203 protein-coding genes and 1 tRNA gene (2 of these 204 only partly in view) are annotated in these 230,686 nt (G+C 57.9%); 100 read left to right on the top strand and 104 right to left on the bottom strand.

All coding sequences use genetic code 11. The annotated features are described in order from the left end of the window. Window positions 1-695, bottom strand: partial view of a hydroxypyruvate isomerase family protein gene (locus AC4FIA_RS03535; RefSeq protein ID WP_490364741.1) — the 5' portion only. It extends 61 nt beyond the left edge of the window; the window shows 695 of its 756 coding nt (coding positions 1-695); it begins with the start codon at window positions 693-695; the stop codon falls past the left edge of the window. Between the two features lie 3 nt (window positions 696-698). Beyond that, window positions 699-1,277: a DUF1285 domain-containing protein gene (locus tag AC4FIA_RS03530; RefSeq protein ID WP_490364740.1), complete on the bottom strand. Its 579-nt coding sequence runs from the start codon at window positions 1,275-1,277 to the stop codon at window positions 699-701. A gap of 69 nt (window positions 1,278-1,346) precedes the next feature. On the opposite strand from AC4FIA_RS03530, the gene AC4FIA_RS03525 reads away from it, so the two are divergent. The 4 genes from AC4FIA_RS03525 to AC4FIA_RS03510 are packed head-to-tail and all read left to right on the top strand — an operon-like array spanning window position 1,347 to window position 8,024. Further along, window positions 1,347-2,354 (top strand): AAA family ATPase, encoded by a 1,008-nt coding sequence (locus tag AC4FIA_RS03525; protein ID WP_490364739.1) that lies wholly within the window; start codon window positions 1,347-1,349, stop codon window positions 2,352-2,354. After that, entirely contained in the window at window positions 2,351-3,229 is an 879-nt protein-coding gene (locus AC4FIA_RS03520; RefSeq protein WP_490364738.1) for a DUF58 domain-containing protein, read from the top strand. The genes AC4FIA_RS03525 and AC4FIA_RS03520 overlap by 4 nt, the downstream gene beginning before the upstream one ends. Then, window positions 3,226-5,985, top strand: a complete 2,760-nt coding sequence (locus AC4FIA_RS03515; protein WP_490364737.1) for a DUF4159 domain-containing protein — start codon at window positions 3,226-3,228, stop codon at window positions 5,983-5,985. Before AC4FIA_RS03520 ends, AC4FIA_RS03515 begins: the two co-directional genes overlap by 4 nt. Further along, on the top strand, window positions 5,982-8,024 hold the full coding sequence (locus AC4FIA_RS03510) for a hypothetical protein (protein WP_490364736.1): 2,043 nt from the start codon (window positions 5,982-5,984) through the stop codon (window positions 8,022-8,024). The genes AC4FIA_RS03515 and AC4FIA_RS03510 overlap by 4 nt, the downstream gene beginning before the upstream one ends. Window positions 8,025-8,027: 3 nt before the next feature. Here AC4FIA_RS03510 and AC4FIA_RS03505 read toward each other — a convergent pair whose 3' ends face one another. Genes AC4FIA_RS03505 through AC4FIA_RS03495 form a run of 3 tightly spaced genes read right to left on the bottom strand, consistent with a single transcriptional unit; the run spans window position 8,028 to window position 9,583 of the window. Beyond that, window positions 8,028-8,414, bottom strand: coding sequence for a hypothetical protein (locus tag AC4FIA_RS03505; RefSeq protein ID WP_490364735.1), 387 nt, complete (start codon window positions 8,412-8,414; stop codon window positions 8,028-8,030). 36 nt (window positions 8,415-8,450) lie between these two features. After that, the gene (locus AC4FIA_RS03500) at window positions 8,451-9,170 is read right to left on the bottom strand and encodes a DUF599 domain-containing protein (RefSeq protein WP_490364734.1); all 720 of its coding nucleotides are present in this window, start codon (window positions 9,168-9,170) and stop codon (window positions 8,451-8,453) included. A 2-nt stretch (window positions 9,171-9,172) separates the two neighbouring features. Then, window positions 9,173-9,583 (bottom strand): CopD family protein, encoded by a 411-nt coding sequence (locus tag AC4FIA_RS03495; RefSeq protein WP_103910607.1) that lies wholly within the window; start codon window positions 9,581-9,583, stop codon window positions 9,173-9,175. Between the two features lie 120 nt (window positions 9,584-9,703). On the opposite strand from AC4FIA_RS03495, the gene AC4FIA_RS03490 reads away from it, so the two are divergent. The 6 genes from AC4FIA_RS03490 (at window position 9,704) to AC4FIA_RS03465 (ending at window position 15,423) form a co-directional block, all read left to right on the top strand. Continuing rightward, window positions 9,704-11,152 carry an FAD-linked oxidase C-terminal domain-containing protein gene (locus AC4FIA_RS03490; RefSeq protein ID WP_490364733.1) on the top strand — a complete coding sequence of 483 codons (1,449 nt, stop codon included), beginning with the start codon at window positions 9,704-9,706 and terminating at the stop codon, window positions 11,150-11,152. Between the two features lie 19 nt (window positions 11,153-11,171). Then, complete coding sequence (locus tag AC4FIA_RS03485; RefSeq protein WP_490364815.1) at window positions 11,172-12,287, top strand: FAD-binding protein; 1,116 nt, start codon at window positions 11,172-11,174, stop codon at window positions 12,285-12,287. Beyond that, a complete protein-coding gene (locus AC4FIA_RS03480) occupies window positions 12,284-12,625 on the top strand; it encodes a hypothetical protein (RefSeq protein WP_473031115.1) in 342 nt (113 codons plus the stop codon). Before AC4FIA_RS03485 ends, AC4FIA_RS03480 begins: the two co-directional genes overlap by 4 nt. After that, window positions 12,625-13,938, top strand: a complete 1,314-nt coding sequence (glcF, locus tag AC4FIA_RS03475) for a glycolate oxidase subunit GlcF (RefSeq protein ID WP_490364732.1) — start codon at window positions 12,625-12,627, stop codon at window positions 13,936-13,938. The genes AC4FIA_RS03480 and glcF overlap by 1 nt, the downstream gene beginning before the upstream one ends. A gap of 77 nt (window positions 13,939-14,015) precedes the next feature. Further along, the gene (locus AC4FIA_RS03470) at window positions 14,016-14,819 is read left to right on the top strand and encodes a trypsin-like serine peptidase (protein WP_488048872.1); all 804 of its coding nucleotides are present in this window, start codon (window positions 14,016-14,018) and stop codon (window positions 14,817-14,819) included. Between the two features lie 130 nt (window positions 14,820-14,949). Then, window positions 14,950-15,423: an Hsp20 family protein gene (locus AC4FIA_RS03465; protein WP_103910843.1), complete on the top strand. Its 474-nt coding sequence runs from the start codon at window positions 14,950-14,952 to the stop codon at window positions 15,421-15,423. A gap of 76 nt (window positions 15,424-15,499) precedes the next feature. On the opposite strand, the gene AC4FIA_RS03460 is transcribed toward AC4FIA_RS03465, so the two are convergent. Continuing rightward, window positions 15,500-16,975 (bottom strand): NAD-dependent succinate-semialdehyde dehydrogenase, encoded by a 1,476-nt coding sequence (locus tag AC4FIA_RS03460; RefSeq protein ID WP_490364731.1) that lies wholly within the window; start codon window positions 16,973-16,975, stop codon window positions 15,500-15,502. A 79-nt stretch (window positions 16,976-17,054) separates the two neighbouring features. On the opposite strand from AC4FIA_RS03460, the gene AC4FIA_RS03455 reads away from it, so the two are divergent. The 4 genes from AC4FIA_RS03455 (at window position 17,055) to AC4FIA_RS03440 (ending at window position 21,416) form a co-directional block, all read left to right on the top strand. Continuing rightward, on the top strand, window positions 17,055-17,849 hold the full coding sequence (locus AC4FIA_RS03455; RefSeq protein ID WP_490364730.1) for an alpha/beta hydrolase: 795 nt from the start codon (window positions 17,055-17,057) through the stop codon (window positions 17,847-17,849). A 124-nt stretch (window positions 17,850-17,973) separates the two neighbouring features. After that, entirely contained in the window at window positions 17,974-18,609 is a 636-nt protein-coding gene (locus tag AC4FIA_RS03450; protein WP_287473297.1) for a DUF1523 family protein, read from the top strand. A gap of 111 nt (window positions 18,610-18,720) precedes the next feature. Continuing rightward, window positions 18,721-20,118, top strand: a complete 1,398-nt coding sequence (locus AC4FIA_RS03445; protein ID WP_490364729.1) for a hypothetical protein — start codon at window positions 18,721-18,723, stop codon at window positions 20,116-20,118. Continuing rightward, window positions 20,100-21,416 (top strand): glycosyltransferase family 4 protein, encoded by a 1,317-nt coding sequence (locus AC4FIA_RS03440; protein WP_490364728.1) that lies wholly within the window; start codon window positions 20,100-20,102, stop codon window positions 21,414-21,416. The genes AC4FIA_RS03445 and AC4FIA_RS03440 overlap by 19 nt, the downstream gene beginning before the upstream one ends. On the opposite strand, the gene AC4FIA_RS03435 is transcribed toward AC4FIA_RS03440, so the two are convergent. Together AC4FIA_RS03435 and AC4FIA_RS03430 are read right to left on the bottom strand one after the other, a co-directional pair. Beyond that, window positions 21,417-21,914, bottom strand: a complete 498-nt coding sequence (locus AC4FIA_RS03435) for a P-loop nucleotide/nucleoside kinase family protein (protein ID WP_490364727.1) — start codon at window positions 21,912-21,914, stop codon at window positions 21,417-21,419. A 171-nt stretch (window positions 21,915-22,085) separates the two neighbouring features. After that, window positions 22,086-22,847, bottom strand: coding sequence for a WecB/TagA/CpsF family glycosyltransferase (locus tag AC4FIA_RS03430; protein WP_490364726.1), 762 nt, complete (start codon window positions 22,845-22,847; stop codon window positions 22,086-22,088). Between the two features lie 295 nt (window positions 22,848-23,142). Between AC4FIA_RS03430 and AC4FIA_RS03425 the strand changes: the two genes are divergently transcribed. From AC4FIA_RS03425 to AC4FIA_RS03400, 6 genes are all read left to right on the top strand, one after another. After that, window positions 23,143-24,279 carry a Gfo/Idh/MocA family protein gene (locus AC4FIA_RS03425; protein WP_490364725.1) on the top strand — a complete coding sequence of 379 codons (1,137 nt, stop codon included), beginning with the start codon at window positions 23,143-23,145 and terminating at the stop codon, window positions 24,277-24,279. Further along, a complete protein-coding gene (locus tag AC4FIA_RS03420) occupies window positions 24,267-25,250 on the top strand; it encodes an NAD-dependent epimerase/dehydratase family protein (RefSeq protein ID WP_490364724.1) in 984 nt (327 codons plus the stop codon). The genes AC4FIA_RS03425 and AC4FIA_RS03420 overlap by 13 nt, the downstream gene beginning before the upstream one ends. After that, window positions 25,247-26,461, top strand: a complete 1,215-nt coding sequence (locus AC4FIA_RS03415; protein ID WP_490364723.1) for a glycosyltransferase — start codon at window positions 25,247-25,249, stop codon at window positions 26,459-26,461. Before AC4FIA_RS03420 ends, AC4FIA_RS03415 begins: the two co-directional genes overlap by 4 nt. Beyond that, on the top strand, window positions 26,448-27,419 hold the full coding sequence (locus tag AC4FIA_RS03410; RefSeq protein ID WP_490364722.1) for a glycosyltransferase family 2 protein: 972 nt from the start codon (window positions 26,448-26,450) through the stop codon (window positions 27,417-27,419). The genes AC4FIA_RS03415 and AC4FIA_RS03410 overlap by 14 nt, the downstream gene beginning before the upstream one ends. 10 nt (window positions 27,420-27,429) lie before the next feature. After that, entirely contained in the window at window positions 27,430-29,529 is a 2,100-nt protein-coding gene (locus AC4FIA_RS03405; RefSeq protein WP_490364721.1) for an NAD-dependent epimerase/dehydratase family protein, read from the top strand. A 172-nt stretch (window positions 29,530-29,701) separates the two neighbouring features. Then, window positions 29,702-30,754, top strand: a complete 1,053-nt coding sequence (locus AC4FIA_RS03400) for a CpsD/CapB family tyrosine-protein kinase (RefSeq protein ID WP_490364720.1) — start codon at window positions 29,702-29,704, stop codon at window positions 30,752-30,754. A gap of 4 nt (window positions 30,755-30,758) precedes the next feature. Here the strand turns inward: AC4FIA_RS03400 and AC4FIA_RS03395 are convergent, their stop codons facing one another. The 7 genes from AC4FIA_RS03395 to AC4FIA_RS03365 all read right to left on the bottom strand — a co-directional run bounded on the left by AC4FIA_RS03395 (window position 30,759) and on the right by AC4FIA_RS03365 (window position 47,270). Beyond that, window positions 30,759-32,075 carry a GumC family protein gene (locus tag AC4FIA_RS03395; protein ID WP_490364719.1) on the bottom strand — a complete coding sequence of 439 codons (1,317 nt, stop codon included), beginning with the start codon at window positions 32,073-32,075 and terminating at the stop codon, window positions 30,759-30,761. Window positions 32,076-32,240: 165 nt separating this feature from the next. Then, window positions 32,241-32,912, bottom strand: coding sequence for a 4'-phosphopantetheinyl transferase family protein (locus tag AC4FIA_RS03390; protein WP_490364718.1), 672 nt, complete (start codon window positions 32,910-32,912; stop codon window positions 32,241-32,243). Window positions 32,913-32,915: 3 nt separating this feature from the next. Next, the gene (locus AC4FIA_RS03385) at window positions 32,916-37,400 is read right to left on the bottom strand and encodes a MupA/Atu3671 family FMN-dependent luciferase-like monooxygenase (RefSeq protein WP_490364717.1); all 4,485 of its coding nucleotides are present in this window, start codon (window positions 37,398-37,400) and stop codon (window positions 32,916-32,918) included. Between the two features lie 3 nt (window positions 37,401-37,403). Next, window positions 37,404-38,411, bottom strand: a complete 1,008-nt coding sequence (locus AC4FIA_RS03380) for a glycosyltransferase (protein WP_490364716.1) — start codon at window positions 38,409-38,411, stop codon at window positions 37,404-37,406. Between the two features lie 6 nt (window positions 38,412-38,417). After that, on the bottom strand, window positions 38,418-44,879 hold the full coding sequence (locus AC4FIA_RS03375) for a type I polyketide synthase (RefSeq protein ID WP_490364715.1): 6,462 nt from the start codon (window positions 44,877-44,879) through the stop codon (window positions 38,418-38,420). 187 nt (window positions 44,880-45,066) lie between these two features. Next, the gene (locus AC4FIA_RS03370; RefSeq protein WP_490364714.1) at window positions 45,067-46,425 is read right to left on the bottom strand and encodes an oligosaccharide flippase family protein; all 1,359 of its coding nucleotides are present in this window, start codon (window positions 46,423-46,425) and stop codon (window positions 45,067-45,069) included. Next, window positions 46,425-47,270, bottom strand: a complete 846-nt coding sequence (locus AC4FIA_RS03365; RefSeq protein ID WP_490364713.1) for a glycosyltransferase family 2 protein — start codon at window positions 47,268-47,270, stop codon at window positions 46,425-46,427. The genes AC4FIA_RS03370 and AC4FIA_RS03365 overlap by 1 nt, the downstream gene beginning before the upstream one ends. A 176-nt stretch (window positions 47,271-47,446) precedes the next feature. On the opposite strand from AC4FIA_RS03365, the gene epsE reads away from it, so the two are divergent. Next, window positions 47,447-48,703 (top strand): exopolysaccharide biosynthesis GT4 family glycosyltransferase EpsE, encoded by a 1,257-nt coding sequence (gene epsE / locus AC4FIA_RS03360; protein ID WP_490364712.1) that lies wholly within the window; start codon window positions 47,447-47,449, stop codon window positions 48,701-48,703. Here the strand turns inward: epsE and AC4FIA_RS03355 are convergent. From AC4FIA_RS03355 to AC4FIA_RS03315, 9 genes are all read right to left on the bottom strand, one after another. After that, the gene (locus AC4FIA_RS03355) at window positions 48,700-51,588 is read right to left on the bottom strand and encodes a calcium-binding protein (protein ID WP_490364711.1); all 2,889 of its coding nucleotides are present in this window, start codon (window positions 51,586-51,588) and stop codon (window positions 48,700-48,702) included. The two genes, epsE and AC4FIA_RS03355, sit on opposite strands and share 4 nt — an antisense overlap. Before the next feature lie 132 nt (window positions 51,589-51,720). Continuing rightward, window positions 51,721-53,016 carry a TRAP transporter large permease gene (locus AC4FIA_RS03350; protein WP_490364710.1) on the bottom strand — a complete coding sequence of 432 codons (1,296 nt, stop codon included), beginning with the start codon at window positions 53,014-53,016 and terminating at the stop codon, window positions 51,721-51,723. Next, window positions 53,013-53,492: a TRAP transporter small permease gene (locus AC4FIA_RS03345; RefSeq protein ID WP_490364709.1), complete on the bottom strand. Its 480-nt coding sequence runs from the start codon at window positions 53,490-53,492 to the stop codon at window positions 53,013-53,015. Before AC4FIA_RS03345 ends, AC4FIA_RS03350 begins: the two co-directional genes overlap by 4 nt. A 64-nt stretch (window positions 53,493-53,556) precedes the next feature. Continuing rightward, on the bottom strand, window positions 53,557-54,552 hold the full coding sequence (locus AC4FIA_RS03340) for a TRAP transporter substrate-binding protein (protein WP_490364708.1): 996 nt from the start codon (window positions 54,550-54,552) through the stop codon (window positions 53,557-53,559). A gap of 25 nt (window positions 54,553-54,577) precedes the next feature. Then, window positions 54,578-55,771, bottom strand: coding sequence for a CaiB/BaiF CoA transferase family protein (locus AC4FIA_RS03335; protein ID WP_490364707.1), 1,194 nt, complete (start codon window positions 55,769-55,771; stop codon window positions 54,578-54,580). After that, window positions 55,768-56,754 carry a CoA transferase gene (locus AC4FIA_RS03330; protein WP_490364706.1) on the bottom strand — a complete coding sequence of 329 codons (987 nt, stop codon included), beginning with the start codon at window positions 56,752-56,754 and terminating at the stop codon, window positions 55,768-55,770. The genes AC4FIA_RS03335 and AC4FIA_RS03330 overlap by 4 nt, the downstream gene beginning before the upstream one ends. After that, window positions 56,751-57,869 (bottom strand): CaiB/BaiF CoA transferase family protein, encoded by a 1,119-nt coding sequence (locus tag AC4FIA_RS03325; protein ID WP_490364705.1) that lies wholly within the window; start codon window positions 57,867-57,869, stop codon window positions 56,751-56,753. The genes AC4FIA_RS03330 and AC4FIA_RS03325 overlap by 4 nt, the downstream gene beginning before the upstream one ends. Then, on the bottom strand, window positions 57,869-59,116 hold the full coding sequence (locus AC4FIA_RS03320; RefSeq protein WP_490364704.1) for a 2-hydroxyacyl-CoA dehydratase: 1,248 nt from the start codon (window positions 59,114-59,116) through the stop codon (window positions 57,869-57,871). Before AC4FIA_RS03320 ends, AC4FIA_RS03325 begins: the two co-directional genes overlap by 1 nt. Further along, window positions 59,113-60,180, bottom strand: coding sequence for a 2-hydroxyacyl-CoA dehydratase family protein (locus AC4FIA_RS03315; RefSeq protein ID WP_490364703.1), 1,068 nt, complete (start codon window positions 60,178-60,180; stop codon window positions 59,113-59,115). Before AC4FIA_RS03315 ends, AC4FIA_RS03320 begins: the two co-directional genes overlap by 4 nt. Before the next feature lie 133 nt (window positions 60,181-60,313). Here AC4FIA_RS03315 and AC4FIA_RS03310 point away from each other — a divergent pair, with 133 nt between their 5' ends. Both AC4FIA_RS03310 and AC4FIA_RS03305 read left to right on the top strand, forming a co-directional pair. Continuing rightward, window positions 60,314-60,775 (top strand): MarR family winged helix-turn-helix transcriptional regulator, encoded by a 462-nt coding sequence (locus AC4FIA_RS03310; protein ID WP_490364702.1) that lies wholly within the window; start codon window positions 60,314-60,316, stop codon window positions 60,773-60,775. Window positions 60,776-60,868: 93 nt separating this feature from the next. Further along, entirely contained in the window at window positions 60,869-62,020 is a 1,152-nt protein-coding gene (locus AC4FIA_RS03305; protein WP_490364701.1) for a CaiB/BaiF CoA transferase family protein, read from the top strand. 58 nt (window positions 62,021-62,078) lie between these two features. Here the strand turns inward: AC4FIA_RS03305 and AC4FIA_RS03300 are convergent. The 4 genes from AC4FIA_RS03300 to AC4FIA_RS03285 all read right to left on the bottom strand — a co-directional run bounded on the left by AC4FIA_RS03300 (window position 62,079) and on the right by AC4FIA_RS03285 (window position 65,324). Beyond that, a tRNA-Pro gene (locus AC4FIA_RS03300) sits at window positions 62,079-62,155 on the bottom strand. A gap of 48 nt (window positions 62,156-62,203) precedes the next feature. After that, on the bottom strand, window positions 62,204-63,163 hold the full coding sequence (locus AC4FIA_RS03295; protein ID WP_103910634.1) for a DMT family transporter: 960 nt from the start codon (window positions 63,161-63,163) through the stop codon (window positions 62,204-62,206). Window positions 63,164-63,268: 105 nt separating this feature from the next. After that, window positions 63,269-64,372 (bottom strand): 3-isopropylmalate dehydrogenase, encoded by a 1,104-nt coding sequence (gene leuB / locus AC4FIA_RS03290; protein WP_287473326.1) that lies wholly within the window; start codon window positions 64,370-64,372, stop codon window positions 63,269-63,271. A 55-nt stretch (window positions 64,373-64,427) separates the two neighbouring features. Then, the gene (locus AC4FIA_RS03285) at window positions 64,428-65,324 is read right to left on the bottom strand and encodes a LysR family transcriptional regulator (protein ID WP_490364700.1); all 897 of its coding nucleotides are present in this window, start codon (window positions 65,322-65,324) and stop codon (window positions 64,428-64,430) included. A gap of 59 nt (window positions 65,325-65,383) precedes the next feature. On the opposite strand from AC4FIA_RS03285, the gene AC4FIA_RS03280 reads away from it, so the two are divergent. Beyond that, entirely contained in the window at window positions 65,384-66,343 is a 960-nt protein-coding gene (locus AC4FIA_RS03280) for a Rossmann-fold NAD(P)-binding domain-containing protein (RefSeq protein ID WP_490364699.1), read from the top strand. Here the strand turns inward: AC4FIA_RS03280 and AC4FIA_RS03275 are convergent. The 4 genes from AC4FIA_RS03275 to leuC all read right to left on the bottom strand — a co-directional run bounded on the left by AC4FIA_RS03275 (window position 66,288) and on the right by leuC (window position 70,453). Further along, a complete protein-coding gene (locus AC4FIA_RS03275; protein ID WP_490364814.1) occupies window positions 66,288-67,142 on the bottom strand; it encodes an endonuclease/exonuclease/phosphatase family protein in 855 nt (284 codons plus the stop codon). The genes AC4FIA_RS03280 and AC4FIA_RS03275 overlap by 56 nt on opposite strands. A gap of 92 nt (window positions 67,143-67,234) precedes the next feature. Next, complete coding sequence (locus tag AC4FIA_RS03270) at window positions 67,235-68,068, bottom strand: hypothetical protein (protein WP_234994747.1); 834 nt, start codon at window positions 68,066-68,068, stop codon at window positions 67,235-67,237. 360 nt (window positions 68,069-68,428) lie between these two features. Then, on the bottom strand, window positions 68,429-69,034 hold the full coding sequence (gene leuD / locus AC4FIA_RS03265; RefSeq protein WP_103910639.1) for a 3-isopropylmalate dehydratase small subunit: 606 nt from the start codon (window positions 69,032-69,034) through the stop codon (window positions 68,429-68,431). A gap of 12 nt (window positions 69,035-69,046) precedes the next feature. Beyond that, the gene (gene leuC, locus AC4FIA_RS03260) at window positions 69,047-70,453 is read right to left on the bottom strand and encodes a 3-isopropylmalate dehydratase large subunit (protein ID WP_490364698.1); all 1,407 of its coding nucleotides are present in this window, start codon (window positions 70,451-70,453) and stop codon (window positions 69,047-69,049) included. Window positions 70,454-70,753: 300 nt separating this feature from the next. Between leuC and AC4FIA_RS03255 the strand changes: the two genes are divergently transcribed. From AC4FIA_RS03255 to yaaA, 4 genes are all read left to right on the top strand, one after another. Then, on the top strand, window positions 70,754-72,088 hold the full coding sequence (locus AC4FIA_RS03255) for a mechanosensitive ion channel family protein (RefSeq protein ID WP_490364697.1): 1,335 nt from the start codon (window positions 70,754-70,756) through the stop codon (window positions 72,086-72,088). A gap of 76 nt (window positions 72,089-72,164) precedes the next feature. Next, a complete protein-coding gene (locus AC4FIA_RS03250; RefSeq protein ID WP_490364696.1) occupies window positions 72,165-73,343 on the top strand; it encodes an acetyl-CoA C-acyltransferase family protein in 1,179 nt (392 codons plus the stop codon). Window positions 73,344-73,453: 110 nt separating this feature from the next. Next, window positions 73,454-75,505, top strand: coding sequence for a DNA helicase RecQ (gene recQ, locus AC4FIA_RS03245; RefSeq protein WP_490364695.1), 2,052 nt, complete (start codon window positions 73,454-73,456; stop codon window positions 75,503-75,505). A gap of 63 nt (window positions 75,506-75,568) precedes the next feature. Next, entirely contained in the window at window positions 75,569-76,336 is a 768-nt protein-coding gene (gene yaaA, locus AC4FIA_RS03240) for a peroxide stress protein YaaA (RefSeq protein ID WP_490364694.1), read from the top strand. Here yaaA and AC4FIA_RS03235 read toward each other — a convergent pair. Both AC4FIA_RS03235 and AC4FIA_RS03230 read right to left on the bottom strand, forming a co-directional pair. Then, window positions 76,279-78,903: a PAS-domain containing protein gene (locus AC4FIA_RS03235; protein WP_490364693.1), complete on the bottom strand. Its 2,625-nt coding sequence runs from the start codon at window positions 78,901-78,903 to the stop codon at window positions 76,279-76,281. The genes yaaA and AC4FIA_RS03235 overlap by 58 nt on opposite strands. A gap of 134 nt (window positions 78,904-79,037) precedes the next feature. Then, window positions 79,038-79,331, bottom strand: a complete 294-nt coding sequence (locus tag AC4FIA_RS03230; protein ID WP_103910645.1) for a YggT family protein — start codon at window positions 79,329-79,331, stop codon at window positions 79,038-79,040. 139 nt (window positions 79,332-79,470) lie between these two features. Here AC4FIA_RS03230 and AC4FIA_RS03225 point away from each other — a divergent pair, with 139 nt between their 5' ends. The 6 genes from AC4FIA_RS03225 to arfB all read left to right on the top strand — a co-directional run bounded on the left by AC4FIA_RS03225 (window position 79,471) and on the right by arfB (window position 84,683). After that, window positions 79,471-80,007, top strand: a complete 537-nt coding sequence (locus AC4FIA_RS03225; protein WP_490364692.1) for an acyl-CoA thioesterase — start codon at window positions 79,471-79,473, stop codon at window positions 80,005-80,007. A gap of 115 nt (window positions 80,008-80,122) precedes the next feature. Beyond that, window positions 80,123-81,490 carry an MFS transporter gene (locus AC4FIA_RS03220; RefSeq protein ID WP_490364691.1) on the top strand — a complete coding sequence of 456 codons (1,368 nt, stop codon included), beginning with the start codon at window positions 80,123-80,125 and terminating at the stop codon, window positions 81,488-81,490. Beyond that, a complete protein-coding gene (gene mepA / locus AC4FIA_RS03215) occupies window positions 81,487-82,416 on the top strand; it encodes a penicillin-insensitive murein endopeptidase (protein ID WP_103910648.1) in 930 nt (309 codons plus the stop codon). The genes AC4FIA_RS03220 and mepA overlap by 4 nt, the downstream gene beginning before the upstream one ends. Further along, window positions 82,389-83,285, top strand: a complete 897-nt coding sequence (locus AC4FIA_RS03210; RefSeq protein ID WP_490364690.1) for an esterase-like activity of phytase family protein — start codon at window positions 82,389-82,391, stop codon at window positions 83,283-83,285. Before mepA ends, AC4FIA_RS03210 begins: the two co-directional genes overlap by 28 nt. Before the next feature lie 64 nt (window positions 83,286-83,349). Next, window positions 83,350-84,000 carry a queuosine precursor transporter gene (locus AC4FIA_RS03205; RefSeq protein WP_490364689.1) on the top strand — a complete coding sequence of 217 codons (651 nt, stop codon included), beginning with the start codon at window positions 83,350-83,352 and terminating at the stop codon, window positions 83,998-84,000. 263 nt (window positions 84,001-84,263) lie between these two features. Beyond that, entirely contained in the window at window positions 84,264-84,683 is a 420-nt protein-coding gene (arfB, locus tag AC4FIA_RS03200) for an alternative ribosome rescue aminoacyl-tRNA hydrolase ArfB (protein ID WP_103910651.1), read from the top strand. A 151-nt stretch (window positions 84,684-84,834) separates the two neighbouring features. Here arfB and AC4FIA_RS03195 read toward each other — a convergent pair whose 3' ends face one another. From AC4FIA_RS03195 to argH, 12 genes are all read right to left on the bottom strand, one after another. After that, the gene (locus AC4FIA_RS03195; RefSeq protein ID WP_490364688.1) at window positions 84,835-86,421 is read right to left on the bottom strand and encodes an acyl-CoA dehydrogenase family protein; all 1,587 of its coding nucleotides are present in this window, start codon (window positions 86,419-86,421) and stop codon (window positions 84,835-84,837) included. Next, window positions 86,418-87,293, bottom strand: a complete 876-nt coding sequence (locus AC4FIA_RS03190) for an amidohydrolase family protein (RefSeq protein ID WP_488048918.1) — start codon at window positions 87,291-87,293, stop codon at window positions 86,418-86,420. Before AC4FIA_RS03190 ends, AC4FIA_RS03195 begins: the two co-directional genes overlap by 4 nt. 23 nt (window positions 87,294-87,316) lie before the next feature. Next, the gene (locus AC4FIA_RS03185; RefSeq protein ID WP_490364687.1) at window positions 87,317-87,787 is read right to left on the bottom strand and encodes a MarR family winged helix-turn-helix transcriptional regulator; all 471 of its coding nucleotides are present in this window, start codon (window positions 87,785-87,787) and stop codon (window positions 87,317-87,319) included. A 10-nt stretch (window positions 87,788-87,797) separates the two neighbouring features. Continuing rightward, window positions 87,798-88,565: a crotonase/enoyl-CoA hydratase family protein gene (locus AC4FIA_RS03180; protein ID WP_490364686.1), complete on the bottom strand. Its 768-nt coding sequence runs from the start codon at window positions 88,563-88,565 to the stop codon at window positions 87,798-87,800. Window positions 88,566-88,577: 12 nt separating this feature from the next. Beyond that, entirely contained in the window at window positions 88,578-89,342 is a 765-nt protein-coding gene (locus AC4FIA_RS03175) for an SDR family NAD(P)-dependent oxidoreductase (RefSeq protein ID WP_490364685.1), read from the bottom strand. Between the two features lie 81 nt (window positions 89,343-89,423). Continuing rightward, window positions 89,424-90,737 (bottom strand): TRAP transporter large permease, encoded by a 1,314-nt coding sequence (locus AC4FIA_RS03170; protein ID WP_490364684.1) that lies wholly within the window; start codon window positions 90,735-90,737, stop codon window positions 89,424-89,426. Beyond that, a complete protein-coding gene (locus tag AC4FIA_RS03165) occupies window positions 90,734-91,318 on the bottom strand; it encodes a TRAP transporter small permease (RefSeq protein ID WP_287473344.1) in 585 nt (194 codons plus the stop codon). The genes AC4FIA_RS03170 and AC4FIA_RS03165 overlap by 4 nt, the downstream gene beginning before the upstream one ends. 171 nt (window positions 91,319-91,489) lie before the next feature. Continuing rightward, entirely contained in the window at window positions 91,490-94,102 is a 2,613-nt protein-coding gene (locus AC4FIA_RS03160) for a TIGR02302 family protein (RefSeq protein WP_490364683.1), read from the bottom strand. A 39-nt stretch (window positions 94,103-94,141) separates the two neighbouring features. Further along, window positions 94,142-95,407 carry a diaminopimelate decarboxylase gene (gene lysA / locus AC4FIA_RS03155; RefSeq protein ID WP_490364682.1) on the bottom strand — a complete coding sequence of 422 codons (1,266 nt, stop codon included), beginning with the start codon at window positions 95,405-95,407 and terminating at the stop codon, window positions 94,142-94,144. A gap of 74 nt (window positions 95,408-95,481) precedes the next feature. Continuing rightward, window positions 95,482-95,799 carry a DUF2834 domain-containing protein gene (locus AC4FIA_RS03150; protein ID WP_490364681.1) on the bottom strand — a complete coding sequence of 106 codons (318 nt, stop codon included), beginning with the start codon at window positions 95,797-95,799 and terminating at the stop codon, window positions 95,482-95,484. Continuing rightward, window positions 95,799-95,972 carry a hypothetical protein gene (locus tag AC4FIA_RS03145; RefSeq protein WP_200813212.1) on the bottom strand — a complete coding sequence of 58 codons (174 nt, stop codon included), beginning with the start codon at window positions 95,970-95,972 and terminating at the stop codon, window positions 95,799-95,801. The genes AC4FIA_RS03150 and AC4FIA_RS03145 overlap by 1 nt, the downstream gene beginning before the upstream one ends. Continuing rightward, a complete protein-coding gene (gene argH, locus AC4FIA_RS03140; RefSeq protein ID WP_490364680.1) occupies window positions 95,969-97,360 on the bottom strand; it encodes an argininosuccinate lyase in 1,392 nt (463 codons plus the stop codon). Before argH ends, AC4FIA_RS03145 begins: the two co-directional genes overlap by 4 nt. A 25-nt stretch (window positions 97,361-97,385) precedes the next feature. On the opposite strand from argH, the gene AC4FIA_RS03135 reads away from it, so the two are divergent. The 5 genes from AC4FIA_RS03135 (at window position 97,386) to AC4FIA_RS03115 (ending at window position 101,855) form a co-directional block, all read left to right on the top strand. Continuing rightward, on the top strand, window positions 97,386-97,955 hold the full coding sequence (locus AC4FIA_RS03135; RefSeq protein WP_490364679.1) for a TlpA family protein disulfide reductase: 570 nt from the start codon (window positions 97,386-97,388) through the stop codon (window positions 97,953-97,955). 67 nt (window positions 97,956-98,022) lie between these two features. Next, window positions 98,023-98,415 (top strand): hypothetical protein, encoded by a 393-nt coding sequence (locus AC4FIA_RS03130; RefSeq protein WP_490364678.1) that lies wholly within the window; start codon window positions 98,023-98,025, stop codon window positions 98,413-98,415. Then, window positions 98,412-99,329, top strand: coding sequence for a sterol desaturase family protein (locus AC4FIA_RS03125; RefSeq protein ID WP_490364677.1), 918 nt, complete (start codon window positions 98,412-98,414; stop codon window positions 99,327-99,329). Before AC4FIA_RS03130 ends, AC4FIA_RS03125 begins: the two co-directional genes overlap by 4 nt. A 140-nt stretch (window positions 99,330-99,469) precedes the next feature. Continuing rightward, window positions 99,470-100,192, top strand: coding sequence for an OB-fold-containig protein (locus AC4FIA_RS03120; protein WP_490364676.1), 723 nt, complete (start codon window positions 99,470-99,472; stop codon window positions 100,190-100,192). Window positions 100,193-100,214: 22 nt separating this feature from the next. Then, window positions 100,215-101,855 carry a flotillin family protein gene (locus AC4FIA_RS03115; RefSeq protein WP_490364675.1) on the top strand — a complete coding sequence of 547 codons (1,641 nt, stop codon included), beginning with the start codon at window positions 100,215-100,217 and terminating at the stop codon, window positions 101,853-101,855. 36 nt (window positions 101,856-101,891) lie between these two features. Here AC4FIA_RS03115 and AC4FIA_RS03110 read toward each other — a convergent pair whose 3' ends face one another. Genes AC4FIA_RS03110 through hisC form a run of 3 tightly spaced genes read right to left on the bottom strand, consistent with a single transcriptional unit; the run spans window position 101,892 to window position 104,721 of the window. Next, the gene (locus AC4FIA_RS03110) at window positions 101,892-102,716 is read right to left on the bottom strand and encodes an extensin-like domain-containing protein (protein ID WP_490364674.1); all 825 of its coding nucleotides are present in this window, start codon (window positions 102,714-102,716) and stop codon (window positions 101,892-101,894) included. A gap of 2 nt (window positions 102,717-102,718) precedes the next feature. After that, complete coding sequence (locus AC4FIA_RS03105; protein WP_488048933.1) at window positions 102,719-103,639, bottom strand: prephenate/arogenate dehydrogenase family protein; 921 nt, start codon at window positions 103,637-103,639, stop codon at window positions 102,719-102,721. Continuing rightward, on the bottom strand, window positions 103,636-104,721 hold the full coding sequence (hisC, locus tag AC4FIA_RS03100) for a histidinol-phosphate transaminase (RefSeq protein WP_490364673.1): 1,086 nt from the start codon (window positions 104,719-104,721) through the stop codon (window positions 103,636-103,638). Before hisC ends, AC4FIA_RS03105 begins: the two co-directional genes overlap by 4 nt. Window positions 104,722-104,978: 257 nt before the next feature. Between hisC and AC4FIA_RS03095 the strand changes: the two genes are divergently transcribed. Then, window positions 104,979-105,935, top strand: a complete 957-nt coding sequence (locus AC4FIA_RS03095) for a sterol desaturase family protein (protein WP_490364672.1) — start codon at window positions 104,979-104,981, stop codon at window positions 105,933-105,935. After that, on the top strand, window positions 105,932-107,026 hold the full coding sequence (locus AC4FIA_RS03090; RefSeq protein WP_490364671.1) for an acyltransferase family protein: 1,095 nt from the start codon (window positions 105,932-105,934) through the stop codon (window positions 107,024-107,026). The genes AC4FIA_RS03095 and AC4FIA_RS03090 overlap by 4 nt, the downstream gene beginning before the upstream one ends. Here AC4FIA_RS03090 and pncB read toward each other — a convergent pair whose 3' ends face one another. Next, window positions 107,027-108,319: a nicotinate phosphoribosyltransferase gene (gene pncB, locus AC4FIA_RS03085; protein WP_490364670.1), complete on the bottom strand. Its 1,293-nt coding sequence runs from the start codon at window positions 108,317-108,319 to the stop codon at window positions 107,027-107,029. It lies immediately after the preceding gene. Window positions 108,320-108,349: 30 nt separating this feature from the next. Continuing rightward, a complete protein-coding gene (gene pncA / locus AC4FIA_RS03080; protein WP_490364669.1) occupies window positions 108,350-108,958 on the bottom strand; it encodes a bifunctional nicotinamidase/pyrazinamidase in 609 nt (202 codons plus the stop codon). A 107-nt stretch (window positions 108,959-109,065) separates the two neighbouring features. Between pncA and AC4FIA_RS03075 the strand changes: the two genes are divergently transcribed. The 5 genes from AC4FIA_RS03075 to AC4FIA_RS03055 all read left to right on the top strand — a co-directional run bounded on the left by AC4FIA_RS03075 (window position 109,066) and on the right by AC4FIA_RS03055 (window position 115,114). Beyond that, window positions 109,066-110,283, top strand: coding sequence for an Hsp70 family protein (locus AC4FIA_RS03075; RefSeq protein ID WP_490364668.1), 1,218 nt, complete (start codon window positions 109,066-109,068; stop codon window positions 110,281-110,283). 44 nt (window positions 110,284-110,327) lie between these two features. Continuing rightward, complete coding sequence (gene trhO / locus AC4FIA_RS03070; RefSeq protein WP_490364667.1) at window positions 110,328-111,248, top strand: oxygen-dependent tRNA uridine(34) hydroxylase TrhO; 921 nt, start codon at window positions 110,328-110,330, stop codon at window positions 111,246-111,248. A gap of 277 nt (window positions 111,249-111,525) precedes the next feature. After that, the gene (xylA, locus tag AC4FIA_RS03065) at window positions 111,526-112,833 is read left to right on the top strand and encodes a xylose isomerase (protein ID WP_490364666.1); all 1,308 of its coding nucleotides are present in this window, start codon (window positions 111,526-111,528) and stop codon (window positions 112,831-112,833) included. Next, a complete protein-coding gene (locus tag AC4FIA_RS03060; RefSeq protein ID WP_490364665.1) occupies window positions 112,833-113,816 on the top strand; it encodes an aldose epimerase family protein in 984 nt (327 codons plus the stop codon). The genes xylA and AC4FIA_RS03060 overlap by 1 nt, the downstream gene beginning before the upstream one ends. Beyond that, a complete protein-coding gene (locus AC4FIA_RS03055; RefSeq protein ID WP_490364664.1) occupies window positions 113,813-115,114 on the top strand; it encodes a cytochrome-c peroxidase in 1,302 nt (433 codons plus the stop codon). The genes AC4FIA_RS03060 and AC4FIA_RS03055 overlap by 4 nt, the downstream gene beginning before the upstream one ends. A 3-nt stretch (window positions 115,115-115,117) precedes the next feature. Here AC4FIA_RS03055 and AC4FIA_RS03050 read toward each other — a convergent pair whose 3' ends face one another. Further along, entirely contained in the window at window positions 115,118-116,653 is a 1,536-nt protein-coding gene (locus AC4FIA_RS03050) for a CRTAC1 family protein (protein WP_490364663.1), read from the bottom strand. Beyond that, window positions 116,643-117,842, bottom strand: a complete 1,200-nt coding sequence (locus AC4FIA_RS03045; protein WP_490364662.1) for an ROK family transcriptional regulator — start codon at window positions 117,840-117,842, stop codon at window positions 116,643-116,645. Before AC4FIA_RS03045 ends, AC4FIA_RS03050 begins: the two co-directional genes overlap by 11 nt. Window positions 117,843-118,039: 197 nt before the next feature. Here AC4FIA_RS03045 and AC4FIA_RS03040 point away from each other — a divergent pair, with 197 nt between their 5' ends. From AC4FIA_RS03040 to AC4FIA_RS03030, 3 genes are all read left to right on the top strand, one after another. Beyond that, on the top strand, window positions 118,040-119,071 hold the full coding sequence (locus tag AC4FIA_RS03040) for a substrate-binding domain-containing protein (protein WP_490364661.1): 1,032 nt from the start codon (window positions 118,040-118,042) through the stop codon (window positions 119,069-119,071). Window positions 119,072-119,189: 118 nt separating this feature from the next. Continuing rightward, a complete protein-coding gene (locus AC4FIA_RS03035) occupies window positions 119,190-120,518 on the top strand; it encodes a sugar ABC transporter permease (RefSeq protein ID WP_490364660.1) in 1,329 nt (442 codons plus the stop codon). Window positions 120,519-120,529: 11 nt separating this feature from the next. Further along, window positions 120,530-121,297, top strand: a complete 768-nt coding sequence (locus AC4FIA_RS03030; protein ID WP_103910683.1) for an ATP-binding cassette domain-containing protein — start codon at window positions 120,530-120,532, stop codon at window positions 121,295-121,297. A 32-nt stretch (window positions 121,298-121,329) separates the two neighbouring features. Here the strand turns inward: AC4FIA_RS03030 and AC4FIA_RS03025 are convergent, their stop codons facing one another. Genes AC4FIA_RS03025 through fliF form a run of 5 tightly spaced genes read right to left on the bottom strand, consistent with a single transcriptional unit; the run spans window position 121,330 to window position 125,569 of the window. Beyond that, window positions 121,330-122,301: a class 1 fructose-bisphosphatase gene (locus AC4FIA_RS03025; protein ID WP_490364659.1), complete on the bottom strand. Its 972-nt coding sequence runs from the start codon at window positions 122,299-122,301 to the stop codon at window positions 121,330-121,332. 57 nt (window positions 122,302-122,358) lie between these two features. Next, a complete protein-coding gene (fliP, locus tag AC4FIA_RS03020; RefSeq protein ID WP_490364658.1) occupies window positions 122,359-123,102 on the bottom strand; it encodes a flagellar type III secretion system pore protein FliP in 744 nt (247 codons plus the stop codon). Between the two features lies 1 nt (window position 123,103). Continuing rightward, a complete protein-coding gene (locus AC4FIA_RS03015) occupies window positions 123,104-123,394 on the bottom strand; it encodes a FliM/FliN family flagellar motor switch protein (RefSeq protein WP_103910686.1) in 291 nt (96 codons plus the stop codon). Continuing rightward, on the bottom strand, window positions 123,387-123,989 hold the full coding sequence (locus AC4FIA_RS03010) for a FliH/SctL family protein (RefSeq protein WP_490364657.1): 603 nt from the start codon (window positions 123,987-123,989) through the stop codon (window positions 123,387-123,389). The genes AC4FIA_RS03015 and AC4FIA_RS03010 overlap by 8 nt, the downstream gene beginning before the upstream one ends. Beyond that, window positions 123,986-125,569 (bottom strand): flagellar basal-body MS-ring/collar protein FliF, encoded by a 1,584-nt coding sequence (fliF, locus tag AC4FIA_RS03005; protein ID WP_490364656.1) that lies wholly within the window; start codon window positions 125,567-125,569, stop codon window positions 123,986-123,988. The genes AC4FIA_RS03010 and fliF overlap by 4 nt, the downstream gene beginning before the upstream one ends. Window positions 125,570-125,685: 116 nt before the next feature. Between fliF and AC4FIA_RS03000 the strand changes: the two genes are divergently transcribed. The 3 genes from AC4FIA_RS03000 (at window position 125,686) to AC4FIA_RS02990 (ending at window position 127,365) form a co-directional block, all read left to right on the top strand. Then, a complete protein-coding gene (locus AC4FIA_RS03000) occupies window positions 125,686-126,216 on the top strand; it encodes a flagellar basal body-associated FliL family protein (RefSeq protein ID WP_490364655.1) in 531 nt (176 codons plus the stop codon). A gap of 10 nt (window positions 126,217-126,226) precedes the next feature. Beyond that, window positions 126,227-126,739 (top strand): hypothetical protein, encoded by a 513-nt coding sequence (locus AC4FIA_RS02995; RefSeq protein ID WP_490364654.1) that lies wholly within the window; start codon window positions 126,227-126,229, stop codon window positions 126,737-126,739. 86 nt (window positions 126,740-126,825) lie between these two features. After that, on the top strand, window positions 126,826-127,365 hold the full coding sequence (locus tag AC4FIA_RS02990; RefSeq protein WP_490364653.1) for a MotE family protein: 540 nt from the start codon (window positions 126,826-126,828) through the stop codon (window positions 127,363-127,365). A gap of 7 nt (window positions 127,366-127,372) precedes the next feature. On the opposite strand, the gene AC4FIA_RS02985 is transcribed toward AC4FIA_RS02990, so the two are convergent. Together AC4FIA_RS02985 and AC4FIA_RS02980 are read right to left on the bottom strand one after the other, a co-directional pair. Next, on the bottom strand, window positions 127,373-127,657 hold the full coding sequence (locus AC4FIA_RS02985; RefSeq protein WP_287473374.1) for an SCP2 sterol-binding domain-containing protein: 285 nt from the start codon (window positions 127,655-127,657) through the stop codon (window positions 127,373-127,375). Window positions 127,658-127,734: 77 nt separating this feature from the next. Then, the gene (locus tag AC4FIA_RS02980) at window positions 127,735-128,961 is read right to left on the bottom strand and encodes an argininosuccinate synthase (RefSeq protein ID WP_103910692.1); all 1,227 of its coding nucleotides are present in this window, start codon (window positions 128,959-128,961) and stop codon (window positions 127,735-127,737) included. A 125-nt stretch (window positions 128,962-129,086) separates the two neighbouring features. On the opposite strand from AC4FIA_RS02980, the gene AC4FIA_RS02975 reads away from it, so the two are divergent. From AC4FIA_RS02975 to AC4FIA_RS02965, 3 genes are read left to right on the top strand one after another with little or no spacing between them, the layout of a single operon-like run. Further along, window positions 129,087-129,842 carry a hypothetical protein gene (locus AC4FIA_RS02975; RefSeq protein ID WP_490364652.1) on the top strand — a complete coding sequence of 252 codons (756 nt, stop codon included), beginning with the start codon at window positions 129,087-129,089 and terminating at the stop codon, window positions 129,840-129,842. A gap of 39 nt (window positions 129,843-129,881) precedes the next feature. Continuing rightward, window positions 129,882-131,108 carry a threonine ammonia-lyase IlvA gene (gene ilvA, locus AC4FIA_RS02970; protein WP_490364651.1) on the top strand — a complete coding sequence of 409 codons (1,227 nt, stop codon included), beginning with the start codon at window positions 129,882-129,884 and terminating at the stop codon, window positions 131,106-131,108. After that, entirely contained in the window at window positions 131,108-131,920 is an 813-nt protein-coding gene (locus tag AC4FIA_RS02965) for an SDR family NAD(P)-dependent oxidoreductase (RefSeq protein WP_490364650.1), read from the top strand. The genes ilvA and AC4FIA_RS02965 overlap by 1 nt, the downstream gene beginning before the upstream one ends. Before the next feature lie 9 nt (window positions 131,921-131,929). On the opposite strand, the gene AC4FIA_RS02960 is transcribed toward AC4FIA_RS02965, so the two are convergent. After that, window positions 131,930-132,235 carry an Hpt domain-containing protein gene (locus AC4FIA_RS02960; protein ID WP_490364649.1) on the bottom strand — a complete coding sequence of 102 codons (306 nt, stop codon included), beginning with the start codon at window positions 132,233-132,235 and terminating at the stop codon, window positions 131,930-131,932. A gap of 122 nt (window positions 132,236-132,357) precedes the next feature. On the opposite strand from AC4FIA_RS02960, the gene AC4FIA_RS02955 reads away from it, so the two are divergent. Then, window positions 132,358-133,626, top strand: a complete 1,269-nt coding sequence (locus tag AC4FIA_RS02955) for a PP2C family protein-serine/threonine phosphatase (RefSeq protein ID WP_490364648.1) — start codon at window positions 132,358-132,360, stop codon at window positions 133,624-133,626. Here the strand turns inward: AC4FIA_RS02955 and AC4FIA_RS02950 are convergent. After that, complete coding sequence (locus AC4FIA_RS02950; RefSeq protein WP_490364647.1) at window positions 133,623-134,066, bottom strand: NUDIX domain-containing protein; 444 nt, start codon at window positions 134,064-134,066, stop codon at window positions 133,623-133,625. The two genes, AC4FIA_RS02955 and AC4FIA_RS02950, sit on opposite strands and share 4 nt — an antisense overlap. A gap of 101 nt (window positions 134,067-134,167) precedes the next feature. Here AC4FIA_RS02950 and hslO point away from each other — a divergent pair, with 101 nt between their 5' ends. The 6 genes from hslO to AC4FIA_RS02920 all read left to right on the top strand — a co-directional run bounded on the left by hslO (window position 134,168) and on the right by AC4FIA_RS02920 (window position 140,678). Continuing rightward, window positions 134,168-135,172: an Hsp33 family molecular chaperone HslO gene (gene hslO, locus AC4FIA_RS02945; protein ID WP_103910699.1), complete on the top strand. Its 1,005-nt coding sequence runs from the start codon at window positions 134,168-134,170 to the stop codon at window positions 135,170-135,172. Beyond that, the gene (locus AC4FIA_RS02940) at window positions 135,159-135,776 is read left to right on the top strand and encodes a CoA pyrophosphatase (RefSeq protein ID WP_490364646.1); all 618 of its coding nucleotides are present in this window, start codon (window positions 135,159-135,161) and stop codon (window positions 135,774-135,776) included. Before hslO ends, AC4FIA_RS02940 begins: the two co-directional genes overlap by 14 nt. Beyond that, window positions 135,773-136,936 (top strand): CCA tRNA nucleotidyltransferase, encoded by a 1,164-nt coding sequence (locus AC4FIA_RS02935; protein ID WP_490364645.1) that lies wholly within the window; start codon window positions 135,773-135,775, stop codon window positions 136,934-136,936. The genes AC4FIA_RS02940 and AC4FIA_RS02935 overlap by 4 nt, the downstream gene beginning before the upstream one ends. Before the next feature lie 43 nt (window positions 136,937-136,979). Continuing rightward, complete coding sequence (locus tag AC4FIA_RS02930; protein ID WP_490364644.1) at window positions 136,980-138,812, top strand: ABC transporter ATP-binding protein; 1,833 nt, start codon at window positions 136,980-136,982, stop codon at window positions 138,810-138,812. Window positions 138,813-138,866: 54 nt separating this feature from the next. Beyond that, a complete protein-coding gene (locus AC4FIA_RS02925) occupies window positions 138,867-140,087 on the top strand; it encodes a class I SAM-dependent RNA methyltransferase (protein ID WP_490364643.1) in 1,221 nt (406 codons plus the stop codon). Window positions 140,088-140,177: 90 nt separating this feature from the next. Next, complete coding sequence (locus AC4FIA_RS02920) at window positions 140,178-140,678, top strand: L,D-transpeptidase family protein (RefSeq protein ID WP_103910704.1); 501 nt, start codon at window positions 140,178-140,180, stop codon at window positions 140,676-140,678. 26 nt (window positions 140,679-140,704) lie between these two features. On the opposite strand, the gene dalA is transcribed toward AC4FIA_RS02920, so the two are convergent. Further along, a complete protein-coding gene (gene dalA, locus AC4FIA_RS02915) occupies window positions 140,705-141,283 on the bottom strand; it encodes a divisome-associated lipoprotein DalA (protein ID WP_490364642.1) in 579 nt (192 codons plus the stop codon). A gap of 174 nt (window positions 141,284-141,457) precedes the next feature. On the opposite strand from dalA, the gene AC4FIA_RS02910 reads away from it, so the two are divergent. Both AC4FIA_RS02910 and AC4FIA_RS02905 read left to right on the top strand, forming a co-directional pair. Next, window positions 141,458-142,060 (top strand): L,D-transpeptidase, encoded by a 603-nt coding sequence (locus tag AC4FIA_RS02910; protein ID WP_103910706.1) that lies wholly within the window; start codon window positions 141,458-141,460, stop codon window positions 142,058-142,060. A 149-nt stretch (window positions 142,061-142,209) separates the two neighbouring features. Beyond that, window positions 142,210-142,404 (top strand): ferrochelatase, encoded by a 195-nt coding sequence (locus AC4FIA_RS02905; protein ID WP_103910850.1) that lies wholly within the window; start codon window positions 142,210-142,212, stop codon window positions 142,402-142,404. 116 nt (window positions 142,405-142,520) lie between these two features. Here the strand turns inward: AC4FIA_RS02905 and hemH are convergent, their stop codons facing one another. Both hemH and AC4FIA_RS02895 read right to left on the bottom strand, forming a co-directional pair. Beyond that, entirely contained in the window at window positions 142,521-143,585 is a 1,065-nt protein-coding gene (gene hemH / locus AC4FIA_RS02900) for a ferrochelatase (protein WP_490364813.1), read from the bottom strand. A 56-nt stretch (window positions 143,586-143,641) separates the two neighbouring features. After that, entirely contained in the window at window positions 143,642-144,463 is an 822-nt protein-coding gene (locus AC4FIA_RS02895; protein WP_490364641.1) for a methyltransferase domain-containing protein, read from the bottom strand. A 15-nt stretch (window positions 144,464-144,478) separates the two neighbouring features. On the opposite strand from AC4FIA_RS02895, the gene AC4FIA_RS02890 reads away from it, so the two are divergent. Genes AC4FIA_RS02890 through AC4FIA_RS02875 form a run of 4 tightly spaced genes read left to right on the top strand, consistent with a single transcriptional unit; the run spans window position 144,479 to window position 146,762 of the window. Beyond that, the gene (locus AC4FIA_RS02890) at window positions 144,479-145,207 is read left to right on the top strand and encodes a double zinc ribbon domain-containing protein (RefSeq protein WP_490364640.1); all 729 of its coding nucleotides are present in this window, start codon (window positions 144,479-144,481) and stop codon (window positions 145,205-145,207) included. Between the two features lie 28 nt (window positions 145,208-145,235). Next, window positions 145,236-145,493 carry a glutaredoxin 3 gene (gene grxC, locus AC4FIA_RS02885; protein WP_103910708.1) on the top strand — a complete coding sequence of 86 codons (258 nt, stop codon included), beginning with the start codon at window positions 145,236-145,238 and terminating at the stop codon, window positions 145,491-145,493. Continuing rightward, window positions 145,490-146,329 (top strand): carbon-nitrogen hydrolase family protein, encoded by an 840-nt coding sequence (locus AC4FIA_RS02880; RefSeq protein WP_490364639.1) that lies wholly within the window; start codon window positions 145,490-145,492, stop codon window positions 146,327-146,329. Before grxC ends, AC4FIA_RS02880 begins: the two co-directional genes overlap by 4 nt. Next, complete coding sequence (locus AC4FIA_RS02875; protein ID WP_200813215.1) at window positions 146,322-146,762, top strand: MarR family winged helix-turn-helix transcriptional regulator; 441 nt, start codon at window positions 146,322-146,324, stop codon at window positions 146,760-146,762. The genes AC4FIA_RS02880 and AC4FIA_RS02875 overlap by 8 nt, the downstream gene beginning before the upstream one ends. On the opposite strand, the gene ubiG is transcribed toward AC4FIA_RS02875, so the two are convergent. Next, window positions 146,759-147,502 (bottom strand): bifunctional 2-polyprenyl-6-hydroxyphenol methylase/3-demethylubiquinol 3-O-methyltransferase UbiG, encoded by a 744-nt coding sequence (gene ubiG / locus AC4FIA_RS02870; RefSeq protein WP_103910711.1) that lies wholly within the window; start codon window positions 147,500-147,502, stop codon window positions 146,759-146,761. The two genes, AC4FIA_RS02875 and ubiG, sit on opposite strands and share 4 nt — an antisense overlap. Window positions 147,503-147,551: 49 nt before the next feature. Here ubiG and pip point away from each other — a divergent pair, with 49 nt between their 5' ends. The 6 genes from pip (at window position 147,552) to AC4FIA_RS02840 (ending at window position 154,819) form a co-directional block, all read left to right on the top strand. Further along, window positions 147,552-148,532, top strand: coding sequence for a prolyl aminopeptidase (gene pip, locus AC4FIA_RS02865; RefSeq protein ID WP_103910712.1), 981 nt, complete (start codon window positions 147,552-147,554; stop codon window positions 148,530-148,532). Between the two features lie 113 nt (window positions 148,533-148,645). Next, window positions 148,646-149,641, top strand: coding sequence for an ABC transporter permease (locus AC4FIA_RS02860; protein WP_103910853.1), 996 nt, complete (start codon window positions 148,646-148,648; stop codon window positions 149,639-149,641). Beyond that, window positions 149,638-150,810 carry an ABC transporter permease gene (locus AC4FIA_RS02855; protein ID WP_490364638.1) on the top strand — a complete coding sequence of 391 codons (1,173 nt, stop codon included), beginning with the start codon at window positions 149,638-149,640 and terminating at the stop codon, window positions 150,808-150,810. Before AC4FIA_RS02860 ends, AC4FIA_RS02855 begins: the two co-directional genes overlap by 4 nt. Window positions 150,811-150,813: 3 nt before the next feature. After that, complete coding sequence (locus tag AC4FIA_RS02850; RefSeq protein WP_490364637.1) at window positions 150,814-152,463, top strand: ABC transporter ATP-binding protein; 1,650 nt, start codon at window positions 150,814-150,816, stop codon at window positions 152,461-152,463. 69 nt (window positions 152,464-152,532) lie between these two features. Next, window positions 152,533-154,077, top strand: a complete 1,545-nt coding sequence (locus tag AC4FIA_RS02845; RefSeq protein ID WP_287473394.1) for an ABC transporter substrate-binding protein — start codon at window positions 152,533-152,535, stop codon at window positions 154,075-154,077. 124 nt (window positions 154,078-154,201) lie between these two features. After that, window positions 154,202-154,819 (top strand): TetR family transcriptional regulator C-terminal domain-containing protein, encoded by a 618-nt coding sequence (locus AC4FIA_RS02840; protein ID WP_490364636.1) that lies wholly within the window; start codon window positions 154,202-154,204, stop codon window positions 154,817-154,819. Between the two features lie 52 nt (window positions 154,820-154,871). On the opposite strand, the gene AC4FIA_RS02835 is transcribed toward AC4FIA_RS02840, so the two are convergent. From AC4FIA_RS02835 to AC4FIA_RS02785, 11 genes are all read right to left on the bottom strand, one after another. After that, complete coding sequence (locus AC4FIA_RS02835; protein ID WP_490364635.1) at window positions 154,872-155,867, bottom strand: ABC transporter substrate-binding protein; 996 nt, start codon at window positions 155,865-155,867, stop codon at window positions 154,872-154,874. A 45-nt stretch (window positions 155,868-155,912) separates the two neighbouring features. Further along, on the bottom strand, window positions 155,913-156,764 hold the full coding sequence (locus AC4FIA_RS02830; protein ID WP_287473396.1) for an ABC transporter permease: 852 nt from the start codon (window positions 156,762-156,764) through the stop codon (window positions 155,913-155,915). After that, entirely contained in the window at window positions 156,761-157,708 is a 948-nt protein-coding gene (locus AC4FIA_RS02825) for an ABC transporter permease (RefSeq protein ID WP_287473397.1), read from the bottom strand. Before AC4FIA_RS02825 ends, AC4FIA_RS02830 begins: the two co-directional genes overlap by 4 nt. A 1-nt stretch (window position 157,709) precedes the next feature. Then, window positions 157,710-158,486 carry an ABC transporter ATP-binding protein gene (locus tag AC4FIA_RS02820; protein WP_488048978.1) on the bottom strand — a complete coding sequence of 259 codons (777 nt, stop codon included), beginning with the start codon at window positions 158,484-158,486 and terminating at the stop codon, window positions 157,710-157,712. A gap of 45 nt (window positions 158,487-158,531) precedes the next feature. Then, complete coding sequence (gene hydA / locus AC4FIA_RS02815; protein ID WP_490364634.1) at window positions 158,532-159,986, bottom strand: dihydropyrimidinase; 1,455 nt, start codon at window positions 159,984-159,986, stop codon at window positions 158,532-158,534. Window positions 159,987-160,041: 55 nt separating this feature from the next. Then, on the bottom strand, window positions 160,042-161,292 hold the full coding sequence (locus tag AC4FIA_RS02810) for a Zn-dependent hydrolase (RefSeq protein WP_490364633.1): 1,251 nt from the start codon (window positions 161,290-161,292) through the stop codon (window positions 160,042-160,044). Window positions 161,293-161,477: 185 nt separating this feature from the next. Next, the gene (gene preA / locus AC4FIA_RS02805; protein WP_488048981.1) at window positions 161,478-162,782 is read right to left on the bottom strand and encodes an NAD-dependent dihydropyrimidine dehydrogenase subunit PreA; all 1,305 of its coding nucleotides are present in this window, start codon (window positions 162,780-162,782) and stop codon (window positions 161,478-161,480) included. Window positions 162,783-162,785: 3 nt separating this feature from the next. Then, the gene (locus AC4FIA_RS02800; RefSeq protein ID WP_490364632.1) at window positions 162,786-164,120 is read right to left on the bottom strand and encodes an NAD(P)-dependent oxidoreductase; all 1,335 of its coding nucleotides are present in this window, start codon (window positions 164,118-164,120) and stop codon (window positions 162,786-162,788) included. A 170-nt stretch (window positions 164,121-164,290) separates the two neighbouring features. Then, window positions 164,291-165,664: a phosphomannomutase gene (locus tag AC4FIA_RS02795; RefSeq protein WP_490364631.1), complete on the bottom strand. Its 1,374-nt coding sequence runs from the start codon at window positions 165,662-165,664 to the stop codon at window positions 164,291-164,293. A 34-nt stretch (window positions 165,665-165,698) separates the two neighbouring features. After that, complete coding sequence (locus tag AC4FIA_RS02790) at window positions 165,699-166,808, bottom strand: glycosyltransferase (RefSeq protein ID WP_490364812.1); 1,110 nt, start codon at window positions 166,806-166,808, stop codon at window positions 165,699-165,701. A 63-nt stretch (window positions 166,809-166,871) separates the two neighbouring features. Continuing rightward, entirely contained in the window at window positions 166,872-168,011 is a 1,140-nt protein-coding gene (locus AC4FIA_RS02785; RefSeq protein WP_490364630.1) for a polysaccharide biosynthesis/export family protein, read from the bottom strand. A gap of 234 nt (window positions 168,012-168,245) precedes the next feature. On the opposite strand from AC4FIA_RS02785, the gene AC4FIA_RS02780 reads away from it, so the two are divergent. Beyond that, window positions 168,246-170,570: a hypothetical protein gene (locus tag AC4FIA_RS02780; protein ID WP_490364629.1), complete on the top strand. Its 2,325-nt coding sequence runs from the start codon at window positions 168,246-168,248 to the stop codon at window positions 170,568-170,570. On the opposite strand, the gene AC4FIA_RS02775 is transcribed toward AC4FIA_RS02780, so the two are convergent. Further along, the gene (locus tag AC4FIA_RS02775) at window positions 170,560-171,618 is read right to left on the bottom strand and encodes a glycosyltransferase family 4 protein (RefSeq protein WP_490364628.1); all 1,059 of its coding nucleotides are present in this window, start codon (window positions 171,616-171,618) and stop codon (window positions 170,560-170,562) included. The two genes, AC4FIA_RS02780 and AC4FIA_RS02775, sit on opposite strands and share 11 nt — an antisense overlap. Before the next feature lie 205 nt (window positions 171,619-171,823). On the opposite strand from AC4FIA_RS02775, the gene AC4FIA_RS02770 reads away from it, so the two are divergent. The 3 genes from AC4FIA_RS02770 to AC4FIA_RS02760 are packed head-to-tail and all read left to right on the top strand — an operon-like array spanning window position 171,824 to window position 175,345. Further along, window positions 171,824-173,266, top strand: coding sequence for a mannose-1-phosphate guanylyltransferase/mannose-6-phosphate isomerase (locus tag AC4FIA_RS02770; RefSeq protein WP_490364627.1), 1,443 nt, complete (start codon window positions 171,824-171,826; stop codon window positions 173,264-173,266). Then, entirely contained in the window at window positions 173,238-174,275 is a 1,038-nt protein-coding gene (locus AC4FIA_RS02765; protein ID WP_490364626.1) for an acyltransferase family protein, read from the top strand. Before AC4FIA_RS02770 ends, AC4FIA_RS02765 begins: the two co-directional genes overlap by 29 nt. Beyond that, entirely contained in the window at window positions 174,257-175,345 is a 1,089-nt protein-coding gene (locus AC4FIA_RS02760) for a glycosyltransferase family 4 protein (protein ID WP_490364625.1), read from the top strand. The genes AC4FIA_RS02765 and AC4FIA_RS02760 overlap by 19 nt, the downstream gene beginning before the upstream one ends. On the opposite strand, the gene AC4FIA_RS02755 is transcribed toward AC4FIA_RS02760, so the two are convergent. Next, window positions 175,287-176,786 (bottom strand): oligosaccharide flippase family protein, encoded by a 1,500-nt coding sequence (locus AC4FIA_RS02755; RefSeq protein ID WP_490364624.1) that lies wholly within the window; start codon window positions 176,784-176,786, stop codon window positions 175,287-175,289. The genes AC4FIA_RS02760 and AC4FIA_RS02755 overlap by 59 nt on opposite strands. Window positions 176,787-177,003: 217 nt before the next feature. Between AC4FIA_RS02755 and AC4FIA_RS02750 the strand changes: the two genes are divergently transcribed. The 3 genes from AC4FIA_RS02750 to AC4FIA_RS02740 all read left to right on the top strand — a co-directional run bounded on the left by AC4FIA_RS02750 (window position 177,004) and on the right by AC4FIA_RS02740 (window position 180,758). Next, window positions 177,004-179,103, top strand: a complete 2,100-nt coding sequence (locus tag AC4FIA_RS02750) for a GumC family protein (protein ID WP_490364623.1) — start codon at window positions 177,004-177,006, stop codon at window positions 179,101-179,103. A gap of 74 nt (window positions 179,104-179,177) precedes the next feature. After that, window positions 179,178-179,849, top strand: a complete 672-nt coding sequence (locus AC4FIA_RS02745) for a sugar transferase (protein WP_490364622.1) — start codon at window positions 179,178-179,180, stop codon at window positions 179,847-179,849. Between the two features lie 3 nt (window positions 179,850-179,852). Next, window positions 179,853-180,758, top strand: a complete 906-nt coding sequence (locus AC4FIA_RS02740) for a glycosyltransferase family 2 protein (protein ID WP_490364621.1) — start codon at window positions 179,853-179,855, stop codon at window positions 180,756-180,758. Here the strand turns inward: AC4FIA_RS02740 and AC4FIA_RS02735 are convergent. After that, window positions 180,703-181,500 (bottom strand): sulfotransferase, encoded by a 798-nt coding sequence (locus tag AC4FIA_RS02735; RefSeq protein ID WP_490364620.1) that lies wholly within the window; start codon window positions 181,498-181,500, stop codon window positions 180,703-180,705. The two genes, AC4FIA_RS02740 and AC4FIA_RS02735, sit on opposite strands and share 56 nt — an antisense overlap. 112 nt (window positions 181,501-181,612) lie before the next feature. On the opposite strand from AC4FIA_RS02735, the gene AC4FIA_RS02730 reads away from it, so the two are divergent. Beyond that, window positions 181,613-182,992, top strand: coding sequence for a hypothetical protein (locus tag AC4FIA_RS02730; protein ID WP_490364619.1), 1,380 nt, complete (start codon window positions 181,613-181,615; stop codon window positions 182,990-182,992). On the opposite strand, the gene hslU is transcribed toward AC4FIA_RS02730, so the two are convergent. From hslU to regB, 10 genes are all read right to left on the bottom strand, one after another. Then, window positions 182,954-184,261, bottom strand: coding sequence for an ATP-dependent protease ATPase subunit HslU (hslU, locus tag AC4FIA_RS02725; protein ID WP_490364618.1), 1,308 nt, complete (start codon window positions 184,259-184,261; stop codon window positions 182,954-182,956). The two genes, AC4FIA_RS02730 and hslU, sit on opposite strands and share 39 nt — an antisense overlap. A 30-nt stretch (window positions 184,262-184,291) precedes the next feature. Next, window positions 184,292-184,849, bottom strand: a complete 558-nt coding sequence (gene hslV, locus AC4FIA_RS02720; RefSeq protein ID WP_488048997.1) for an ATP-dependent protease subunit HslV — start codon at window positions 184,847-184,849, stop codon at window positions 184,292-184,294. A gap of 148 nt (window positions 184,850-184,997) precedes the next feature. Then, window positions 184,998-185,318 carry a thioredoxin gene (trxA, locus tag AC4FIA_RS02715; protein WP_103910739.1) on the bottom strand — a complete coding sequence of 107 codons (321 nt, stop codon included), beginning with the start codon at window positions 185,316-185,318 and terminating at the stop codon, window positions 184,998-185,000. A 66-nt stretch (window positions 185,319-185,384) separates the two neighbouring features. Then, window positions 185,385-188,744, bottom strand: a complete 3,360-nt coding sequence (addA, locus tag AC4FIA_RS02710; protein WP_490364617.1) for a double-strand break repair helicase AddA — start codon at window positions 188,742-188,744, stop codon at window positions 185,385-185,387. After that, on the bottom strand, window positions 188,741-191,683 hold the full coding sequence (gene addB, locus AC4FIA_RS02705; RefSeq protein WP_490364616.1) for a double-strand break repair protein AddB: 2,943 nt from the start codon (window positions 191,681-191,683) through the stop codon (window positions 188,741-188,743). Before addB ends, addA begins: the two co-directional genes overlap by 4 nt. After that, a complete protein-coding gene (locus tag AC4FIA_RS02700) occupies window positions 191,683-192,360 on the bottom strand; it encodes a nucleotidyltransferase family protein (protein ID WP_490364615.1) in 678 nt (225 codons plus the stop codon). Before AC4FIA_RS02700 ends, addB begins: the two co-directional genes overlap by 1 nt. Further along, on the bottom strand, window positions 192,353-193,327 hold the full coding sequence (locus tag AC4FIA_RS02695) for an aminoglycoside phosphotransferase family protein (RefSeq protein WP_490364614.1): 975 nt from the start codon (window positions 193,325-193,327) through the stop codon (window positions 192,353-192,355). The genes AC4FIA_RS02700 and AC4FIA_RS02695 overlap by 8 nt, the downstream gene beginning before the upstream one ends. After that, window positions 193,324-193,794, bottom strand: coding sequence for a tRNA (adenosine(37)-N6)-threonylcarbamoyltransferase complex ATPase subunit type 1 TsaE (tsaE, locus tag AC4FIA_RS02690; protein WP_490364613.1), 471 nt, complete (start codon window positions 193,792-193,794; stop codon window positions 193,324-193,326). The genes AC4FIA_RS02695 and tsaE overlap by 4 nt, the downstream gene beginning before the upstream one ends. Before the next feature lie 54 nt (window positions 193,795-193,848). Next, window positions 193,849-195,357: a PAS-domain containing protein gene (locus tag AC4FIA_RS02685; protein WP_490364612.1), complete on the bottom strand. Its 1,509-nt coding sequence runs from the start codon at window positions 195,355-195,357 to the stop codon at window positions 193,849-193,851. A 72-nt stretch (window positions 195,358-195,429) separates the two neighbouring features. Then, window positions 195,430-196,845, bottom strand: coding sequence for a sensor histidine kinase RegB (regB, locus tag AC4FIA_RS02680; RefSeq protein ID WP_490364611.1), 1,416 nt, complete (start codon window positions 196,843-196,845; stop codon window positions 195,430-195,432). An 87-nt stretch (window positions 196,846-196,932) separates the two neighbouring features. Here regB and AC4FIA_RS02675 point away from each other — a divergent pair, with 87 nt between their 5' ends. Next, entirely contained in the window at window positions 196,933-197,550 is a 618-nt protein-coding gene (locus tag AC4FIA_RS02675; RefSeq protein WP_490364610.1) for an SCO family protein, read from the top strand. Between the two features lie 61 nt (window positions 197,551-197,611). Next, window positions 197,612-198,166, top strand: a complete 555-nt coding sequence (locus AC4FIA_RS02670; RefSeq protein ID WP_103910747.1) for an ActR/PrrA/RegA family redox response regulator transcription factor — start codon at window positions 197,612-197,614, stop codon at window positions 198,164-198,166. A 1-nt stretch (window position 198,167) separates the two neighbouring features. On the opposite strand, the gene AC4FIA_RS02665 is transcribed toward AC4FIA_RS02670, so the two are convergent. Further along, window positions 198,168-198,896: a hypothetical protein gene (locus tag AC4FIA_RS02665; protein ID WP_490364609.1), complete on the bottom strand. Its 729-nt coding sequence runs from the start codon at window positions 198,894-198,896 to the stop codon at window positions 198,168-198,170. Window positions 198,897-199,084: 188 nt separating this feature from the next. After that, window positions 199,085-199,678 (bottom strand): hypothetical protein, encoded by a 594-nt coding sequence (locus AC4FIA_RS02660; RefSeq protein WP_490364608.1) that lies wholly within the window; start codon window positions 199,676-199,678, stop codon window positions 199,085-199,087. A 144-nt stretch (window positions 199,679-199,822) separates the two neighbouring features. On the opposite strand from AC4FIA_RS02660, the gene ahcY reads away from it, so the two are divergent. Together ahcY and AC4FIA_RS02650 are read left to right on the top strand one after the other, a co-directional pair. Beyond that, window positions 199,823-201,211, top strand: coding sequence for an adenosylhomocysteinase (ahcY, locus tag AC4FIA_RS02655; protein WP_490364811.1), 1,389 nt, complete (start codon window positions 199,823-199,825; stop codon window positions 201,209-201,211). 242 nt (window positions 201,212-201,453) lie between these two features. Then, complete coding sequence (locus AC4FIA_RS02650) at window positions 201,454-201,795, top strand: DUF2853 family protein (RefSeq protein WP_488049009.1); 342 nt, start codon at window positions 201,454-201,456, stop codon at window positions 201,793-201,795. Window positions 201,796-202,012: 217 nt separating this feature from the next. Here the strand turns inward: AC4FIA_RS02650 and AC4FIA_RS02645 are convergent, their stop codons facing one another. From AC4FIA_RS02645 to tsaD, 4 genes are read right to left on the bottom strand one after another with little or no spacing between them, the layout of a single operon-like run. After that, window positions 202,013-202,438, bottom strand: coding sequence for an EVE domain-containing protein (locus AC4FIA_RS02645; RefSeq protein WP_103910858.1), 426 nt, complete (start codon window positions 202,436-202,438; stop codon window positions 202,013-202,015). After that, entirely contained in the window at window positions 202,438-202,707 is a 270-nt protein-coding gene (locus tag AC4FIA_RS02640; RefSeq protein WP_103910751.1) for a YciI family protein, read from the bottom strand. Before AC4FIA_RS02640 ends, AC4FIA_RS02645 begins: the two co-directional genes overlap by 1 nt. Beyond that, entirely contained in the window at window positions 202,708-203,670 is a 963-nt protein-coding gene (locus AC4FIA_RS02635) for an NAD(P)H-dependent glycerol-3-phosphate dehydrogenase (RefSeq protein WP_490364607.1), read from the bottom strand. It lies immediately after the preceding gene. Beyond that, window positions 203,667-204,752 carry a tRNA (adenosine(37)-N6)-threonylcarbamoyltransferase complex transferase subunit TsaD gene (tsaD, locus tag AC4FIA_RS02630; protein ID WP_490364606.1) on the bottom strand — a complete coding sequence of 362 codons (1,086 nt, stop codon included), beginning with the start codon at window positions 204,750-204,752 and terminating at the stop codon, window positions 203,667-203,669. The genes AC4FIA_RS02635 and tsaD overlap by 4 nt, the downstream gene beginning before the upstream one ends. Before the next feature lie 73 nt (window positions 204,753-204,825). Between tsaD and AC4FIA_RS02625 the strand changes: the two genes are divergently transcribed. From AC4FIA_RS02625 to AC4FIA_RS02605, 5 genes are all read left to right on the top strand, one after another. Next, the gene (locus AC4FIA_RS02625; RefSeq protein WP_490364605.1) at window positions 204,826-205,563 is read left to right on the top strand and encodes a uroporphyrinogen-III synthase; all 738 of its coding nucleotides are present in this window, start codon (window positions 204,826-204,828) and stop codon (window positions 205,561-205,563) included. Between the two features lie 53 nt (window positions 205,564-205,616). Further along, the gene (locus AC4FIA_RS02620) at window positions 205,617-207,110 is read left to right on the top strand and encodes a COG4223 family protein (protein WP_490364604.1); all 1,494 of its coding nucleotides are present in this window, start codon (window positions 205,617-205,619) and stop codon (window positions 207,108-207,110) included. Window positions 207,111-207,120: 10 nt separating this feature from the next. After that, window positions 207,121-208,623, top strand: coding sequence for a heme biosynthesis protein HemY (locus AC4FIA_RS02615; protein WP_490364603.1), 1,503 nt, complete (start codon window positions 207,121-207,123; stop codon window positions 208,621-208,623). Between the two features lie 278 nt (window positions 208,624-208,901). Beyond that, window positions 208,902-209,570, top strand: coding sequence for a sugar transferase (locus AC4FIA_RS02610; RefSeq protein ID WP_490364602.1), 669 nt, complete (start codon window positions 208,902-208,904; stop codon window positions 209,568-209,570). 102 nt (window positions 209,571-209,672) lie between these two features. Beyond that, complete coding sequence (locus tag AC4FIA_RS02605; RefSeq protein WP_490364601.1) at window positions 209,673-211,820, top strand: polysaccharide biosynthesis tyrosine autokinase; 2,148 nt, start codon at window positions 209,673-209,675, stop codon at window positions 211,818-211,820. Here AC4FIA_RS02605 and AC4FIA_RS02600 read toward each other — a convergent pair whose 3' ends face one another. Further along, window positions 211,821-212,834: a GDP-mannose 4,6-dehydratase gene (locus AC4FIA_RS02600; RefSeq protein WP_490364600.1), complete on the bottom strand. Its 1,014-nt coding sequence runs from the start codon at window positions 212,832-212,834 to the stop codon at window positions 211,821-211,823. A gap of 166 nt (window positions 212,835-213,000) precedes the next feature. Between AC4FIA_RS02600 and AC4FIA_RS02595 the strand changes: the two genes are divergently transcribed. After that, the gene (locus AC4FIA_RS02595) at window positions 213,001-213,429 is read left to right on the top strand and encodes a hypothetical protein (protein WP_490364599.1); all 429 of its coding nucleotides are present in this window, start codon (window positions 213,001-213,003) and stop codon (window positions 213,427-213,429) included. A gap of 61 nt (window positions 213,430-213,490) precedes the next feature. Here the strand turns inward: AC4FIA_RS02595 and AC4FIA_RS02590 are convergent, their stop codons facing one another. Further along, the gene (locus AC4FIA_RS02590; RefSeq protein ID WP_490364598.1) at window positions 213,491-214,246 is read right to left on the bottom strand and encodes a metallophosphoesterase family protein; all 756 of its coding nucleotides are present in this window, start codon (window positions 214,244-214,246) and stop codon (window positions 213,491-213,493) included. Window positions 214,247-214,486: 240 nt separating this feature from the next. On the opposite strand from AC4FIA_RS02590, the gene AC4FIA_RS02585 reads away from it, so the two are divergent. The 4 genes from AC4FIA_RS02585 to msrA all read left to right on the top strand — a co-directional run bounded on the left by AC4FIA_RS02585 (window position 214,487) and on the right by msrA (window position 219,312). Then, a complete protein-coding gene (locus tag AC4FIA_RS02585) occupies window positions 214,487-216,544 on the top strand; it encodes a YjbH domain-containing protein (protein WP_490364597.1) in 2,058 nt (685 codons plus the stop codon). Next, the gene (locus tag AC4FIA_RS02580) at window positions 216,541-217,152 is read left to right on the top strand and encodes a YjbF family lipoprotein (RefSeq protein WP_490364596.1); all 612 of its coding nucleotides are present in this window, start codon (window positions 216,541-216,543) and stop codon (window positions 217,150-217,152) included. Before AC4FIA_RS02585 ends, AC4FIA_RS02580 begins: the two co-directional genes overlap by 4 nt. A 26-nt stretch (window positions 217,153-217,178) precedes the next feature. Then, window positions 217,179-218,543 carry a polysaccharide biosynthesis/export family protein gene (locus AC4FIA_RS02575; RefSeq protein WP_490364595.1) on the top strand — a complete coding sequence of 455 codons (1,365 nt, stop codon included), beginning with the start codon at window positions 217,179-217,181 and terminating at the stop codon, window positions 218,541-218,543. Between the two features lie 142 nt (window positions 218,544-218,685). Next, window positions 218,686-219,312 (top strand): peptide-methionine (S)-S-oxide reductase MsrA, encoded by a 627-nt coding sequence (gene msrA / locus AC4FIA_RS02570; RefSeq protein WP_490364594.1) that lies wholly within the window; start codon window positions 218,686-218,688, stop codon window positions 219,310-219,312. On the opposite strand, the gene AC4FIA_RS02565 is transcribed toward msrA, so the two are convergent. Both AC4FIA_RS02565 and AC4FIA_RS02560 read right to left on the bottom strand, forming a co-directional pair. Next, window positions 219,299-220,180, bottom strand: a complete 882-nt coding sequence (locus tag AC4FIA_RS02565) for a ribokinase (protein WP_490364593.1) — start codon at window positions 220,178-220,180, stop codon at window positions 219,299-219,301. The genes msrA and AC4FIA_RS02565 overlap by 14 nt on opposite strands. A gap of 62 nt (window positions 220,181-220,242) precedes the next feature. Then, window positions 220,243-222,498, bottom strand: coding sequence for an NADP-dependent malic enzyme (locus AC4FIA_RS02560; RefSeq protein ID WP_103910764.1), 2,256 nt, complete (start codon window positions 222,496-222,498; stop codon window positions 220,243-220,245). Between the two features lie 116 nt (window positions 222,499-222,614). On the opposite strand from AC4FIA_RS02560, the gene mutS reads away from it, so the two are divergent. After that, window positions 222,615-225,242 (top strand): DNA mismatch repair protein MutS, encoded by a 2,628-nt coding sequence (gene mutS / locus AC4FIA_RS02555; protein ID WP_490364810.1) that lies wholly within the window; start codon window positions 222,615-222,617, stop codon window positions 225,240-225,242. Between the two features lie 30 nt (window positions 225,243-225,272). Here the strand turns inward: mutS and AC4FIA_RS02550 are convergent, their stop codons facing one another. Together AC4FIA_RS02550 and hrcA are read right to left on the bottom strand one after the other, a co-directional pair. Then, window positions 225,273-225,845 (bottom strand): nucleotide exchange factor GrpE, encoded by a 573-nt coding sequence (locus AC4FIA_RS02550; RefSeq protein WP_103910862.1) that lies wholly within the window; start codon window positions 225,843-225,845, stop codon window positions 225,273-225,275. A 9-nt stretch (window positions 225,846-225,854) separates the two neighbouring features. Continuing rightward, window positions 225,855-226,919 (bottom strand): heat-inducible transcriptional repressor HrcA, encoded by a 1,065-nt coding sequence (gene hrcA, locus AC4FIA_RS02545; protein ID WP_103910766.1) that lies wholly within the window; start codon window positions 226,917-226,919, stop codon window positions 225,855-225,857. A gap of 112 nt (window positions 226,920-227,031) precedes the next feature. On the opposite strand from hrcA, the gene rph reads away from it, so the two are divergent. Genes rph through hemW form a run of 3 tightly spaced genes read left to right on the top strand, consistent with a single transcriptional unit; the run spans window position 227,032 to window position 229,515 of the window. Further along, the gene (gene rph / locus AC4FIA_RS02540) at window positions 227,032-227,748 is read left to right on the top strand and encodes a ribonuclease PH (protein ID WP_490364592.1); all 717 of its coding nucleotides are present in this window, start codon (window positions 227,032-227,034) and stop codon (window positions 227,746-227,748) included. After that, window positions 227,748-228,356, top strand: coding sequence for an RdgB/HAM1 family non-canonical purine NTP pyrophosphatase (gene rdgB / locus AC4FIA_RS02535; RefSeq protein WP_490364591.1), 609 nt, complete (start codon window positions 227,748-227,750; stop codon window positions 228,354-228,356). The genes rph and rdgB overlap by 1 nt, the downstream gene beginning before the upstream one ends. After that, window positions 228,352-229,515 carry a radical SAM family heme chaperone HemW gene (gene hemW / locus AC4FIA_RS02530; RefSeq protein ID WP_490364809.1) on the top strand — a complete coding sequence of 388 codons (1,164 nt, stop codon included), beginning with the start codon at window positions 228,352-228,354 and terminating at the stop codon, window positions 229,513-229,515. Before rdgB ends, hemW begins: the two co-directional genes overlap by 5 nt. On the opposite strand, the gene AC4FIA_RS02525 is transcribed toward hemW, so the two are convergent. After that, the gene (locus AC4FIA_RS02525) at window positions 229,516-230,418 is read right to left on the bottom strand and encodes a ParB/RepB/Spo0J family partition protein (protein ID WP_490364590.1); all 903 of its coding nucleotides are present in this window, start codon (window positions 230,416-230,418) and stop codon (window positions 229,516-229,518) included. Between the two features lie 10 nt (window positions 230,419-230,428). Continuing rightward, window positions 230,429-230,686: the final stretch of a ParA family protein gene (locus AC4FIA_RS02520; protein WP_490364589.1), read on the bottom strand. Its footprint extends 552 nt past the window's final position; 258 of the gene's 810 nt are visible here — the last part of the coding sequence; the start codon falls outside the window, past its right edge; its stop codon occupies window positions 230,429-230,431.

Below are 230,686 nucleotides of genomic sequence, written 5' to 3'. Positions count from 1 at the left end.
TATTCTGCGCTGATCCAGCCGTCATATCCGTGATGCGCAATCGCTTCTAGCAGCGCCACTTCGTCTGCGTTCGTCAGATCAGGGGCGTTGCGGGCGACAAGCCCTGCGATTTGTACGTGGGTGACATAGGTTTTGCAGTCGTTCCAAACATCCAGCGCCGCGCCATGGATGCGCTGTGCGTGCCATGCATCGTATTGCAGGCCGATATTGGGCCGATCCACCTGCACAAGAATATCAATCGCCAGATGGTAATCGTTCAGGAAATAGCCCGGCATGTCGATCGGGTTCAGCGGTTCAATCGTGTGCATCAAATCAGGCGCACTATCCGCCGCGCATTGCAGATTTTTTACAAGTGCCGCCTGCGCGTCTGCGCCCGATGCATTCCCCGACAACAGATGCAGCCGATCCGCGCCCAGCGCCTTGGCGTATGTCTGCGCGTGCTCAGCGCGTTTGCGAAACGTCTCTTCCCAGCCAACCAGCGCCCCGCACCCACGGGCCCCTGACGCCCAATCCGGCTCCGGCGAATTGATCAGCGCAACAGGCAGACCGGACAAAGCGGTATCCCATTCGTCCAACGAATGGTCATAGGGAAACAGACACTCGATCCCGTCGAACCCAAGCGCCTTAGCCCGCGAAGGCCGCTCCAAAACCGGACAGCCGAAATCCAACAAGGTGATGTTCGCCGCGAACTTCACCCTTTACAGGTCCAGTTCGTTCGCAGGGATCATCGGAAAGAACTGCCCCTGCGACCAAACACCGAACCACCCGTCATTTTCGACGCCCAGCTCTACCAGCCGATAAAAACTTTTGCGATCGATCAACGCCTCAAGCCCCGCACGGACATGGACGTAAGGCGCAGGCTCTCCGCTTTCGTCATCACGCTCCACTCGGATCGGATTGTCAGGACCCGCTTCGGTGAAATCGCCCACGTGGGTTTCGAACCGGATCACCTGATCCTGTCCCTCACCGGTCACGGTAAAATCCGTCGCCACAAAGGGCGCGTCATCGACGGTGATTCCGACTTTTTCTACAGGCGTCACAAGAAAGTAACGTCCGTCTTCCATCTTCAGAATCGATGAGAACAGCTTCACCAAACCGATGCGTCCAATCGGCGATCCTTCGTAGAACCACGTGCCATCCCGCGCGATACGCATGTCCAGATTACCGCAGAACGGTGGGTTCCATTTGTGCACCGGCGGTAATCCGCGTGTTTTTGATGCACGAACCGATGCTGCAATCCCTTCTGCGGACGGGATAACGGGATTTTGTGTACTCATTGCTTTTGCCATTTCCTGTTCGCGCGATACACTCATCTACATTAGTTTAGCCTGCAAGGGAGTTATGTCATGGCCGACACGGAAAATCTGGTCGCCGAGATCGAGGCGCTGGAAAGCAAACTGGCCGAGGCCAAGCAGGCAATCACCAAACGCTTTATCGGTCAGGAACAGGTCGTCGATCTGACGCTGTCCGCGTTGTTGTGTGGCGGCCATGCCCTGCTGATCGGTCTGCCGGGTCTGGGCAAGACACGTCTGGTCGATACGCTTTCAACGGTCATGGGGCTGGATGGCAACCGCGTTCAGTTCACGCCAGACCTGATGCCCGCCGATATCCTTGGCTCCGAGGTTCTGGAAACCGGCCCTGACGGATCACGGGCCTTCAAATTCATTCAAGGCCCGATTTTCTGCCAGCTTCTGATGGCCGACGAAATCAACCGCGCCTCGCCGCGCACCCAGTCGGCGCTGTTGCAGGCGATGCAGGAAAAGGTCGTGACCGTTGCTGGCGAAACCCGCGCACTGGACGCGCCGTTCCATGTGTTGGCAACGCAAAACCCCATTGAACAGGAAGGCACCTATCCCCTGCCCGAAGCGCAGTTGGACCGTTTCCTTGTCCAGATCGACGTGGCCTATCCAGACCGCGACACAGAGCGCGACATTTTGCTGGCCACGACGGGCACCGAAGATGCGCAGGCCCATCAGGTGTTCGATCCAGAAACACTGATCGCGGCCCAGCACCTGCTGCGCCGTATGCCCGTGGGTGAAGGTGTTGTCGAAATGATCCTTGATCTGGTCCGCTCCTTCCGCCCCGATGATCCCTCTGCGCCCGATCTGGTCCGCGAAACCGTGGCATGGGGCCCCGGCCCGCGTGCGGCACAGGCGCTGATGCTGACAGTTCGGGCCCGCGCTCTGCTGCAAGGCCGCCTTGCCCCATCGCCCGAAGATGTGCTGGCGATGGCGAAACCCGTTCTGATCCATCGCATGGCGCTGACCTTCTCGGCCCGTGCCCGGGGTGAGGACCTTGGCAAAATCATCGACACCATCGCCGCTGGCCTGCAAACGTCCGAGGCCGCTGCGTGACACAACCGCTCACCCTAAGACGCGACGCGGAAATCGCCGCCAGTACGCTGCCTGCGTTGCTGGCCAAGGCCGATCATCTGGCCAATGGCGTTCTTTTGGGTGAACATGGCCGCCGCCGCGCGGGCCAAGGCGACGATTTCTGGCAATACCGCCCGATGATGCAGGGCGACAGCCTGCGGTCCATCGACTGGCGCAGATCGGCCAAGGGCGACGCGCAGTTTGTCCGCGACCGTGAATGGCAGATCGCCCAAAGCGTGATCCTGTGGCTCGACCAAGGCGCATCCATGCAGTTCGCAGGCACCAAGGATACAGAAACCAAAGCATCTCGCGCCCGCGTTCTGATGCTGGCGATGGCGATCCTGCTGATCCGTGGCGGTGAACGCGTGGGCCTGACGGGCTTCACCCTGCCGCCACGTCGTGGAGAACAGCAAATCCTCCGACTGGCCGAGGCGTTTTCGACCGACGATGCACAGGACTATGCCCCGCCAGAAGCACGCGGGATGATCCCCCACGCAAAAGCCGTGTTCGCCTCGGACTTCCTAGGCGATATCGACGCAGTTGAAGCCGCTTTGGCCAAAGCGGCGGATCGCGGTGTGCGTGGCGTACTGCTGCAAGTGCTGGACCCGATGGAAGAGGCATTTCCGTTCGAAGGGCGCACGATATTCGAATCCGTTGGCCGCACGATCAGCTTTGAAACCCTGAAGGCCAAGGACCTGCGCGACCGCTATCTGGACCGCCTGAACGAACGTCGTGACCGGCTGCAACAGCTGTGTCGCGCGACAGGATGGCAGTTCAATTGCCACCACACAAACGAAAGCGCGCAATCCGCCCTGCTGTGGATGTGGCGTGCCTTTGATGGGGGTGCTGCAAGATGATCGGCGCGTTGGGCTTTACCGCACCTTGGTTGCTTCTGGGTCTGCTGGCCTTGCCGATCTTGTGGATCATCCTGCGCGCCGTGCCGCCCGCACCTGTACGCCGCATGTTCCCCGGCGTGGTCCTGCTGCTTGGCCTGAAAGACGAAGAACAGATCAGCGACCGCACCCCTTGGTGGCTGTTGCTGTTGCGGATGCTGGCTGTGGCAGCCGTGATCATTGCCATGGCAGGCCCGATCCTGAACCCCGAAGCCCGCGATCAGACATCCAGCAACGCGCCGTTGCTGGTCGTGATGGACGCAAGCTGGGCCTCGGCCCCTGACTGGCGGGCAAAAATCTCCAGCCTCGAAGACCGCCTTTCACAAGCGGGCCGCGACGACCGTCCGGTCGCCTTGCTGCGTTTGACTGATCCCGAGGGGCCCGTATTTCAAGCGGCAGGCAGCCTGATTTCTCGCCTGACCGGCATCCTGCCGGAACCGTGGGAACCAACGGATGTGATGATCGCTGAGGCCACGAGTGTTCTGCCCGATGGCGACTTTGACACGCTTTGGTTTTCCGACGGCATCGCCCGCGAAAACCGCGTGCCCCTGCTGACCGCACTGGAAGCCAAGGGCAGCGTCACTGTGTTCGAAAGCCCGCGCAGTCTGTACGGGTTGGAACCCGCCACGTTCGAAGATGGCGCTGTGCAACTGACCGCCCGCCGCCTGCGTTCCGGTGCGGAACAGACCATCACCGTTCAGGCCATCGGCCCCGATCCATCCGGCAACGAAACCACGCTTGCCACCCAGGACCTGACCTTTGCCGCCGACGTTCTGGATGCCCGTGGCAGCGTCGAAATCCCCGCCGAACTGCGCGCCCGTATCCAGCGTTTTACCATCGCAGGAAGCCGCGGTGCCGGTGCTGTCAGCCTGCCGGACGACACGCTGCGCCGTCGCGAAGTTGCGCTGATCGCCAGTTCGCAAAACCGCGAGGGGTTAGAACTGCTGTCGCCCACCCACTATCTGGAACGCGCTCTGGAACCCACTGCCGATCTGATTGAAGGCGGCCTGACGGATGTGTTGCCAGCCAATCCCGATGTTGTCGTCTTTGCCGACGTCGCGACCGTCAGCGAAGGCGAAGAGGCGCTGCTGCTGGAATGGCTGGAAAAGGGCGGTATGCTGCTGCGCTTTGCCGGTCCCCGCCTTGCCGCAAGCGACGTGTCCCGCAGCGAAGAAGACGCGCTGATGCCTGTCCGCCTGCGCGCCGGTGGCCGCACCGTCGGCGGCGCGATGAGCTGGGGCGAGCCCAAAACACTCGCGCCCTTTGACGCCGATAGCCCGTTCTTCGGATTGGACGTTCCCGAGGACGTCTCGGTCACATCGCAGGTCATGGCCCAGCCTGATCCTACGCTGGCATCCCGCGTGATTGCGCAACTGACCGATGGCACACCGTTGGTCACCCGCAAGCGCGTGGGCCAAGGCCAGATCGTGCTGATCCACGTCACCGCGAACGCCGAATGGTCCAACCTGCCGTTGTCCGGCCTGTTCGTTGAAATGCTGGAACGCCTTGCCGTGTCGTCGATCACCGCCACACCCGAAGCCGCCGATCTGGCGGGCACCACATGGCAACCGGCCAAAGTGCTGGACGGGTTCGGCACGCTGCGCGATGCGCAAAACCTGCCTGGCATCGCGGGCGAAGAACTGGTGACAGCCGCGCTCGGCCCCGACCTGCGCCCAGGCCTGTATCAGGGCGAAGACCGCAGCCTTGCGCGCAACGTGGTGACCTCGGCCACGGAATTGACTCCGACCCAATGGCCCGACCGCATTCCTGTCGAAGGGCTGACCACGTCCCGCGAAACACCTTTGGCAGGCTGGCTCTTGGCGCTGTCGATGGTGCTGCTGTTTGCCGATGTGCTGGCGTCGCTGGCGTTGTCAGGCAAGCTGCGTGGCGCGCGCGTCGCATCGCTGATCACGGCTGCGGTGATGACCATGGGCATGCCCGATATCAGCCACGCCCAAACCGACGACCGTGCCGCAATCGAGGCGACATCAGAGCTGCGTCTGGCGCATGTTCTGACAGGTGACGACAATCTGGACGGTTTGGCGTCTGCTGGTCTGAAGGGTTTGTCTGACGTTCTTTATTTCCGCACGTCCATCGAACCATCCGACCCCATTGGTGTGAACCTTGAAACCGACGAACTGGCATTCTTTCCGCTGCTTTACTGGCCAATCACTCCTGATCAGCCGACCCCGTCGGTCGAGGCCTATGCCAAGCTGAACACCTACCTGCGCACCGGCGGGATGATCCTTTTCGACACGCGCGATGCTGACATCGCCTCTTTCGGCACATCCAGCCCGAATGGCCGCAAGCTTCAGGCACTGGCCGCGCCGCTGGACATTCCACCGCTTGAACCGCTGCCACAGGATCACGTGCTAACGCGCACCTTCTATCTGCTGCAGGACTTCCCCGGTCGCTACACCGGCCGCGACATCTGGGTCGAGGCCGCACCAGCCGATGCCGAACTGATCGAAGGCATGCCGTTCAGAAACCTGAACGATAACGTCACGCCGGTGATTATCGGCGGCAATGACTGGATCGGCGCCTGGGCGACCAACGCCAGCGGCATGCCGCTGAACCGCCTTGGCACCGGATTTTCCGGCGAACGCCAGCGCGAGATTGCGTATCGCTTTGGCGTGAACCTTGTCATGCACGTGCTGACAGGCAACTACAAATCCGATCAGGTCCACGTGCCTGCGCTGCTCGACAGGTTGGGCCAATGACCGGAACCATTGTCTTTGATCCCCTTTTGCCGTGGCTTGCCATCGGAGCATTGGCCGCCTTGGGGTTGCTTGGCGTGATTCTTGCGCTGTGGCGTGGGTTACGGGGCTGGGCGTGGCGGCTGCTGGCGGTCACCGTGCTGGGCGCAGCCTTGGCGCAACCGTCGTTCCAACAGGAAAACCGCGCGCCTTTGTCGGACATTGTTCTGATGGTCGTCGATCAAAGCGCCAGCCAGAAACTGGCAGATCGCGCTGGCCTGACCGAAGACACCGCCACAACGCTTGAAGCACGGCTGGCCGACCGCCCCAACACCGAAGTGCGCCGCATCAACGTGGGCGACAGCGCCGATGACGCGGGCACGCAGCTTATGTCTGCCCTGTCCGAGGCACTGGCCGAGGAACCCCGTGGCCGTGTTGCCGGTATCCTGCTGTTGTCAGACGGTCGCCTGCATGATTTGGAACGCGCGCCTGACCTGCCTGCACCGCTTCATTTGCTGCTGACCGGTAAGGAAACCGATTGGGACCGCCGCCTGATCGTGAAAAACGCACCTGCCTTTGCCATCCTTGGCGAACCCGTCACTCTGACCTTAAGCGTTGAAGACGATGGTGCCGCGCCTGATGAACGCGAAACCACCATTGATATATCGGTCGACGGCGCACCGGCACAGACCTTTGCCATGCCCATCGGGCGTGACGTGGAACTGCCCATCACCCTGCCCCATGGCGGAATGAACGTGATCCAGTTTTCGGTCCCAGAAGCGGACGGCGAACTGACCGACCGCAACAACACGTCGCTGGTGCAGATCAACGGCGTGCGTGACCGCCTGCGCGTTTTGCTGGTGTCCGGCGAACCCCATGCGGGTGGGCGCACATGGCGGAATCTGTTGAAATCCGACAGCTCGGTCGATTTGGTACACTTCACCATTCTCCGCCCACCGGAAAAACAGGACGGCGTGCCGGTCAACGAACTGTCCCTGATCGCCTTCCCGACACGCGAACTGTTTCTGGACAAGATCGAAGACTTCGACCTGATCATCTTCGACCGCTACAAACGCCGCGGCATTCTGCCTGCGATCTATCTGGATAACGTGCGCAATTACGTCGAACAGGGCGGTGCCGTTCTGATCAACGCAGGCCCCGATTTCGCGACAGCGCAAAGCCTGTACCGTTCACCCTTGGGCGAGGTCATCCCCGGTGCCCCCACCGCCCGCGTGGTGGAAGAGGCCTATCGCCCGACCATCACAGATCTGGGCGACAAACACCCTGTGACAGCGGGCATGCTGAACCAAGACACGTGGGGCCGCTGGCTACGTCAGATCGACATCGCGGCGTCAGACGATGCCGAAGTTCTGATGACAGGCGTGGATGAACGCCCGCTTCTGATGCTGGATCGCGTGGGTGAAGGCCGCGTTGCGCTGATTGCGTCAGACCAAGCGTGGCTGTGGTCGCGCGGGTACGAAGGCGGCGGACCGCAGTTGGAGCTGCTGCGCCGTCTGGCCCACTGGATGATGAAAGAGCCCGAGCTGGAGGAAGAAATCCTGTTTGCCGAAGCTACCGGCCAAACAATGCGCATCATCCGCCGCACGCTGGAGGACAGCGTTGGCGCAGTGACCATAACCCATCCCGATGGCACGACCGAGGAAATCGAACTGGAAGAAACCGCACCCGGCCGGTTTGAGGCCACGTTTACTGGCCCCAAAATCGGTCTGTATCGACTGGCGGAAGGCGACAAAGAGGCTGTCATCGGCCTTGGCCCAGCTGCGCCGAAAGAGTTCGAGGAAACCATCGCCACATCGGAAATCCTTGATCCCGTGATCGCATCCATGCGCGGTGGCGCACCCCGTCTGGAAGACGGCATTCCCGCCTTGCGCAACGTCGGCGAAGGCCGCCCCGCCGCTGGTCGCGGCTGGATCGGCATCACGCCAAGAAACGCCTTTGAAACGGTGGATGTGACGCAGACGCCGCTGCTTCCTGCGTGGCTGGTCCTGCTGCTGGCGTCGGCTGTGATCTTGGCAGGCTGGCTGCGCGAAGGTCGGAACTAGCGTTTAACGCGCGATCTTCACCTTGGTGGTCTCATCGTGCCAGCCACCCTTCGAGCAATGCGCGCGGACATAGATTTCGCGCGTGCCGTCGGGCAGCATGACCGAGGACAACGACCGTGTGAAAGGCTGCTCTTCCACATGTGGATGCATCAGTTTGCGAACGGCAATCACCTTGCCCTCGGCATCCTCAATGCGCCAGCTATCGGCGAAATGATCCCAACCTGTGTCAGCATGGCTAAGCGTTACCGACACCCGCCAACCCATGCCGGTTTTTTCCATTTGGACGTCTTCGACCAACGGGCTGTCGGCCAGCACAGGCACGGCAGTGAACGCAGTTATCGCAGCGGTAAAACACACTTGGCGCAGAGTATGAATCATGGGTGTTTGCATGCCTTCACCTTAGCACCCGCATTCATGACCTGCCCGTCAACTTTGTGTGTCATCCGCGCGAGCGTTGCCTGAAAGCAGCACGGCGCGCGACTCGGACGCGAATTCGCGCCGCAGGATCACCGCAACGGTGAACACAGTGGCCACCAACAAGGGCACCGCGCCCAACAACCATGCGACACTGGCTATCCCGAAATAGACCGACCGCAGACCACGGTTGTACCCGCGCGCGGCGGTGATGTTGATCTCGCCTGCTTGCGACGCGCGCACGTAGACGTTCGGGTCATCCAGATCGTTCGGAACCGCGGCCATCAGCACCGAGCAATAGCCGAACAGCCTGTGCGACCAGACGAATTTCAGAAAGGCATTCACAGCAAACAGCAGCATGAAGAAGATCTTTACTTCCCACACCAGAACCGGATCAGCGCCCAGTGTCAGGTCTTGGGCCACACCGCGCAAACGGTCTGCATTGCCCAAAAGCGCCAAGCCGCCACCGATCGAGATCATTGAGGCGGAGGCAAAGAACGCTGTTCCCTGACGCAGGCTGGACACGATCTGGGAATCGAATATCCGCGGCTGGCGGGTCACGAACTGGCGCATCCATTCACGGCGATACCCCGCCATGATCTGCGAGGTCGACGGATACCGCTTGGGCGCGTTTTCGATCAGGAGGGACAATAGGCTCCAGACCACCAGCAAGGTGCCGACGGCGACAAAGTCCATCAATGAGAACAGGGAAAGGTCGGGCAACGTAATCATGGTCAGAACGGCTTTACCACAACAACCCACAGCACCGCGATGACGGCGAAGACCGATACTTCGTTGAAGATGCGCAGGAACATGTCGCTTTCTTTAAACTCGCCGCGCTTGGCCCGCAGCACCATGCGCCCGGTCCAGATGTAATGAACAACGAGTCCTGAAACCAAAGCCAGCTTCAGCCAGACCCAGTTCGGCATCCCCCAAAGACCGCCCAACCAAAGGCCGGTGATCAGAGCAATCACGCCAAGGCCTGCGGAAAAACGATAAAGCCGGATCGTAAGATCGCCCAAGGGTCCGAATTCACCCAGTCGGGCGTATTCCCGTTTCCAGTAAATCAGCGCACGAGGAACGGCGAAAATCGACGTCATCCAACCCATGACGCAAAGAAGGTGTATGATCTTGATCCAGTCCATGTCCTATGCCTGCGGCAAACTGGACGCCGCTGCAAGAGCCTACGTAGTTTCACGGATTTGATCTGGCGTCATGTCCCGCTATTGTAACAGCCAGCGCCTTAAGGCGTAGGGAGGAACATCATGGAAATGCCGGTACCCAACGCGGGGCTTCTCGCGCGGAAACCCAATATCGTGGCGCGTCTGTCTGCTGTGCTGCCGCCCGACGCCCTGATCTCGGACCCTGCGGAAACGCGGGCCTACGAATGCGACGCGCTGACGGCCTATCGCTGCCCGCCCTTGGCCGTGGCCCTGCCGTCCACAACTAAAGAAGTCTCGGACATTTTAAAAATCTGCCACGAAGAGGGCGTGCCCGTCGTGCCGCGCGGATCGGGCACGTCGCTGGCCGGTGGCGCGATGCCCACGGCGGATTCCCTGATCCTTGGTGTGTCCCGCATGAATGACGTGCTTGAGACCGACTATGAAAACCGGATCATCCGCGTTCAAACGGGCCGCACGAACCTGAGCGTCACCGGCGCGGTCGAGGAAAACGATTTCTTCTATGCCCCCGATCCTTCGTCTCAGCTGGCCTGCGCGATTGCGGGCAATATTGCGATGAATTCGGGCGGTGCGCATTGTCTGAAATATGGTGTGACGACAAACAACCTGATGGGCGTGACCATGGTTCTGATGGACGGCACCATCGTGGAATTGGGCGGCGCGCATCTGGACGCTGCGGGTTTGGACCTGCTGGGTGTAATCTGCGGCTCGGAAGGTCAGCTTGGCGTCGTGACCGAAGCCACCCTGCGCATTCTGCACAAACCCGAAGGCGCGCGGCCTGTTCTGATCGCCTACGATTCGAACGAAGTCGCCGGCGAATGCGTGTCCGACATCATCAAAGCAGGCGTCTTGCCCGTAGCCATCGAATTCATGGACCGCCCCTGCATCGAGGCCTGTGAAGCCTTCGCCAAAGCGGGCTACCCTCAGTGCGAAGCGCTGCTGATCGTCGAGGTCGAAGGCAGCCCTGCCGAGATCGACGAACAACTGGCGTTGATCAAAGACATCGCCCAGCGCCACAACCCTGTTGAACTGCGCGAAGCACGGGATGCGGACGAAGCGGGCCGCATCTGGCTGGGCCGCAAATCGGCCTTTGGCGCGATGGGGCAGATCAACGACTACATGTGCCTTGATGGCACGATCCCCGTGTCGTCGCTGCCCTACGTGCTGCGCCGGATTGGCGAAATGTCCAAGGAATACGGACTTGGCGTTGCGAACGTGTTCCACGCGGGCGACGGCAACATGCACCCGCTGATCCTGTTCAATGCCAACAAAGAAGGCGATCTGGAACTGTGCGAGGCCTTTGGCGCGGACATCCTGCGCCTGTGCGTCGAGGTCGGCGGATGCCTGACCGGTGAACACGGCGTTGGTATCGAAAAACGCGATCTGATGGTCGACCAATACGCGCCCGAGGATCTTGAGGCGCAAATGGCGATCAAGGATGTGTTCGACGCCCAGTGGCTTTTGAACCCTGCCAAGGTGTTCCCACTGGCCGCGTCCGAGACGCGTCGCAACATGGCAATCGCTGCGGAATAGGATTGATCCGATGACATCACTGAAACCGCAAAGCGAAGCCGAGCTGGCAGAGGCGATCAAATCGGCCAAAGGCCCGCTGCACATTCGCGGCGGCGGCACCCGCCGTACTGGCGCTGAACTGGGTCAGGTTCTGGAAACCGGCGGATTGTCCGGCATTTCCCTGTACGAACCCGGTGCTTTGACCGTTGTCGCAGGTGCAGGCACCCCGCTGACCGAGATCGAAGCCGCGCTGGACGCCGAAAACCAACGCCTTGCCTTTGAACCGATGGATCATCGCGGTCTACTTGGCACCACGGGAGAACCCACTTTGGGTGGCGTCGCGGCGGCCAACGTATCCGGCCCCCGCCGTATCCAATGCGGTGCTGCACGGGATTTCATGCTAGGCGTCCGTTTTGTCGATGGCCAAGGCAGCATCGTGAAAAACGGTGGCCGCGTAATGAAGAACGTGACCGGATATGATCTGGTCAAGCTGATGGCAGGCAGTCAGGGCACCTTGGGCGTGCTGACCGAGGTCTCGCTGAAGGTTCTGCCGAAACCCGAAACCATGGCCTGCCTGTTGATCGACGGGCTGAATGACCGCGACGCGATTAACGCCATGACCCGCGCCATGGGGTCGCCCTATGACGTGACAGGCACCGCGCACCTGCCCAAAGGGTTGGACGGCACGCCCGTCACCATGATCCGCATCGAGGGCTTTAACGATTCCGTCGCCTACCGGCTTGAGCAACTGGCGGGACTGTTCCCGAACCACGCGCTGCGCCGTGAAACCGATCCCGATGCCGTTGCCAAAGGCTGGGCCTACATCCGCGATGCCGAACCGTTCCACGGAACCACAGGCGATGTCTGGCGGATTTCGACCAAACCCACCGACGCCCCCGATCTGGCGGCAAAGCTTGACGCCAAAGAGGTGTTCTATGACTGGAGCGGCGGTTTGATCTGGGCGCTGACACCCGCAGGCAGCGACATCCGCGCCAAGCTGGGGGCCTTTGACGGCCACGCCACGTTGGTCCGCGCATCTGGCACGACGCTGCCGCTGTTCCACCCGCAGCCCGCGCCTGTCGCGATGCTGTCGGAAGGCGTGCGGCGCAAGTTCGACCCGCGCGGCATCCTGAACCCCGGATTGATGACCGCATGACACCGGCGCTGATCACAGCCTTTGTCCTTTGCTTTGTGGTCGGCCCGATGATCTACGCGATCATCTTTCGCCGTCCACTGACCAAGGCATTGATCGCCGCGCTGGCGATTTCTGTGGTTGCGCTTTTGCTGTTTTCCAACCTGTTCAAATCAACAACCCCTAGCGCGGCGCTGTTGTGCCTGTGGGTGTCGTGGGTGCTGGCGATCACTTTGGTGGTCCGCGCGCTGTACACCCGCCTTCGCACACAAACGACCCGCCGCTGGACCTATATCGCAGGCATGATCGCAACCACAGCCCCGTGGTTCGGCCTCGCCACCGCCAAGATGATGAGCCCCTGATGCAGACCAATTTTACCGACAGCCAGCTACAAAAGCCCGAATTGCAGCGCGCCAACGAAATTCTGCGCGCCTGTGTGCACTGCGGGTTTTGCACCGCGACCTGCCCGACCTATCAGGTTCTGGGCGATGAATTGGACAGCCCGCGGGGCCGCATCTACCTGATCAAGGACATGCTGGAAAACAGCCGCGAGCCGGACGAAAAAACGGTCCAGCATATCGACCGTTGCCTGTCCTGTCTGGCCTGTATGACGACCTGCCCGTCCGGCGTGCATTACATGCATCTGGTCGATCACGCCCGCGCCTATATCGAGGAAAACTACGACCGCCCGGTCAAGGACCGCGCCCTGCGCTGGGTTCTGTCCCAGATCCTGCCTTACCCCACCCGCTTTCGCGTGGCGCTTTTGCTGGCCAAGATCGCCCGCCCCTTCCGTGGGCTGGTGCCCGATGCGCGTCTGCGGGCCATGCTGGATATGGCGCCCAAGGTGCTCCCACCCGTTAGCCGCAATGACGACCCGCAAAGCTTTGCGCCGGAAACCGCGCCGAAAATGCGCGTGGCGCTGATGACAGGCTGTGCGCAAAAAGCGCTGAACACCGATATCAACGACGCGACCATTCGCCTGCTGACCCGTCTGGGCTGCGAAGTGGTCGTGGCCGAAGGCGCGGGTTGCTGCGGGGCGTTGACCCACCACATGGGCAAGATCGACCAAAGCCATAACAGCGCCGCCGACAATATCCGCGCATGGACGCATGAAATGGACAACGGCGGGCTGGATGCCATCGTGATCAACACCTCGGGCTGCGGCACGACCGTCAAGGATTACGGCCACATGTTCCGCACTGATGACGAGCTGGCCGCAGATGCCGCACGTGTGTCGTCCATCGCGATGGACGTCAGCGAAGTGCTGGCGAAACTGGTCGAACAGACCGGCCCTGAAGTGTTTAACGCGGGCGTCGCCACCCAGCGTGTGGCCTACCATGCGGCCTGTTCCCTGCAGCACGGCCAAAAGATCAAAACGCACCCCAAAAACCTGTTGAAAGCGGCCGGTTTCGAGGTGGTCGAACCCGCCGACAGTCATCTGTGCTGTGGATCGGCAGGCACGTATAACCTGATGCAGCCGGAAATTTCCGGTCAGTTGAAGGAACGCAAGGTGCGCACGCTAGAGGCCAAGCAACCCGAGATCATCGCGGCAGGCAACATCGGCTGCATGATGCAGATCGGTTCAGGCACAGACATTCCCGTTGTCCACACGGTCGAGCTGCTGGATTGGGCCAGCGGCGGGCCTGTGCCACCAAAGCTGGCTCCGCAAACTTAACATTGCGGAAACCGTATAATTCGCCCTAATTTCGCCCTAACGCGCCAATAAAAATACGCGAAAGGCAGGAGTGGTTCGTGCGGCGAGTGGTTGTTTGTATCGTCGGAATGTTTTGTCTCATGGGTCAGGTGGCCTATGGGCAGGGGCTTCTGTCGCTTGGATCCAGCCAACAGGGTCGCGGATGGGATGCTGTCGGGCGTCTGGAAATCGGCGGCAAAGCCTTTTGCACCGGTGCGCTGATTGCCCCCAACCTGGTGCTGACGGCGGCGCATTGTCTGTACGATCCCTCGACATCCGAGCTTGTCCCCGCAAGCGACATCCAGTTTCTGGCCGGTTGGCGGAACGGGCGCGCGGCGGCCTACCGGCATGTCCGGCGCGCTGTGCACCATTCGGAATACAACTATCAGGCCAAGGCCAACACCGATCGCGTCAGCAACGATGTGGCCCTGCTTGAGCTTCAGCATCCGATCCGGAACACCACCATCACGCCTTTCGAAACGGCCCGCCGTCCGTCCAGCGGCGATGAGGTCGGCGTTGTGTCGTACACCCACGACAATGCAGAAGCGCCCTCTCTTCAGGAGTTGTGCGAAGTGATTTCACGACAAGACGGGATCATCATCATGTCCTGTCAGGTCGATTTTGGCGCATCCGGATCGCCGGTGTTTTCGTTTCAGGCCGGTAAGCCCAAGATCGTGTCCATCGTCTCGGCCAAGGCCGAAGCAGACGGCATACCGGTGTCTTTGGGCGTTTCGCTAGAAGGCCCGATTGACGCGCTGCGCCGCGAACTGGAACAGGCCACCGGCCTGTCCGGCACCCCCGGCACCCGTGTGTTGGGCGCAGGCAATCGCACGGACACCGGCGCGAAATTTGTCAAACCCTAAGGGGTTGAACCCGCCACGGGGTCTTCCCACATAATTTTGCACAGGGCCGCCAATGACGGGGTTCTGTTCCATGCGTGCCTGTCCATGAGGAAGGCACATTAACACAGTTGTCGCTCAATGGAGGATGACCATGCGAAGCTATGATTTTGCACCCCTTTACCGTGCAACCGTTGGTTTTGACCAACTCGCCGATATGATGGACCGCGTTCTGTCCAACGACGTGTCCCAACCGGCTTATCCACCTTACAACATCGAAAAAACCGCAGATGACGCGTACCGGATTTCCATCGCAGTCGCCGGTTTTGCCGAAAACGACCTGTCGGTCGAGGTCAAGGAAAACGCGCTGGTCGTATCCGCGCGCAAATCCGAAGATGACCAGTCCCGCACCTACCTGCATCGCGGTATCGCCACCCGTGCGTTCGAACGCCGGTTCCATCTGGCCGATCATGTCCGCGTAGAAGGCGCATCGCACGCCGACGGCATGCTGCATATCGATCTGGTGCGCGAAATCCCCGAGGCACTAAAGCCACGTCGTATCGCCATCAGCAAGTCTGACAGCGCGAAGATCGAAAAAGACGTGGTTGACGCCAAAGCGGTCAACTAACGGGTCTCTCACATCCCGAATATCCAAAGAAAAACGCCCCGGTTTTGCCGGGGCGTTTTGCGTTGCTGTGGTCCGATCAGACCGACAGGCAGACGTATTTCATTTCAAGGTATTCCTCGATGCCGTGGTGGCTGCCTTCGCGGCCAAGGCCGGATTGCTTGACGCCCCCGAACGGCGCGACCTCGGTCGAGATGATGCCGGTGTTTACACCAACGATCCCGTATTCCAATGCTTCGGCCACCTTGTACACGCGGCTCAGGTCTTTGGCGTAGAAATAGGATGCCAGACCAAAGATCGTGTCATTGGCCATTTCGATCACATCGTCTTCGGTTTCGAACTTGAAAAGCGGCGCAAGCGGGCCAAAGGTTTCTTCGGTCGAGAACTTCATATCCTGTGTCGCGCCTTTCACGATGGTCGGGTGCAGGAAGTTGCCGCCCAATTCATGATCTTCGCCACCCAAGATCACCTCGGCGCCCTTTTCCTTGGCGTCTGCGATGTGTTCCTGAACCTTGTCGATGGCTTTGCGCGTGATCAGCGGGCCAAGATCGACCTCGCCGGCCAGACCGTCGCCGACCTTCATCTCGGCCACTTTGGCACGCAGCTTTTCAGCGAATTCGTCATAGACACCGGCCTGCACGTAGATGCGGTTCGCACAGACGCAGGTTTGTCCGTTATTGCGGAACTTGCACATGATCGCGCCTTCGACAGCGGCGTCGATATCCGCGTCGTCAAACACGATGAACGGCGCGTTGCCGCCAAGCTCCATCGAACATTTCATCACCTGATCCGCGGCCTGCGCCAACAGGATGCGGCCGACGCCGGTCGATCCGGTAAAGGTCAGCTTGCGCACGATCGGGTTCTCGCAGAATTCCTTACCTACCTCGGACGCCGAATTGGACGGCACAACGTTGAAGACACCTGCGGGGATGCCTGCGCGTTCCGCCAAGACCGCCAGCGCCAAGGCCGACAGCGGTGTTTCCGACGCGGGGCGTGCAACGAACGCACAGCCAGCCGCCAATGCAGGGCCCGCCTTGCGCGTGATCATCGCGTTGGGGAAATTCCACGGCGTGATCGATGCTGCAACGCCGATGGGCTGCTTCATCACCATGATACGCTTATCGCGCTGATGGCCGGGGATGGTTTCGCCGTAAATCCGTTTCGCCTGTTCACCAAAGAATTCGACAAAGCTGGCGCCATAAGCAATCTCGCCTTTGGATTCAGCCAGCGGCTTGCCCTGTTCGGCGGTCATGATCGTGGCAAGGTCATCCTGGTTCGCCATCATTAGGTCGAACCATTTGCGCATGACATTTGCGCGTTCCTTACCCGTCCACTTTGCCCATTCCTTTTGGGCGATCTGCGCCTGCGCGATAGCATCTGCCACCTGAAGGCGCGACACATCCGCGACCTTGGCGATCACGTCGCCGCGCGCGGGGTTGTCGACATCAAAGGTTCCGTCATCACCATCAACCCACTGGCCACCGATATAGGCCTGAGTTTGTAGCAGGCTGGGGTCATTCAGAAGCGAAGTTAGGTTTGTGGTCTCGTCAAGCATGAAGGTCTCCAGCATAGTAGGTCCGCAGGGCGCACCGATTTTTGATCACAGATAAAGCCGCCCGCCAAGGAGGAAAGCGATGGATTGGGACGACGCCTATTCAAATCACACACACATTCCCGATGCAGACAGCTATCCACCCCGTTGGGCAGCCAAAGCACAGGCATTGCGTGACATGCTGTCGATCGAAGGCCGCGCCGAACTGGGTGTCTCGTATGGGGACACAACGCGACAGGCCTACGATCTGTTCCTGCCGGAGGCGGACACAAAGGAATTGGTGATCTTTGTTCACGGCGGGTACTGGCGGCGGTTCGGACGCGAAGACTGGTCTCATCTGGCACAAGGCGCATTGGATCGCGGCTGCGCCGTGGCGATGCCGTCTTATGACCTGTGCCCGACAGTGCATGTGGCCGACATCACGCGCCAGATTTCCGTGGCCATCGCGGCCATCGCTGACCGCATCCCCGCAATCCCGATCCGTCTGATGGGCCATTCTGCTGGCGGCCATCTTGTGTCGCGGATGATGGCACCGGGCGTGTTGCCCGATGCGGTTATGGCCCGTATCCGCATTGTCATGCCGATCTCGCCAGTCAGCGATCTGCGCCCGCTTTTGCTAACGCAAATGAACGCAGACTTCCGGCTGAGCGAAAAAGAAGCCCACGACGAAAGCCCGATCTTTCAAGCCAAACCCGATATCCCCGTGACCGTCTGGGTCGGTGCCGATGAACGCCCTGTCTTTCTGGATCAGGCGCGCTGGCTGGCCGAGGCATGGGGCGCGGCCCACATTATCGACAGCGGCAAACACCACTTTGACGTTGTTGACGGGCTGGAACAGGCCGACAGCCCGATCACAGAGGCGCTGTTTTCGGACTGATCTGCGCAAAACCCTGCCCAATGCTGCGGCACAACCGCAATGACGGAACGCCACACGCATTGGGCGCTTTGCCTTTATGCGCCAATCCATTATGTGATCAGACAACGTCAGGTGGGATGCACAAATGTCTTATGTAAAGTGGATTGCGATTATCTTGTTCTGGGGCTTTGTCGCCCTGTTTCTGCTTTACACGCTACCGCAGAACGACATTGCCCGCGTCACCGACACCTATGAAAAGCGGATGGATCTTGGGAACAACTCGATGTTCTGGGCCCGTCCCGAGGCCGGTTCGTCCAGCTCAACCAGCCGCGATGTTTTCTTTATCCAGACGCGGCTCGCCAATGGCGACGTGATGGTCTACCGCAACGAAGACACAGGCTGGGGTTGGCCGCCGTACTTCAAGTTCGACAGCTCGAACCTTCAGGCCGAAGCGGTTGATTTCAAATCCACCGCAGCCGAACCGCAGTGGGTGGCGATCACACATTACGGCGCACGGTTCGAATTTCTGACGATCTTCCCGAACGCCCTGTCGATCCGCCCTGTCGAAGGGCCCGATGTCCGCATCATCCCGTGGAAAGCGATTATCATTCTGATCGTTCTGGCCGCGATTTTCTGGGCGCTTTACGTGCGCTGGCGTCGGTTCCGCCACAACCGCATCGATCCTGTGATTGACGAAATCGCAGACGGTATCGACGACGCGGGCCATTCGCTTGCTGAAAAACGCCGCAGTCTGAAGGACTGGTTCCGTGGGTCTAAGTAAGAAAGCCGCATTTTCTTCCTAATTTGCGCATTTTCCGTGGCTATACTGCGGAGAATGAGCAATCGGCACAAAGTGACAGGCCCCAAAGCGTAACGGAACCCAGATCAGAGGATGCCCAATCCACTCGCCTATCTGATGTTGGCCGCATGGCCCTTCATCACCGTCGTGTTGTTCCGACGGTATGAGCCGTCGCGCGCCCTGATCATTTCGCTTCTGGGCGGCTATCTGTTCCTACCCGAGCCACCTGCCGCCTTTGACCTTCCACTGTTTCCGCCTTTCACCAAACATTCCCTTCCCGCGATGACGGCGTTCTTTATCCTGCTGTTCAGTAAGGATCAGGAATTCCGCATTCTGCCAGAGAACCGCATCGCCAAAGGTCTGGTGCTGGTGTTCATCTTCTCGCCGATCTTCACCGTTCTGAATAACGGTGAATCGATCACTTGGGGGCTGACGTATATTCCCGCGCTCGGCATCAAAGACGCCATCGCTCTGCCTATGCAGCAGTTCCTGTTGCTTCTGCCCTTCCTGCTTGCGCGGCAGCTGTTATCAACACGCGACACGCAGCAAGAATTGCTGACCGCGATCGTGATCGGCGGGCTGGTCTATTCCGTTCTGATGCTGATCGAAGTGCGTCTGTCGCCGCAGCTGAACAACTGGATTTACGGCTATTACCAGCACTTCTTTGGCCAATCGATCCGCTTTGGCGGGTTCCGCCCCGTCGTTTTCCTGTACCACGGATTGTGGGTCGCTTTCTTTGCGATGACAGCCGCCGTGTCCGCCTTTGCTCTATGGCGCATGTCCGAAGGAAAAAGCCGGTCAAAATACTTGTTTATCGGCCTTTATCTTTCCGCCGTCGTAGTGCTCGCGAAATCCTTTGGCGCGCTGCTGTTCCTGATGGCATTGGTGCCATGTGTCGTGCTGTTGGGCCGGATGATGCAGATCAACCTTGCCATCGCTCTGGCGGCATTGGCATTGGCCTATCCGAACCTTAAGGCTGTCGATCTGGTGCCGCAGGACGCGATCCTTGCCCAGTTCGACAAGATCGACGAAGACCGCGGCAATTCCCTGCGCTTCCGCTTCATGAACGAAGATGCGCTTTTGGAACGCGCTATGGATAAGCCTGCCTTCGGATGGGGCAGTTGGGGCCGCAACCAGATTTACGACCATGTGACAGGCGAATTGGTGACTGTATCCGACGGCCGCTGGATCATCGTGTTCGGCGTTTACGGCTGGATCGGGTTTCTGGCCGAATTCGGTTTGCTGACCTTGCCCATCTTCCTGCTCTGGCAACAGGCAAGGCGGCTGGCGGAATCGCAGATCACCCCCCTGATCGCGCCTATGTCGCTGATCCTTGCGTTCAACGTGTTCGACATGCTGCCCAACGCCACACTGACCCCGCTGACGTGGCTGATGGCCGGCGCGCTGACGGGCTATGCGGAACGATTGCGCCACAGTAAAAGCGAACAAAGCAAACGTACCTACGAGATGAAGTGGCGACCGATCCTGTGACGTTCCCGAGTGACCGCAAACTGCGCGTTCTGGCCATCGCCGAGGCCGCCAACCCCGAATGGGTCAGCGTGCCTTTGGTCGGCTGGTCGCTTGCCAGCGCACTGCGCGCACACGCCGACGTGCACATCGTCACCCAGATCCGCAATCGCGATGCGTTTCTGCGGGCTGGCCTGAAAGAAGGCGCCGATTTCACCGCCATCGATTCCGAGACATTTGCCAAGCCCGCATGGAAGCTGGCCGAGAAACTGCGCATGGGCGAAGGCAAGGGCTGGACCATGGTGCAGGCGATCAATGCGCTCAGCTACCCTTGGTTCGAACGGCTGGTCTGGCGTGCCTTCGGTGACAGCATCAAAGCCGGCGATTGGGATATCGTGCACCGCATCACGCCCCTGTCGCCCACCATCGCATCGCCCATCGCGGCCAAGGTTGCCAAAGCCAACGTGCCCTTTGTAATCGGCCCCCTGAACGGTGGCGTGCCTTGGCCCAAAGGCTTCGAGGCCGAGCGCAGAGGCGAAAAGGAATGGCTGAGCTACGTGCGGTCGGCCTACAAACTGCTGCCGAACAGAACCGCCACTTTGAAACATGCCTCGGTCATCCTTGCTGGGTCACGCCACACGGCGTCAGAGGTGCCGGAACAGTTCCAAAACAAGACACTGTTCCTGCCCGAAAACGGGATCGACCCGTCGCGCTTTAACATGACGGCCAGCCCATCCACCGACACTCCGCTTCGCGGTGTCTTTGTCGGACGGCTGGTGCCTTACAAAGGCGCGACCATGCTGCTGAATGCAGCGCGTGATCTGCTGATGTCCGGCAAAATAGTGCTGGATATCGTCGGCGACGGCCCGCAACGCGCGGAATTAGAGGCGCTCGCAGCCCCGATGGGCGATGCGGTGACGTTCCACGGCTGGAAGGCCCACCAAGAGGTGCAGGACATCATGGCCAAGGCCGATTGCCTGACCTTCCCGTCTATCCGCGAATTCGGCGGCGGCGTGGTGCTTGAGGCGATGGCATTGGGCCTGCCGCCCATCGTCGTGGATTACGCGGGTCCGGGCGAGTTGGTCAGCGATGCGTGGGGCTACAAAATCCCCTGCGGATCAAAGAGCGAGATCGAACGCGATCTAGCCTCCCTGCTGACCGATCTTGTCGCCGATCCTGCGCCTTTGGCCACCAAAGGAAAGGCCGCCAAGGCACGTGTCGACAGCACGTTCACATGGGATCAAAAGGCCCGCCAGATCCTGCGGGCCTATGACTGGGCCTTGGACCCGGCCGGCCCAGCGCCCAGCTTGATCACCGGCTGATCACGCCGTGGCGTGATGTTGGACGATGGTAAAGCCATCGTCCTCGGTCGGTTCTTGGAAATAGGCCGACATCGCCTCGTATTGTTCATCCGTCACCGAAAACGGATGATCGCCCGCCGCATTACGGGCGTTGAAACGCGCGCGGCGTGCATCTTCTGGAATGGTCAAAACATGCATCCGGTTGTCTGCCTTCGTCTGTTCTAACAGCCTGCGCATCCACGCGCGGTTGTCGACGCGGTTGGCGGGGAAATCCAGTACAACCGACAGGCCCGCGTTCAACAGTTGCACGACATGCGGCCCCATCACCTGACGCAGCTTTGCTGAACAGCGCACATAGTCGGGGATGGTCTTCATTTGATCCCCGAACAGGGTCGAAAGCCAGTCATCCTCGGACAGCAAAACAGTGTCGGGCTCAGAAGCCAATTCAGCCGCAAGGGTCGATTTTCCCGCAGCTATTTTTCCGCACAGCATGTGCAGAACAGGGTTCTTCAGTGACATAATACGTGCCTTTGAAAGCGCATCACGCGCGTTTGAAATTCAGAACAGAAATAACCCGACCCGACCGCTCAGGCCGGGACGATAATTCGGGCGCAGCGCGCGCACATATTCTGAAGCAAAGACATCATGTCCGACAATCTGCCTGATTACGCCGAAAAGTCGAGGCTGGAATTACCGACCCAAGCCCATCCGTTGCATAGCAGCACGCAGCGTATGACCGGGAAGAATGCCAAAACATTTGGCATAGCGCGGCACCATGCGGGCAGGTTGCCCCAGCGTTCGCCACAGCCATTCCATCGCGATCTTGCGCACCCAAGCAGGTGCCCGTTCTTGCGCGCCGGAAAAGAAATCCAAACCTGCGCCGATTGACGCAAATCCGATCTCGGGTGTCACGTCGCGCCCTTTGGCGGCAAACTCTTCCTGCTTGGGCGCGCCTAGCGCGATGAAGCAAAGGCGCACACCGGAGCTTTGCAGGTCCTTCAGGATCGCCTCGGCATCCGCGCCTTTGGGATCAAACCCGAACGCCGGCGCGATGGTCGAGACGACCTTCAGCCCCTCGACTTGGCGCTCAAGATACTCTGCTGCGGCCTTCAACGTGTCATCCGTGCTGCCCACCAACCCAACAGGCGCACCCACCTGCGCCGCGATCCAGCACAGCGGAATGATCGCGTCTGATCCGGGAATCAGTTCGACAGGTTTACCGGCAAGCTTGGACAGCCACACAATCGGATTGCCATCGGCCACGACAATATCCTGCGCGGCATAGGCCGCTTGGAACGGCATCGATGTCCGCAGCTTCACCAGATGATCAAGGTTCAACGTCGCCAAAGCAAAGCCCTGCCCCGACGACAGCCGCGCACGCACCTGATCGTGCAGGTCTTTCACCGTCGGTGTGTTCACCCGAACCTGATATGTGCCGACCTTGAAATCCAAACCACGTCCCCTGCGCTGGGTGCCAATCGTTATCTTCGTTTCATGCAAACTTCAGAAGCCCGCGTCCAGCGCCTGCATCGCATCTGCGCATCACAACAGGTTTTTTCGCAACAAACCCTGATCTTTCACGGTGGAATTGATAGAATTACCAAACTTCGCCGAATTCAGGCCATTTTCTTCTGAGTACAGAGTTTTTTAGCGCGTTACGGACGAAACAAGGCATCCGCAGAATGATCGACAGGATTGGACAGACAATACGCCCCCTGTCTTGGGCAAAGGGGCGGGATGGATCGTGATGCGTGATCAGGATAAATCCGTCGCGATCATCGGATGTGGCTTTGTCGCCGATCTGTACATGCGGTCGCTGCAAACCTTCCCCGATATCCGCGTGACTGGCGTCTGGGATCACGACGCCGCGCGTCTGGCTGCGTTCTGCGCCCATTGGGGCCTGTCCGCCGCGCCGGATCAAGCAGCGCTTCTGGATATGCTGCCGAAAGGCGGCGTTGTGCTGAACCTGACCAACCCGAGCGCGCATTTCGAGGTGAACAGCGCCTGCCTGAATGCGGGCCATCATGTGTACTGCGAAAAGCCGCTGGCCATGACAGTGGCTGAGGCAAAGACGCTAACCGAACTGGCGGCGGCCAAGGGCCTGCAACTGGCCAGCGCGCCCTGTTCGGTTCTGGGTGAGGCCGCGCAAACACTGGGCCGAGCCATCAGGAACGGCACGGCGGGTACGCCCCGCGCGATCTATGCGGAACTGGATGACGGTTTCGTCCCGCAAGCACCCTTCCGCAAATGGATGACCGAAAGCGGCGCGCCGTGGCCTTATGAGGATGAATTCCGTGTCGGCTGCACGCTAGAGCACGCGGGCTATTACCTAAGCTGGCTTCTGGCATGGTTTGGCGGCGTCCGGTCCGTGACCGCCGCCTCGGCCGAGGTGATCCCTGACAAGGCGGGCACGGGACCCTTCGCGCCTGATCTGTCCGTCGCCACCCTGTTTTTCGAAAACGGCCCCGTGACGCGGCTGACATGTTCGATCGTGGCGCCCCATGACCACAGCATGAAGGTGATCGGCGACGATGGCGTTCTTACCTGCAACGCCGCATGGGATAACAGTGCCAAAATCCGCTATGCCCGCCGCATGACCGTTCGCCGGAAACTGCTGGAACACCCGTTCCCGAAACGCCTGCGCATCGCGGGCGAAACCCACCCCAAAACGGGGCGCTGGGGCGCGGCCAGCATGAACTTTGCCCTTGGCCCTGCCGAAATGCTGGATGCCATCGCAGAAGGCCGCCCGTCCCGTATGTCGGGCAACTATGCGCTACATCTGACCGAGGTGACGCTTGCCATACAGAACGCAGGCGATGACACGGGCGCGCAGAAAATGACCACCACTTGCCAGCCGATGGAGCCGATGCCTTGGGCGATGTAAACCGTATTCTTGTTACCGGCGGCGCAGGGTATCTTGGCCGCGCTATTGTGTCTGAAGCCCGCAAAAACGGCATCGCCGTCACGGCCATCGTGCGCAGCAAGTACCCCCTGTCTTGGAAAAATGACGACGGCATCCGTATCGTGAACGCCGATCTGGCGGAATTCGACGTACAGGAAACCTTGGCCGCTGCTGCCTCGGATGCCGATGTGATCGTGCATGCCGCCGGTCATATGGGCAACGAAAAGGCCCCGCACGACCGCGACACGCTGCGCGCCACCGATCATTTGCTGAAGGCCATGAAAAACGCCCCCGCACGGCGTTTTGTTCTGGTCAGCTCGATGTCGGTATATGACTATCTGACGGTCAAACCCGGCGGCACCGTGACCGAGGCGACCAAGGTTGAAGCCCCCGACAAGGCGCGTGATGTCTACACGGCGTCCAAGTTGCGGCAGGAGCATCTGTGTCAGGTGTTTTGCGAACAGGACGGACGCGGGTTGTGGATGCTGCGGATCGGTCTGGTCTATTCCAAGGATCAACTATCAACCGCCCACACAGGCCAGCAGTTCGGTCCCGTTATGGTACAGGTCGGTAAAAAGGGCGAAGTTCCTGTCGTCCATGTTCACATGGCATCCAAGGCGATCATTGCAGCGGTTATGACCGATCCGAACGGCACAAAGGCGCTGAACATCCTTGATGATGACCGCCCCAGCCGCCTGCGTGTGATCGACGCGATTGGCGACAAAGGCGGGCCGCGCTTTGCGGTGCAGGTGTCCTTCCCCACCGCTTTGGTTCTGGCCAAACTGGCGCGGCCCTTTGCGCGCTACGTGCCTGGGCTTTTGAAAGAACGCATTCTGCGGGCGCGGATGATGGAGCTGAAGTACCCTAACGACGCCATGCACAAGGCGCTGAACGTTTCCAGCGACGCGACCTTTGAAGAGCTGATGCAGATCCCTGCCGAGGACGCTGCATGAGCCTGCGCAAGATCGCATATCTGACGGGCGAATACCCCCGCGCCTCTGACACCTTCATCCAGCGGGAGGTCGCGGCCCTGCGCGATCTGGGGCACGAGGTTCAGACATGTTCGATCCGACGCACGGGCGTTGAACATCTGGTCGGCCCCGAACAGCGCAGCGAACAGGCGCAGACGTTTCACGTGTTGGAAGCGGTCAAATCGACCCTATTCCTGCGCGCTTTGGGTCAGAACCTGCGCCAGCCTGCACGTTTTTTGTCCGCGCTAAAGCTTGCATGGTCCACGGCGCCCAAGGGCATCAAGGGCCGCCTGTACCAGATGATCTATCTGGCCGAGGCGATGGTGCTGGCGACCAAGTTACAGGACGCGGGCGTCACCCATCTGCACAACCATATCGCCAAGGCGTCGTGCACGGTGGCAATGCTGGCATCGCATCTGTCGGGCATCCCCTACAGCTTTACGATCCACGGCCCCGACATCTTTTTCGAACCGCATCACTGGCGGATCGATGAAAAGGCGGCGCGGGCCAAGTTTGTGGCCTGCATCTCCAACTTTGCCCGTTCGCAACTGATGTGCTTTGCCAAACCCGCCGATTGGGACCGTTTCCATATCGTCCATTGCGGCATCCAGCCTGACCGCTACACCCCGACTGACGTCACCGAGCCGCGCCTTCTGTTCGTCGGACGTCTGGCCGGTGTGAAAGGCGTGCCGATCCTGTTGCAATCTGTCGCCGATCTGGCCGCAGATATCCCCACCCTCCGCCTAACCCTGATTGGTGACGGGCCGGATCGGGCCGAGTTAGAGACGAAAGCACGTGATCTGGGCATTGCCGATCGCTGCGATTTCGTTGGCTACAAATCCCAGTCCGAAGTGGCCGAGGCACTGACGCACGCGTCCCTTTTCGTTCTGCCCAGTTTTGCCGAAGGCGTGCCCGTTGTCCTGATGGAGGCGATAGCGGCTGGGGTCCCCGTGCTGACCACCCGCATCGCTGGCATTCCAGAGCTTGTCGAAGATGGCGTATCCGGCAAACTCGTCGCGCCTGGGGATACGGACGCGCTGACAGGGGCACTGAAAGACCTGCTTTCCCCCTCGACAGACCGTCATGCCATGGGTCAGGCAGGCCGCGACAAGGTCACACAAGACTTCAACATCGCCACAGAGGCCGCAAAACTGTCGGCCCTGTTCCAAGGGGATCTGCATGAGCGTGGTTGACGCCATCCTGATCGGCCGCAACGAAGGGGCCCGCATCGAGGCGTCGCTTGCCAGCCTGAAGGGCCAAGCGCGGCGGATCATCTTTGTGGACAGCGGATCGACAGATGACAGCGTCGCCAAGGCGCGCGCCGCCGGTGTCGAGGTCGTAGAACTGGACAACTCCATCCCCCACTCTGCCGCCCGCGCCCGCAACGCTGGTTTTGCAGCGGCCATGGCCCGTGACACGCCCCCGGATTACGTGCAGTTCATTGATGGCGATTGCCAGACGGTCGCCGGCTGGGTCGCCAAGGGTGCTGCATTTCTGGACGCCAACCCGGGGCATTATCTGGTCACCGGCTGGACCCGCGAAATCAACCGCGATGCGTCGGTCTACAACCAGATGTGCGATGTGGAATGGCTGCGCCCTGCTGGCCCCATTCAGGCGTGCAGCGGAAACATGATGGTCCGCGCCAGCGCGTTTGAACAGATCGGCGGCTTCAACATGGCCGTGATCGCGGCAGAGGATGACGACCTGTGCGTGCGGCTGGCCAAAGCTGGCGGCAAACTTGAACGTATCCCCGAGGACATGACGCGCCACGATGCGGCGACCTATCAGTTCAGCCAGTGGTGGCGACGTGCCGAACGGACCGGCCATGGCTTTGGTCAAGTGGGCCATCTGCACCCCGACTATTTCGTGCGCGAACGGCAGCGGATGTTGATCTACGCGCTTACCGTTCCGGTTGCGACCTTGGTTCTGCTGGCGCTGATCGGCTGGCCCGCCTTGCTTTTGCTGCTGATCTATCCGCTGAACTGGTGGCGCACGGCCAAGGGGCTGATGGCAGAAGGACTGCCTGCGTCCGAGGCACGTCGTCATGCGGTCTTGCTGACCATTTCCAAATTTCCGAACCTGCAAGGATATCTACGATTCCATCTTCGCAGGCTCACCGGCGCTGACATGCGCCTGATCGAGTACAAGTAAGGGGCCAGATATGTCCGATCCGATACGCGTAGGTTTGATTGGCGCAGGCTATATCGCCACCTGGCACGCCGAGGCGCTGCGCGACACTCGTGGCGTCACAGTCGCCGCCGTTGCCGACACATCCCGCGCCGCCGCCGAGGGGCTGGCCGCCGCGTTCGGTGCGCAGGCGTTCGGGTCGGTGGACGAGCTGATCGAAAGCGGCACATGCGATGCCGTGCACATCCTGACGCCCCCGCATATCCACAAAGACATCGCCATCCAGTGCCTGAACGCTGGCCTGCATGTGACCGTTGAAAAGCCTGTCGCCACCAGTGCAGATGACACCCGCGCGATGGCGGACGCGGCGGAAAAATCCGGCGCGCGGTTCCACCCCGGCCATAACTTCCTTGGCCTGCCATCCTATGAGCGGCTGAAGGACATGGTTACCGGTGGTTCCTTGGGCCGCGTATCATCAGCAGAACTGACATGGGCATTGCCCTTGGCCCCCTTGCGGTCCGGTCCCTATAACCTCTGGCTGCTGCGCGAACCGCGCAATCTGCTGTTGGAACTAGGCCCACACCTGATGGCCTTTGCCGTCGATCTGTTTGGCCCTGTCACCGTCGAATATACGATCCTGTCCAAGCCCGTGGACTTGCCCGGCGACGACACACGCCCCCAGATGTTCCGCATTCTGGCAAGGGCGGGCGATGTCGATCTGAACATCACGGTCAGCATGGTCGAAAGCGTCGATGACCGTTCGGTTACTTTGCGCGGGTCATCCGGCCGTGCCCGTCTGGATTTCGCCGCCGATACGCTTGTCGTGGACCGTGAAAACACATCGGATCTGATCGTAAACCCGCTGCGCCGCCAGCTGGATATGTCGGCCCAGCACCTGCGCGAAGGGATGCGCAATCTGTTTGTGCAGACCAAATCCCTGAACAAACAAAGCGCCTATGGTCAGAGCTTTCGCGGCATGAACCGCGCGATCTATGGCAATCTGGACAAACCCGCCGACCCACGTTTCAGCGCAGAAGCCGCCGTTCAGGTGATGCAGGCGCTGGACGATGCTTTGGCTTTGGTGCCCGCCGAACAACTGGCTGTCGCAGCGCCTGCCGTCAAAACCCGTGACCCGAAACCGACGGCAATGGTCATTGGCGGCACAGGCTTTATCGGGCGTGCGCTGACCCGTGCGCTGGTTGCCCAAGGGCGCGACGTACGCGTGCTGTCGCGTGGCAAAACCGGCCCCTTCCCCGATCTGCCGGATCAGGTGGAAACCGTGGGCGTGTCCCTGAAAGACCGCGAAGGTCTGACCGATGCGATGCGAGGCATGGATGTGGTGTTCAACCTTGCCCGCGCGATGGGGACGTCTTGGGAGGACTGCCTGATCAACGATGTGGGTGTCGCGGAAACTATTGCCGAAGCTTCCATGACCGCAGGGGTCAAACGGCTGGTCTATACCGGCACGATTGCCAGCTACGACATGTCAGATCCCAACGTGAAGATTACCGAAGATCTGGGTTTCCCCGACGACATGACCGACCGGAACCTTTATGCGCGGTCCAAGGCGGAATGCGAACGCCGCCTGATGGCCATGCACAAGGATCGCGGTCTGCCCCTGACCATCGCGCGGCCCGGTATTGTGATCGGCCCTGGCGGCCCGCTGCAACACTGGGGCATCGGCCGCTGGCATGGTGCCGGTGCAGTGCGCATCTGGGGGCATGGCAACAACATCCTGCCGTTTGTTCTGAACGATGACGTGGCCGAAGGCCTGATTCGCATGGCCGGAGACGACGCTGCACTGGGCGAGGACTTCAACCTTGTGGGTGAGCCGATGATGTCGGGGCGAGATTACTTTGCCGCGATCCATCAGGTCTATGGCGCCAAGCTCCGCGTTTCGGGATCGAACCTGAACCTGCTGTTCGCGGCAGATGCGGTAAAACACGTGCTGAAAAAACACGCGCTGCGCCGGACCGGCCTGACGCGCCCGTCGTTAGCCGATTGGAAAAGCCGTGCCCATTTTTCGCCTTTTGTGAATGACAAACCCAAGACCATGTTGGGCTGGGCACCCGAAGCGGATCGCAGCGCCTTTGTCGAAAAAGGGATCAAAGAGGCCAACCTGTTTGGCTTCTGATCCAGATTGTTAACAATTCTCCCGATTTCTCCGCATTTTTGACAGATTGTTCTGATGAAAGAGACGCTGTTGAGTGCAGTAAATAATTGGGTACGGGGTAAGGATTGATGACAATCCGGCCAATCATCAGCCAGAAAATGACGCCCCAGTTGTGGGCGCTAAAGGTGTTGCCATGACCCAACGCCCTAAATTTACACGCAAAAAACGCGCTGGTGCTCAATCCCTCCCCGAGATCGAGCCAGCCGTTCCTGCGCCGCAAATCGACGATACAGAACGTAAGCAAGCCGAGATCAGGGCACGCCAGGCCGAAGAGGCCGCCGCTGCCGCCAAAGCACGCGCCGCTGAGGAAGAGGCCGAGCGTCAACGTCTGGCCGAACAACTGCGCCGCGTCGAAGAAGAACGAAAAGCCGAGGATCAGCGTCAGGCCGAAGCTGAACAAGCTGCAGCCGCTCAGGCTGCCCAACCCGAACCCGAATACGTTCCCGACGCCCCTACGCTGAGCGATTGGGACAGTTTGGGAACCGTTTCGCCGGATGCCGCGACGCTGGATCGCCATCGCATCATCACAGGCACGCGCAAAGACGGCGCGCACACGACATTCGACGTGCTGCGCACCCGTTTGCTTCAAGCGCTGTCGGAAAAGGGCTGGAAGCGCGTTGCCATCACCTCGCCCACGCAAGGTTGTGGCAAGACATTCACAGCGGCCAATCTGGCGCTGAGCCTGTCGCGTCAGGAAAATTGCCGAACGCTGCTATTGGATTTCGACATGCGCCGCCCGTCACTTGCCAAAGTGCTGGGCGTTCAGAACCCCGGATCGATCGGCGAGATGCTTCGAGGTACCAAAGACCCGCAGGACCACATCAAACGGTTGGGCCCGAACACGCTACATGCGGGTCAGAACATTGCGTTCGGATTGAACGATTCCGCCGAATCCTATGCCTCGGAACTGCTGCTTGATCCCCGCACAGGGGCCGCACTGGACGATCTTGAAGAACGGCTGAATCCGGACGTCATCCTGTTTGATCTGCCACCCGCCCTGTTTTCAGACGACGTTCTGGCGCTGCAACCGCATCTAGACGGCGTTTTGCTGGTCGTGGGTGGCGGTGTCACCACGCAGGCAGAAATCCAAGAGGTCGAAAGCCGTCTGGGCGAAGCGACGCCGCTACTGGGCATCGTCCTGAACAAGGCCGAAGGCGTGCACAGCGCGAATTATGAATACTTCTGACGGATCAGTTGCCTGCCCGCATCGGGAGGATCCGACCCAGCAAGCCTTCCGGCCCGAACACATAGACAATCGCTGCGCCCAACCCGAGCAAAAGCGCAAAGATGCGTCCAACCCATTTCCAACGGTTGTTCCGATCGTCGCGTTTTGTAGTGATCACCGGAATGGACACCACGGGTTTGACACCCAGTGCGCGTTCAAGCTGGGCCGCAGTGCGGATCGCGGGGTTCAGCAGTTCCAGAACAAAGGCCACACCCAGCGCCAGCATGCCGGACCCCAAAATACCGGCGACCATGATTTTCAACGCGCTGGTGGAAATGGGTGCCTCGGGGACCATGGCGGCTTCTAGCACATCCATACGTGCGGACTGCTGCTGAGCTTCCAACATCTGTTCCATCTGCGCATCCGAACGGCGCTGTGTGACGATGGTGTACTGTTCCTGCAATTGGGCAAGATCACGTTCCAATGCGTCCAGACGGCGCTCGACCTCGGGGGAACGGGCCATCGCCTCTTCGATCTCGGAAATACGGGTTTCGACAACGTTGCGCTGCTGGATCAACAGTGCGACCTGCTGCTCAACGACACCTTCGCGCTGACGGCCGGTACTGTTTTGCAGCGTCACAATTTCCTGATCGAGTTCCAGCTTGGTGTCTTCCAGCGTCGCCAATTGATCACGCAGGGCTGTCTGGGCCGTAGGAAGTGCATCCGTATTGGCGGATTTAAACGCCGAAATTTCCGCAGCAGCCTTATCGATATCTGTGCTGAGACGGCCCTGTTCAGCGTCAAAGAAGCTAAGCGCATCGCGGGCCTGCGCCAGACCCTGTTCACGGGCCTGTTCGATCACGGATGTCATCAGATCGTTGGCAACGGCAGCGGCCTTTTCAGGATCACCCAGCTGCACCGTAATCCGAAGACCCGACGGCGGAATATCTGTCTGCCACGGCTGCGCGCCTGCGCGGATTTGTTCTACCAGAACGGACTGGCGCATTTCGAAAACGCGTTCGATTACCGACAGGTTGGGATCCATGAACAGATCATAGCGATCCATGATCTCGATCAGGTTATCGCGGGCCATCATCTGCTGTTCGATCAACCGCACCTGACGGGCGGGATCGCGTTGTTGGCGGACGGGCATGCCAATGCGCACCGGCTCTTCGATCCGCGCATCCTGAATCTGGATGACAGAGATAGCCTGATACAGTTTAGGCTGGGATTTCGCGAACATGGCAGCCGCAAGGCAGCCCAGCACGAAAATGGGAATAATCACCCAAGTACGACGGCGAATTGCCGCGAGGAATTCCCCGAGGCTTTGAAACTGGTTCATCCACTATGCTCCCGCAAAGTCGCCCCCATTGCGTTCGGAAGTTGCGAATCCCTATCTGAAGAGATTTCGCCATCTTCACGCCACAATCTATCGGAACGGCCCCCTAAAAGCCACAATCCAAACGGGCGGAATCGGAAACAGTGCATTTCCAAAACCTTCGTTTTCTCAGGACTTTACGTGTAGAAATGACGCGCTGAGCGCGCACAAAGACAGCCACATATCGCCGACGTTCCATTGCAAGACAGGCAGGCAATCACCTTTCTTGAAGGGCGGAACTGGGCGTGCGAAACGTAGGCATTTGCCCCCATCCGTCAGTTCAAGCGCGCCAAAGCCGAACACGGTCCGGCTAAGATTGTACTGCGCCTTGTAGGCAGCTTCTTTCAATGAAAACAAACGAGTAGCTGCGACGCCGTGATCATCGGAAATCTGGTCCAGCTCTTTCTTGGTGCCGATTTCGCGCCGCAGACTGATGTCCAGACTACCCGCATCCTCAAGATCGATACCCAGCCCTGCGTAATCCTCGGCATCGCCGGTGATCGCGATGCAGGCGGTACCGGTGTGGCTGATGCTGCCGACGGTGCCCGCAGGCCAGACTGGCGCGCGGTCTTCGGCCATCGGGATGGACACACCGGGCAGCCCCATTTGCGCCAAGGCCATACGTGCGGCGACTCGGCCAGCGGCAAATTCGGCGCGGCGACCGGACACGGCACGCAGAACAGCGGCCTCTTCCACAGGGTGCAACGGCGGGTGAACCGCCCCCGGATCAGCAACAGAGACCTTCAATCGACCCGGAAAGTCGATCAAGGACAGGTGCTGTTCCAGATCACAGATGGACATAACTTATACCTTCCGGCGCGCGCGCATTTCACGACGTCGCGCCATTGCATCCCGGCGCGACTGCGCACGGTTGTTTTCCGCAGGGGTATCCTGAGCAGCGGGCTCGGGCGCAGTTGTTGGCGACAGTTCTGCCACCCGCGCCGCAAGCGCAGACAGGGTCGGCGCGCGGAAGATGTCCGTAATCGCAAGCTTGGGTACCTTCAACCCGTCACGGATCGCGCGATGCGCCTGAACCGCCAGCAACGAATGCCCGCCAAGGTCAAAGAAGCTGTCGCGCGGGTCGATCTGATCCACGCCTAAAATCTCGCTCCAGATGGCGGCGATCTGTGCGGTGATACGGACGGTGTCGCCTTGCCCTTTGGCGGCAACAGGCGCAGGGCGCGAGGCCGGTTTCGCCGGTGCCTTCCGCTTCTGTTCTGGTGCAGGCAGCGCACCGCGATCGACCTTTTTGTTGGGTGTCAGCGGGAAGGCCGACAGGTTCACAAACCGGCTGGGCACCATAAAGCTGGGCAGATCCTCGGACAGCTTGGTATTCAGCACGTTTTCCGCCTGTTCAGAACCTGTGTAGTAACCCACCAGACGCAGATCACCTGGCTGATCCTCGCGCGCCATGACAACCGCCTGACGCACGCCTTTCACGGCCTCAAGCCGCGCTTCAATCTCGCCCAGTTCGATCCGGAAGCCGCGCAGCTTCACTTGATGATCCACACGGCCAATGAATTCGATCCGGCCATCGCCACGACGGCGCACCAGATCGCCTGTGCGGTACATCCGACCACCGTGGAACGGGTTTTCGACGAACCGCTCGGCTGTCAGTTCCGCGCGGTTCCAATAACCGCGTGTGACACCCGTACCGCCGATCCACAATTCGCCCTCGGCGCCGATACCGACAGGGTTCTGCGCGTCGTCCAAAACGTAAAGCTGGGTGTTGGCGATGGGCAGGCCGACGTTGACCACGGCCTCGGTTCCGCCCGCTGCTTGGGTCGACGACCAGATCGTCGTTTCGGTCGGTCCGTACATGTTGGTGACTGTCGCATCCGTCGCCTTGGCCAGATCGGCAACCAACGCACCGGGCAGCGCCTCGCCCCCGAGGAACAGATGCTTGACCCGTGACAGGGCAAAGCGTGCCTCGTCGTTCATGGAAATCATCCGCATCATCGACGGCGTGCATTGCAGATGTGTCACGTCATGGCGCACGATCTGCGCCGCGAGCGAGAAGTCGTCTGCCGCAGGACCGCTGACCGTTTTGCTTTGTGCCACCACCTTGGCCAAGGGCCGCAAGCCCGCCAGAACCGTGTCAGTCGGAATGCCGTAATCGATCAGGCAGGCGACCTCGGTCACGCCGATTTTTTGCAGGTCACGCACGCGGTCCATCGCATCGTCCACCGTGCCGAACAGGCCCGAGTCGTTGAAGTAGCGTTCAAAGGCGAAGTCCAGAATGCCTTCCAGCTCGTCCTGTTCCAGCGACCCCAGATCAAGATCGAACGCGTTCTTCGCCCCTTCGGGCTTTTTGAACGCAGGGAAGGCCCAAGCGTATTGCTTGATCAGACCGGCAGCCGAGCGCAGGTAATCCTTCATCGGCTCGCGCGCGATCTCCTGCGCCTCTTCCCGCGTGTCGGCAAGGAAGGTGTGCAGCATCAGGGTGATCTTGTGATCCTTGGGATCGTGGCCCGCGTCTTTCAGCGCCTGATGGTAGAGTTTGATCTTATCCGCGACCTCATCCACGCTTTGGCCCAGAAGGTGGGTCAGAACGTTGGCACCGATGGTGCCCGCTTCGCGCCATGTCTCGGGGTTGCCTGCGGTCGTGACCCAAACCGGCAGCTTGGCTGACACGGGGCGCGGCTGCGTGACGACCTCGTGCATGGTGCCGTCCTTGCGCGGGAAGGGCACAGGTTCGCCCGCCCACAGCTTGCGCAAAGTGTCGATGGTTTCAAACATCGCGGGCTTGTTGTTGGGCGGCGTGTTTTCGGGGCGCAGCACAAAGTCGTCCGGCTGCCACCCACTGGCAATGGCCAGGCCCGCGCGTCCGTCGGTTAGGTTGTCGATCACCGCCCATTCTTCAGCAATACGCGCTGGGTGGTGTAGGGGCGCGACGCAGCTACCGGCACGCACGCCGATATTCTTGGTCACCGCCGCAACAGCCGCACCTGTGACCGAAGGGTTCGGATAGGGCCCGCCAAAGGCGTGGAAGTGGCGTTCCGGCGTCCAGACCGCGCAGAAGCCGTGTTCGTCCCCGAACTTGGCACCCTCCAGAAGAAGGTCGTATTTGTGATGGGTGCGCCCGTCGTCGTTGCCCCAGTAATACAGCGAAAACTCCATCCCGCCGTCATTGCCCAGCGCACCGCCGGAAATCATCGCGCGGTCTTCGTCAGACGCGATCACAACGCGGAACCCGCGGGCGGTGGTGTAGAACAGTTCAAGCACCGAGATGTCGAAGCTAAGCGATGTAACGGCCAGCCACGTGCCGCCGTGATCGGGCACCACCGCATCCATCCCGCAATAGAAGTTCGCGACATTTCGATGTTCAATCATCACGCCTTTGGGCAGGCCGGTCGAACCCGAGGTGTAGATCAGATAGGCCAGATCATCCGGACCGCTGGTGTCACCCAGATTGGTGCCGTCCTGCTGGGCTGCACGCGGATCAGTGTCGATCGCCAGAACCTCGGCATCGTGATCGGGCAGTTGCGCCAGAAGATCGGACTGGGTCAGCACGACCTTGGCGCCACTGTCAGACACGAAATGGCGTAGGCGGTCGGCGGGATAGGTCGGGTCCATCGGCAGATAGGCACCACCAGCCTTCAGGATCGCCAAAGCACCCACCATCAGGTCAAAAGACCGACGGCAGCAGAGGCCCACGACCGTGTCGCGCGTAACGCCTATATCGACCAAGACGCGCGCCAAACGGTTCGCAGCGGCGTTCAGATCGGCGTAGGTCAGGCTCTGATCCTCGAACACCAGCACGGTGGCATCGGGTGTCTTGGCGACCTGTGCTTCGAACAGACGATGCATCGGTTGATCGGTGAAGTCGGTAGCCGTGTCGTTCCAGCCGTTCAGCACCAGATCGCGTTCGATTTCGGTCAGTGCATCATCATCGGCCTGAAGACGTGCTGCAATGGCATTTGCGTAAAGCTCGGGGATGCGGCCGCTGTCGTAATGAAGAACGGTCTTGTCGCCGGTCATTTCGATGGTCAGGGGAATACCCGCAACCGCACCTGCATTATCCGACACCGCAATATCCGGAAGGCCCATGTCGGCCAGCGCAGGGTCGCGCAGCATCAGGTCCAAGGCAAAGGTTTTGCGCTGTGACAGAGCCTGTTTTTGATGACTAAAGTCGTCAGCTATCTGAACCGGAACCCAAGGCGACAACAGGCCCTGACCGGTTGGAATGTCACTGTGCTGGAACGCCACCAAACCGCCGCCCAGTGTCGCCACCAAACGACCGACCGCAGCCATTGGATCGTTCACATCATTCAGGATCAGGGTCTGAGTACGGCCTGTATCGGGTAGCAGACCGGGAACGCGGACAAAGGGCGCTTTGCCCAGGGCACGACGCCAGTAGGCATCGTTTTTGGCGATATCCGGCAGGTCGATTTGTGCGAATGCGTCCAATGTATCGCCAGCCTTGGCGATGCTTTCGGGCTGAATGGTTGCACCATCCAGACGGCGCAGGCCACTGATCCGCAGCGCATCCGTTCCGCAGGCCACGGTCAGCGTTTCGGAGGATGCAGACAGAACCTGACCAGCGTCACCTCTGCCATCAACAACGGCGACCGAACCGACCGCGTAAAAGATACCGCCGATACAAAGTTTCGGCACACAGAGCGGGTTCCAGTAGTCGCCGTGGTCCAAAGCACGCACCAAACGTTCCAACTCGGCAGCGGGGCGTGACAGGTCTAACCAACCGTTCGACGCCGGACGATCCGCCAAAGCGTGATAGCTGCGCAGGGCGAGGTTCTGCTTCACCCGACGGGGCGCATCCGAGGACAGTTCCTCCATCACTTCGTAAAAGCTTTCCATTGCTGCGGCAAAGCAGCTGGTGTTCAGGCTCAGCGCCGTATCGCTGGCGGACACGGCCACGTTGCGCGCGACGATGATGTCGCCCTCATCAATGCCACCCTCGATGAAATGCCACGTGATCCCGTGCTGCTTTTCACCTTCAATCAACGCCCAGACAGGGGCGTTCAGACCGGCATGGCGCGGCAGTGGCCCATCGTGGAAATTGACCGCCCCGCGCTTGGGAAGCGCCAAAAGGTCGTCGGGAATGATATCGAGGTTCGCAACGCTCAGAAGCCAGTCAAACGGCTGCCCCGCCAATTGCTGCGCCGCATCACGTGTCAGGGGTTGCACCGGCAGGCCATGGTCGCGCGCCCAATCCGCGACCCCATCAGCGCGCGTAAAGACGGCCACCACGTTATGCCCCGCCGCCAGCAGTTTCGCCCCACAATGCTGGGTCAGCGTATCGTTACCGATCAGAATACAGGAAAACATGGTCTAGGACCTCACTGAGTCATTGGGGATGGCCGGCACCTTGGACGGGGGCAGCGGCGCGGCGATGTGCCCAAGGGCATGCCGCAGCAAATCGGACAAGAAACGGGGCGGGTCGATCGGGGCTTTGCCTGTCACCAAACGACGCAAACGCCAGATTAGGCCGCCCAAAACATGGGCCACCGTCGCGCCGATGGCATAGGCGCGCCCGTGATGTTTCACGAAGTAATACCAGCGGCTGTCCAGCCAGTAGTCGGGGATGCGTTTCCAGCTACCCATGCCAGTGGATTGCGACCCGATGTGCATCACCTTGCTTTCGGCAACATGGTCCACGCCCCAGCCAGCACCTTGCACACGGGCGCACAAATCGGTTTCCTCAAAATACAGAAAGTACGTCTCATCAAACAGGCCGACCTGTTGCAAAACCTTGTCACGCATCATCAGGGAACAACCTGCGATCCATTCAACTGGCCCAGTCTGTTCCAACCCGAAAATAGGCACTGTATAGGCAGAAAGCAGACGCGAGATCGGACCGGTGCGCGCCGCACCTTCGAATTCCGAGAAGATGGTTGGAAAGCGGAAAGCGGTCAGTTGCCGATCCATTTCCGACCCGTGAATTTCCGATCCAGCAAAGCCCACCTCGGGGTGGTTTTCCAGATGCCGAACAAGCGCACAGATCGCACCCTTTTCGGGGAAGGCATCCGAGTTCAGAATATAGACGTAATCGGGCCGCGACCCGTCACTCAGCCCAGCTTTGATGCCGACGTTGTTACCAAAGCCGAACCCGCCATTGTGACCGGACTGGATGACGCGCACAGGGCAGATGTCTTTCCAATCGGCCTCGGCGATCCATTGCTTCAACTGCTCTTCGGAACCGTCACCTGAATCGTTGTCCACGATCAGAATCTCGCCCTTCAGATTTTCCATCGCATAGGCGGCGGCTATCGCAGCGCCCAGCGTCATCTGCGCGCTGCGCCAGTTCAGGATGATGGTCAGAACGGTCGGCGTCGTCATGGCTGATCACTCCGCCGCCTGCGAGGCAAATGGCAACACAGTGCCATGGCCTGCATCAGACGCTTCGGCCAGTTTGATCACCCTGCGCATTTCGGCCCCCAGAACCCGCACGTTGGGCTCAAGCACCATCGAGTCGTGATCGCCCGGTACTTCGCAGACCTCGATCTGTGGCGTGTACTGACCCCAGTCATTGTCGTGGAACAAGTAAGCCCGTTCATCATCGACAAACCGCCCGTTGGACACAGACCATTTGCCGCGCAGTGGCGGACGGAACAGAACCATACGGCCATCGCGCGGCTTCATCTGGTAGGTCGCGACGGCCGACAGGAACGATGCTTCGATCTCGGCATCGTGGAAGGCGCCAGTTTCTTCGGTCGCCTCGAATTCACGTCGTTTGCCGATTTCCCATGCGATGCGGTTCTTGGCCCAGATAAACGGATAAGCGACGCCCTTTTTGCGCAGCTCCGCGATCTGGATCAGCATCCGGTCTTTCCATTCCAGCGGACGGCGCTGGGGTAGCGGCGTATCCAGCAAAACGACCAGCGCAACCTCGTCTCCCATCGCCTCAAGCTGATGGGCCATTTCATAGGCCGTGATCCCACCACCCGAGAAGCCGCCCAGCAGATAGGGCCCTTCCGGCTGCACTTGCTTCAGTTCAGCGATGTAATCACGCGCGGCTTCGGTGATCGTTTGATGCGGCTCTTCATCGCCATAAAGCCCGCGCGCCTGAAGGCCGTAGAAGCGGCGCTCATTCCCCAACAGGTGCGCAAGATGGCGCAGGTTCAGGACGTTGCCGAACATGCCAGCCACAAGGAAGAAGGGCGTCTTCGATCCACCTTCGCCATCGTGCATCGCCACCAGATGGCGGAAGCGGCGTTCGGGCTGTTTGGTTTTCGGCTTATCCGACGTATCGCCCGCCTGCCCCGTGTCACCCACACGTTCGGCAATCAACGCGGCGCAGGCGCGGATGGTGGGTGCCTCGAACAGGATCGAGATCGGGAATTCGGTGCGATAGGCTTTCTTGACCATAGCAAACAGACGCACCGCGATCAGGGAATGCCCGCCAAGGTCAAAGAACCCATCGTCGATGCCCACGTTCCGTACGCCCAGCAGTTCTTCCCAGAAACCGGCAAGGGTGCGTTCGATATCCGTTTCCGGCGCGGCATAGTCGCCTTCCAGTTCGGGGCGATCAAAGCTCTGGCTCGGGCCGCTGGACTCGACATGATCAGCCTGACGGGTCAGCGCATCCAGATCCATTGACGACACAACGATCTGCGGATCGCCCAGCGCCAGAACCCGCGCAAAGGCGCTGACGCCTTCTTCGGGTCGAATGCCTTGGGACAGGTTGTGGTTCAGGCGTTCTTCGGCAGGGGATAGCGGGTGATGCCCTTTCTTGATATCAGTCTCTATTTCAGCCTCAGACAGCTTTTGCGGCGCACCAAGGCGCGTGGTGCTGTCCAGCTTGCGGATGTTGAAATTCTCGATCTCGACCAGCACCGTTCCGTCAGGATCGGTCAGCGTAATATTGAAGCTCGCGCTTTCGCCGCCCGCGCGGTTTTCACCAGCGTTGCGCATCCAACTGACGATCTGCGATGACAACGGCCCATAGACACGAACCCGACCGTAAGACACCGGCACCCACAGGTTCTGGGGCGCATAACCATCGATCAACTCCATCGCCCAGCCGGTCGCGATATCCAGCAAGGCAGGATGCAGCAGATAGCCTGTATCATCCTGTGCCGCGATTGGCAGGGACAGATCCGCGATCGCTTCGTCCTTGCCAAAGGCCTTGGTATCCAGCACCTGCCAGCGCGGGCCGAAATCCAGATGTTCGCCCTGACCTGTGCCCAGCTTGCCACCGTCTGAGGCCTGCTGAACCGCACCACACCGCGCACGGATCGCCTTCAGGTCAAGTGGTTGAACCGGCGGCAGGGGACGCAAGGCAATCTGACCTTGCGCACACAGCGCATGGCCGGATTTTTTGCCAACCTTGGCGTTGCCCAATACCTCGAACCCATAGCCCGCATCATCACGCTTCAGGCGCAGCTTCATCTGGCGCGGGTCGCTTTCGGTCACGGTCAATGGCCGAAGGAAAGTCAGATCACGCAGTTCGAAACTGTGTCCTTCGCCCTGCGCGGCCATCGCGTGGGCGGCAAGTGTCAGGTAGCCCGTACCAGGCAACAGCGCATCGCCCGCACGGGTGCGGTGTTCGTCAATGAACCAGTCGTCCAGCGAATATTCCGCGGTGAAGATCCGGTTCCCATCCTGATCGAATGTCGCCTTATCCAGCATCGGCTGCGCGACGTCCTCGACCGGCACCTCAACCTCGGCCCCCAAGCGCGCAGCGACTGCATCGGCGGCCATGCCGACCTCGGACCAGATGCCCCAGTTCAGCGCCTGAACCCGCGTCCTGCCGCCTGCGCGGGACTGCGCAAAGGCATTCAGGTATTCGTTGGCCGCTACATAATCGACCTGACCCACGGGTGCGGTCACGGTGGACGAAGACGAGAACAGCACCATCCAGTCGCACGCGCCGTCGGGAAAGACCTGCCCCAACACGTCGGTGCCGTGCAGCTTGGCGGTGAACACGTCTTCGATGCTGGACGATGTCTTGGTCACAAGCGGCGCATCCGCAATGACGCCAGCGCCGTGAATCACGCCCGTGATACGACCGAATTGTTCCTCGGCGGCGTCCTTGGCGCGCTGCATCGCGGCCTGATTACACACGTCAGCCTCGGCCACCATGACGGTCGCGCCCAGACCCTCCAATTCCTCGACCGCACGGATGCGCTGTGCCACGCGATCTTGCGGGGCGTGACGGCGCAGGTATTGCGCCCATGTCTGACGGTCTGGCAGGCCTTCACGTGCGACCAGAACCAGATTGGCCCCCTTGGTCGCCAAATCCCGCGCAAGGCTAAGACCGATGCCACCAAAGCCCCCCGTAATCAGCACGGTTTCAGCTGTAATAGAGCCTGTTTTTGGCAGTTTGCGCGGCAGCATCGCGCGCTCAAACCGCTTGGCCCCCCGCAACGCGGCGATGCGGTTGGACGGTGCAATCAGCAACTCTTCCAGCACACGGTCGACCAGCGCGCCTTTCGCGGTCTCAACCCGCGTGGCCTCGCCACCCGATTTCCAGAAAGGCACATCTTCGGCAACCGGCAGCACGACATCAAAGGTGCTGACCGTCACACCCTGTAGTTCACGCGGAATCACACGCGCGGGCCCGGCGATGGTGGCCTTCTTGGGATAAGTCAGCGCCTCGTCCCGCACCTTGGCGGCACCGTTGGTGATGACCGTCATATGCATAGGCCGAGGCAGGTTTTCGTCCGAAATCGCCTGTGCGAGGAACAGCAGAGAATAGAAGCCATGTTCCTGCTGGCGATGCGTGAAACTGGATCCCGGGCGGTGCCCTTCGTCCTGTGTCAGCAACCAGAAATGCGCGATGCGGTTCGGCACGACACCGTTCGCAAGCAGGTCTTTGATCAGCAGATCATACCCTTCGCGGCCCCGTTCGGGCGCAAGTGAGTATCGGTCATCAGACACGCGCGCAAACAGATCGCCGACGCGCACCTCAACCACCGTGTGACCAGCACCGCGCAGCGATGCGGCCGCTGTCGAGGCAATGCCACCGTCATCCATGAACATCAGCCATGTCTGCGGCTCGGACCGGTTCAGATCGGTGGTGACATCGACCTCAACCTCGGCCGCGCGGGGACGCCAGACAGGGGCCCAGCCCCAATCCTGAATATCCTCGATCCGTGACAGGAATTCCGGCGCGGTGGTTGCCTGCGCCTGACCCGGTTCGATGAAATACTGGCTACGTTGGAAGGCATAGGTCGGCAGCGGCACGCGCTGGCGCGGCACATCGGCCCAGACCTGTTCCCAATCCACATCCACACCCAGCGCCCAGAAGCGTCCGAGCACCTCAAAGAAGAAACGATCATCCGCGATGTCATCATCAGGATGGCGGAGCGACGACAGGATTTGTTGCGCAGGCATCGCGCCATGCATCCGCGACAACGATGACAGCGCACGACCCGGTCCAACCTCGATCAGAACGCGGTTTTGTTCCTCGGCCAGCGTCGCGGCGCAATCGGCGAAATGGACTGTATTGCGCAGGTGTTCGACCCAATAATCAGGCGAGGTCGCCTGTTCATCCGTCATCCAGTCGCCCGTGCGATTGGACGTCAGCGGGATTTGCGGCGGGTGAAGTTCAATGCTTTGCAGATAGGCGCGGAAATCGCCCAGAATAGGTTCTAACATGCGGCTATGCGCGGCAATGTCGATGGCAATGCGCTGGTATTCGACACCATCAGCGGTCAGGCGTTTTTCCAGCGTGTCCAAGGCGTGCTGCGGGCCAGAGGCGACAGACAGATCAGGCGCATTTACAGCCCCCAGATCAAGGTCATCACCCAGATAGGCCCCCAGTTGCGCGGCAGGCAGATTGACCGACAACATGCCCCCAGCGGGCACTGTGTCGAACAGTTTGCCACGCAGATGGACAAGGCCGATGCAGTCCTCGAACGACATGATACCAGCCACACAAGCGGCGGTGTTTTCGCCCATAGAATGACCTGCCAGCGCGGCAGGATGCACACCCCAGCTTTCCCAAAGCTTGGCCAGCGCGACCTCGACGATCAGGATCAGGGGCAGCTGTACAGACGGCGTCAGCAGTTTTTCATTCGCGGCCTCTTCGCCACCCTTTTCAGGCAGCCAGACAGCGCGGGGGTCTTCGTCGGTCAGCGTGTCCAGTTTGGCCAGACCGCGATCCATCCACTCGGCGAAAACAGGCTCTGTTTCGTACAAATCCCGCGCCATGCCAGCGTATTGCGCCCCGCCACCGGGGAACATGAAAGCGACGTCAGGATTGGACAGCGCGGTGTGGCTGTGCACGCGGCGCGGGTTGTCCTGTTCCAGCAGGTCGGCGGCCTCGGCATGGCTGGACGCCACCACGACACGGCGGCGATCAAAGGCGCGGCGTCCTTCTTTCAGGGTAAAGGCAATGTCGGCGAGCGGCTGGTCCGGCTGCGCCCGCAGATGCGCCGCCAGACGTTGGGTGTTTTCATCCAATGCGGCCTTGTTCCGGCCCGAGATCGTCAGGATCTGGAACGGGAACACGCTGTCTTCAGACGCGGCGCGCGCGGGCGCCTCTTGCAACACCGCATGCGCATTGGTCCCGCCAACGCCCAGCGAATTCACACCAGCCCGACGCGGGTGATCCGTTTCGCGCCAGTCGGTCAGCGTGTCATTCACGCGGAAGGGCGAGGTTTCGAAATCGATCGAGGGGTTCGGTGCCTCGTACCCCAAGGACGGCGGCATCTGTTTGTTGTACAGCGCCAGCGCCGTCTTGATCAGGCTGGCCGATCCAGCGGCCGTGTCCAGATGGCCGATGTTGGTTTTCACCGACCCGATCCGGCAGAAGCCCGCCTGATCGGTGGTTTCACGGAACGCCTGTGTCAGGGCCGCGACCTCAATCGGGTCGCCCAGATAGGTGCCCGTGCCGTGGCATTCTACGTAATCGATGGTGTCCGCCGGCGCATCCGCAATTGCCAGCGCCTCGGAAATCGCGGCGGCCTGACCGTCGACCGAAGGCGCCAGATAGCCCGCCTTGGCCGCGCCATCGTTGTTCACCGCTGTGCCGCGAATGACCGCCCAGATATGATCGCCATCGGCAATCGCATCATCCAAGCGGCGCAGAACAACCACACCAGTGCCCGAGCCAAAGACAGTGCCCTGCGCGCGGTGGTCAAAAGCGTGGCATTGCCCGTCCGGCGACAGAATTTCGTTTTCTTTGTACAGATAGCCTCGGTTCTGCGGCAGCTCGATCGTGACACCGCCCGCAATCGCCATATCGCATTCGCCGTTCAACAGCGCCTGCGATGCGTAGTGCGTGGCGACCAGTGACGTGGAACACGCCGTCTGGATATTGATCGACGGGCCTTTCAGATCCAGCACATGGCTAAGGCGCGTTGTTAAGAAATCCTTGTCGTTCCCTGTGTGCCGCAACAGGAACATGCCCGTGTTTTCCACCAGATCGGGGTTCGAACACAGGTTGAAGTACAGATAGCTGCCCATGCCGCAGCCCGCGAAAACGCCGACCTGACCGGGGAAGTTTTCGGGTACGTGACCGGCATTTTCCAACGCCTCCCACGCGGTTTCCAGAAAACGGCGGTGCTGGGGATCAAGGATCGCGGCCTCTTTCGGCGAGAATCCGAAGAACTCCGCATCGAAACGGTCGAACCCGTCCAGAGGTGCCGCAAACGGGACATAGTTGCGATGACGCAGACGGCCTTTGTCTTCCCCTGCCTCAAGCAGTTCCTGTTCGGTCAGCTTCCGGATAGAGGACACGCCATTGCGCAAATTGCGCCAGTAGGCTGCAATCGACTCGGCCCCTGGCAAATGAGAGGCCATACCGACAATGGCAATATCGCTGCCGCTTCTACTCTGCGGCTGATCTTCAAACGTCATACTCACAATGTCCTGCGGCACTCTCGTCGTAACCTATGTGGCAAATTTGGACGAAATGCGGCGACAAGGGGATATATCGTTCATATCCCGTACAATATCGGATGATTTTCGCCCATTATATCGCATTTCCCTAATATTAATTCGGGTCTTACCCGGATTCTTAGGGGGAAAACGCGGCGTGATTCCGCTATTTGACCATCAACTCAGCCACCGGCACCCAATTGACCCACAGCGCCAGCGCCGAGATCAGAACAGACAGCACACCGAAGACCGCATCATGCAGCGGGTCCCACGCGCCTGTGTGCCGCGACAGCCAGACCACCACGGGATAGATCATGGCATAGGCCACGCCCTGCCCGATGATCGCGCCGAACAGCCCACCCAGTTCCAACCCGACCAAAACCGCGCCGAACATGAAAATCGCGCGCGCCAGATACAGGATGAAGAACCGTTTGCTGTCGCCCGCGGCCAGTGCGGCCTGATCGTAGGTTAGCGATATGATTTGCGGCAGCTGCATCAGCGCCAACACCACCACAACGGCGCCCGCCGCCGCATAGCGGGGGTCATACAGCAGATCGACGGCCCAGACGCCCAACAGCGATGCCGCCGCGACCATTGCAACCAACGCCCCCGTCACCACGAACCGCATCTTGCGCAGTTTGGCAAAGTTGGCAGGGCTGTCTTTGGGTGGGGCTTCCCGATAGATCGGGATCAGCACTTTGCCGACCATCACGTTGCCCAGCATCATCGGCACTGTCGCTAGGAAAAAGCCGATGTTGTAGACACCGAAGTCATCCAGCGGCAGCCATTTCCCGATCAGTATTTTGTCGGCTTGGAAAAAGAAAAATCCGCAGACGGTGGACAGGAAAATCCATTTTCCGAAGTTGACCAACTCATGCCGCGCCGCCTTTTCCCAGCGGAATGTGTTGACCAGTCCGGGAAGGAACCCGAACGCCAGACCCAGCATCACCAACTGGCTAAGCAACCCGCTGATCACCAAGGCCCAGACCGATTTCAGCCACCACGCCAATGCAATGGCAAAGACCACGCCGATGATCTGCACGGCGACCTCGATCGCGGCGACACGGCCCAACAGCAGGTGCCTGTTAGCTGTGTCCAGCCGTGTCGGCTTGAACCCGATGATCAACAGGCCAAGGCCCGCAACTGGCATGATCTGAGCCAGCATCGGTTCGTCGTAAAACCACGCTAAGGGGAAGCCGATAGCACAGGCCACAAGCCAGAGCGCGACACCGCGGAAAACCTGTATCGTCCACGCAGTGTTCAGAAAATCAGGGTCATCACCCCGTTTGCTTTGCAGAATAGCGGGCGTCACGCCGACGTCGGAAAAGTTCGCCAAACCTTGGATAAAGACCGTGACCAAAGCCATCATCCCGAAGGCTTCTGGGAACAGAAGGCGGGTCAGAACAAGGTTCGATAGAAGCCGGATCACCTGACTGCTGACAAAGCTTCCCGTCGTCCAGAACGACGACCGCATTGCCCGTGCGCCCAGCGAACCACCACCAAATTTCTTAAACACGCCCACCATTATCGCCCGCGGCTCCATCCGCTATCACCCTTGGGCAAAAACCGGACCGCCAAGGCGACACCGGTGTATGTTGCAAAGCCGATAGGATCGGCCAAAGCCAGCTTTGGTTTGTCACCGATACCCGTCGCAGGCGTGTCTTCGTTTTTGACCAAGTCGGGATACAATGCCCGCACCTCATCGACACCACGATCCTGCCGCGCACGCACTTTGATCAGATTGCGCAGGCCCGAGACGACAGGCCAGTCGTAGCTACCCTTTGTGCTGACGCGTTCACCCGCCGAAAATTTCAGGCGCACAAAAGTGTCGTCGGAAATGATATTCGGGAACGCCCCCCAGCGCGCACGCCCAGCCGTGTTCACTGCAAACAGCCCGCACCCCGGAACGCCCTGCGCCATGAACGGCACCTTGCGCCAGATCCGGGCATAGGCGCGGCTGGCGAAATTATCCGGTGCGACGATATTCAAGCGCCCGCTGGCGTATGTCGGTTCATCCACCGACAGCAACCCAGCCAGTTCGGGCAGAACCGTTTTCGATAGCGTCACATCCGCATCCAGATAGACCCGCGCCCCAAACCGAGCAGCCGCATCACCGGCATTCAGCGCGTTAGGCTTGCCGCCTTCTGGCAGGCCCAGAACAACCAGCTCCCAACCGTTCTCTGCAAACTGGTCATCATAAGATTGCGCGACACGAGCAGTATCGTCCGTGCATCCGTTTGCCACGACGACAACCTGCAAAAACGGAACAGGATCAGAGGCCAGAACAGAGGCCAAACAGCGTCCGATGACGGCAGTTTCATTATGCGCGGGAATAATAACGCTTATCCCCTGAACATCACTTTCGCCCATTCAATGGTCGCCTTTGATACGCCTACCAGCGGAACACTCACTCACACGGCGAAATCTGCGGGATTTCAGCCACACCTGAAAAGATGCCTTTGCACCCAACTATGGCCAAAGAATGAAAACTATTAAACAGTCATTCCAAGTTCTGCCAACGTTGCCAATTTTTCGATAGGTTGAGTGTGCCCCGTCCCCTTCGGATCGGATATCTCGTGCCCCAGTTCCCGGGGCAGACACATATCTTTTTCTGGCGCGAAGTCATCGCGCTGGAAGCGATGGGCCATTCCGTATCGCTATTGTCGACACGCCACCCGCCGCAGGGCCTGATCGCGCATGACTGGTCCCAAGACGCCATCGCACGCACGACCTATCTGGGACACATCGACCCGATCCATGCAGTGAATGCTTTGGCCCGTCTATTGCCCAAGGGCCTGATGGGCTGGATCGCATCGGAAGGTCCGCGATTTGGCAAAGACGTTCTGATCGTTCTGGCCGCCGCGAGTAAATTGCTGGCCGAGGCCAAGGCGCAGAAGCTGGATCACATCCACGTCCATTCCTGTGGCCGCGCCGCGATCATCGCCGCGCTGTGCCACAAGATGGGCGGGCCTACCTATTCGCTGACTCTGCACGGCCCGCTGCAGGACTATGGATCGGGTCAGCGTTTCAAATGGTCCAACGCGGCCTTTGGCACGATCATCACCCAAAAGCTGATGGATGAGGCGCTTGAGGAACTGGGCGATGCCCTGCCCGAGCGCATCGAAATCCGCCCGATGGGGGTCGACACATCTGTGATGAAGCGCGAAACGCCCTATAAACCTGTGGAACACGGCCAGCCGATGCGCCTGTTTTCCTGCGGGCGGCTGAACGTTGTGAAAGGCCATCAGGATCTGATGTCGTCTGTCCGGCAACTGTTGGATATGGGCGTGGACGTCCGGCTTGAAATCGCGGGCGAAGATGATGCCGGCGGCACGGGGTATCGGGCCGAGCTTGAGGCGCATCTGAAACAGCTGCGCTTGCAGGATCACGTCAAACTTCTGGGCGCGATTGATGCGGGTCTGGTGCGTCAGAAACTGCTTGAGGCGCACGCCTTTGTTCTGGCCAGCTGGCACGAACCCCTTGGCGTTGCCTATATGGAGGCGATGGCCTGCGGAGTGCCCACATTCGGCACCGATGCGGGCGGCGTGTCCGAACTGATCGACGATGGAAAGAACGGCATTCTGGTGCCGCCCAAGAACCCCAGCGTTCTGGCCCGCGTGCTGCGCGATTTCGCAGGCAACCCCGAACTGGCCATGCGGCTTAGCACGGCTGGACGTGCGCATGTGGTTGAGAACTTCAGCTCGGAACTGGGCGCCCAGACGATCGTGCGCATGATTGATCCGGACAGCGTGACGGATACATCAGCCGAAGAAGACACGACGCCGGAAACAGCCGAAGCTTAATTGACCGGCACCACCGTTTCGGGATCATCGGCGAAAACCAGTTCCTCGATCATCGTCAGGCGCGATACCTGATAGCCGCGCGAAACAGTCACGACTTCACCGTCTTTTTCGATACTGTAGTCGGCCTTATTGCCCGGAAACACAGCGCGGTCCTGACCGGCACCACCGTGCAGCTTGTCCGATCCACCGAGGGAAAACAGAACGTCATCGCCCGGCCCGCCCAACAGAATGTCTTCCTCGGCGGTGCCGTCCATCACGTCATTGCCGGTGCTTCCTGCACGCAGCACCCCGTCTTCGAAGGCTGCCGGATCGCGGGTTTCCCAATCCACGGGCCCACCGGCGTTGTGCGCCATCAACACATCCCAACGTGGGTTGGCATCGTCCAGATGCCGCAAGCCACCCCAACTGCCCCATTTGGACGGCGCAGCGACGTCAACAAAAGCGTTGAACATACGACCGCCCGCTGCATTCCAGCCATCAATTAGTTGCATGTACAGCCGCGCCATCTGGGGGCTGTAGTTGAACTGTTCGAAAAAGGTGGTCAGCGCTTCGTCATCAACGCGGTCCATCTGCGCCGCGACGTGGCTGCCGCCTTCGTACATAATCAGGTCCAATCCAGCGGCCTCGGCGGCGCGGGCGTGGTGAGGAAAGATTTCCTCGACCAAGGTGCGCACCGACCCGTTCGACAACAGCGCCGCAACCGGATCGAAGGCATCCTTGTATTGCTCGATCTTCATGAACTCGCGCAGCGCGACACGGCGCAGCCCTTGGGCACGCCCGCGCTCTTCGGCTTTATCAGCGGCTTCCTTCAGGATAGCGCGCATTTCGCGGCCCTGTTCATCCCCGCCGATTTCATGGCCGAAATATCCGGTCACCGCGTAGGCATCGAAACTGTCGCGCGGCAGATGGCCCAGTTCAAGGAACCCCAAGGGCGACATCAGGGCGGATTCCTCAAGCCCCGGCCAGCCGGTGTGTGTAGCAAAGACGCGAACAAGGCGGTCTTCGGTTTCATCCCCGAACACATCGGTCCAGATATCCATCACCTGAGCCGCGCGCATGCCATAGAACTGCATCCAGCCATCACTGCTTTTGCCCCAGCGGGCTTCGGCCTGTGCGGCGGCATAGTTGGTCTGGGAAAAGATGAAGTTCCACATCTCGTTCGAATATTCGACATGGGCCTTCAGGCGCGGGTCCAGCGTATCCCGCACTTCTTCGGCAAATGCGCGGACGTAATCGTCATCCGCCAGATGGGGCATGTTGAACCATGGATCGGCGCCGATCTGGTTGGCCAGTTCCACCATAACAGGGATCGGCACGCCCCAAGCGGTATAGCTGTAATCGGTCACACGGGGGCGGTCGTCCCACGACACCACGGGCGAGTCATTGGTGAACATCCAGTCCATGAAACGGATCGACCGAACGGTACTGATCCGCGCCAGCCAGTCGGGATTGAACAGCGCGCCGGCCTCGTGCAGCAGCAGGTGGTTTTCATGCACGACCGAGATATTGCGGATCGGATCGTCAGGATCGGTGGCGGCAATGGCAATGCCGACGAACCCTTCGCCCGGTTCAAAAAAGAAACGGATTTCACCGTCCTCATAAACAGCGCGACGGGCGCGGCCTGTGACCTTGATTTCGCCCTTGCCTTCGTACCGCAGAACATAGCTGCCGCGCAGATGAAGGGCGTCTTCGGGCTGGTCGGTCAGGATCAACGCCTCAAGCGTCTTGGCATTGTCCGGCAGGCGAAGCGGCCAGCCGTTTTCATCCAGAAAGCCCCCTGCACGCAGCTCATCAATGCTGATCGCGCCCCATTGGCTGGATGTATGCCCAACCCACTGGCGGGCGGTCTTCATCACATCAATAAAGGGGTGCTGCGTGGACCAATCGGCAATGCCGTTCAGCCCGATGCCCATGGCAGGCTCTCCAATCGGACGCGCGCCGCGCGGCGGAAGGACGTAATCCGCGGCAGGCTGGATATTTTCCAACGCGGCCTTTTTGACCGTAAGATACGGCTGGACCAGCGACCAAATCTGTTCAGCAATGGCCGGATAGGCACCAGCCACAACGGGGTTCACCTTATCCAAGCCCTCAACTGTTTGTGGCAAAGGACGCTGGTACAGGGTCCCATATGTCACCATCGCGGCTAACAGATAGGTGTCGGGCGTGCCATGCGGTGCATCGTCGGAATAGAACGCCTCTGCCGGCAAGTCGGACAATGGGGCGGACGACATGACCTCGGATAAAATGGGCGCGATGGGCAGGCGGCGGATGTCGGCATCGGGGCGTTCGGACTTCAAGTCGGCGATGTAGTCGACATACCAATCCTGATAGGCCCCGCGATTAAAGTCGTGGTACTTTTGCAGGAAGCGTTCATTGGGCGGAAAGCGCCGAATGACGCCGTCCATATCGGCCCAGCCTTCGTAGATGTAATAGGTGATATTAGGCGCGCGTTCGGCCACCCAATCAACCACAGACAGCGTCGCGCCAAGGGGCGAGGTGTTGTTGGGGTTATAGCCATCAAACGCCTTGGTGTGGCTTTGATACTGGATAAAGTTCGTCGGTGTGATCAGCACCACGTCGTAATCATCAGGGTTCCCTGACCCAACGCGCTGGACCGTGGGAAACGACCATTCAGGATTGGGCGGCAGCTGCGACGGAAATTCAGGCAGAAAACCCCAGTGCCCTTCGACAGCAACCGTCGAACCATCAGCCTTGGCCAAAGCATCCAGCCAGACCGGAACGTTCGTCAGTTCGCCACCATCAGGATGATTCACAAGGGAATTGCCGAATGCGTAGAGGTTCAGATGGCGTGCCTCTTGTGCGGCGGTCATTGTCGCCAGACAGCATGTCAGCAAGCTAAGGCCAGCGGCCAACGCCCTAAGCATAGGTGGTTTCCTCGGTTAAACTGTCACTTGTCACAGCGCACCATATGCCCCCGCCCCAAGGCGCAGCAATGGTGTAGACAGAAAACTCACCGTGTTTTTAACGGAAACCGGCCTGTGCCCTTTTTGCGCGCATCACAGGGATGGCAGCCACAGAACCAAGGCAGGCACTGCCAGCAACAGCGCCACATGGATCAGATCCGCCACGACAAAGGGCGTCGTGCCACGGAAAATCGTGGTCAACGGAATGTCCCGCGCCACGCCGCTTAGCACATAGACGTTCATGCCAACGGGCGGTGTGATCAGGGCGATTTCGGTCATCCGAACGACCAGCACACCAAACAAAACGGCGTCATATCCAAGCCCCGTGATCAACGGAAAGAACAGCGGGACAGTCAGCGTCATCATCGCCGACGCATCAAGGATCATGCCCAGAAACAGGTAGAGCACCAGAATGATCAGCAGCACCGCCAGTGGCGGAAGATCAACAGCACTAACCCAAGTGACAAGGTTCAGCGGAATGGTGGTGACGGTGACGAAGGCGTTGAACACCAGCGCGCCAAACAGGATGCCAAAGATCATGCCTGTGGTGCGCAACGTATCATAAACCGCATCCCACAGAGCCTTAATCGTCAGCTTGCCACGCATCCCCGCGATGACCAGCGCACCGAACGCCCCCATTGCGCCTGCCTCTGTGGGGGTGAACCAACCCCAGATGATCCCGCCCATTACAAAGCTGAACAGAACGATCACATCACCAGTTCGGCGAAACCCATGCCAACGGTCGCGCCATCCATAGCGCGGCCCTGCCGGTCCGGCGTCGGGCGAGATTTTGCAGCGAATGGCGATGACCGCCATGTAAAACAGCGCGAGCAGAACACCGGGGATGATCCCTGCTGCGAACATGTCCCCGATCGAGGTTTCGGTCAGGATACCGTAGATAATAAACATGCCGGATGGCGGGATCAGGCTGCCGATCGTGCCGCCGGCGGCCACCGATCCGGATGCCAGCGACAGCGAATAGCCGTGCCGCCGCATTTCCGGCAGCGCCACAAGGCCCATCGTTGCCGTGGTCGCAAGGGAAGATGCGTTGACCGACGCAAAACCTGCAGACGCCCCGACCGTAGCCATCGCCAGACCACCCCTGCGATGGCCCAACATACGCGCCGCAAAGTCGTAAAGGTCCTTACCGATGCCCGACGCAAACAACACATGCGCCATTAACAAGAACAACGGGACAGTGCCGATGGCATAGTTGGTGGCCAGATCAAAGGCGATCACGCCGACCTTGATGAAGGCTGCGTGAAAGCTGATCAGAAGGCCGAAGCCGATGACCCCCACCAAACCCATGGCAAAGCCGATGGGCATTCCGAATGCGATGCACAAAAACATTGCACAGATACCGATCACTCCGGCGAAAACAGGCGTCATTTGCGGGGCTCCTGACGGGCAAGGTGCTGTGCTGCGCGCAACAGGCACACGGCAATCATCAGGGCGATGGCCGCGACCATCAGCCAGCGAAACGGCGCTACCGGAATATCCAGAAGCGGGGTGGTTTCGCCCTGCTTGCCCCGTCTCAGGGCCTCTTCCACACCGGCGTATAGAACAAAGCCCCAGAACACCGTTCCCAAAAGCAACATCGCCCCCTGTGACCATTCACTAACACGGCTTGAAAACGTCTGAACCAGCAATTCAACCTTGGTGTGCGATCCATCCCATGCAGCAAAGGCAAGGGCGCAGGTGACCGTCGGAATCAGCAGCAGTTCCGCCAGAACATAGGTACCCGGAAAGGCGATACCGATCGCCCTGAAGACCACGGTCACAACTGTCAGCACCATAAGCGCCACAAGGGACGCTACGCCCAGTCCAGCGGCCAATCGCACCAGCCATCCCAGTGTTTTTTCCATCAGTCTCATATCAGCACCCGGATTGCGTATCAGGGGGCGCACCACCGCGCCCCCTGCCTACCGTTCAGTTCCCGTAGGCTGCGCAAATGCGGCCCAGCACTTCGGACCCCGGCTTACCCATGCCATCAAGGTCTTCTGCCACCTTTTGGATCGCGGGGGCGAAGGCCTCGGAATAGGCGGCGACAACATCGGGCGCGACGGCGTTGAATTTCACGCCCTGCTCGACGCCATAGGCACGGCCGGCATCTTCGGCCACTTGGGCAAGTTCAAGCGTCCGCTTGCTCAGCCATTCGGTGTTGTCGTCAAAGATCTGCTGGATATCGGCAGGCAGACCCGCCCAGACCGCGCCGTTGATACCCCGCGATGGATAGGCACCGCGCGAATGGGGCAGTTCGGAATAATAGCCGACCACTTCGGCAAAACTCAGGGACTTCAGCGCCTCGTAGGGTGCAATCACACCATCAACCACACCCTTTTCCAAAGCAGGATAGGTTTCGGTCATCGGCATTGTCACACCTTCTGCGCCAAAGGCCGCAAGCGGACCGATGAAATCAACCGCGGAACGGATACGCAGACCTTTCAGATCATCCAGCGACTCGACCGGACCTTCGCGCAAAAGAACATGCATCGGCGTACCAACATTGTAGCCCACCACATGCACACCACCCAGTTCTTCGTTGAAAACAGGGTTTCCTTCCACAAGGTCCATATAGACGCTCAGGACCTTTTCAGGGTCGGTGTAGCCATAGAACATCCCCGGCACGAGGCGGTTCATATCATAGCCGGACCGCGCGTAGATCGGCGCAATATAGGCCATGTCGGCAACACCCGCAGACAGCTCATCAACGCCTTCACGTGACGTAATCAGGGTGCGCCCCCAATACGGGGTGATATCGACACGCCCGCCAGATTGTTCTTCGATCCGTGCGATCCATTCCGCGTCGGCGGCACCATAGGGGTGTGCCTCGGTGTAGGGCGAGGCATAGCTGAGATTGAACTCTGCCGCCCACGCGGGCAAGGCAGACAGGCAAAGTGCGACAAGTGCAGTTGTTCTGATCATTTGTAGTTCCTCCCTAAATCTAATGTCATGTGATCGCCGACGTTTGCCGTCCGGTCGTTGGCGCCGACCCTGTGGTCAGCTTGGTAATTTCGGAGTGCGACAGTCCCAGAGTTTGCAGCACCTCGGCAGTGTGGGTGCCCGGCATGACCGCTGGTTCTGGTGGTGTGAAAGCGCCCAAGCGCACGGGCGGCCCAGCCTGCGTGATAGGGCCATCGGGTGCATCCAGTGCGATCACCATGCCCCGTTCCAGCAAGTGTGGCTCTTTCAATACTTCGGCCAAGGAATTGACCGGCGCGAATTGCGTGCCCGCCGCCTCTAGATACGCCAGCCATTCGCTTCGGGTGCGGGTCGCGAAAATGGCCGCGAGTTCAGTCCGGATCATGTCGCGGCGGCTTGGGTCCATCTGAAGCTCTGCAAACTCGGGTCGTCCCATCGCGTCGCAGAAAGCGCGCCAATAGCGGGGCTCCATATCTGTCGTCACCAGCCAAGCACCATCGGCACATTGCCAAAGCCCCAGATCGGCGCGTCGCGTTCCCCGTGGCGGCACCTTATCCGGGTCGGGATAACGGCTGATCAGATTGGCCAGCAGAACCAGCGAACAGTCCGTCATCGAGACGTCAACATGCCGGCCTTGCCCCGTCGATCTTGCCTGCATAACAGCCGCCAAGGTGGCGAATGCCGCATGGGCACCTGTCGTGATGTCGGCGGCGGCAAATCCGGGAAGACCCGGCGCATCAGGATCCTCTCCGGTCCGGCTCAACACGCCCGAAAGCGCCAAGGCAACCGGATCATGGCCAGGCTTGTCACGAAGCGACCCAGTCTGCCCGCAGAGCGTCAGAGACGTGTACACCAGCGTAGGATTGGCCTGAGTTAGAGCGTGATATCCGAGTCCCAGACCCTCAAGAACACCGGGTCTGTAATCTTCGACAACCACATCAACGGTTGTCGCCAAGCGGCGCAACGCTTCCTGTGCGTCGGCATAACCCAGATCAAGGCAGATCGACTTTTTCCCGCGCGCCAGCATGTCCTGCGCCCGCTGGCGAACGCGGCCGGCATCATCCAGACGATCCCACCCGAACACCTTGGCCTGCTTGACCAATTCGCGGGGATGTTCGACGCGAATAACCTCTGCCCCCTGATCGGCCAGAAGCCACGTACAGTAGGGCCCCGGCAAAAGCCGTGAAAAATCCAGAACGCGCAGACCGGACAGCGCGCTCATTTCGCACCCATATGGTGGACTGCGAACAAGGGTCCGGGCACGCCGTCCGCATCGAACATGGCGCGCGCCTTCATTTGCGGGGTGTTCGGCACTTCGTCCAATCGGATGATCGGCGACAGGCCCCATCCGTGCTTCAGCGACCAATCCGCCAGTTGATCGCGGCTGTGTTGTGCAAAGAAGACCTCGACCACGGATTGCCAGCGATCGATAACGGCCTGATCGGTATCTGCGACAAGGATCGCGTCCCAGTCGATCTCGGCCAATTCGCCAGCGGCGCCATGATCCTGCATGACGCGCACGACAGCCCGCATCATGCCGGGGTTGTCGATCATGGACCATGTCACATAACCGTCTGCGCAGGGCCAGATCTGGCGCACACCGGATTTACCGCGCACCAGCATGTTGCCCCTCCGCGTACCGATGCGACCGGTGTTTTCGTACATCACCGCCTCGCGGTAGTTGGCAAGCGCTGCGGACTGCAAAGCAGACAGAGTAATGCGCTGACCCTTGCCGGTCTGACGTCGGGCCCGCAGCCCCATCAACGCGGCGGTCGCGGCCTGAATACCGGTCAGCGCATAGGCCTGTTCCCCCGGCAACCGCAGCGGTGGCTTGTCCGGTGTGCCGATCACGTGCATCAGGCCCGATTGCGCCATCAGTGTCAGATCGGTCACTGGACGATCCTGATCGGGGTATCCCGTGACCACCACATGGATCAGACGCGTATGTTTTCCGGCTAGGTCATCAACACCATCGCGCATCCCGCTTCTGCGGTCATCCAGCAGGATGTCAGCGTTCCGCAAAAGCTGCTCCAAGGGTTTGTCAGAACGGGTCATGCCTTTGTGCCACGCTTTCTGACGCGCGGGCGTCAGAGGTGCCGCCGCTGCAAGGGTCACATCCGCCCCAAGACGCGCCAACATACTGCCGCCGAAATCGACAAGATGATCCGCAAGAACGACGACACGGATACCGGACAAAAGCGTCATACCAAGACCCCCTTTGCGGTCAGGTCCTGTACTTCGGCGTCAGTCAGTCCGATTTCCGAAAAGACAAAGAGGTTATCCGCCCCAAGGCAGGGCGAAGGGCCTACATCGCTGGGCGTATCAGGCAGCACATAAGGCGGCGCAGGCATGTTCGCGGTGCCGATAACGGGGTGTTCGACAGCAACAAAATGCCCCGCAGCGTTCAGGTCAGGATGCTCTGACAGGCCCTTTCCGTCCAGCACGGCTACGGCTGGAACACCAGCCCGTAATAGTCTCTGTTCAAGCTCAACTAAGTCCCAATTCGCAGTTGCATGCTCAACAGGCCCATCCCCAAGAACACCTGCTAAAGCCATGCGATGCGCATCAGTTTCGCAGGCTATCGCGATCCACCGGCCATCCTTGCAGGGAAACACACCATGAGGTGCCATTTCCGTATCTTCATTGGCCGGTTTTTCGGTGGGCAATTCGGCAAACAGATCGCCAATCACATGGACCATCGACTCGATCTGGCTGACGTCCACATGCACACCTTCGCCCGTGCGGTCGCGATGCTCTAATGCGGACAATATCGCCACCGTCAGCATCATTGGCGCGACCACATCGCCATAGGCAAAGGGTGGCATATGTGGCTCTGTTTCAGGCCAACCTGTCATATCGCAGTGACCGGACCACGCCGCGGCCGAGTTGCCGTAGCCCCGCAATCCGGACAACGGCCCTGACCGTCCGGCAACCGACACGCTGGCCAGAATGACGCCCGGCTTTACCTGTTGCAGCGTTTCCCAATCCAGCCCGATGCGGTCCATGTAACCGGGGCCAAAGTTTTCCACGACCACATCGGCCCAGGCGATCAGCTTTTTCGCCACGTCGACCCCACGCGGATCGGACAGATTAATCGTCACGCTTTTCTTCGACGTGTTGGTTTGCGCGAAAAACACGGATGCATCGGGATTGCGACGATCACCACCCGCGAAAGGAGGTGACCGCCGCCCCAGATCAAGGCGAACGGAGGATTCAACCTTGACCACTGTGGCCCCGTTATCGGCCAAATCCTTGGTCGATCGGGGCCCTGCGCCGACCCACGAAAAATCTGCAACCTTCAGACCGTCCAGTGCGCCCATTAGTCCGCCCCCACTTCATCCAACACTGCTCGCACCTGCGCCTCGACTGTGGTTCTGTCCCAGTCGCGCGGGTCCACCATGTCGGAATGGATTTCGACAACGCGGACACCCGCCGCTTTCAGCGCCTCGCGGGCAAAATATGATCCGTATCCGGAAAAGCGGTCGTGTTCCGGCACCAGCATCACGGCCACATCAATCCGCCAGCGGCGCGCCTCTTTCACCAGCCATTCGTTGACCCACGGCGGTTGGTGAAGCTGTTCGTTCATCGCCGACACCCGCGCCGCCAGCGCGCGCAACGGATCGCCGTGATCCGTGCGGATGTAGCCATCGGCTGCAAAGGGCAGGTACATTGACCACGCGAAAACGGCCCCGTGGCTTTCCTCGAACGCGCGGTAGAAAGACGTGTCGAACCAAAGACCCGCGCCGATCCACATCATCCGGATGCGTTCGTCAGGACAGACGACATGGCCCGCACCAATCCGATCTTCGACCTCGGCCTTGAATGCACGAACGTGGTCCAGCGCCCAATCCGATCCGCGATGCCATTGCGGGATCATGACGTTGGGCATCTGTTCCGCTATTCCCATCGGGCATTTGTCAGATCGTGCGATCAGGTCGGCCACGTCATCCAGCAGGCGTTCCTGTTCGTCGATCCGCGCCATGTAGGCGGCAAAGCCGTCGGGATCAAAGTCGCGCCCAGTCAGCCGTTCCAGTGACGCGATCAACGGCTTCATTTCGGCCACCATCAGATCAAGCCGCGCGCTGCCGTAAAGCCCTTCCCAATCGCTGCGGGCCCGAACCCACCAGTCCGGCGCGGGATCTGGCGTAGCCGGAGCCGAAAGAAGATGCAGTTCGGCCCCTGAAAGCTCGGCCCATCTTTGGAAAATACGCGGGTGTTCATCGGAACTGGACCGCGCACACAGAATGGACGGCGCAGGCAAACCGCCCCACGGCTGGGCGTCAAAATCGCCCACTAACTGCGCGATCAGCGGAAGGCTGGAGTATCGCGGCAGGTGGGGATGAAACCCCATGTCTTCCATCTGGTCGAAGTAGTGGGGAGCAAGCTGTTTGGCCGAAATGACCGCCGACCACCATTGGTTGGTGACCATCGGAACATCCATAAAATGAAACAACTCGTGCGGTGTGTCCGCGTTGACAAAGGCATAGGGTTTGCCATCTGTGATCTGACCCCGAAGCCCCTTCAGCCAATCGCGTTGATAGGCGGTCGCCGTTTGTGCTCCGGTCATGCCAAGGCCTCCGAAATCAGGGTGCTGGCGGCATCACACCACGCGGCATCGGGCCGGAACGGGCGAAACCCGAGGTTTACAAAACGCGCACCGCGGTCTTCGGTCGCGCGCTTTAGTGCAGGTACCTCCCACCCGAATGCGTCATCGTTTTCGTCAACGCTGACGACCACCAGATCTGCTTCCTCTGTCGCCTTGTGAAGCGCGCGGGTAAACCGATCAGGCGGGGCCGCGCGCAAGGACAAAGCGTCACCGGCAAGATCGGCCAGCATGCTTTCTGCGCTATGGATGAAAGGCGCGCTGCGACCGTAGTCCTGTACGTCCGCGATAACTTGACCATGCGCCTCGCAAACCGCGTGCAGCACAGGCGTATCGCACGCGGTGCCTGTCAGTGCGATTTTCGGGCCTTGGGCCGTGCGAAGCGAAAGATCGGCAAGCAGGGCGCTATGGGCTTCTGCCGTCAACCAACGCCCCGCGTTACGGGCAATGAACGCCTCTTGCCCGCCGGATGGCAGTTCGCCCACGATATTATGCCGAGCAGCCTCAGACGCAATGGCGGCGCTCAAGGCGTTGGAATCGCACGGGGCGCCCAGCGTTTGCTCTAGTTCCCTTACCAAGCGATCCTGTTCTGCCTGATTGAAAACTTCGGCTGCGGTGCTTTTGGTGTGAGGCATGTTCCAAAGATGCAGGCGCGGCCCCTTTGTCGTCAGTTGTCCCTGCCGACGCAGTTCGGACGCGTATTGATAGGCCGCAAGACCGGCAACGTCGTCACGGACAAAGATCAGAGCGGCGAAGCTGTCCAAGGCACCCGCGGCAAACCTATGCAGGAAGCGCGCTGCGAACGGATCCAGAAAGGGTTCGGTCACTTTTGAAACGACCGATTCAATCGGTCCGTCCACCGCATCTGCCAGTGGCGGCGCCTTCACGTCGACGACCACGCCACCCATTGCAGTGATCAAGGGCGCTGGCACGCCCTCACCGAACACGCCAACCAACGGCTTGCCATTCGCGACGACGCCATCGGCGCGCTCTTCAAAGGCCTTCAATAAACTGGCGTATGACGACAACGTCCCCTCCCCGGTCGATGTCCGTTCAATTTAGTTCATTTTGGAAACCTTTTGTTCTGTGTGTCAATAGCCATGTTTGACAAAATTACGCCCTCCCCCTAGCGATGATCTATCCGCTCAGCTTGGAATGCACATGGAACGCCACAACGACACGCCTTCGGACACGACACTTGGACACCTCTCTGAGGACATCTCATTTGTGACGCGCATTCTGCGGACCAAAATTCTGGAAGCGAATGAATCCTTCTTTGCCAAGCACAACGTGCTAGGGGGCGAGGTCGCAGTTCTGAACCTGATCGATCTGAACCCCGGACTGACCCAGAAAGAACTGGCTCACATGGTTGTTCTGCGCAAATCCGCGCTGACAAAGCTGGTGAATGAACTGGAACAGGCCGGTGTGATCGAGCGACGCAAGGAAGGGTCCGACAAGCGACTGAATGCGCTTTATCTGACCCGAGAGGGACAGTCGCGGCTGGCGAATATCAAGCCGGATATTGCCAAGTTGCAGGAAGAACTGCTTGGCCCTCTATCCCCGGGCGAACGTGCGATGTTGTTCGAACTTTTGTGGCGGGTCATCCAACCGCAGGAAAAGTAAAACAGGCGGCATCCCATCCCTGACGCTTGACAGGCCTACCAATTTTGTTTCTTTTTGAAACTAATTTGCAGTCACCTTTGTCAGGAGAACCCCATGGCTCAGCCCCTAGAAGGCATCCGCATTGCGGATTTCAGCCACGTCATTGCGGGCCCCTTGGCGACGCAATTCCTGAATCTTCTGGGTGCCGAGGTGATCAAGGTCGAACCGCCCGCTGGCGACCCTATGCGCTATTACACCCGCAATGCCGACAGACGCGGGATGGCCGAACCCTTTGTCGGGGCAAATGCGGGCAAACGATCAGTTGTGCTGGACCTGAAAACCAACGAAGGCCGCCGCGCCGCGCAGGATATCGTGGCGTCTTGTGACGTGTTTGTCGAAAACTTCCGGCCCGGCGTTGCCGAACGGCTGGGGCTTGGATCAGAAAGCCTGACGCAAAAGCACCCTTCGCTGATCTATTGTTCGATCTCGGGGTTTGGGCAGGACGGCCCGATGCGCGATTTTCCCGCGATTGATCAGGTGATCCAGAGTGTGTCGGGCCTTATGCTTCTGTCCGGCCATGAAGGGGAACCAGCCGAGCGTATCGGATTTCCCATCGTCGATACCTATTCCGCGCTTCTGTCCGCGTTTGCGATCCTGTCCGCCGTGCTTCAGCGTGAACGCGACCCAAAGCGCAAGGGGCAGGTGATTGACGTGTCCATGCTGGACGCAACCATGGTGATGATGAGCGCGGTTGTGGGCCCGATGATGCTATCCGGCCAGACACCCACGCGGGCGGGCAACCGCGGGTTTTCAGGGGCACCGACAGCTGACACGTTCCCAACAGCTGACGGAGAGATCACGATCGGCGCGGTACAGCAGGCGCAGGTCGAACGTCTTTTCCGGACGCTGGACTGCATGGACCTATTGGCAGACGAACGCTTTGCAACACCAGACGCCCGACTAGAGAACGACATGGCCCTGCGAGAGCTTCTACTGGCCCGCTTCGCGACACGAACAGCCATTGAGTGGGAAACCGACTTGGCCGCGGCGGGCGTGCCAGCAGGCAAAGTAAGACCGCTCAAAGAGGCGATGGACATGCCGCAAGTCGAATCGCGCGACCTGTTTTTGGATCTGCCAGACGGATCCAAGATCCTGAACGCAGGCTTTCGTTTTGAACACGATGGCCCGTGGCTGAACGTCAACGCCCCTGGCATTGGTGCGGATACTGACAGCGTTCTTGCAGAACTGCGCCAAACTGCGCGCTGAACAAACCATCTTTCCGTTCAGGAAATAAAAAAGGGCCGCGAAAGCGACCCTGTTTTAATGGTCGGAGTGAGAGGATTCGAACCTCCGACCCCCTGCTCCCGAAGCAGGTGCGCTACCAGGCTGCGCTACACTCCGACTGTGGCGGGCGGGATAGCCGAGCCGCAGGCGTTTGGCAAGGCCTGTTTACGGCCTTCTTTGCCATCCCAGCAAACGGCGCAAAACACCGATCCGCAACTGCGTGCCGGTTTCGAACCGCGACCTGCTGCGCAGAACGGGCGTATTCTCGGATGCGTTCTGCTGACCTTCGCGAAGAACAATGTAAATGCCGCTGGCGATGATGACACCGGCGCCCAGAAGCGTGACCAAATCCGGGGTTTCGTTGAACAGCAAGGTGCCAAAGAAAATCGCCCACAGAATCTGGGAATACTGCATCGGGGCCACGATGACGGCCTCGCCTGCGCGGTAGGCCAGAATGATCACGATAGACGCCGTGAACCCCAACAGCGCCATCCCCAGCAACAGCGCAAGATGTTCGACAGGCATCGGCACATAGACGAACGGCATTGCCGCGCCCATGATCACGAAGTTCGCCAGCATCGGGTACAGCACCAGCACCTCGGCCCGTTCTGCGCTGCCTACCTTGCGCACGATGATCGAGGCCAGAGCACTACCAACAGACGCCACCATCGCCGCAAGATGGCCAAGGGACAGTTCAGTCGTCCCTGGCCGCAGCACGATCAGAACGCCGCCCAGACCGACGATAACCGCCATCCAACGGCGCAAGCGTACCTTTTCACCCAATATCGGGATCGACAGGATCGTGATCAGCAAGGGCGAAGCAAAAAGGATGGCGTAGGTTTGCGCCAAGGGAAGCACCGTAAAGGCGTAAAAAGCCGACAGGCCGGTGACGACCACGGCGGCAGTCCGCGTCAGCGTCCACCACGGATGCGCGGCGCGCAACGTGCCCGGTTGTGGATCACGGATCAACATGACGGTGGCCAGCGGAAAGCTGAACAGAACCGAAAAGAACACGATCTGGAATGGGGTGTAATTCACGCCCAGCTCTTTCACGATCACGTCGTGTGTGGCGTATAGGGCAAAAGAGAGCAGCGCTAGCAGCGCGCCTTTGGCGTTCTGTCCCATGGTCTTGATCCGGTTATGTTAACGCTAACCCGATCATGCTTTTCAGGGAAAGAAAGGAATGGCAAGCGTTCGGCCCGCCATTCCTGTGAAATTTCGCGTTTGCGTTTACAGCGACGCGTCCAGTGCGGCGACAATCGCGTCACCCATGGCGGATGTGGAAACCGGATCACGGCCCTCTTCGCCCAGCAGGTCCGCTGTGCGGTAACCGTCGGCCAGAACCGCTTCGATTGCTTTTTCCAGACGTGTGGCTTCGTCGCCTTGGTCAAAGCTGTAGCGAAGTGCCATCGCAAAGCTGAGGATACAGGCGATCGGGTTTGCTTTGCCCTGACCTGCGATGTCCGGTGCGGAACCGTGTACCGGTTCGTACATCGCTTTCGGACGACCGTTTGCCATCGGCGCACCCAAGGATGCGGACGGCAACATGCCCAACGAACCTGTCAGCATCGCCGCCAGATCGGACAACAGATCGCCGAACAGGTTGTCTGTGACGATCACGTCGAACTGCTTGGGCCAGCGTGTCAGCTGCATCGCACCTGCGTCTGCGTACATGTGGCTCAGTTCGACCTCGGGGTAGTCTGCGCCAACACGTGTCACGACTTCGCGCCACAGGATGCCGGATTCCATCACGTTCGCTTTTTCCATCGAGCACAGTTTCTTGTCGCGCTTCATGGCCAGTTCGAACGACGCGCGTGCAACGCGGTCGATTTCGGATTCTGTGTAACGCTGGGTGTTGATGCCCACGCGTTCGTTGCCTTCTTCGAAGATACCGCGCGGTTCGCCGAAATAGACGCCCGACGTCAGTTCACGCACGATCATGATGTCGAGGCCGGACACAACTTCGGTCTTCAGGGACGAGAAATCTGCCAGCGCGTCAAAGCACTGCGCAGGGCGCAGGTTGGCGAACAGATCCATTTCCTTACGCAGGCGCAGCAGGCCGCGCTCGGGCTTCACGCTGAAGTCCAGAACGTCGTACTTGGGGCCACCAACGGCGCCCAGCAGAACGGCGTCAACCTCTTGGGCTTTGGCCATTGTGTCGTCGTGCAGCGGTGTGCCGTGGGCGTCATATGCCGCGCCACCAACCAGATCTTCGCTTACGTCAAAAACCAGATCGCGCTTGGCACCGAACCAGTCGATGATCTTGCGAACTTCGGCCATGACCTCGGGGCCGATACCGTCACCAGGAAGAATAAGAAGCGAAGGGTTGCTCATTGCGTGAATCCTTTGTTCATTGTCGCGTTTCGCCTAATGGTTGGACGCGGAAGGGTCAAGAAATCACGGCGGTCAATTCTTCTGCCAGTATGTCCCAAACCCTGCGAATACGCGGGGTATTTCGCAGCGATTCATGCACGGCCAGCCATAACGGTAGGGTTGGTAAGGGAATTTCCGGAAAGAGCCGCGTCACACCCGGCGTTTTGTCGGCAATCGTTGTTTGTGCAAACCCGATCCCGCAACCTGCGCGGATCAGTTCCCAATAGACGGGATGATGATCGCAGCGCGTGGCAAACCAATCGCGCTGCGCGGCGATTCCCATGTTCCGCATGCCGCGCACGATCAGATCCGACCGGTCATAGCCGACCAGATCCATCTTCCACATGTCATCAAGAGATGCCGGCTGACCCACGCGCTCTAGGTAACTGTCAGAGGCATAAACACCCAATTCCAGATCACCCAGATGACGGGTCACAATGTCCAACTGACGTGGCTGGTGCATCCTGACGGCGATGTCCGCCTCTCGGTACAACAGGTTTTCGGTTCGGTCGGTCGCCACGACATCAACGCTGATTTCGGGTTCTTCTTGGCGGATGCGGGCAATGATGGCAGGTAGGTGATGATAGGCTGTAAATTCGCTGGCAGTGATCCGCACGGGGCCCGATACGCTATCCGACCTGCCAATCGCTGCACGGCCCAGCGCGTGAAACCCGTCTGACATGGCCTGCGCATGGGGCAACAGGGCCTGACCTGCCTCGGACAGTTCAAGGCCACGGGGACGGCGTTCAAAGAGGGTCAGGTTCAGCGTGTCTTCGATCTGTCTGATCTGCCGCCCGATGGTAGGCTGGCTTGACCCAAGCTCGCGCGCAGCGGCGGACAAAGACCCGGCTTCGGCCACAGCCAGAAAGCTGCGGATCAAAGACCAATCCAGATTAGAAATCGAATAATCCATTCACATATGAATAAACGATATGCGAAATCTCTCAATTCCCAAATTATTTTGAACATCGCATGGTCCTGTTATTCGTTTTACGCATGAGCATTTCGATGGTTGGCAGCGCATTGATTTTGGGGGCAACAGGGCGATTTGGCCGCAATGTTGCCGAAGCATTCTGGAACGCAGGCTGGACAGTTCGCCTGTTTGATCGCGCATCCGAGGACCTGAACACTGCGGCAGCAGGCGTGGACGTGATCGTAAACGGCTGGAACCCTGCCTACCCCGATTGGGAAAAGCAGGCGATGGGCCTGACACATCAGGTGATCGAGGCGGCAAAGCTGCATAATGCGACGGTGATTTTTCCGGGCAATGTCTATGTGTACGGCGCCGATGCACCACAGATATTTGCACCCGAAACCCCGCACAAGGCAACAAACCCGCTGGGCCGCATCCGGATCGATATGGAGGCCGCCTATCGTGCCGCCGATGTTCAGACAATCATTCTGCGTGCGGGCGATTTTCTGGACACAGCGGCGTCTGGCAACTGGTTCGATAAGGTCATGGCCCCGTCGCTAATCAAAGGAAAGCTGACCTACCCCGGCAACCCCGACATCCCGCACGCCTGGACGTATCTGCCTGACTTCGCCATCGCGATCGAACGGCTGGCAAGGATGCGCAACTGGTTGCCCCGTTTCACCGACCTGAGCTTTGAGGGCTATACATTGACGGGCAGTCAAATGGCCACGTTACTAAGCGAGGGCCTTTGCCGCCCTATCGAGATCAAACAGATGGCATGGTGGCCATTGAAAATGGCTGCGCCCGTTTTGCCGTTGGCCCGCCACCTATGCGAAATGCGCTACCTCTGGGACAAGCCCCACCAGTTGGACGGCAGCGCTCTGGCATCCTTCCTTCCCGACTTGCGGCACACCGACCCTGTCGAGGCACTTCGCACGGCGGCCTTGGCGGCCAAGCCGGACCTTATGGAACGGCCACGTCCACCCAAACCAAGCCATGGTGGCCTGTCTCGGGTCTGATCGTATCGGTCCCCGCGGCCTGAACCTGCAACGTTATGGATGGCAGAACATAAGACACCCGCATTTGGCCCAAATCCAGATGCGACCAGTCGACCGTGGGCACGCCCTGCAACGGGTCAGAAAGATCGGGGCGCGCCAAAAGATCGTGGATGGCCCATCTGATGCCCTCGCCTTTTGATGGATCAAGGTTTGCATCGCCTAAAATCACAAAGCGGTCCGGCGCAGGTCCGTATGTGCCCGCCAACACCTGCGACCAGATCGCGATCTCGTCATGATTACGCCGCCCGTTCCTGTCGTCGGGCCCGTCAAACACCGGCGTTGTCGCGTGGAAGGCCAATACAGAAACCTCGGCATCCGGCAGGATCACAGGCACGATCCAATGCCCATCCGAGGACAGGCGCTGAATTTCATAGGCCGGATCGTCCACGGCAATCAGCGCACCGCCCATGTCTTTCCACAGAACCTGTGTCAGATCAGTGGCGGTCCCGAATGCAAACCGTGACAGCACCGCCATACCGCCCTGCCCAGAAAAGCGTCCCCATCCTTGGGCATCGCGCCCGCGGCCAAGGCGACCGTCGCCGTCCACATCAACACCTGTGGGGCGGCCTGCGTTGGATTGCAGGGAAAAAAGATGCGAATATTCCAAGCCCTCTTCGGCGGTCCACGCGCGCAGTTCGTGTAACGCGGCAAGACCGTAGTCAAAGTCGAAATCGGTCAGCAACAGAAAATCAGGCGCGACGCGCACAATCGTTTCGACCATAGGCGCCAGATCATCATCACGGCGGTTCAGATCACGCAACAAAACCCCGGGCCCGTCCCGCGTGAAAGGCGCGGCCCACGTGGCAAAGCGGTAGGTTTCAGAGGCGAAAACAGGCGTGCCCAGCCAAACGATCAGGCTGCTTGCAAGACATCCGATTGCGCATAGGCGCGGCGGCGTTTTTCTTCGATCAGCTCGGCGACGCGCATCAAGGCGACGCCGCGCATAATCAAGGAAGCTGGCAAGAACGCCCATGCTGTCATCATCCAAACCAAAGTCTGCGGATCAGAAAGCGGCATAGGTTCCAGAACCTGCGCTGTCGCCTCGAAGATCGCCGGAATTAGGAATGGCAGAAGGAAGCCTAACGCGAAGTTAAGATTTGAATCGCGTTTGAGGCGGTAGAGCACATCGCCACCTGTGGTCGGGTCAAACAGCGGAAGGTTGATCCAGACATTGAACGCCCCATTGCGCAGCGGCCAACGCATGATGCGGATGAAGACGATGAAGAAGGCGATCGAGGCCAGGCTGATCACATAGGCCATGCCAGCGGTGGCTTTTACGACCTCGAACAGCGGCAAAGGCGCGCCTTCCGGTACAGCCAGCAAGGCAAGGCGCACGGGCGAAAACGGGAAATCCATCGCTTCGCCGATCGAACTGCCAACGTAGTAGAAGCTGCCGGACATCGCCGTGGGCATCTGGAATTCACGGGTGATCTGCGTCAGGGCGTAGACCATGCAGAACATCGTCAGGAACCGGATACGGTTGAACGGTGCCGCACTACGGAATTCGACAAAGCTGGGCATCGTGCTGAAGTATTCGAGGAACGTCAGAACGCCGCCGACAAGCGCAAGCAATGCGACCAGTTGGCTGGTATCGGACGAGACGTTAGGCAGCATGAAAGACGGCAGAGCCAATAGCCCTGCGACCAACAATGCACGTACGCCCGCACTGATCGCGCGATTAAACACGTTTCTCTGCCCCTTTGGCCGGGCGTGCATGGTCTTTTGCCATGTCCTTTTCCGACCGCTGATGCCGATTATTCACGGCTTGCCTCGTTATTAACGATAATAAAGCCAGCCGCAGCGAAAGTTCTCAAGTCGAAGATCGGTAATAGTCTGGAAATAGGGCCAAATTGGGTCAGGCTATGGCGCGAATGCATCAGGTACGACTCAAAGTGAATGCGCCTTTAAGGAGAAAAACAATATATAGTATGCGCCATTTAGTGGACCGCAACGAAAGTTGTTAACCCATCTCAATTAACGAATATTAAGACAAAAAAAGGCCGCAGAGTCGCCCCTGCAGCCTTTCGAATACAATCAATAAGAGAATCAGACCCAGGGACGCGCCTGAGAAGCCTTTTCCTCGTAGCTGTCGATCGAGCTGACCTTTTCCAGCGACAGACCGATGTCATCCAGACCGTTCAGCAGGCAATGCTTCTTGAACGGGTCAACCTCGAACGAGAAACTTTCGCCGTCGGACGTGGTAACCGTCTGCTCTTCCAGATCGACAACCATACGCGCGTTCGACCCCTTTTCGGCGTCTTTCATCAACGTATCGACGGCCTCTTGGGGCAGGACGATCGGCAGGATGCCGTTCTTGAAGCAGTTGTTGAAGAAAATGTCCGCGAAGGATGTCGAAATGACAGCCTTGATGCCGAAATCCTTCAGCGCCCACGGGGCGTGTTCGCGGGACGACCCACAACCGAAGTTGTCGCCAGCCACCAGAATTTCTGTTTCGCGGTACTGCGGCTTGTTCAGGACGAAATCTTCGATCTCGTTGCCCTGACGGTCATAGCGCATTTCGTCGAACAGGTTCACACCAAGGCCGGAACGCTTGATGGTCTTCAGGAACTGCTTGGGGATGATCATATCGGTGTCGATATTAACCAGCGGCAACGGCGCCGCGATCCCGGTGAGTTTTTCGAATTTATCCATTGGGTAATGCCCTCACATCATCTCGCGTACGTCGGTCAGCTTGCCAGTGATGGCAGCCGCGGCGGCCATGGCAGGCGATACAAGGTGCGTCCGGCCCTTATAGCCCTGACGACCTTCAAAGTTACGGTTCGACGTGGACGCGCAACGTTCGTTTTCAGCCAACTGGTCGGGGTTCATGGCAAGGCACATGGAACAACCAGCCAGACGCCATTCGAAACCGGCCTCTTTGAAGATGTCTGCCAGACCTTCTTCTTCGGCTTGTGCACGTACCAGACCCGAACCCGGAACGACCATGGCACGCATGCCGTCCTTGACCTTTTTGCCCTTCAGAACTGCCGCAGCTGCGCGCAGGTCTTCGATACGGCCGTTGGTGCAGGACCCGATGAACACGGTGTCGACTTCGATGTCCGACAGTTTCTGACCCGGTGTCAGACCCATGTAGTCCAGCGAACGGCGAACCGCGTCGACCTTGCCGCCTTTGAAGTCTTCCGGTGCCGGAACCAGCGCGCTGATCGGCAGCGCGTCTTCGGGCGATGTGCCCCAAGTGACTGTCGGCTCGATGGATTCACCAGCGATGGTCAGAACCTTGTCGAAGTGCGCATCGTCATCCGAGTACAGCGTCTTCCACCAGTTCAGCGCAGCTTCCCACTGGGCACCTTTCGGCGCGTGCGGGCGGCCTTTGACGTATTCGAACGTGGTTTCGTCCGGCGCGATCAGACCTGCGCGGGCACCACCTTCGATAGCCATGTTACAGATGGTCATGCGGCCTTCCATCGACAGATCACGGATCGCTTCACCGCAATATTCGATGACATAGCCTGTACCACCGGCTGTACCTGTTTCCGCGATGATGCGCAGAACGATGTCTTTCGCGGTCACACCGGGCAGCAGTTTGCCGGTGATTTCGACCTTCATGTTCTTGGACTTCTTCTGGATCAGCGTCTGCGTCGCCAGAACGTGCTCAACTTCGGATGTACCGATGCCGTGCGCCAGCGCGCCGAATGCGCCGTGTGTCGCTGTGTGGCTGTCGCCGCAAACAACGGTCATGCCCGGCAGGGTCCAACCCTGTTCGGGGCCGACGATGTGCACGATGCCCTGACGGACGTCAGTCACCGGATAGTAGTGAATGCCGAATTCCTTGGCGTTCTTATCCAGCGCAGCCACCTGAATGCGGCTGTCTTCTGTCATGTTCTCGGGGTTTTCACGGCCCGCTGTTGTCGGAACGTTGTGATCCGGAACAGCAATTGTCTTTTCAGGCGCGCGCACCTTGCGGCCTGCCATGCGCAGACCTTCGAACGCCTGCGGGCTGGTCACTTCGTGGACAAGGTGACGGTCGATATACAGAAGGCACGTGCCGTCGGTATCTTCATGGACGACGTGCGCGTCCCAGATTTTATCATAGAGCGTTTTGGGGGACATGGGTCCTCTCCCGTATCAGATATGTAGCAAGGGGTCTTGGCTAGGCGCTGTGCGCCGAAAGCAGGTCATCTGCTGACCTGCGGGCATGCTCATAGGCGGGCCAGCACCGTAAAGGTGGCACCGAAGAAACGTTCGCGCAGGCGGGCGCGGTCTCCGATATCGAAAACTATGATCATGAGGGGCAAATACACCTTGGTCCTGAGTCTCGCAACCTGAGTCTGCGAATGGCCCTGTAAATCAATTGTGCTTGCCTTATCGCCAACCCATGCAAGATTAGAAGGAACAACCAAGGACAGTGGAATGGAACCAGAAACGACCGCCCCGATTGAGAACCTGACACAGGTCGCCACCTCGGCCATCGACCGGTTCGAAGCGCTGGCCAACATGCTGATCCGTCCTTGGAACGCATATCAGATCGCGATTGTGATCGGGGTTTTCGTGGTGGCCCACCTTCTGGCGGCGATGATCCGGCCCAGTTTCCACAATTGGCTTCGGTCGCGGGACAACTGGCCAAAGTGGCGGTTGCGCATTGGTCTGGTGCTGCATCGCCGGATACGGATGATCCTGTTTGTCGCGCTGATCTGGATCACTGTCGCGGTGATGCGCGAAATCACATGGCCGTCGCGGTCCTATCTGCTGGCCATCGTGGCAAACCTTGCGACTGCGTGGCTGCTGATCGCCTTTGCGACGCGGCTGATCAACAACAGCTTTATCCGTGGTCTGGTGCGCTATGGTGCGTGGGCTTGGGTTACACTGTCGATCTTGAATCTGACCGATGAAACGCGCAGCATTCTGGACAGCCTGGCGATCAACATTGGCGAAACTCGGTTTTCTGTATGGCTGGTGATCCAAGCAGTTGCCATTCTGATCGTTCTCGTCGCGGCTGCCCGCTTTATCGCAACAACCAGCACAGCCCGCATTCGCGCCAACGATGAAATTTCGCGTTCGATGCAGGAACTGGCGATCAAGTTCCTGCAACTGGTGCTGTATGGCTCGGCTTTCTTTATGGGGCTGAAAATTGTCGGCGTTGACCTGACCGGTCTGGCCGTTCTGTCGGGTGCCATCGGTGTCGGCCTTGGCTTTGGTCTGCAAAAGGTCGTGTCGAACCTTGTGTCGGGTGTGATCATCCTGCTGGATAAATCTGTCAAACCCGGTGACGTGATTTCGCTGGGCGATACATTCGGTTGGATCAATTCGCTTGGCGCGCGCTACGTGTCGATCAACACCCGCGACGGCAAGGAATACCTGATCCCGAACGAAGACCTGATCACAGGTCAGGTGGTGAACTGGTCCCACTCTAACGACTACGTCCGGATCGACCTGTTCTTTGGCACCGCTTATGGCGATGATCCCCACAAGGTGCGTCAAATCGCGATCAATGCCGCCGCCAACACGGACCGCGTTCTGAACTGGAAAAAGCCCGTCTGCCACATCGTGGGCTTTGGTGACAGCAGCGTGGACTATATCCTGCGGTTCTGGATCAAAGACCCTGTTGAAGGCCTGACCAATATTCGCGGCAACGTCTATCTGGCGCTATGGGATGCATTTCAGGAAAACGGCATTTCCATCCCCTTCCCGCAGCGCGAAGTGCGCATGCTGGAAGGGTCCCAATTGGACACCCGCACATTGGATTGACTTCTGACGGAACGTTTCGACTGACATCCCCCCTTGCACAGCCCATAGTCAGATCAATTCTTGAGGGAGGGATTCCATGTCTGACGATATCGTCATCCTGTCCGGTGCACGGACAGCTATCGGCACTTTTGGCGGCAGTCTTGCCAACACCACACCTATCGACACAGCAACCGTTGCATCCAAGGCCGCGATGGAACGCGCGGGCGTAGATCCGGCACAGATCGGCACCGTCGTCTTTGGCCACGTCATCAACACCGAACCGCGCGACATGTACCTGAGCCGCGTTGCGGCGATCCAGGCGGGCATCCCCGACACGACACCTGCGATGAACGTGAACCGCCTTTGCGGTTCCGGCGCCCAATCCATCGTGTCTGCGGTTCAGTCGCTGATGCTGGGTGACGCCGATTTCGCACTGGCCGGCGGGGCCGAGGCGATGTCACGCTCGCCCTACATCCTGCCCGACGCCCGCTGGGGCGCGAAAATGGGCGATGTGCGCGCATTGGACATGATGCTGGGCGCATTGAACTGCCCCTTCGGCACGGGCCACATGGGTGTGACCGCCGAAAACGTATCCGGAGAACACGACATCAGCCGCGAAGCACAAGATGCCTTTGCGATGGAAAGCCAGACACGTGCCGCCAAGGCGATTGAGGCCGGTTACTTCAAGGACCAGATCGTTCCGGTCGAAGTAAAGGTCAAACGCGACATGGTGCCCTTCGACACAGATGAACACCCCAAGCAAACATCGCTTGAAAAGCTCGCTGGTCTGCGGGCCGTGTTCAAAAAGGACGGCACCGTCACTGCGGGCAACGCATCCGGTATCAACGATGGCGCCGCGGCGCTGGTTCTGGCGCGCGCAGGTGCCGCGGAATCCGCAGGCCTGACCCCTCGCGCCCGTGTGATCGGCTACGCCCACGCAGGCGTCCGCCCAGAGGTGATGGGCATCGGCCCCGTTCCTGCCGTTGAAAACCTGTTCGCACGGACCGGTCTGTCGGCAGGGGACTTTGACGTGATTGAATCGAACGAAGCCTTTGCCGCGCAGGCGCTGGCCGTGAACAAAGGTCTGGGCCTTGATCCGGCCAAGGTAAACCCGAACGGCGGCGCGATTGCGCTGGGTCACCCTGTGGGTGCGACTGGGTCGATCATCACGGTCAAAGCGCTGTACGAACTGGAACGTATCGGCGGCAAACGCGCGCTGATCACCATGTGCATCGGCGGCGGTCAGGGCATCGCGCTGGCGATCGAACGTATCTGATCTGAAAATCTTTGGGGTCGCGGGCATCTGCGACCCCTTCAAGGTCTTGTTCACCAAGCACTGGTATGCGACTCTGGCTGAAAGAGCAGATGTAGTCACGAACAGGCCCCATGCCCCGCGATCTTACCGGTCACGACGCGCTATTGCGCGAAATCTTCGGATTCGACACGTTTCGACCCGGTCAGGGCGAGATTGTCGAAGCTGTGACCGCTGGCCAGAACGTTCTGGCGATCATGCCCACGGGCGGCGGCAAATCCCTGTGCTACCAGCTTCCCGCACTAATGCGATCCGGTTTGACCGTCGTGATTTCCCCACTGATCGCCCTGATGCGCGATCAGGTCCGCGCCCTGCGCGAAGCGGGCGTTGCCGCCGGTGCGCTGACATCCGGCAATACGGATGAGGAAAATAACGCCGTCTGGGACCAGTTGCACGACGGTTCGCTGAAGCTGCTGTACCTTGCGCCGGAACGTCTGGCTTCAGGTGGATCGCAGCGCATGCTGGCCGAGGCGGGCGTGACACTGATCGCCGTGGATGAGGCACACTGCGTCAGCCAATGGGGCCATGACTTCCGCCCAGACTACCTGCGCATCGGCGAATTGCGCCGCGCTTTGGGTGTGCCGCTGGCGGCCTTCACCGCGACCGCCGATCAGGAAACGCAGGCCGAGATTGTCGAACGTCTGTTTGGTGGCGAACAACCGCAGACCTTCCTGCGCGGCTTTGACCGCCCGAACATCCATCTTGCGTTTCAGCCCAAGGACGGCCCCCGCCGTCAGATCCTTGATTTCGCAGGCGCGCGACGCGGCCAGTCGGGCATCGTTTACTGCGGCACCCGCGCTAAGACGGAAACCCTGTCCAAGGCACTGATCGACGACGGCCATACCGCTTGTTTCTATCACGGCGGGATGGAGCCCACCGACCGACGCCGCGTTGAAGAACGCTTTGCCACCGAGGACGGGCTGGTTGTGGTGGCGACCGTCGCGTTCGGGATGGGTGTCGACAAACCCGATATCCGCTGGGTCGCCCATGCGGACCTGCCCAAAAGCATCGAAGCCTATTATCAGGAAATCGGTCGCGCGGGCCGCGATGGCGCCCCGTCCGAGACGCTGACGCTGTACGGTCCCGACGACATCCGCCTGCGCCGCGCCCAGATTGACGAAGGCCTTGCCCCACCAGAACGCCGTGCAGCCGATCATGGTCGCCTGAACGCGCTTTTGGGTCTGGCCGAGGCGATTTCCTGCCGCCGGGTCCGCCTGCTGCGCTATTTCGGGGAAGAGGCCGAACCCTGTGGTGCCTGCGATCTGTGCGACAGTCCGCCGGAAACCTTCGACGGGACCGAAGCCGTTCGTAAAGCGTTATCCGCCGCGCTGCGCACCAACGAAAGCTTTGGCAGCGGCCATCTGATCGACATTCTGACAGGCAACATGACCGACAAGGTCAAGGAACGCGGCCATGATGCACTGCCGACCTTTGCCGTTGGCAAAGACCTGAGCCGGACACAATGGCAGGCCGTGTTCCGTCAAATGATGGGTCACGATCTGATGCGCCCCGATGCGGAACGTCACGGCGCATTGGTGATGACCGACGACGCACTGCCCCTGCTGCGCGGCGAAACGACGATCACGCTCCGCCGTGATATCATCGACCGCGCCCGCAACCGCCGCCCTGCTGTAAAGACTTTGGTCAGCGACGAAGACGCGCCGCTGCTGTCCGCGCTCAAGGCCAAGCGCCGCGCATTGGCCGAGGCTGCCCGTGCTCCCGCATACGTCATTTTCGCCGACCGCACGCTGATCGAAATGGCTGAAAACCGCCCCCAAACCATGGACGACATGGCGCGGATTTCCGGTGTCGGCGCGAAGAAACTGGAACGCTACGGCGCGGCCTTTCTCGAAGTCATCGCGGGCGAGGCCGAAAAGCTGCACCCGCAACGGCGAAAGCTGGCCGGGCGCGCTGCAGGTAGCCTTTACGATCAACTGCTGGCCGCTCAGGCAGACCTGTCGCGCGGCGAATGCGGCACGCTGAAACCGCTGTCCTGTTCTGCCTCGCAACTGGCCAAAATCGCCGACCGCCGCCCAACCGAAGAATACGGGCTGGCGCAGGTTCTGGATGACAAGCGCATGGAACGGTTCGGCGACGCGTTCCTTGACATCCTTCGCGCGGGCTAAGCGGTTTTCCTTCGGACGCAGGCGGGCTACATCTGCACCGGAACAAATGGAACGGAGTTTAAGATGCTGGTTGTGATTTCGCCTGCAAAGCGACTGGATTGGGCCGAACGTCAGGTAGACATGACCGAACCCGCCTTTGGCGAAGACGCGATGCGACTGGCGAAAACCATGCGCAATCTGACACTGGGCGACCTGAAAAGTCTGATGGACCTGTCCGATGATCTGGCCAAGCTGAACCGCGACCGTTTCAAATCCTACGCCGCCGAACCGGACGCCGACGCCGTCCGCCCCGCCGCGTTGGCCTTTGCGGGCGACACCTATCAAGGGCTCGAGGCTGCGTCTTTGGACGACGACGAAATGGCTTGGGCACAGGATCATTTACGCATTCTGTCCGGCCTTTACGGCGTACTGCGACCCTTGGATGCGATTCAGCAATACCGTCTGGAAATGGGATCGCGTCTGAAAACCCGTCGCGGAAAATCGCTTTATGATTACTGGGGCGACGATCTGGCAAAGGCGCTGAATGCGCAGGCCGAAGAGATCGGTTCAGACGTCTTGGTGAACTGCGCCAGTCAGGAATATTTCGGCGCGGTGCCGGTCAAAACGCTGAAGATGAAGGTCGTCACGCCGCAATTTTTCGAAGACAAAAACGGCACGCCGAAGATTGTCAGCTTCTACGCCAAAAAGGCACGCGGCGCGATGGCGCGCTACATCATCCAGAACCGGATTACGTCGCCCGAAAGCCTGCTGGACTTCGACACTGGCGGCTATGTCTATTCGCCTGAACTTTCGACCGAAGACAAACCCGCGTTCTTGCGTTCGCCCGAGTGATCCTGCGCCCATTTGTCGATCATGCCCGCGATGCTGTCCTTGCGTACCGGTTTGGTGATGTGATCATCCAGACCCGCTGACATGATCGCCTCGCGGTCGCCCACCAGCGCGTGGGCCGTCACCGCGATGATTGGTGTGCGCCGGCCATCGCCTTCGAGTTCGCGGATCTTCTGCGTCGCTTCCTTGCCGTCCATGCGGGGCATCGAGATATCCATAAAGATCAGGTCCGGTCGCTGCTCTTGGTAGGCGGCAACGGCCTCTTCCCCGTTGTTGGCGACGCGCAATGTGATCGGCATCGCCTTCACCATTTTCGAGAAGACCAGTTGGTTTGTTTTGTTGTCCTCGGCTAGCAGAACATCCAGTGTTTTGCTGGGTGCTTCTTCGGCGGGATCGGGGGTGTCCTGAACCTGCTTTGCGCTCGCTAAGGCTTCTGGTTCTGGCGTTTGTTCGATGGGCTGATCGGCTTCAGGCTCTGGCTCTGACCTTTCGCGCAAAGGAATTGGCGCCGGAACATGTTCGATCCTTTTTAGCGCTTCAAGAACATCGCCGCGCGGGGCTGGCACCGGCAGTAGGGCATGGAATAGTTCTGCCCCGTCCTGACTGATCTGATCCGCGTTCTCGGAAAACGCGACGATCGGATGTGCAAAGCCCTGCGCCCTGATCCGTTTGGCCATCTGCACAGACGATGCGCTGTCCTGCCCGTCGCTCAGAAACAGCACATCCGCATCCACAGTGTTCAGGTCCAAAGCATTGATATTCGCGTAAGACTGGCTTTCAACGCCCCAAATCTGAAGCCGCCGCGACAGGATGCTACGGGTGTGTGAATTGGAGTCAACGATCACCGCGCGGCCGACATCCAGTTCGACCAATCCGACTGTATTCTCGGACTCAGCCGCGGTTGGCAAAGACACGCGGAAGCCGAAACACGACCCCTTCCCTTCGACACTGTCGACCCAGATATTGCCTTCCATCAATTCGACCAGACGCTTGGTGATGGCCAGCCCCAACCCCGTGCCTTCGAACTGGCGATTGCGTTCCTCTTCAACCTGATTGAATTCGCCAAAGATGTGGTCGATTTTGTCCTTCGGAATGCCGATGCCCGTGTCTTCGACCGTCACATGCAGCGCGGTTTGTGGCCCGGCCTCAATCCCCACGACGCGGATCGTGACGCTGCCTTCCAGCGTAAACTTCACCGCATTGCCGATCAGGTTGGTCAGCACCTGACGCAAGCGTGGGCCGTCACCGACAAAACAGGTGGGCAGGAACAGATCATAATCGACCCGCAGCGCGACACCTTTATCCTTGGCCGACGGCTGAAGCAGCATGATCACTTCGTTAAGAAGTCGTTCGAAATCGAACTCTTCCGGGCGCAATTCCAGCTTGTCGGCCTCGATCTTGGAGTAATCCAGAACGTCATTGATGATCGCCAACAACGCTTCGCCCGAGTTGCGAATGGTTTCGGTATAGAGCCGCTGTTCCGATGTCAGCCCTGTGTCCATCAACAGTTCGGTCATGCCAACAACGCCGTTCATCGGCGTGCGGATTTCGTGGCTCATGTTCGCAAGGAACGACGATTTGGCCCTGTTGGCGGCCTCGGCTCGTTCCATCGCGGATTCCAGATCTTTCTGGGTCTCTTTCAGCGCGGTGATATCAACCCGCAGCCCCACGCGCCCGCCGTCCGATGTCTGCTTTTCAAACACCCGTACCCAGCGACCGCCTTCAAGCCGCTGCTCAAGAACGTTTTCGGGTTTCTGATGATGCGCCATACGTTCGGCAAGCCATGCCTCTTCCCGCCCTATCGCCTCGGGGTATTGGTTGTGATCCAGCCCGTAGCGGATGATGTCTTCGAACTGAGCACCGGGAACCATCGACTCGGCGCTTCTGTGATAGAATCTACGATAGCGATCGTTGCACATGACCAACCGGTCTTCGGCATCGTACAGCACGAACCCGTCAGGAAGTTCAGAAACGGCGGCCCACATGCGCATCAGGTCGGTCATATCGACCACCAGACACACAACCGCGCCATCAGCCGTCCGCTGGTTTTGCAGTTTCAGAAAACGTCCGTTCCACATTTTCAGGGTCTGTGGTTCAAACTGATCGGACATCCACAGATCGCCGATGCGGCTGATCCATTGGTGCGGTGTTTCCCGCCCCAGATCGACCAGACCTTCGGTCGCCATAAGCGTGATCAACGTGCGGTAGCCGACACCGGTGCGCACCATTTCCAAGTCGTCGAAAATGTTGCGGAACGCATGGTTGGCCACCTCTAACCGCCCGTCTTCGCCGAACATGGCAAAGCCGTCGCGCATCGCCTCAAGCGCTTTCCAAAGCTGGCTTTCGACGACCTGCATTTTTTCGACCGCATGGCCGAGACGGTTCAGAACGTCTTTCTTTTCGTCCTCGATCGCCGCCACCTTGCGGCGGGTCGCGCCGATTTCCAGCGTCAGGTCGCGCGAATGCTGACCCAACCGCCGGTTGGCAGCCATGAGTTCGGCCTCTTTCTGTTCCAGCCGCCGTTCAGCAGCCAGACGGGCGCGGCGTTCTTTCGCGAGCAGTTCGTCCAAAGTCGGGTCATCCTTAACTGACCGTACGATCCTGCGCCGCTGGCAGTGAACATCCCTTTAACCCGAAAAAACAAAAACCGCGCCGGAACACCCGGCGCGGCAAAAAAGCCCGTAAGATTTTAGGCAATCACACGTCAGTAGCCGTAAAACGCGCCCGCGTTGTTCGCCAGAATGATCCGCAGCGCATAAAGCGCCAGCAGCGCAACCAGCGGCGCCAGATCAAGCCCGCCAGTCTGCGGCATGAACTGACGGATGCGGGAATAGACCGGTTCCAGCAGACGGTTCAGCCCGTACCAGATTTGCGCAACGATCGGCTGGCGCAGGTTCAGCACCTGAAAATTGATCAGCCAGCTCATGACCACATGGGCAATGATGAAAAACCAAGCGACGTCCAGCAGAAGCATCAAAATCTGGAAAAGGGATTGCATGTGGTGCCTGTCCTTATTGCAAGTGCGTGTTTACGCGCCCTTTTAGGTAAGGGGCCTGTGTCAAAAGGACAAGTGCCGCTAGGTCGGGCCTTGACCCTCTGGGCGATCAACGACACGGCTGGGCCGAAGGAGTTTCCATATGTATCCGTTCATTCGACTGGCCAAAGATATCTTCGTCAACGCGCGGGCAACGCCGCTTGGTATGGGTGAAACCCATGTGTCGCATCATATCTGCTGGCCGTGGGATCTGGACCTTTGGTGGGAACTGAACAACGGGCGCACCCTGACGATTTACGATCTGGGCCGCATCCCGCTTGCGATGCGCGGGGGTCTGACAAAGGCATTGCGCGACAACAAATGGGGCCTGACGGTTGCGGGGTCGTCTGTGCGCTATCGCCGCCGTGTCCGGATGTTTGCCAAGATCGAAATGAAGTCGCGTCTGGCTTGCTGGGACGACAAGTTCCTGTATGTCGAACAAAGCATGTGGCTGTCGAACGGCGAATGTTCCAGCCATGCACTGTTCCGCACTGCGATCACCGATAAGAACGGTATTGTGTCGCCCGAACGCGTGCTAACGGCGATGGGGCTGAACGTGGCATCCCCCGAGATGCCCGACTGGATCAAGGCATGGTCGGACGCCGAGGCAAAGCGCCCTTGGCCCCCGATGCAGGACTGACACAGACAGCACCCCGATAGGTTTCCCTTACGGCGCTTTCAAAGGCAGTGCTTGCTAAACCAGCGGCCTCTCTGTTCTATCGACGAAACGTCGTACCGAACGGGAGGTCGGACCTATGGCCGAGATTTCAGCGAAAAAGCGTATTTGGGGCTGGATGTGGTTCGACTGGGCGCAACAGCCCTATGCCACCCTCGGCCTGACTTTTATCTTCGGACCCTACTTTGCCGCCGTCGCTGTGGGCTACTTTATTGCCCAAGGCATGGGCGACGATGCCGCCCGCGTTCAGGCGCAAGAGCTGTGGACCGGCGCGCAGGCGATTGCGGGTCTGGTAATCGCGTTCTCGGCACCATTTATCGGCGCTTGGGCTGGTGCAACGGGACGTCGCAAGCCGTGGTTCTATGCCTTTATCGCCGTCGCAGTGGTCTGCTCGGCTATGCTGTGGAACCTGCAGGCAGATGGAACCGGATTGATGATGGCGCTGCTGTTGTTCTGGGTGGGCTTTGTCGCCTCGGAATCCGCTTTTGCGCTTTATAACTCGATCCTGCCATCACTGGGCGAAACCGAAGAGGCGGGCCGCATCAGTGGCGGGGCAACGGCGTTTGGCTATTGGGGTGGCGTGCTGTCGCTGTTCATCATGCTGCTGCTGTTTGCGGAAAACGAAGTGACCGGCAAAACGCTGATCGGGATTGAACCGATCCTTGGCCTTGATCCTGAAACGCGCGAAGGCACCCGTGCCGTTGGCCCGTTCATCGCGATCTGGTTTGTGATCTTTGTGATCCCGTTTTTCATGTGGACCAAAGACACCCCGACACAGAACCGCGGTGGTGTCGGTGTAGCGCTTAGCCGCCTTTGGGCCAGCATCCGCGCCGCGTTCCGCAAGCGGTCTTATGGCAGCTTTCTTCTGGGGTCGATGTTCTACCGTGACGCCCTGACGATGCTCTATAGCGCGGGCGGCGTATACGCGAACCTTGTGCTGGACTGGACCGTGATCCAGATCGGCGTCTTCGGCATCATCGCGGCGATCGCGGCTGCAATCCTTAGCTGGGTGGGTGGCATCGCCGATGCGCGGCTTGGCCCCAAGCCTGTCATCATCTTCTCCATCTGGGTTCTGATCGGCGTTTGTCTTGTCGTCGTCGGCATGTCGCGCGAAAGCCTGTTCGGCATCCCGCTGGCCGAAGGGTCGCTTGTACCGGACATCGTATTCTACTTCTGCGGCGCTGCCATCGGCGGCGCTGGTGGCGCGATGTATTCGGCTTCTCGGTCTATGATGGTGCGCCACTGCACGCCCGAAAACGCGACAGAGGCGTTTGGCCTATTTGCCCTGACCGGCCGCGCCACCGCGTTTCTGGCCCCTGCTCTGGTCGCGGTGTTCACATCTTGGACGCAGAGCAATCAGTTGGGCTATATTCCGGTGATCATCCTTTTCGCGCTGGGGCTTTTTCTGCTACGTTGGGTACATCCCAACGGAGAACGAGCAGAATGATCCGTACCGCATTTTTGATTACCGCATTGGTCGGCTTGACGGCCTGCGGCGGCAGCCAGCCGTCGCGCAACCTAGAAGCCGCAAAGTCCGCGCCCCGCGCGACCGCAATCTCATCCGTCATTTCGTCGAAAAGCGCCAAACAGCTGTTCGGGGCGGAACGCATCGCATCAAACCAGCGATCCGAACCTTTTGGCGGCTATGCCAAGGGCTGTGCCGCTGGCAACGTGATGCTGCCGGAAACAGGCCCCACATGGCAGGCGATGCGCCTGTCCCGCAACCGCAACTGGGGCCAACCCGAGGCCATCGACTTTATCAAAGACCTGAGCGCCAAGGCCGCAAAACAGCCGGGCTGGAGCGGGCTATATATCGGTGACATCAGCCAGCCTCGTGGCGGCCCGATGCTGACGGGTCACGCCAGTCACCAGATCGGTTTGGACGCCGACATCTGGCTACGCCCCGCTGACCGGCTGAACCTGTCTACGACCGAACGCGAAAATATCTCGTCCATCTCGATGCGACGCGCGAACGGGGCCTTCACCAATGATCAATGGACCCGCGCGCATCACAACATCCTGAAAGCCGCCGCAAGCGACCCGCGTGTCGCGCGGATCTTCATCTTCCCCGGTGCCAAAGTGCAGATGTGCAAAGATGAAAAGGGCGACCGGAGCTGGCTGCGCAAAATCCGTCCGTGGTACGGCCACCACTATCATTTCCACGTTCGTCTGGCCTGCCCCAAGGACGCGCGCGGCTGTGTGGATCAGGCACCGCCGCCTGCGGGCGATGGATGCGCGGACGCGCAGGAATGGGTCAACAACATCCTGAACCCACCGCCGCCGGATCCGAACGCGCCCAAGCCCAAGCCCAAACGTGAAATCACACTCGGGGATTTGCCTGCACAATGCGCAAGCGTACTCTCGGCGCGATAAGCGCGGTTGTACTTGGCCTTTTTTCGCTGAACTCGGACGCGGGCGAACCAGCCCGCGCCGTTTTTGTCGGGGCCAAAGTGTGGACCGCTGACGGCCCTGATCACACAGACTTTGGCGGCTTTTCCGCGCTTGAACTGGATGACACCGGAACAGGCTTTGTTGCGCTGACCGACAAGGGAAACATCACCAAAGGCCGGTTTGTCCGTGATCCCGCAGGGCGCGTGATCCGCGTTGAACGTGCGGTCCTGTCAAAATTGTCCGGACCAGATGGCCCCTTGGGCGAACGTCAGACAGACTCTGAAGGGCTCGCTCTTGCGGAAGGTGGCGATTTTTACGTCTCGTTTGAAAGCGCGAACCGGATTTTGAAATATCGAACCGACGGGCATGTCACCGCCGTTCCTTCGGCACCGGACTTTGCGGGTCTTCAAAGCAACTCCGGCCTTGAGGCACTGGCAGTCGATAGCGAAGGGCGCCTTTACACGCTGCCGGAACGGTCCGGCAAACTGACACGCCCCTTTCCTGTCTGGCGCTATGACGGGAAAAACTGGCAGGTCGCCTTTGAAATGTCACGAAGCGGAAGTTTCCTTCCTGTCGGGGCAGACTTTGGCCCCGATGGATGGCTGTATGTTCTGGAACGGGGCTTTAACGGCTTCGGTTTTCAAAGCCGCATCCGGCGGTTTCCACCAAATCAATCCGGCATCGCGGATGGCGCGACCCTTTTGGTGACGTCAATCGGCGTTCACGACAATCTGGAAGGCATCTCGGTCTGGCAGGACAATGACGGCGCGATCCGCATCACGATGATTGCCGACGACAACTTCAAATCCTTCCAGCGCACCGAGATCGTCGATTATCGTTTGACGCAATAGCTTGTGTCGCGGCAGCCTAGATTGTATCGGCCCCTGTTCCGCAATCACAAAGGCATAGCCTGACATGACCCGCACATACCTTCCCGGCGTAATCGCCATGGCAGCAATCGTTGTTGCCTCGAACGTCCTTGTCCAGTTCCTGATCCTTGATGGCCTTCTGACTTGGGGCGCTTTCACCTATCCCTTCGCGTTTCTTGTCACGGACCTGATGAACCGCCTGTACGGCGTCGCCGCCGCCCGTCGCGTGGTGTTCGCCGGCTTTATCGTGGGCGTGATCTGTTCGCTGATCGGCAGCCAGATCATGTTGCAGGGTGACGGCTATACATACGCTGCCGTTCCGCTGCGTATCGCGGTCGGGTCCGGCATCGCGTTTCTGATTGCCCAACTGACCGATGTGGCCGTCTTCGACCGCATTCGCGCCGGAAGCTGGTGGCGCGCGCCGCTTGTGTCCAGTGTGATTGGTTCCGCTTTGGACACAGCCCTTTTCTTTTCCATCGCCTTTTCGCAGTCGATTTCGGTCTTCGGAGAGGCCGCAGACGCCGACATCAACTGGGCTTGGGACAGCGTTCCATTGCTGCTTTCAGGCCCTGAAGCACCGCTATGGGTGACTTTGGCGCTTGCGGACTGGTTGGTGAAAATGGCGATCGCTCTGATCGCCCTGATCCCGTTCCGTTTGATCGTTTCTTGGGCAAAGGGAACATCAACTCAAAGCTGAACGTAAAAAAGTATTTTGTGGTTTGGACAATCCATGCCAACATCATCTTGCGTTTATCAACAGCTGAAAGGAGGTGATCCAGTGGTTAGAGATACATTGGAGCGAGGTGTCGGAACAGTTCGGAGGACGCTGACTTAGGGGCAGCCCCCTAGGATAGAAAATCCCGAATTGGTGTGTGCCTAACCGGCCCCACCTCCTGAGTTCTCGAAGGGCTGTTCGCAAAGCGGGCAGCCCTTTTCGATTTCCTGCACTATGTAAACGTCATGCTACGGATCAACGACGCCATATCCATCGAAGACTGGGAACTGACTGAACAGTTCGTCCGGTCCTCTGGCCCCGGTGGCCAGAACGTCAACAAGGTGTCGACGGCAGTAGAATTGCGCTTTGAGGCGGCCCGTTCGCCGAACCTGCCCGAGCCCGTCAAAAACCGCCTGCGCCGGATTGCCGGACGTCGCTGGACCAAGGAAGGGGCGCTTATCCTTCAGGTCGAAGACACGCGGTCCCAAGCGCGCAACCGCGAAATCGCCCGCGAACGGCTGCGCGAGCTGATCCTGAAAGCGCTGGAAAAGCCCAAACGCCGGATCGCGACCAAACCCACATACGGCTCCAAGCAACGCCGCCTGAAGGCCAAGAAAGAACGTGGAGAGGTCAAAGCCATGCGCGGCAAGGTCGATCCGGATTGATGGGCAGCTTTACTGATTGGGATCAGCAGGTGCGCCTCTGGCCTTGATTACCACCAAGTATCAGAATTACGCGGCGCAGCCTTGCAAAAGAAAACATCCGCAGCGTTAATCCCGCTGCGGGTGTTTAAAAACTCGTTAACCCACGAACGATTTAGGCGGCGCGCACCAGCCCTGCGTAGGCAGGCGCGAAGGCTGCGATCTGGGACAGAGCGTATTCCGCCGTTGCCTTGATCCGGGCGGGATCAGGGTGTTGGTCGGCAACCTTCAGCATGCGGTGCCACAGGCAGGCCTGAACGGTTTGTGCGGTCAGTTGCATGAAATCATGGGCCAACGGGCTGGCATCGGACTGCGACAGGATCACGTCCCGCGCTTCACGCCATGACCCGACGACCGGGGCCAACGCCGCAGTTTCCGCCAGTTCCTGCTCAAGGAACGCATCAAACGCCTTGCCCGCAGCCGCAGGCAACAGGCGTGTTGCCAGAACGCGGGCGTGAATGCCGTTGGCACCTTCGTAAATCGCACAGATGCGGGCATCGCGCCATGTCTGTTCAGCATGATATTCCTGAAGGTAGCCATAGCCGCCCAGCACCTGCATCGCGGTGGATGCGGCATGGGTCGCGGCCTCGGTGCAGGCCACTTTGGCAACAGGCGTCAGGAAGTCCACCAGATCGGGGTTTTCACCGCTTTCCAGCGCAACAAACGCCATATGTGCCAGCGCACGGCCACCAAGACCGGCGGCATCAATTTCGCGCAGCATACGGGTGACATCGGCGTGGTCGGTCAGCATGGCAGGGCTGCCATCCGCCGGACGGCCCTGTTTGCGCGTTTCAGCGTAGGTCCGGGCGATGTCATAAGCGCGGGACGAATGCGCAACACCCTGCAGCGCCACGTCCAGACGGGCGTGGTTCATCATGGTGAACATCGCTTTAAGGCCGTTGCCCAAACCGCCGATCAGCTCGGCCTCGGCCCCGTCAAATGCCAGTTGGCAGGTGGGCGAGGCATGAAGGCCCATCTTTTCTTCGATCCGCGTGACGGTGACGTCGTTGCGTGTGCCGTCAGTCTTTTCAGACGTCACAAGGAACAGCGACAGGCCCTTGATCCCTTCGGGCGAGGTGCGCGCCAGAACCAGATGCAAGATCTTGTCCGACATGTCCTGATCACCGCCCGAGATGAAGATCTTTTCACCGGTGATCTTCCAGACGTCGCCATCCTGTTCGGCGCGGCACCGGACAGCAGACAGGTCAGACCCCGCCGCCGGTTCCGTCAGCGCCATGGTCACCAGATACGTCCCATCCGCCAACAACGGCATGTGACGCGCCTTCTGCTCATCCGTGCCGAAATTGATCAGCGTCCGGATCGCGCCGGGCACCAGACCGGTCACCATCTGCAAGGAATGGTTCGCGCCCGAATAAATCTCGGACGTGATGGCAAGCGTCAGTGCATCCATGCCCTGCCCGCCAAATTCCTCGGGCGCGGTTAGCGACGGCCAACCGGCCTCAACAAACGCACGATAGCACTCGATATAGCCATCCGGCATCCGCACGCGCCCGTTTTCAAGGCGTGCGCCTTGCTGGTCGCCGATCAGGTTCAACGGCGCAATCTCGCCCTCGGCGAAGGCCGCGAAATGGCTGGCGACCTCGCCGCTCAGTTCGGCGTCGTATTCATCCAGCTTCCCCGCATCCGCGACGTGGTTCAGGGTGAACAGGATGTCGTCCAAAGGGGCGCGGAACTCGGTCATTCGATCAGCCCCAAAAGGCGCGCTGCGTTGTTCTTGATGATGTCTTCGCGCAGCTCGTCCTTGATGGCGATGCTTTCGAAATCCTTCAACCAGCGCTCGGGTGTGATCATCGGCCAGTCAGAGCCGAAGAGAACCTTTTTGCGCAGGATTGAATTGCAGTAACGCACAAGGATTTCAGGGAAATACTTGGGCGACCAGCCGGACAGGTCGATGTAGACGTTGGGCTTGTGCTGGGCGACGGCCAGCGCCTCTTCCTGCCACGGGAAGGACGGGTGCGCGGCGACGATTTTCATGTCGGGGAAATCGACGGCAACATCATCCAGATACATCGGGTTGGAAAACTTCAGACGCATCCCGTTGCCACCCGGCATGCCCGATCCGACACCTGTCTGGCCAGTGTGGAACAGGGCAACGCAGCCCTCTTCCTGAATGACTTCGTACAGCGGATAGGCAAAGCGTTCGTTCGGATAGAAGCCTTGGAACGTCGGGTGGAATTTGAAGCCCTTGATGCCGTATTCACGGATGATCCGGCGCGCTTCTCGGACGGCCATCTTGCCTTTGTGCGGATCAATGGATGCGAAGGGGATCAGGATGTCGTCGTTCTGTTTGACCAGTTCAGCGACTTCGTCATTCGAATAGCGGCGATAGCCGGTTTCGCGTTCCGCATCGACGGGGAAGATCACCGCCGCGATGTTCTGTTCGCGGAAATGCGCAGCCGTTTCGGGGATCGTCGGCGGATGGTCCCAAGGCGCGCGGAAATACTTGGCCATCGTGGACTGCAGATCATCATAACCGTCATCCGCGTGGCAGCCGCAGGGTTCTTCGGCGTGGGTGTGGATGTCGATCGCACGGACCTTGTTTACATCAATCATAATCGGCTCCTGATCCTGATGGCCTAGCGGCCGGATTCAAATGTTCGGAATTGGCGCAGAATGCGGTCAAGCTGCGCACGGTCTTCAGCCGACAATTGGCCAAAGAGCTTTTCTTCATGGGCCTGACAGGCTTTCACAGCCTGATCCGCAAGGGCCAGACCTGCGCTGGTGGCGTTCAGGCAATAGGCACGGCGGTCATCCAGATCACGTGTGCGGGTGATCAGACCACGGCGTTCCAGTTCTTCTACGATGGCCACGAAATTCGGGCGTTCGATGCCCAGTGTGTCGGCCAGTGTCGACTGCCGCTGATCCGGCGTTTCCGCGATCAGCAGCAAGGTCGAATAGGTCGCCAGACGCAAATCCAGCGACTTGAGCACTTGCATCAGGTCTGCCTGCACGACCTGCCATGCACAGCGCAGGTGATAGCCGGTAAACCCATGCAATACATTCGCATGGGCGCCTTGCTGTGACTTACAGTCGAGTTTGTCAGACACTGACATGGCTTTACCGGAACGTTGGCGTACGCTTTTCAAGGAAGGCAGCAAGGCCTTCTTGCGCGTCGGGGCTGGTTTGCGTCAGGGCGGCGCACAGGCTTTCTGTGAACAGACCGTCGGCTTTGGACATGTCTTCGATCCGCGCGAGCGCCTGGATCATCACATAGTTCGACAGCGGCGCGTTCTTGGCGATCTTGCGTGCCAGCTCCAGCGCCAGTTCCAGTGCCTTGCCTTCTTCGACCACGTAATGGGTCAGACCCAGTGCCTTGCCTTCTTCCGCGCCGTATTTACGGCCCGTCAGCATCATCTCGATCATGCGGTCCGCACCAAGAATGCGACCGACACGAACGCTGGCGCCACCGCCAACAAAGATACCGCGACGGCCTTCGGGCAACTGGAAGATGGTCGAAGGTTCGGCGATACGCACATGCGTCGATGTCGCCAGTTCCAGACCACCACCAATGACCGCGCCGAACATGGCGGACACGACCGGCAGACCGCCGAACTGGATACGGTCCATGACAGCGTGCCAGCCACGGGAATGGCGCACGATGCCCTCGGCGTCGCGCTGCTTGGCTTCGGCCAGATCCAGACCCGAACAATAATGGCCTGCGGTGCCCGTCAGAACAGCGACCTTCACACCTTCCGGCACGTTTCTGAAGAACGCATCGATTTCTTCCAGAAGCGCGTCGGACATGGCGTTGCGCTTGTCCGGGCGGTTCATGGTCAGAATGGCGATTTCACCATCGATATCAATTTTTACGAGAGGTTCGGTCATAAGTGCCTCGGATCAGCGTTGGGGAAGACGAACAGCAGCGTCCAGACGAATGGTCGAGCCGTTCAGATAAGCGTTTTCGACAATGTGGGTCGCCAGCTGGGCGTATTCCGCCGGCATGCCCAGACGGTGCGGGAACGGGATGTTCGCCGTGATCGCCGCCGTGGTTTCTTTGGGCAGGCCCTCCATCATCGGGGTCTCAAACAGGCCCGGCGCGATTGCCATCACGCGGATACCGCTGCGGGCGAATTCGCGGGCGGCGGGCAGGCACATCGCTGCGATCGCACCCTTGGAGGCCGAATAAGCCGACTGGCCGATCTGGCCGTCTTGGTACGCAACCGAGGCTGTGTTGATCACAACACCGCGCTGACCGTCTTCTTCGGGCTCCAGATCCATCATGGCGCGTGTTGCAAAGCTCATGACGTTGTAGGTGCCCATCAGGTTCACGCGGATCGTGCGTTCGAACATGTCGATAGACAATTTGTTTTCACGGCCCACAATACGCGCAGCAAGACCGATGCCCGCACAGTTCACTGCCACACGGGCCGGACCGCCCAGCCAATCGGTTGCCGCGTTCACCGCTGCTTCGACCGCATCGGCAGAGCCCACATCGGCCTGCACGGCAAAACCGCCGATTTCGTCCGCAACCGCCTTTGCCGCGTCCAGATTATAGTCCAGCACAACGACCTTTGCGCCTTCGGCTGCAAATTTGCGCGCTGTCGCCGCGCCAAGGCCGCTCGCGCCGCCGCTGACCAATGCTGTGTTTCCAGTAAGCTTCATCTTTGGCCCTCCGAAATTTGATTATGCGTTATATCCATGTTCGCCAAAGGAAGCCCCGCAGACGGGGCTTCCGAAACAGTTTTAAGGTATCAGGAACAGTGTGATCGACGGGAACAGCACCAGAATGATGACCCGCACAATGTCGGACGTCACAAAGTACATGACCGCTTTGTAGGTCTCCATCATCGGGGTCTCCCGATCCATCGAGTTGATGATGAACAGGTTCATCCCGACCGGCGGCGTGATCAATCCGACCTCGACCACGATCAGCACAAGGATACCGAACCAGATCGCCATGTGTTCCGTGCTCATACCGAAATCCAGCGCCGAGATGACCGGGAAGAAGATCGGAATGGTCAGCAGGATCATCGACAGCGAATCCATCAGACAACCGAACACCAGATAGAAGATCAGGATGATCGTAAGGATCGACCACGGGCTCAGGCCCAAACCGCCAACCCACATCGACAGTTCCTGCGGAACCTGACTAAGCGCGAGGAACGAGTTGTAGAAACCCGCACCGAATACGATGAAGAAGATCATCGCAGTCGCCGTTGCCGTGGCAATGATCGACTCCATGAAAATCTTCCATGTCAGGTTGCCCGACAGAAGTGCAGCGATCCCTGTTCCCGCAGCGCCAACAGCCGCGCCTTCGGTCGGCGTGAACCAACCCAGATAGATACCGCCCACAACCAGCAGGAACACGGTCATCACAGGCCAGACTTTGACCAGCGCCGCAAAGCGTTCTGCATAGGGAATAGGTTCGCGCGTGCCAGCACTACCGGGGTTCAGACGCACGTAGATCGAGATCGTGATGATATATCCGATCGCCGCCAGGATGCCCGGAATGAACGCCGCCAAGAAAAGCTTGGCGATGTTCTGTTCGGTCAGGATCGCATAGATCACAAGGATCACGGACGGCGGGATCAGGATGCCCAGCGTACCACCAGCCGCCAAAGTCGCGGTCGAAAACCCGCCGGAGTAGCCGTAGCGCTTGAGTTCAGGCAGCGCCACGCGGCTCATGGTGGCGGCGGTTGCCAGCGACGATCCGCAGATCGCACCGAAACCCGCACAGGCGCCAACAGCCGCCATCGCCACGCCACCCTTACGGTGACCCAGCCACGATTCCGCGGCCTTGAACAGCGATGTGGACATGCCCGACAGGGTCGCAAACTGGCCCATCAGCAAGAACATCGGAATGATGGTCAGCGAATAACTCGAAAACGTTGTGTAGGTTTCTGTCTTCAGCTTGGCCAGGAACATGTTCGGCGTGCCGATGACCATCCATAGGCCACCGATGCCGCACATCAGCATCGCCAAACCAATCGGCGCACGCAGAAAGATAAGCAGCAGAAGGACGGGGAACGACATGTACCCCAATTCAAGATTGGTCAATGGACTGCCCCCTCAGAGTTAGGCAACGGGGTATGGCCTGTGACAAAGCCGATGATACGCGCATACGAACAGTAGACGCCGACAAGCGATGCGATGACTGCGGGTACAAGGCTGGCCGCATAGCTTTGCCAAATCGGGAACTGCAGCAAGAACGTCGTCTCGCCGTATTTCATCTTGTCCTGCATACCTTCGAACAGACGCCATGTGATCAGAATGACGATAGCGGTCAGGGCGATTTCCCAGACGATCATCAGCACTTCGTTCACGCGCTTGGACAGCATGGACGTAAAGATATCGACCGTCGCATGCGCTCCGTACAGTTGGCAGATCGGCAGAAAGCTGAAGATCGCAAAGGCGACGCCTGCTTCGACCAGCTCAAAATCGCCTGTGATCGGCGCGACGCCGGTCGCCAGAAGCATGTCACCAAACGCAGGGGCATAGGCCTCGAGAAAGTCGGAATGTCCAAAGGTGTTCAGACCCCGACCGATGACGCTGATACATGTCAGCACAACCAGCACTGTCAGGATCAAGCCACCAAGAATTGCGGTAAAGCGGGCAATTTTCTCAACCAGCGTCAGCATAGACACCGCCCATCGGCACACAGCTCGATTGTAATGATACGTTTTTTCACGAAGGCCTCCCTACCCCACCTGGAAAAAAGTGCCGCAGCTCTTGCCACGGCACATATCATGAGAAAATAGTTATATGATACAATCATTCCTGTCCAGCGCAAAGGCGCAGGCCAGTAGATCTTAGAACCTGTCTAGCAGACGCTCCAGATATTCCCGTTCAATTTCAGGACGTTCCGTGTCGCCAGTCCGCCGCCGGATTTCATCCAGAAGCTCTTGGGCACGGCGGTAGACATCCTCACCTTGCAGCAAGGATTCCTCTGTTCCGACCTCGCCATTCGATCCGGAATCACGCCCCAACGGATCGCGCTGGTTACCCTGTTCTGTACCTTGGGCTGTGCCCTGTTGGCCGGGTTGTCCCTGTTGGCCCTGCTCTTGTGCCATGGCTTCACCAAGGTTGCGCATCCCTTCGCGCAGCGCTTCCATGGCATCGGACTGTTGATCAATCGCTTCGGCCAGATCGTTTTCGCGCAGCGCGTCTTCCGCGCCTTCCATCGACCGTTCGGCACGTTCCAGCGCATCGCGCGCGGCTTCGCCTGCCTCGGTCCCTTCACCGGGCAGGTTGCGCTGCTGGCGGCCCAATTCATTGCGCAGGGCGCGCTGGCGTTCAGCAAGGGTTTCTTCCATGGACTGCTGGCCGCCTTGGCCTTCCTGTCCCTCTTCATCGCCTTCGCCTTGGCCCTGACCTTGTTGATCCTGACCACGCCCGTCGTTTTGCTGGCCCGACTGGCCCTGACCCTGCTGTTGGCCCTGTTGTCCTTGCTGACCTTGGTTCTGCTGCCCCGGATTGAACTGCTCCTGAAGATCGCGGAACGCCTGATCCGACAGGTCCTGCTGTTCGCGCAGGGTTTCTGCCAGATCGTCCATCGCCTGTTCACCCGGCGACTGCTGGCCTTGGCCCTGACCTTCGGTGACCTGCATGTTCTCCATCATCTGGCGAAGTTCTTCCAAGGCCTGCTGGGCTTCGGCCATGCGGCCTTCTTCCATCAGCTCCTGAATGCGGTCCATCATCGCCTGAAGATCATTCTGGGACATTTCCATGCCCTCTTGGCTCTGGCTTTGCTGGCTGTCGGGGTTTTGTTCACGCTCTTGCTGATTGCGGCGGGCAAGCTGGCGCATGTAATCATCCGTCGCTTCGCGCAGTTCTTGCATCAGTTCCGCGATTTCCTGTTCGCTGGCACCGTTCTTCATGGCCTCGGCCAGACGATCCTGCGCGCGTTCAAGACGTTCGCGAGCATCCTCAAGATCGCCTTCTTCAAGAATAAGCGCGAGGTTCCACATGTCTTCGGCCAGTTCCGTGACCATTTCATCGCTTAGCGATGCGGTGCGGTAGCCTTCGACACGGTCCAGAATGGTTTTCAGAATGTCGAACTGAGCGTCGTCGCGGAACACGTCCTTGGGGTCGTTCGATACGGCCCGCAGAATCTGTGCGATCATCTTGGCATTGTCGCGGTTCCACAGCAGCGCCTGACGCTGTTCGATGATGGCACCAGCTAAGGGATCAAAGAACCGACGACCGGGAAGTTTCAGAACCTCTGGTTCGGCAAAACTGACCTGACGCGCGGCATCTTCGACGCTCAGCGACACGGTGACGGGCAAATTGGCCCACGGGTGTTTCGAATAGTTCTCGATCAGCGTTTCAGTGAACTCGGCCCGCGTTCCGGCGATTGGCATCGGCAACGGGATTTCCAGCGCTTCTTGTGGTTCGGGATCGATCCGCAGGCCATAGCGACGATCGACATCACCCAACGCCAGTTCGATCCGCGCGACACCGGCGACAACGCCGTAATCGTCAGCTGCGGTGAACGGCAGGGATGCCTCGCCCTCATAGGTTGCTTCAAAATCGCCGGCACGCGCCACCGTCGGTTTGGCGTCGCCTTGCATGACCACGTCCCAGATACGGCCGTTGTCCCCAACCACAGCCACCTGACCGGATTGCTTGACTGTCAGATCAAACGCGGTTGCAGGATTTTCGGGATCATCCGGCAAGGGATTGCCGCTAACCGTTTCGTTCAGGCCCAACGCACCGGGTTCGCCATAAAACCGCATGGTCAGCTTGGACCCATAAGGTGCGGCCAGCATCGGGCCTTCGATATCGTTCAGGTAAACCGTCGGCAGGCCGGTGTAGGACGGCGGCTCCATCCAGCCTTCCCACGTGGGGCCGGTGGCCTGACTGATGCCTGTGCCGCCAAGAGCCGTGACCGACTGAACCCGCAGAACGGACCCGAACAGAAGTGCAGTCAACAAAACCAAAAGGGCGAAATAGCGAAGGGCGAAGGGGTCGGACTTGGACACGCGCAGATCGGGTTCAACCGCCCGCGCCTCGGCCAGCTTTTTGCGCATGCGTTCCTGATGCGCACGCCACAAAGCGGAAGACGCCGCATCCTGCGACCCTATAGCCTGATCATCCAGAACTGCCTGAATAGGCGATCCCGCCATCGTCGCATCCAAACGCAACAGCGCACCCGCTTCGCTTGGCCAGCGAAAGGCCCTGATGCCCCGTTCCAACGACCACAGCGCGACAAAGGCAGCCAAACCAAGAAAACCAGCAGCCAGCCAGAACGGCACCAGATCGTGCACGCCCAGCATCAGCAACCCGAGTGTCAGGATCAGCACAGACCACAGCGGCCAGAAACCACGCACGATCCGTTCACAGACCATGCCCGCGCGGGTCAGCAAAAGCGGCACCCGAATGGACGCTAGAATGTCTTTCTGCTCTGACTTCGGATCGGTCATGATCTCTCCCTTATGGGGCGTGACCGACGACGAAAGCCGTTACAGCCACTCGGGAATGGTATCGCGCGAAATTATTTCGTCAAAGGTTGGTCTTTGACGAATGACAGCATGTTGATCGTCTTTCACCAAAACCTCGGGCACAAGGGGGCGTGTGTTGTATTCGCTGGACATCACAGCGCCATATGCACCGGCCGAGCGGAAAGCCACCAAGTCACCTGCCTTAAGTTTGGGCATTTCACGGCCCTTGGCAAAGGTATCCCCCGATTCGCAGACAGGGCCGACGATGTCATAGGTCACGCGTTCATGGCCCGGTTCGGGTTCGATCACGGGGATGATGTCGTGGTGCGCCTCGTACATGGCGGGGCGGATCAGGTCGTTCATCGCCGCATCAAGGATCAGGAAATTCCGGCCCTCACCCTCTTTCACATAGATCACACGGCTGAGCAGGATGCCCGCGTTGCCCGCGATCAGACGACCGGGTTCAATCTCGACCTCGCAACCAAGGTGCCCAACGGTTTTCTGGATCAGCGCACCGTAATCGGTGGGTAGCGGCGGGGCTTCGTTCGACTGGGTGTAAGGGATGCCCAGACCGCCGCCCAGATCGAGGCGACGGATATCGTGGCCATCGGCACGCAGGGCCTCGGTCAGTTCGGCGACCTTGTTGTACGCGGCCTCGAACGGGGCCAGTTCGGTCAACTGCGAACCGATGTGCACGTCGATGCCCACAACCTCGATCCCCGGCATAGCGGCTGCGTCGGCATAGGCCTGACGCGCCTTGGCAATCGGGATGCCGAATTTGTTCTCGGACTTGCCCGTGGCGATTTTTGCGTGGGTTTTCGCATCCACATCGGGGTTCACACGGATGGTGACGGGCGCTGTGACGCCCATGGATGTTGCGACCTTGGAAATCGCCTCAAGCTCGGGTTCGCTTTCGACGTTGAACTGGCGAATGCCACCTTCCAGCGCCTGACGGATTTCGAACTCGGTCTTGCCGACGCCCGAAAAGACGATCTTGTCACCGGCCACACCTGCGGCTTTGGCGCGGGCGTATTCACCACCCGACACAACATCCATGCCAGCGCCCAGTTCAGCCAGCGTTTTCAGGATCGCCTGATTGGACGCCGCCTTCATCGCGTAGCAAACCATGTGCGGCCCCCAAGACAGAGCCTCGTCAAACAGGGTGAAGTGACGCGTCAGGGTCGCCGTGGAATAGACATAGGCCGGCGTGCCGACGGTTGCGGCAATCTCGGTCAGAGGCACGTCTTCGGCAAACAACTGGCCGTCGCGGTAAAGAAAATGATCCATGGCGCATCCTTTGGTGTTGATGCGTGATTAGACCGGATTTTACGCGGAAACCAGACCCGTCTCAGGCCAACGTCTCAGGCAACAGGACGTGAACGCAGGAACAGATAGAGCGGCAGGCCACAGCTGACCCCGATGCAATAGATCGCAGGGATCGCCAAAAGCGCGATCCAGTTCCGACGCACAGCAACCTCGGCAATGATCCAGATGGTCAGCGTGATCGCCGCAATCGTCAGATCCCAGACAAGGCCGGTAGTTGATGCGTTGACATACCACGCATCAATCAGCACACCCAATCCACCGCCGTTCGTCATCATATAGGTGACGAAATAGTACATCGGATGAATGGCGCCCCAGATCGCCAGCGCCAGCCAGAGATAACGCAGCGCGTTCATCAGAGCCCGACACCGACAGTGACGGGCCCTTTGCTGACGGACACACCGACGTTCGTTTTGACGCCGCCCGTGCCGACAGAAACATTTGCGTTGTAATTAGGCCGGATCGGATCGCCATCCGCGCCGCAAGACGCGAGCGTCAAAAGTGCCAAGAACAACGCAATCTGTTTCATCCCAATACCTCTTTCCAGCGCGCGACTTGCGCCCGAACCTGAACCGGTGCTGTGCCGCCATAGCTGGTGCGGCTGGACACCGAGTTGTGTACGCCCAACACGTCGAACACGGCCTGAGTGATGCCCGCGTGGACAGACTGCATGTCAGCCAGCGTCAGATCGGGCAGGTCACAATCTTTGCCCTCGGCCATCGCCACAAGCGCACCTGTCACGTGGTGTGCATCACGGAATGGTAGATCAAGTTCGCGTACCAGCCAATCGGCAAGGTCGGTCGCGGTCGAAAATCCGCTTGCTGCGGCGGCCTCAAGCGACGGGCGGTTCGCTGTCATGTCGCGCACCATGCCTTCCATCGCGGCCAGTGCCAGCATCCAGTTGTCGGCGGCATCAAAGACCTGCTCTTTGTCTTCCTGCATGTCCTTGGAATAGGCCAGCGGCAGACCCTTCATCACCATCATCAGGGCGACGTTGGCACCAAAAATGCGCCCGATCTTGGCGCGGATCAGTTCCGCCGCATCGGGGTTTTTCTTTTGCGGCATGATCGACGAACCGGTCGAGAACCGGTCGGACAGCGTCACAAAGCGGAACTGGGCCGAGGACCAGATCACCAGCTCTTCCGCAAAGCGCGACAGGTGCATTGCGCTGATCGACGCGACCGACAGGAATTCCAGCGCAAAGTCACGTGCCGAAACTGCATCAAGCGAGTTTGCCATCGGACGGTCAAAGCCCAGCGCCTCGGCTGTCATGTGACGGTCGATCGGGAAAGATGTACCTGCCAGCGCCGCAGCACCCAAGGGCGATTCGTTCATCCGCTTGCGCGCATCACGCACGCGGCTCAGATCACGGCCAAACATTTCGACGTAGGCCATCATGTGGTGGCCCCATGTCACCGGCTGCGCGGTTTGCAGGTGGGTGAAACCGGGCATAACCCAATCCGCACCGGCCTCTGCCTGACCCAACAGCGCTTGCATCAGTGCCTCAAGGCCCTTTTCAGCGGCGTCCAACTGGTCGCGCACCCACAGGCGGAAATCAGTGGCAACCTGATCGTTCCGGCTGCGGCCTGTGTGCAAACGGCCTGCTGCGGGACCGACGATTTCTTTCAGGCGCGCTTCGACGTTCATGTGAATGTCTTCCAGCGCAGTGGAAAATTCGAAGGTTCCGCCTTCAATCTCTGACAAGACTGTGAGCAACCCTTCCCGCATCGCCTCTGCATCGCTACTCTTAACGATGCCTGTCGCTGCCAGCATGGCGGCATGGGCCCTTGAACCGGCGATATCTTGTGCCGCCATTCGCTTGTCGAACCCGATCGAGGCATTAATTGCCTCCATAATCGCGTCCGGTCCAGCGGCAAAGCGGCCGCCCCACATCTGGTTCGAGGTCTTGTCCGTCATATCGTGCAGCCCTTTAGGAGGGAAAATGAAACAGGTTCTTATCGCGCTCCTCTATACTGCGGGTGTGTGGCTTGCAAATCCGGCGTTGGCAGATGTGTCCGCAGCCGCCGCTTTGCGGGACGGCGATATGAAGAAACTAAACTTTCATTCAGAGCCGAAAGACGCCGGATCGGCGACATTTACGGACTTTGAAGGCACTGCCGAACTGGCCCTCTCGGATTACGAAGGCAAATGGGTTCTGGTGAATTTCTGGGCCACATGGTGCGCCCCGTGCCGCAAGGAAATGCCGCATCTGGCCGAATTGCAGGGCGAACTGGGCGGCGATGATTTCGAAGTGGTCACAATCGCCACAGGTCGCAACCCGCCCGCTGGCATGAAAAAATTCTTTGCCGAAATCGGCGTCGATAACCTGCCGATGCACCGCGATCCCAAATCCGCCCTGGCGCGTGAGATGGGTGTGCTTGGCTTGCCGATCACTGTTATCCTGAACCCAGAAGGTCAGGAAATCGCACGACTGCAGGGCGATGCGGACTGGGCGTCGGACAATGCCAAGGCGATTCTGACCACGCTGATTGGCACGGACGGCGCCTCCTGACGCTACGATATCTTTGACAAGATCGCAGGCAATGCACGACCCTTCCCGCTAGGGAGAGGATCAAATCATGCCTATCACGGTTCTGGCCGCGTTGGTTGTGTTCGGCATTGCGGGGATCGCAGTGCTGACGGTTCTCTTCGGCTTCAACAAACCCCGCAGTTTTATCGATGCCGAAGACGCAGGCCGCGCGTGGCTGCGCGAATTTCCTGATCTGGAACCGCGCGATATCACCCTGTCCCAAGACGGCTGCCACGCGTTGGTCCAGACAGATCAAGGCGCTGGCATCGTTTGGTCCATGGGCGCAGATAGCGCCGCACGGCTATTGGCTGGCGCACGTGTGAAACAGTCCGCCAAGGGACTGGACCTGCGCCTGCGGGATTACACCGCCCCGCGTATCCGCGCCGCGCTTACACCCGATCAACAAAACATCTGGCTTAACCGGATCAAGGACACCCCATGACCGACATGCTGACCTACCCCGACGTTGTCCAACTGGCTGTCCCGTTCTTCATCGCGGCCATCCTGATCGAACTGTTGTGGATCGTGATCAAGAAACGCGGTGGGCGTTATGAAACGCGGGATGCGGTGACGTCCTTGGTGATGGGTGCAGGCAACGTTGTCTCGGGCATTTTGCTAGGCTTCATTGCGTGGGGCTTTTTCATGGTCCTGTGGGAAATTACGCCCCTTGATCTGGGCACCAGTTGGTGGGTGGTCGCGCTTTGCTTTGTGCTGGATGACTTGCGCTATTATTGGGTGCACCGATTTGGGCATCGCATCCGTTGGGTCTGGGCCAGCCATGTGAACCATCACTCCAGCCAGCACTACAATCTGACCACGGCGCTGCGGCAGACGTGGACGGGCACATTTACGTTCATGATGATCATCCGTGCGCCCCTGATCCTGCTGGGCTTTCACCCTGCGATGGTTCTGTTCTGCGGTGGTCTGAACCTGATCTACCAGTTCTGGATCCACACCGAGGCGATCGGTCGGATGCCCCGCTGGTTCCAGGCTGTGATGAACACCCCATCACACCACCGCGTGCACCACGGACGCAACCCGCGCTATCTGGATGCGAACTATGCCGGTGTGTTCATCATCTGGGATAAGATGTTCGGCACCTTTGTGCCCGAGGATGACAAGGAGAAGGTCGACTTCGGACTGGTCCACAACCTTGGCACGTTCAATCCGCTACGCGTGGCCTTTCACGAATGGATCGGCATTTTCAAAGATGTGACCCAGCCTGGGATTAGTTGGAAGGACCGCTTTTCCTATGCTTTTGCCCCACCGGGGTGGAGCCATGATGGGTCACGGCAAACGTCTGAAATGATCAAAGAACGCCACAACCAGGCGAATGAAACCGCCACAGGTGGCTGAATTATAACCTCAATTTTACCCTGATTTAGTCGCGCCGTTACAACTTTTAGGGTAGTAAACGCTTGTAACGGGGACGTGAGCTTCCCATATATTTATTGTATACCACTGCATACTTTTGGAGAGCCATGTTCTAATATCTATTGTCCGATCAATATCTGCCGTTCTCGATTGCGCTTGGGATTCTCTTTGGCCTGCTCGCGCTGGAACTGTTTTTCGCCTTGATTGGCGGCACCCTTTTGGGGCTTGGCGCAGATGGTCTGGATGCACCGGATATCGATGGCCCCGATGTTGATCTGCCGGACCTTGCAGAGCTGGATATCGACCTGACCCCTGCCGATCTGGCCGAGGCCGATCTGGAACTGACCAGTTTCGACGAACTGGAATCGGTGCACAACGCACCGTCAGGCAGTATCACGTCTTGGCTGGGGATGGGCAAAACACCCGCCATGATCTGGTTGGCCAGCGTGCTGGTGGGTTTCGGCCTGACCGGTCTGGCCCTGCAATCATTGATCGAAGCCGTGTTCGGCGGCCCCGCGCCGGCGTTTTTGGTGGGTATTCCCGCAGCCGTTGCAGGCATCGCTTTCGCGCGCAGCTTCGGATCGCTGTTTGCGCGGTTGCTGCCCAAGACCGAAACGCAATCGCTGTCCGAACGCCATCTTGGCCGCCGGATGGGCACCGTGACCCAAGGCGTCGCAGCCCGCGGTCGCCCTGCCGAGGTGCGCGTGTCGGACCGATACGGCAACACCCATTACCTACGCGCAGAACCACTGCGTGACACCGACGAAATAAAGCAAGGAACCGAGGTTCTGGTGCTGCGCCATCGATACGAGGGCGGTTACCGGATCGTCGCGGTTTCCGAATAACAATTAACAACTGGAGGAATTTATGGACCCATTAAACTTTATCATCATGATCGCCACGGTCATCGCATTCCTTGTGCTGATCGGCCTTGTCCTGGGGCGTCTTTACCGCCGCTCGACCCGCGAAGTCAGCCTTGTGAAAACCGGTGCTGGTGGCAAACGGATCATCATGGATGGCGGCACAATCGTCATTCCGCTGCTGCACGAAATCAGCCCCGTAAACATGAAAACCCTGCGCCTTGAGGTTCAGCGGAACGGCGAAGCCGCGCTGATCACCAAAGACCGGATGCGCGTCGACGTGGGCGTTGAATTCTATGTCTCGGTCAGCCCGACCGAAGAGGGCATCGCACGCGCCGCCCAGACGCTGGGTGACCGCACCTTCTATGTGGATCAGCTTCGCGAAATGATCGAAGGTAAACTGATCGACGGTCTGCGTGCTGTTGCGGCCCAGATGTCGATGGACGAACTGCATGAAAACCGCTCGATCTTTGTTCAGGAAGTGCAGAACGCTGTATCCGAGGACCTGTTGAAAAACGGTCTGTCGCTGGAATCTGTTTCGCTGACCGCGCTGGACCAGACACCCTTCGAGGCTCTGGATGAAAACAACGCCTTTAACGCCGTTGGTATGCGCAAGCTGGCCGAGGTGATTGCCCTGTCCAAAAAGGAACGCGCGACCATCGATGCCGAAGCCGACGTCGCCGTGCGTCGCGCCGCGATGGAGGCCGAGCGCCAGAAGCTGATCATCGAACAGGACGAAGAACAGGCGCGCATCGAACAGGCGCAAAAGGTGGAAACGCTGCGCGCCGCGCAAGAGGCCGAAATTGCCGCACGGCGCGAAGATTCCCGTCGCGAAACAGAGCGGTCTCGGATTGCCCGTGAAGAGGCCATTCGCGCCGCGGAAATCGCCAAGGAACGTGAACTGGAAGTCGCCGATCAGGAACGCCAGATCATCATCCAGAAGAAATCCGAGGAAGAAAGCCGCGCCCGCGCATCCGCCGATCTGGCCCGCGCAGAAGCGACCAAAGCCATGGAAGCCGTGCAAACCGCCAGAGAGGTGGCCGAGGCCGAGCGTCAGAAGCAGATTGCCCTAATCGAAGCCCAGCGGGAAGCCGAGCGTGAAGCAACGCGCATTCGTCTGGCCGCGCAGGCCGAAAAGGACGCCGCACAGGACCGCGCCGATGCCCGCCGTGAAGAGGCACAGGCAGACGCGGACGCGATCACGATCCGCGCGGAAGCCAAGAAAAAGGACATGCTTGCCGAAGCGGAAGGTACCCGCGCGATCACCGAAGCCGAAAACGCACTGTCCGCACAGATTGTGGCGATGAAGGTCGATCTGGCCCGTCTGCAGGCAATGCCGGGTATTCTGGCCGAGGTCGTGAAGCCGGTCGAAAAGATCGACACGATCAAAATCCATCAGGTCACAGGCATGGGCGGCGGCAGCTTTGGCGCGCCGATGTCGGCTGGCGGCGAAAAGCCTGTCGTCAATCAAGCACTGGACTCCATCATGGGAATGGCCGTTCAGATGCCCGCGCTGAAAAAGCTGGGCGATGAACTGGGCATGAGCATGGAAGACGGTCTGGCCGGCATGGTGAACGGCGCGTTGGGCGGTGACACCCCGAAAAAGCCGGTGGTGGAAGAAGGCCCAGAGCCGACTGCCGCTGAATAAACCAGTTCAGGCGCGCCCCTGACCTTCGGGGGCGCGTTATTTACAGTAAGAACCGCTGCGGTACTTGGCCGTATCAAAGTGGAAATGGTCCTGATGGAACCGGTCCGAATTCGGGCCCAACACAGTGCCAAATGGCCCACAGGCAGACTTGTGCATCTTCTTCAGGATTGGCCCCTGATGCTGGGTCCGCCACCCCCCGAGCACCGTGATCAATGACCCGTCGTTCAAACGAAACGCCGAGATGTCGATTGCATTGCCTTTGCCATGCTCGGAAATCTTGGCGCCGGGCTGGTTGTTGCGCGTCCGGCAGGCGTAGTGAGCCGCAACGCGAATTTCCTTAACACCACCGCCCGCTTTGCCAACCGCAGGCTTCATGCCCTTGTTGACCCATGTTTTCAGCGCCTTTGCCGTGCGACAGTTCATCAGCGCTTGTTGGCTCAGACCTACACCACTGATCGAGCGGACCTTGACGGCATCCTGAATACCGCAGGCCTTGAAGCGCCCCGGCACAAACCCCACGAATTCGCCCTGAATATCGACATCCCCACAAACCGCGCCTTTCTTGCGCGCCTGCTTTTTCGCCATGGCCTTCTTCACCAAGGATTGCGAACGCTGGTTGGGGCGAAGGGCACGTGCGACGGCCTGTTCGGTGACCTCGGGTGCGATGGCAACCGGTGCGGCGACAGGTGTGACCGCCGTCAGCATCGACGTGGTTGTGGGGCGCATTTCAGGACGGATGATGTTGGCTTGTCCCGCTTCAGCCCCGAAAGAGCGCGGAACGGGGCGCAGGGAACGATCCGGAGCAGCGAAAGCCGCGTTTGCTACCAGAAGACCAACAATCACCCCAACCAGAAACTTCATGCCTACTTTTCCAATTTGCTCCGGCCAAAATCGGGGGCATCTGTATCCTGCCCCGCTTCGATAATGCCACGTCGGATCGATCGTGTCCGGGTGAAATAATCGTGCAACATGTCACCATCGCCGGTCCGGATGGCGCGTTGAAGGGCGAACAGCTCTTCTGTGAAGCGACCAAGGATTTCCAGCGTGGCTTCTTTGTTGTTCAGAAACACGTCGCGCCACATCGTCGGGTCCGAGGCTGCGATACGTGTGAAATCGCGGAAACCGGCGGCAGAGTATTTGATGACTTCGCTATCGGTCACGCGGCGCAGATCGTCGGCCACACCCACCATCGTGTAGGCGATCAGGTGCGGTGTGTGACTGGTGACGGCCAGAACCAGATCATGGTGATCTGCGTCCATTTCTTCGACATTGGCGCCCAGACCTTCCCAATAGGCGCGCAACTGCGCGACGCTTTCCGGCGTGCTGCTTTCGTGCGGCACCAATAGGCACCAACGGTTGTCGAACAGCGTGGCAAAGCCGGACTCAGGCCCGGAATGTTCGGTCCCTGCCAGCGGGTGCGCCGGAACGAAGTGCACGCCTTCGGGCAAATGCGGGGCAACAGCGTCAATCACAGTGCGCTTGACCGAACCCACATCAGTGACGGTCGCGCCGGGCTTCAGATGCGGGCCGATTTCCGCGGCCACTGCACCCATCGCACCAACAGGAACTGCCAGAACGATCAGGTCAGCATCCTTAACCGCGTCGATCAGGTTGTCACACACCTCGTCACACAGACCGATCCGGCGGGCCGTATCGCGCGTGTCTTGCGACCGCGCATAGCCCGTCACGTGCCCGGCCAGCCCAGCGCGTTTGGTCGCCCAGAACATGGACGACGCGATCAGGCCCAGACCAATCAGAGCAACGCGGTTATAAATCACACTCATCGTTCGCCTGCCTTGAACAGACCGACGGTATGCGCCACGCGGCGGCATGATGCTTCGTCGCCCACGGTGATCCGCAAAGCGGCCGGCAGGTTATAGCCCGCGACTCGACGCACGATAATGCCGTTCTTTTGCAGGAACAGATCGCATGCCTCGGCCTCTTCCTGATCAGCGAAACGCGCCAGAATGAAGTTCGCGGTGGATGTGTCCGAGGGAACGCCGTGCTCCATCAGCGCCTCGGCCAGCCATGTGCGCATGCGGGTGTTTTCCGCACGGCACTTTTCGACGTAAGCCGCGTCTTTCACAGCCGCCTCGGCCGCAGCCAAGGCAACGTTGGACAGGTTGAACGGGCCGCGAATACGGTTCAGGACATCGATGATGTCCTTGGGCGCATAGCCCCAGCCCACTCGTATACCGCCCAGCCCGTAAAGCTTAGAGAATGTGCGCGTCATCACGACGTTATCGCGCGCTTCAACCAGCTTTGCGCCACCATCGTAGCCTTCGACGTATTCAGCATAGGCACCATCGAGAACCAGAATGGCCTGCGGCGGGATGCCTTCTGCCAGACGTTCGATTTCGGCCATGCCGATCATCGTGCCGGTGGGATTGTTCGGGTTGGCGATAAACACCAGTTTGGTTTTCTTGGTACAGCCCGCAAGGATCGCGTCCACATCGGTGACGCGTTCGGTTTCCTTCACCTCGACCGGCGTCGCACCAGCGGCCTTGGCGCTGATCTTGTACATCGCGAACCCGTGTTCGGTGTGCACAACTTCGTCGCCCGGACCGGCATAGGCCTGACACAGGAAGTGAATGATTTCGTCCGAGCCGACGCCACAGATGATGTTGTCAGCATTCAGCCCATGCACTTCGGCAATGGCGGTGCGCAGGGGGGTATGATCAGTCGACGGATAGCGATGCATTTCGTGCACAGCACGACGGACTGCCTCTTGCGCGGCTTCGCTGGGGCCAAACGGGTTCTCGTTCGAACTCAGTTTGACGATATTGGACACGCCCTCGACCTTGGACTTGCCGCCTTCATAAAGCGCAATGTCCATAATGCCGGGCTGCGGAACAATCTTGGCCATTCTTCTGATCTCCTTGCAGGACGGCTATATCTGTCCGAACCGCCATAGAAAAGCGCCAAGACAACGCAGATCACAAAGACTTTGGGCTTGGTGACGAAATAGCCATTCCCCCGGTCAAAAACGGCCAGATCACCCCCTTAATCACCCAAGAGTTGTCCCCGAAAAGGCCCAGCGCAGTCTTATTGCTGCCCAAAACCACCAGCATCTTTGTGGACAGTCATAATGGTACAGATGCGTTTCATCGCGGGGCAGAGACAATGGACAGCGCGTATTCCTTTTTCGAGGCAGTGGTCGGCGGCATGTCGGCACGTATCTGGCCGTTGTACCTTCCTGGAATGATCCTCTTGGCGTACTGGGCTTACCGCACGCAGAAGCAAGGCGGCGGCTTCTGGCGCTGGTTGTTCCCCAAGGAAATTTATCTGCACAAATCGCACTGGGTTGATATCCAACTGTTCATCGTCGGTCGCTTGCTCAGCCTGCTGGGCGCTTTCCAGATTGTCGGCATTGCGACCGTTTTTGCAGCGACGATCATTGGCGTGCTGGGCGGCACAATGGCACAGACCGACAGCATGTCACCGGTGCTGGTAACGTTCCTGCTCGTTCTAGCCAGCGACTTTGCCGTGTACTGGGTTCACCGCGTTCATCACGAACAGCGCGTTCTATGGCCGTTTCATTCGGTGCACCACAGCGCCGAGGTGATGACGCCGATCACGGTCTATCGCAAACACCCGATCTACGACCTGATTTCCAGCAGCGTCAAAGGCGCACTTCTGGGGATCGCGCAGGGAGTATTGCTGTCGTTCTTCGTCAGCGAAATCAGCCTGACGTTGATCCTTGGTGCGAATGCCTTCTACTTCGTCTTCAATTCGATCACAGCAAACCTGCGTCACAGCCACGTTTGGATCAGCTTTGGGCGTGTGGCCGAGCATATCTTCATCTCGCCCGCGCAACACCAGATCCACCATTCGTCCGAACTGAAGCACTACAACAAGAACTATGGCGAGGTCTTCGCCATCTGGGACTGGATGTTCGGCACGCTCTACATCTCCGAAGAACAGGAAATCCTGCAGTTCGGCATCGGTGACGAACACGGCCACAAGATTGACCAACCGCACCCTTCATTGGTTGCGGCCCTGATCGAGCCGCTGAAGGAATCCTACAACGAACTGCGCGGCATTCGTAAAACCGCTGAACAGGTGACACCGGCAGAATGAAACGCGGATTTTCCATATACCTAGATGCGCTGCGCTTCGGTGCAGCCTTCATCGTTCTCCTATCCCACTGGGCCTATCCGCGCTTCACGGACGGCGTTTACCTGTGGATCAGGGAGTTGAACCTTGGATCAGACGCCGTGGTGGTGTTCTTTGTACTGTCCGGTTTGGTCGTTGCTTATGCCGCCGATCAACGGGACAAGACCGCTGGACGCTTTGCGTTTGCACGCATCACGCGCCTCCTGTCCGTCGCATTCCCTGCGCTGATGCTTTGTTACGGTCTGGACCGGATCGGTGCCACGCTTTGGCCGGATGCTTATGCAGGCTGGTGGTATAACCCCATCGGCCTTGGCCAGACACTTTGGGAAGGGCTGAGCTTTACCAGCCAATGGGGCAATGACCTGACCCGCATCGGCACGAACGGACCTTACTGGTCCCTGTCATATGAGGCCGCGTTCTATGTTCTGTTCGGCATCGTGCTCTGGACCAAAGGCGCGACGCGCATCATGGCGTTGACCGCTGGCGCGCTGTTGATTGGCCCACGCATCCTGATCCTGATGCCCGCGTGGCTGATGGGCGTTGCGGTTTGGCACATGATCAAGTCCGGCAACCTTCCCGCCCGAAACAAGGCCCCCGCCGCCATTATCGTTCCGCTGATCGCCTATGTCGTGTCGCAATACATCGGCGCGCCAGACAAGCTGACGGCCCTGTCCGCATCGCTGTTGGGAATGGAACACACCGGATCACTGGGCTTTTCGGATGAATTCCTGTGGAACGCCGTTGTCGGCGTGTTTATCGCGACCCATCTGGCCGGCGTGGCATCCATTGCGCGCAACGACATCCGCAACCTGCCCTTTATCCGCTGGTTGGCTGGCGGCAGCTTTTCCCTGTATCTGGTCCACTACCCGCTGTTGCAGTTCCTATCCCCCGCCATGGGTGATTTCGCGCATACGCCAGAGGGGTATATTACCCTGCTGCTAATCACGTTCATCGCCTGTTATCTGTTCTCGGAGGTGTTCGAACGCACCCTGAAAATGCAGCGCGCGGGTTTGAAAATGGCCGTCGCTTGGTTCAGGCAGCCGCGCGTGGCGTGATCAGACGATCACCTTTTGCGCGGTCTGCTCGCCAACACCGAACACACTTTTGTAGCGTTCGATCTCGTCCTTGGGGCCCATCGCCTTGTTCGGGTTATCCGACAGCTTGACCGTCGGGTTTCCGTTGGCCGCGACCGCCTTACATACCAGCGAAAACGGCGCGAGCCGGTCGTCGGGCGTCAGCCCACGGAAATCGTTGGTCAGCAGCGTGCCCCAACCGAACGATGTGCGCACGCGCCCGCGGAACTGCGCGCTTAGTTCGATGATCTTGTCCTCGTCCAACCCGTCCGAGAAAATCACCAGTTTCTGACGCGGGTCTTCGCCGCGCGACTTCCACCAGTTGATGGCGGCTTCGGCACCTTCGGCCGGATCACCGGAATCGATGCGGATGCCTGTCCAGCCCGCCAACCAATCAGGCGCCTTATCCAGAAACCCTTTGCTGCCGTATGTGTCGGGCAGGATGATCCGCAGGTTGCCGTCGTGCTCTTCATGCCAGTCGGCCAGAACATCATAGGGTGCATGCGCCAGCGCGGCGTCATCTGCGGCAAGCGCGGAATAGACCATAGGAAGTTCATGTGCGTTGGTGCCGATCGCCTCAAGATCGCGGTTCTTGGCGATCAGGCAGTTGGATGTCCCGACAAAGCCATCACCCAACCCTTCGGTCATCGCCTGCACACACCAATCCTGCCAAAGGAAGGAATGACGGCGACGCGTGCCGAAATCCGCGATGCGCAGACCATCAACCTGACGCAGACGTTCGACCTTTTCCCAAAGTTTGGTCATCGCGCGGGCGTACAGAACTTGAAGTTCAAACCGGCCCATTTCGTTCAAAACAGCACGGCCTCGCATTTCCATCAACACCGCCAGCGCCGGAATTTCCCACAGCATGACCTCGGGCCAGTTGCCTTCGAACGTCAGTTCATACTGATCGCCGACGCGTTCCAAGTGATACGCAGGCAAACGCAGGTTTTCGAACCAGTCCATGAAATCGGGGCGGAACATCTGGCGCTTGCCATAGAACGTGTTGCCGCGCATCCACGTGCTTTCGCCGCGTGTCAGGCTAAGCGTGCGAATATGATCCAGTTGTTCGCGCAACTCGCCTTCGTCGATCAGCTTGGCCAATGGCACATGCGACGACCTGTTGATCAGGCTGAAGGTAACCTGCGTATCGGGTTTGTTGCGAAACACCGACTGGCACATCAGAAGTTTGTAGAAATCCGTGTCGATCAGCGACCGCACAATCGGGTCGATCTTCCACTTATGGTTCCAGACGCGGGTGGCGATATCGACCAACTGACTTCTCCTATAGACCGGCCTATCCGCTTAGGCGGCGGGGCCATCCTGAATGGATATACCGGCCTTCGCCCAACTATCCAGAGCGGCCTCTAAAGAACCGCCCATATCAATCGCACGACACAGATCGCGGCGGACGGTCACATCAAACCCCAGACGCGCCGCATCAAGGGCCGAGAAGTTGACGCAGAAATCGGTGGCAAGCCCGACCAGTGTCAGTGCAGTGATGCCACGGGTGCGCAGATAACCTTCAAGCCCCGTGGGCGTTGTTTGATCGTTTTCGAAAAAGGCCGAGTAGCTGTCGATCCCTTTGCGGAAACCCTTGCGGATGATCAAATCGGCGCGGTCTGCGTTCAGATCGGGATGAAACGCGGCCCCGTCCGATCCCTGCACACAATGATCGGGCCAAAGCACCTGCGTGCCGTATGGCATTTCCGTGGTTTCAAACGGCGCTTTGCCTTCATGCTGGGAGGCAAAAGACGAATGATCCGCAGGATGCCAATCTTGGGTCAGGATCACAGCATCGAACTGCGCCATCAGATCATTCACCGGCGCGACGATCTGATCGCCTTCCGGCACGGCCAGCGCACCGCCGGGGCAAAAATCATTCTGGATGTCGATGACCAGCAATGCGTGCATATCACTTGCTCCTGTAGCGTTGGGAACAGTCATAAACCGTAGATTTCCCGATTGCCACGGGGTGTTGTGCGGGATAATCCACGCCCTTGCTGAAAAGGGGTGCCGCGATGACCACGCTGGGATTGGACTTTGGAACTTCAAACACCGCAGCAGGTGTGTTTGACGGCAACCGCCCTGTGTCGATCCCGCTGGAGCCGAGAAAGGACACGATCCCGACCGCTGTCTTCGTCGATTTCGCGGACCGCCAGTACATCTACGGCTCAGCCGCCGCGACGGCGATGCAGGAAGGTCTGGAAGGCCGTTTCATGCGTGCGCTGAAGTCGATCCTCGGCACGCCCATTGCGCAAGAACCGCGTATGTTCCTGAACGAACGCCTGACCCTGATCGAAATCATCGCCCGCTTTCTGGCCGAGGTGAAATCGCGTTCAGAAAAGGCCACAGGCCAAAAGTTTGAAACCGCGCTGTCGGGCCGTCCGGTCAAATTCCATTCCCAATCACCCGAAAAGGATGCGCAGGCGGAACTGGATTTGCGGAAGGCCTACGAGTTTGCGGGTTTCAAAGACGTATCTTTCCTGCCCGAACCCGAAGCTGCTGCTTTGGCGGTCGAAGGCGACGGCACAATGCTGATCGTCGATATTGGCGGTGGTACGTCTGACTTTACGCTTTGCACGCGCAAGGGCGACGAGACGGACGTGATCACCAGCCGTGGCTTGCGTTTGGGCGGAACCGATTTCGACCGCACGCTCAGCCTTGCGCACGCGATGCCACTGTTTGGCATGGGCGCGGATATCAACGCGGAAATCGGGTCGCGCAAACACCCCGCGCCGCGTGCGTTGTTCCATGATCTGGCAAGCTGGGAAAAGATCGCGTTCGTTTACGACCCCGCGTTGCTGCGCGATGTGCAGAAATGGATCCGTCTGGCGGATCATCCGGTTCTGTTCGAACGGCTGGCGACCATCCTTGATCTGCATCTGGGGCATGACGTCGCCTATGCGGTTGAGGCGGGTAAGATTGCGGCCAACGAAACGGGCGAAGCGAAGATTGAATTGGGTGTGGTCGAACGCGGGCTCACCGCACCATTACGCGACCAGATTCTATCGCAGGAATTTGCAGCTTACGCGGATATGATAGGGGAAGAGGCGCTGTTGACCGTACAGGACGCTGGCCTGACACCGGATAAGGTGGATCAGGTCGTGTTCGTGGGCGGCAGCAGTTTGCTGTCTGTCGTCAAACAGGGTCTGGCCAGCCGCTTTACCGACAGTCGGCTTGTCTACTCCGAGGTCTTCACAGCCGTCGTTCACGGGCTGGCGATTGCGGCGAAATAGACCGCCCTCTTGCCCAAAAAGGCCGACAGGCGTATCGGAACGGCATGTTTACAGTCGCAGCCCTATACTACTTCACCCGATTCGCCTCGCCCGCCAGTCTGCAAGAGCCGCTGAAGCAGCTTTGCACCGAGCAGAAAATTACGGGCACCCTGTTGCTTGCGAACGAAGGGATCAACGGCACCATCGCAGGCCCCAAAGCGGGCATTGATGCGGTGATCGCGCATATCCGCGCGCTGCCGGGTTGCGATGATCTCGAGGTCAAATTCTCGACCGCCAGCGAACGGCCTTTCGCGCGCATGAAAGTGCGCCTGAAGAAAGAGATCGTGACCATGGGCCAGCCCGACGTGGACCCCAAGGCGCGCGTCGGTAGCTATGTCGATCCGCAGGACTGGAACGAACTGATCCTAAGCCCCGACGTGGCGGTGATTGATACGCGCAACGACTATGAAGTCGCCATCGGCACCTTTGAGGGCGCAGTCGATCCCGAAACCGCCAGCTTCCGCGAATTTCCGGCATGGTGGGAAGCCAACAAAGACCGCTTCCACAACAAGAAAATCGCGATGTTCTGCACCGGCGGTATCCGTTGTGAAAAGTCGACGAACTACCTGCTGGGTCAGGGCGTGCCCGAGGTGTATCACCTGAAAGGCGGCATCCTGAAATACCTTGAGGAAGTGCCGGAGGAAAACAGCACGTGGAACGGCGAATGTTTCGTTTTTGACGGGCGTGTCTCTGTGGGTCACGGCCTGAAAGAAGGCCCGCACGAGCTGTGCCATGCGTGCCGCCGCCCGATCCTGCCCGAAGACAAAAACCGCGCCGAATTCGAAGAAGGCGTGTCCTGTCATCAATGCATTTCCGAAACCTCGGATGAGGACAAGGAACGCTTCCGCGAACGGCAGAAACAGATCGCTTTGGCAAAGGCACGTGGCGAACGGCACATGCATGCGGATGTGACTGACGAAAGTTAGGTGGATCCCGCGTCGAAACATGAATTTTCGGCGTGATGCATAATTAAATTTGACATTCGAATTAATACCACCGACTATCCCCCCAATGGGAGGATAGTAAGGATGCAGGTATGGTCCTGTGCCGCGCGTTTGCGCGGCCACTAGGGGTTCCGCCACCAAAGGCGATGCCCCGATAGGCCATCAACCGGCATCACCGAACATCCCCAACCAGAGTCTAATTCAGCGGAAAACGCAGGCTTCAACCTGCGCGCCGCGTCGCAAAGTTAAAGGAACCGCCATGAGCACCGGATTTTTCGAAGGCCTGTCAAAAGTCACCTATAAAGGCGCTGATGGCGACGGTGATCTGAGCTTCCGTCACTACAATCCCGACGAAATTGTGATGGGCAAACGCATGGAAGACCACCTGCGCTTTGCCGTCGCCTACTGGCACAGCTTTGCATGGGAAGGCGGCGATCCGTTCGGCGGTCAGACCTTTGAACGCCCGTGGCACCCCCAAGACGACATGGGCCGCGCCAAGATGAAGGCCGATGTCGCGTTCGAGATGTTCGAAATTCTCGGCCAGCCCTATTATTGCTGGCACGACGCCGATATCCGCCCCGAACAGGGCAGCTACGCTGAAAACCTGTCGACGCTGAACGAAATCACCGACTACATGGGCGAAAAACAGGAAGCCACGGGCACCAAGCTGCTGTGGGGCACAGCCAACATGTTCAGCCACCGTCGCTGGATGTCTGGCGCATCCACAAACCCCGATCCGGATGTCTTTGCCTATGCTGCCGCCACTGTGAAAGGCTGCATGGACGCGACGCATAAACTGGGCGGCGAAAACTACGTTCTGTGGGGCGGTCGTGAAGGCTATGAAACGCTGCTGAACACCGATCTGAATCAGGAACTGGACCACATGGGCCGATTCCTGAACATGGTCGTCGATTACAAGCACAAGATCGGTTTCAAAGGCACCATTCTGGTTGAACCCAAACCGCAGGAACCGTCCAAGCACCAGTATGACTATGACGCGGCAACATGCATCGGCTTCCTGCGCAAATACGGGCTGGAAAACGAGGTAAAGCTGAACCTTGAACAGGGTCACGCCATTCTGGCCGGTCATTCGTTCGAACATGAACTGGCGGTTGCGGGTGCCGAGGGCATGCTGGGATCAATCGACATGAACCGGAACGACTATCAGTCCGGCTGGGACACCGACCAATTCCCGAACAACGTGCCCGAAGTGGCGCTGGCTTATTATCAGGTTCTGAAGGCGGGTGGTTTCACCACAGGCGGCACGAACTTTGACGCCAAACTGCGTCGTCAGTCGTTGGATCCCGTCGATCTGATCGCCGGTCACGTTGGTGGCATGGATGTCTGTGCACGTGGCCTGAAAGCTGCGGCAGCGATGCTGGAAGACGGCGGTATGGAAGATGCGCTGAAGGATCGCTACGCGGGTTGGGAAACACCCGAGGCACAGGCGATGCTGAACAGCGATCTGGAAACCATTTCGAACCGCGTGTTGTCCGACAACCTGAATCCCGAACCGCGTTCGGGCCGTCAGGAACGTCTGGAAAACTACATCAACAAGTTCGTCTGATGACCCGCGCCGCCTCTGAAATCCGCAGCCATACCCTGTCTGATGGCGATGTGTCCGTAACCATCCTGTCGATGGGCGCGGCCACACAAGACTGGCGTGTATCTGACGGCACGGGGCGGCGTGTTCCCGTCGTTCTCGGCTATGCCGACCCTGCCGCTTATGCCAGCCAAGGCGGGTTTCTGGGTGTGATCGTCGGGCGGGTTGCCAACCGCATCGCCGGATCAACCTTTACCTTGGACGGCGTCACACACCATGTGACGCCGAACGAAGGGCCGAACCAGCTGCATGGTGGTCCCAAAGGGTGGTGGGCCAAGAACTGGACACTGGAAGCCGACGGCGATCGGGCTGTGCAGTTGAAGCTGTCCTCGCCCGATGGTGACATGGGGTTTTCAGGCTCTGTTCAGGCCCAAATCACCATTTCTCTGGATGGCCATCGCCTGACTTACGACATGTCAGCCACCTGCGACCGGCCGACACCGATCAATCTGGCGAACCATAACTACTACAACCTGATGGGCAACGGGCCGATCTGGGATCACCAGATGCAAGTGAACGCAGATCGCTATACGCCTACAGGCGGCGATCTGCTGCCAACCGGTGACATCGCCCCTGTTGAAGGCACGAAATACGACTACCGGCAGATGCGGCGCATTGCCGATACCGATCCTGCACGCGGCGTCAGCGACATCAACTTCGCCCTGAATGGCGAAAGGGACGTAGCAGTCTCTGTTCTAGCACAAAACGGCCTTCAGTTGCGCATGTGGACCGATCAGCCGGGGCTGCAGTTTTACACCGGTCAAGGCATCACCGCCGGTGCAAACCCGCTAGACGGTCAAACACACGCGCCCTGCCACGGCATCGCGCTCGAGGCGCAAGGCTTTCCTGATGCGGTAAACCAGCCCAATTTCCCATCAGTGATTTGCACGCCAGAAAAACCGTATAAACAAGTCACCACAGTCGAGATCGCGCCGAGGATGGAATGACACGTTGGACCGCTGCCCTGTTCGCATTGGCAACACCGCTTGCCGCTGGCCCTTTGCCAACGGCTGATGCAGCTTTTCCGGAACAGGACCAGCGATTGGTCAAACTTGGCTGGCACCTGTTTTACGACCCCATCCTAAGCGGCAACAAAGAGGTCGCCTGCGCGACCTGCCATCACCCGAAGCATGGCACCAGTGATGGCCTGTCTCTGGGTTTGGGCGATGGCGGACGCGGTTTGGGCCCCGACCGTGTAGCCAGTGTTAAGAACCCGCCTGAACAACGCATTCCCCGCAATGCCCCTGCCCTGTTCAACCTTGGCGCAGAAGAATTCGGCGTGATGTTCCATGACGGGCGGCTGGAACGGAATCCCGACCATCCTGATGGCATCCGTACCCCGCTTGGCGCGGAAATGGTGCATGGGTTCAGCGGCGTTTTATCGGCGCAATCCATGTTTCCCGTGTTGTCGGGCCACGAAATGGCAGGTCACTATTCGGAAAGCGACGTGTCACAGGCCGTACGGCAGGGTTTTCTGACCGGTGAAGGCGGCGCGTGGCAGATTATTTCAGACCGCGTGGCGGCGATTCCTGCCTACCGCGACGGATTTGCCGAAGTGCTGGGCCCGGACGAGCGGATCGGCTTTACCCATATCTCTGACGCTTTGGCCGCGTTTATGGCGTGGGAATGGCGCGCAGATAATAGCCCCTTTGACCGCTATCTGCGTGGGGAAGATACGCTAAGTGACGATGCGGCGCGCGGCATGGTATTATTCTATGGCGATGCCGGTTGCGGCACATGTCATTCCGGACAGTTCCAGACCGATCATGATTTCCACGCAATCGCGATGCCCCAAATCGGCCCCGGCAAAGCCGCCCCATACGAACGCCATGCGCGTGATGAGGGTCGGATGCGCGTCACAGGCCGTGTGGAGGATGCCTATGCCTTCCGCACGCCGTCGCTACGCAACATCACAGAAACCGGGCCGTATGGCCACACAGGGGCCTATTCATCGCTAGAGGCCACTGTGCGCCACCACCTGAACCCCGTGGGATCGTTAATGTCCTACGACAGAACACAGGCCGTTCTGCCAACACTAGAGCGCGCAAATGACTGGCGTGTCATGGATGACACGGACGAGGTTCTGGCCATTGCCGAGGCAAACGAACTGCATTCACTGACGCTGTCCGACGGTCAGGTTGCAGATATTCTGGCCTTTCTGGAGACCTTGACCGACGAGGCATCTATCGCGGGCAAACTGGGCGTTCCGGACAGCGTTCCAAGCGGCCTTGCGGTGCCGAATTAGGCTCTATTCCGGCCTAATTCGAAGCAACTTGCCGTTCCGCACGACTTTGATGTTCTGATTGGTCGCAGCGTAGGCCCAATCGCTGGCTACACCGTCCGGCCAGATCACGCGCAGCTTCACGCCCTGTGATTTACCCAGCCCGAAATGTTCGGGCACAAGGCTGCCGCCTGCATGGCCACCACCTACGGTGACTTCCCGCGCGATCACACGGGTGCCTGTATCAAGCTCGATCCACGCGCCAACTGCGTCGCGGTTGGTGCCAGACTGTTGCAGATCGACAGTCAGGTAAGCCCCCGTTCCAGCGGTCACGTTTTGCCAAACCTCAACCGGCGCGCGGCGATTAACGACGGCCAGATCCAGTAGACCGTCCTTGTTCAGATCAACCAGCGCAGCACCGCGTCCGCGATGCGTCGATGCAATTCCAGCAGTGTCGCCGGCTTCTGTCCAATTGCGCTGGCCTTTAGCAATCAGCAGAGAATTCGGATCCAACATCGCGTTTCCGGGCATCTGTTCGACGTTGCCCTTGGCAATAAAGATGTCATCCAGCCCGTCGTTTTGGACGTCACCAAACGCCGTATGCCATCCGGTCGAGGGGCGGCCATCTTCGCCCGTGTAGGGCCGCTGTGCTGTCGTGCCCCAACCATAGGGCGCATCAACCCAAGACGGCGTTCCCGCGCGTTCCATCACCTGAAGCCGCTGGTCGCCCATCGAAGACAACATGACATCCGGCAGACCGTCGCCCGTCACATCGCGGCTGGCAATGCCCATGCCCCACAGCTCGTATTCGTGCCAGCCATCCTCTTCGGTCAACAGGCGGGGCGTTTCATCCAGACGCCAAAGCTGTTCTGATCCACCACGGACATAGTAGTGCCGATCATTGCTGACACGCAGATCCGCTTTCCCCGAGCGTGACCAATCCGAGAACAAAATCGACAGCGCACAAAAGCCTGGCGAAAGTGTCTCTGAGTCAGCGTAACTTGCGCCTTTGGGCCGATAGAGGGTGTTGTCATCACAAGCCTCGAACGGCCCATTTGGATCGTCACGATCCACGTAGTTTCCAAAGGCCAAAGTCGGCAGTGTCTGGCCGTTTTCCCATGTGGCGGAAAACGCTGTTGTCCAGCGGTCGTCCGACACAAACCCGAGGTCTGCAAAATCGGAAAACGCGCAGTCGGGACCACCCTTCATCAAGCGGTTTTTTCCCGTGCCGATCAGCACAAGGTCGGTGAAGCCGTCGCTATCCACATCGACGGGATACGCCCCGCTAAGACCTGTCAACGCGATGGCTGCGGGCGTATCCAGTTCGAAAGAGATAACTTCGCTGCTTGAGGTGTTCCGGAACAAACCTGCCGGTGCCTCACCCCCTGCTGCGAACAGCTCGGGCAGGCCGTCGCCGCTGCAATCGAACACAGCCAGACCGCCGCCGACAAAATGATCCCATCCGCCCACGTACTGATGTTCGGGGATAGCGACAGGTTCGAATTTCGGTTCGGCAATCGCGGGCGAGGCGGCCAGCAGAAGAACGCAAAGCTTAGCCTGCATTTTCGCCGATCTCGCGCAGGGACCGTTCGGCAACCTGATCAATTGCATAAGCAGCGGCCCCTTTGGCCCACATCAAATCGCCCCACTTATGGGTGACTATTTCCGGCGGTGGCAAATCTACATGAACGACCTGACGGCGTACGTCTTCGAAAACGGACTCTTCGAACAGATGGTCGAACTGCATCCGTTCGCCCGCAAGAATGATCAACTGCGGATCAAACACGTTCACAAGGTTTGCCAGCCCCATGGCAAACATGCGGCCTGCACGGTTCACGATCTTCAGTGCGGCTTCGTCGCCATCTTTGGCCGCCTGCAAAACCGTCGCGACGCGCCTGTCATTTTCTTCGATATGAGGCGCAGAAATCGCCGCCTCACGTTCGATCGCGTAGTCGGCGACATAGGCCTCAAGGCATCCTCGCTGACCGCAACGGCACATCGCGCCATCCAGTTGCACCTTTGTATGACCAAATTCAGCGCCGCAGCCGCGGTCGCCACGGTATAGCTGACCGTTCAGAACGATGCCCATACCAACACCGGATTCGATGGTCACAACGATGAAATCGGTATGCTCTGTTCCGCGCCCGAAATACTGCTCGGCCACAGCGACAAGGTTGGCGTCGTTGTCAATAAAAACAGGGACTTCGATCTTTTCCGAGATGATGTCCTGAAGCGGGATATTGCGTTCGGTCAACGATGGCGACCAATGCACAAAGCCGCGCGATGCATCAATAAAACCGGCAAGCCCGATCCCAACACCGGACAGCCGCGAATAGGGCATCGCGTATTTGTCCAACGCCGCCTCTAGGGCGGTGCGCAATTCCCCTGCCATATCCGCCGAAGACAGCACAGACGCACTGAGCGGCGTCTCATATTCGCCGATCAATTCGCCTGCAAAATCCATGAGCGCGATCGACAGCGTGTCGTGGGCAACTTTGACACCTGCAACCAGATGCGCCTGACCTCGAATCGCCAGATCGACCCGTGGCCGACCCCGCTTTGTTCCACGGTCGGATGCAGGGGCTGCGATCTCTTCGATCAGACCGTCGCGCAGCATTTCGGCGGTGACGGTTGTAACCGTCGCCTGAGAGATTCCTGTCGCCTGAGCCACGTCGATACGTGCGATTCGTCCGGCTGAACGAATCGCGTCTAATATGGCTTTTCTGCTTAGGCCACGCTGGTCCTGGATCATTTTTTGCCTCTCTCCCGACGAGAAGACGTAATTTATTTTTTCCACTAAATCAATTTTCATGACGCCAGCGGAATCGAGCGATTTTCACCTCTCGAAAGATTTAATTTGATTTTCAAATTTAAACACGGCATCATTCAGGAACACGCACCTCAAACCGCAAAAAGGAATCGGGGTGTTGTTACTGTTGGGAGGAAAATATGAAAAAGTTTATCGCCGCTGCAGCGGCTACGTTCACTATGGCGGCATCCACAATGGCGATGGCAGAAAGCCACGGCGTCACTGTTGGTGTGAGCTGGTCGAACTTCCAGGAAGAACGCTGGAAAACCGACGAAGCCGCAATCAAAGCAGCTCTGGAAGCCGCTGGCGCATCCTACATTTCGGCTGACGCGCAGGCATCTGCTGCGAAACAGCTGACAGACATCGAAGCCCTGATCACACAAGGCGTAGACGCGCTGATCATCCTTGCGATGGACAAAGACGCGATCGGCCCAGCAATTGACCAGGCAGACGCAGAAGGCATTCCGGTTGTTGGATATGACCGTCTGATCGAAGACGACCGCACCTTCTACCTGACCTTCGACAACAAAGGCGTTGGCCGCATCATCGCGGAAACAGTTACAGCGGCTCAGCCCGAAGGTAACTTCGCGATCATCAAAGGCGACAAGGGTGACCCGAACGCGCTGTTCCTGCTGGAAGGCATGATGGAAGTCATCGGTGACGACGTTGAGTCCGGCAAAATCAAGATCGTTGGCGAAGCATTCACCGACGGTTGGAAGCCTGACAACGCTCAGAAAAACATGGAACAGATCCTGACAGCCAACAACAACAACGTTGACGCCGTTCTGGCCGAAAACGACGGTATGGCTGGTGGCGTTATCGCCGCTCTGGAAGCACAGGGCCTGAATGTTCCGGTTGGAGGTCAGGACGGCGACCATGCCGCTCTGAACCGTGTTGCACGTGGCACCCAGACAGTATCCGTCTGGAAAGACTCGCGTCAGCTGGGCGCAGCGGCTGCTGATATCGCCGTTGCTCTGGCGGGCGGCACAGCGATGGCTGACATCGACGGTGCTGTGAAATGGTCCGGTGGCGAAAAGGGCGTTGAAATGAACGCGATCTTCCTGTCCCCGACACCGATCACCAAAGACAACATCAATGCGGTCATCGATGCTGGCCACATTGCAAAAGACAAGGTCTGCGCAGGCGCCATGGACGGCGTAGCTGGCTGCTGATCTGATATCGTGACCCGGCGGATGCGTCTGCCGGGTCGCCCCCTAATCCTTCTCCCGAAAATCACTGCTCCCTCCACGTGCCTTGTGCGCGTATGATCAGGGTATGAAAGAGGACGTGATGAGCGATTCCACAACCACACCGACATCCACCAATACGAGGCAACCGGCCAAAAGCGCCGTGTCCCGTTTCCTTCAAGCAACTGAACTGGACACACGCCTGATCGGTATGATCGGTGCCTTGGCCCTGATCTGGATCGGCTTCCACCTGTACGGCCAACTTGTGAATGGCTTCGGCGCCTTCCTGACGCCCCGCAACCTGTGGAACCTGTCGGTTCAGACCGCATCTGTAGGCATCATGGCCTGCGGTATGGTTTTGGTCATCATCACGCGCCATATCGACCTGTCGGTCGGTTCGCTGTTGGGTTTCTGTGCGGTGACAATGGGCGTCACGCAGGTTTGGATTCTTCCCGGCCTTCTTGGCATCGGTCATCCGCTGATCTGGATTATCGCGGTCATCGTTGGCCTGATCACCGGCACACTGGTTGGCGCATTGCACGGTTGGCTGGTGGCCTACCGCAATATCCCCGCGTTCATCGTGACACTGGGCGGTCTCCTAGTGTGGCGCGGTGCTGCGTTCCTGATCGCCCGTGGTGAAACGATTTCCCCTGTTGATGAAACATTCAAACTGCTGGGCGGTGGCCCCTTCGGTGCGATTGGCGCGACTGGCAGCTGGATTGTTGGTCTGATTGGCTGTGCCGCGGCAATTGCGATGGTTTTCTTCGGTCGCCGCCAGCGCCTGCGCTTTGGCTTTGCCCTGCGCCCTGTCTGGGCCGACGTGTTCATTGCGGGCCTCAGCTGCTCGGCCATCATTGGTGCGGTCCTGCTGGTAAACTCTTACCCATGGCCCAAAGGCATCGTGAAGCGCTACGCTGCCGAAAACAACATCACCATCCCTGAAGGTGGTCTGTTCATCAGCCACGGCTTTGCCATCCCCGTTCTGATCCTGGTTGCTGTGGCCATCATCATGACCATCGTCATGAGCCGCACGCGCTTTGGCCGCTATGTCTATGCCATCGGTGGTAACCCCGAGGCCGCTGCTCTGGCCGGTATCAACACCAAGCTGATGACCGTGAAGATCTTTGCATTGATGGGTTTCTTGGCTGGTCTGTCTGCTGCCGTGGCATCCGCCCGTCTGGGATCGGCCACCAACGCTCTGGGTACGCTGGACGAACTCTATGTCATCGCGGCGGCCGTTATTGGCGGCACGTCACTGGCTGGCGGTGTCGGCACGATCTATGGCGCTGTTCTGGGCGCACTGGTCATGCAATCGCTGCAGACCGGCATGGTTCTGATCGGCTTTGACGCTGCTATCCAGCAAATCGTTGTGGGTTCGGTGCTCGTTCTCGCTGTGTACCTTGATAACCTGTACCGCCGCGCGGCCAAGTGAGGAGCCAGACAATGACAAACTCTCAGACACCCTTGGTCGACATGCGCAACATCCGGATCTCGTTCGGCGGGGTTCATGCGGTCGATGACGTCAGCGTTGATCTGTATCCGGGCGAAGTTGTGGGCCTGTTGGGCCACAACGGTGCCGGCAAATCCACGCTGATCAAAATCCTGTCCGGCGCGTACCAGATGGACTCGGGCGAAATTTACGTGGACGGCAAGCAGGCGGTTATTCGTAACCCCCGCGATGCCCGCGCCCACAACATCGAGACGATCTATCAGACGCTTGCGCTGGCGGATAACCTTGATGCGGCGTCGAACCTGTTCTTGGGTCGCGAACTGACCACACCGCTGGGCATGGTGGATGACGACGCGATGGAGGCCGAGACGCGCAAGATCATGGCGCGCCTGAACCCGAACTTTAAAAAGTTCAAAGATCCGGTATCGGCCCTGTCCGGTGGTCAGCGCCAGTCCGTCGCGATTGCCCGCGCGGTCTATTTCAACGCGCGCATCCTTATCATGGACGAACCGACTGCGGCGCTTGGCCCCCATGAAACGCAGATGGTGTCGGAACTGATCCAGCAGTTGAAAGCCGAAGGCATCGGCATCTTCCTGATCAGCCACGACATCCACGACGTCATGGAGCTGTGTGATCGTGCCTCGGTCATGAAGAACGGCAAACTTGTCGGCACGGTCGACGTCAAAGACGTCACAGACGACGACCTGCTGAGTATGATCATTCTGGGCAAACGGCCCGGAGAGGACACTCCGGCAGTCTGACAAAAGAAAACGGGCCCAAGCGGGCCCGTTTTTCATTTGGTATGCAGATCGACGATGTATTCGACTTCGCTTTTTGACCCGAGGATCGTTGCGACCCGTTGGTGGGGCTCGCTCGGCAACAAATCCAGAATACGCTCTGTACCTGTGCTGCCAGCGCCGCCAGCAGCCTCGATCACCATGGCCATGGGCGCCACTTCATAAAGCAACCGCAAACGTCCACCCTTGGCGCGGTTCGCATCGTCCAGCGGATACAGAAACACGCCGCCACGCATCAGGATGCGGTGCACTTCGGCCACCATCGACGCCACCCAACGCATATTGAAATCCTTACCGCGGGGACCGTCTTTGCCCTGCAGACATTCATCAACATACTGTTGAACTGGAGCGTCCCAGAACCGCTGGCGCGATGCGTTGATCGCAAATTCCGGCGTGTCCTGTTTGATCGTCAGGGACGGGTGCGTGAGGCGGAAGATGCCGCTGCCCTGATGCAGGGTAAAGGACTGCACCCCGTGCCCATGCGCCAGAACCAGCATCGTCGCCGGACCATAAAGCGCATAGCCCGCCACGATCTGGTCGCTGCCCTTTTTCAGAACGTTACGATCGCCGTCCTTGGTCACGCGCATGATCGAAAAAATCGTGCCGACAGACAGGTTGGTATCAAGGTTCGACGACCCGTCCAGCGGATCGAAGAACAACAGGTAGTCGCCTTCTTCCGGCTCTTTCAGCCAGACGACTTCCTCGATCTCTTCGGACACCAGCGCGGCCAAGCGGGGCGAGTTCGCGCACGTTTCGACAAAGATATCGTTGGCGATGATATCCAGCGGCTTCTGATCTTCGCCCTGAACGTTGGTCGAATCCGCCAGCCCGAGGTTGCCTTTCAGCGGGCCATTCCGGACTTCATAAGCTGTGGACCGGCAGGCGCTGGCGATATCTTCCAGCAGGAAAATGAGATCGGGGTCGTGCCCTTTATCCGTCAAATGTCTGCGGAGTGTAATGTTCGTCATGCGCGCCCTCGTACCGGTTTTACGTGTCGTGACAGGGCAAAAGGCCAAGCCACGCCGCTAGAAGTAACTGCGCACCAGACTGCCAGCAAGCAAAGACCACCCATCCGCCACCACGAAGAAGGCCAGCTTGAACGGAAGTGACACAATCGCGGGCGGCACCATCATCATGCCCATCGACATCAAAATCGCCGCGACGACAAGGTCGATGATCAGAAATGGTAGAAAAACCAGAAAGCCCACCTGAAAGGCGCGGGCGATTTCCGACAGCATGAAACTGGGCACAAGAACAGAATATGCTGCATCTTCGCCCACCGTCGCGCCGACGGTGTCTGGCCGTAGATCGGCGATCGCCGCGAACGTGTCAGGGTCGACACGGCCTGCCATGAAGATGCGAAACGGCTGCAAGCCTGCCTGAATCGCCTCGGACGTAGCCAGCGTATTGTTCATAAGTGGCTCTATTCCTGCAGAATAAGCCTCTTGAAAGACGGGCTCCATCACGAAGTACGTCAGGAAAAGCGCCAGACTGACGATCAACATGTTGGGTGGCGATTGTTGCAGGCCGAGCCCCTGTCGCAAGATCGCCAGAACGGTCACGATGAACGGAAAGCACGTCACCATGATCGCCAGCCCGGGCGCCAGACTGAGCAGGGTGATGATCAGAATTAGCTGAAGGCTGGTGGCCGTCAGCGATCCTTCTTCCCCAAGGTTCAGCGATAGTTCCTGAGCGCTGGCGACATGCGGGAGCAACACGATCCCCATCGTGAGCCAGACATACCGCAACGCCAAACCGGCTTTGCCCATATCAGGTGGCATCCTTGAGTTCGGCGATATCCACCAACCTTACCGAAAGCTGAGCACGGCCATCCTCTTCGCTGACTTCCAGCACGCCCTGCCCAATCAACCGGTCACCGACGTAGAGATCGACAGGATCATCCACCTGCTTGTCCAACATCAGCACCGATCCGACACCGAACTGGGTCAGATCCCGCACGGTCGGGCGGGCGCGGCCGACTGAAACCGTGATTTCAATCGGTACGCTCGACAAGGATTGCAGTTCGGGGCGGAACATTCCGTTTTGTGTCGTCTTATCCATTCATAACAGCCCGTCGGTTTTCGCGTGAAAAGCTGATGATCGCCGCGCGGATGCCATCAACAATCTCGGAAAGATCGATGTGTTCCTCGACAGCGCCCAGCCGGATATCTGCCTGTCCCTCTTTCAGGGACCCGTCTTCGGCTACCGTCACCGGGAATCCGAAATCATGCGCCACAAGCGGTTCGACCACAGCAAGCTGTGACGGCGACACCGCGATTTCGGCGCTCATCGGCGCAATGCGGCGGCCCTGTCGCATCAAAACATCCGAGACCTGCATACCGAGACTTTCGTGCAAAATAACCGGCAAAAGGGTTTTTGAAATCTGCTCGAACAGGGGTTCAAGCGACCGCAACACGTGCGTGTAGGCCTCGTGGTAAGTGAAGGACAAATCCTTCAGATTCTGAGCAAACTCGGCCGAGATCGCATCGATGCTATTGTCTTGCGACTGAAGCGCATCCTCCCACCCCGCCTTATAGCCCTGTTCGTAGGCAGACAGTTCAAAGGCCTGAATGTCCGCGCCCTTCAACTGGCTGGGCATTTGCCCTTTGGCTCCGTTGCCGTCAGCGAATTCCTCAAGAAAATCCACGAGCTTCATCGTCTTTGCTCCTCTGGCTCATCCAGCCACGATCTGAGTATTTCGACCGCTTCTTCGCGCCGCTCATCCACCAAGCCGCGCAAACGCTGCGCGGGGTCCAAAGGGGGCGCGGCGGTCGCAATGGCGCTGTCGGCCCCGTTGAACGCGCGGACGGAATCAATCTCGCCATCCAAGGCGGGCTGCATCGGACGAAGGGGGGATTCAGCAGGTTCAAGCGCAATCCGATCCGGCAATGCGGGTGCCGTGTTTGTCAGAATCGGACGCAAAACAAAGGCACCAACAGCAACGATGATCAGGCCCAGAACGCCAATCCGCGCGATCTTCATGATCTCTGGTGAAAACCGTTCAAAGAACCCCGGAACCGCCGCGACAGAACCCAAGCCTTCGGTCTGCTTGAAGGGCATAGAGTGCACAGTGATCACGTCACCGCGCGCTTCGTCAAAACCAACGGCGGAAGAGACGAGCTCTCGAAGCGCGGCCTGATCTTCTGCTGGCATAGGAACAAAGGCCTGCTGCCCGTCGGCGTTCTGCTCGAACGTGCCATTGACCAGAACCGCAACGGTCACCCGCCTTACGGCATCCGGCGTTCTCGTAACCTCGCGCGTGGTTTCCGACACCTCATAATTCACACGCTCGCGTGTTTCGCTTTCCTGATTGGAAGAGCCCGCCCCGCTGCCGCCCGCGCCATCCGGCAGGTTCGAGGCAACTGTTACACCCGCCCCACCTTCATCCTGACTTTGACCTGTCCGCTCTTCGGTTTCGGAACTGATGACGAACCGACTGTCCGGGTCAAAGCGCCGCTCGAACACGGATTCGCTTTCCTGAACTGCATTTACACTGACTTCAACGACAGCATTGCCTGCCCCAACGCGGGCCTCAACCAGCCGCAACACCCTTTCGCGCAACGATTTGACCATTGTTTCATGAACGTTCGCCGCTCCGGATGCACCGTCGCCGATCAAGCCGCCTTCTGCATCGACAACCGACACGTCATCAGGAAGCAATCCCTGAACCGCAGAGGCCACAAGATGGCGGATTGCACGGGCTTCCTTTCCCGAGATCGGCCCATTGGTTCCTGTCACCGAAACGGATGCCGATGGCTTTGCTTCGCGTTGAAACGGCTTGGACGACCCGACCGCGATGTGTACGCGGGCTTTGGAAATATGTGCCCCAGCGACCAACGTTCTGGCCAGTTCGCCCTCTTTTGCGCGCCAGTAAGCCGCGTCAAACATCTGCGATGTCGTGCCGAAGCCCGTCAGGGAATCAAGCAGTTCATAGCCACTATCCCCGACGCTGGGCAGGCCTTCGCTGGCCAGTGACAGCCTAAGGCTGTCACGTTCCGCCATCGGCACATAGATCGACGTTCCTTCGACTTCATAGATAATGTTCCGGCTTTCCAGCGCCGAAATAACGTCGCCAGCCGAACGTTCATCCAGACCAGAGTACAAAAGCGAAAGCGACGGTGCAGTCGCAACGCGGGTCATGCCCAGTACAGCGACAAACATCGCCACGGTTGCGCCCACCACAACCAAGCGCCGCCCCGCGCTGAGCGATTTCCAGATTGCCAGTAGTTGCTGCAACCCCGTCTCCTTCGCCAAGTCAATTTCTTCGACAAAGGTGAAAATGGTCCACGCGACTTAACAATCGGTTAGCCCATTCCGCCTAATTTGAATTTCAGGGCAGAAAGGAATGAAAAATGACTGACACCTCCGAACCTAATAAAGCCGCCGGAAAAAAGCGTGGCGGGATGGCCGGTCTGATTGTGGGCATCGTGCTGGCGATTGTTGGCGGCGCGGGCGGTTTTTTTGCGGTCAGCAAGGGCATGCTGCCCTTCGGCGCGGCCGCGACCGAACACGTCGAACGCGAACCTGATCCGGTCGGCGAAGACCGCGCCTTTTATGAAAAGCAGCCACGTCCGCCCGGGCCTGATGAGGTCGAATTTGTGCGATTGCCACCAATCGCCGTCTCGATCAGCGGCGGCAATAACAGGCTTTTGCGGTTCTCGGCCGCGATCGAGGTTTATAAGCCCCACGTGCAGCACGTTGTCGATCTGGAACCAAGGGTTCTGGACGCCTTTAATTCGTACCTGCGCGCGTTGGAGCCTTCGGACATCGATAGTCCGGGATCGCTGCACAACATCCGCACCCATTTGGCGCACCGGCTGTATCTGGTGTTGGGGCCAGATGTGGTTCGCGACCTGATGATCATGGAATTTGTACTGACCTGAGGTGGATTTGATGGAACTGATTTCCGACATTTTGTTGATTCTGGCGGCGGCGACCGCCGGTATCTATTGCTTTGTTCTGTCCCGCCGCCTGTCGCGGTTCAGCGACTTGGACAAGGGCGTTGGCGGCGCGATTGCGGTGCTCTCTGCACAGGTCGATGACATGACCCGTAACCTGCAGGCCGCACAGAATTCTGCGGGCGATTCGTCAAAGAAGTTGCTTGAGGTGACTGAAAGGGCGGAAGATGCGTCCCGAAGGTTAGAGCTGATGGTTGCGTCGCTGCACGACATTCCCCAGCAACAGGCTCCGGCCCAATCGCCCGCGCCAGCACCACAGACGCCAACGGCCCCCGTAAGCGCACCTGTCGCGGCACCGGCAGCGCCCGCAGCGCCCCAAGTTGCATCTGTCACCCCCGCGCCTGTGACAGAGGCGGCCGTCGCGGAAGTGGTCGAACCGGAAGAGCAAGCACCCGAACCCCCGTCTGATCCGGTGTTCACCCCAAGAATTCGATTTGGGGCCGCATGATGAAAAACCTGTTCAAAGGGAAAGGGCGAAGATCGAAGCGCAAAGCGCCCAAAAGCACGTTGGCGGTGATTGCGTCACTGTTTTTCATGTCGATAATCGTGCGCCTGACGGATGGTGCAGAGGGTTGGATTGCAGCGGCGCAAGCCTCTGCATCCGCCTCCGAGACGACCAGCTCTGATGAATCCTCGGGCTATGACCGCGAGGCGATCAAACACGTTCTGGACGCGCTCCGCGAGCGCGAGAAAAACATCGCAGCACAAGAGCAGGACATCGAGCAACGACTGGCGTTTCTTCACGATACCGAAGCCCGCATCGATGAAAAGGTTGTCCAGTTGAGAGAAGCCGAGGCAATGCTCCGGTCCAGAATGGCGCAGTCGAACACCGCCGCAGAAGAAGATCTGACCCAACTGACGACCGTCTACGCCAAGATGAAGCCCAAAGATGCGGCGTTGCTGTTCGAACAGATGGAACCAAAATTCGCAGCCGGTTTCCTTGGCCGCATGAAACCCGACGCGGCAGCCTCGATTATGGCCGGGCTAAGCCCGCAGGCCGCCTATACGATCAGCGTGGTTCTGGCCGGACGCAACGCGAACGCCATCACTCAGGAGACTCAGGAGAAAAAATAGGCAAACGCTATTTCAGAAGCTGGCTCAGCTTCATCGCAACGGTCATATCGCCTGCCACTTTCAACTTTCCCGTGGCGAAAGCCATCATCGGGTTCAGCTTGCCCTTGATCAGCTTTTCAAGATTCGGCAGCGATAGGCTGATGGTGCAATCGGCGGGGATATCCTGAAGCATCGCCTGATCGCCGGACAGGACCAGTTGGCCGTCTGAACCACAGTCGAACTTGATGCTGTCGGACAGTGGTTTGCGTTCAAGACCTTTGCGCAACAGCCCTGCGATTTCATCCAGCCCCATAACGTTCCTCCAAAAACGATGCGGGGTCCGGCTATCTGGCCGAACCCCTGCAAACAAGTGAAACGTAACGGAAAGCTTTAGCCTTTCAGGCGACGCTCCCGCGCGCCCAAGAGCTTCAGGCGCAGCGCGTTCAGCTGAATGAAGCCAGCCGCATCTTTCTGATCGTAGGCACCTGCGTCGTCTTCGAAGGTCACGTGCGCCTCGGAGTAGAGCGAGTGATCCGACCAGCGGCCAACCGTGCGCGCCAGACCTTTGTACAGTTTCAGGCGAACCGTACCGGTCACGTGTTCCTGCGACTTGTCGATCAGTGCTTGCAGCATCTCGCGTTCGGGCGAATACCAGAAGCCGTTGTAGATCAGCTCGGCATATTTCGGCATCAACTCATCCTTCAGGTGGGCGGCGCCACGGTCCAGAGTGATCTGTTCGATACCGCGGTGTGCCTCGAGCAGGATGGTGCCGCCCGGCGTTTCGTAGATGCCGCGGGACTTCATGCCAACAAAACGGCCTTCGACCAGATCAAGACGGCCGATACCATGCTTGCGGCCATATTCGTTCAGTTCGGTCAGGATGGTCGCGGGCGACATTGCCTGACCGTTGATCGCAACCGCGTCGCCTTTTTCAAAGGTGACTTCGATGAATTCAGGTGTGTCCGGCGCATCTTCGGGGTTCACGGTACGCTGGTAGACATAATCCGGTGCGTTTTCAGCCGGATCTTCCAGCACCTTACCTTCGGACGATGTGTGCAGCAGGTTTGCATCAACCGAGAACGGCGCTTCGCCGCGCTTGTCCTTGGCGATCGGAATCTGGTTTTCTTCGGCGAAGGCCAGCAGTTTGGTCCGCGAAGACAGGTCCCACTCACGCCACGGCGCAATCACCTTGATTTCGGGGTTCAGCGCATAGGCTGCCAGTTCGAAACGTACCTGATCGTTGCCCTTACCGGTCGCGCCGTGCGCCACCGCATCGGCTCCGGTTTCTTCGGCGATCTCGACCAGACGCTTAGAAATCAGAGGGCGTGCGATGGATGTACCCAGCAGATACAGGCCTTCGTAAACCGCGTTCGCGCGGAACATCGGGAAGACGAAATCACGCACGAATTCTTCACGCACGTCTTCAATGTAGATGTTTTCCGGCTTGATCCCCAGCATCTCGGCTTTGGCGCGTGCCGGTTCAAGTTCTTCCCCTTGGCCAAGATCGGCGGTGAAGGTCACAACCTCGCAACCGTATTCCGTCTGGAGCCACTTCAGAATGATCGACGTATCAAGACCACCGGAATAGGCGAGAACAACTTTTTTAGGCGCGGACATCATCAAATCCTCTGTCTGGGTTGGCGGCGCGATTATAGGGTTTTGGCGTCAGGGGCAAGGTTTGCAGCTATCAGAACCGCCGAACCAGTGATAAGCCTTATGAAAGTTTGACCAACTGGGGGAAAATGATGAAGGCTTGGCAGCTTTTCGTGCATTCGGTGCGCCTGATCGTGAACAATTTCGAATCTGCCCTGCGGATATCGGGCGTGCTCTATCTGGTCCAAGCCATCACCCAGATTTACCTGTTCCAGAACATGGACACCGAAGTTCTGCCTGACGGGACAGAGATGCCTGTTATGGCCTTGGAAGACAGCTTTGCCTTCCTGCTGCTGAGCATCTTTTCCGTTGTCGCCAGCCTGTGGATCGCCGTGGCCTGGCACCGGTTTGTGCTGAATGAGGAATACCCGTCCGGCTGGATGCCCAGATGGCACGGAGCGAACATGTTGGGCTATCTCGGGCGTTCGATTCTGATCGGTCTTCTGATCACTGTCGGATGTTTGGTGATTTCGCTGCCCTTGGGCCTGATGGCCGCGCTGCTTCCCTTCCTTCTGCCTGCCATGCCGGTAGTAATCATCCTGTTCGGGGTCTGGGTGTTTTTCCGTCTGTCCCCCGTACTGCCCGCAGCGGCGCTTGGGCAGACTGTGTCACTAAGGGCGGCTTGGTCCGAAACCGCCCCGTTTGCGAAGGTGATTTTGCAGCTTTCAGCGATCGTGGTTGCCGCGTTTCTTATGATCATGACGCCTTCCCTGCTTGCGGCTGGTACAGAGTCCATCATTGGTCTGGTGTATGATCTGGCCATTGGCTGGCTTGTCACGATGGTCGGTATTTCCACGCTGACCACGGTGTACGGGCACGTGGTCGAAGGTCGCGGTGTCGAGTGACGGCTTGCCAGAACGGCGCTCTTGCGCCACTCAGATGCCATGAGTGATTTCAAAGACCTTGCCAAAGCCGCCACACGCGAAATGCGTCAGGTGTTTCCCGAAACGCCACTGCTGCGCAATGCGCATCTGTCCGACATGTATGGCGCAGATATCTGGTTAAAGCGCGAAGACCTGTCGCCTGTACGGTCTTACAAACTGCGCGGCGCGTTCAACGCCATGCGCAAGCGCCCGGATGCGGAACTGTTCGTCTGCGCAAGTGCGGGCAATCACGCGCAGGGCGTGGCCTATATGTGCCGCCACTTTGGCAAGTCGGGCGTCATCTTTATGCCCGTGACGACACCCGCCCAGAAAATCCAAAAAACGCGGATGTTCGGCGGCGATGCCATCGAAATCCGTCTGGTCGGCGACTACTTCGACGACACACTGCGGTCTGCGCAGGAATACTGCAAAGAGGCTGGTGGCCATTTCCTGTCGCCCTTTGACGATACCGATGTCATCGAAGGTCAGGCCTCGGTCGCGGTCGAAATCGAAGAGACGCTGGGCAAGGCACCCGAGCATATCGTTGTTCCTGTTGGTGGTGGCGGCCTGTCTTCGGGCATGCTCAGCTACTTCGGAACGGACAGCCAGTGGACATTTGTAGAACCACTTGGCGGCGCCTGCCTGAACGCGGCACTGCGTGCGGGCAAGCCTGTTCCCTTGGAAAAGGTAAACACCTTCGCGGACGGCGCGGCAGTCGCCCAGATCGGCCAGAACACTTTCAACGTTCTGAAAGATGTCGGGCTGGCATCGTCCCTGACGATCCCCGAGGATCGTTTGTGCACCACCATTCTGGACATGCTGAACGTCGAAGGCATCGTTCTGGAACCTGCCGGCGCATTGTCTATCGACGCGCTCAAGGATCTGGGGCAGGCCATTCGCGGCAAAACCGTTGTGTGTATCGCATCCGGCGGCAACTTTGATTTCGAACGTCTGCCCGAAGTCAAAGAACGCGCCCAGCGCTATTCCGGCATCAAGAAATACTTCATCCTGCGCCTGCCCCAACGTCCCGGTGCGTTGAAGGACTTTTTGGGCATTCTTGGCCCCGACGATGATATCGCCCGGTTCGAGTACCTCAAGAAATCCGCGCGCAACTTCGGTTCGGTCCTCATCGGGATCGAAACATCGCACGCGTCGAATTTTGACATCCTCTTTGCCCGCCTGAACGAAAACGGATTCACGTTTCAGGATATCACTGAGGATGAAACACTGGCCCAGTTCCTGATCTGATGCAGATTGCGGGACGCATTTGCATCGTCACAGGCGCCGGAAGCGGCATAGGCCGCGCGATCGTCCATGCCCTTCGGGATCAAGGCGCCCAGGTCATCGTTTCGGACATCAAAGAAGCAGCATCCAATCAGGTCGCGGCAGAGGTCGACGGCCTGTCTATTCCCTGCGATGTCACAGATCCTAAGGCGATTTCAGGACTTTTCGAAAAGGCCCGCGACTGGAAAGGTCGCGTTGATCTGGTTTGCTCAAACGCGGGTTTCGCAAAGGGCGAACCCGAGGGCCCAACTTCGGCCAGCGACGACCACTGGCAGCAAAGCTTTGATGTCCACGTGATGGCGCATCTTCGGCTGTCCCGTTTGGCGCTGCCCGAGATGCTGGAACGCGGCGAAGGTTGCCTGGTGAATGTCGCTTCTGCTGCGGGTCTGCTCAGCCAGATTGGCGATGCCGCTTATTCAGCGACGAAATATGCCGCTGTTAGTCTAGCGCAATCCTTGGCCATCGAACACGGTTCACAAGGGGTTCACGTGTCTGTCGTCTGCCCGCAATATGTGGCGACGCCGCTTCTTGGCTACGATGACGCTGCTGACGGCGATCAGAGCGGGCGCATCCTTAGCCCCCGAAATGTTGCTGATTGCCTGATCGAAGGCCTGCAGAACGACCGTTTTCTGATCCTTCCACATCCGGAAGTCCACGATTACGCCCTGAAACGTGCGACCGACATGGAACGCTGGATCAAGGGCATGCAAAAGCTGAAGGCAAAGGTAGACGCCAGCGGCAGCAGCGACCTGAAAGACTTCCACAAGCTTCTTTGAAACCAGCATTCAGGCACCGGCCAGCAATTGGGCCCGGGACTGTTCAAAAACGCTTCTTACCGATTGCGCCATACCATCAAATCCGCCGCCGTCCTCGATTGATGCAGCCAGCTCTGCCAGATCGCGGAACCCGACGTTCGAGGCGCATCCCTTCAAGAAATGCATCTGGTTTTTCACCGTATCATCGGTTCCGGAGACATCCTGCAAACCGGTGATGGCGCCCTCTACTTCTTCCAGAAAAACACCGACCAATTCGTCGAAATCTTCTTCGCCGAAGTCTTCTTTCAATGCTGCTACGCGGTCCCAATCAATCATATCGCATCCTCTCTCGTGCACCATGAGAGCCGACCGTGAACAAAAACTGAAAGATACAAGTTTAGTTATGAAAATTTGAAGGTTCAGGTGCTGTTAAGGATGCCATCCGCATAAGCTGAGACATGCTTACGGATCAGGCCACCCACGTTTCGCAGGTCACGCCACCTGACATCGCAATGGACCCGTCGCGGGCATTGCGCCACGTCTTGGTTGTGGATGACAGCCGTGCCCAGGTTATGATGCTGTCACGCCTATTGGGTCGCTGGGGCCTGAACGTTTCCGTGGCAACATCCGCAAAGGACGCGCTCGATATCGCGAAAGAAAATCCGCCGGACCTGATCCTGTCGGACTGGGTGATGCCCGAAATGGACGGGCTGGAATTTTGCCGTGCCTTTCGGGAAAACAGCGCATCGCAGTTCGGCTATTTCATCCTTCTTTCCTCAAAAAGCGACAAGGGCGAAATCGCCGAAGGGCTAGATGCGGGGGCGGATGATTTTCTGACGAAACCTGTCCATGCGAATGAATTGCGCGCGCGCATCAACGCCGCCTCGCGGATCGTCTATATGCAGCGCGAACTGACCCGCAAAAACGGTATGGTCAGCGACACACTCGCTGAACTTCGCAAAGCATATGATGCAATCGACCGCGACCTGAAACAGGCACGCAGAATTCAGGATTCGCTTGTCCCCGAACGCACAAGGCAGGTGGGGAATGTTCAGATCAGCATGCTGCTGCATCCATGCGGCCATGTCGGGGGCGATCTGGTCGGCATGTTCGATACAGGCGCGGGTGTCGGGCTGTACGGTATTGATGTTTCGGGTCACGGGATTTGCTCGGCCATGGTTGCCGCCCGTGTTGCGGGCTACCTGAGCGATCAGTTCAAAGAACAAAACATCGCGGTAAACCGGCATGGTGCCTCCTTCACGCTGAAGGAACCCGCCGAGGTGGCAGAGGCGCTGAATTCCCGCTTAGTGTCGGATGCAGGCGTTGAGGAATATCTGACGATGGTGTTTTGCACTGTCGATCCAGAGGGGCGCTATCTTAAAATGGTTCAGGCGGGCCACCCGCCTCCTTTGCTATTGCGCAAAGGGAAGGCGCCTGAATTCATCGGCAAGGGCGGGCTGCCCATCGGGTTGATCAACGACGCGAGCCAGCATCAGCTGGAATGCTCCCTGAACGCGGGCGATCGGCTTTTGATTTATTCCGACGGATTTGTTGAGGCCGAAATGCCCGACGGGTCGCTGTTGGATGATCGAGGATTGCTTGGCCTGATCGCAGAAACCCACGGGTCCGGCCCTGCGTATCTCGACGCGCTTTACGACAACTTGCTTAAAATCGTGGGGGACGTGCGCGATGATGACATCTCTGCCGTTTTGCTAGAGGTGCTTTAACGCCGACGAAGCAGATTGACCAACATCGCCCGGTCCCCGGGATTGCCCAAGGATTGCACCGCATCATAGGGGTCGACCCAATGCGCGGTGTGTCCAGGTTCGGTCGGGGGGCCGACCTGTAGTGTCGGGCGGGCAAGGTACACGACACACATCTTTTCCGCCCACAAATCGTACTCGGGCATGTAGGTAAATCGACGGAACGCGCCGAGCCGTAGCGGATCCGCCATCTTCCAACCCGTTTCCTCCAACACCTCGCGGTGAAGGGCCACAATCGGTGGCTCTCCCGGATCAATTCCACCCCCCGGTAACTGGAATTCAGGCTCTGGATCGACCTGATGGGTGATCAAAAGCTGGCCATTCCGTTCAAGAATCGCGTAAACGCCGCGCCTGAACGTATAGCGCTGACCGTTTCTAGGAACTTCCCCGTAGCGACGCGTCACGTGACCCCCTTTGGTTCTATGGCTTCAACCGGTGCTTGGACCCAGCGAACTGATACCTATATGATGGCGAGATGCCAGCGAATGGCAAACAAGGAAACCTCATGACGTCTGCTACAAAACTCGACTGGGACGATACAGTCCTGCCCTTCCAACTTGACGGCGCCGACATCCGCGGCCGCGTTGCGCGTCTGGACGGCGTATTGGACGCAGTGCTGAAACAGCACAACTACCCGCCAGCGGTCGAGGCGTTGGTGGCCGAAATGGCTTTGCTGACCGCTCTGATCGGCCAGACAATCAAGCTGCGTTGGAAACTGTCCCTGCAAATCCAGACCAAAGGTCCGGTCCGGATGATTGCAACGGACTTCTACGCGCCTGAAAAAGAGGGCGAACCCGCCCGCATTCGCGCATACGCAAGCTTTGACGCAGATCGTATCACCGACGAAGACCCGATGAAGCAGGTCGGCGAAGGCTATTTTGCAATCCTGATGGATCAGGGCAAAGGCACGACGCCGTATCAGGGGATCACACCGCTGGTCACAACATCGCTTGCCGCTGCGGCCGAGGCGTATTTTGCACAGTCCGAACAGCTGCCAACACGGTTTAGCCTGCGCTTTGGCCGGTCGACCGAAGCGGGCGGTGCCGAACATTGGCGCGCTGGCGGCATCATGCTGCAACACATGCCCAAGGCCTCGCCGTTCTCGCAATTTGCAGGCTCGGAAGAAGGCGGAAGTGGCGAAGGCGGTCTTTTGTCGGCAAACGATCTGGTGTCGGACGACGATGAAGAAAACTGGAACCGCGTGAACATCCATCTGGACACGGTCGAAGAGCTTGAGCTGATCGGCCCGTCTGTTCCGCCGACCAACCTGTTGCTGCGTCTGTTCCACGAAGAAACACCCCGCATCTTTGATCCGCTTCCGGTGGCGTTCGGCTGCACCTGTTCGGAAGACCGCGTGCGCCAATCGCTGTCGATCTATTCGGCCAAAGACATCGAAAAGATGACCACGCCGGAAAATACAGTCACCGCAGACTGTCAGTTCTGTGGCGCGCACTACGTGTTGGACCCAAAGACAGTCGGTTTTGAGGCGGAGGCGAATGACGCCGACTAATCAAACATCCGGCGACATTCTGGATCGTGTCAGATATGCCCTGTCGAAACCGGCGGGCATGTCGACCGACTATGATCTGAACCCAGAAGTTGTCTTGCCCGAGAACCGTGTTTTGCGGCCTGCGGGCGTGTTGGTGCCGTTGATTGAACATCAGGGCGAAATGCGGCTGGTCCTGACCAAGCGCAGCTCGCGCCTGAAACATCACCCCGGCCAGATCGCCTTTCCCGGTGGTAAGGTTGACGAAGGGGACGCCGACGTTGTGGCAACCGCGCTGCGCGAAGCACGGGAAGAGATCGGGCTGCCGTCTGACAAAGTCGACATCATCGGCAAGCTGCCGTCACATGAAACCGTAACCAGCTTTGAAATGACGCCTGTGATCGGCCTGATCACCGAACCTTTCGATCCGATCCCGGAACCGGGCGAGGTAGACGAGGTGTTCACAGTTCCTTTTGAACACGTTCTGTCTGCAACCAGATTTGCAGTGCAGTATCGCCGCTGGCGTGGGCAACGACGGTATTATTACACGGTTCCCTACGGCCCCTATTACATCTGGGGCGCAACTGCGCGTATCTTACGCTCACTTGCAGACCGGATGAGCCCATGAACACCATCACCGCCGATTGGCTGACAGACCCCGCCGCCCAGCGCGTTTTTGCGATGTTCGATGCGGCCGGTCATCAGGCCTTTGCGGTGGGCGGCTGTGTGCGCAATAGCCTGTTGGTTGTGCCGGTGGATGACGTCGATATTTCGACTGACGCAACGCCGGATCAAACGATCGCTTTGGCGGAAGGCGCGGGCATCAAGGCGGTTCCGACTGGCATTGACCATGGCACGGTGACATTGGTGGTGGATCGCGCCACGTTCGAGGTCACGACGTTCCGTGCTGACGTTGAAACCGACGGACGCCATGCGATCGTTCGGTTTTCCAAGGATGTTGCCGACGATGCGGTGCGTCGTGATTTCACGGTGAACGCGCTTTATTGCGATGCGCAGGGCAATGTCATTGATCCGCTCGGCGGCCTTCCTGACCTGAAGGCACGTCGTATCCGGTTTATCGAAGACCCCGATAAGCGCATCCGCGAAGACTACCTGCGCATTCTGCGGTTCTTCCGGTTCTCGGCCTTTTACGCTGATCCCGACGCGGGTTTCGAGGCAGACACACTTGCCGCTATTGCCGCAAATCTTGACGGGTTAGAGACGCTTTCCCGCGAAAGAGTCGGCACCGAGATGAAAAAGCTTCTGTGTGCAGCGGACCCATCCCAAGCTGTCGCTGTGATGGAGCAAACCGGCGTTCTGATGCGGGTGTGCCCGGGTTCCAGCGCCAAGGCTCTGCCCCCGCTGGTTCATCTGGAAAAGGGGTTGGGCATTTCGCCAGACGCGATCCGGCGCTTGGTATCTTTGGGCATTTCCGATCCGGCAGATCTGCGCCTGTCCAAAGCGGAACAACGGCGCATTACCACGCTACAGGAAATCGTCGCACGGCCCGACAGCGCACAGGACCTTGGTTATTGGTACGGGGCGGACATGGCGCTGGATGCGTGCCTGCTGCGCGCCGCGATGCTGGAACAGCCGTTATCGCCCGATGTGATTGCAGAAATCCGAACAGGGGCGGAACAAAAATTCCCGATCGCAGCAAAAGACTTGCAACCTGACTATTCCGGCCCAAGTTTAGGGCAACGCCTTAGGTCGCTTGAACGAACTTGGGTCAAATCCAAATTCCAGCTGACCCGCCAAGAATTATTGGACCATCCCGAGATTGAGTAGCGTCGCTTAGTAAACCGGCTTGGCCGAGTAGGAAGCACGACTGATGTTTTTATCCGATTGGATCCCCCACAACGCGCCCGCCGACGGGTCGCCGCCGAACAAACTTTTCAAGTTCATTCTGTGGGCGGTCAAAGGCGCATGGCCCGCGCTTTGGGCGGCCGGGATTCTGTCTGTTGTTGCGGGCGTGGCCGAAGTATTTGCGGCCATCCTGCTTGGCATGGTGATCGACAGGGCGCTTGCTCTGGAACCCAGCCAGATTTTTTCAGACGGTATGGGATTGCTGTTGGGTGCGTTTGTCTTTTTCGCCCTGTTCCGCCCCATCCTGTTCGGCATGACGGCCTATTCCCAGACGATCATTGTCCAGCCGAATGTGCTGAACCTGATCCTGTCTCGCCTGCACCGTTACACTCTGGGGCAGGCAGTTACGTTTTTCGACAACGATTTTGCCGGTCGGATCGCGCAGAAAGAAATGCAGACCGCCCGTGCGCTGAATGATGTCGTGACCGAGATCATCCATACCGTCCTGTTTGCGCTGGCGTCGGTCGTTGGTGCGGTTTTGATGCTGGGCACCGTCGATATCCGCATTGCAGGCGGTCTGGTTATCTGGATGGTCGCCTATGTGTTCTTGCTGCGGTTTTTCATGCCGCGCATCCGGACGCGGTCACAGGCGCGGGCTTCGGCGCGGGCGATGGTGACGGGCCAAATCGTGGACACGGTCACCAACATCAAAACGGTCAAGCTGTTCGCCCATGACGACCACGAAGACCGCGCGGCGCTGGATGCGATGGGGTCGTATCGAAGCAAGTTCATCGCCTTTGGCCGCGTTTCGGCCAGTTTCCGCTTTACGCTGATGGCGCTGGCGGGGTTCCTGCCTGTTCTGCTGATTGGCGGCGCGCTTTGGTATTGGTCGCGCGGCCTGATTTCTGCGGGTGACATTGCTGCGACAGGCGCTGTTTCCTTGCGGTTGGCGCAGATGACAGGATGGGTCAGTTTCACGCTGATGGGCCTATATGCCAATCTGGGCGAAGTCGAAGACGGCATGCGCACGCTAACGCCGCAACACACGCTGATGGACCCGGAAAATCCCAAAGAATTGGTCGTTCCACACGGGCAGATCGACATCACCGACCTGTCCTTTGCTTACGGACAAAAAACAGGCGGGATCGAAAAGATTTCCCTGTCGATCAAGCCGGGTGAAAAACTGGGTATCGTCGGGGCGTCCGGTGCGGGCAAGTCGACGCTCGTTGCATTGCTGCTGCGGCTTTATGATCCCGAAAGCGGTAAGATCGAAATCGACGGCACGGATATTTCCGAAGTGTCCCAAAACAGTCTGCGCAGCAAGATCGGCATGGTCACGCAGGAAACCGCGATGTTCAATCGCTCGGCCTTTGAAAACATCCGCTACGGCAAGCCGGACGCAACGCTGGACGAGGTGATTGCCGCTGCCGAAAAGGCAGAAGCGCATGACTTCATCACCGCGATGCAGGATCACAAGGGGCGCACTGGATATGACGCGCATCTGGGTGAACGCGGGGTCAAGCTGTCGGGTGGTCAACGCCAGCGGATCGCCCTTGCCCGCGCCATCCTGAAAGATGCGCCGATCTTCATTCTGGACGAAGCGACATCGGCGCTGGATTCCGAGGTCGAGGCATCGATCCAGTCTGCTTTGGAACGCGTGATGGAGGGAAAAACCGTTCTGGCAATTGCCCACCGCCTGTCGACCATTGCGCATATGGATCGCATTTTGGTGCTGGATCAGGGTCGCTTGGCCGAAGAGGGCACGCATGACGAACTGCTGGCCAAAGGCGGGCTATATGCACGCTATTGGGATCGCCAATCTGGCGGCTTTGTCGCAACGCAGGATGCCGCCGAATAGGCGCTAACCAAATGCCCACTCGACGTGCGGAGCGATTTCGCGCAATAGGCAGGCATGGAACAGTACAAGATCGACCGCTTGGGCCACCAAGGCGATGGCATCGCCGAAGGCCCCGTTTATGTGCCCGGCGCGCTGCCCGGTGAAATCGTTCAGGGCACGCTGGACGGAAGCGTTTTGCGTGACGCAAAAATCATCGAGCCGTCATCGGATCGTGTTCGGCCGCCTTGTTCCCATGCCAAATCCTGCGGCGGCTGCCAGTTGCAACACGCCAGCGATGATTTCGTCGCGAACTGGAAGATGGAAGTGGTCGAACGCGCTTTGGCCGCGCATGGCATCACAACCCAAATGCGCCCGATCCTGACATCGCCCGCCCAATCGCGCCGACGTGCTGCCTTTTCCGCCAAGCGCACCAAGAAGGCGGCGATTGCCGGCTTTCACAAGAAGCAATCCGATATCGTCATCGCAATTCCGAACTGTCAGTTGGTGCACCCTGATGTCATGGCTGCCCTGCCCTTGGTCGAGGAACTGGCCGTCGTGGGTGGCAGCCGCAAAGGCGAAATCAGTGTGTTGGTCACGCTGACGGACAACGGGCTTGATCTGTCTGTATCGGGCGGCAAGCCGATCGACGACGCGTTGCGCATCACGCTGTCCGACCTGACCCGAAAATATAACATCGCGCGCATTTCGTGGGACGACGAAATCGCACTTCAGCGGGAAAAGCCGATCTTGCGGCTGGGCAACGCGCCCGTGTCCCCTCCACCCGGTGCCTTTCTGCAGGCGACGAAGGATGGCGAGGCCGCGCTGGTTGCCGCGGTGCAGGAAATTGTAGGCTCTGGCAAACGCGTGGCTGACCTTTTCGCGGGCTGCGGCACCTTTGCCCTGCCCCTTGCCGAAAAGGCCGAGGTTCTGGCCGTCGAGGGCGACAAGGCAATGACCCACGCGTTGGAAGAAGGCTGGCGTCAGGGCAAGAACCTGAAAAAGCTGACACCACTTGCACGCGACCTGTTCCGCAATCCGTTGCTGCCCGACGAGCTGGCCAAAATGGATGCCCTTGTCATCGACCCGCCCCGCGCCGGCGCAGAAGCCCAAGTGGCGCAGATTGCCAAAAGCAATGTGCCCGTGATTGCCCACGTGTCCTGTAACCCGACCACCTTCGCCCGCGACTGCGGCACACTAATTGCAGCCGGTTATCAGCTTGATTGGGTGCAGACGGTCGACCAGTTCCGGTGGTCCACGCATGTGGAAGTTGTCGGGTGCCTGACGAAGCGAAAGTGATCCGTTCACTGGTTTGTGAATCCAGCACAGTCGTTCTGTTCCGGATCGGGCAAATCGTGTAAGAACAGAGAAAACATATTGAGCAGCAGCATGCCCGTTTTCAGAATTTTCATGGTCATCGCACTTGCCCTGACGCTGTCGGGCTGCGCGAGCAAATTCAAAACGTACAATGGTCCCGAAGTCACTCAGGTTCTGGTGAAAAAGGGCGAACGCAGAATGTACCTTTTGCACGGAAGCGAAGTGTTGAAATCCTACCGGATCGACCTTGGCTTTGAACCTCAGGGGCACAAGGCGATCGAAGGTGACGGAAAGACACCCGAAGGGCTGTATTTCATCAACCGCCGCAATGCGAATTCAAGGTTCCATTTGTCACTGGGCATCTCGTACCCCAATCCACAGGACCGCGCTTTGGCGGCTGAATTGGGCAAAAGCGCGGGTGGCGACATCTTTATCCACGGCGGTCCGCCCAAAGGCAGCGGCTACAAGCGTTTCACCGATTGGACATGGGGCTGCATCGCGGTCAGCGACGCGCAAATCGAAGACATCTATGCGATGGTGAAGAACGGCACGCCGATCCTGATCCGCCCGTAAACTCGGGCGGTAGGATCGGACATTTCTTAGAACGCTGTCGAGAATGTATCAGACACGTCGATTTGGACAGGTGCAGCCGCTGACGTACCCGTGACCATCGTCCACCAGATCTTGCCGTTTTCTTCCTGATACCACGCAAAGCCCATCTCGGTCGCTTCCGGATCAATGATCACCTCTTTGGTGGCCGGATCTTCCATCCACGCAGCCAGCGTTTCCAGTTCTGTTTCGTAGGTCTCCGAGATGTTTTCACCCAGAACGCGACCCGAGTACCCAACGCGCTGTGCGCGGATGATTGGCGAAGATCCGTCCGAGCCAAAGTGCCACGGGCGGTTTTGAACGGCCATATCTCGGGAATGCGTTGCAGCGGCCGCTTTCAACTGGGCGCTCAAAGTCAGCGGGGCAACGCCCGCCGCCTGCCGCAGCGAATTGACGGAATCAAACATACGGAATTCGATCCGCGACTCGTCAGCTGCGCGAATTCTGTAAAGCTTCGGCAAAGGTTTGCCATCAGGGCCAAGCGGCTGCTCGACCGGCTCAGTGACTGTGGGCGCACATCCTGCAACGGCTACAGCGACTGAGAGTGCGAGAATGGCGAATAGTTTCATGGTCAATTTTCCACAGTGAGAGAATTCTGCTATTGGAACGCAATAGCGTGACATGCGTTGCTATTCAAACCCACTTGATCGTGAGCACGCCTGATGACAGGGGTTTGAATTGCGACTGAGGCTTTCGGGCCATATGTAAGTCACGAATAAAGTTCATTTGACGGAGTTTTTGCAATGACACAGTCAGCAAAATCACGACTCAGCCGCCGCGCGTTCATGGCAGGCACCGCATCGGTTCTTGCAACGCCAGCGCTTGCGCAGGACGTAAACAGCTCTGCAACAACAGAAATCGAACGCGATATCGGAAACATCGTGCGCCGTAACGCGTCCAGCTTCCGGTCGCTTGATTGGCAGCCGTTTTTCTCGAACACGAAGAACGGGGCGATTCTGGTCGATATCCGCAGCCGCGCCCTGCACTTCTGGTCGGAAGATCAGACGATCTACAAACTGTACCCGACATCGGTCCCGCTGACCGAGGATCTGACACGTCTGGGCCGCACAAAGATCACGCTGAAAGATCCGTCGCCCGATTGGCGCCCGACACCGTCGATGAAGCAGCGTAACCCCGAATGGCCCGATTACGTAGGCCCCGGCCCCGATAACCCGCTGGGCACGCGCGCAATGCACCTGAGCTGGCAGTATTACCGTATTCACGGCACGCACGACACACGCAAAATTGGTCGTCGTTCGTCCAACGGCTGCATCGGCCTGTACAACGAACACATTGAAGAGCTGTACGAATTGGCAAAAGTCGGCACACAGGTGTTGCTAATTTGACGACATATCGGCAGCGCTCTATCCGAAGGGATAAAGTTGGGTTTGCAATCACCTCGGATTGCTGCTTAGTACAAAGTACGAGGTAAGTCTTGGGGCTTGCTTATTCCGCAAAATTGTTTGGAATGGCAGGCAATTATCTGGAGGATAAAATGAAGAAACTCGCTCTCGCAGTCGCACTGACAGCAGCTGGCACATCCGCAATGGCCGGTTCCTACGCAAAAGACGACGTGGTTATGGAACCCGTTGTTGTTGTTGAAGAAACAGCTCAGGCATCGTCCTCTGCTGGCATCCTGGTCCCGCTGATCCTGCTGGCTCTGGTTGCTGCTGCGATCTCCGCTGACTAATCAGCGCGATTAAAGACAAAGAAAGGCGGTGCATTTGCACCGCCTTTTTTCTTTTCCAGATACTGAAACGAAGCGCGACGCCTAAAAACTAGGCGCCAGCGACTCTCATTTTGGATTTAGTCCAGCCAACCCTTCAGGTTTTCTTCGATCACGGCAGACAGCGCTTTGATGTGGGCCGCGTCGTCGTTCAGGCAGGGAATATAGGTGAAATGTTCACCGCCAGCCTCTTCGAAGCTTTCCTTGATCTCTTCGTTGATCTCTTCCAGCGTTTCGATGCAATCGGCCGAAAACGCAGGCGCACAAACGGCGATATTCTTCTTACCGTCTTCTTCAGCCAGACGCGCGACCTCTTCGACGGTGTAGGGCTTCAGCCACTCCTCGGGGCCGAACTTTGACTGGAAAGTCGTGGTGATCTGCGTGTCATCCCAGCCCAGACGCTCTTTCAGCAGACGAGTCGTTTTCTGGCACTGGCAGTGATAGGGGTCGCCCTCCATCAGATAGCGTTTCGGCACGCCGTGGTAGGAGCAGACCAGAATATCGGGCTTTTTCTCAAGCTTGGCATAGGCTGTCTCGATCGACTTGGCCAACGCCTCGATATATAGCGGATGTTCGAAATACGGATCGACGGTACGCACCGTCGGCTGCCACTTTGCTTCCATCAAGGCTCGGAAAAATTCGTCATTTGCAGTGGCAGACGTCGCGCCCGCGTAGTGGGGATAGAGCGGGAAGAACAGGATGTGGCGGCAGCCCGCATCGATCATCTCGCGCACTTTAGATTTCGTGGAGGGATTGCCGTAGCGCATGCAGAAATCGACCATGACCTGATCGCCGTAACGGGCCTGCATCGACTCGGCGATCTTGGATGTCTGATCTTTGGTGATCGTCATCAACGGGCTTTCGCCCTGCTCTTCGTTCCAGATCGATTTATAAGCCTCGCCCGATGAAAACGGGCGTTTGGTCAGGATGATCAGCTGCAACAGCGGCTGCCACAGCCACGGGCTGTAGTCGATGACGCGACGGTCAGACAGGAATTCGTTTAGATAGCGACGCATCGACCAGTAGTCATAATTGTCGGGCGTCCCGAGGTTCGCCAGCAGAATGCCGACTTTACCTGGCATAATCTTGGGGTGGTCGGTGGGTGCGTGTACCGGGCAAATGGCTTTGTTCGATGCATCCAGCATGGGCGGCATGTTCCTTCCTGTCCTTTAACGCCTAAGTATACTGCCTGACGTGTGGGTCAATCTTTCAACGGAATTTCCAAGGTTCCAAGGCTATCAGCGAGCCGTTGTGACGCAGAACCAGGCCGAAGCGGCTTTGGCTGGCTTTCATCAGGGGCCCATCCAGACAGCATAACGATTTCAAAGCTTGCAGGAATCCGGCCATCTTCGGTGCCATAGGAATTTGCGTAAATCTCGGATGCTTTCAGCAGGACGGCCCGCTGCGTGATAGTTTTCAGGCGGGCGTTCAGGGCATTCGTTTCGCCCATCGCCCGCAGATCGCGCATCAGGTGCAGGGCGCTTTCGTAGTGTACCGTCATCGTCGCGGAGTCGGCCACGGGCATGGCAAAGCCCGCACGTTGCAGCAAGGCACCCAGATCGCGGATATCCCCCATCGGGGCCACACGCGGGCTAAGGCCGCCTGTCACCTCGATTTCCGCCTGCCCGAGCGCGGCCCGCAATTCCGTCAGCGTGTTGCCCCCGAAACAGGGGACAAGGCACAGACCATCAGGTTGAAGCGAACGACGGCATTGGATCAGCTGACCGACCGGATCATTCGCCCAATGCAGCGCCATAGCGTGAATCACCAGATCATGTGCGCCCGGCTCTAGCGTCAGCACGTCATCGTCGACCACACAAACCGCATCCGGAAACACCGCGCGCCACACATCGGCAAAAGGCGTGACCACGGCGACCTTAGTAAAGGTTCTGTTAATCATGCTCAGGCGATCCTGAACATCCTCGGCTGCGGCCTGATGCAGGAACAAGGCGGACGGGTCCGTGACACGGGCGCGGTGCATAAGCAAAGCGGCGCGATCAGTGATGTGATTCTGGTCTGACATGGCGAAGGACATAGGATGCAAAGCCCTTGGGTGCAAAGAACACTTGCGATCATTTACCCGCCTCGTTGCCTTGGCTGCGGTGGTTTGGTGGAAAATAACATGGGGCTTTGCGGTGACTGCTGGCGCGATACGTCGTTTATCGCAGGGCTGACCTGCGGGAAGTGCGGAACGCCGCTGCCCGGTGAAAGCGACACGGGCGAAACCTGTGATGACTGCCTGCGGATATCCCGCCCTTGGGATGCCGGCCGCAGCGTTTTTCAGTACCGCGGCACTGGTCGCAAACTGGTTCTGGCGCTGAAACATGGTGATCGGCACGACATTGTTGGCCCTGCCGCAATCTGGATGGCCCGTGCGGCCCGCGAATTGCTGGAAAACGACACCCTGATCGTGCCCGTGCCGCTGCATCCAAGGCGGCTGTTGAAACGGCGCTACAACCAGTCGGGACTTCTGGCAAACGCTCTGGCCAAACGTACCGGCCATCAATTCTGTGGCGATGCATTGATGCGTGTTCGGCACACCGAAAGCCTTGATGGCAAAAACCGTGATGCACGCTTTGCGACATTGACCAATGCGATCACAGCAAACCCCAAAAGGGCCGCAATGATTGAAGGCCGGAACATCCTGATTGTGGATGACGTGATGACATCCGGCGCGACCCTAGCCGCCGCAACCGAAGCCTGTTTCACAGCAAAAGCAGCCGAAGTGCGCGTTGTCGCACTAGCGCGCGTGGGAAAAGATACCTAAATCAGGGGGAACCGTGACGGAGAACCCAATGCAGCCTGTTGAAATCTACACCTCGCCCCTTTGTGGCTTTTGCCACGCCGCCAAAAAACTTTTGACGGATAAGGGCGTAACATTCACCGAAATCGACGTCTTCGCAAACCCTGACCGCAAACCTGAAATGCTTCAGCGTGCCAACGGCAGCCGCACTGTGCCGCAGATCTTTATCGGCGAAACACACGTCGGTGGTTGCGACGACCTTTATGCGCTGGATCGCGCAGGCAAGCTCGATCCGCTTTTGGCCGCGTGAGCAAGGTCGCCCTTTTACAAATCACGTCTTCGGACGATCCCGTCGCGAACCTGACTATGGTTCGCGACATGATGGCAGACGCCAAAGCCCGAGGTGCCGAGTGGGTGTTGACGCCCGAGGTCACCAACTGCCTATCCGGTTCGCGTGCCCACCAGAACGACGTGCTTAAGCCGCAAGCAGATTGCCCTGTTTTAGCGGGCCTTCGCGATGCGGCCAGTGAAATGGGCCTGTGGGTTCTGGCAGGGTCGCTTGCAGTCAAATCCGACCCACCAGAGACGCGCTTTGCCAACAGGTCTTTCCTGATCGACAACAAAGGCCAGATCGCGGCGCACTACGACAAAATGCACATGTTCGATGTGCAAGTCTCGGAAACCGAAACCTACCGCGAATCTTCGGGCTATGCGCCGGGGGACCGCGCGGTTGTCGCGGACACGCCGTTTGGAAAAATCGGGATGTCGATTTGCTATGACCTGCGCTTTGCCTATCTGTATCGCGCGTTGGCCAAATCAGGCGCGGACATACTGACAGTACCATCTGCGTTCTCGACCGCGACAGGCCCGTCGCACTGGGAACCGCTAATGCGCGCCCGTGCGATTGAAACCGGATGTTTCGTAATCGCCCCTGCCCAAACAGGCACGCACAGCAGCGGCCGCGGCCCGACCCGCAAAACTTATGGGCATTCCATGGTGGTTTCGCCTTGGGGCGACGTTTTGTTGGACGCAGGAACGGACACCGGGGTCTTCTTGGTTGATCTGGACGTCAGCGACGTGCAGAAAGCGCGGAGTAAGATACCCGCCTTGACCCACGACAGAACGTTTTCAGGACCTGATGAGTGAACAGAACGCCCTTGCGATTTCGCTGATCAGTGAAATCCTGACTGCCGATCAGCTGTTGCGAAACAGGCTGACGAGGGTTTTGCCGAACAAAATGGAAATCTCACATTTTTCGGTACTTAATCATTTGGCGGGCATCGGGGATGAACGCACACCCGCCCAGTTGGCCAAAAGCTTTCACGTCACCCGCGGCGCGATGACCAACACGCTGTCCAAGCTGGAAATCGCCGGCTACGTGCACATCCGCCCCGATTGGGATGATGCACGCCGCAAGCTGGTGGCTATCAGCCCAGCGGGCGCACAGGCCCGGGATGCGGCGTTGGCGGCAATCACGCCGTTGATCAACGAAACTGTGGCTGATCTGGGTGATGACAAAGTGCGGGCCGCGCTGCCGGTGCTGCGCGACCTGCGGGTCAAGCTGGAAACAACGACCTAGGGTTTGACCGAGGCCGTCACGTAGTTGACGCTAAGATCGCGGTCAGACAGCGACCACGACCACGTGATCGGGTTAAACACCATCCCCTTGCGATCCACGGGCGTGACACCCGACTTTGACAGCAGATCGAAAAGTTCGTCCGGCGTGATGAATTTGGACCATTCATGTGTGCCCTTGGGCAGCCAGCGCATCACATGTTCAGCGCCAACAATCGCCATCATAAAGCTTTTGGGATTGCGGTTCAGGGTCGAACAGATGTGCAGCCCGCCAGATTTCAAAAGCTGCGCACAAGCCGTCAGATAGGCCAAGGGATCGGCCACATGTTCGACGACTTCCATGTTAAGAACGATGTCGAACTGTTCACCCGCTGCGGCCAGCGCCTCGGCCGTGTTGTGGCGATAGTCGATGTCCAAACCAGATTGCGCAGCATGGGCCTGCGCCACGGGAATATTCCGTTCGGCAGCATCCACACCCACGACAGTGGCACCAAGCCGCGCCATCGGTTCGGACAGCAAGCCGCCCCCACAGCCGATATCCAGCAACCGAAGACCGGCAAAGGGCGATTCCGCCGACAGATCACGATCAAATTCAGCCGCAATCTGCGATGTGATATAATCCAACCGGCAAGGGTTGAGCATATGAAGCGGCTTGAACTTGCCCTTCGGGTCCCACCATTCGGCGGCCATTGCCTCGAATTTAGCAACTTCTGCCGGGTCAACTGTGGTTTGAGTGTCGGTCATGTCGAGAATCCCATGGTCATCTGCCCTGCTTGTCTCATATAGCTAGGCTATGGACAAAGACTTGGGCCAAAAACGCGCAGTTCAGTATCTTTATTCGCCGATCGATCCGTTCGATCAGCGGATGATGTCCGTTTCTGATGGACACACCATCTATGTCGAACAGTGCGGAAATCCAGAGGGCATCCCCGTGATCGTTCTGCATGGCGGGCCGGGCGGCGGCTGTAGCCCTGCAATGCGCCGCTATTTCGATCCGTCTGTCTACCGCGTGATCCTGTTTGACCAGCGCGGCTGCGGGCGGTCGCGCCCCCATGCCAGCGTCACGGCAAATACCACATGGGATTTGGTCGCCGACATCGAACACATCCGTGAAGAGCTGGGGATCGAAAAGTTCATTGTCTTTGGCGGGTCTTGGGGTGCGACTTTGGCGCTGATTTACGCCATCAGCCATCCCGAGTCGGTCCGTGCGCTTGTCTTGCGCGGTGTTTTCCTGATGACGCAAGCCGAGCTTGATTGGTTCTACGGCGGCGGTGCCGGACAGTTCTGGCCGGAAACTTGGGCGCGCTTTGCCCGCCTGATCCCGCCTGAAGAGCGTGACGACATGATCGGGGCCTATCATCGCCGCCTGTTCAGTGGCGATCTACGCATCGAAACCCATTTCGCGCGCGCATGGTCGTCGTGGGAAAATGCCTTGGCCTCGGTTGCGTCAAACGGCAATGGCGGCGATGCGCCCGGTGAATATGCCCGCGCCTTTGCGCGGCTGGAAAACCACTACTTCATCAACCGCGGCTTCCTTGAGGAAGACGGTTGGATTCTGAACAACATCGACCGCATCCAGCACATTCCCGGCGTCATTGTGCAGGGACGGTACGACATGATCTGCCCGCCGCAACGTGCGTGGGAACTTTCGGAAAGCTGGAAAGCGTCCGAGCTGCGCATGGTTCGCAACGCGGGCCATGCCCTCTCTGAGCCGGGGATCAGCGCCGAACTTGTCCGCGCTATGGATGAATTCGCGCAGACGCTCACTTCATAGCCTAAAAGCGACATTAAAAGTCGCTTTTCGTCGTCTTTGCGTTGACGTGCCATCCCTGCCGTGTTTCGCTGCGGGTTCACCAGAACCCATTTGGCAAGACCAACGAAGAACACGTGAATTCGGTACCGAAAATCATCGCCCAAAGGTTACTGTTGGGCCTGCTAACGCTGTTCGTCGTGTCGATCATCATCTTCACCGCTGTGAACATGCTGCCCGGGGATTTTGCGCAAGCCATCCTTGGCCAAAGCGCCACGCCCGAGGCTGTCGCCGCCATCCGCCGTGATCTGGGTTTGGATCAGCCACCGATCACACGATACTTCACATGGCTTGCGGGCGTCTTGCAGGGTGATCTGGGCACGTCGTTCGCCCAAGCGAACTTTGCCAGCTTTGTGGGCGAGGATTCAGGTACACGCACCACTGTTGCCGACCAGATTGCGCCGCGCATCAAAAACACCCTGTTCTTGGCTGGCGTCACCGCCGTCATCGCAGTGCCTTTTGCCATCGGGCTTGGCATCTTGGCTGCGCTGTATCGTAACTCGGCCTTTGACAAGGTCAGCAACGTGTTCACGCTCACCTCGATCTCAAGCCCCGAGTTCTTTGTCGCCTACATCCTGATCCTGTTTCTGGCTGTTCTGAACCCGTGGCTGCCGTCACTGTCAAATATCTATGATGGCATGGCGTTCAGCGACCGGTTGGAAAAAACCATGTTGCCGGCTTTGGCCCTGACCCTTGTCGTCACAGCGCACATGATGCGGATGACGCGGGCGGCGATCATCAACCTGCTGGCCAGCCCTTACATCGAAATGGCGCGTCTGAAGGGCATGAAGCCGATGCGCGTGATCGTGCATCACGCCCTGCCCAACGCGCTGGCACCGATCATCAATGTGGTCGCGCTGAACCTTGCTTATCTTGTCACGGGTGTTGTCGTGGTCGAGGTGGTGTTCGTCTATCCGGGCGTGGGCCAGTTGTTCGTCGATAGCGTCAAGATCAGGGACATTCCCGTGGTGCAGGCCTGCTGCCTGATCTTTGCAGCGGTCTACATCCTTCTGAACCTGTTGGCCGACATCCTGTCGATCCTGTCGAACCCGCGCCTGAGGCATCCGAAATGATCACGTTGCTTTGGATCATAGGCGGGCTTTTGGCGCTTTTGGCGATCAGCTGGGGTCTGCGAAAGCTGGCGCAGGTGGTGACCGGAAACAAGCCGCGGTTCCGCGATATGCCCTTGGCCGTTGCCTTTGGCTATGTGCTGGGCGTCGCCGTCGCGGCGTTTGGCGTCTGGCTCTGGTTCCAGCCCAACGCCGTGTTCTTCCGCTGGTTTGTGCAAGGCTTGGCCATTTCAATCGTTGCCGCCTATGCATTCCGCTTGCTGGGTCGGACGATTGGCACCAAAGCCACAAAGAAGGCCTTTCGCCAGATGCCGCTAACCGCCAGCTTTGGCTTTCTGGTGATCCTGATCTATGCCGTCTGCGCCATCTTTGCGGGCGTGCTGGCGCCCTACGGTCAGGCCGAGGTGTTCCAGAACGTCAACGTCCTGCCCGGCGGCAACCCCGCGACGGGCGGTGACCCTGCGCATCTTCTGGGAACAGACCAGATCGGTCGCGATCTGCTGACCCGCCTGATCTATGGCGCGCAGAACACCGTCGGCATCGCCTTTGCGACGGTCTGTCTGGCCTTCCTTGTCGGCGGCAGCCTTGGATTTCTAGCGGCTGTTTTTGGCGGCTGGCTGGACAATATCCTGTCGCGGATCGTCGATGTTTTGATGGCGATCCCGTCGCTGATCTTTGCCCTGCTTCTGATGACCATCGCAAGCGCATGGGCCGGTTCGCAGCAGTGGTTGCTGACCGTTTACATGGTTCTGATCATCGCGCTGATCGATTCCACCCGCGTGTTCCGCCTTGCCCGTGCCGTAGGGCAGTCAATTGTTGTGATGGATTACATTGAGGCCGCCAAGCTGCGTGGTGAAGGTTTAGGCTATCTGATTTTCCGTGAAATCCTGCCCAATGCCACGGCCCCCTTGCTGGCGGAGTTGGGCCTGCGGTTCTGCTTTGTCTTCCTGACGATTTCCGCGCTGTCGTTCCTAGGCATCGGCATCCAACCACCCTTGGCCGATTGGGGCACGATGGTACGCGATCTGGCGCAGTTCATCAACTTTGCCGCCTTCTCTCCGCTTGCGGCTGCGCTTCCGCTGATGGCTGCTGGCGCGATTGCATTGTTGACCGTTGCGGTGAACTTTGTGGTGGACTGGATGCTGCACAAATCATCCGGGCTGAAGGAGTAAGCGATGTCTGACACCCTTCTGCGCATATCCAACCTGAAGATCGAAGGCCGGTCGGATGAAACGTGGATGCCGATCATTAAGGGCATCGACCTTGAACTGAAAAAGGGTGAGGTGCTGGGCCTGATCGGAGAATCCGGTGCTGGTAAATCCACTGTAGGGCTTGCCGCGATGGGATATACCCGTGACGGTGTGCGTATCACCGACGGTGAGGTTCTGTTCGACGGTGTCGATCTGGTCAAAGCGTCACTGCCAGACAAACGCGCGCTTTTGGGCAAACGGATCGCCTATGTCGCGCAGTCCGCCGCCGCGAGCTTTAATCCCGCGCACAAGTTGATCAACCAGCATGTCGAAGGCCCTGTGCGCCATGGCGTCATGAACCGTGCCGAAAGCGAAGAAGACGCCATTCGTTTGTACGAACGCCTGCGCCTGCCGAACCCGCAGGAAATCGGCTTTCGCTATCCGCATCAGGTATCGGGCGGGCAGTTGCAGCGGGCGATGACCGCGATGGCGATGTCTTGTCGTCCTGATCTGATCATCTTTGACGAACCCACCACAGCGCTGGACGTGACCACACAGATCGAGGTGCTGGCAGCGATCCGCGATATCGTGGATCAGTTCGGAACGGCTGCGATCTATATCACCCATGATCTGGCGGTTGTGGCGCAAATGGCAGATCGGATCAAAGTGCTGCTGCGCGGGGAAGAGGTGGAAGAGGCCAGTACAAATGAAATGCTGTCCCATCCCAAAGAGGCATACACCAAAAGCCTGTGGTCTGTGCGCAGCTTTAAGCGCCCCGCCAAGCCCGCCATTCAGACAAACGCCACGCCGGTGATCCGCCTGAAAGACGTAAATGCTTCGTATGGCCAGACGCCCGTTCTGCATGACGTAAGCTTTGACATCCACGAAGGCCGGACTGTTGCGGTGGTTGGTGAATCCGGATCGGGTAAATCCACGGCGGCGCGCTGTATCACGGGGCTTTTGCCGCCTACGGGCGGATCGGTTGAGTTGGACGGTGCGCCCCTGCTTGCCGATTTCCGGAAACGGTCCAAAGACCAGTTGCGGCAAATCCAGATGATTTACCAGATGGCGGACACGGCACTGAACCCGCGTAAATCCGTGGGTGAAATTATCGCCCGTCCTGTGGAATTCTACATGGGGCTGAAAGGCCGTGAAAAGCGCCAGCGCGTTGATCAGTTGATGGATCAGATCGAACTTCCGACCTCTGAATTCTATGATCGTTTGCCCAGCGAATTGTCTGGCGGACAGAAGCAGCGCGTGGGCATTGCCCGTGCTTTGGCGGCCGAACCCAAGTTCATTATTTGTGACGAAGTGACCTCGGCGCTTGATCAACTTGTCGCCGAAGGCATCCTTAAATTGTTGGCACAGCTACAAGATGAGCTAAAACTGTCTTATATGTTTATCACGCACGACCTAGCCACAGTGCGCGCAATCGCGGATGATGTTGTCGTGATGAAGGATGGACGCGTGATCGAACAGGGCACCAAGACAGACATGTTCACGCCGCCGCACCATCCGTACACTGACCTGCTGCTGAGTTCGGTTCCCGAAATGGATCCGGACTGGCTGACCAAACTGCTAGAAGAGCGCGGTCGTGACAACGTAGGAGATATGGCCACCGATAAGATGGCCTGAAAGACGCTTCCCAAGAAGTGCACCAAAATTGCGGGAGACCCCCGCCGAGGAAAAACAGGGAGACGATAAATGACACGAATTAGTAGACGCGGATTGTTGAAGTCCGGTGCCGCAGCCGGTGTTCTGGCAGCAACCGGTTTTCCGGTACGCGCCCAAACCGCCAAGCGTGGTGGTCGTCTGGTTGCCGGTCTGTCCGGTGCCAACACATCCGACAGCTGGGACGGTCGTACGCATTCCGACCTGTTCATGAACGCCTCGGCACAAGGTGCGGTGTTCGACAGTCTGACCGAAGTCGCCGCCGACGGCAGCCTGATTGGCGAGCTGGCGACGGATTGGGAAGCAACGCCTGACGCGAAGGTCTGGACATTCAACCTGCGCAAAGGCGTGACCTTCCATAACGGTAAGTCCTTTGGCGCGGACGACGTCATTGAAAGCCTTCAGATGCACGTTGCCGAGGGCGCGAAATCCGGTGCGCAGCCGCTGGTCGCCCCGATCACGGAAATGAAGAAGATCACCGAACATCAGGTGCAATTCACGCTGGAAGCAGGCAACGCCGACTTCCCCTACCTGATGTCGGATTATCACCTGCTGATCTATCCTGCTGGCCAGATCGAAGAGGCGATTGCCCAAGGCATCGGCACAGGTATCTACCGCGTGAAATCCTTTGACCCCGGCGTGCGCTTTGTCGGTGAACGGGTGGAAAACCACTACAAAGACGGGCGCGCCGGTTGGTTCGACGAAATCGAATACATCGCGATTAATGACAATACAGCACGGATGAATGCCCTGCTGACCGGGCAGGTGGATGCGATCAACCGGATCGACTTCAAAACCGAAGCGCTGCTGAAAGCGAACCCGAATGTCCGTATTCAGGAAGTGACCGGAAACCAGCACTTTACTTTCCCGATGCTGACAGACCTTGAGCCGTTCAATGATGTGAACGTACGAAAGGCGCTGAAATTCGGCATCAACCGTCAGGAAATGCTGGATAAGGTTCTTATGGGTCACGGCCGCGTCGCGGCAGACAGCCCGATCGGCCCTGCAAACCAGTATATGGCTGAACTGGACCCGATCCCCTACGATCCCGATCAGGCCAAGTTCTATCTGAAGCAGGCTGGTCTGGATTCCATCAATGTCGATCTTTCCGCATCCTCGGCTGCCTTTGAAGGCGCGGTTGATGCGGCGCAGTTGTATCAGGCATCGGCTGCGCGCGGCGGCGTCAACATCAACGTGGTTCAGGAACCCGCAGATGGCTACTGGTCGAACGTCTGGCTGAAAAAGCCGTGGTGTGCCTGCTACTGGTCCGGTCGGGCGACCGAAGACTGGATGTTCACATCCGCCTATGCCGCCGGCGCACCGTGGAACGACAGCCACTGGGATCACCCGCGTTTCCAGGAACTGTTGATCACCGCTCGTGCCGAACTCGACAGTGGCAAACGCCGCGATCAATACACCGAAATGCAGATGATCCTGCGTGACGAAGGTGGCGTGATTATCCCGATGTTTGCCAACTGGGTTCAGGCCGTATCGAACAAGATCGCGACACCCGAGAACGTCGGCAACCTTTGGCAGATGGACAACTCGCGTCTGGCAGAACGCTGGTGGAATGCCTGATTTCGAGACCTGATTGCTGAAATGATAGGACGCTCTGCCACACTGGCAGGGCGTTTTTCTTTGTTAGGTCTCGCGCTTGGACGGATGGGCTGTTAGATTTTGCCTACTTGTATGGAATAGACCTATGGCAGAACCCGAAAAAACCTTTAGCCGCATTCAGTTGCGCAACCGCAAACGTATTCTGGATGCCGCGCTTGAGGTTTTTTCCCAGAACGGGTTTCGCGGCTCTACGCTTGATCAAATCGCTTCTGAGGCGGGCCTGTCCAAGCCGAACCTGATCTACTATTTCTCAAGCAAAGAAGACATCCACCGCACCCTTCTGGTGGACTTGCTGGATATCTGGCTGCAACCCCTTCGGGACATCGATGCGACCGGCGAGCCGCGCGAAGAATTGTTGCAATACGTTCAACGCAAGCTGCAGATGAGCAAAGAGATGCCGCGCGAAAGCCGCCTGTTTGCCAACGAAACCCTGCAGGGTGCGCCACGTCTGACGGAAATAATGGAAGGCGGGCTGAAGGATTTGGTCGATGAAAAGGCCGCAATCATCGACGGTTGGATCGCAGAGGGCAAAATCGCCAAGGTCGATCCCGTGCACCTGATCTTTTCGATCTGGGCGCTGACGCAGCATTATGCCGATTTCGAAGTGCAGATCAGGGCAATCCTGGGCAAGAAAGACCCGTTCAAAGGGGCAGAAATTTTCCTGGATATGGTGTTCCGCAAACTGCTTGATCCGAACACCTGAAACGCAAAACGCCCCGTACAAACGGGGCGTTTTTGTTTATCTTGCTTGCTGATTATTCCAGAGCAGCGTCTGTGATATCCAGAGTGTAGGCACCGGTCGGCTCGACCGTGATGACCGGATCGGAACCACCCGCCAAAAGCGTCTGAACTGTGCGTTCATAATCCGCCGGATCAAGCGCGCCGTTGGAACCTGCCGTCAGCTTGGCCACTTCGCCCATCATGCGGATCTGATGTTCTTCGGTCTGTGCGCCGGCCTCGTCATAATCCAGAACGATCATGGCAGCGTCTTCGGGGTTTTCTTCGGCCCACTTCCAGCCCTTCATCGAGGCCTTCACGAAACGCACCATTTTGTCTTTGAAGGCCGGATCAGCAAGGTTTTCTTCCAGCACGTAAAGGCCGTCTTCCAGTGTGGCGACGCCCTGATCTTCGTACTTGAAGGTCACCAATTCATCCGGCGAAACGCCCGAGTCGATGACCTGCCAGTATTCGTTATACGTCATGGTAGAAATACAGTCCGCCTGACGCTGAAGCAGCGGATCCACGTTGAAGCCCTGCTTCAGAACCTCGACACCATTTTCGTCTTTGCCATCTGTTTCGATGCCAAGTTGCGCCATCCAGCTGAGAAACGGGAATTCGTTGCCAAAGAACCAGACGCCCAGCGTGCGGTCCACCAGCGTCTCGGGTCCTTCGATGCCCACATCGCCCCAGCAGGTCAGCATCATGCCAGAGGATTTGAACGGCTGTGCAATGTTCACCAGCGGCAGGCCCTTTTCACGGGCGGCCAGTGCGGCGGGCATCCATTCAACGGTTACATCCGCACCGCCACCGGCGATGACTTGGGTCGGTGCGATATCAGGGCCACCGGGCAGCACGGTGACGTTCAGGCCCTCTTCTTCGTAGAAACCCTGTTCAAGCGCCACATAGTAGCCCGCGAACTGGGCCTGCGTGACCCATTTCAGCTGAAGTGTGACGTCTTCGAGATGACTTGCAGCCATAACGGGGCTTGCCAGCCCCAGTGCAGCCGCTGCAGCGTAGATGTAATTTTTCATGTCGACCTCCTAGTCGGATATGCGTTTTAGCATCGCAGCCTGAACTTATTGTTTTGCCCTCTGACTGGGGTGCCAGAATGTCACCCGTTGTTCGAGGAAAGTCACCGCGCCATAGAAAAGGCTGCCAGCTATCGCGGCGGCGACAATTTCGGCCCAGACCATGTCCAGCGCCAGTTGACCGACCGAAGTCGAGATACGGAACCCCATGCCTCTTGTCGGTGATCCAAAGAACTCGGCCACGATCGCACCGATCAGGGCCAAGGTGGTGGTAATTTTCAATCCGTTGAAAATGAACGGCATCGCGGCGGGCAAGCGCAGTTTGAACAGCGTCTGGAAATAGCCCGCGCCATAGGTGCGCATCAGATCGCGCTGCATGGCCGTCGTGTCGCGCAAGCCCGCAACGGTGTTCACCAGCATCGGGAAGAACACCATGATGACAACGACTGCCGCCTTCGACTGCCAGTCGAAACCGAACCACATCACAAGGATGGGCGCCGTACCCACGATGGGAAGTGCCGCCATGAAGTTGCCAACAGGCAGCAGACCTTCACGCAGGAACTGGTAACGATCCACAAGTATCGCCAGAAGGAAGCCCGCACCACACCCGATCAGATAACCCGATAGCGCGCCTTTGACGAATGTCTGAACGAAATCGCCCCAGACCACGTCCAGATTGGCAACCAGAGTGCTGGCAATCTGTGTAGGCGGCGGCAGGATTACAGCCGGAACCCCCGCACCACGCACGATCAGTTCCCAGCACACAAGAATGGTAATGCCAAAAATCGCAGGCACAGCAATCGACACCCAACGCTGTTTCGCGAAGGGTCCGTTGGCCAGATAGCCGTTCAGGCCCCACGCGGCGATCCAGAAGACGAAGGCAAGAACAACAAGGATCATGTCAGCATCCCCATTCTTGTCAGCGTCCGCTTTTCAAGCCAGCCGATCAGCCATACCAGCAACGCGGCCATACCCGCGGCAACAAACAGCGCCGCCCAGATTTGTTCTGTCTGACCATAGTAAGACCCGCCCAACATGCGTGCGCCAAGGCCGCCGCGCTGAACCGGCAGTTCGCCCACAATGGCCCCCACCAAGGACGCCGCGATGCCGATTTTCAGCGATGTGAACAGGTACGGCACCGAGGATGGCAGGCGTAGCTTCCAGAAGGTCTGGGACTGAGTTGCGTTGTAGGTTTTCAGCAGATCAAGCTGCATGTGGTCCGGCGCGCGCAGGCCTTTGACCATGCCGACTACGACAGGAAAGAAACTGAGGTATGCGCTGATGATGGCTTTGGGGATCAGTCCGTTGATGCCGACAGAATACAGCACGACGATAATCATGGGCGCGAGTGCGACGATTGGGATGGTCTGGCTGATGATCGCCCATGGCATCACGCTCATGTCCATGACGCGGGAATGCACGATGCCGACGGCCAGCAAGACGCCCAGACCAGCACCGATCAGAAAGCCGACAAACGTGGCGCTGAGCGTGATCCAGCCGTGATAGATCAGAGACCGCTTCGACAGGCTACCAGAGCGGACGATGCCACGACGGCCGTTGACCTCTTCCTCCCACGTGCTTTTCCAAAGCTCGGCGGTGATCTGGTGCGGCGATGGCAGGCGAGCGCGGTCCTGTGACCAGCTGCCGCCCAATGCGTCGGTGTTGCGCATGACCAGCGCCAGATGCCCCATATCGCGCCGTTCAGCGGCGCTGGGTGGGTCGATGGTGACGCCTGCGCGTTCAGCGGTTGTCAGCACCTCTTTCACGTTCATCGGGATACAGGCGATATACCACACCGCCAGAAGCGCGATCACCACGGTCAGGACTGGCAAAAGGCGCTTCATCCTAGACCTCCGATCCTGCCTTCAGGCCTTCGCGGACACGGTGAGCGATCTCGATGAATTCCTTTGAATCGCGAATTTCCAAGGGGCGTTCACGGGGCAGCGTGCTTTCAATCACATCGGTGATCCGACCCGGACGCGGCGACATCACGACGATCTTGGTCGACAGGAACACGGCCTCGGGGATCGAGTGGGTGACAAAGCCCACGGTTTTGCCGGTGCGGTCCCACAGCTTAAGCAGTTCAGCGTTCAGGTGGTCGCGCACGATTTCATCCAGCGCGCCAAAGGGTTCGTCCATCAGCAGGATATCGGCATCAAAAGCGAGTGCGCGCGCGATAGACGCGCGTTGCTGCATGCCGCCAGACAACTGCCATGGGAACTTCTTTTCGAAACCCGCAAGGTCGACCAGTTCCAGCGTGCGCTGAACCTGTTCGGCCTGCTTTTGTTTGGAATAGCCCATGATTTCCAGCGGCAAGCGGATGTTGCCCCCGATGGTGCGCCACGGGTACAGGCCCGCTGCCTGAAACACATAGCCGTAAGCGCGGGCCTTACGTGCGTCATCGGGCGACATGCCGTTAACGGTCAGTGACCCGCCGGTGGGTGTCTCAAGGCCAGCGATGCAGCGTAGAAACGTGGTCTTGCCGCAGCCAGACGGCCCAATGAAGGAAACAAAATCGCCCTGCTGGATATCAAGGTTCACGCCTTTCAGCGCATGGACAGGGCCGTCATTCGTTTCAAACGTGAGGTTCAGGTCCTTGGCCTGAATCACAGGGGTCTTCATAGGGTCTTCCTTGCTTGGGTGTCTGGCTGGGTATGGGGTTACAGATCAAACACCGGTTGCGGGTATTCCTGTTCGCTCGACCGGACGCGGCGAGGTCAGTTCTTTCCAAGTGCTGAGGGCGCGGTTCACAGGCGTGTTGGGTTCGCGTTTGACGAACTCGCCATGGCCTTCTTGAGTTTTAATTTCACCATCCATCACGGCAACCTGCCCACGGGTCAGCGTGTAGCGCGGCAGGCCTTTGACCTTTTTGCCTTCGAAGACGTTGTAATCGATTGCAGACTGCTGGGTGCTGCTGGTGATGGTTTTTTCCTTTTCGGGATCCCAGACAACAAGGTCCGCATCCGCACCGACTAGAACCGCACCTTTTTTCGGATAGCAGTTCAGAATTTTCGCAATGTTGGTCGACGTAACGGCGACGAATTCGTTCGGGGTCAGGCGGCCTGTGCCGACGCCGTATGTCCAGAGCATGGGCATACGGTCCTCAAGCCCGCCGGTTCCGTTCGGGATCTTTGTGAAGTCACCGACGCCATAGCGTTTCTGTTCGGTCGTGAATGCACAGTGGTCGGTAGCAACAACGGAAAGAGAGCCGGACTGAAGCCCCGCCCACAGGCTATCCTGATGCTGTTTATTGCGGAACGGGGGCGACATGACGCGGCGCGCGGCATGGTCCCAATCAGGGTTGAAGTATTCGCTTTCATCCAGTGTCAGATGCTGGATGAGCGGTTCGCCCCAAACGCGCTTGCCCTGCTGGCGGGCGCGGCGGATGGCTTCGTGGGATTCTTCACAAGAGGTGTGGACAACATAGAGCGGCACACCCGCCATATCGGCGATCATGATCGCGCGGTTGGTTGCTTCGCCTTCGACCTGCGGGGGGCGGGAATAGGCGTGTGCTTCGGGGCCTGTGTTGCCTTCCGCCAGAAGCTTGGAGGACAGTTCCGCAACCACATCACCGTTTTCGGCGTGCACCATGGCGATGCCGCCCAGATCGGCGAGACGGTTGAATGATGCGTAAAGTTCATCATCGTTGACCATCAACGCACCTTTGTAGGCCATGAAGTGCTTAAAGGTGTTGATACCGCGATCCTTGATCACGGTTTCCATTTCATCAAAGACCTGTTCGCTCCACCATGTGACGGCCATGTGGAAGGAATAGTCACAGTTCGCGCGGGTCGATTTGTTGTCCCACATCTGGATCGCGTCCAAGAGGCCCTGACCCGGCGACGGCAGCGCGAAGTCGACAACCATAGTGGTGCCACCGGACAGCGCCGCGCGCGTGCCGCTTTCGAAATCATCGCTCGAGTATGTGCCCATAAACGGCATCTCGAGATGCGTGTGCGGGTCAATACCGCCCGGCATCACATAGCAGCCCGTGGCGTCCAGTACCTCATCACCCGAAAGGCCCTGCCCGATTTCAATGATCTGGCCGTTCTCAATCAGAACATCTGCTTTGTAGGTCAGGTCATGCGTAACGACCGTTCCGTTCTTGATCACAGTGGTCATGGAAATACTCCTCGGATCATTGAATTCGTATAGCTTATCGGTTTGTGCCGTTCTGTCACGATACGATCTCGGCCGTTTCGACCACGGCGTGCAGAAGAACGTCAGCGCCCGCTGTTGCCCATTCTTTCGAAATCTCTTCGGCTTCGTTGTGGCTTAGGCCATCGACACAAGGGCACATCACCATTGCGGTCGGGGCCACCTGATTGATCCAGCAGGCATCGTGCCCAGCGCCCGAAATGATGTTCATGTGGGAATACCCCAGACGTTCCGCCGCGCTACGAATGGCACTAACGCAATCATCGTCAAAGGCGACGGGGTCAAAGCCGCCAACCTTTTCAAATTCAATCGTCAGGCCCATATCAGCCGCGATCTTTTCGCCCTCTTCATATAGGCGCTTTTCCATGTCCTGAATGACCGCCAGATCAGGCGAGCGGAAATCGACAGTGAACACGACCTTACCGGGGATCACATTGCGCGAGTTCGGGTAGACATCGATATGGCCCGCCGCGCCCACAGCGTGGGGTTTGTGGGACCATGCGATTTCATCGACCTTTTCCAGAATGCGCGCCATTCCAAGGCCCGCGTTCTTGCGCATCGGCATCGGGGTCGAGCCTGTGTGCGCATCTTTGCCGGTGATTGTGACCTGAATCCACGCCAGACCCTGACCATGCGTCACGACGCCGATGTCCTTGCCTTCAGCTTCTAGGATCGGGCCCTGTTCGATGTGGAGTTCGAAAAATGCGTGCATCTTGCGTGCACCGACGGGTTCATCCCCACGCCAGCCGATCCGGTCCAGTTCATCGCCGAACCGTTTTCCCTGAGCATCTGTACGATCTTCGGCCCAGTCTTGGGTGTGAACGCCAGCAAACACACCCGAGGCCAGCATGGCTGGGGCAAAGCGCGTGCCTTCCTCATTCGTCCAGTTGGTTACAACAATGGGGTGTTTGGTTTTGATGCCCATGTCATTGAGCGACCGGATCACTTCCAAGCCGCCTAGAACGCCCAGAACACCGTCGTATTTGCCTCCGGTGGGTTGCGTATCAAGGTGAGAGCCGACGTAAACAGGAAGCGCTTCCGGATCAGTGCCTTCGCGGCGGGCGAACATGTTGCCCAAGGTATCGACGCCCATCGTACAGCCCGCGTCGTCGCACCATTGCTTGAATAGCGCGCGGCCTTCGCCGTCGGCGTCGGTCAGCGTCTGGCGGTTGTTACCACCGGCGACACCTGGGCCGATTTTGGCCATATCCATCAGACTGTCCCAAAGACGGTCGCCATTGATCCGCAGGTTTTCACCGGGTGCGGGCATAAGCATGTCTCCCTGTTGTCGTGCCCTATGCCTTTTGGCTTGGTCGGGCTTGGATCACTGGATCGCCACTAGGCGAACAGAAACTGACCAGCCGGTCAAGATTTATTCTGTGCGCTCGCGGCCTGAGATTGGTTTGAGTGAGGCGCTGCACAAATCTGCATCAAAGCCATGCAGCGCCCCGTTTTTTATTCCGCCGCCTGCGAGGACGGGTTGTTCGGATGCATAGTCCAGTTGGCGTATTCATCCTGAACGGTCTGGCCTGTACGAGGATCCGTTGCACCTGCTGGCATCCGTTCCATTGTGATGCAGCCTTCGATCGGGCAAACATCGACGCAAAGGTTACACGCCACGCATTCGGCATCGTTGACCTCGAACACGCGGCCTTCCTTCATCCAGATCGCCTGATGGCTGGTATCTTCACAGGCGATATAGCAGCGACCGCATTTAATGCAGGCGTCCTGATCGATCTTGGCCTTGGCGATATAGTTCAGGTTCAGGTACTGCCAGTCGGTCACGTTGGGCACGGCCTGACCGATGAAGTCAGACGTCGATGTATAGCCCTTTTTGTCCATCCACTCAGATAGACCAGTGATCATTTCCTGAACGATCTTGAAGCCGTAGGTCATCGCCGCCGTGCAAACCTGAACATTGCCAGCGCCCAGCGACATAAATTCGGCCGCATCACGCCATGTAGTGACCCCGCCGATACCGCTGATGGGCAGACCGTGCGTTTCGGGATCGCGGGCAATTTCAGCCACCATATTCATCGCGATAGGCTTCACCGCGGGGCCACAATAGCCGCCGTGGCTGCCTTTGCCGTCAATCGACGGTTCAGGGCTGAAGTTATCGAGGTTCACGGACGTGATGGACGAGATCGTGTTGATCAGGCTGACCGCATCCGCGCCACCGTTCTTTGCGGCTCGCGCAGGGTAACGGACGTCAGTGATGTTCGGCGTCAGCTTCACGATCACAGGGCGATCGTAGTATTTTTTACACCAGCGCGTGACCATCTCGATGTATTCGGGCACCTGACCGACGGCGGCGCCCATGCCGCGCTCGCTCATCCCGTGGGGGCAACCGAAGTTCAGTTCGATCCCGTCAGCGTTGGTTTCCGCCACGCGGGGCAGGATCGCTTTCCAGGCTTCTTCCTCACACGGGACCATGATCGACGCGATCAGGGCGCGGTCGGGATAGTCCGCTTTGACGCGGGCCATTTCCTCAAGGTTGGTTTCCAACGGACGGTCTGTGATCAATTCGATATTGTTCAGGCCCAGAAGGCGGCGATCAGCGCCATAGATCGCGCCATAGCGGGGCCCGTTCACGTTGACGATTGGGGGGCCTTCGGACCCAAGTGTTTTCCAGACAACACCGCCCCAGCCGGCCTCGAATGCGCGACGGACGTTGTATTCTTTGTCCGTGGGAGGGGCAGAGGCCAGCCAGAACGGGTTCGGCGAAGTGATGCCCAAGAAATTGGTCGTAAGATCAGCCATGGTTTACGCCTTTCCCATCAGAGTTTGATGAATGTCTTCTGCGGCATCGCGACCTTCCGCGACGGCGGTCACTGTCAGATCCTCGCCGCCCAGCGCGCAATCGCCACCGGCCCAGACGCCGTCCACGCTAGTGCGTCCAGCGCCGGCGACAGCGATCTTGCCGCGTTCGATTTTCAGCTGTTCCGAAGTTTCAAGCGTTTGGCCAATCGCCTTGAACACCTGGTCTGCCGGAATACGCATGGTTTCGCCAGTGCCCTGCAGTCCGTTTGGCGTGTCGGCGGTGTATTCAAATTCAACCTCGACCACCGATCCGTTTCCGTGGAAGGCAACGGGTTGCAGATTATAGAGAATGCGAACGCCTTTCGAGGTCGCAAGGTCCTGTTCGAACTCGCTCGCTGCCATCCGATCTCGGCCACGGCGGTAGGCGATGGTGACGTTTTCCGCACCCAAGAGTTTTGACTGAACGGCCGCATCAACAGCCGTCATGCCACCGCCGATCACAACGACGTTCCGACCGATTGGCAGTGTTTTCAAATCATCTGTTTGACGTAGCAAGCTGATGAAATCGACTGCATCGGTTACGCCGATTTTTTCGGCGCCGCTTGCTGCCAGATCATTCACACCACCCAAGCCGATGGACAGGAAGACCGCGTCATAGTCCGAGGTCAGGTCAGACAGGTTCAGGCCCTGACCAAGTGCCTTTCCTGTTTCGATGGTGATGCCACCGATTTTAAGAAGCCAGTCGACCTCTTTCGCGGCGAAATCATCCGTGGATTTGTAAGCGGCAATACCAAATTCGTTCAGGCCACCGGCCTTTGTGCTGGCCTCGTAGATGACCACGTCATGGCCACGCATCGCCAGACGGTGCGCACAGGCAAGACCGGACGGGCCGGCCCCGACAACAGCCACGCGCTTGCCCGTACTGTCTTCACGCGCAAACGGATGAATGCCCTGCGCCATCAGCGTGTCAGTCGCAAAGCGCTGAAGCTGGCCGATGATGACTGGTTTGCCCTCGGCCGCTTCCCGCACACATGCCTGTTCGCACAGCGTTTCAGTCGGGCACACACGAGCACACATGCCGCCGAGGATGTTCTGCGACAGGATCGTTTTTGCCGCGCCCTCGGGCTGGCCTGTTGCGATCTGGCGGATAAACAGCGGGATGTCGATGTCGGTGGGACAGGCCGTTACGCAAGGCGCGTCGTGGCAGAAATAGCATCGGTCTGCGGCAACTGATGCTTCGTGTGGATCAAGGGGGGCATGCAGGTCGGAAAAATTGTCAGCAAGCTGCTGTTCACTTAACCGTCCCGCAACAATTCCGGATGTTGTCGGACTGTTCATTGGCTTTCCCTGCTAATTTTATTTTGGGTGTTTTAGCTGCACTCAGCTTGCTTCAATTCATTTTTTTATCAAACGGTAAATTTTTGAAATCGGGAAAAAACTTCAAAGATGCTCAAAAGATTGGCAAAAATTGACGTTACTTGCCCATGAAAGCAACAGAATTCAGCGAATCAAGCAAGATTCGAGCGTAATACGTCAAGCCCGAGTGCCAAAGTCGCGTTTGCTGCGTCCTCGTCCTGCGCTTCGACGTAGAGGCGCAATTCGGGGGCATTTCCTGACGGCCTGACGTGCACGACCCGACCATCCGTCAGATACATTCGCACGCCATCGGTCAGATCGGTTTTCCGTTCGGTCGAACCTAGCGCCGCCAGAAAACGGGCGCGCGCCTCCGGATCTTGCGCCAGTTTGCCAACAAAAGCAGAAGAGCGGACCTGCGGAACATCCTGAAGCCGGTCAGCAACCGTGATAACGCGCGGTTCGTGGGCGACGCGCTGGGAAACAGGGCCATCACCCGCCGCAACCAGTGTCATGATCAAAGGCAAAACGCAGTCGCGCGTGATAAGCGGCGACAAGGTTCCGATAAGGGCCGTGGCCTCGAACCCCAAAAGGAAACCGCCGTTCGCCTCGTAGCCGATAACCTTGCCGCCAGCCGCTTCCATACCCTCAATCACAAACGGCGATCCGATACGGGTTAGATGGACGTTCGCAAAACCTTTGGCGGAAACGCCGCTGTTCGAGGAAATGGGCGTTACGACAGTGTCGGCATCCAATACCTCGGCTGTGATCTGGCCCATGACGTCGCCAGGAACGATCTTGCCGTTTTCGTCAGCAAGCAGCGGCCTGTCGGAATCGCCATCCATCGACATCACGGCATCGAAGCCGTTCAACTGAACCCACGTACGGATGCTGTCGCGCGTTGCGCTATCAACCGCTTCGGTATCAACAGGAATGAAGGTTTCGCAGCGTCCGAGTTCGGTCACCTCGGCCCCCAAAAGCCGCAGGATACTGGCCAGCACATCACGACCAACTGCAGAATGTGAGTAAAGACCGATCCTTTTTCCGGCCAAAGCCGCACTTCCAAAAGCCGTCACGTATCGCAATACATAGCGAGAGTTGACTTCCGGATCGCTGACACGCTGACCTTGGGCAACAGCCTGCACCGGCTTCTCTAAAGCCGCACAGATCGCAGTTTCATCCTTTTTGGTGATCTCGCCCGCACGGGAATAGAATTTCAGCCCATTGCGATCCGCAGGTATGTGGCTGCCGGTGATCATGATCGCGCTGGCGCTCTGCTGTTGGGCCGTGAGCGCCAATGCAGGCGTCGGCACTTCGCCCGCGTCGATTGCGGTCATGCCCATGTTTTGGGCTGCAGTCATGACAACGTCGGCCAAGTTCGGAGAAGACGGCCGCAAATCACGGCCGACATAGAGCGTACTTCCGACATCGCAGGATCGCAGGAAGGCCTGAACGTAGGATGTCACCAAATCCGGCGTCAGTTCCGTTACCAATCCACGAAGCCCGCTGGTTCCAAACTTTGGTGACATAAACGCCCCACGATTTACTGCATTCAGATCTTATCTAACCTGATGCAAGCCTGACCGGCAAAGGGAAGTCGCAAACGTTTTCGTCAAATCCAATGTTTTTCAGCGCTTTGACAATGCCAGCGTGAAACCGGGCTTCGGTGAATTTACCAGCTTGGGCGGTGAACACAGTGGAGTCCGCCGACGCCAAACCGGATTGTTGGAACCTGTCTATTGCGCCGACCAGACTGTCGACTGAGGGATCATCAAAGAAAATCCCAGTATGTCCGTCTATGACCGTATCAAGGACACCACCGCGACCATAGGCAATCACGGGACGACCCGCGGCCATAGCCTCGACGGGCACGATGCCGAAGTCTTCCTCGCCGGGAAAAATCAGCGCCCGACAGCGGCTGAGATAAGCGCGCAAGGTTGGGCCATCGACGTGACCCAGAAATTTCGTACGTTGCCCTGCCAAAGAGGACAATTGGCGTATCTGCGCCTTGGATCCGCCGATGATGTTCAACGGCAAATCCATCTGTTTAAAAGCCTTAAGCATCAGGTCAGGCCGTTTGTACGAGGCAAGATCGCCAACCCAAAGATAGCTATCGCTGATTTCTTCTTTCGGGGCGGGCTGGAACGAACAAACGTCTACCGGTGGCGCGACGACGGTAGCCTCTCGGCGCCAGTATTTCTGGATGCGCTTGGACACATGAGTCGAGTTCGCAACAAAACCATCGACGCGCGCGGATGAAGAGACGTCCCACTGACGCAAGCCATGAGCAAACAGGGGCATCACGGCCCGTTGCAGCGGGTTGGCCTGTTCGCGGTACACATGGAACTGATCCCAAATGTAGCGCATGGGTGAGTGACAGTAGCACAAGTGCGGGGCATCAGGCGGGGGCAGCACACCCTTGGCAGGACCGGATTCAGACGAAATGACCAAGTCGTACCCCCTGAGATCCAGCGCCTCGAGAGCGCGGGGCATTAAGGGGAGGTAGTTCTGATAGTGGTGCCTCGAGAATGGGTATTGGGCAATGTTAGTCTCAATAATTCTATGGCGGCGCAATGTCGGGCTAAGCTTTTCAGAGATAGCAACATGCGTGAAAATATCCGCTTGCGGGAACATCCGGCACAGCGATTCCAGAACCTTTTCGCCACCGCGCATCCCCACCAGCCAGTAGTGGATCAACGCGACCCGAGGCGCTTTTCTGGACCTGATGTACATCGGTTATCCGTCGAAAAAGCTGGGGTCTTTAAGGCTGATAATCACCGTATCGCCGGGCATCAGAGACAGGTTGGTGTCCGCAACCTCCAGCAATTCGCGCCCAGAGCGCGAGCTTTGTACACTGACGGTTAGGGTCGCTTCTTCCGACAGTAGGGCTGCGGCGAATTCCCCGCCGCTGAGCAATGCCAGTTGTTTAACCAAACGGCGGTAGTTCAGCGTTTCTTGATCCAGCTTGGCCTGTGTCTGCATCAACTCAGTCATCGCTTTTTGACGGCGGTCTTCGACAAAAGAAGACTTCGCCTTCAACACGTCCGACCATGCGCGGTCTGCCAGCAATATTGCCTGTTCGAGTTCCAGCTTTTTCGCCCGCGCATCTGCATAACGCTGTTGCGTAATCGCCTGCTGGGTCGAGGTCTGTAGACCCTTTGCCAGCAGCGCTTTCGAACGCGCCATTCCCTGTTCAGCCGTATCCAGAATTTCGTTCTGAACGGCCAGCTTCTGATCGAACAGTTCCTTTTGGCGCCACAGGTCGCCGACCTCTTTTTCCATAAAGGCAAGGGTTTCAGCATAGTAGGACTGCTCTTGCGTAAAGAGTGCTGTGGCCTGATCTAACCTGATCTTGAAATTGACCGCAGTCGGTTGAGGAATACGGGAAGTATCAGGCTCTATTTCAGCCAAATCCTGCAGTTTTGCGCTCAGCTTAGCTTCTTGCAGAACGAGCGTCGCCAATTCGTAGTTGGACGCCTTTCGTTGGCTTTCCAGCTCGATCTGCGCCCGCTCGAGTTCGATTTTGCTGATACTCCATTCCTGATGGCCTCCAGACATCGCCAAAGCGGTGGCAACGGTCATTCCCGGCGTGAAATCGTAGCGGCCCGGACGTGCGACATCACCGACGACGGTCACATGCGCATAGTTTGCAATGTCGATGGTGATGTCTGGATTTGAGTATAGGCCACGGTCCGCGAGAGCCGTTTCGATTGATTGTTCCGCTTCATCCAGACTGAACCCTGAAACGGCGACCCCGCCCAAACCGGACAACCGGATTTCGCCATCCAGATCGACCTTCATAACTGACGGCTCGGTATCGCCGGGCAAAAGCAACTGCACCTCGTCGCCGACGATCAGCTGATAGTCGCCGGCCACGACCATGCTTGGCAGTGCAAGGGTAAGAGCCGTTAAGAGTGCTGGTTTCAGAGTGACCATAAAAGAACCGGAGGCAGGTTAAGAACTGGCCTCATTAATTCTTGAGCGAGGTTAACAGCCCCTTAAGCAGTTCCGACAATCCGTTGCATCCGATGCGGTAGCGCACGGCGGCCTAAAGGCTTTTTAGCCAAACACCACAAAATTCGCGGTCAGCTTTTTCATAAGGGGTGCGATATGACCGAGAACGTGGTGGTGCAATTCGGAAACGAAGTCGCACGTAAGGATGTCCGATTTTTCACCGGCGAAGCGCTGGCGTTTCATTTTGACAGCGTTCCGACGAGTGCCAGCGTGGCCATCACGATCGCCGAGCATTCCCACCAATCGCCGCTTCTTCAACACGTGACGCAAGACAGCCAAGCGGTGCTTGGTACAGACGATCTTGCTGCGCTGCCCGAAGGTCAAAGCTGTGTCTACAACATCTGGCTGCTTGCGAACGGAGAGCAGGAACTGGTCCAGTACGGAAGCTTGACGTCCCGTTCGACCATTCTTCCAGAAAACCTTTTGGGCGTGACGACGGAAATCTTTTCTGCTGACACGCCGCCTACGCTTTTGATCGATGGCGACAGCGTCATGGCGCATACCGGATTTCGCGATCTTCTGGTGTCGACCACGGGGGATGTTGCGCTGGTTCCGCCGGAATACAATCAGGCGGTGGGCGGTCACACGATCATCGACATGCTGGATAGCGCGGGCAGCGTGATTGAGCGGATTGTCCCAAACAATACGATTGTTGTGGTCGGGCCGATTGGTGCAAATCGTGAACTGAACGCGACTGTTGAAGATCATCGAACGCAGATTCAGGATCTGTTTGACCGCTATGTCGCGGCTGGCGCGACGGTCGTTGCCGTGCCGACGTTACCGGATGGCCGGACCAGTGCCGAAGACGTCGACCCCTATGGCAATGACGCATATTACGCCGAGCTGGCGCAAATCATTCGCGATATCGCAGCGCTCAATCCTTCAGTGATTGCTGTCGATATCTCTGGCTTTGATCCCGTAACCATGAAGGATGACCGGACACACCCCAATGTGTCCCATGGCGCCGCTTATCTAGCGGGGCAAACTGCCAGCACCATTCGCAGCCTTGTGGCGGGCAACCGGATGGACAATGCGGCGAACCGTTTGGGTGCGCTTGCCACATTTGACGGGGATACACCTGCCGCTGCTACGGGTGTCTCGGGCATCGTTCCGACAGGTTGGCAGGCCACGCGCGCAGTGGGTACTGGAAGTTGGACGATTTCACGCGGCGTCAACAACGACCTCATCGTATCGATCACCGATGCGCCCGACAAAGGCCAGCTACAGCTTAGGGCCGACGTCGCAATGGAGGCCGCGACAGGCGAAATATTCGACAGCATTTTTGAGGTGTCTGTCGATGCTGGCAGCACCGGTTTCAATGGCATCCAGACGCTGACAGTCGACGGCTCGATCCTGGGTGGGTATTTCGACGTCGCAGTCGCAAATCCACCCACTGAAACTTTGTATCCGCACGCAAAACTGGTCGCCTTGACTGCAGATAGAACCACCGTCCCTGCAGTTCTTAGACTGTCTGTCGCAGCGGGTGGTTCGGTCACATATCGGGTGACGAATGCGGGGCTTTTCAAAGTTGTTTATGACATTGGAACAACGCCTGTCATCTTGGTGCCCCCGACAAACACAAGCCTGCCAACAATCGACAGCCTGACACCGGTAGTAGGTGATACGTTGACGGCCTCGAACGGAACGTGGAGCGGGTCACCAACCGCATATACGACCCAATGGCTGGCCGATGGTGTGGCGATATCTGGCGCAACCGAGAACATGTTGACGGTAGGGGCAGAACTGGAGGGGGCTGCAATATCAGTCTCTGTTATTGCAACAAATGCCGATGGCCACAGCGCGCCTGCGGTTTCTGCCGCAACCTCGGCCGTAACCGCGCCGGTGGCGAGCGCAATCATCGCTTGGGACAGCCAGATCAACAGCCCTGCGCCCGAGCAGCTGGCTTACAGCGATAGCGACAGGACAGTGTCGGCTACTGCCGCGATCAATGGTATGCGCCATACGCGGGGGGCGATCGCGATTAGCGGAACGGTCTACTTTGAGATTGGCGCAACTGTCGGCGTAAACGGGTTGGGTATTTCCGGCGATACTATCGACTACGCAACCGGCGGCCAAAACGGTGTGTCCCGTTGCTATTGGTCGGGGGCGTATGTCTTTCACACCGGCGGCTCGTCCTTCATGGGAAGCGGGAATACCATCGCGGACGGCGACATCATCCAGATCGCCGTCGACACCACCACAAGCCAGTTCTGGCTGCGAAAGGCCGGAGACACGGTCTGGAACAACAACGCAGCAGCAGACCCTGCGACATCGTCAAGTGGTTTCAGTTGCTCGGGCATGACCGGAGCGATCTATCCCTATGTGAACCTTAAAAATGACGCCGCCGCGCAAGTGGAATTGCACGGGTCCTCTGACAGGATTGCGGGAACTGCGCCTACTGGATACGGGCCTATCGGCTAATCCCGCTGGCTTCGGACAGATGGTGCCGGATCAGGTCTGCTGATCTGGCCCATGTGTATTTGGCCGCGTGTTCAGTTCCCATGGCTGACAGTTCATTCCAAAGCTGGCTGGAGCCATTCAGCCTTTGGATGCACGTGGTCCAATCATTGGCATCCGAGGGATTTGCGAACATGGCCGCTTGGCCGCACGTGTCCGGCAATGCCCCGCCGGTCGATGAAATGACAGGCGTGCCCAGCGCCATCGCCTCAAGCGGAGGCAGCCCGAAACCTTCGGTGAGCGACGGAAACAAAAGGGCCTGAGCGGACGCATAAAGAGCCCTTAGCTCGCCTTCTGTGACGCGCCCGATTGAGACCAGATGTCCCATGTCCGCCCGCTGCGCGCCGCCTGCGAGAACTATTGGACGGTCTGTTGGCAGGGTTTCCAGTAGGTCGATGTTCTTATGTTTATGGTTGCTGGCAATCGCCAGAAAATACTCCCTATGCGTCAACCCGTGCCGCGCCAAAACGGTGGCGTCAGATTTGACACGCAGAATATGGTCCGCGCCGTTCGGGATAACCTTTGCCTTTCCCCGAGGGACGACGCCGAAGTGTTCCAACATCTTGCGGGAATAATCCGATACCGTGAAAACCACATCGGCGCGGCGGGCGAGTGATGGTAACAACAGGCGGTACCAATTCCGGAAGGACGCGCTGTAGCTTTCGGGTGCGGACCAGACTTGTGCATCATGGATCATCACGGCCTGTTGCCTGCGCAGCATAGGCCCCGTGTTGCAAAAATTGAGAAGCATCTGATCATTGGGAAGGGCAGCAAGACTGCTCTGTTCCCAAAACGCGCCACCCCCGCGTCGGACCTTTCCAAGCGCCTGAACAGGTATCTCGTCGGGAAACGGAATGATCGTCTGGGCATCCGTTGGCACCACGATCTTGGGCGGCTGCACGCCATTTTGCGCAGACGTATCCGCCAATGCGCAGGTCAGTTCATAGGCCGTCCGATCAACACCTGTGGGCGTCCGCGTCAGGAAGCGGCCGTTGATTGCCAAATTGTCCAAGGCGTCCTGCACAACGCACCCACTCTGATCTAGACTCGGATGCTGTACTCAGGGTTTAGAGAGGTTTCCAAACCATTAAATTTTTGATGCTCATTCGCAACGCCTTGGAAGAGAACTGGTTTTTGACCCGTATTTCCTTAATGTGGCCTCTGTTCTCAGAAATGTTCACCACTTGGTAACCATTACAGTCAAAGGCTTGCGCATCATGCAGAGCATCACACCTGTCATTCTTGCCGGCGGATCGGGCACACGGCTTTGGCCTTTGTCCCGCAAAAGCTATCCGAAGCAGTTTTCGCCCCTGATTGGCGACACTTCGCTGTTTCAGGCAACGGCCCGCCGTTTGCACGGCACTGCAGGTAAGATCAGGTTCGAAAAGCCTGTCGTGGTTGCCAATTCGGACTTCCGATTCATCGTGACCGAGCAACTGACCGAAGTCGGGATTGATCCGGGCACAGTGATGATCGAACCCTCGGGCCGGAACACGGCGCCTGCGGTTCTGGCCGCCGCGCTACATCTGATGGATCGCAATCCCGAAGCCGTCATGCTGGTGGCCCCATCCGACCACCTCATTCAGGATAACGCCGCCTTTCACCAGGCCATTGCCAAAGGCATGATGGCTGTAAACGATGGGCGCATTGTGTTGTTCGGCATTCAACCGGATCGCCCCGAAACGGGCTACGGCTATCTAGAGCTGGACACAGGTGGCGACGATTGTCTGCCGCTGAAGGCATTTGTCGAGAAGCCCGATTTGACCACAGCCGAAGCAATGCTTTCGAAGGGGAACTACCTTTGGAATGCGGGTATCTTCCTGTTCCGCGCATCAGACGTTGTCGACGCATTCCAGAAACACGCGCCCGAGATTGTTCCGCCCGTGCAGGCCTCTGTCAGCAATGCGCAACCTGATCTCGGTTTCTTGCGCCTCGCACCTGCCGATTGGGACCGCGCGCCGAACATCTCGATCGACTACGCGGTTATGGAAAAGGCGACCGGTCTGGCTGTCGTGCCCTATAACTCGGACTGGTCCGATTTGGGTGGATGGGACGCTGTCTGGCGTGCGTCTGATCAGGATAATTCCGGCGTTGCCGCTATAGGTAATGTGACGGCGATTGAATGCAAAGACAGTATCCTGCGGTCTGAATCCGAACGACTGGAACTGGTCGGGATCGGGGTGGAAAACCTGATTGCCGTTGCTATGAACGACGCCGTTCTGATTGCATCCAAGGATCGCGCGCAGGATGTAAAGCTGGCCGTTGACCGGCTAAAGGCAAAATCAGCGACACAGGCCGAAGACTTCCCCAAGGAACATCGCCCTTGGGGCTGGTTCGAAAGCCTTGTCATCGGCGGCCGCTTTCAGGTGAAACGTATTTTGGTACACCCCGGCGCGGCGCTATCCCTGCAAAGCCATTACCATAGGTCCGAACACTGGATCGTCGTCGAGGGCACCGCGCGTGTCACTGTGGACGAAAAGGTCACTCTGGTGTCGGAAAATGAATCGATCTACGTGCCGCTGGGCGCAAAGCACCGGATGGAAAACCCCGGCAAGGTGCCCATGGTTCTGATCGAGGTTCAGACCGGAAGCTACGTAGGCGAAGACGACATCATTCGCTACGAGGACGTATATGCACGGGGACAAGGCGCAAAGGGCTGAGTTGCTTCCGAACCTGCGCGCAGCACCCCTGACACGGGTCAAAAATCGCGACGTGGGTTTGGACATTGCGCGCGGCTTTGCGATGGTCCTTGTGGTCTTTGGCCATGCCCTGGTTGGTGCGCTTGGCGCTGGCCTTATCTCGGACAACACAGAACGGGTTTTAACCGCGATTTATGCGGTGCATATGCCGCTCTTCTTCATGATCTCGGGCTATCTGGCGCCCAGACTGATCAACCTTCCAACAGATGTTTTTGCAGCAAGGTTCTGGTCCCGATTGGTCTGGCCCTATCTGTTGTGGAGCTTGGTTTTGATGTCGGCCCATTTTTTAATGCGGGCCTATACAAATACCGCGATGACCGGCTTTCATCCTTTGACCATTCTGTGGAAACCGCCCGCAGTCATGTGGTTTCTCTACTATTTGGGCATCGCAATTCTGATAACCCGCGCGGCGAGGGGGGCGCCAAAGACGGCACGTGCAGCACTGGGCATTGCCGTTATCAGCGCGCCATACATCCTACCCGCATTACCCGACCAGACCCGTTTTATCGGCTTCTTTATCCTCGGAACGATGATCCCCAACGCGGGGAGTTCCGGACCCTTCCCGAAATCATCGACAACGGTGGCAGTTATTATCACGGCCCTTAGCTTACTAATGCTTTGGACCCTGCCAATCGACAATACAGATGCGTATCCCGCGTCGCAGATCTGGCTGTTGCCCGCGGCATTTGCAGGGCCGTTTTTACTGTACAGAGCAAGCCAATATGTGGCTCTGAATATGCCGGATGTGCCAATCATGCAGGTGCTTCGACTTATCGGACAGAACACGATGCCGGTTTTCGTTTTGCACATCCTGATAACCGCAGGCACCCGCATCGGATTGCTGCAAGTCGGCGTTACAGACTGGGCCGTGATCATCTGCGCAGCGACCCTACTCGGGCTGATTATTCCCCTGTTGGCAGGCCAAATCGCCAATCGTGCAGGTATTGAGAAATGGCTGGGTTGGCGGTGAAGCCACGGTCGATCGTAATCAACGGGCGCTTTCTGAAGGATACAAACAGCGCTGTGAACGCGGTGGCTTTGAACCTGACCAAAGCATTGATCACCTCGGCGGATGAGCGCGGATGGAAAGTACAAATTGCCGTGCCGAAACCGCTGGAAAACCGCGCAATGCAACTATCCCGCTCTGTCATCGCTGTCGGCCAATCCACGGGTACGATGTGGGACCAGGTTTATATGCCCAAACTTCGCGAGGTCGGCGTGCCTCTGGGTCTGTTCAACTCAGTCCCGCTTCGAGGCAGCGGCTATGTCACGATGCTGCACGATGCCCACGTCTTTCGCACGCCGCAGTCTTACGGTTTCCCCGCTCGGAAATGGCGTCAGCTGACCTCTCGGCGGGCTGGCGCGAGCGGCAACAGGATTTTAACGGTGTCCGAGCATTCAAAGCAGGCGCTACTTGCGCTCGGGATCGGACATGCGGACACGATAGGGGTGGTCCCAAACGGCCCAAGCACCGTCGTATCCACCAAACTTGACACCGCAGTTCTGAAGCGTTTGGAATTAGCAACCAGCACACCCTTCTGCCTCGGCTTCAGCTCGACCCTGCCGCATAAAAACGTGGCTTTCCTGATCGATGTATTCAGGGATCAACGGTTGGGCGACATCCCCTTGGTACTGGTTGGCAGCGCAACTTCCAAAGATTTTGAGCGTGCCGGCGTGACCGTTCCTTCGAATGTCATCTTCGCGGGCCGATGCCCCGACGCAGAACTGGCCGCGCTCTATCAGGCAACACAAACCGTTTTGATCCCGTCGCTGGAAGAGGGCTTTGGCCTTCCTGCGCTGGAAGCCATGTGCTTTGGAAAGCACCCCATCGTGTCGCCCTATGGGGCACTGCCCGAAGTTGTCGGAAAAGCAGGCTATGTCGTGCACGACATGCGCCCATCTGATTGGGCCCAGCACATTGCCAAGATTTGCACAGGTCACGTGACCGCGCGGGATTGCCCACGGCAGCAGGCATCTCGATTTACATGGAACGCTGCCGCACAGCGTGTTTGGGAACATCTGGAAGGCTGGGGTTTTTGAAAGATGTAACGAGGGGCAATCCGAAACCCGGCAAAGCCCCGATCAATGCCGCGAAAAGAGTAGTGAAAAGCGCTAGGCAAACCGCAACGATAAGTTGACCGATAAAGCCCAAGTCAACGCTGTCCAGAATGCCACCCAAGGCAAACGCAAACCCACTAAGTGCAACGACGATTTTGAACAGCGGAACCAGCAAGGGCCGGATCTTCAGATCAGTGTGCCTTAAGATCAAACCCACCGCGGCCACCGCCGAAACAAGCCCGCCGATTGCAAGGGCGACCACCATAGACCCGACACCGTATGGCGCGCTAAACGTGATCGCTGTAAGCGTTAAAAATGTACTGATTACGCTATAACAGAGACTGATTTTTGTCTTCTTGAGTGCAGCAAACACCGGTTCGGTCAGATCCCCGAACGCTACTAAAATGGATCGGCAGGCCAGATACCCGACGTGTGCGGCGGCAGGCAGATATTCTGGTCGAAACAAGTCCGCGACGGCGCTTTCCGCAAGAAGGGTCACGGTTACCACTGCCCCACCTCCGAAGAAGGCGAGGTAGGTAACAAACACCTCGAACCTGCCCTGCAATCCGGCACCCTCACGCGCGGCCAGACCGAAGCGTGACTGAGCAAGCGTTCTGATCGGCAGCGCGACGACATCGACAGAGGCCGACGCCAAACGGTTTGCAAACCTGTAAAGGCCGGACTCTGCCGTCGTAAACATGGCCGCTAGCACAAGGTCGGCCCCGAAATTGCCGAAATACCCAAGAAATCGCGCGGCGTATAAGCTACGCGCGAAAGCAAAGGCCCGTCTGGCCAAGGATTGGTTGAAACCAAGCTTGGGTTTTACGGGCACCGCCCAAAGGAACACTGCCAAGCCAATGCAGATACGCACCACACGGTAGGCAAGCAGCGCGAATACGGACGGCCACACCAGTAGTCCGAGAACGCCGATAAAAACCGATGCGGCGTTGCTGAATAAAAGACCGGCAAAATAGGTGGTCGTCGCGCCCTTTCGCAACAACACAGCCGAACACCACCCAATCACTGCGGCAGCGGGCTGCAAAACGGAAAGCACCTGCAACAACAACGAAAGCTCGGGGCTTTCGAACCAAACAGCAAGCGATGGGGCCAAACAGAACAGGACAAGACCGAAAGCCGCGCTGATCCCCACCATCAAGCATAAACAGGTTGGCAAAAGAACGGACTCATCCTCGCCATCGACTGTAATAAAGTGATGAAAGCCGGTGTAGATCAGCAGGATGCCAGCCTCGACAAACACTATGGCCAAGGCGTAGGTGCCGAAATCAGCAACATTTAAAATCGCAGCAGCGGCCAGAGCGATCACCAGTGACGCGATCTGCTGCGATGCCGGACCCAGCACGGTTAAACCCAGCGACAAGGCCCCCAAGGCCCGAGACTTTGCAGTTACAATTAAAATGGACATCAAGGCGCCGTAAGCCGTGCATTTCGTGGTGAAACCAACCGTCGCATGCCGGGCTTTAAGCATTCGTTAATCCCGTTTTTAGAAAAGTAAAAACGTGATCCGGAAAGGATTAGGACGGAATACTTAACTCGTTGGGCCCATGGAAAACACGCATCATACCGACACCGGGCAAAGCCCCTACGCTGACCAGCGGAGCACTGACGACCATGGTGAGTTCTTGCGCTTGATTGTCGGTGTTTGGCGTCGGCGGAATCTGGTTCTGGCAATCACACTTGCCGCGACTGTTGCGATGTTTGTCCTGACCGCAATGAAGCCGTCTCAGTACACCGCCAGTGCCACTTTGTTGCTGGACCCCAGACAACAACAGCTGGCCGCCTCGTCAGATCAGGTCGTGTCTGATCTGGATATATCCGATCCGGTTATGGCCAACGAAATAGCAATGTTGCGCTCTTCAACTTTGTTGGAACGGGTTGTCCAGCGTATCGGTATTGATGAATTCACCCCCATTGATCCCGGCCTCGCATCGCAGGGACTTAGCACGCGACTGGCCCAGTACATTCGCCGCGCCCTTGGCATCAGTTCCTACGACCAACAGGATTTCAAACTGATTTCGCTTGAAGAACGACGGCTGAATCGCATCGTTCAGTCGCTGCGAAACGGGTTGCGGATCAAACGAGTTGATGAGTCTTACGTGATGGAGGTTTCGGTCACCACAGGGCTTGCCCAGTTGTCGGCAGAAGTCGCCAACACGCTTGCCCAGATCTACCTCGAAACCCAGCTTCGCGAACGGCAAAAAGTCATCGAAAAAGCGACAGATTGGCTTTCAGATCAGGTCGCACTGCGTGAAGGCGAACTGACCCAAGCAGAACAGCGGGTCGAGCAGGCGAAAAAGGACAATCTGGACTACGCGGGCGCCTCGCCTCAGGTGTTGGAGCAACAGGCCTTATCGCTGAACCAAGCGCTGTCTTCCGTGCGTGCCGACAAAACACGGATCAAGGAAGAGCTGGAAATATTAGAGTCTATTCCTGCGGAAAACTTGCTTGAGGTCAATCTTCAGCCCAACGCCTATCCGGCCATCGCGGCGCTTCAATCAACGCGCCGCAGCCTTGTTCAGGAAGAGGCACGCCTGTCAATTTTGTACGGACCGAACCACCCGAAACGCAGGCTCTTGGATGCTGAAATCAGCCGTGTTGAATCTGAGTTTGCGCGGGAAGTTACCAAACAAAAACGCAACTTGTCGGAAAACATCACGGCCCTCGCCGCGCGCGAGACAAGCCTTTCAGCCGATATTCTGGAAATCGAGCGGGGTATTTCCAATATTTCAGAGCGCTCACTGACCCTGCGCCAACTTGAAACCGAAGCAAATGCCATCCGGGATGGCTACGAGACGGCGCTGACGCGGCTTGCCGACACCCGTGCACAGCTTCAAATTCAACGGGCCGAGGCCAAAGTGGTCAATGCGGCGGCAATCCCTGCGGGGCCGTCTGCACCGCGGATCAAACTGATGACAGGATTTGGCGCATCCCTGGGCCTTAGCCTTGGTCTGGTTCTCGCGCTTTTGATGGAGATCCTCGAAAAGGGTTTCCGCCGCGATCCGGACATCGAAAGGGCAACAGGTGTCCGCGTTCTGACACGCCTGCCCATCAAACGTAGCGCCGCATCAGAATGCCTTTACCTTGAACGCATCAGACAGCTTTGGACAGTTCTTTCCAAACGCATGAACGACGAAGCCTCGGTCATTATGATGACGTCCTCGATGCCCGGCGAAGGCAAAACCACAACTGCGATGAACCTTGCTAATGCGGCTGCCAGCATGGGGCGGTCTGTGGTGCTGCTTGATCTGGACACACGCCAGAAAAGCCTGTCACGTCAGGTTGGTTTGTTCTCGGGGCCCGACCTACATGCGCACCTGACGCAAGGCTGTGATCTGGATGAGGTTATTCATTCAGCCGATGATCTTAGCTTTGATTTTGCAGGGATCGGGCCGGAAACCGTCGGCGCGCCGATCTACTCGGGTCGGGTTCTGCGCGCTTTGTTCGCCAATCTGAAAAAACGCTACGATATCGTTATCGTCGACGCGCCACCGTTGCTTCCTGTGTCTGACAGCCTGAGCATCGCGCCGTTGGTCGATCAGGTTCTGTTCGTGGTGCAATATGGCGCTACGGCGCGCGGATCAGTGGCGGATGGATTGGCCACTTTGCGCAATATCGGCGTCGTTCCGGAAGGCATCGTGATGTCATGGACAGACCCGCGCACCGAACCGCGCGGCTACCCGCAACAAGGTGCGATAAAACCTGCATTATCTTCGGGTTTTTAACGCGATAGTAACCACAAGAAACGTCTCCTGAGCGCGCAAACTAGAATTGGAACGCGCGACATCAGGGAACGTCTATGACCGATCTCACTCCCATCCACAGCACCATTGCTTTCCCCGAAAGCCAGACTGGTAACCAGTTTTACAAACGGCACGGCAAACGGAGCCTTGATGTCTGCCTGGCGCTGCTGATGGCGGTGCCAGTGGCATCCGTCGTGGCCCTTTTGTGGGTACTGGCGCGCCTTGATGGCGGCACCGGATTCTACGGTCACAAACGGGTTGGCCGAAACGGCAGGATGTTTACGTGCTGGAAGATCAGAACAATGCGCCCCGATGCCGAGGCGCAGCTACAAGACCTTTTGAACCGAAACCCAGCTGCCCGTGCCGAATGGACGAAGGGGCGGAAGATTACCAACGATCCGCGGGTGACGATGCTTGGACGCCTGCTCAGGAAAACCAGTCTGGATGAACTGCCCCAGCTTTGGAATGTGTTGATCGGCGACATGAGCCTTGTCGGCCCACGCCCCGTGCCGCTGAACGAACTTCGACTGTACGGGAGTCACAGTAATTTCTACCTCAAATTGCGCCCAGGGATCACCGGCCTTTGGCAGGTTTCAGGCCGCAATGCGGTCGACTACGATACGCGGATCAACATGGATGTACGCTATGCATCGGGCGTCTCGGTCAGCAAAGATCTGGTCATTCTGTTCCGCACGATTGGATGTGTTTTAAAACGGTCCGGTCTGTAAGCCGTGCGCGTTTCCGTTGTCATTTGCACCTGTGGACGGGCACGCATTCTGCCCGACACACTTGATACTTTGACCGTACAGACGCAGCCCGCACACGAGGTCATCATCGTCGCAACGCAGCCCAGCGACATCCCCGACCTGACGCGATACACGGCCAAACTGCCCCTGCGTGTTGAGTTTGCGGAAAAAGGCCTGCCAAAGCAGCGCAACCATGCTCTGAACATCCTGTCAGACCAATGCGACATCATCTTTTTCATCGACGATGACTACATGCCCAGCGCCGATGCTTTGGAACAGCTTTCACGCGCCTTCGCCGCCCTGCCCTATGCCGCTGGAATGAACGGCACGCTTTTGGCCGATGGTATCCATTCCCGCGGAATAGATGCTTCAGACGCCCGTAGCATGCTTCGGAACCGTCCTGCAGTCGGGCAGGTGCCAATAGCGATCAAACGCAATCTTGTGGGTCTGTACGGCTGCAACATGGCCTACCGAACAGCAGCCATTGGCGACACGCGGTTTGATGAGGCGTTGCCGCTTTACGGCTGGCAGGAAGACGTTGATTTTGCCAGTCGCGTCGCTGGCGAAATGGTTCAGGTGAATACTGTCACCGGCGTTCATTGCGGGACAAAGCTGGGCCGCGAAAGCAGTGGCGATATGCTTGGATACAGTCAGGTCGCCAACCCCATCTACCTGACCGGTAAGGGGCATATACCGCCGGTGTTTCTGCTGAAACTGACGATGAAAAACATCCTCGCAAACCATCTGAAACAGCTTTGTCCCGAAGACTGGATCGATCGCGCCGGGCGGGCGCGCGGTAATCGTGCCGCGCTGAAGGACTGGATACGGGGAAAGGTTAGCCCCGATCGTTTAACGCATGTTCGGCCAAGTCCATCAGGTCCGAAGCCGTAAGATAAGCCTGAACACAGTGCGCAGCCAGTTTTTCATCAACGCCAACAGGCTGCGTTAAATCCACATAGGCATCTGTCGGCTCGATCCTTGTCAAGTCTTGGCTGCGCGTCGGATCACCCGCCCCGTGTCGCTCAGCCCGACGTTCAGAATCATAGCGGTTCTCTAACGGGTGCGAGACAGGCAAAAACTGCGACAGACGCACCAATGCACCTTCGGGATCGCGCATAAGGTTTTCGGACAGCATCCCGATACGTTGCTCTGGCGGGAAGTGGTTCCAGTGATGCATCAACCTTGTGATCCGCATCAGATAATACCGCGCTGCCTGGTCGGGGCTCTGCCAATCGGCCAACCCCTGCGCCACGGACAAGGCCTGAATCGACCGGATCGCCGGAGCAGGTGAACGCAACAGGAAGACGGCCCTAGCCTGATAGAACGCAGGCGTGACGGCGCGATCCAGATCGTTATGCAGCACTTTGTCCAAAATCAGCTTGCGGCCGATACCCGACCGGTCATGACGAAGCAGATTAAGCCAAAGCCGACCCGGTGCCCGCTCGTCCGTATAAGACACATGTGTTTCACCGTATCCCCAGATTTCCGGGTGCATCGCCAGAACATGGGTCAGCGCGGTGCTGACAGATCGCATATGGGACAGAACAAGGATGCTGTTTTCAAACCGCAGACGCGGCAGAACGGAAGCGGCAGTTGCCGCGGCTATACCCTTGATATGGTCTGGAACGGACACGTCTTTCCTGCCTTCTTTCGTTCTACTTCAAGAAAATCGAACAACGTAAAGACTTCCTTAATCATGACTAAGGGAATCTTGCGCGACACTCAGAACACGGACCGCAAAACACTTGCTCACCACCTCTCCCATTGCGCTGGTACTATTCGCAGCGATCTTGTTCGCAGGACCGGTTCGCGGCGTCGTTTTGCTGGCTGCGGTTATGCCATTCGGAAGCAGCGCCGCTTTTGCACTTGGTCAGGCGGGCACCGTATCGCTATTGGATTTCTCCATACTGGCGATGTGGCTGTCGCTGATCGGGCGCACGGGCTTTACCGCCGCCATCGTCCAGTCCGCGCGCCCACATCAGGCGGGCTTCCCGTTATTACTGCTGATCATTCTGGCAGGGCTTGGCGCGTTGTTCCTTCCGCAAATCCTTAGCCACAGAACCGACGTGTTTGTCACAGTTCAGATGCGGGACTTTGCGACCATCGCCCTGAGACCTCTTGAACCCACATCCACAGTCACCATCCAGTTTCTGCGTTTCATGGTCGCCTCTTCGATCTTTTTCCTTCTGGCCGGTGTCTTTGCACGCAAACCGCGCGCCGATCTGGCGCTGAAGGCACTGATCACAGCAACGTCTTTACACATTGTGCTGAGCGTGGCTGATATCGCATCCTATGCGCTGGGATTTCCCGATCTGTTGGACCCGATCCGGACAATGCGGGCAGCCATGCTGGATAACCAGTATCTGGGTGGCATCAAACGGGTCAGCGGCGGGTTTCCAGAACCTTCTGCCTATGCCTATTTCACTATGGCGCTATTCGGTTTCTGGCTTCGGATGACGATGGTAAAATCCCTTGGTGTGTGGCCAAAGTTATTTGCCATCGCGATGTTCTTTCTTTTGATCCGCTCCACATCCAGCGCGGCCTATTTGGGCCTGACTTTGTTCTCGGTTGGCTTTGTGGCCGTGCATTTGAAAACGATTTCGCATCTGAAACCTGCGGCGCGGCTGATCCTGCTCTCTTCCGCGTTCCTTCCGGTCATGGCAGGCGCGTCTGTGGCGCTATACAGCCTGAACGCCGAGGTCGCGCATGTGATTGACGCGGTGTTGATCGACAAGGTTTCCAGCGACTCGGCGACAGAGCGTATGTCTTGGAACAATCAGGCTCTGACCAACTTGAAAGATACCATCGGCCTTGGAACAGGCATGGGCGCGGGGCGCGCGTCCGGCTGGCTTTTCGCCTGTCTGGGCGGATTGGGAATTGCGGGAACCGCGCTTTATCTTTGGTTCTTGGCCAGGGTCATTTTTGCGCGGCAAGTGACCGACACGTTGAACACCAATGTTTCGGCAGCCCTGAAAACAGGCTGCGCGGCGCTGATCATTCAGGCCGCGCTGACCAAGCCATATCCGAACTTGGAAGCCGTGTTTTTCATCTTTGCCGGTTTGGCCGTGGCACTGGGCCGTGCGGGATCACAGCACGTAGCGGCTGAGGTCCGTCGACCGGCTTAGATCGCCAAGGTGCTTTTCAACAAAGGCGGCATCAACCACCACCGTTTCACCCGCCCGATCGGGCGCGGCAAAGGACAGTTCTTCGAACACGCGCTCCATAATCGTGTAAAGACGACGCGCACCGATGTTTTCGACGGACTGGTTCACCTCAGCGGCGATCTTCGCCAAGGCCGCGATCCCTTCCTGTTCAAACGACACAGTGACGTCCTCGGTGCCCATCAACGCGGTATACTGCAGCGTCAGTGCATTATCGGTTTCCGTCAGGATGCGCACGAAATCCTCTTCGGTCAGCGCGCGCAGGTTCACGCGGATCGGCAGACGGCCCTGCAGTTCTGGCAGCAGGTCGGACGGTTTGGCAATGTGGAACGCGCCCGATGCGATGAACAGGATGTGATCGGTTTTAACAGTGCCGTGTTTGGTGCTGACAGTCGTGCCTTCGATCAGCGGCAGCAGATCACGCTGCACGCCTTCGCGGCTGACGTCACCGCCGCGGGCATCGGTGCGGGCACAGACCTTATCGATCTCGTCCAGAAACACGATGCCGTTCTGTTCGACCGCTTCAATCGCGGCGTTTTTGACGGTTTCATCATCCAGAAGCTTATCTGCTTCTTCCGAAATCAGAATGTCGTAGCTTTCGGCAACCGTCATCCGTTTGCGCGTGGTGCGTCCGCCCATCGCCTTGCCAAACAGATCGCCAAGGTTAAACGCCCCCATCCCCATGCCGGGCTGGCCGGGGATATCCATCATCGGGAAGGGCGAAGCCGTATCGGCGACATCCAGTTCGATCTCGGTATTATCCAGCTCGCCTGACTTCAGCTTTTTGCGGAACATCTCGCGCGTGCCTTCGCGGGCATCTTCGCCAGCAATGGCAGTGATCACGCGATCCTCAGCAGATTTTTGGGCGGCAGCCTTCACATCCTCACGCATGTGTTCGCGGGTCATCACAATGGCGGCGTCCACCAGATCGCGTACGATCTGTTCCACGTCGCGACCGACATAGCCCACTTCGGTGAACTTGGTCGCTTCAACCTTGATAAAAGGCGCGCGGGCAAGTTTCGCCAAGCGGCGGCTGATTTCGGTTTTGCCCACGCCCGTCGGCCCGATCATCAGGATGTTCTTGGGATACACCTCATCACGCAGATCATCAGACAGCTGCTTGCGACGCCAGCGGTTGCGCAGGGCTACCGCAACGGCGCGCTTGGCGTCCTGCTGGCCGATGATGAAGCGGTCCAGTTCGGAAACGATTTCGCGGGGGGTCAGATCAGTCATGTGTCGTCCTTTTCCGATGTCGCCGTTGGCTTAGGCGTCGATCGTTTCAACCGTCAGGTTGCCATTGGTGTAAACGCAGATATCAGCCGCAATCGCCATGGCCTTACGTGCAATCGTTTCAGCATCGCCATCGGAATCCATCAGACCACGCGCGGCCGCCAAAGCGTAGTTGCCGCCAGAGCCGATGGCTGCCACGTCGTGTTCAGGTTCAAGCACGTCACCTGCGCCTGTGATGACCAGCAACTCTTTGCCGTCTGTCACGATCAGCATCGCTTCCAGCTTTTGCAGGTACTTATCGGTGCGCCAGTCCTTGGCCAGTTCGACGCTCGCGCGCTGTAGCTGACCAGGGGTTTGTTCCAGCTTGGATTCCAGACGTTCCAACAGCGTAAAGGCATCTGCGGTCGATCCTGCAAAGCCCGCCACCACGTCAAATCCGCCAGGGGAGAGGCGACGCACCTTGCGCGCAGTGCCTTTGATTACGGTTTGGCCAAGGCTGACCTGCCCGTCACCGGCAATGACCACCTTACCGCCTTTGCGCACACCGATGATTGTGGTGCCGTGCCAGCCCGGAAAATCTGTATCCGCCATGGAAACCTCCTGAATATCCGCTTTGATATGGGTCTTTGCGCCTTTGAACACAAGCAGACGTACCGCCTGCGATGACCACCCTAGTCGCGTCCAAGCCATAAAAAAACGGCGCCTGCTTGGGCGCCGTTTCTTGGATTGATCACCGTGATCAGATCGACTCGTCGATCCAGCCTTTCAGTGCCGCCTTAGGGGCCGCACCGGCACGGTTGGAAACAACCTGGCCGTCTTTGAAAATGAACAGCGCCGGAATGCCGCGTACGCCCATGGCCGCAGCCGCGTTCGGGTTGCTGTCGACATCGACCTTGGCGATCTTCACCGCGTCGCCGTATTCGGCAGCCAGTTCTTCCAGAGCGGGGCCGATCTGCTTACAGGGGCCACACCATTCGGCCCAGAAATCGACGACAACAGGAACGGACGAGTTTTTGACCTCAGCGTCAAATGTGGCGTCCGTGACAGCTACAGTACCCATGATACATCTCCTCGCATCATATGCGTTGGTTGGTTGACGTGAACGTATGTAGCCACCCGAACGGCGTCAAGATGCGGTCGCACGCCCAAAGGCCTCAGCGGTCTGATCTGTGTCCAGCATCATCAATTGTGACATCGCCGTCCAAAGGATCGCGGTCTGGATTTTGTGACCGGGATAAATCCGCGCCAGCATGGCGTGATAGGCCCCCATTTGCCGCAACAGACCTTCGGGAACGCGGTCGGGCGTATCGGGGACCACACGGTTGGTTTTGAAATCGACGGCAAGAATGCTGTCATCAGTTATAATCAGCCGGTCGATAATCCCATAAAAAGGCCCTGCATCGCCTAAATCGGCAGTCAGAGCGACCTCTTCTAACGCGGTATCGTCACACAGATACGCTAGGTCCGGATCACTAAGAACAGCTGCCGCTTCTGTCAGGAATGGCTCGGCTTCCTCCACTTCCAGCCCAAGCAATCGTGGCGCGGCGTCGTTCCAACTGTCGCGCGGCACCTCGGGCAGCAGTTCCAGCAGGCGGTGAATGAAAGTGCCGCGCTGTTTCGCGACCTCGGTTTCATCGCCTTCCGCACCAGGCAACGCCTTGGGACCACCAAGGTCGGACGGGCTCCGCACCTCGGGCGCCGGCGGCGCTTCGGGCGCTGGCTTTGAAAATACATCGGGCAAGTTGTGGACGGTCTCTGGTTTGTCCTCGGTCTCTTCAACCACCAGCGCTTCCAGCTGTTCGCCAAACCGCAGGCCCTGCCCAAGGCCGAAATCATGCTCTGCCGCGCCCAGCGCAGTCATCCCTTGTTCGACCATGTTGTACCAAGAGGCCTCGGGCGTTTTGCCAACCTCGCCCGCAGCCCCCACGATCAACCAGTTTTCGGCCCGCGTCATCCCGACATAAAGCAGCCTGTCACGCTCTTCGGCTTGCGCCTGTTTAATCGCGTTTTCGGCCTGCGCATGGCGGGCGGGTTGTTCGTTTTTCGTGGCTTTCCAGATGACCTCTTCGCCATCAGGGATGATTTTGTCCCGCAGGATGCCTCTCATCTCGCCACAGTCCGGCATGATCACGACCGGCGCTTCCAAACCCTTCGCGCCGTGAACCGTCATCACGCGAATGCGGTCGCCAGCGCTTTCGGGGCTTCGTTTGATTTCCAGATCGTCGGTGCGCACCCATTCAAGGAAACCGGTCAGCGAAGGCACCGATGTTTCTTCGTAAATCAGCGCCTGTTGCAGCAATGAATCGATGCCATCCTCGGCCTCGTCCCCCAAACGGCCAATCAGTTTCGCACGACCATCGTGCTGGGTCAGAATCCGTTCGATCAGATCATAGGGGCGCAAGAAATCCACGTTGTCGCGCAGATCGTCGAGAACAGACAATATCGGCTGATATGTGTCTCTGTTATTGCGCAATACTTCCCAAAGCGGCTGACCTGCAGGACGGCCATGAGCCAAAGTAAACAGGTCCTGCTCCGAAATCCCGAACAACGGGGATCGCAAAGTGGTCGCCAGTGACAGATCGTCTTCCGCAGTCGCAAGGAACGACAACAGGGCCACAATATCCCTGACCGCCAGTTCCGCCGTCACCTTAAGCCTGTCCGCGCCCGCGATGGGCAAACCACGCACCTTACAGGCACGGATGATTTCGTTGAAAAGCCGTGCGCGCCTGCGGACAAGTATCAGCACATCACCCGCCTTCATGGGGCGCGCCGTGCCTTTTGCGCCCGGTAGAGGCGTTTTCGCCTTGATCTGCTGATGAATGAAATCCGCGATTTGACCGGCAAGAACCACATCGGCATGGGTTTCACTGACCCGATCCACGGGGTCGAACCATACGTCCGAGTCCTCTTTTTCGGCCTTCGGAATGGCCGGCCAAAGATCGACACGGCCGGGAAGATGCTCAAAAAACGCGATGTGCTTTTCTTCTTCGGTAAAGCCCGACGCATCGCGCCCGTCGAACGTGGCATCGACAACCTTCAGAACTGCGCCAGCTGACCGGAAAGAATGCGACAGGGATCGCGATGCCAGTGGCGTTTCCGTTTGCCCCAAACGTTCGGCAAAATCGGCGCGCATACGGTCGAATTCACGTGGATCAGCGCCTTGGAAAGAATAGATCGACTGCTTTTTATCGCCGACCACAAAGATGGTGCGCAGAACATCCGCACGCGCACCTTCGCCCGAAGTAAACTCTCGCGCCAAACGCTCGATGACGTCCCACTGGATCGGCGATGTATCCTGCGCCTCGTCTACAAGAATATGGTCGATGCCGCCATCAAGACGGTACAGCACCCATTCTGCCACCAGTTCGTCGCTTAGCAGAGCGCGGGCCTTTTCGATCAGGTCGTCAAAGTCCAGCCAGCCTTTTAGCAGCTTGGCCTCTTCGTACATCGGTAGGAACACCTGCGCGAACTGGTGCAGCGCAATATCGCGCCGCGCGGCAAGCAGAGCGAGCCGCGTTTCGCGAGCAGACGCCACACGTTCCATAAGCTGGTCAAGCTGATCACAGGCGCTATCGATGGGTGCTTTTTTCCGCAAGCCTTTGGTCGGCACCGACCCCGTTTTGGGCCCGAAGGGTTCCTTCGCTGTGCCACCGTAAAGCAACACACCTTCCAGCGCAGTCAGCGCAGCCATGTCAGCCTGCTTGATCGTCGAAAAGACGGCAGCGGCCTTCTGGTCCGTCGATCCACTGCTTTGCATATGTGGCACTAATTCGGCTAAAAACGCGGTTTCTGATCCAAGGAAAACCGATTGCAGTATGCTTTCTTCGGACGCGCCCGCGTCAAGACCATAAGACGCGAAGATGTCCTCAGGCTGGCGCGGTGGATTAAACGCAGACTTATGCCCCAACAGCGTTTGGATCATCTGATCAAAGCTGTCTTCGGTATCGGTAAAATAGGACGCCACACGCGTCACCAGATCGCTGTGCTCGCCGTCCGCCATCTGGTCCAGCACCTCGGCCCGAAGCAGTTCGGCAGAGCGGTCATCCATTTCGCGAAACTGCGGGCTGACCTTGGCCTCAAGCGGGAAACGGCGCAGCAAGGCCGCGCAGAACGAGTGGATCGTCTGGATACGCAAACCGCCTGGCGCCTCGATCGCGCGGGCGAACAGAGTACGGGCCTTTTGCATGTAGGTTTTGGTGAACTCGGTTTCGTCACCAAGCTTGGCCAGTTCATCGCGCAATTGGCTGTCGCCAAGCATCGCCCATTCACCCAGACGCACGAACAAACGGTTCTGCATCTCGGTCGCGGCGGCCTTGGTGTAGGTCAGACACAGGATGTTTTCCGGCGCAACGCCCTGCAACAACAAGCGCGCCACGCGGTCGATCAACACGCGCGTTTTACCCGAACCCGCATTAGCCGACAGCCAGACAGATTGGTCCGGTTGGGCCGCTGCGATCTGGCGTAGGGTGGCCTCGTCCCGCTTCATTTCAGGATCTCCTGCACGGGTTCATCGGATGGCTGCCATTCGCCCAGACGGGCAAGGTGATCGTAGTCGCCTTCCTGCCCTTCCATCTGCACCGCCCTGCGCGAGGTGAAGCCCTGCGCTTCGTCCAGATAGGCGGCGATCAAGGTGGTCAGTTCCTGCCAGACCTGCGCAGGCGGGATTTTGTCCGTCGGGGCCTCTTGCTCGCCCGTACCGGCCTTCAGCCCAATGTGAATGGCGCGTTCAAAATGCGCACCTTCAAAGGCCTCGAACCCGTGTCGTTCGACCAAGGCGGCCTCAAGCAACATCTGTTTGTCAAAATGCTCTTGCTCGGCGACCGAGGGCGGTTTTCCGGTTTTATAGTCATAAATCCACGCACCACCGCGTTCGTCGATATCAACGCGGTCGGCTTTGGCTGTCAGAGTGAAACCAAGCTCGTTGATCGTGCTTTTCCCGGAGACTTCGAAATGCTTAGGACGCGCACGGTTCTGACGGGCGATTTCTTCGGTGACAAAGCTGGTCGCCACATGGTCCAACCGCGCTTCCCATAGCTTTCGAACCAACGGGAAAGGGATTTCGGCCAACCGCGCCTTGGCCTCGGCCATGAATTGATCGCGCGTCAGGATCGACGGATCAGCGACCGTGCGTTTGATGTAGGTTTCCAGAATGTCGTGCACCGCGATCCCCCGCATCAACGCGTCGGGGATACGTTGGAGCGGGTTCAAAGGACGCAGTTTCAAAACGCGCTGGGCATAGACCGCGTAAGGGTCGCGGATCAGCGTTTTGATCTGGGTGACCGGCAGCTCGCGCGGGCGGGCAGAAACAGGCGGACGCGGCGAAGGGCGGTGCGCGCGAGGGGCTGGGATCGGCGCATCCATCTGGCGGGCATAGTCCAGCCAAGGCTTGGCACGTTTTCGCATTTCTATGACCGCGTCGGGCCCGCCATTCCCCGGCAGGCCGTTCATCAGGTTTAGCAAGCGGTTTACCCAACGGGATGGTACGGTTTCCACATCATCGGATTTCGCCGCACGGGTAAGCCAGACATCCTTTCCAGCGATTGCCTGCTGGAAATCATGCGCAGACAGGCCGATAGACCGTTCAGGCAGCAACAGGCCAGCATCGGCCCGCATCCGGCGGTTCAACCACGGATCAGCAGGCGGAACCTGCGGCCATGTGCCTTCGTTCAGGCTGGATAGGATCAACAGGTCTGCGCCCATAACCCGCGCTTCCATCGTGCCCCAGATACGGATGTGCGGATGGGGTTCATCACGATCCCGAACCTCACCTTTGGCAAGAACAGAGCCGAACAATGAACCATAGTCAGAGGCCGACAGGTCAGTGCCATATGGTGCCTCAGAGATCAGATCATCGACGATCTCGCGCACGGCGCGCCCTGCCTTTTTATCCCAGAGAGCGCTGGAATCTTCACTGTGTGAACCCGCAACAATCTGTTCTGTCAGGCTGATATGATGGTCCAGCCAAACCGACAGCGCCCTTTCGCCGTGTCCGCGTTGGTCTATGAAAGACCGCACGATCCACTCGCCCCAGTCAGCGCGTTCTTGGGTCGCGCACCACGCAAGCAAATCTTCGGCCTTGGGATAGGCCCATCCTTCGCGCCTGATCTTCAGTTCAAGCTTGTTGGTCATCAAAACATGATCGCCACGCTCGGCACCTGCGTGACACAACGGGTGCTTCAGGATCGTCAGCAGGGCTTCGGCGGTCAGATCACCTTCGAACAGCTTTGCAACATGGCGCAGCAGGCGTCCTGGCGGGGACAGTTGAACCGGAGTACCGGCGCTGTCATCAGGGACGATGCCCCAACGCCCCAAGGCCGCCGTGACCTGACGGGTCAACACCCTGTCAGGTGTGATCAGGGCGGCCGTAACGCCGTCTTCCGCCGCCTGACGCAGACGCAGGGCAATGGCCAACGCCTCTTCCCGTTTCGTGGTCGCTTCAAGCAGGGTCAGGCCCTGTGTTGCGACGGCGAGTGAAGGCAACGACGGGCCATCAGCCAGCCATTGGTCAGTCACCGGCGCAGGCCGCAACGCAAGCGACACCAGCTTGTTCCTCTCAGGACTTGGCGCACGATCATCGGTCCAACGATGCACATCCTGAGGCGTCGCATTCACGTCGGCCAGAAGCTTGCCAAAGCGGTACTGCGGATGATCTTCGGCAGGCATGATGCAACCGGGTTCATTCACACCGTCCATCAACTGATCCCAGACATGACGGGGCATATCGAAATCGAAACCGGGTAGGACCACAGCACCGTTCGGCAGCGCGGCGACCGCCTGCATCAGACGATGTGTGGTGCCCCGCGAACCGGTGGAACCCGCAATGATAATCGGATGTGCGGGCGGTTTTTCGGCCCACATTGCAAGGCGAAGATCGATGGCCCGCTTTTGCAAGGCGGCGGCGTCTGGTGTCGGGTCGGCCGCATCGAAATACCGGTTCACGATGCGCAGAAATGTCAGCGCGCGTTCCCAGTGGCCGGATTGGTCGGTCACATCAAGATCTTCAAGAACGGACGTCGGCACGTCTTCGATCTGCATCTCGTCCATCAATGTGGACAGAGAATCCGCCAGATCAAACAACGCGGCACGGGGCGCAAGATCGGGGGACGTATCCAGAAGCTTTGAGATCAGGCCTGTCAGTTCTAACCGCCTGCGCAGGCCGGACACAGGGCGCGGAAGGGCGGCCTCAACCTCGGGCGGGCCGGGGTGTGTGATCAGCCGGATTTTAGGCAGGAAACTGGCCGAGTCTTTACGGAACAGCGCTTCGATCCGGCGGGCCATGCGCTGGGTGTTTACGATCAGTTCAACCTTGGCGATGGCATGCGGCGGCTGACCTTCCATGCGCGCCCTGAGGCCAGCAACCAAAGCGGCAGGAAAATCGATGCCCGGATCAATCCCGAAAAGATGTGTGCCTTGCTTTTCAAACATCAGGCGCAATCCAACATGGTTTCTGCCAGCGTGATGCCATCAGGATGGCCAACATCACACCACTTCCCGGGATACCGCGCACCGAAAAGGCGCCCGTTTTCCAGCATCCGGTTCCAAAGCACATTCAGGGAAAATACATCGTCTGAAATATCAAGAAGTCCGTCAGTTTTGATAATCTGGACCCCAGTATAGACCATATCGCCTTTCCGGATCAGCCTATCGTTGTCATCCAGCGCAAAATCGCCACCACCCTGCCGCCCGATCGCGTTTTCCAACGGGACACATAGCAAAAGCGCATCCATATCGTCGGGCCGCCATGCCTGCTTTAACAGCGTCAAAGGGTTGGGACCCGACCAAACTGCATCGGTGTTGCTTGTAAAAACAGGCGCGTTTCCCAACAGGGGCAAAGCGTTCTTCAATCCACCACCTGTATCCAGAACTTGGGGGTGTTCAACGATCACTTCGGCAGCGCTCGGGTCCACATGGGCCGTGATCTGGTCGGCCAGATAATGGGCATTCACGTACTTCCGAAGCGGTCCATAGTTATCCGCCAACTCAAGCGCATGATCCAGCAAGGGCCGACCTGCAACAGGGATCAGCGGCTTTGGTGTGTCTTTGGTCAGCGCACCCATGCGCGTTCCGAAGCCTGCCGCAAAAAACATGATGGCGTCACACATTGGTTTTTAGCCTTTCCAGAACCGCGTCTGTCGGTGCAGGCAGATGCGCCGAAACGATGCTTGCGATATTGCCCAGCGCGGGGTGGGCCAGATCACGCTGAATGTGCGCCCAAACACGCGGCACCAGATCGATATAGCCGGGTTTGCCCCTGACCTTCGCCAGTCGGGCAAACACCCCAAGAATACGCAGATTACGTTGAGCGCCCAGAACGCAAAGCTGGGTTCTGAATTCTGCCTCATCCGCGCCGGTCCGCGACAGGTAATAATTGATGACATGGTCGCGCGTTTCGTCGGACACATCGCGCCGGGCGTCTTCGAGAAGTGAAATCAGATCGTAGGCACGATGGCCAAGAAGCGCGTCCTGAAAATCAAGCACGCCTGCCCGCCTCACTCCGTCGCGATCCGGCATCCAAAGAAGATTTTCAGCATGGTAGTCCCGCAAGATCATCACATCAGCCACATCGGCATGCTGGCTTAGGACATCCTGAAACGCGGCGCGCAGATCGGCTTTTGCTTGGTCGTTTTGTGTGCCGCCAGCGCCTGTCAGATAGCAATCAAAAACAAGGTCCGTTGCCGTAGCAAGATGATCAACACTCGCGACCGGAAGTGTCTCGGGCGGCGCTTGGTCATGCAGGTGCAACAGAACGTCGGTCGCAAGCTGGTAAAGCATCCCCTCTTGGTCGGGTGCATCCCTTAATATGGCGGCAAACAGATCGCTGCCAAGGTCTTCGATCAATAGCAGCCCCTTAGCCGCATCAATTGCCAGAATACGTGGCGCGCTTAGGCCGATGGCTGTCAGATACTCGGCCAACCGCGAAAAAAGCGCGACATCGCCTTCGGGGTCCTGCATCAGGATGGCTGTGTCTTTGCCCCGACGCAGGCGAGTGTAGCTGCGCGACGATGCATCGCCCGCCACAGGCTCGTGCCGGGCCTCGGACCAACCAGAAAACAGCAGGAAATCCTTCATTCGGTCACCTGCCGCATCAGGTCATCCCAACGGCTATCCGTCCAACTGAAATGCGCAACGCGGGCATCATCGTTGTCGCCGTCTGTAAATGTCGCTGACAACGCCGATGACGGAGTGAGATCCCCAAGACGATCCGGCCACTCAACCAAGCAAACGGCGGTTTCGAATGCGTCTGCCAGCCCAAGTTCGAACACCTGATCCGGTCCGGAAAGACGGTAAAGGTCGCTATGCCATATCTCGACTTCGGGCGCGTCATAGACCTGCACCAAGGTAAAGGTAGGCGACGGAACATCTTCGGGTTCGGCAAGGCGCGACTGGATCAGGCTGCGGGCGAAATGCGTTTTGCCCGCGCCGACATCGCCGGACAAAAGGATAACGTCACCGCCACTCAGACGGGCGCCGATCGCCACGGCAAGGCGCGCCGTAGCATCGGCAGAAGGCAGAAGAATTTCGGCAGTTTTTTCCATGCGCGGAGATTACCCAAGGGGCGGTTCTCCGCAACCGCTATTCCCAGTCAGACGTCAGGCTTGTTCCAGCGAATTATCGTTAGGCCCTGCGATAAGCACCCTTCGGGCGTCCTGCCGAAATCTGACAACCGTCGCGCCAGCAGACAAGGGTGTCACAGTCGCAATCAAACGACCGAACCGCCGTCCTGTCAGTTCGCAGTCCCATTCAGCGCGCGAGTCAAAGCTGGCTGTAAAATCGCGTAGATCAGACCAGAACGGTGTCGGGTCGCATTTTTTTCGCAGGGCCTTGACCACGTCCAGCACAGTCAGTGCCTCAAGTCCGCCATCCGGATCAAGGTTCCAAAGTTGACGATAGGACAGGTTCGAAAACACCGTGCGCCCAGCATTGTCAAAGACGATCAGACCATCCGCATCGGCATCCATGACGGCCTGGGTCATCTCCAGCTCGGCGCGGAATTTGCGGGTCAATGACACCTCGGCGCTGATGTCTTCCAGCAGAAAAGCCACCGCGCCATCAGGATGCGGACGGCCGGTGATGCGGTAGGTCAAACCACCAGGCAACGTCCACGTTTCGCGAAACCTGTCTTTCTGCGCGTCACTGATCAAACGTTCCAGATTTTGCCGCCAATCCACATACCGTTTGGGTTCCGGCATAATCCGGAGTTCGCGCAATTGGTCAAAGAAAGTCGTGATGGTGGGCCTGTTTGACAGAAACTCTGCCGAAAGCTCGGTCAGATCCAAAAGCGCCGGATTGAACAGAACCAGCTGGCTTTTCCGGTCAAAGATCGCAATCCCGGTGGGTAGGTAGGCAAAGGTTTTTGCCAGCGTCTGCACAAAGTTTCTCTGCGCATCCTCGGCCCGCATCAATGCGCTGATTTCCTGCGCAAAGAATATGTTTCCAGAGTCGAGCTCGCGGCTATGCACCTCGTACCATTCATCTGCCTGCGAGGCGTTGGAAAACAAACGGTATCGGCGCGATGACTGGATGGTGTTCTTTCCCGACGGTACATCAAAGGGTTGTTCGTCGCCCGATCGTTCAACAAGACTTTGAAAATGCTTGTTGCACCAATTCACCGTTCCATCCTGATCCGTCTTCCAGATCGGCATGGAAACCGCATCGGTCACGCGCATCAGAAAGGCCAGTTTGCTTTGGCTAAGTTCAAGCAAAAGACGCTGGCCGTTGTCCTTATCAAGGCCGGTCAACGAAATGCGATGCCCCCGCCTGTTCGGAACAATCCGTAGGGCAAGGGCATCGACACGCGTAGATGCGAACGTGCGTGTTTCACTAGGTAAAGTAACGGGCAGATCCGGAATAAGGTTAGCCAGAACCTCTCGGACATCGGCCCATCCCTTGGCCCCCTGAACGCCACCAAGCTGCAAAAGGCGCGTTCCGATGTCGCTGGAGTCGATGACAAAGCCATTGCGGATCAGAAATAACGGCTCGCTCGACCGTTTCCGATTTGCACTGTGTCGCCTGAACAGGATGCATGCAGCAACGCAGGTGATCAGCGCCCCTAAAATCAGGGCGAAAACCACCGGCTGAAGCGCAACAATCTGGACCATCCGCATTTTCCTTTAGACAAGGAAAACACTAATGAACAAATGCTTAAGATTTTGTTAAATGCTTGATTACAATCAGCTTCTAAATTGCTGGTTCTCGCCCAAGGGACCGCGGGCGCTGTCGGGATCAACCGTGATTGCGGAAGACGGCCAAACAACCTCGACAATGGCGCCCTGCCCCGATGCCGATTGCATCGCGCTATGCATATCACCACCGCCATTGGCAAAACTCAGCGATGCACCTGTTCGTTCAAGCAGGGTCTTGGCGATGAAAAGGCCGAGACCCATGCCCTCATATCCGGGGCGGTCTTTTCTATCGCGCTCGGATCTTCTGCGCCGGACAAACGGGTCACCGATCCGACCGATCAAATGGGGCGGAAACCCGCGACCATCATCAATAATCCGGATCGAGATTTGATCCGCGCTCCACGACACCTCGACCCAGATAGTGCTTCGCGCAAAGTCGACGGCATTTTGGATAAGGTTACGCAGGCCGTGAATGACCTCGGGTTTTCTACGGATATCTGGTTCGTCTACGTCTACGTCCTCGACGGATCCGAGAACTATAATATCGATCTCTTTCCCGCGATCTTGATGGGGTTCGGCTGCCTCGCGGATCACTTCTGACAGGGGGGCAAATCGGAGCTGCAAGTCATCCTTACCGGCACGCCCCATGGAACGCAGAATATCGCGACAGCGGTCTGCCTGTTCGCGGATTAGACGCGCATCATCCTGAAGTTCATCACGGCCCTCAAGCTCTTCTATCAACTCGGAGGAGGTCAGTTTGATGGTGGCCAAAGGCGTACCCAGTTCATGTGCCGCAGCGGCCACGACACCGCCGAGGTCATTCAGCTTCTGCGTCCGCTCAAGCGCCATTTGGGTGGCAGTCAAAGCATCGGACATATTGTGCATCTCACTGACCGAGCGGTGGGCGTAGACCGAAATGAATACCTGCGCGATTGTGATAGCGACCCATTGGCCGAACACAAACAAATCGGGAATACGCAGTTCGACCCCGTCCTTTGTGACCAGCGGCAAGTGGAAAAACACCAACCCAGTCACCAGCAAAAACGCAAATACGTTCAGGATCACAGTAGACCGCACCGTCAAAACTGCCGCCGAAACCGTGACTGGCGCAACCACCAGCAGCGAGAACGGATTGCTAAGACCGCCCGTCAGGAACAAAAGGAATGCAAGCTGGAAGACATCGAACAAAACCATCAACAGGTTTTCGAACTCGGTCAGGCGCTTGTTTTCCGGAAAGATGAAACTGGCAATCAGGTTACCCACAACCGACACACCGACGGCCAGAATGCACAGACCCGTTTCCAGATCCAGATCATAAAGCCATGTGCCAATGACAATTGCAGCCAACTGGCCCGCAATCGCAAACCACCGCAGAATGATCATCGTCCGAAGGCGGATCCAGTTTGACCAACGGCTTTCGTTAAAAATCCCGTTATCGACGTCGTCTGTCGCGTTTTGCGCCATTGTGCCCCCTTGTCCAGGCTTCCTAAATTGATAGGTGGCCTATCAATGATGCGCAATTGTTCCCGCACCCTACCAAAGGACCGAGCCATGCAAAAACTTGTCGTTGCCGCTGCCTGCACTGCCATTGCCGGAATGATCGGCGGGCTTTGGTATGTCACAGGGCCCGGTGCCGGGGGCGATCAGTTTGCCGATTGCAGAACGTCGCGCGTGGCTGGAAACGGCGCTTTGGGGGGTGAATTCAACCTAACCGATCATCGCGGCATGAGCGTGACTGATAAGGATGTTTTCACAAAACCGGCCCTTTTGTATTACGGCTATACATTCTGCCCCGACATCTGCCCCTTCGATATGGCACGAAATGCCGATGCAATCGATGTTCTGGCGGAAATGGGATACGATGTGGCTCCTCTTTTCGTCTCGGTTGACCCACGCCGTGATACGCAAGAGGTGCTGGCCGATTACGTGGACATGATGCACCCCGATCTGATCGCAATGACAGGGACGGAAGAGCAAGTAAAACAAGCGGCTGAGGCCTTTCGCGTCTACTATCGTGTGCCTGAAACCGACGATGACAGCTATCTCGTGGACCACATGACATTCACCTACCTCGTGCTGCCGGAACATGGTTTCGTTGATTTCTTCCGCCGCGACCTAAGTCCTGAACAGATAGCCAAACAGACCGCCTGTTTTATTGACGCTGCTTGAAAGTTTGACCGACTTTAAAAGGCAAGTTAACAATTTAGGCATGGGGATAAGGGAGATCACGGTGAGCGAGCAAACTTTGGAAGCCTTGGGGGATGACCGCTCTTTACTGTTGGTCGACGATGACGAACCTTTTCTGAAGCGCCTTGCCAAAGCGATGGAGAAACGCGGTTTCGAAGTCGAGACAGCAGGTTCTGTTGCAGCCGGGACAGCAATAGCCACGGCGCGCCCACCGGCCTATGCCGTGGTTGACCTGCGGCTTACGGACGGCAACGGGTTGGACGTGGTTGAAACGCTGCGTGAAAAGCGCCCCGATTGTCGGGTGGTTGTCCTGACAGGCTACGGTGCAATTGCGACGGCGGTGGCCGCCGTGAAAATCGGCGCGACCGACTATCTGTCCAAGCCCGCCGATGCGACCGACATCACAAATGCGCTTTTGGCGACTGGCGATGACCTGCCGCCACCGCCTGAAAACCCCATGAGCGCGGATCGCGTGCGTTGGGAACATATCCAGCGGGTATATGAGCTATGCGATCGGAACGTGTCTGAAACGGCGCGGCGTCTGAACATGCACCGCCGCACCCTGCAGCGTATTCTGGCGAAACGCTCGCCGCGTTAAATCAGAACAGCGACACCGCTTCGCGCGCCGAGACTGAGTTTTCGCTAAGGCGCTGCGATGCAAGCAGGTGCCATTCCAGTTTTTCCTGACCAAGCGCCTGCGCTTCTTGCAGCGACGCATGAACCTGCTTGGCCTGCTTGCCGGTCAGGGTCAAAGCCTCGACCAGTTCCGCCCGCACTTGGCGGATGGCTTCAACGCGGTTTGCGTATTCAGTCTCGGAAATGCGGCCTTCTTTACGGGCTTCTGCCAGTACCAAAAGCTCCATGCTTTGCTGTTCAATCAGATCGTCCAGATCAAGCTGCATCGCCGCTAGATCAGCCTCTGCTTTTTGCAGGCCACGACCAACGCCGTTATGCGACACAATCTCGACCCGTTTCTTTACGTTGGCTTTTCCCGTCGCGCGGCCGATCAGCCCGCCAACTGTTGCACCAACGACTGCCGAGCCTACGCATTTGTTAATACCTGCAGAAGCAATCGCAGCCGCGGCGCAGCCACCAATCGCGCCCATCGTCGCGCCTTGAACGGTTGATTGCCGGACCAGTTGTGCCGTCAGCTCGTTTAGGGCGATCGCCTGTTGTTGCAGATTTTCTTCGGGCGACAGCGTGCTTTCAGCCAGACTAAGCTGACCAACATCGTTTTTCGACACTTCGAAGGTTTTGGAAGACTGCGCGCAGCCACTTGTTATCACGAGCGCTGCGATACACGCAGCGACTTTGAATCCTGTACTCACTACCCTGGCCTCATCTGCCTATGTTCAGCCCCTATCGTTTGCGAACAATGGGGCCGTATTTTGTTTTTTGTTTACAATTCTTATGTTTGCACAATGCGATATGACTTGGAATTCTCGTGTGAGACCCCCTAGCACACTAGCTTTCTTGGCGTTGCTTTTTAGACGCAGGTCTGTTGACCCGATTGCGCTTACATCTGGGCGAGCAGCGCTTCGTGCCTTGCGACAAATTCCTCGCGCACCTCAACTGGCGGCCTGAGGGATATTTCCAATCCGGAAATCAGCGCAGGATCAGGGCGCCCGAAGAAGCGGTTCGCCTCGGATTCATCAAAACCCGCGATTTGCGTGGCTTCCATCCATGCGCTGACCTTGTCTGCCTTTTTGATCTGCGCCTTCAGCCGTTTCGGAGTGACTGCGGCCAATCCGAACCGAATGTGGATAGCCCCAGCCAGACGATCATCAAGAACGCCGTAATCAGGGCCAACCGCCGCTTTGACCGGCGAAATCATATCCCCAATTACGTATTCCGGCGCATCGTGCAAAAGCGCGGTCAAACGCGCTGCAACGCTACAACTTGGGTAAAGGCGCTGAAACAGCTTTTCGACAAGGATCGAATGTTCGGCGACCGAATAGGGAAAATCACCTTTGGTTTGGCCATTCCAACGGGCAACAAATGCAAGGCCGTGCGCGATATCTTCGATTTCGATATCGACAGGCGTCGGGTCCAAAAGGTCCAATCGGCGCCCCGACAACATTTTTTGCCATGCTCTTGGCTGTTTCGACATTCCCACTGCTCCGGACGTGACATTCTTGCCGTCTGGTTCGCACAGAGCCGCGGATCACGCAACGAACCAGATGCTAGAAGTTGCCGAAATAGGGAAACGGTGCTACCTGCCACTCCAAACTCGGATTAATGAATGGAGGCCGTTGTGGCCAACGATTACATCGTAAAAGACATCTCCTTGGCCGAATTCGGCCGTAAGGAACTGGATATCGCTGAAACAGAAATGCCGGGCCTGATGGCGCTGCGCGCGGAATACGGCGAAAGCAAACCCCTGAAGGGCGCGCGCATTGTTGGTTCGTTGCACATGACGATCCAGACAGCGGTTCTGATTGAAACACTGGTTGCGCTGGGCGCGGACGTGCGTTGGGCATCGTGCAACATCTTCTCGACCCAAGACCACGCAGCGGCGGCAATCGCGGCAGGCGGCACGCCCGTCTTCGCGATCAAGGGTCAGACGCTGGAAGAGCATTGGGACTATCTGGACAAGTCCTTCATGTTCCCTGAAGGCGCGAACATGATCCTCGACGACGGTGGCGACGCGACACTGTACGTCCTTCTGGGCGCACGCGCCGAAGCGGGTGAAGACATCATCCCCGTGCCGCAGTCCGAAGAAGAGGCCGTCATCAAAGCGCAGATCAAAAAGCGCATGGAACAGTCCCCGGGCTGGTTCACCAAAACACGCGACGCGATCAAAGGCGTTTCTGAGGAAACAACCACAGGCGTTCACCGCCTTTACGATCTGCACAAGAAAGGCCAGCTGCCCTTCCCCGCGATCAACGTGAACGACAGCGTCACCAAGTCGAAGTTCGACAACAAATACGGCTGTAAGGAATCGCTGGTCGACGGTATCCGCCGCGCAACCGACACAATGCTGGCCGGTAAGGTCGCGGTTGTTTGTGGTTACGGCGACGTTGGCAAAGGCTCTGCCGCATCGCTGGCAGGTGCAGGTGCCCGCGTGAAAGTAACAGAAGTCGACCCGATCTGCGCGCTTCAGGCCGCAATGGACGGTTTCGAAGTTACCGTTCTGGAAGACGTTGTTTCCACCGCTGACGTGTTCATCACAACAACCGGCAACAAGGACGTCATCCGCATCGAGCATATGCGCGAGATGAAGGACATGGCGATCGTCGGTAACATCGGCCACTTCGACAACGAAATTCAGGTCGCTGCGCTGAAGAACCACAAGTGGACCAACATCAAAGAGCAGGTCGACATGATCGAAATGCCCTCTGGTTCGCGCATCATTCTGCTGTCCGAGGGTCGTCTACTGAACCTTGGCAACGCCACAGGTCACCCGTCCTTCGTGATGTCCGCGTCCTTCACCAACCAGGTGCTGGCGCAGATCGAACTGTGGACCAACGGCGAAAGCTACAACAACGAAGTCTATATCCTGCCCAAGCATCTGGATGAAAAGGTCGCGCGCCTGCACCTGGATCGCATCGGCGTGAAGCTGACCAAGCTGAACAACGATCAGGCAGCCTACATCGGCGTTACGCCGGAAGGCCCCTTCAAGCCGGAACACTACCGCTACTAATCAGCGGAAACGCATTATCAGGAAAAGCCGTCAGTTTCGCACTGGCGGCTTTTTTATACCTTTCGACGTCAACACTTTTGGAAAACAAAATGTGTTGGGTCGATTTTACCTGTAGAATGGCAGATTTTTGCATGGTGGGAATTGTGATGTGTCTTTTCCCTTGTTTGGAGTGCAAACCGCGCCTTAGGTTCTTTGCAGACACCATTTTGGGGTGATCGCAATAAAAACCAGGGGACTGAATTATGGGTAAAAGAGACGAATTGATCGCGAAATATGCGGACGATCTGCGCGGCAAGTGCGGCATGGAACCGGATATGGACCTTCTGACCAAAGTCACAATCGGCTGCGGCCCGGCAATTTATAACGCCGATGCTTCCACAGTTGCGGGCTCTCAGCCGGCGGAACTGGAAACAGTGAAAACAAACTTCCTGATGAAAAAGCTGGGCCTGAAAGACAGCCCCGAACTGATGGACGCCATCAACTCGGTCATCGAGACATACGGCAAATCCGAGCGCAACAAGTACCGCGCCGTGATCTACTACATGCTGACCAAACATTTCGGCAAAGAAAGCGTCTACAGCTAAGCTAAACGCCTACTGGCTATTAAAAGGCGTCCTTCGGGGCGCCTTTTTTGTTGCGGCGGTTTTTAGATAATTGCCCGACGCTTAGCGCTTCGCGAAACACGATGTACATGCTACGTTCTATTCAGTTCGCCAGAAGGCCGATCTGACTGTTTCACGTGTTGTGTATGGGAGTGCACAGGGTGAGCAGGGGGCCGCCTTCTTGCGCGGTCCCCTGATACTATTTCCCGCCGGAATAGCCGCCCATCTGACAGACTTTTGCCCATTCGGCTTCTGTCACAGGCTGCACAGACAAACGTGATTGTTTGACCAATGCCATGTCTGCCAACTCTTCGGTTTCTTTGACCTGATCCAGCGTTACAGGCTTCGGAAAGGCGGCAACCGCTTTGATGTCGACGCATTCCCAGCGCGGATCATCGGCCTTGCTGTCTGGGTGGGCTTCGGCAATCACCTCGACCACACCAACAACGGCCTTTTCAGACTGGGAATGATAGAAAAAGCCCAGATCGCCGACCGACATCTCGCGCATGAAGTTGCGCGCCTGATAATTGCGCACGCCGTCCCACTCTTCGCCTTCGTCACCTTTGGCGACCTGCTGGTCCCATGACCATGTGGACGGCTCGGATTTGAACAGCCAGTAGCGCATCAGCCGATGACCTTTTTCCATTCAACCAGTTCGACCGACGCGAACAGCCCAGCCTTTGCATAGGGGTCGTTTGCCGCCCATGCCTCGGCCGCAGCCATGTCTTCGACGTCCAGAATAACCAGCGATCCGGCCATGTCGCCGTCTACGATCAACGGGCCCGCCTGCGCGACCACGCCTGTGTCCTTGATATAACCAAGATGCGCTTCGCGGTTGTCTTTGCGAACCTGAAGTGCGCCAGCCTTGTCTTTGGCAAAAAGTGCAACGAGCATTTATTCCTCCTTCAATGGGCGCGACAGCAGCTGGTTAAGCGCCTCGGGCACCGTGATATGTCCTTCGCAGATGGCATTGACCGTTGTGCAAATTGGCAGGTCGAGCCCTTCTTTCTGCGCAATGTCTGCCATTGCTTTGGCCGTGGCAACACCTTCGACGGTTGTCGTTTTGTCAAACTCGGTGCCTGCGCCCAGCGCCATGCCATAGCGATAGTTGCGCGACTGTTCGGAACAACAGGTCAGCGCCAGATCACCCAGACCGGATAGGCCCACCAGCGTCGTAGGATTGGCACCCATGCGTTCAGCCACGCGCTGCATTTCGGCAAAGCCACGAGTCATCAGGGCGGCACGTGCACTCACGCCAAGCTTTGCACCGATCACGATGCCACAGGCAACGGCAACAACGTTTTTAAGCGCACCACCAAGTTCGGCGCCGATCACATCCTTGCTGCGATAAATGCGCAGAACCGAGCAAGCCAGTTCGTTCTGAAGCTGTTCGCCCAGCGCCTCATCCGCGCAGGCAAGCGTCAGGGCTGTGGGCAGGCCCCTAGCAATATCGCTGGCAAAACTGGGACCGGTCAGAACGGCAGGAACGGCATCAGGTTTCTGGCGGGCGATCAACTGGGATGGGCCCGTGCCTGTTGTCAGGTCAATCCCCTTACAGCAGGCGACCACGCGCTGACCGGCCAACGGAGAGTCGATCCTATCCAATAATCCGGAAACGGTCTGCATGGGCACCGCGACCAACAATGTTTGGGACTGCGCCGCGACAGCCAGATCCGGCTTTATCGACAACCCATCAGGCAAAGTCGCATCGGGCAATTTCGGATTGACCCGCGTGCGCTCCATTTCGGCCAATGCATCTGGATTCCGCCCCCAAAGCTGCACATCGCGGCCTTCACGCGCCAATGCGATTGCCAGCGCCGTTCCGAACGCGCCTGCCCCCAGTACCGAAATCGTCATGCCTTCGCGCCCTTTTTCCCCGACCCCAACAAGGGCGATGCCGCTTTGTCCAAAGGCCACCGCGGACGTGCCGACAACGACATGTCATGCGTGACGCCTTTGGCGAACAACTCTTGCCCAGCGTAGGCGATCATCGCGGCATTGTCTGTGCAAAGCGCAAGAGGCGGCGCAATAAACGCGACGCCTTTTTCATCACACAGCGCCTGAAGTTTCTCGCGGATCGCGCCATTGGCGGCGACGCCACCGGCAATGGCAAACGCGGGCTTGGCAGGTGCCATATCAAGATAGACCTCTAGCGCGCGTCGCGTCTTTTCCGCCAACACGTCTCGCACGGCCGCCTGAAACCCTGCGCAGAGGTCAAAACGATCCTGTTCGTAAAGCCCGTCTTGTTCCTTAATCAGCTTATCGCGCTGGCGAAGCAATGCGGTCTTCAGACCGGAAAACGACATATCGCAACCCTCTTGATCCAGCAGGGGCCGTGGCAGTCTAAAGCGTTTTTCGTCACCTGTACGGGCGTTCTGTTCAACCGAAGGACCACCCGGTTGCGGTAGCCCGAGAAGCCGCGCGGTTTTGTCGAATGCCTCGCCCGGGGCATCGTCGATTGTGCCCCCGAGACGTTGAAACTCTTCCACCGATTTGACGATCAGAAACTGGCAATGGCCACCGGACACCAGCAGCATCAGATAAGGGAATTCCAGGCCATCGGTCAGACGCGGCGTCAGCGCGTGCCCCGCCAAATGGTTCACCCCGACAAGCGGCTTGCCGGACCCCGCCGACAACCCCTTGGCTGTCATCACACCCGACAGAACGCCGCCAATCAGACCCGGGCCTGATGTGACAGCGATGGCATCGATTTCGGACAACGACGTATCAGCGGCCTTCAGTGCCTCTGCCACCGCGATATCAAGTTTTTCGGCATGTGCGCGCGCCGCGATTTCGGGAACGACACCACCAAAAGCGGCATGCAACTCTGTTTGCCCCAGCACAATGGAAGACAGAATATCCCGCCCTCTGACAACCGCTGCTGCGGTGTCATCACAGCTGCTTTCGATCCCGAGCACTGTAAATGAAGGTTGATCCATGGGTCCTTCCCATTGCGCGACGCCAGCCTTGCAGGTAGCACCTGAAGCAACGCCTCACAATCCCGGCAGGTTCATGTCCACACCCCGCGCCATAATTTTGATGACCCGACCCGAGCCCGCCGCGCGCGAATTCATCACGGATTTGGGCGATTTGATTGACGGAACAGATGTCATTTATGCACCGCTGATCGACATCACATTTACCGGCCCCCTGCCCGACCTGAATGGGATCAACGGCCTGATCTTGTCGTCAAAGAACGGGGTCGCTGCGTGGAAACACTTGGGCGGGCCCGTTCTGGAAACCTGTTACACCGTCGGCGATGCCACACGTGATGCGGCCGCTGAACTGGGGTTCAATCCCGTATCTGCGTCGGGCGCGGCCAAGGATTTGGTCGATCACATCATCGCCGACCAGCCCAAAGCCCCTTTGCTGCATGTTCATGGGACGCACACGCGCGGCGCGATCGCCCAGACGCTGTCCCAACATGGGATAGAAACGCAGCAAGCCGTGATTTACGATCAGCCTCTTTTGCCACTGAGTCCCGAAGCTGTTCAGGCATTGGCAGGCGATATTCCCGTGATTGTGCCACTTTTTTCACCCAGAACAGCCCAGCAATTTATTGCCCAAGGTCCGTTCAAGGCAAAAATTTACGTCGCAGCAATGAGTGAATCTGTCGCTAAGCCATTAGAGAACAATGATTTTAGTGGCGTAGTGATTGCCGACAAACCCAATTCCCCTAGCATGATGAAGGCGGTAGCGCGACTATTGGCGCAGGTGCAGATGCTTGAGGGTCGCCCGACGGGGCACTAAGTTATCAACGCGCTCGGCATTCATCTGCCCATGGATTCGAAAGGTACCTACGCGTGGCCAAAGCAACGACCCCAAGAAAAACCACACGAACCACCAAGGCACGTACAACCAAGCCACGCTCAACCGCAGCGAAAACCACTGCAGCGGCCCAAAAGGCAACAGCTGAGGCCGAAGAGGTTGTAAAGGACGCGGTAGAGGCTGTTGAGCAGATGGAAAAGTCTGCCACCGAGGAAACGAAATCCGAGGCCCCTTCCGAGACAGCAGACGCAAGCGTGCCCAAGGACAAAGCCGAAGACGCTGCTGTAAGCGAAGATACCGCTGACACAGCGCCCGCATCTGACGATCAAGCCGTTAAGGCGGAAGACAACACCGTTAGCGCTTCTGACGATAGCACCACCAAGGACGATTCCGAAACCAGCGAAAGCCCGACGGAAACGACGCCTGAACCTGTCGAAGAAGTTGAACAGCCCTCGGATGAGCCCAAAGACGCCGCGCCTACACCTGCACCGGTCATCAAAGAAACGATCGTTGAGCGGAAAGCGGGCTTTTTCCCGATGCTTTTGGGCGGCGTCGCCGCTGCGGTGGCTGGCTTTGGACTGTCGCAGTACCTTGGGCCAAACGGCTGGCCGTTTAGCGATGGCGCAGGGTTCGAAGCCGAGATTTCTGAGAAATTGTCCGATCAGGAACAGCAAATCAACGCACTCGAAAGCCAACTGGCCGACCTAGCGCCGCGTTTTGACGGTGTTGACGGGGGCTTTGCTGAAATTCAGACGTCACTTGGCGATATCGCAGGCCAAGCTGACGCTCTTGAGACGACACTCGTTGCAACTGATGCGCAGATATCGGCCCTATCCGAGCGCATGGTCGAACTTGAAAAACGGCCCATGGAAGCGGCTGTTTCGCCGGCAACCATTGCGGCCTATCAAGCCGAACTTGATAAACTTGTTGCGTCCGTTGATGCCGAACGCGCTGAAATGGAAAAGCAGCGTCAGGAAGTGGCCGATCTTGCACAACGTGCGGTCGAAGCCGAACAAAGCGCCCAGCGCGAAGCTTTGGTATCCGACCTGAAAATCGCAACTGCTACTGTGATCGCGGACGTGAACGCAGGCAAACCTTTTGCAGCATCTCTGGAACCTTTGATCGCGTCGAACATTGTGTCTGTACCCGAGGGCCTGACTTCGGTCGCAGATACCGGAGTACCAACGCAATCCGATCTTTTGAACAGCTTCCCCATAGCCGCGCGACAGGCACTGGCAACAGCACGCGCCAGCGAAGACGACGGAACACGGCCCAGCCTGACATCCTATTTCGCGGCGCAGTTGGGCGCCCGTTCCGTGCAACCGCGTGAAGGCGATGACGCTGATGCGGTGCTGTCACGCGCAGAAGCCGCAGTCGCGAACGGCGATCTAGAAGCTGCCTTTAAGGAAATCGAAGGTCTTTCGGATGACGCAAAGGCAGACATGGCCGAATGGATGGCTGCCGCAAAAACCCGCTTTGACGCTGTATCTGCCATTCAGGCAATCAGCGCCGAATTGAATAAGGAATAAGGGTCACCACATGCTCTGGTCTTTGCTTAAAATCGTGATTTTCGTCACCATCGTGGCGGCCCTGACACTTGGCGCAAGCTATCTGATGGACTCTACCGGCGGTATTCAAGTGACGGTCGCCGGCGTCGAATACACCTTTGGCCCGCTGCAGTCGGTAATTGCTGCACTGGTCTTTCTGCTTGCCGCTTGGGTGCTTTTCAAACTGGTCGCATTGCTGGTCGCTGTTCTGCACTTCATTAACGGCGACGAAACAGCCATCTCGCGTTATTTCGACCGCAATCGCGAACGCAAAGGCTATGCCGCTCTGGCCGAGGGGCTGACAGCTCTGGCATCCGGCGAGGGTCGTCAGGCCATGGCCAAAGCCCAAAAAGCCGAGCGCTATTTGCACAAGCCCGAGTTAACTAACCTTCTGACCGCACAAGCCGCCGAAATGACGGGCGATCGCAAGAAAGCAGAGGACGTCTACAAACGTCTTCTAGAACATGACTCGACCCGCTTTGTTGGTATTCGCGGCGTGATGAAACAGCGTCTTGCCGATGGCGATACCGACACGGCGCTGAAATTGGCTGAACGTGCTTTTGCGATCAAACCCAAGCACGAAGAAATTCAGGACACCCTTCTGACCCTGCAAGCACAGGGTGGTGACTGGGCCGGTGCACGCAACACGCTGAATGCCAAACTGAAGCACGGCACATTGCCACGCGATGTCCACAAACGCCGCGATGCTGTTCTGGCGCTGTCTCAGGCAAAGGCAATTCTGGAAGACGGCAACTCCATCGAAGCCCGCGAGGCTGCAATCGCCGCGAACAAGAACTCCCCGGATCTTATTCCTGCTGCTGCGATGGCTGCACGTGGCTATATCGAAGACGGTCGCAAGAAACACGCCACGCGGCTTCTGAAAAAGACATGGAGCGTTCAGCCCCACCCCGACCTTGCCGCTGCTTTTGCTGAAATCGAGCCGGAAGAGACCCCGCAAGAACGCCTCAAAAGGTTCAATCTGCTTCTGAACGTGAACAGCGAACACCGCGAGGCGAAGCTGCTGAATGCTGAACTGCATCTTGCGGCCGAGGATTTCCCTGGCGCGCGGAAAGCACTTGGCGATCTTGCAGAAACAGAACCTGATGCACGTGTACTGACCATTATGGCAGCAATCGAACGGGGCGAAGGCGCAAATGACGCGATTGTTCGCGGCTGGCTGGCCAAAGCACTTGCCGCACCGCGTGGCCCGCAGTGGGTTTGCGACAACTGTTCGAATATTCAGGCGGAATGGGCACCGGTTTGCGGCAACTGCGGTGCGTTCGATACCCTAAGCTGGAAAACGCCACCGAAAAACGAAGGTGCGATGCCCGTCGGTGCCGAAATGCTTCCGCTTTTGGTTGGGCAACCGGATATTCAAGAAGCTTCTGAAAATCCTTTGGTAGATCCTGAACAGCAAAAGCTGGATGAAGAAGTGTTGGAAGTTATCGCCACACCGGACGCGGAAGCAGATACCACGTCGGACAAGCTTCACTAAAAACCAATAAGTCCAATAAACCGCGCCGAAATACGGCGCGGTTTATTGAGTAATAACAATGTGAAAAGTGATTCTATCGTTAGTTAAACTGAGTGCAAACTTTAGATATATTTTTATCTAAATATGTTCCCTTGTATATTCACAAGCCACTGAAACCCAATTCCTTTTTGCACTTGGCAAAATCTGTCCTAACTGGAATTTGTGACTTCCTGCATACCACCCAAAATGGTAGGGATGTAGGGACGGGTACGCCTAAACCTGTCTGGGGGAATTTTTTAGTGTTTGATCAAACCAACACTGTTACACCACATATTGTTTCGAATTCTGGCGTTTTTCGTCAAAAATCTGAGGCAAACTCTCTTAGTCTGTTTTGGCCATTCAAGAGAATATTCGATATTATACTGTCATTGTCACTTTTTCCGATTGTTGTCGTCGTCGGCTTTGCGCTTCTTTTCCTGAATCCCTTTTTGAATCAGGGTCCTCTTTTGTACTTTCAAACTCGTATGGGAAAAGACTGCCGTGCATTCCGCTTAATGAAGTTTCGCACAATGCGTTGCTCCTCTAAAGTCTCGCGAAGTGCTAATGATCCGTTGGAGAAACATCGCATAACTCCATTGGGCCATTTTCTTCGAAAAACACGTATCGACGAATTACCACAGATCTTTAACGTTCTCATCGGTGACATGAGCCTGATCGGACCTCGACCAGATTATTTTCACCATGCACGTCGGTTTGTAAGAACCATCCCGGGTTATCGGGAGCGCCACGCAGTTCGCCCGGGTATCAGCGGTCTGGCGCAGATTCAGCTAGGATACATTGAGGGCCACGATGCAACGGTGAGAAAGGTTCAATCCGACCTTGGTTACATTGAGACTGCCAATTTCAAATTAGATTTGTGGATTTTCTGGAACACCGTTCTAACGGTTGTGTTCCGTCGCGGGTGTTAGCACGTTCCGAGGTGGCCAGTTTGACTACTTTAAATATCGGTAAAGTTGCCTGCTTATCCCATTTGTGGCAATGATCGCCACAAAACTGCCTGGCTGGAAGATATGCTCGAAAAAGTTAAAACCAATACAAAAATGCTTGCAGGAGCACATTCTTCCACATCAGCCGAGAATGATGAGATCGACCTAGTCGAGCTTTTTACAGCTCTTTGGCGCGGCAAATGGCTGATCTTAGCTGTAGCCGTTTTGTTCGTAGCAGTTGGTGGCTTCTATGCATTTCGCATGGCAGTGCCCAAATACACGTCGACTGCAAGCATTGCCCTGCAGCTGAACGTTGAGACATTTGTGGATATCGAGAGTGTTGTTTCTGGAGTCTCAAAGGAAGACACCAGCATGAACACAGAGCTGCATGTGATCCGTTCAAGAGGCCTGATTGAGAAGCTGGTTAACAAATTGAACTTGGTTGATGATCCTGAGTTCAATGAAGCATTGAGACCAGAAGCAAGGTTTTCGCTTGGACGTCTTTTGGGGTCTATAAGTGCTTTAACGAGCGGAAACGAAGACCGGAAACCGTCTAACTCCGAGCTCACTTCTACCGTTACAGCTGCTCGAGAGGCGATCTCGGCGGTGCTCGTAAGGAACACGTATATCTTTGATATCTCTGCGACGACAACCGACCCCGAAAAATCCAAACTAATCGCAAATACGCTGGCCGATTTGTATATTGCGGACCAGGTTGAAACAAAATTTCAGGCCACCGAACAGGCGGTTACCTGGTTGTCGGAGAAAGTGACCGAACTTGAAATCGAAATTCGGAAACAAGAAAACGACATTAAGGTTCTACGGTCGAACACAGAACTGATGGGCGAAGAAAGCCTTCAGGCTTTGAACCGTCAGTTGATCGATGTACGGGATCGACTGAATGAGACACGAGCGGACCTTGCCCTAAGCGAAACGCGTCTTGGTAAGATTGATGAATTTCGGCAGTCAGATAATCTGGAAGCCTTGGTAAATTTGTTGGGCGACCCAACCCTTAGACGTATTTACAGCCAACTCGGCACGGCAGACAGCTCGTCAAATAAACTTTTCGATGATCGCCTTTCGCTTTTGGCTGCACGTGAACAGACTGCAGTGGCTCGGCTGGAGCAGCAAATTGTAGCTCTGCAAGACGCAGTAGAGCGCCAGCAAAGATCAATTGAAGTTCAGTCAGCAGATTTTGTTCAGCTTCAAGAGCTTGAGCGCCAGATCGAAGCGACAAAAATCTTGTATGAAACATTTCTGACGCGACTAAAAGAAACAACAGTGCAACGCGGCCTTCAACAAGCAGACAGTCGTGTGTTGTCAGAAGCGCTCCTTGGTCGTTATGTCGAACCTAAGAAACCACTCATTTTGATGTTGTCGGCTATTCTTGGCGTCATGATTGGCTCGGGCATTGTTCTTCTCAAGCAGTTTGTGCATTCCGGCTTTCGTACTGCTGAAGAGCTGGAGCAATATGCGGAATTGCCTATCTTGGGTCAAATTCCCAAAATGGAGTTCTCCAAGCGCGATCAACTCATCGATTACTTGAACACCAAGTCCACTTCAGCAGCCTCAGAAGCGGTCAGGAACCTACGTACATCCGTTTTGCTTTCAAACATCGACGCACCTCCAAAAGTGATTATGTCGACGTCGTCTGTCCCGGGCGAAGGCAAGACCACGCAGGCGATCTCTCTGGCGCACAATTTAGCCGGAATGGACAAGAAGGTACTTTTGATTGAGGGCGACATCCGTCGCCGTACCTTCAATGAGTATTTCGATGGCTCAGGGAAACGAGGCGGCATTCTTTCTGCCATGACCGGCAATGCCAAACTTGAAGATCTTATCATCAGGGATTCACGGATGAATGTGGATATCTTGATGGGTGAGAAATCTTCAGTAAATGCGGCAGATATTTTTGCGTCAGAAAAATTTAAACATTTTATTGATGATGTTCGAAGCCGCTATGACATCGTTATCATCGATACCCCGCCGGTTTTGGTTGTTCCGGATGCTCGCCTGATCGGTCAATTCGTAGATGCGATCATCTTCACAGTAGCATGGGACCGGACGACCAAAGCGCAAATCGCCGAGTCTATCCGGCAATTTGCGACAGCAAATCTGTCTTTGACCGGGCTTGTTATGTCACAAATCGATCCGAAGGGCATGCGCCGTTATGGCTATGGCGGGCGTTATGGCGCCTATGCTGCTTATGGAGAAGGTTACTACGACACGTAATTACTTGTCGTAGTATTCGCGGAACCAGCCTACGAACCGGTCGATACCGTCCTTAAATGGGGTTTGAGGGCGGTATCCTGTTAGATGCTGCAAGAGGCTCGCATCCGCCCAAGTCGCAGGTACATCGCCCATTTGCATCGGCATGTAATTGCGGATCGCCTTTTTATCCAATGACTCTTCGATCGCATCCACGAAATCCAGAAGCCGTACTTTCTCCGAATTGCCGATGTTCACCACGCGGAATGGCGCGACCGGTGAAATGCTGTCGAAAGCGGGAACATCCGTGCGTTGGTCTGGCATTTCCGGGGCCGCGTCGATCAGCAATCTGATCGCGCGCACCAGATCGTCGACGTAGGTAAAGTCACGGTACATGTCACCGTGATTGTAGATATCAATCGGACGATCTTCGAGGATTGCATCCACAAATTTATAGAGCGCAAGGTCGGGACGACCCCATGGTCCATAAACTGTGAAGAAACGGAACATGGTTGTCGGCAGATCCCAAAGGTGCGCGTAGGAATGCGCCATCGACTCGTTGGCCTTTTTGGTCGCAGCATAGATCGTCAGCTGCGTGTCGGCCTTTTCGGTTTCGGTGAAGGGCATAACCTCGTTCGCGCCATAAACCGACGACGTCGAAGCCATCAGCAAATGCTGCACTTTAAGCCTACGAGCTGCATCCATGATGTTGAACGTGCCGATCACATTCGAATCCAGATAAGCCCGCGGATTTTCAAGACTGTACCGAACGCCGGCCTGAGCCGCCAAATGCACGATCACATCGGGTTGGAAATTATCAATGGTTTTGTCCACCAGTTCCTGATCTTCCAGCATCCCTTCGGTGGCTGAAAAATTGCCATTCTGCAGGAGCATTGCATGACGTCGCTGTTTCAGCGCTACGTCATAGTAATCCGTCATCCCGTCATAGCCATGAACGACGAAGCCCTCTGAAAGCAAAAGCTTAGCGAGATGAAAACCGATAAATCCGGCCGTTCCTGTTATGAAAACTCTGGTCATTATTCCGATTTCCAATGCCGCTGAGATCAAACAAAACGAGGTGCGCTTTGATTTGCCGTCGGGCTAGCAGGTAAGCCCCTTGGACACAAGTTTGACCCAAAATGATTCACCTAACGCAACATGGGTTTTGAATAGCACCGGTCATATTCTTTCGGCATGATTTCAAATGTCCAAAATTATCCCGAAAATAGGAACAATTCCGCTTTTTCAGCTTAGTTTCACAAATTTTTGCTGGCTTGAGTTGTACCGTTCGCCTATGAATATACCAAACCACAAAGCTTTTTTTGGAGTGCTTGAAATGAAACTTGGCAACTACCTGGCAGCAGCCTTGATCGCATCTTCTGCAACATCTGCATTCGCCGGTGGCGAAAGCACAGCAATGGAAGTCGCAATCGCGTCCGACGCATGCAACGGCGGTGTTATCACATCTGCAGAATTCCTGCCGAACGGTGAAGTAGGCGTCACATGTGCGGAAGAAGTTGCAGCAAAAGGCAGCCTGAACGGCGGTGGTGCCGGTGTAGTAATCGGCGGCCTTGTTCTGGGTGCTCTGCTTCTGGGTGGCGGCGACTCCAGCTCCAGCAGCGGCACAAACTAATCACTTCTTCAGAAGTGTGGGTTAAAAAGCGCGCCCTTCGGCGCGCTTTTATTTTGCGCGATCAACTTTGCACAAACGTCACTGTCCCATCGACCGAGATCAGACCAGCCGTTAATCTGCCTGTCGCAAATGCACCCGTATCAAGGGAAATACGCCCCTTTTCGCAGGATGGTTGATCAAAGATCGTGTGCCCATGCGCAATCCACACCCCATCGGTGCGTTCATTGACGAAGAACTCTCGATGGCCCCAGATCAGATGGCGCTGCTTTTGCTCATCAATTGATTTGGCAGGATCTGCGCCCGCATGGACAACAACGATATTTCCAGACGCATGAATAACAGGAAGCTCTTCGATCCAGCTCGCAAGACCTTCGCCCAGCGCGTCGTACATTTTGTTCTGCGCTTCAAAAAGCTTCATACCGCCAGACATTTCAGTCAGGCCGTTCACACCGATTTCCGCAAGCGTCTGCAGCCCACCATTCCGGACCCAGCGGCGCCCCTTTTCATCAGGGTCTGACAGGAAATCCAGCATCATCGCTTCGTGGTTTCCTTTAAGGCAGATGATGTCGTCACGTTCGGACAAAAAGCGAAGAACCTCGACGCTGCTTGGGCCGCGATCAATGTAATCACCAACACAAACAACTTGGTAACCATCAGGAATTTGCGCCAGAAGGTTCCGCAGAAGATCTAGTCTGCCATGAATATCGCCGATAACAGCAAGCGGCGTTTCGGGCTTAGGTGGCGTCAAAGACCAGTCCATTGATACCGGCTTGGGTCCCTTACCGAACAAACGGGACAACAAAGACTTTTTCTTCATATTCTTATGGCTCCGGCCGCCTTTGGGTAACCTGTGTTTTATCGTGAAAACACCCGTAAACAGGGGCTTTCCACATCCCTTTCTACATACTGTTGTTGCCGTTTGACCACAATTTGGAATCCTGCTTTTGTATGGTATCCGCTAGGGTCAAATCTGGTTCGGTAATGGCCTAAACCAAATCCTAAATAAGCCATGGGGGGCTTTCGATTGAACCGCGTTTCGTGCATTGCAGGCGTTCTAATGGGCGCGGCGTCAGCCGGTTATGCGACCGAGCTGAAAACTGGGTATAACTCGTACGGGTTTCCCGGCCTGATCGAAATGCCTGCGGCCCATAGCCTGCCCGACGCCGAGCTTTCGTTCTCGACAAGCCATTTCGCTGGACAAACCAGAAGCACACTAACCTTTCAGGTCACTCCCCGTTTGTCAGCGAGTTTCAGGTATTCGCGCCAAATGGATTTACCCGGAGGCGATGGTGCCACATACACCAACTATGACCGTAGTTTCTCGATCCACTACCGATTGATGGACGAAGGCAAATACCGTCCAGCGCTGGCGTTTGGGTTGAACGATTTTCTAGGCACCGGCATTTACCGATCCGAGTACCTGGTAGTATCAAAAACACTAACGAACCAACTGCGTGCCACAGCGGGAATCGGCTGGGGACGGCTGGGCACCGCGAACAATTTCAAAAACCCGCTGAGCCTTCTGGACGAGCGCTTTGAGGACCGCGGTTCGCGTGATGGTAACCTGGGCGGTGAAGTCGAATTCGACCAGATTTTCCAAGGTGACGCAGGCCTGTTCGGTGGCATTGAATATCAGCTAAACGACAAGCTTAGCTTTGCTGTCGAACTGTCTTCCGATGGGTACCCTCTGGAAAGTACAACTGCCTTTGATCTGAAGTCTCAGGTGAACTACGGAGTCACCTACACGCCGCGTCCCGGCGTGCATCTAAGCGCGCATTATCTGTACGGGTCACAATTCGGTGCACAGATCACCTTTGCGGTCGATCCGAAGACGCCGAAGGCACCCAGCGGCCTCGAGGGCACACCGCCAGCGATTTCGCCCGCATCAGCCGTAGCTTTGGGTTGGGGAACCGAAGTTGCCCGATCAAATGTGCGTCTACTAACAAAGCGCCGCCTTAGTGCGACCGGCATCACGCTGCACGCGCTTGATATTCGCGGCGCAACAGCCACGGTTGAAATCGAGAACGACACATATCGCGCCCTTCCTCAGGCAATCGGGCGAACGGCGCGGGTGCTGACCGGAACGATCCCGAGTTCAGTGGACACGTTCGTGATTGTGCCCGTCGTAAACGGCGCTCCTACCACGCGGGTCACCAGCCGCAGGGCAGATATGGAAAGCCTTGCGCACGATCTGGATAACGTTTGGCTAAGCTATGCCCGCGCTGACATCGCGCCAGAGTCCACATCGATTGAGCCGCTGGAAGAGTTCTATCCCAAGCTCGACTTGGGCTTTGGGCCCTACATCACGACCAGCCTTTTCGATCCGGATGCACCTATCCGCGCCGATCTTGGCGTCGAAGCACGTGCAACCTATCGGCCTGCGCCGGGATTTTTGCTAAAAGGGCGCGTCCGGAAGACGCTTCTGGGAAACAAGAATGAATCAACGCGTGAATCGGATTCGGTCATCCAGCGTGTTCGCTCAGACACCAACCTGTACGAAAAGGAAGGCGATCCCTCCATTCCGGAACTGACCGCCGCGTATTTCTTCAGGCCATCTGACAACGTCTATGGACGTGTGACCGTCGGATATCTTGAGCCCCAATATGCCGGTGTTTCGGGCGAGCTTTTGTGGAAACCCGTCGACAGCAATCTTGCGCTTGGGTTTGAGCTGAACCACGTGAAACAACGCGAGTTCGATCAGCTTTTCGGATTCCGCGAATACGAAGTCACAACCGGTCACGCATCGCTGTACTACGACTTTGACAACGGGTTTGCGACGCAGATTGATGCGGGCCGTTATCTTGCCGGTGACTGGGGTGCCACACTGGCAGTCGACCGCACATTCGAAAACGGGTGGAGCATCGGTGCCTTCGCCACCCTGACCGATATTCCCTTTGAAGACTTCGGCGAAGGCTCTTTTGATAAGGGTATCCGTCTTAGCGTACCGATGTCGTGGATCACCGGCAAACCGACCAAGCAGACATATTCGACCGTCCTACGCTCGCTTACACGGGATGGTGGCGCGCGTTTGAATGTATCGGATCGTTTGTATGAAACGGTGGCAGAAACCCACCGTCCTGATCTTCAGGAAAAGTGGGGGCGGTTCTGGCGATGAAATCTACCTTCGCAATTGTCATCGCCGCCCTGTCATTGTCTGCTTGCAGTGGCTTGCCCGCGCTACCGACGCGGGCGAAAGCCAGCAGCAAGGTCGTTGTGCTGAACACACAGAAGGCGGCCACACCCACGATCCGGGTCTTTCTTGAATCGCGCGGCGCGTCTGCGGTGTTGACCGCCGATAGCACCCTTGGTGCCGTCACAAACTGGACCGATGCCTCGGGTGTGTCTGTTGCGCTGAATCAGGGCCTTGTCGTCGAAACGCGGGGGTTGGGCGACGACATGATGTCATCCGACGTCTCGAATAGCCTGATGGCGCTCAAAGGCGCTTTTGGCGATGCATACTATGAACGTTTTCAAACCACTCTTGGTGGTGAGTTAGAGACTGAATTCCGGGCATTCCAATGTCAGGTTTCGGACCGATCTGCCACCACGATTAAAATCAGCTCAAACACCGTGCCGGTGACAAGAATTGTTGAAACTTGTTCCTCGATCGGGTTTTCCGTTTCCAATACCTACTGGCAAGGGGCCAACGGCACGCTCTGGCGGTCTCGCCAATGGATCAGCGAAGGTGTCGGGCACATGACAATCGAACGACAGCTGCAATAGGCCGCACGCTTTTAGAAGGAATGACCATGATACGCCTTTGGAAAACACTCGTACTTGGCACGTGTCTTGTGACCGCGGGCTGCGGTGTGACTTACACTTCCCCCACCGTAAAGAGCCAATCTGCAGGCGCAGAGGTTCGCGTTGTCGATCTGGATGCGCAAACCGTACTGGTCGCCAACCGCGAACCGTACACGCCTAGGGCGCTGCCAGTGGCGTTTTTCCAACAAGCAGGCGGTGGTCAACTGCGTGGCGCTGGCGCCTTGCCCGAAGCGCCATATGTGCCCAACGAAACACGCAAACCGCTTGAGCTGCGCATACCGCCGACGCCGCCGGTCGAAGCCTACCGTATCGGCGTAAGCGATGTTCTGTTGCTGGCAACGAAGTCCGGCGGCACAACAATCGAAGAACTCAGCGGCCTTTTGACGGCCCAAAACAAGCGGCAGGGTTATACCGTCCGTGACGACGGCTCGATCTCGATCCCTGATCTTGGTCAGGTGATGGTCGCTGGCCTGACACTGGAAGAAGCTGAAGCACGTGTTTTCCAAGCGCTGGTGGAAAACGGCATTGATCCGGCCTTCTCGCTTGAGGTCGCCGAGTTCAATTCGAAACGTGTTGTTGTTGGCGGTGCCGTCGGCAGCGCCAAAATCCTGCCCTTAACGCTGAACCCGATTGACCTGAGCGAAGCGCTGACTGCGTCCGGCGGTGTTCAGGTCAAGAACGAGGATTTTGCCTCGGTCCGTATTTACCGTGACGGCACGCTCTACCAGATTCCGCTGGAAACGTTCTTTGCCCGCCCCGATCTTCAAAAACTGAAGCTGCAAGATGGCGATGCTGTTTACGTCGACACGAACTACGATCTGGATCAGGCGCTTGCCTTCTATAACAGCCAGGTCGAAGTCATTCAGATGCGCCGACAAGCACGCAGCAACGCCTTGGCAGAACTACAGGCAGAGATAAGCATCCGCAGCAACGCCCTGAATGAACAGCGGTCAAACTTCCGAAGCCGTCTGGATCTGGGCGCGGAAAAACGTGACTACGTTTATCTGGCAGGCGAGGTTTCAAACCAAAGCCGCGTGGCCCTGCCCTTCGGCCAGCAGGCAACTTTGGCCGATGTGCTTTATGAAAAAGGCGGATTTAACGTAACAACGGGCGACCCGTCCGACATCTACGTTCTGCGTCCTTCCAGCAACCCTGCTGAATTCGGCGCGGTGACCGCATGGCATTTGGATGCAGGAAACGCGATCAACCTGACCCTGGCAACACGGTTCGAAATGCGCCCGAACGACATCATCTTTATTGAAGAACAACCGATCACATCGTGGAACCGAGCAATGCAGCAGTTCTTCCCGGTGCTGATCAACACGGCCCAGCGCGCAGCTTTGCAGCAATAAAAATGCGTTTATGCCTGCCCGATATTTTCTCGGGCAGGCATAAACCCGACTCACGAAATATCATCTACGCGTGAGCCAGCGTTCTTTAGTTTGCAATTAAATTCACTGACCAGAACAATCGGCCTCAAACAGGAGATCGAAAATGTTCCGGATAATTAGCGCCTTTCTATTTTCACTCGCGACAGCACCTGCCGTTCAGGCCGACCAGATCATCGTAGCGGGCGGCTGTTTTTGGTGCGTAGAGGCCGATTTTGAAAAGGTGACCGGAGTGTCGTCTGTCGTGTCAGGTTACACCGGAGGAGCAAAGGCAAACCCGAGCTACAAGGACGTTTCCGCTGATGGCTCTGGCCATTTTGAGGCCGTGAAAATCACCTATGATCCGGATATCGTGTCACGTCGAACGCTGTACGATATGTTCCTGCGTTCCATTGATCCGCTGGATGCCGGTGGCCAGTTTTGTGATCGCGGAGATAGTTATCGCACCGCGATATTTGTCAAAAACGATGCAGAAAAGGCCGATGCGATCGCAGCGTTGAAGGACGGTATGAAAGTCCTAGGACAGCAGATTGTGACGCCCGTTCTATCCGCCAAACCATTTTACAAGGCCGAGAAGTATCATCAGGACTACTACAAGAGTTCCGAAAAAACGCTGACACGGTTCGGATACATCACCCGTTCTGATGCCTACAAAAAATACCGTAGCGCCTGCGGACGTGATCAACGGGTTAAACAGGTCTGGGGATCAGACGCAGCCTTTACAGGCGGTTAAATCGCGCGTCTTCAATGTCTTTCAGGTCAGGGATCACATCAGCAGTGCCTTGACGTGTAACCATGATAGCGGCGGCCTTTGTTGCCAGATCAAGCGATTGCCGCATGGAAAATCCACGGTCCAAACCGGCGACCAGATACCCCGTGAACGTGTCCCCAGCACCCGTCGTGTCCACAGGATCGACCTGAATGGCGGGCACGTCGATCTGTTCGCCCTTGTCGGTTTCGTACCAACGACACCCCTTTGACCCAAGCGTCACGACGATATCTTTGACTGGCAGGTTTTCGGGACTTAGGCCTGTCGCCTCTTCTAATTGTGCTGCCTCGACCTCGTTCAGAACGAGCATGTCGATCAGGGGCATAACATCTTGAACGGCGTCAGCATCAAAGGGCGCTGCGGCATAAATAATGCGCATCCCGCGCAGCGACGCGGCCTCGGCGGCTTCGCGCTGTGCGTTAGTTTCGTTCTGGAACAGAAAGCTATCTTCGGCGGTGGCCTGGGCCAACGCGCCTGAAATCTCTTCCGGGTCCAGACAGGTGTTTGCACCGTGAAAGAGAAGAATGCTGTTCTCACCGTGATCGTCGACGGCAATCACCGCATGGCCGGATTCCCCTGAAACAGTGACGATTTCACGGGTATCAACGCCATATTCAGTCAGGCGATCAACCATCCAGTCACCACCATGCCCAACAGCGCCGATGTGGACCACCCGAGCCGCTGCGCGCGCCGACGCGACGGACATATTCGCACCCTTGCCACCCAGAAAACGGGTGAACGACGTCGATGCCAGCGTTTCGCCGGGTTCGGGAAGATGCGGCACACGGTACACCAGATCGGCGTTGATGGATCCGAGGTTGAAGACAGTCATGGATTTGGTCCCGTAAAATCTACGGGACCAAAGTGCATCACAATGTCAGGCAGTGCCAGCGATTAACCGACTTTGCAGGCGGCCAGAATGGCCATGTTCAGGATGTCGTTCGCTGTTGCCCCTGTCGAACACAGCTGGATCGACTGCCCAACACCAGCAAGGATCGGACCGATCACAGTCGCGCCGGCCATTTCTTGCACCAGCTTAACGCTGATCGATGCGCTGTGACGCGCAGGTACAACAAGGATGTTCGCCGGGCCAGTCAGACGCTGGAAGGGATAGGCCTCTTGCGCGCGGGAATTCAGCGCCACGTCGACGGTCATTTCGCCTTCGTATTCGAAATCAACGCCGCGACGGTCCAGCACGCTTGGGGCAAGGTGCATCTTTTCGGCGCGTTCGGACACCGGATACCCGAAGGTCGAGAACGATACGAACGCGACACGGGGTTCGAGGCCTAGGTGGCGTGCAACACCTGCAGCGCGCTCTGCGATGTTTGCCAGATCCTCCTCGTTCGGCCATTCATGGACCAGAGTATCCGAAATCAGAACGATGCGGCCTTTGTGCATCACGGCTGTTACACCTGCGGCACCGGTGTCGGCATCCGCGTCAAACACACGGTTGATACGTGACATAACGTGCGCAGATTTACGTGTAGCGCCCGTGACCAACGCATCGCCGTGGCCGTGGGCCAACATCAGGGACGAGAAGATGTGACGATCGCGTGCTGCCATCCGGTGCACGTCGGATTTGTCGATGCCCTTACGCTGAAGGCGCGAATAAAGAAGCTCTTTGTAGGAATCGAGGTGCTCTGTATTCGCCGCGTTGACGACCTCGATCTCATTCACGGCATCGCCCAGACCAGCCGCCTCAAGCTTTGCTTTCACGTCATCGACACGGCCAACAACCAAGGATTTACCGTAGCCGGACCGCTGGTAGGACACGGCCGCCCGCAGAACGCGCGGGTCGTCGCCTTCGGCAAAGATCATGCGGGCTTGGGCCGCGCGTGCGCGCGCGCTCAGACCCTGCAGGATCGAGGCCGTCGGATCGAGGCGCGTCTTTAGGTTCAGCTCGTAAGCATCCATATCGATGATCGGACGACGCGCGGCACCGGTATCCATACCGGCCTTCGCAACAGCGGGCGGAATGCGATAGATCAGACGCGGGTCAAACGGTGTCGGGATGATATAGTCGCGACCGAACTTCAGGGTCTTGCCGTAAGCAACCGCAACCTCATCCGGAACGTCTTCGCGTGCCAGCTGGGCCAGTGCATGGGCACAGGCGATCTTCATTTCGTCATTGATGGCGCGTGCGTGAATGTCCAGCGCACCACGGAACAGATAGGGGAAGCCCAGAACGTTGTTCACCTGGTTCGGGTAGTCGGAACGGCCGGTGGCCACGATCGCGTCAGGGCGAACTTCGTGCGCTTCTTCCGGCGTGATTTCCGGATCGGGGTTTGCCATCGCGAAGATAACGGGATTCGGCGCCATCGCCTCGACCATGGCCTGAGTCACGGCACCTTTGACCGAAACGCCAAGGAACACGTCCGCGCCTTTCATGGCCTCTTCCAAAGTGCGCAGTTCAGTGGTGATGGCATGGGCCGATTTCCACTGGTTCATGCCTTCGGTGCGACCCTGATAAATCACGCCCTTCGTGTCACAAACGATGCAGTTGTCGTGACGCGCGCCCATGCTTTTCAGCAATTCGATACAGGCGATCCCCGCAGCGCCCGCGCCGTTCAGAACGATCTTAACATCTTCGATCTTTTTGCCCGAGATATGCAGCGCGTTCAGCAGGCCTGCCGCACAGATAACCGCAGTGCCGTGCTGGTCATCGTGGAAGACAGGAATATCCATCTCTTCCTTCAGGCGCTGTTCGATGATGAAGCATTCCGGCGCCTTGATGTCTTCAAGGTTGATTCCACCAAACGTCGGGCCCATCAGCTTGACCGCTTTGCAGAATTCGTCCGGATCTTCAGTATCCAGTTCGATGTCGATCGAGTTCACATCGGCAAAGCGTTTGAACAGAACCGACTTACCTTCCATCACAGGCTTGCCGCCCAGCGCACCCAAATTACCAAGGCCAAGAACCGCTGTACCGTTGGAAATGACCGCAACAAGGTTGCCCTTGTTCGTATAATCATAAGCCAATTCAGGATTTTGCGCGATTTCTTCACACGGAACAGCCACACCCGGCGAATAGGCCAGCGACAAATCCCGCTGGGTTGTCATGGGTACGGTCGCTTGCACCTCCCACTTGCCGGGGGTCGGCTCGAGGTGGAAATTAAGCGCTTCTTCGCGGGTCAGTTTTGATTTCGACATGGCACTCTGGTTTTTTGCTGGAAATTCGGGTTTTACCCGAAGTTTGGCCGCCTTAATGTCATGCCAAATCCTCTGGGGGAAGGCTCGTGAGCGCTAACACTACTGCTGTCACGCCAATGATGGCGCAATATCTTGAAATAAAACAACAATATCCTGATGCTTTGTTGTTTTATCGCATGGGTGACTTTTACGAGCTGTTCTTCGACGATGCAGCAGCCGCTGCAGAGGCGCTTGATATCGCTCTGACAAAGCGTGGAAAGCACAACGGCGACGACATCCCGATGTGCGGCGTTCCAGTACATGCCGCCGAAGGTTATTTGCTGACGCTGATCCGGAAGGGGTTTCGCGTTGCCGTTTGTGAACAAATGGAAAGCCCCGCAGAGGCGAAAAAGCGTGGATCCAAGTCTGTTGTGAAACGCGACGTGGTGCGCCTGGTAACGCCCGGCACACTGACCGAAGAAAGCCTACTAGAGGCGCGGCGCCACAACTATCTTGTGGCCATCAGCAATGTGCGCGGCGCTTGGGCAATTGCGTACACGGATATTTCCACAGGGGCGTTTCATGCGCTGTCACTGCCGCAGGCCCGTGTCGGATCCGAACTCGCTCGGCTGGCACCATCTGAAGTTTTGATTTCGGAAAGTTTGGATGAAGGCTTCGCCACGGTTCTGGATGATATCGGAGTGGTTCCGACATTCCTTGGTCGGGCGTCATTCGACTCTACTTCGGCTGAAAAACGGCTTTGTGACGTATTCGGCGTCGCCTCATCCGACGCTTTTGGCAATTTTGATCGGGCCGAGCTGTCAGCGCTTGGTGCGGTCGTCGATTACCTTGAGATTACGCAAAAGGGGAACCTACCCTTACTGCAGCCGCCACGTCAGGAAAACGTGTCGCGCCTTTTGCAGATCGACAATGCCACGCGCAAAAACCTTGAACTGACGCAATCCATGCAAGGGGGTCGCGCGGGTTCTTTGCTGTCTGTCATTGACCGCACGGTCACTGCTGCGGGCGCGCGCTTGCTCGAACGCCGCCTGTCTTCACCGTCGCGCGATCTGGATACGATTCACCAAAGGCAAGACGGCGTGACCTGGGCGGTTGAGGCCGCTGACCTTTCGGAAAAGTTGATCTCGGCTTTAAAGAAAGTGCCCGACATCGACCGCGCCCTGTCGCGATTGGGTCTTGACCGTGGTGGACCCCGTGACCTTGCCGCCGTGCGCAATTCGCTTGGCCAAGCCGAGGAAATCGCTGCGTTGGTAGAGGGCAGCGACCTGCCCGAGTTGCTGCAGAACGCCCGCACGGCCTTGGTTGGACATGATGATCTGTGCAGCCTGCTTGATAACGCACTTGTCGCAGAGCCACCGTTGCTGGCCCGTGACGGCGGATTCATTGCCGAAGGCTACGATCCCGAATTGGACGAAGTGCGCACGCTACGTGACGAAGGACGCGGCGTGATTGCGCGTCTTCAGTCGGATTATGCAGAAAAAGCCGGCGTATCGTCGCTCAAGATCAAGCATAACAACGTGCTGGGCTATTTCATCGAAACCACCGCGCTACACGCGGAAAAGATGATGTCCGCCCCGCTGTCGGAAACCTTCATTCATCGGCAAACCACAGCCAATCAGGTCCGCTTTACAACCGTTGAATTGTCAGAGCTTGAGACCAAAATTCTGAACGCTGGCGGACGCGCGATCGAGATTGAAAAGGTCCACTTTCAGGCGTTACAGAGCCGAATTACAGAAAACGCACCCGTCCTGACACAGCTTTCCCTGGCACTGGCCGAGTTCGATGTCGCAACGGCCATGGCCAAACTCGCGAAATCGGAAGACTGGGTGAAACCGACGGTCGATGACAGCCGCGCGTTTCACGTGGAACAGGGGCGCCATCCTGTTGTGGAACATGCCCTGCGAAATGCCGGTGGCGCTCCATTCATTGCTAATGACTGCGAACTGTCGCCCAATGCCGACGGCCCAGCGCTGCAATTGCTGACGGGTCCGAACATGGCAGGTAAGTCGACCTACCTCCGACAAAACGCACTGATCGCCATTCTGGCACAAATGGGGGCTTATGTCCCGGCCAAGGCGGCCCATATCGGCCTTGTCGGACAAATCTTTAGCCGCGTTGGTGCGTCAGACGATTTGGCGAAAGGGCGTTCGACCTTCATGGTGGAAATGGTCGAAACTGCCGCCATTCTGAACCAGTCGGATGATCGAGCGTTGGTCATTCTGGATGAAATCGGCCGAGGCACAGCGACCTATGACGGCCTGTCCATTGCGTGGGCAACGCTAGAGCATCTGGCCGAGGTCAATCGTGTGCGCGGGTTGTTCGCAACGCACTATCACGAAATGACCGCCCTTGCCGACAAACTGCCCGGCGTGTCCAACGCCACGGTCACTGTGAAAGAATGGGAAGGTGAGGTCATCTTCCTGCACGAAGTGCGTGCCGGTGCAGCCGACCGGTCCTATGGTGTGCAGGTAGCGCAACTGGCTGGTCTGCCGAAAGCGGTGATTTCCCGCGCGAAGTCTGTGCTAGAGTCGCTTGAGCAAGGCGAACGCGAAAAGACGTCCCCTGCCCGTTTGATCGACGACCTGCCTTTGTTCTCAGTTGTGACCGAGACTGTAAAACAGGAGGCTGTTGCCGCCAAACCGTCTGCAGCTGAAGAGCGGTTAAGGGAAATTGTGCCTGACGATCTGACGCCGCGCGAGGCGCTACAAATTTTGTACGAACTTCGCGAACTGGCGAACCAATAAAAAAGGCGGCCAGTGGCCGCCTTTTTTATATTAGCTTGCTGGCATCGAACTGACACCGACTTGCGCGGGGCGCAGTAGGCGGTCGTACAGCATAAACCCTTCGGCAGAAACCTGAATGATCTCGCCCGCTTTGGTGCCTGGAACGGGGGCTTCGAACATCGCCTCGTGGTGCGTCGGATCGAATTTGTCGCCAACTTCCGGCGCGATTTTTTCGATGCCGTGCTTTTTGAAGACGTTCAGAAGTTCGCGCAGCGTAAGCTCGATCCCCTCAACCAAAGCATCAGACGCAGGCGTCTGTTCTTCTTTGGCAGCCATCAACGCGCGGCTTAGGTTGTCATAAACAGACAGGATATCGCGGCTCATGCGGGTCGAGCCGTATTGCTCGGCTTCGCGGCGATCCTTGTCTGCGCGCTTCCGTGCGTTTTCGGCATCGGCCAGAGCACGCATGAAACGGTCTTTGTATTCGTCGCGCTCTGCTTCCAGCTCTTCGATGCGAGCTTCCGGAGAGTCCGCGTATTCCGCGTCTGCCTCTTCCTGCGCTGTCGCTTCAGCTTCGAGATCGTCGATATCATCGAGGAATTCGTCGTTCGTCGAGTTTGCCATGTTCATCCTCTATCTCCGGTCGGAGAGGAGCCTTCCGACCAACTGTGCGGTGTAATCCACGATCGGAACAATCCGACCGTAGTTCAGGCGTGTCGGACCAATGACCCCGACCGCGCCAATAATCTTTCGGTCAGCGTTCATATAAGGAGACACGACCAGAGAGGAACCCGATAAAGAAAAAAGTTTGTTCTCAGAGCCGATAAAAATGCGCACACCGTCGCCATCTTCGGTCAATTGCAGGAATTCGGCGATGTCCCGCTTACGTTCAAGGTCATCAAACAGCACACGGATACGATCAATCTCTTGTTCTTGGCCGTCCTGCCCCAAAAGATTCGACCTGCCCCGAACGATCAAACGTTCAGCCTGATCATCATCATCAGCCCAAACTGCAAGCCCGCTTTGAACCAGATCATGGGCAAGCCCGTCGATCTGGCGCCGCTTCGCTTCAATCTGGCCCTTCAGATCACGCTGGATTTCCGTCAGGGTTTTGCCCTCGGCCAGCGCGTTCAGAAAATTCGCAGCCTCGCGCATAGAGCTTGGCGTCTGTCCCGGAGGCGGAACAAAGATGCGGTTTTCGACGTGTCCATCAGAGAAGACCAGAACCACCAAGGCCCGGTCGTGGGCAAGGCTGACGAACTCAATATGCTTGATCGCCGCTTCGTGTTTCGGGGTCAAAACCAGTGACGCGCCCTGCGTAACGCCAGACAAGGCAGACCCGACGCGATCCATGATGTCGCCGACATCGTTGGCTTCTTTTCCCAGAGTTGCGTCGATTTTTTCGCGGTCGTTGTCGTCCAGATGCTGAACCTCAAGCAGGCCATCGACAAACATCCGCAGCCCCGCCTGTGTCGGGATACGCCCCGCACTGGTATGGGGGCTGTCCAGAAGGCCCAGAAACTCCAAATCCTGCATCACATTGCGAATGGTCGCGGCAGAGATTTTCTCGGACAGGGTACGTGTGAGCGTCCGTGAACCTATCGGTTCTCCGGTTTGTAGATACCCCTCAACGACCTGGCGAAAGACTTCGCGCGAGCGATCGTTCATCTGGTTCAGAATGGAAGTTCCGTCATTCATTGCTCAAACGCTCTTTCCTAAGCATTAAAGTCGGTTCCATCGAAAGGTCAATCGGGGTTGCGTGACCTGTGCCTGCAGCTATATCCCCGAACCAACCCCTAAGGAGAATTTCATGCGACCGTCCGGAAGACAACTAAACGAGATGCGCAGCGTTTCAATTGAAACAGATGTGACCAAGCACGCCGAAGGATCTTGCATGATCCGCATGGGCGACACCCACGTTCTGTGCACCGCGACGATCGAAGACCGCGTTCCGCCGTTTATCAAGGGTTCTGGTTTGGGCTGGGTCACAGCGGAATACGGCATGCTGCCCCGTTCGACATCCAGCCGCATGCGCCGTGAGGCCGCGACCGGTAAACAAGGCGGTCGTACCGTTGAAATTCAGCGCCTGATCGGTCGTTCGTTGCGCGCTGGCGTGGACCGCGTTGCCATGGGTGAACGTCAGATCACAATCGACTGTGATGTCATTCAGGCCGATGGCGGGACACGCTGTGCATCTATCACTGGCGGTTGGGTCGCGCTGCGTTTGGCTGTGAAAAAACTGATGAAGGCTGGCGATATCGTCACTGATCCCCTGATCTCGCCAGTTGCCGCGGTAAGCTGCGGTATCTACGCCGGCCAGCCGGTGCTTGATCTGGACTACCCAGAAGACAGCGAAGCAGGCGTTGATGGTAACTTCATCCTGCGTGCTGACGGCCAAATGATCGAAGTGCAGATGTCCGCAGAAGGTGCCACATTCTCGCGTGCTCAGATGAACGAACTGCTTGATCTGGCCGACAAGGGCATTGCTGAACTGGTCGAAGCGCAACTGAAAGCCGTGGGTGCGTAATGCCCAAGTTTAGCGAAAAGCGTCTTCTTGTTGCGACCCACAATGCTGGCAAGCTTGAAGAGATGAAGGCGCTTTTCGCGCCCTTCGGTGTTGAGGTTGTCGGCGCAAAGAAAATGAACCTTCCCGAGCCCGAAGAAACCGGCACCACATTTGTCGAAAACGCCCGCATCAAGGCGCACGCTGCCGCCAAGGCAACAGGCCTCCCTGCCCTGTCTGATGACAGCGGGATCGAGGTTGATGCATTGGACAAAGCGCCGGGAGTTTATACAGCTGACTGGTCAGAAACGCCCAATGGCCGCGACTTTGAAATGGCGATGACCAAAACCCATGATCTCTTGGTCGCTAAAGGCGCACCTGAACCATGGACCGCTCGCTTTTGCTGTACTTTGGTTCTGGCTTGGCCCGATGGCCACGACGAGGTTTTCCCCGGTGTGATGGAGGGTAAGGTTGTCTGGCCGATGCGTGGTGATCAGGGTCACGGCTATGACCCGATCTTTGTTCCCGAAGGCTATGACATCACGTTTGGTGAAATGGATCGTTGGGAAAAGAACGAGATCAGCCACCGTGCCGATGCGTTTCGCAAACTGACAGGGGCCCTGTTTGATTGAAGATTGGCGCAACGGGGGCTTTGGCCTGTACGTGCATTGGCCGTTCTGCGAAGCCAAGTGCCCCTACTGCGATTTCAATTCCCATGTTTCACGTGAAATAGACGAAGATCGCTGGCGCGCTGCGTATCTGTCCGAAATCGACCGGATTGCTGATTTGACGCCGGACCGCGTCCTGAACTCGGTTTTCTTCGGTGGCGGCACGCCCAGCTTGATGTCGCCAGAGCTGGTGAATGCGTTGATCGAACGTATTCGCGAAAAATGGACTTTTGCCAACAACATCGAAATCACGCTTGAGGCCAACCCAAGGTCTGTTGAGGCCGGGCGTTTTCGCGGGTTTTCAGGCGCGGGTGTAAACCGCGTTTCGATGGGTATTCAGGCACTAAATAACCTCGATTTAGCCAAACTAGGGCGTTTGCATTCCGTCGAGGAAGCCCGCAAAGCCTTTGATACCGCGCGTTCGGTTTTCAAAAGAATTAGCTTCGATCTGATCTATGCCAGACAAGGCCAAAGCCTGAACGATTGGCGCAAAGAACTGACCGAAGCATTGGCGATGTCGGTAGATCATTTGTCGCTGTACCAGTTGACCATTGAGCAAGGCACCGCGTTCTGGGAACGACAGCGCCGTGGTCAACTGTCCGGCCTACCAGACGAAGACCTGTCCGCAGACATGTACGAACTGACGCAAGAGATTTGCGATCAGCACGGGCTGCCGGCCTATGAGGTTTCAAACCACGCAGAGCCCGGCGCGGAATCACAGCACAACCTGATCTATTGGCGATACGGCGATTACGGCGGGATCGGCCCCGGTGCGCACGGCAGACTGTCTTTGAATGGACGGAAACACGCGACGGTAGCTTGGCGCAATCCAGGTGCTTGGCTGGAGAATGCTGAGCAAGGTAACGGGGACCGCATCAACGATATCGTTTCCAACATCGATCAGGCTGGAGAATACCTTATGATGGGGCTTCGACTTCAGGAAGGCATAGATGTTGTGCGAGTTCGCGATCTGGATCCCGCCGCACTGTCACCCGAACAAACGAACAAAATGGCCGATCTCGGGTTAATTTGGCAAAGCGGAAATCGTCTGGGAGCAACTCCACAGGGGCGGATGGTCCTGAATTCGCTGATTACCGAATTACTGCCGGACCATCCTGAATGATTAGCGCGACGTGCTCAGCAACATGCAAAGTTCGTCCAACTGCTCAAGCGTATCATAGGAAATGCTGACCGATCCCGCCTCTTGGCCGGGCTTGTGATCGATCCGAACCTTCATGCGCAGCGCAGCCGAAAGATCGCCTTCAAGCGCTTTTGTGTCTGCGTCTTTATCATCGCGCGGCTTCGCTTTGATCTTGGCGCTGTCCGGCGCGGCAACTGTTTTGGCCAGACGTTCGGTTTCACGCACAGAAAGCTGCTTTTCCACAACCAGCTTGGCAAGCTCGGATGGGTTTTCAGCTGTGATCAATGCGCGCGCATGGCCTGCGCTAAGTTTTCCCTCAACAAGAAGCGCCTGAACATCTTCGGGCAAGTTCAAAAGACGAAGCAGGTTTGCGATATAGCTCCGACTCTTACCCAAGGCTTCTGCCAGCTTTTCTTGGGTATGGCCGAATTTCATCATCAGTTGACGATAGCCAGCCGCTTCTTCGATGGCATTCAGGTCAGCGCGCTGAATGTTTTCGATGATCGCGATTTCAAGCACCTCAGTGTCGGTAAATTCGCGAACTAAAACCGGCATTTCGTGCAACTGCGCCAGCTGCGAGGCACGCCACCGGCGTTCACCAGCTACGATTTCAAAACTGCCAGCTTCACCCGGTTTTTCCCGAACAATGATCGGCTGGATAACGCCTTTTTCCTTGATAGACGCCGCCAGCTCTTCCAACTGGTCCTGCGTAAAGGTGCGACGCGGCTGGTCCGGATTGGGGAAAATACGTTCAATCGGCACCATGCGGTCCGCGCGTGTTGGCGTGGCGTCAGTCTGATCAGCCGGTGCCGACGGGACCACATCCGACATTAACGCAGAAAGACCGCGCCCCAGCCCCCGACGTGTATCTTTTTTCGTTGTCATGATGCTCTCCTCATGCGGCCAGTTTGCTGTTTTTCTTGATTAGTTCACGGGCAAGGGCGCGGTATGCCTGCGCACCCTTGGACATGCCATCGTAGGATGTAACGGGCATCGCAAAGGACGGCGCCTCGCTGACCCTGACGTTTCGGGGAATAACAGTATGGAAAACAAGATCCCCAAGATTGTCACGCGCATCCTCTTCTACCTGCAACGACAGGTTATTCCGTGCATCGTACATGGTCAGAACAATACCTTCGATCCTGAGCGCGGA

Source organism: Thalassococcus sp. (assembly GCF_982780845.1).
This window is presented reverse-complemented; position numbering and strand designations above follow the sequence as displayed.

Bases quoted from the DNA above. Each gene is read 5' to 3' on its own strand.
- AC4FIA_RS03530 (WP_490364740.1), bottom strand. From the start codon at position 1,277: ATGAGTACACAAAATCCCGTTATCCCGTCCGCAGAAGGGATTGCAGCA.
- AC4FIA_RS03525 (WP_490364739.1), top strand. From the start codon at position 1,347: ATGGCCGACACGGAAAATCTGGTCGCCGAGATCGAGGCGCTGGAAAGC.
- AC4FIA_RS03515 (WP_490364737.1), top strand. From the start codon at position 3,226: ATGATCGGCGCGTTGGGCTTTACCGCACCTTGGTTGCTTCTGGGTCTG.
- AC4FIA_RS03510 (WP_490364736.1), top strand. From the start codon at position 5,982: ATGACCGGAACCATTGTCTTTGATCCCCTTTTGCCGTGGCTTGCCATC.
- AC4FIA_RS03505 (WP_490364735.1), bottom strand. From the start codon at position 8,414: ATGCAAACACCCATGATTCATACTCTGCGCCAAGTGTGTTTTACCGCT.
- AC4FIA_RS03500 (WP_490364734.1), bottom strand. From the start codon at position 9,170: ATGATTACGTTGCCCGACCTTTCCCTGTTCTCATTGATGGACTTTGTC.
- AC4FIA_RS03495 (WP_103910607.1), bottom strand. From the start codon at position 9,583: ATGGACTGGATCAAGATCATACACCTTCTTTGCGTCATGGGTTGGATG.
- AC4FIA_RS03490 (WP_490364733.1), top strand. From the start codon at position 9,704: ATGGAAATGCCGGTACCCAACGCGGGGCTTCTCGCGCGGAAACCCAAT.
- AC4FIA_RS03480 (WP_473031115.1), top strand. From the start codon at position 12,284: ATGACACCGGCGCTGATCACAGCCTTTGTCCTTTGCTTTGTGGTCGGC.
- glcF (WP_490364732.1), top strand. From the start codon at position 12,625: ATGCAGACCAATTTTACCGACAGCCAGCTACAAAAGCCCGAATTGCAG.
- AC4FIA_RS03465 (WP_103910843.1), top strand. From the start codon at position 14,950: ATGCGAAGCTATGATTTTGCACCCCTTTACCGTGCAACCGTTGGTTTT.
- AC4FIA_RS03460 (WP_490364731.1), bottom strand. From the start codon at position 16,975: ATGCTTGACGAGACCACAAACCTAACTTCGCTTCTGAATGACCCCAGC.
- AC4FIA_RS03455 (WP_490364730.1), top strand. From the start codon at position 17,055: ATGGATTGGGACGACGCCTATTCAAATCACACACACATTCCCGATGCA.
- AC4FIA_RS03450 (WP_287473297.1), top strand. From the start codon at position 17,974: ATGTCTTATGTAAAGTGGATTGCGATTATCTTGTTCTGGGGCTTTGTC.
- AC4FIA_RS03445 (WP_490364729.1), top strand. From the start codon at position 18,721: ATGCCCAATCCACTCGCCTATCTGATGTTGGCCGCATGGCCCTTCATC.
- AC4FIA_RS03435 (WP_490364727.1), bottom strand. From the start codon at position 21,914: ATGTCACTGAAGAACCCTGTTCTGCACATGCTGTGCGGAAAAATAGCT.
- AC4FIA_RS03425 (WP_490364725.1), top strand. From the start codon at position 23,143: ATGCGTGATCAGGATAAATCCGTCGCGATCATCGGATGTGGCTTTGTC.
- AC4FIA_RS03415 (WP_490364723.1), top strand. From the start codon at position 25,247: ATGAGCCTGCGCAAGATCGCATATCTGACGGGCGAATACCCCCGCGCC.
- AC4FIA_RS03410 (WP_490364722.1), top strand. From the start codon at position 26,448: ATGAGCGTGGTTGACGCCATCCTGATCGGCCGCAACGAAGGGGCCCGC.
- AC4FIA_RS03405 (WP_490364721.1), top strand. From the start codon at position 27,430: ATGTCCGATCCGATACGCGTAGGTTTGATTGGCGCAGGCTATATCGCC.
- AC4FIA_RS03400 (WP_490364720.1), top strand. From the start codon at position 29,702: ATGACCCAACGCCCTAAATTTACACGCAAAAAACGCGCTGGTGCTCAA.
- AC4FIA_RS03395 (WP_490364719.1), bottom strand. From the start codon at position 32,075: ATGAACCAGTTTCAAAGCCTCGGGGAATTCCTCGCGGCAATTCGCCGT.
- AC4FIA_RS03390 (WP_490364718.1), bottom strand. From the start codon at position 32,912: ATGTCCATCTGTGATCTGGAACAGCACCTGTCCTTGATCGACTTTCCG.
- AC4FIA_RS03385 (WP_490364717.1), bottom strand. From the start codon at position 37,400: ATGTTTTCCTGTATTCTGATCGGTAACGATACGCTGACCCAGCATTGT.
- AC4FIA_RS03380 (WP_490364716.1), bottom strand. From the start codon at position 38,411: ATGACGACGCCGACCGTTCTGACCATCATCCTGAACTGGCGCAGCGCG.
- AC4FIA_RS03375 (WP_490364715.1), bottom strand. From the start codon at position 44,879: ATGACGTTTGAAGATCAGCCGCAGAGTAGAAGCGGCAGCGATATTGCC.
- AC4FIA_RS03370 (WP_490364714.1), bottom strand. From the start codon at position 46,425: ATGGTGGGCGTGTTTAAGAAATTTGGTGGTGGTTCGCTGGGCGCACGG.
- AC4FIA_RS03365 (WP_490364713.1), bottom strand. From the start codon at position 47,270: ATGGGCGAAAGTGATGTTCAGGGGATAAGCGTTATTATTCCCGCGCAT.
- AC4FIA_RS03355 (WP_490364711.1), bottom strand. From the start codon at position 51,588: ATGCTTAGGGCGTTGGCCGCTGGCCTTAGCTTGCTGACATGCTGTCTG.
- AC4FIA_RS03350 (WP_490364710.1), bottom strand. From the start codon at position 53,016: ATGACGCCTGTTTTCGCCGGAGTGATCGGTATCTGTGCAATGTTTTTG.
- AC4FIA_RS03345 (WP_490364709.1), bottom strand. From the start codon at position 53,492: ATGGAAAAAACACTGGGATGGCTGGTGCGATTGGCCGCTGGACTGGGC.
- AC4FIA_RS03340 (WP_490364708.1), bottom strand. From the start codon at position 54,552: ATGATCAGAACAACTGCACTTGTCGCACTTTGCCTGTCTGCCTTGCCC.
- AC4FIA_RS03335 (WP_490364707.1), bottom strand. From the start codon at position 55,771: ATGAGCGCGCTGTCCGGTCTGCGCGTTCTGGATTTTTCACGGCTTTTG.
- AC4FIA_RS03330 (WP_490364706.1), bottom strand. From the start codon at position 56,754: ATGACGCTTTTGTCCGGTATCCGTGTCGTCGTTCTTGCGGATCATCTT.
- AC4FIA_RS03325 (WP_490364705.1), bottom strand. From the start codon at position 57,869: ATGGGCGCACTGGACGGTCTGAAGGTTGCAGATTTTTCGTGGGTCGGC.
- AC4FIA_RS03320 (WP_490364704.1), bottom strand. From the start codon at position 59,116: ATGACCGGAGCACAAACGGCGACCGCCTATCAACGCGATTGGCTGAAG.
- AC4FIA_RS03310 (WP_490364702.1), top strand. From the start codon at position 60,314: ATGGAACGCCACAACGACACGCCTTCGGACACGACACTTGGACACCTC.
- AC4FIA_RS03305 (WP_490364701.1), top strand. From the start codon at position 60,869: ATGGCTCAGCCCCTAGAAGGCATCCGCATTGCGGATTTCAGCCACGTC.
- AC4FIA_RS03295 (WP_103910634.1), bottom strand. From the start codon at position 63,163: ATGGGACAGAACGCCAAAGGCGCGCTGCTAGCGCTGCTCTCTTTTGCC.
- leuB (WP_287473326.1), bottom strand. From the start codon at position 64,372: ATGAGCAACCCTTCGCTTCTTATTCTTCCTGGTGACGGTATCGGCCCC.
- AC4FIA_RS03285 (WP_490364700.1), bottom strand. From the start codon at position 65,324: ATGGATTATTCGATTTCTAATCTGGATTGGTCTTTGATCCGCAGCTTT.
- AC4FIA_RS03280 (WP_490364699.1), top strand. From the start codon at position 65,384: ATGGTCCTGTTATTCGTTTTACGCATGAGCATTTCGATGGTTGGCAGC.
- leuD (WP_103910639.1), bottom strand. From the start codon at position 69,034: ATGGATAAATTCGAAAAACTCACCGGGATCGCGGCGCCGTTGCCGCTG.
- leuC (WP_490364698.1), bottom strand. From the start codon at position 70,453: ATGTCCCCCAAAACGCTCTATGATAAAATCTGGGACGCGCACGTCGTC.
- AC4FIA_RS03255 (WP_490364697.1), top strand. From the start codon at position 70,754: ATGGAACCAGAAACGACCGCCCCGATTGAGAACCTGACACAGGTCGCC.
- AC4FIA_RS03250 (WP_490364696.1), top strand. From the start codon at position 72,165: ATGTCTGACGATATCGTCATCCTGTCCGGTGCACGGACAGCTATCGGC.
- recQ (WP_490364695.1), top strand. From the start codon at position 73,454: ATGCCCCGCGATCTTACCGGTCACGACGCGCTATTGCGCGAAATCTTC.
- yaaA (WP_490364694.1), top strand. From the start codon at position 75,569: ATGCTGGTTGTGATTTCGCCTGCAAAGCGACTGGATTGGGCCGAACGT.
- AC4FIA_RS03230 (WP_103910645.1), bottom strand. From the start codon at position 79,331: ATGCAATCCCTTTTCCAGATTTTGATGCTTCTGCTGGACGTCGCTTGG.
- AC4FIA_RS03225 (WP_490364692.1), top strand. From the start codon at position 79,471: ATGTATCCGTTCATTCGACTGGCCAAAGATATCTTCGTCAACGCGCGG.
- AC4FIA_RS03220 (WP_490364691.1), top strand. From the start codon at position 80,123: ATGGCCGAGATTTCAGCGAAAAAGCGTATTTGGGGCTGGATGTGGTTC.
- mepA (WP_103910648.1), top strand. From the start codon at position 81,487: ATGATCCGTACCGCATTTTTGATTACCGCATTGGTCGGCTTGACGGCC.
- AC4FIA_RS03210 (WP_490364690.1), top strand. From the start codon at position 82,389: ATGCGCAAGCGTACTCTCGGCGCGATAAGCGCGGTTGTACTTGGCCTT.
- AC4FIA_RS03205 (WP_490364689.1), top strand. From the start codon at position 83,350: ATGACCCGCACATACCTTCCCGGCGTAATCGCCATGGCAGCAATCGTT.
- arfB (WP_103910651.1), top strand. From the start codon at position 84,264: ATGCTACGGATCAACGACGCCATATCCATCGAAGACTGGGAACTGACT.
- AC4FIA_RS03195 (WP_490364688.1), bottom strand. From the start codon at position 86,421: ATGACCGAGTTCCGCGCCCCTTTGGACGACATCCTGTTCACCCTGAAC.
- AC4FIA_RS03190 (WP_488048918.1), bottom strand. From the start codon at position 87,293: ATGATTGATGTAAACAAGGTCCGTGCGATCGACATCCACACCCACGCC.
- AC4FIA_RS03180 (WP_490364686.1), bottom strand. From the start codon at position 88,565: ATGACCGAACCTCTCGTAAAAATTGATATCGATGGTGAAATCGCCATT.
- AC4FIA_RS03175 (WP_490364685.1), bottom strand. From the start codon at position 89,342: ATGAAGCTTACTGGAAACACAGCATTGGTCAGCGGCGGCGCGAGCGGC.
- AC4FIA_RS03165 (WP_287473344.1), bottom strand. From the start codon at position 91,318: ATGCTGACGCTGGTTGAGAAAATTGCCCGCTTTACCGCAATTCTTGGT.
- AC4FIA_RS03160 (WP_490364683.1), bottom strand. From the start codon at position 94,102: ATGACCGATCCGAAGTCAGAGCAGAAAGACATTCTAGCGTCCATTCGG.
- lysA (WP_490364682.1), bottom strand. From the start codon at position 95,407: ATGGATCATTTTCTTTACCGCGACGGCCAGTTGTTTGCCGAAGACGTG.
- AC4FIA_RS03150 (WP_490364681.1), bottom strand. From the start codon at position 95,799: ATGAACGCGCTGCGTTATCTCTGGCTGGCGCTGGCGATCTGGGGCGCC.
- AC4FIA_RS03145 (WP_200813212.1), bottom strand. From the start codon at position 95,972: ATGAAACAGATTGCGTTGTTCTTGGCACTTTTGACGCTCGCGTCTTGC.
- argH (WP_490364680.1), bottom strand. From the start codon at position 97,360: ATGACGGACAAGACCTCGAACCAGATGTGGGGCGGCCGCTTTGCCGCT.
- AC4FIA_RS03135 (WP_490364679.1), top strand. From the start codon at position 97,386: ATGAAACAGGTTCTTATCGCGCTCCTCTATACTGCGGGTGTGTGGCTT.
- AC4FIA_RS03130 (WP_490364678.1), top strand. From the start codon at position 98,023: ATGCCTATCACGGTTCTGGCCGCGTTGGTTGTGTTCGGCATTGCGGGG.
- AC4FIA_RS03125 (WP_490364677.1), top strand. From the start codon at position 98,412: ATGACCGACATGCTGACCTACCCCGACGTTGTCCAACTGGCTGTCCCG.
- AC4FIA_RS03115 (WP_490364675.1), top strand. From the start codon at position 100,215: ATGGACCCATTAAACTTTATCATCATGATCGCCACGGTCATCGCATTC.
- AC4FIA_RS03110 (WP_490364674.1), bottom strand. From the start codon at position 102,716: ATGAAGTTTCTGGTTGGGGTGATTGTTGGTCTTCTGGTAGCAAACGCG.
- AC4FIA_RS03105 (WP_488048933.1), bottom strand. From the start codon at position 103,639: ATGAGTGTGATTTATAACCGCGTTGCTCTGATTGGTCTGGGCCTGATC.
- hisC (WP_490364673.1), bottom strand. From the start codon at position 104,721: ATGGCCAAGATTGTTCCGCAGCCCGGCATTATGGACATTGCGCTTTAT.
- AC4FIA_RS03095 (WP_490364672.1), top strand. From the start codon at position 104,979: ATGGACAGCGCGTATTCCTTTTTCGAGGCAGTGGTCGGCGGCATGTCG.
- AC4FIA_RS03090 (WP_490364671.1), top strand. From the start codon at position 105,932: ATGAAACGCGGATTTTCCATATACCTAGATGCGCTGCGCTTCGGTGCA.
- pncA (WP_490364669.1), bottom strand. From the start codon at position 108,958: ATGCACGCATTGCTGGTCATCGACATCCAGAATGATTTTTGCCCCGGC.
- AC4FIA_RS03075 (WP_490364668.1), top strand. From the start codon at position 109,066: ATGACCACGCTGGGATTGGACTTTGGAACTTCAAACACCGCAGCAGGT.
- trhO (WP_490364667.1), top strand. From the start codon at position 110,328: ATGTTTACAGTCGCAGCCCTATACTACTTCACCCGATTCGCCTCGCCC.
- xylA (WP_490364666.1), top strand. From the start codon at position 111,526: ATGAGCACCGGATTTTTCGAAGGCCTGTCAAAAGTCACCTATAAAGGC.
- AC4FIA_RS03060 (WP_490364665.1), top strand. From the start codon at position 112,833: ATGACCCGCGCCGCCTCTGAAATCCGCAGCCATACCCTGTCTGATGGC.
- AC4FIA_RS03055 (WP_490364664.1), top strand. From the start codon at position 113,813: ATGACACGTTGGACCGCTGCCCTGTTCGCATTGGCAACACCGCTTGCC.
- AC4FIA_RS03050 (WP_490364663.1), bottom strand. From the start codon at position 116,653: ATGCAGGCTAAGCTTTGCGTTCTTCTGCTGGCCGCCTCGCCCGCGATT.
- AC4FIA_RS03045 (WP_490364662.1), bottom strand. From the start codon at position 117,842: ATGATCCAGGACCAGCGTGGCCTAAGCAGAAAAGCCATATTAGACGCG.
- AC4FIA_RS03040 (WP_490364661.1), top strand. From the start codon at position 118,040: ATGAAAAAGTTTATCGCCGCTGCAGCGGCTACGTTCACTATGGCGGCA.
- AC4FIA_RS03035 (WP_490364660.1), top strand. From the start codon at position 119,190: ATGAGCGATTCCACAACCACACCGACATCCACCAATACGAGGCAACCG.
- AC4FIA_RS03030 (WP_103910683.1), top strand. From the start codon at position 120,530: ATGACAAACTCTCAGACACCCTTGGTCGACATGCGCAACATCCGGATC.
- AC4FIA_RS03025 (WP_490364659.1), bottom strand. From the start codon at position 122,301: ATGACGAACATTACACTCCGCAGACATTTGACGGATAAAGGGCACGAC.
- fliP (WP_490364658.1), bottom strand. From the start codon at position 123,102: ATGGGCAAAGCCGGTTTGGCGTTGCGGTATGTCTGGCTCACGATGGGG.
- AC4FIA_RS03015 (WP_103910686.1), bottom strand. From the start codon at position 123,394: ATGGATAAGACGACACAAAACGGAATGTTCCGCCCCGAACTGCAATCC.
- AC4FIA_RS03010 (WP_490364657.1), bottom strand. From the start codon at position 123,989: ATGAAGCTCGTGGATTTTCTTGAGGAATTCGCTGACGGCAACGGAGCC.
- AC4FIA_RS03000 (WP_490364655.1), top strand. From the start codon at position 125,686: ATGACTGACACCTCCGAACCTAATAAAGCCGCCGGAAAAAAGCGTGGC.
- AC4FIA_RS02995 (WP_490364654.1), top strand. From the start codon at position 126,227: ATGGAACTGATTTCCGACATTTTGTTGATTCTGGCGGCGGCGACCGCC.
- AC4FIA_RS02990 (WP_490364653.1), top strand. From the start codon at position 126,826: ATGTCGATAATCGTGCGCCTGACGGATGGTGCAGAGGGTTGGATTGCA.
- AC4FIA_RS02985 (WP_287473374.1), bottom strand. From the start codon at position 127,657: ATGGGGCTGGATGAAATCGCAGGGCTGTTGCGCAAAGGTCTTGAACGC.
- AC4FIA_RS02980 (WP_103910692.1), bottom strand. From the start codon at position 128,961: ATGTCCGCGCCTAAAAAAGTTGTTCTCGCCTATTCCGGTGGTCTTGAT.
- AC4FIA_RS02975 (WP_490364652.1), top strand. From the start codon at position 129,087: ATGATGAAGGCTTGGCAGCTTTTCGTGCATTCGGTGCGCCTGATCGTG.
- ilvA (WP_490364651.1), top strand. From the start codon at position 129,882: ATGAGTGATTTCAAAGACCTTGCCAAAGCCGCCACACGCGAAATGCGT.
- AC4FIA_RS02965 (WP_490364650.1), top strand. From the start codon at position 131,108: ATGCAGATTGCGGGACGCATTTGCATCGTCACAGGCGCCGGAAGCGGC.
- AC4FIA_RS02960 (WP_490364649.1), bottom strand. From the start codon at position 132,235: ATGATTGATTGGGACCGCGTAGCAGCATTGAAAGAAGACTTCGGCGAA.
- AC4FIA_RS02955 (WP_490364648.1), top strand. From the start codon at position 132,358: ATGCTTACGGATCAGGCCACCCACGTTTCGCAGGTCACGCCACCTGAC.
- hslO (WP_103910699.1), top strand. From the start codon at position 134,168: ATGACGTCTGCTACAAAACTCGACTGGGACGATACAGTCCTGCCCTTC.
- AC4FIA_RS02940 (WP_490364646.1), top strand. From the start codon at position 135,159: ATGACGCCGACTAATCAAACATCCGGCGACATTCTGGATCGTGTCAGA.
- AC4FIA_RS02935 (WP_490364645.1), top strand. From the start codon at position 135,773: ATGAACACCATCACCGCCGATTGGCTGACAGACCCCGCCGCCCAGCGC.
- AC4FIA_RS02930 (WP_490364644.1), top strand. From the start codon at position 136,980: ATGTTTTTATCCGATTGGATCCCCCACAACGCGCCCGCCGACGGGTCG.
- AC4FIA_RS02925 (WP_490364643.1), top strand. From the start codon at position 138,867: ATGGAACAGTACAAGATCGACCGCTTGGGCCACCAAGGCGATGGCATC.
- AC4FIA_RS02920 (WP_103910704.1), top strand. From the start codon at position 140,178: ATGCCCGTTTTCAGAATTTTCATGGTCATCGCACTTGCCCTGACGCTG.
- dalA (WP_490364642.1), bottom strand. From the start codon at position 141,283: ATGAAACTATTCGCCATTCTCGCACTCTCAGTCGCTGTAGCCGTTGCA.
- AC4FIA_RS02910 (WP_103910706.1), top strand. From the start codon at position 141,458: ATGACACAGTCAGCAAAATCACGACTCAGCCGCCGCGCGTTCATGGCA.
- AC4FIA_RS02905 (WP_103910850.1), top strand. From the start codon at position 142,210: ATGAAGAAACTCGCTCTCGCAGTCGCACTGACAGCAGCTGGCACATCC.
- hemH (WP_490364813.1), bottom strand. From the start codon at position 143,585: ATGCTGGATGCATCGAACAAAGCCATTTGCCCGGTACACGCACCCACC.
- AC4FIA_RS02895 (WP_490364641.1), bottom strand. From the start codon at position 144,463: ATGTCAGACCAGAATCACATCACTGATCGCGCCGCTTTGCTTATGCAC.
- AC4FIA_RS02890 (WP_490364640.1), top strand. From the start codon at position 144,479: ATGCAAAGCCCTTGGGTGCAAAGAACACTTGCGATCATTTACCCGCCT.
- grxC (WP_103910708.1), top strand. From the start codon at position 145,236: ATGCAGCCTGTTGAAATCTACACCTCGCCCCTTTGTGGCTTTTGCCAC.
- AC4FIA_RS02875 (WP_200813215.1), top strand. From the start codon at position 146,322: ATGAGTGAACAGAACGCCCTTGCGATTTCGCTGATCAGTGAAATCCTG.
- ubiG (WP_103910711.1), bottom strand. From the start codon at position 147,502: ATGACCGACACTCAAACCACAGTTGACCCGGCAGAAGTTGCTAAATTC.
- pip (WP_103910712.1), top strand. From the start codon at position 147,552: ATGGACAAAGACTTGGGCCAAAAACGCGCAGTTCAGTATCTTTATTCG.
- AC4FIA_RS02855 (WP_490364638.1), top strand. From the start codon at position 149,638: ATGATCACGTTGCTTTGGATCATAGGCGGGCTTTTGGCGCTTTTGGCG.
- AC4FIA_RS02850 (WP_490364637.1), top strand. From the start codon at position 150,814: ATGTCTGACACCCTTCTGCGCATATCCAACCTGAAGATCGAAGGCCGG.
- AC4FIA_RS02845 (WP_287473394.1), top strand. From the start codon at position 152,533: ATGACACGAATTAGTAGACGCGGATTGTTGAAGTCCGGTGCCGCAGCC.
- AC4FIA_RS02840 (WP_490364636.1), top strand. From the start codon at position 154,202: ATGGCAGAACCCGAAAAAACCTTTAGCCGCATTCAGTTGCGCAACCGC.
- AC4FIA_RS02835 (WP_490364635.1), bottom strand. From the start codon at position 155,867: ATGAAAAATTACATCTACGCTGCAGCGGCTGCACTGGGGCTGGCAAGC.
- AC4FIA_RS02830 (WP_287473396.1), bottom strand. From the start codon at position 156,764: ATGATCCTTGTTGTTCTTGCCTTCGTCTTCTGGATCGCCGCGTGGGGC.
- AC4FIA_RS02825 (WP_287473397.1), bottom strand. From the start codon at position 157,708: ATGAAGCGCCTTTTGCCAGTCCTGACCGTGGTGATCGCGCTTCTGGCG.
- AC4FIA_RS02820 (WP_488048978.1), bottom strand. From the start codon at position 158,486: ATGAAGACCCCTGTGATTCAGGCCAAGGACCTGAACCTCACGTTTGAA.
- hydA (WP_490364634.1), bottom strand. From the start codon at position 159,986: ATGACCACTGTGATCAAGAACGGAACGGTCGTTACGCATGACCTGACC.
- AC4FIA_RS02810 (WP_490364633.1), bottom strand. From the start codon at position 161,292: ATGCCCGCACCCGGTGAAAACCTGCGGATCAATGGCGACCGTCTTTGG.
- preA (WP_488048981.1), bottom strand. From the start codon at position 162,782: ATGGCTGATCTTACGACCAATTTCTTGGGCATCACTTCGCCGAACCCG.
- AC4FIA_RS02800 (WP_490364632.1), bottom strand. From the start codon at position 164,120: ATGAACAGTCCGACAACATCCGGAATTGTTGCGGGACGGTTAAGTGAA.
- AC4FIA_RS02795 (WP_490364631.1), bottom strand. From the start codon at position 165,664: ATGTCACCAAAGTTTGGAACCAGCGGGCTTCGTGGATTGGTAACGGAA.
- AC4FIA_RS02790 (WP_490364812.1), bottom strand. From the start codon at position 166,808: ATGCGCGGTGGCGAAAAGGTTCTGGAATCGCTGTGCCGGATGTTCCCG.
- AC4FIA_RS02780 (WP_490364629.1), top strand. From the start codon at position 168,246: ATGACCGAGAACGTGGTGGTGCAATTCGGAAACGAAGTCGCACGTAAG.
- AC4FIA_RS02770 (WP_490364627.1), top strand. From the start codon at position 171,824: ATGCAGAGCATCACACCTGTCATTCTTGCCGGCGGATCGGGCACACGG.
- AC4FIA_RS02765 (WP_490364626.1), top strand. From the start codon at position 173,238: ATGCACGGGGACAAGGCGCAAAGGGCTGAGTTGCTTCCGAACCTGCGC.
- AC4FIA_RS02760 (WP_490364625.1), top strand. From the start codon at position 174,257: ATGGCTGGGTTGGCGGTGAAGCCACGGTCGATCGTAATCAACGGGCGC.
- AC4FIA_RS02755 (WP_490364624.1), bottom strand. From the start codon at position 176,786: ATGTCCATTTTAATTGTAACTGCAAAGTCTCGGGCCTTGGGGGCCTTG.
- AC4FIA_RS02745 (WP_490364622.1), top strand. From the start codon at position 179,178: ATGACCGATCTCACTCCCATCCACAGCACCATTGCTTTCCCCGAAAGC.
- hslU (WP_490364618.1), bottom strand. From the start codon at position 184,261: ATGACTGATCTGACCCCCCGCGAAATCGTTTCCGAACTGGACCGCTTC.
- hslV (WP_488048997.1), bottom strand. From the start codon at position 184,849: ATGGCGGATACAGATTTTCCGGGCTGGCACGGCACCACAATCATCGGT.
- trxA (WP_103910739.1), bottom strand. From the start codon at position 185,318: ATGGGTACTGTAGCTGTCACGGACGCCACATTTGACGCTGAGGTCAAA.
- addA (WP_490364617.1), bottom strand. From the start codon at position 188,744: ATGAAGCGGGACGAGGCCACCCTACGCCAGATCGCAGCGGCCCAACCG.
- addB (WP_490364616.1), bottom strand. From the start codon at position 191,683: ATGTTTGAAAAGCAAGGCACACATCTTTTCGGGATTGATCCGGGCATC.
- AC4FIA_RS02700 (WP_490364615.1), bottom strand. From the start codon at position 192,360: ATGTGTGACGCCATCATGTTTTTTGCGGCAGGCTTCGGAACGCGCATG.
- AC4FIA_RS02695 (WP_490364614.1), bottom strand. From the start codon at position 193,327: ATGAAGGATTTCCTGCTGTTTTCTGGTTGGTCCGAGGCCCGGCACGAG.
- tsaE (WP_490364613.1), bottom strand. From the start codon at position 193,794: ATGGAAAAAACTGCCGAAATTCTTCTGCCTTCTGCCGATGCTACGGCG.
- AC4FIA_RS02685 (WP_490364612.1), bottom strand. From the start codon at position 195,357: ATGGTCCAGATTGTTGCGCTTCAGCCGGTGGTTTTCGCCCTGATTTTA.
- regB (WP_490364611.1), bottom strand. From the start codon at position 196,845: ATGGCGCAAAACGCGACAGACGACGTCGATAACGGGATTTTTAACGAA.
- AC4FIA_RS02675 (WP_490364610.1), top strand. From the start codon at position 196,933: ATGCAAAAACTTGTCGTTGCCGCTGCCTGCACTGCCATTGCCGGAATG.
- AC4FIA_RS02660 (WP_490364608.1), bottom strand. From the start codon at position 199,678: ATGTCGAAACAGCCAAGAGCATGGCAAAAAATGTTGTCGGGGCGCCGA.
- AC4FIA_RS02650 (WP_488049009.1), top strand. From the start codon at position 201,454: ATGGGTAAAAGAGACGAATTGATCGCGAAATATGCGGACGATCTGCGC.
- AC4FIA_RS02645 (WP_103910858.1), bottom strand. From the start codon at position 202,438: ATGCGCTACTGGCTGTTCAAATCCGAGCCGTCCACATGGTCATGGGAC.
- AC4FIA_RS02640 (WP_103910751.1), bottom strand. From the start codon at position 202,707: ATGCTCGTTGCACTTTTTGCCAAAGACAAGGCTGGCGCACTTCAGGTT.
- AC4FIA_RS02635 (WP_490364607.1), bottom strand. From the start codon at position 203,670: ATGACGATTTCGGTACTGGGGGCAGGCGCGTTCGGAACGGCGCTGGCA.
- tsaD (WP_490364606.1), bottom strand. From the start codon at position 204,752: ATGGATCAACCTTCATTTACAGTGCTCGGGATCGAAAGCAGCTGTGAT.
- AC4FIA_RS02625 (WP_490364605.1), top strand. From the start codon at position 204,826: ATGTCCACACCCCGCGCCATAATTTTGATGACCCGACCCGAGCCCGCC.
- AC4FIA_RS02615 (WP_490364603.1), top strand. From the start codon at position 207,121: ATGCTCTGGTCTTTGCTTAAAATCGTGATTTTCGTCACCATCGTGGCG.
- AC4FIA_RS02605 (WP_490364601.1), top strand. From the start codon at position 209,673: ATGCTCGAAAAAGTTAAAACCAATACAAAAATGCTTGCAGGAGCACAT.
- AC4FIA_RS02600 (WP_490364600.1), bottom strand. From the start codon at position 212,834: ATGACCAGAGTTTTCATAACAGGAACGGCCGGATTTATCGGTTTTCAT.
- AC4FIA_RS02595 (WP_490364599.1), top strand. From the start codon at position 213,001: ATGTCCAAAATTATCCCGAAAATAGGAACAATTCCGCTTTTTCAGCTT.
- AC4FIA_RS02590 (WP_490364598.1), bottom strand. From the start codon at position 214,246: ATGAAGAAAAAGTCTTTGTTGTCCCGTTTGTTCGGTAAGGGACCCAAG.
- AC4FIA_RS02585 (WP_490364597.1), top strand. From the start codon at position 214,487: ATGGGCGCGGCGTCAGCCGGTTATGCGACCGAGCTGAAAACTGGGTAT.
- AC4FIA_RS02580 (WP_490364596.1), top strand. From the start codon at position 216,541: ATGAAATCTACCTTCGCAATTGTCATCGCCGCCCTGTCATTGTCTGCT.
- AC4FIA_RS02575 (WP_490364595.1), top strand. From the start codon at position 217,179: ATGATACGCCTTTGGAAAACACTCGTACTTGGCACGTGTCTTGTGACC.
- msrA (WP_490364594.1), top strand. From the start codon at position 218,686: ATGTTCCGGATAATTAGCGCCTTTCTATTTTCACTCGCGACAGCACCT.
- AC4FIA_RS02565 (WP_490364593.1), bottom strand. From the start codon at position 220,180: ATGACTGTCTTCAACCTCGGATCCATCAACGCCGATCTGGTGTACCGT.
- AC4FIA_RS02560 (WP_103910764.1), bottom strand. From the start codon at position 222,498: ATGTCGAAATCAAAACTGACCCGCGAAGAAGCGCTTAATTTCCACCTC.
- mutS (WP_490364810.1), top strand. From the start codon at position 222,615: ATGATGGCGCAATATCTTGAAATAAAACAACAATATCCTGATGCTTTG.
- AC4FIA_RS02550 (WP_103910862.1), bottom strand. From the start codon at position 225,845: ATGGCAAACTCGACGAACGACGAATTCCTCGATGATATCGACGATCTC.
- hrcA (WP_103910766.1), bottom strand. From the start codon at position 226,919: ATGAATGACGGAACTTCCATTCTGAACCAGATGAACGATCGCTCGCGC.
- rph (WP_490364592.1), top strand. From the start codon at position 227,032: ATGCGACCGTCCGGAAGACAACTAAACGAGATGCGCAGCGTTTCAATT.
- rdgB (WP_490364591.1), top strand. From the start codon at position 227,748: ATGCCCAAGTTTAGCGAAAAGCGTCTTCTTGTTGCGACCCACAATGCT.
- AC4FIA_RS02525 (WP_490364590.1), bottom strand. From the start codon at position 230,418: ATGACAACGAAAAAAGATACACGTCGGGGGCTGGGGCGCGGTCTTTCT.